The 194,332-nt window shown below is 72.2% G+C and carries 183 protein-coding genes, 1 tRNA gene and 1 riboswitch (1 of these 185 only partly in view); of the genes, 88 read left to right on the top strand and 96 right to left on the bottom strand.

Going from position 1 to position 194,332, the window contains the following annotated elements; translation table 11 throughout:
• Window positions 1-130: 130 nt before the first annotated feature.
• Complete coding sequence (locus V7S47_RS18650) at window positions 131-754, top strand: acVLRF1 family peptidyl-tRNA hydrolase (protein ID WP_336562977.1); 624 nt, start codon at window positions 131-133, stop codon at window positions 752-754.
• A gap of 40 nt (window positions 755-794) precedes the next feature.
• Window positions 795-1,694: a phosphotransferase gene (locus tag V7S47_RS18645; RefSeq protein WP_336562976.1), complete on the top strand. Its 900-nt coding sequence runs from the start codon at window positions 795-797 to the stop codon at window positions 1,692-1,694.
• Between the two features lie 3 nt (window positions 1,695-1,697).
• Here V7S47_RS18645 and V7S47_RS18640 read toward each other — a convergent pair whose 3' ends face one another.
• From V7S47_RS18640 to ypfJ, 4 genes are all read right to left on the bottom strand, one after another.
• On the bottom strand, window positions 1,698-3,017 hold the full coding sequence (locus V7S47_RS18640; protein WP_336562975.1) for a sensor histidine kinase: 1,320 nt from the start codon (window positions 3,015-3,017) through the stop codon (window positions 1,698-1,700).
• Between the two features lie 155 nt (window positions 3,018-3,172).
• Window positions 3,173-4,219, bottom strand: coding sequence for a cytochrome P450 (locus tag V7S47_RS18635; protein WP_336562974.1), 1,047 nt, complete (start codon window positions 4,217-4,219; stop codon window positions 3,173-3,175).
• 270 nt (window positions 4,220-4,489) lie between these two features.
• Window positions 4,490-4,927 (bottom strand): response regulator, encoded by a 438-nt coding sequence (locus V7S47_RS18630; protein WP_336562973.1) that lies wholly within the window; start codon window positions 4,925-4,927, stop codon window positions 4,490-4,492.
• 42 nt (window positions 4,928-4,969) lie between these two features.
• Window positions 4,970-5,857 carry a KPN_02809 family neutral zinc metallopeptidase gene (gene ypfJ / locus V7S47_RS18625; protein ID WP_090856201.1) on the bottom strand — a complete coding sequence of 296 codons (888 nt, stop codon included), beginning with the start codon at window positions 5,855-5,857 and terminating at the stop codon, window positions 4,970-4,972.
• A 59-nt stretch (window positions 5,858-5,916) separates the two neighbouring features.
• On the opposite strand from ypfJ, the gene V7S47_RS18620 reads away from it, so the two are divergent.
• Entirely contained in the window at window positions 5,917-7,515 is a 1,599-nt protein-coding gene (locus V7S47_RS18620; RefSeq protein ID WP_336562972.1) for an ABC-F family ATP-binding cassette domain-containing protein, read from the top strand.
• Between the two features lie 68 nt (window positions 7,516-7,583).
• Here V7S47_RS18620 and V7S47_RS18615 read toward each other — a convergent pair whose 3' ends face one another.
• The 5 genes from V7S47_RS18615 to V7S47_RS18595 all read right to left on the bottom strand — a co-directional run bounded on the left by V7S47_RS18615 (window position 7,584) and on the right by V7S47_RS18595 (window position 15,868).
• Entirely contained in the window at window positions 7,584-10,832 is a 3,249-nt protein-coding gene (locus V7S47_RS18615) for an Ig-like domain-containing protein (protein WP_336562971.1), read from the bottom strand.
• Window positions 10,833-11,015: 183 nt separating this feature from the next.
• A complete protein-coding gene (locus V7S47_RS18610) occupies window positions 11,016-12,359 on the bottom strand; it encodes a fibronectin type III domain-containing protein (protein ID WP_336562970.1) in 1,344 nt (447 codons plus the stop codon).
• Complete coding sequence (locus V7S47_RS18605; protein ID WP_336562969.1) at window positions 12,356-13,762, bottom strand: dicarboxylate/amino acid:cation symporter; 1,407 nt, start codon at window positions 13,760-13,762, stop codon at window positions 12,356-12,358. The genes V7S47_RS18610 and V7S47_RS18605 overlap by 4 nt, the downstream gene beginning before the upstream one ends.
• Before the next feature lie 379 nt (window positions 13,763-14,141).
• Window positions 14,142-15,194 carry an S-adenosylmethionine:tRNA ribosyltransferase-isomerase gene (locus tag V7S47_RS18600; RefSeq protein ID WP_336562968.1) on the bottom strand — a complete coding sequence of 351 codons (1,053 nt, stop codon included), beginning with the start codon at window positions 15,192-15,194 and terminating at the stop codon, window positions 14,142-14,144.
• Window positions 15,194-15,868 carry an SDR family NAD(P)-dependent oxidoreductase gene (locus tag V7S47_RS18595; RefSeq protein WP_336562967.1) on the bottom strand — a complete coding sequence of 225 codons (675 nt, stop codon included), beginning with the start codon at window positions 15,866-15,868 and terminating at the stop codon, window positions 15,194-15,196. The genes V7S47_RS18600 and V7S47_RS18595 overlap by 1 nt, the downstream gene beginning before the upstream one ends.
• Window positions 15,869-15,994: 126 nt before the next feature.
• Between V7S47_RS18595 and V7S47_RS18590 the strand changes: the two genes are divergently transcribed.
• The 3 genes from V7S47_RS18590 to V7S47_RS18580 are packed head-to-tail and all read left to right on the top strand — an operon-like array spanning window position 15,995 to window position 19,469.
• Window positions 15,995-16,789: an enoyl-CoA hydratase/isomerase family protein gene (locus V7S47_RS18590; protein WP_336562966.1), complete on the top strand. Its 795-nt coding sequence runs from the start codon at window positions 15,995-15,997 to the stop codon at window positions 16,787-16,789.
• A 23-nt stretch (window positions 16,790-16,812) separates the two neighbouring features.
• Window positions 16,813-18,714, top strand: a complete 1,902-nt coding sequence (locus tag V7S47_RS18585; protein ID WP_336562984.1) for an ABC transporter ATP-binding protein — start codon at window positions 16,813-16,815, stop codon at window positions 18,712-18,714.
• On the top strand, window positions 18,714-19,469 hold the full coding sequence (locus V7S47_RS18580) for an SDR family oxidoreductase (protein ID WP_336562965.1): 756 nt from the start codon (window positions 18,714-18,716) through the stop codon (window positions 19,467-19,469). The genes V7S47_RS18585 and V7S47_RS18580 overlap by 1 nt, the downstream gene beginning before the upstream one ends.
• On the opposite strand, the gene V7S47_RS18575 is transcribed toward V7S47_RS18580, so the two are convergent.
• Window positions 19,355-20,317 (bottom strand): SURF1 family cytochrome oxidase biogenesis protein, encoded by a 963-nt coding sequence (locus V7S47_RS18575; protein WP_336562964.1) that lies wholly within the window; start codon window positions 20,315-20,317, stop codon window positions 19,355-19,357. The genes V7S47_RS18580 and V7S47_RS18575 overlap by 115 nt on opposite strands.
• A gap of 41 nt (window positions 20,318-20,358) precedes the next feature.
• Between V7S47_RS18575 and moaA the strand changes: the two genes are divergently transcribed.
• Window positions 20,359-21,366 (top strand): GTP 3',8-cyclase MoaA, encoded by a 1,008-nt coding sequence (gene moaA / locus V7S47_RS18570; protein ID WP_090856230.1) that lies wholly within the window; start codon window positions 20,359-20,361, stop codon window positions 21,364-21,366.
• Between the two features lie 2 nt (window positions 21,367-21,368).
• Here moaA and V7S47_RS18565 read toward each other — a convergent pair whose 3' ends face one another.
• A complete protein-coding gene (locus tag V7S47_RS18565) occupies window positions 21,369-21,641 on the bottom strand; it encodes a hypothetical protein (RefSeq protein ID WP_336562963.1) in 273 nt (90 codons plus the stop codon).
• A 55-nt stretch (window positions 21,642-21,696) separates the two neighbouring features.
• Entirely contained in the window at window positions 21,697-22,035 is a 339-nt protein-coding gene (locus V7S47_RS18560; protein ID WP_336562962.1) for a DUF3099 domain-containing protein, read from the bottom strand.
• A gap of 87 nt (window positions 22,036-22,122) precedes the next feature.
• Between V7S47_RS18560 and V7S47_RS18555 the strand changes: the two genes are divergently transcribed.
• From V7S47_RS18555 to V7S47_RS18540, 4 genes are all read left to right on the top strand, one after another.
• The gene (locus tag V7S47_RS18555) at window positions 22,123-22,335 is read left to right on the top strand and encodes a dodecin (RefSeq protein ID WP_090856236.1); all 213 of its coding nucleotides are present in this window, start codon (window positions 22,123-22,125) and stop codon (window positions 22,333-22,335) included.
• A gap of 234 nt (window positions 22,336-22,569) precedes the next feature.
• The gene (locus V7S47_RS18550) at window positions 22,570-23,295 is read left to right on the top strand and encodes a beta-ketoacyl-ACP reductase (protein WP_090856239.1); all 726 of its coding nucleotides are present in this window, start codon (window positions 22,570-22,572) and stop codon (window positions 23,293-23,295) included.
• 1 nt (window position 23,296) lies between these two features.
• The gene (fabI, locus tag V7S47_RS18545) at window positions 23,297-24,079 is read left to right on the top strand and encodes an enoyl-ACP reductase FabI (protein ID WP_336562960.1); all 783 of its coding nucleotides are present in this window, start codon (window positions 23,297-23,299) and stop codon (window positions 24,077-24,079) included.
• Window positions 24,080-24,106: 27 nt separating this feature from the next.
• Window positions 24,107-25,792: a Mur ligase family protein gene (locus V7S47_RS18540; protein ID WP_336562959.1), complete on the top strand. Its 1,686-nt coding sequence runs from the start codon at window positions 24,107-24,109 to the stop codon at window positions 25,790-25,792.
• 214 nt (window positions 25,793-26,006) lie between these two features.
• Here the strand turns inward: V7S47_RS18540 and V7S47_RS18535 are convergent, their stop codons facing one another.
• The 4 genes from V7S47_RS18535 to V7S47_RS18520 are packed head-to-tail and all read right to left on the bottom strand — an operon-like array spanning window position 26,007 to window position 30,533.
• The gene (locus V7S47_RS18535; protein WP_336562958.1) at window positions 26,007-26,369 is read right to left on the bottom strand and encodes a hypothetical protein; all 363 of its coding nucleotides are present in this window, start codon (window positions 26,367-26,369) and stop codon (window positions 26,007-26,009) included.
• A gap of 41 nt (window positions 26,370-26,410) precedes the next feature.
• Window positions 26,411-26,764: a cupin domain-containing protein gene (locus V7S47_RS18530; protein WP_090856252.1), complete on the bottom strand. Its 354-nt coding sequence runs from the start codon at window positions 26,762-26,764 to the stop codon at window positions 26,411-26,413.
• A 2-nt stretch (window positions 26,765-26,766) separates the two neighbouring features.
• On the bottom strand, window positions 26,767-29,544 hold the full coding sequence (gene cphA, locus V7S47_RS18525; RefSeq protein WP_336562957.1) for a cyanophycin synthetase: 2,778 nt from the start codon (window positions 29,542-29,544) through the stop codon (window positions 26,767-26,769).
• Window positions 29,541-30,533: a cyanophycinase gene (locus tag V7S47_RS18520; RefSeq protein WP_336562956.1), complete on the bottom strand. Its 993-nt coding sequence runs from the start codon at window positions 30,531-30,533 to the stop codon at window positions 29,541-29,543. The genes cphA and V7S47_RS18520 overlap by 4 nt, the downstream gene beginning before the upstream one ends.
• A 35-nt stretch (window positions 30,534-30,568) precedes the next feature.
• On the opposite strand from V7S47_RS18520, the gene V7S47_RS18515 reads away from it, so the two are divergent.
• The 3 genes from V7S47_RS18515 to V7S47_RS18505 all read left to right on the top strand — a co-directional run bounded on the left by V7S47_RS18515 (window position 30,569) and on the right by V7S47_RS18505 (window position 35,317).
• Window positions 30,569-31,087, top strand: a complete 519-nt coding sequence (locus V7S47_RS18515) for a SixA phosphatase family protein (RefSeq protein WP_336562955.1) — start codon at window positions 30,569-30,571, stop codon at window positions 31,085-31,087.
• On the top strand, window positions 31,080-31,568 hold the full coding sequence (locus V7S47_RS18510) for a DUF1990 family protein (RefSeq protein WP_336562953.1): 489 nt from the start codon (window positions 31,080-31,082) through the stop codon (window positions 31,566-31,568). Before V7S47_RS18515 ends, V7S47_RS18510 begins: the two co-directional genes overlap by 8 nt.
• Before the next feature lie 158 nt (window positions 31,569-31,726).
• A complete protein-coding gene (locus V7S47_RS18505; protein WP_336562952.1) occupies window positions 31,727-35,317 on the top strand; it encodes a M14 family metallopeptidase in 3,591 nt (1,196 codons plus the stop codon).
• Window positions 35,318-35,381: 64 nt separating this feature from the next.
• Here V7S47_RS18505 and serB read toward each other — a convergent pair whose 3' ends face one another.
• On the bottom strand, window positions 35,382-36,599 hold the full coding sequence (gene serB / locus V7S47_RS18500; protein WP_336562951.1) for a phosphoserine phosphatase SerB: 1,218 nt from the start codon (window positions 36,597-36,599) through the stop codon (window positions 35,382-35,384).
• Between the two features lie 59 nt (window positions 36,600-36,658).
• On the opposite strand from serB, the gene V7S47_RS18495 reads away from it, so the two are divergent.
• Window positions 36,659-37,381 carry a VOC family protein gene (locus V7S47_RS18495; protein ID WP_336562950.1) on the top strand — a complete coding sequence of 241 codons (723 nt, stop codon included), beginning with the start codon at window positions 36,659-36,661 and terminating at the stop codon, window positions 37,379-37,381.
• On the opposite strand, the gene V7S47_RS18490 is transcribed toward V7S47_RS18495, so the two are convergent.
• Together V7S47_RS18490 and V7S47_RS18485 are read right to left on the bottom strand one after the other, a co-directional pair.
• Window positions 37,378-38,364, bottom strand: coding sequence for an ADP-ribosylglycohydrolase family protein (locus tag V7S47_RS18490; protein ID WP_336562949.1), 987 nt, complete (start codon window positions 38,362-38,364; stop codon window positions 37,378-37,380). The genes V7S47_RS18495 and V7S47_RS18490 overlap by 4 nt on opposite strands.
• Before the next feature lie 45 nt (window positions 38,365-38,409).
• Entirely contained in the window at window positions 38,410-39,159 is a 750-nt protein-coding gene (locus V7S47_RS18485; RefSeq protein ID WP_336562948.1) for a hypothetical protein, read from the bottom strand.
• Window positions 39,160-39,209: 50 nt separating this feature from the next.
• Here V7S47_RS18485 and V7S47_RS18480 point away from each other — a divergent pair, with 50 nt between their 5' ends.
• The 4 genes from V7S47_RS18480 to V7S47_RS18465 all read left to right on the top strand — a co-directional run bounded on the left by V7S47_RS18480 (window position 39,210) and on the right by V7S47_RS18465 (window position 42,440).
• The gene (locus V7S47_RS18480) at window positions 39,210-40,004 is read left to right on the top strand and encodes an ABC transporter ATP-binding protein (RefSeq protein WP_336562947.1); all 795 of its coding nucleotides are present in this window, start codon (window positions 39,210-39,212) and stop codon (window positions 40,002-40,004) included.
• Window positions 40,005-40,013: 9 nt separating this feature from the next.
• Window positions 40,014-40,475, top strand: a complete 462-nt coding sequence (locus V7S47_RS18475; RefSeq protein ID WP_090856282.1) for an NfeD family protein — start codon at window positions 40,014-40,016, stop codon at window positions 40,473-40,475.
• A 108-nt stretch (window positions 40,476-40,583) separates the two neighbouring features.
• Entirely contained in the window at window positions 40,584-41,672 is a 1,089-nt protein-coding gene (locus tag V7S47_RS18470) for an SPFH domain-containing protein (RefSeq protein ID WP_336562983.1), read from the top strand.
• Window positions 41,673-42,440, top strand: a complete 768-nt coding sequence (locus V7S47_RS18465; protein WP_090856285.1) for a sulfite exporter TauE/SafE family protein — start codon at window positions 41,673-41,675, stop codon at window positions 42,438-42,440. It abuts the gene before it with no gap.
• A gap of 88 nt (window positions 42,441-42,528) precedes the next feature.
• Here the strand turns inward: V7S47_RS18465 and V7S47_RS18460 are convergent, their stop codons facing one another.
• The gene (locus tag V7S47_RS18460; protein ID WP_336562946.1) at window positions 42,529-42,906 is read right to left on the bottom strand and encodes a hypothetical protein; all 378 of its coding nucleotides are present in this window, start codon (window positions 42,904-42,906) and stop codon (window positions 42,529-42,531) included.
• Window positions 42,907-42,931: 25 nt separating this feature from the next.
• Entirely contained in the window at window positions 42,932-43,609 is a 678-nt protein-coding gene (locus tag V7S47_RS18455; protein ID WP_336562945.1) for a hypothetical protein, read from the bottom strand.
• Between the two features lie 67 nt (window positions 43,610-43,676).
• On the opposite strand from V7S47_RS18455, the gene V7S47_RS18450 reads away from it, so the two are divergent.
• Complete coding sequence (locus V7S47_RS18450) at window positions 43,677-44,339, top strand: nitroreductase family protein (RefSeq protein ID WP_336562944.1); 663 nt, start codon at window positions 43,677-43,679, stop codon at window positions 44,337-44,339.
• A 44-nt stretch (window positions 44,340-44,383) separates the two neighbouring features.
• Here the strand turns inward: V7S47_RS18450 and V7S47_RS18445 are convergent, their stop codons facing one another.
• The 7 genes from V7S47_RS18445 to V7S47_RS18415 all read right to left on the bottom strand — a co-directional run bounded on the left by V7S47_RS18445 (window position 44,384) and on the right by V7S47_RS18415 (window position 51,205).
• The gene (locus V7S47_RS18445; RefSeq protein WP_336562943.1) at window positions 44,384-45,328 is read right to left on the bottom strand and encodes an alpha/beta hydrolase; all 945 of its coding nucleotides are present in this window, start codon (window positions 45,326-45,328) and stop codon (window positions 44,384-44,386) included.
• Window positions 45,325-46,107, bottom strand: coding sequence for a glycerophosphodiester phosphodiesterase (locus V7S47_RS18440; RefSeq protein ID WP_336562942.1), 783 nt, complete (start codon window positions 46,105-46,107; stop codon window positions 45,325-45,327). Before V7S47_RS18440 ends, V7S47_RS18445 begins: the two co-directional genes overlap by 4 nt.
• Window positions 46,104-46,823: a gamma-glutamyl-gamma-aminobutyrate hydrolase family protein gene (locus V7S47_RS18435; protein ID WP_336562941.1), complete on the bottom strand. Its 720-nt coding sequence runs from the start codon at window positions 46,821-46,823 to the stop codon at window positions 46,104-46,106. The genes V7S47_RS18440 and V7S47_RS18435 overlap by 4 nt, the downstream gene beginning before the upstream one ends.
• Window positions 46,823-47,602: a 3-oxoacyl-ACP reductase gene (locus tag V7S47_RS18430; protein WP_336562940.1), complete on the bottom strand. Its 780-nt coding sequence runs from the start codon at window positions 47,600-47,602 to the stop codon at window positions 46,823-46,825. The genes V7S47_RS18435 and V7S47_RS18430 overlap by 1 nt, the downstream gene beginning before the upstream one ends.
• A 105-nt stretch (window positions 47,603-47,707) precedes the next feature.
• Window positions 47,708-49,069: an aldehyde dehydrogenase family protein gene (locus V7S47_RS18425; RefSeq protein WP_336562939.1), complete on the bottom strand. Its 1,362-nt coding sequence runs from the start codon at window positions 49,067-49,069 to the stop codon at window positions 47,708-47,710.
• Between the two features lie 8 nt (window positions 49,070-49,077).
• On the bottom strand, window positions 49,078-50,439 hold the full coding sequence (locus tag V7S47_RS18420) for a glutamine synthetase family protein (protein ID WP_336562937.1): 1,362 nt from the start codon (window positions 50,437-50,439) through the stop codon (window positions 49,078-49,080).
• A gap of 31 nt (window positions 50,440-50,470) precedes the next feature.
• Complete coding sequence (locus V7S47_RS18415; protein WP_336562936.1) at window positions 50,471-51,205, bottom strand: FadR/GntR family transcriptional regulator; 735 nt, start codon at window positions 51,203-51,205, stop codon at window positions 50,471-50,473.
• Between the two features lie 158 nt (window positions 51,206-51,363).
• On the opposite strand from V7S47_RS18415, the gene V7S47_RS18410 reads away from it, so the two are divergent.
• The 4 genes from V7S47_RS18410 to V7S47_RS18395 are packed head-to-tail and all read left to right on the top strand — an operon-like array spanning window position 51,364 to window position 57,849.
• Window positions 51,364-52,929 carry an amino acid permease gene (locus V7S47_RS18410; protein WP_336562935.1) on the top strand — a complete coding sequence of 522 codons (1,566 nt, stop codon included), beginning with the start codon at window positions 51,364-51,366 and terminating at the stop codon, window positions 52,927-52,929.
• A gap of 16 nt (window positions 52,930-52,945) precedes the next feature.
• Window positions 52,946-53,878, top strand: a complete 933-nt coding sequence (locus V7S47_RS18405) for an LPS biosynthesis choline kinase (RefSeq protein ID WP_336562934.1) — start codon at window positions 52,946-52,948, stop codon at window positions 53,876-53,878.
• Window positions 53,871-56,312 (top strand): GcvT family protein, encoded by a 2,442-nt coding sequence (locus V7S47_RS18400; RefSeq protein ID WP_336562932.1) that lies wholly within the window; start codon window positions 53,871-53,873, stop codon window positions 56,310-56,312. Before V7S47_RS18405 ends, V7S47_RS18400 begins: the two co-directional genes overlap by 8 nt.
• A gap of 52 nt (window positions 56,313-56,364) precedes the next feature.
• The gene (locus V7S47_RS18395) at window positions 56,365-57,849 is read left to right on the top strand and encodes a PAS domain-containing sensor histidine kinase (protein ID WP_336562931.1); all 1,485 of its coding nucleotides are present in this window, start codon (window positions 56,365-56,367) and stop codon (window positions 57,847-57,849) included.
• A 48-nt stretch (window positions 57,850-57,897) separates the two neighbouring features.
• Here V7S47_RS18395 and V7S47_RS18390 read toward each other — a convergent pair whose 3' ends face one another.
• Window positions 57,898-59,487, bottom strand: coding sequence for a catalase (locus V7S47_RS18390; RefSeq protein WP_442945362.1), 1,590 nt, complete (start codon window positions 59,485-59,487; stop codon window positions 57,898-57,900).
• A gap of 144 nt (window positions 59,488-59,631) precedes the next feature.
• Between V7S47_RS18390 and V7S47_RS18385 the strand changes: the two genes are divergently transcribed.
• On the top strand, window positions 59,632-60,750 hold the full coding sequence (locus V7S47_RS18385) for a PP2C family protein-serine/threonine phosphatase (protein ID WP_336562929.1): 1,119 nt from the start codon (window positions 59,632-59,634) through the stop codon (window positions 60,748-60,750).
• A 35-nt stretch (window positions 60,751-60,785) separates the two neighbouring features.
• Here V7S47_RS18385 and V7S47_RS18380 read toward each other — a convergent pair whose 3' ends face one another.
• The 3 genes from V7S47_RS18380 to V7S47_RS18370 all read right to left on the bottom strand — a co-directional run bounded on the left by V7S47_RS18380 (window position 60,786) and on the right by V7S47_RS18370 (window position 64,353).
• The gene (locus tag V7S47_RS18380; RefSeq protein ID WP_336562927.1) at window positions 60,786-61,421 is read right to left on the bottom strand and encodes an alpha/beta fold hydrolase; all 636 of its coding nucleotides are present in this window, start codon (window positions 61,419-61,421) and stop codon (window positions 60,786-60,788) included.
• A gap of 43 nt (window positions 61,422-61,464) precedes the next feature.
• Window positions 61,465-63,534 (bottom strand): sensor histidine kinase, encoded by a 2,070-nt coding sequence (locus V7S47_RS18375; protein ID WP_336562926.1) that lies wholly within the window; start codon window positions 63,532-63,534, stop codon window positions 61,465-61,467.
• Window positions 63,535-63,741: 207 nt separating this feature from the next.
• The gene (locus V7S47_RS18370; protein ID WP_336562925.1) at window positions 63,742-64,353 is read right to left on the bottom strand and encodes a hypothetical protein; all 612 of its coding nucleotides are present in this window, start codon (window positions 64,351-64,353) and stop codon (window positions 63,742-63,744) included.
• Between the two features lie 429 nt (window positions 64,354-64,782).
• On the opposite strand from V7S47_RS18370, the gene V7S47_RS18365 reads away from it, so the two are divergent.
• Both V7S47_RS18365 and V7S47_RS18360 read left to right on the top strand, forming a co-directional pair.
• The gene (locus V7S47_RS18365; protein ID WP_336562924.1) at window positions 64,783-65,934 is read left to right on the top strand and encodes an LLM class flavin-dependent oxidoreductase; all 1,152 of its coding nucleotides are present in this window, start codon (window positions 64,783-64,785) and stop codon (window positions 65,932-65,934) included.
• A complete protein-coding gene (locus V7S47_RS18360; RefSeq protein WP_336562923.1) occupies window positions 65,931-66,548 on the top strand; it encodes a CE1759 family FMN reductase in 618 nt (205 codons plus the stop codon). The genes V7S47_RS18365 and V7S47_RS18360 overlap by 4 nt, the downstream gene beginning before the upstream one ends.
• A gap of 70 nt (window positions 66,549-66,618) precedes the next feature.
• On the opposite strand, the gene V7S47_RS18355 is transcribed toward V7S47_RS18360, so the two are convergent.
• Window positions 66,619-67,149: a YbhB/YbcL family Raf kinase inhibitor-like protein gene (locus V7S47_RS18355; RefSeq protein WP_336562922.1), complete on the bottom strand. Its 531-nt coding sequence runs from the start codon at window positions 67,147-67,149 to the stop codon at window positions 66,619-66,621.
• A gap of 95 nt (window positions 67,150-67,244) precedes the next feature.
• On the opposite strand from V7S47_RS18355, the gene cobA reads away from it, so the two are divergent.
• The 3 genes from cobA to V7S47_RS18340 all read left to right on the top strand — a co-directional run bounded on the left by cobA (window position 67,245) and on the right by V7S47_RS18340 (window position 73,598).
• Window positions 67,245-68,585, top strand: a complete 1,341-nt coding sequence (cobA, locus tag V7S47_RS18350) for a uroporphyrinogen-III C-methyltransferase (protein WP_336562921.1) — start codon at window positions 67,245-67,247, stop codon at window positions 68,583-68,585.
• Window positions 68,585-69,388, top strand: coding sequence for a TrmH family RNA methyltransferase (locus V7S47_RS18345; protein ID WP_336562920.1), 804 nt, complete (start codon window positions 68,585-68,587; stop codon window positions 69,386-69,388). Before cobA ends, V7S47_RS18345 begins: the two co-directional genes overlap by 1 nt.
• 184 nt (window positions 69,389-69,572) lie before the next feature.
• Window positions 69,573-73,598 (top strand): Ig-like domain repeat protein, encoded by a 4,026-nt coding sequence (locus tag V7S47_RS18340; protein ID WP_336562919.1) that lies wholly within the window; start codon window positions 69,573-69,575, stop codon window positions 73,596-73,598.
• Between the two features lie 7 nt (window positions 73,599-73,605).
• Here V7S47_RS18340 and V7S47_RS18335 read toward each other — a convergent pair whose 3' ends face one another.
• Window positions 73,606-74,127: a GNAT family N-acetyltransferase gene (locus tag V7S47_RS18335; RefSeq protein ID WP_336562917.1), complete on the bottom strand. Its 522-nt coding sequence runs from the start codon at window positions 74,125-74,127 to the stop codon at window positions 73,606-73,608.
• Window positions 74,115-74,636: a peptide deformylase gene (gene def / locus V7S47_RS18330; protein ID WP_336562982.1), complete on the bottom strand. Its 522-nt coding sequence runs from the start codon at window positions 74,634-74,636 to the stop codon at window positions 74,115-74,117. The genes V7S47_RS18335 and def overlap by 13 nt, the downstream gene beginning before the upstream one ends.
• Before the next feature lie 166 nt (window positions 74,637-74,802).
• Here def and V7S47_RS18325 point away from each other — a divergent pair, with 166 nt between their 5' ends.
• Both V7S47_RS18325 and V7S47_RS18320 read left to right on the top strand, forming a co-directional pair.
• Window positions 74,803-76,167 carry an acyl-CoA dehydrogenase family protein gene (locus V7S47_RS18325; RefSeq protein ID WP_336562915.1) on the top strand — a complete coding sequence of 455 codons (1,365 nt, stop codon included), beginning with the start codon at window positions 74,803-74,805 and terminating at the stop codon, window positions 76,165-76,167.
• Entirely contained in the window at window positions 76,167-77,384 is a 1,218-nt protein-coding gene (locus V7S47_RS18320; protein WP_090856365.1) for an acyl-CoA dehydrogenase family protein, read from the top strand. Before V7S47_RS18325 ends, V7S47_RS18320 begins: the two co-directional genes overlap by 1 nt.
• 79 nt (window positions 77,385-77,463) lie before the next feature.
• Here the strand turns inward: V7S47_RS18320 and V7S47_RS18315 are convergent, their stop codons facing one another.
• From V7S47_RS18315 to V7S47_RS18305, 3 genes are all read right to left on the bottom strand, one after another.
• Window positions 77,464-77,820 carry a hypothetical protein gene (locus V7S47_RS18315; protein WP_336562914.1) on the bottom strand — a complete coding sequence of 119 codons (357 nt, stop codon included), beginning with the start codon at window positions 77,818-77,820 and terminating at the stop codon, window positions 77,464-77,466.
• Between the two features lie 77 nt (window positions 77,821-77,897).
• Entirely contained in the window at window positions 77,898-78,755 is an 858-nt protein-coding gene (locus tag V7S47_RS18310; RefSeq protein ID WP_336562912.1) for a hypothetical protein, read from the bottom strand.
• A 78-nt stretch (window positions 78,756-78,833) separates the two neighbouring features.
• Window positions 78,834-79,121 (bottom strand): YiaA/YiaB family inner membrane protein, encoded by a 288-nt coding sequence (locus V7S47_RS18305; RefSeq protein ID WP_336562911.1) that lies wholly within the window; start codon window positions 79,119-79,121, stop codon window positions 78,834-78,836.
• A 95-nt stretch (window positions 79,122-79,216) separates the two neighbouring features.
• Here V7S47_RS18305 and V7S47_RS18300 point away from each other — a divergent pair, with 95 nt between their 5' ends.
• The gene (locus V7S47_RS18300; protein WP_336562910.1) at window positions 79,217-80,536 is read left to right on the top strand and encodes a DUF2252 domain-containing protein; all 1,320 of its coding nucleotides are present in this window, start codon (window positions 79,217-79,219) and stop codon (window positions 80,534-80,536) included.
• Here the strand turns inward: V7S47_RS18300 and galK are convergent.
• On the bottom strand, window positions 80,533-81,678 hold the full coding sequence (gene galK, locus V7S47_RS18295; RefSeq protein ID WP_336562909.1) for a galactokinase: 1,146 nt from the start codon (window positions 81,676-81,678) through the stop codon (window positions 80,533-80,535). The two genes, V7S47_RS18300 and galK, sit on opposite strands and share 4 nt — an antisense overlap.
• Before the next feature lie 27 nt (window positions 81,679-81,705).
• Between galK and V7S47_RS18290 the strand changes: the two genes are divergently transcribed.
• Window positions 81,706-82,086 carry an ankyrin repeat domain-containing protein gene (locus V7S47_RS18290; RefSeq protein WP_336562908.1) on the top strand — a complete coding sequence of 127 codons (381 nt, stop codon included), beginning with the start codon at window positions 81,706-81,708 and terminating at the stop codon, window positions 82,084-82,086.
• A 19-nt stretch (window positions 82,087-82,105) separates the two neighbouring features.
• Window positions 82,106-83,542, top strand: a complete 1,437-nt coding sequence (locus V7S47_RS18285; RefSeq protein WP_336562907.1) for a GuaB1 family IMP dehydrogenase-related protein — start codon at window positions 82,106-82,108, stop codon at window positions 83,540-83,542.
• Here V7S47_RS18285 and V7S47_RS18280 read toward each other — a convergent pair.
• The 4 genes from V7S47_RS18280 to V7S47_RS18265 all read right to left on the bottom strand — a co-directional run bounded on the left by V7S47_RS18280 (window position 83,508) and on the right by V7S47_RS18265 (window position 89,421).
• Window positions 83,508-85,208 (bottom strand): BCCT family transporter, encoded by a 1,701-nt coding sequence (locus V7S47_RS18280; RefSeq protein ID WP_336562906.1) that lies wholly within the window; start codon window positions 85,206-85,208, stop codon window positions 83,508-83,510. The genes V7S47_RS18285 and V7S47_RS18280 overlap by 35 nt on opposite strands.
• A 129-nt stretch (window positions 85,209-85,337) precedes the next feature.
• Window positions 85,338-86,228 (bottom strand): DICT sensory domain-containing protein, encoded by an 891-nt coding sequence (locus tag V7S47_RS18275; protein WP_336562904.1) that lies wholly within the window; start codon window positions 86,226-86,228, stop codon window positions 85,338-85,340.
• Window positions 86,229-86,290: 62 nt separating this feature from the next.
• Window positions 86,291-86,875 carry a LysR family substrate-binding domain-containing protein gene (locus V7S47_RS18270; RefSeq protein WP_336562903.1) on the bottom strand — a complete coding sequence of 195 codons (585 nt, stop codon included), beginning with the start codon at window positions 86,873-86,875 and terminating at the stop codon, window positions 86,291-86,293.
• Between the two features lie 221 nt (window positions 86,876-87,096).
• On the bottom strand, window positions 87,097-89,421 hold the full coding sequence (locus V7S47_RS18265; protein WP_336562902.1) for a glycoside hydrolase family 3 C-terminal domain-containing protein: 2,325 nt from the start codon (window positions 89,419-89,421) through the stop codon (window positions 87,097-87,099).
• A 36-nt stretch (window positions 89,422-89,457) separates the two neighbouring features.
• Here V7S47_RS18265 and V7S47_RS18260 point away from each other — a divergent pair, with 36 nt between their 5' ends.
• Window positions 89,458-90,849 carry a phospholipase D-like domain-containing protein gene (locus tag V7S47_RS18260; RefSeq protein ID WP_336562901.1) on the top strand — a complete coding sequence of 464 codons (1,392 nt, stop codon included), beginning with the start codon at window positions 89,458-89,460 and terminating at the stop codon, window positions 90,847-90,849.
• Window positions 90,850-90,977: 128 nt separating this feature from the next.
• Here V7S47_RS18260 and V7S47_RS18255 read toward each other — a convergent pair.
• Window positions 90,978-91,063 (bottom strand) — tRNA-Leu (locus V7S47_RS18255).
• 79 nt (window positions 91,064-91,142) lie between these two features.
• Here V7S47_RS18255 and V7S47_RS18250 point away from each other — a divergent pair.
• The gene (locus V7S47_RS18250; protein WP_336562900.1) at window positions 91,143-92,471 is read left to right on the top strand and encodes a M20/M25/M40 family metallo-hydrolase; all 1,329 of its coding nucleotides are present in this window, start codon (window positions 91,143-91,145) and stop codon (window positions 92,469-92,471) included.
• Between the two features lie 94 nt (window positions 92,472-92,565).
• Here V7S47_RS18250 and V7S47_RS18245 read toward each other — a convergent pair whose 3' ends face one another.
• A complete protein-coding gene (locus V7S47_RS18245; protein ID WP_090856401.1) occupies window positions 92,566-92,784 on the bottom strand; it encodes a DUF5703 family protein in 219 nt (72 codons plus the stop codon).
• 24 nt (window positions 92,785-92,808) lie between these two features.
• A complete protein-coding gene (locus tag V7S47_RS18240; protein ID WP_336562898.1) occupies window positions 92,809-93,768 on the bottom strand; it encodes an aldo/keto reductase in 960 nt (319 codons plus the stop codon).
• A gap of 84 nt (window positions 93,769-93,852) precedes the next feature.
• Between V7S47_RS18240 and V7S47_RS18235 the strand changes: the two genes are divergently transcribed.
• Together V7S47_RS18235 and V7S47_RS18230 are read left to right on the top strand one after the other, a co-directional pair.
• Complete coding sequence (locus tag V7S47_RS18235) at window positions 93,853-94,677, top strand: undecaprenyl-diphosphate phosphatase (protein WP_090856407.1); 825 nt, start codon at window positions 93,853-93,855, stop codon at window positions 94,675-94,677.
• A gap of 40 nt (window positions 94,678-94,717) precedes the next feature.
• Entirely contained in the window at window positions 94,718-96,358 is a 1,641-nt protein-coding gene (locus V7S47_RS18230) for a methyl-accepting chemotaxis protein (RefSeq protein ID WP_336562897.1), read from the top strand.
• A gap of 10 nt (window positions 96,359-96,368) precedes the next feature.
• On the opposite strand, the gene corA is transcribed toward V7S47_RS18230, so the two are convergent.
• The gene (corA, locus tag V7S47_RS18225; protein WP_090856413.1) at window positions 96,369-97,349 is read right to left on the bottom strand and encodes a magnesium/cobalt transporter CorA; all 981 of its coding nucleotides are present in this window, start codon (window positions 97,347-97,349) and stop codon (window positions 96,369-96,371) included.
• Window positions 97,350-97,392: 43 nt separating this feature from the next.
• Here corA and V7S47_RS18220 point away from each other — a divergent pair, with 43 nt between their 5' ends.
• Genes V7S47_RS18220 through V7S47_RS18200 form a run of 5 tightly spaced genes read left to right on the top strand, consistent with a single transcriptional unit; the run spans window position 97,393 to window position 101,261 of the window.
• Window positions 97,393-98,124 (top strand): histidine phosphatase family protein, encoded by a 732-nt coding sequence (locus V7S47_RS18220; RefSeq protein ID WP_336562896.1) that lies wholly within the window; start codon window positions 97,393-97,395, stop codon window positions 98,122-98,124.
• A gap of 10 nt (window positions 98,125-98,134) precedes the next feature.
• Window positions 98,135-98,710: a DUF3090 domain-containing protein gene (locus tag V7S47_RS18215; protein ID WP_090856419.1), complete on the top strand. Its 576-nt coding sequence runs from the start codon at window positions 98,135-98,137 to the stop codon at window positions 98,708-98,710.
• Window positions 98,707-99,477, top strand: a complete 771-nt coding sequence (locus tag V7S47_RS18210) for an SCO1664 family protein (protein WP_336562895.1) — start codon at window positions 98,707-98,709, stop codon at window positions 99,475-99,477. Before V7S47_RS18215 ends, V7S47_RS18210 begins: the two co-directional genes overlap by 4 nt.
• Window positions 99,478-99,501: 24 nt before the next feature.
• A complete protein-coding gene (gene mshC / locus V7S47_RS18205; RefSeq protein WP_336562894.1) occupies window positions 99,502-100,740 on the top strand; it encodes a cysteine--1-D-myo-inosityl 2-amino-2-deoxy-alpha-D-glucopyranoside ligase in 1,239 nt (412 codons plus the stop codon).
• Window positions 100,741-100,742: 2 nt separating this feature from the next.
• A complete protein-coding gene (locus V7S47_RS18200; protein ID WP_336562893.1) occupies window positions 100,743-101,261 on the top strand; it encodes a hypothetical protein in 519 nt (172 codons plus the stop codon).
• A gap of 26 nt (window positions 101,262-101,287) precedes the next feature.
• Here V7S47_RS18200 and V7S47_RS18195 read toward each other — a convergent pair whose 3' ends face one another.
• Window positions 101,288-102,136: a PAC2 family protein gene (locus tag V7S47_RS18195; protein ID WP_336562892.1), complete on the bottom strand. Its 849-nt coding sequence runs from the start codon at window positions 102,134-102,136 to the stop codon at window positions 101,288-101,290.
• Between the two features lie 140 nt (window positions 102,137-102,276).
• On the opposite strand from V7S47_RS18195, the gene metH reads away from it, so the two are divergent.
• From metH to V7S47_RS18180, 3 genes are all read left to right on the top strand, one after another.
• Window positions 102,277-106,011, top strand: coding sequence for a methionine synthase (metH, locus tag V7S47_RS18190; RefSeq protein ID WP_336562890.1), 3,735 nt, complete (start codon window positions 102,277-102,279; stop codon window positions 106,009-106,011).
• A 37-nt stretch (window positions 106,012-106,048) separates the two neighbouring features.
• Entirely contained in the window at window positions 106,049-106,765 is a 717-nt protein-coding gene (locus V7S47_RS18185) for an HAD family hydrolase (RefSeq protein ID WP_336562981.1), read from the top strand.
• Window positions 106,766-107,390: 625 nt separating this feature from the next.
• Complete coding sequence (locus tag V7S47_RS18180) at window positions 107,391-107,645, top strand: hypothetical protein (RefSeq protein WP_090856448.1); 255 nt, start codon at window positions 107,391-107,393, stop codon at window positions 107,643-107,645.
• Here the strand turns inward: V7S47_RS18180 and V7S47_RS18175 are convergent.
• A complete protein-coding gene (locus V7S47_RS18175) occupies window positions 107,636-108,502 on the bottom strand; it encodes a RecB family exonuclease (RefSeq protein ID WP_336562889.1) in 867 nt (288 codons plus the stop codon). The two genes, V7S47_RS18180 and V7S47_RS18175, sit on opposite strands and share 10 nt — an antisense overlap.
• Before the next feature lie 61 nt (window positions 108,503-108,563).
• On the opposite strand from V7S47_RS18175, the gene V7S47_RS18170 reads away from it, so the two are divergent.
• The 3 genes from V7S47_RS18170 to arc all read left to right on the top strand — a co-directional run bounded on the left by V7S47_RS18170 (window position 108,564) and on the right by arc (window position 112,611).
• Entirely contained in the window at window positions 108,564-109,694 is a 1,131-nt protein-coding gene (locus tag V7S47_RS18170; protein WP_336562888.1) for a site-2 protease family protein, read from the top strand.
• An 11-nt stretch (window positions 109,695-109,705) separates the two neighbouring features.
• The gene (locus tag V7S47_RS18165) at window positions 109,706-110,656 is read left to right on the top strand and encodes a tRNA (adenine-N1)-methyltransferase (RefSeq protein WP_090856456.1); all 951 of its coding nucleotides are present in this window, start codon (window positions 109,706-109,708) and stop codon (window positions 110,654-110,656) included.
• Between the two features lie 191 nt (window positions 110,657-110,847).
• Window positions 110,848-112,611, top strand: a complete 1,764-nt coding sequence (gene arc, locus V7S47_RS18160; protein WP_336562887.1) for a proteasome ATPase — start codon at window positions 110,848-110,850, stop codon at window positions 112,609-112,611.
• Window positions 112,612-112,651: 40 nt separating this feature from the next.
• Here the strand turns inward: arc and V7S47_RS18155 are convergent, their stop codons facing one another.
• Together V7S47_RS18155 and V7S47_RS18150 are read right to left on the bottom strand one after the other, a co-directional pair.
• Entirely contained in the window at window positions 112,652-113,131 is a 480-nt protein-coding gene (locus V7S47_RS18155; protein ID WP_336562886.1) for an aminoacyl-tRNA deacylase, read from the bottom strand.
• A gap of 37 nt (window positions 113,132-113,168) precedes the next feature.
• Window positions 113,169-113,654 carry a hypothetical protein gene (locus V7S47_RS18150; protein ID WP_336562885.1) on the bottom strand — a complete coding sequence of 162 codons (486 nt, stop codon included), beginning with the start codon at window positions 113,652-113,654 and terminating at the stop codon, window positions 113,169-113,171.
• Window positions 113,655-113,716: 62 nt separating this feature from the next.
• Here V7S47_RS18150 and dop point away from each other — a divergent pair, with 62 nt between their 5' ends.
• The 14 genes from dop to V7S47_RS18080 all read left to right on the top strand — a co-directional run bounded on the left by dop (window position 113,717) and on the right by V7S47_RS18080 (window position 128,240).
• The gene (dop, locus tag V7S47_RS18145) at window positions 113,717-115,225 is read left to right on the top strand and encodes a depupylase/deamidase Dop (RefSeq protein ID WP_336562884.1); all 1,509 of its coding nucleotides are present in this window, start codon (window positions 113,717-113,719) and stop codon (window positions 115,223-115,225) included.
• 17 nt (window positions 115,226-115,242) lie between these two features.
• The gene (locus V7S47_RS18140) at window positions 115,243-115,440 is read left to right on the top strand and encodes a ubiquitin-like protein Pup (protein ID WP_090856471.1); all 198 of its coding nucleotides are present in this window, start codon (window positions 115,243-115,245) and stop codon (window positions 115,438-115,440) included.
• The gene (gene prcB, locus V7S47_RS18135; RefSeq protein WP_336562882.1) at window positions 115,437-116,309 is read left to right on the top strand and encodes a proteasome subunit beta; all 873 of its coding nucleotides are present in this window, start codon (window positions 115,437-115,439) and stop codon (window positions 116,307-116,309) included. The genes V7S47_RS18140 and prcB overlap by 4 nt, the downstream gene beginning before the upstream one ends.
• The gene (prcA, locus tag V7S47_RS18130) at window positions 116,306-117,196 is read left to right on the top strand and encodes a proteasome subunit alpha (RefSeq protein WP_336562881.1); all 891 of its coding nucleotides are present in this window, start codon (window positions 116,306-116,308) and stop codon (window positions 117,194-117,196) included. The genes prcB and prcA overlap by 4 nt, the downstream gene beginning before the upstream one ends.
• Window positions 117,197-117,394: 198 nt before the next feature.
• A complete protein-coding gene (locus tag V7S47_RS18125; protein ID WP_336562880.1) occupies window positions 117,395-118,375 on the top strand; it encodes a hypothetical protein in 981 nt (326 codons plus the stop codon).
• A 123-nt stretch (window positions 118,376-118,498) separates the two neighbouring features.
• Entirely contained in the window at window positions 118,499-119,860 is a 1,362-nt protein-coding gene (pafA, locus tag V7S47_RS18120; RefSeq protein ID WP_336562879.1) for a Pup--protein ligase, read from the top strand.
• 170 nt (window positions 119,861-120,030) lie between these two features.
• Entirely contained in the window at window positions 120,031-120,978 is a 948-nt protein-coding gene (locus V7S47_RS18115; RefSeq protein WP_336562877.1) for an FKBP-type peptidyl-prolyl cis-trans isomerase, read from the top strand.
• Between the two features lie 10 nt (window positions 120,979-120,988).
• Window positions 120,989-121,963 (top strand): helix-turn-helix transcriptional regulator, encoded by a 975-nt coding sequence (locus V7S47_RS18110; protein WP_336562876.1) that lies wholly within the window; start codon window positions 120,989-120,991, stop codon window positions 121,961-121,963.
• On the top strand, window positions 121,960-122,940 hold the full coding sequence (locus V7S47_RS18105) for a helix-turn-helix transcriptional regulator (protein ID WP_336562875.1): 981 nt from the start codon (window positions 121,960-121,962) through the stop codon (window positions 122,938-122,940). The genes V7S47_RS18110 and V7S47_RS18105 overlap by 4 nt, the downstream gene beginning before the upstream one ends.
• A 45-nt stretch (window positions 122,941-122,985) precedes the next feature.
• Window positions 122,986-123,264, top strand: a complete 279-nt coding sequence (gene tatA, locus V7S47_RS18100) for a twin-arginine translocase TatA/TatE family subunit (RefSeq protein WP_336562874.1) — start codon at window positions 122,986-122,988, stop codon at window positions 123,262-123,264.
• Window positions 123,265-123,353: 89 nt separating this feature from the next.
• The gene (tatC, locus tag V7S47_RS18095; RefSeq protein WP_336562873.1) at window positions 123,354-124,127 is read left to right on the top strand and encodes a twin-arginine translocase subunit TatC; all 774 of its coding nucleotides are present in this window, start codon (window positions 123,354-123,356) and stop codon (window positions 124,125-124,127) included.
• Entirely contained in the window at window positions 124,127-124,528 is a 402-nt protein-coding gene (locus V7S47_RS18090; RefSeq protein ID WP_336562872.1) for a hypothetical protein, read from the top strand. The genes tatC and V7S47_RS18090 overlap by 1 nt, the downstream gene beginning before the upstream one ends.
• A 30-nt stretch (window positions 124,529-124,558) precedes the next feature.
• Window positions 124,559-125,431: a diacylglycerol kinase gene (locus tag V7S47_RS18085; protein WP_336562871.1), complete on the top strand. Its 873-nt coding sequence runs from the start codon at window positions 124,559-124,561 to the stop codon at window positions 125,429-125,431.
• Between the two features lie 10 nt (window positions 125,432-125,441).
• A complete protein-coding gene (locus tag V7S47_RS18080) occupies window positions 125,442-128,240 on the top strand; it encodes a DEAD/DEAH box helicase (RefSeq protein ID WP_336562870.1) in 2,799 nt (932 codons plus the stop codon).
• A gap of 82 nt (window positions 128,241-128,322) precedes the next feature.
• On the opposite strand, the gene V7S47_RS18075 is transcribed toward V7S47_RS18080, so the two are convergent.
• Together V7S47_RS18075 and V7S47_RS18070 are read right to left on the bottom strand one after the other, a co-directional pair.
• Window positions 128,323-128,982, bottom strand: a complete 660-nt coding sequence (locus V7S47_RS18075) for an NAD(P)H-binding protein (protein WP_336562869.1) — start codon at window positions 128,980-128,982, stop codon at window positions 128,323-128,325.
• 28 nt (window positions 128,983-129,010) lie between these two features.
• Window positions 129,011-129,913, bottom strand: a complete 903-nt coding sequence (locus tag V7S47_RS18070) for a 5'-3' exonuclease (protein WP_442945363.1) — start codon at window positions 129,911-129,913, stop codon at window positions 129,011-129,013.
• Between the two features lie 67 nt (window positions 129,914-129,980).
• Here V7S47_RS18070 and V7S47_RS18065 point away from each other — a divergent pair, with 67 nt between their 5' ends.
• On the top strand, window positions 129,981-130,436 hold the full coding sequence (locus V7S47_RS18065) for an Lrp/AsnC family transcriptional regulator (protein ID WP_280139642.1): 456 nt from the start codon (window positions 129,981-129,983) through the stop codon (window positions 130,434-130,436).
• Here the strand turns inward: V7S47_RS18065 and V7S47_RS18060 are convergent.
• The 6 genes from V7S47_RS18060 to V7S47_RS18035 form a co-directional block, all read right to left on the bottom strand.
• Window positions 130,426-131,082 (bottom strand): hypothetical protein, encoded by a 657-nt coding sequence (locus V7S47_RS18060; protein ID WP_336562867.1) that lies wholly within the window; start codon window positions 131,080-131,082, stop codon window positions 130,426-130,428. The genes V7S47_RS18065 and V7S47_RS18060 overlap by 11 nt on opposite strands.
• Window positions 131,083-131,165: 83 nt before the next feature.
• Window positions 131,166-132,632 carry a KamA family radical SAM protein gene (locus tag V7S47_RS18055; protein WP_336562866.1) on the bottom strand — a complete coding sequence of 489 codons (1,467 nt, stop codon included), beginning with the start codon at window positions 132,630-132,632 and terminating at the stop codon, window positions 131,166-131,168.
• A 58-nt stretch (window positions 132,633-132,690) separates the two neighbouring features.
• Window positions 132,691-133,296, bottom strand: a complete 606-nt coding sequence (locus tag V7S47_RS18050; protein ID WP_336562865.1) for a GNAT family N-acetyltransferase — start codon at window positions 133,294-133,296, stop codon at window positions 132,691-132,693.
• Window positions 133,293-134,906, bottom strand: coding sequence for an amidohydrolase (locus V7S47_RS18045; RefSeq protein ID WP_336562864.1), 1,614 nt, complete (start codon window positions 134,904-134,906; stop codon window positions 133,293-133,295). The genes V7S47_RS18050 and V7S47_RS18045 overlap by 4 nt, the downstream gene beginning before the upstream one ends.
• On the bottom strand, window positions 134,903-136,321 hold the full coding sequence (locus tag V7S47_RS18040; protein ID WP_336562863.1) for an AMP-binding protein: 1,419 nt from the start codon (window positions 136,319-136,321) through the stop codon (window positions 134,903-134,905). The genes V7S47_RS18045 and V7S47_RS18040 overlap by 4 nt, the downstream gene beginning before the upstream one ends.
• Complete coding sequence (locus tag V7S47_RS18035; RefSeq protein ID WP_336562862.1) at window positions 136,314-137,060, bottom strand: enoyl-CoA hydratase/isomerase family protein; 747 nt, start codon at window positions 137,058-137,060, stop codon at window positions 136,314-136,316. The genes V7S47_RS18040 and V7S47_RS18035 overlap by 8 nt, the downstream gene beginning before the upstream one ends.
• Window positions 137,061-137,577: 517 nt before the next feature.
• On the opposite strand from V7S47_RS18035, the gene lnt reads away from it, so the two are divergent.
• Genes lnt through V7S47_RS18020 form a run of 3 tightly spaced genes read left to right on the top strand, consistent with a single transcriptional unit; the run spans window position 137,578 to window position 140,370 of the window.
• A complete protein-coding gene (gene lnt, locus V7S47_RS18030) occupies window positions 137,578-139,119 on the top strand; it encodes an apolipoprotein N-acyltransferase (protein ID WP_336562861.1) in 1,542 nt (513 codons plus the stop codon).
• 10 nt (window positions 139,120-139,129) lie between these two features.
• Window positions 139,130-139,909: a polyprenol monophosphomannose synthase gene (locus V7S47_RS18025; RefSeq protein WP_336562860.1), complete on the top strand. Its 780-nt coding sequence runs from the start codon at window positions 139,130-139,132 to the stop codon at window positions 139,907-139,909.
• Window positions 139,906-140,370, top strand: a complete 465-nt coding sequence (locus V7S47_RS18020; RefSeq protein WP_336562859.1) for an FxsA family protein — start codon at window positions 139,906-139,908, stop codon at window positions 140,368-140,370. Before V7S47_RS18025 ends, V7S47_RS18020 begins: the two co-directional genes overlap by 4 nt.
• A 19-nt stretch (window positions 140,371-140,389) precedes the next feature.
• Here the strand turns inward: V7S47_RS18020 and V7S47_RS18015 are convergent, their stop codons facing one another.
• From V7S47_RS18015 to V7S47_RS18005, 3 genes are all read right to left on the bottom strand, one after another.
• Window positions 140,390-140,776: an RNA polymerase-binding protein RbpA gene (locus tag V7S47_RS18015; protein WP_090856539.1), complete on the bottom strand. Its 387-nt coding sequence runs from the start codon at window positions 140,774-140,776 to the stop codon at window positions 140,390-140,392.
• A 162-nt stretch (window positions 140,777-140,938) separates the two neighbouring features.
• Window positions 140,939-142,309: an MFS transporter gene (locus tag V7S47_RS18010; RefSeq protein ID WP_090856542.1), complete on the bottom strand. Its 1,371-nt coding sequence runs from the start codon at window positions 142,307-142,309 to the stop codon at window positions 140,939-140,941.
• Window positions 142,310-142,313: 4 nt separating this feature from the next.
• Window positions 142,314-143,120: a glycerophosphodiester phosphodiesterase gene (locus tag V7S47_RS18005; RefSeq protein ID WP_336562858.1), complete on the bottom strand. Its 807-nt coding sequence runs from the start codon at window positions 143,118-143,120 to the stop codon at window positions 142,314-142,316.
• Window positions 143,121-143,235: 115 nt separating this feature from the next.
• Between V7S47_RS18005 and V7S47_RS18000 the strand changes: the two genes are divergently transcribed.
• Window positions 143,236-143,493 (top strand): zf-TFIIB domain-containing protein, encoded by a 258-nt coding sequence (locus V7S47_RS18000; RefSeq protein WP_336562857.1) that lies wholly within the window; start codon window positions 143,236-143,238, stop codon window positions 143,491-143,493.
• Between the two features lie 221 nt (window positions 143,494-143,714).
• Here V7S47_RS18000 and V7S47_RS17995 read toward each other — a convergent pair whose 3' ends face one another.
• The gene (locus V7S47_RS17995; protein ID WP_090856673.1) at window positions 143,715-145,241 is read right to left on the bottom strand and encodes a helix-turn-helix domain-containing protein; all 1,527 of its coding nucleotides are present in this window, start codon (window positions 145,239-145,241) and stop codon (window positions 143,715-143,717) included.
• 115 nt (window positions 145,242-145,356) lie between these two features.
• Between V7S47_RS17995 and V7S47_RS17990 the strand changes: the two genes are divergently transcribed.
• The 3 genes from V7S47_RS17990 (at window position 145,357) to V7S47_RS17980 (ending at window position 148,680) form a co-directional block, all read left to right on the top strand.
• Window positions 145,357-146,373, top strand: coding sequence for a zinc-dependent alcohol dehydrogenase family protein (locus tag V7S47_RS17990; RefSeq protein ID WP_336562856.1), 1,017 nt, complete (start codon window positions 145,357-145,359; stop codon window positions 146,371-146,373).
• A complete protein-coding gene (locus tag V7S47_RS17985; protein WP_336562855.1) occupies window positions 146,370-148,049 on the top strand; it encodes an alkaline phosphatase D family protein in 1,680 nt (559 codons plus the stop codon). Before V7S47_RS17990 ends, V7S47_RS17985 begins: the two co-directional genes overlap by 4 nt.
• Window positions 148,050-148,404: 355 nt before the next feature.
• Window positions 148,405-148,680 carry a DUF3072 domain-containing protein gene (locus tag V7S47_RS17980; protein ID WP_336562854.1) on the top strand — a complete coding sequence of 92 codons (276 nt, stop codon included), beginning with the start codon at window positions 148,405-148,407 and terminating at the stop codon, window positions 148,678-148,680.
• Here V7S47_RS17980 and V7S47_RS17975 read toward each other — a convergent pair.
• The 11 genes from V7S47_RS17975 to V7S47_RS17925 all read right to left on the bottom strand — a co-directional run bounded on the left by V7S47_RS17975 (window position 148,677) and on the right by V7S47_RS17925 (window position 157,231).
• Window positions 148,677-149,075: a hypothetical protein gene (locus tag V7S47_RS17975; RefSeq protein WP_090856558.1), complete on the bottom strand. Its 399-nt coding sequence runs from the start codon at window positions 149,073-149,075 to the stop codon at window positions 148,677-148,679. The genes V7S47_RS17980 and V7S47_RS17975 overlap by 4 nt on opposite strands.
• Before the next feature lie 92 nt (window positions 149,076-149,167).
• The gene (locus V7S47_RS17970) at window positions 149,168-149,512 is read right to left on the bottom strand and encodes a hypothetical protein (protein WP_336562853.1); all 345 of its coding nucleotides are present in this window, start codon (window positions 149,510-149,512) and stop codon (window positions 149,168-149,170) included.
• 286 nt (window positions 149,513-149,798) lie between these two features.
• Complete coding sequence (locus V7S47_RS17965; RefSeq protein ID WP_336562852.1) at window positions 149,799-152,009, bottom strand: fibronectin type III domain-containing protein; 2,211 nt, start codon at window positions 152,007-152,009, stop codon at window positions 149,799-149,801.
• A gap of 183 nt (window positions 152,010-152,192) precedes the next feature.
• The gene (locus V7S47_RS17960; RefSeq protein ID WP_336562851.1) at window positions 152,193-152,630 is read right to left on the bottom strand and encodes a TA system VapC family ribonuclease toxin; all 438 of its coding nucleotides are present in this window, start codon (window positions 152,628-152,630) and stop codon (window positions 152,193-152,195) included.
• Complete coding sequence (locus V7S47_RS17955; protein WP_336562850.1) at window positions 152,620-152,847, bottom strand: hypothetical protein; 228 nt, start codon at window positions 152,845-152,847, stop codon at window positions 152,620-152,622. The genes V7S47_RS17960 and V7S47_RS17955 overlap by 11 nt, the downstream gene beginning before the upstream one ends.
• 31 nt (window positions 152,848-152,878) lie before the next feature.
• The gene (locus V7S47_RS17950) at window positions 152,879-153,010 is read right to left on the bottom strand and encodes a hypothetical protein (RefSeq protein WP_257024078.1); all 132 of its coding nucleotides are present in this window, start codon (window positions 153,008-153,010) and stop codon (window positions 152,879-152,881) included.
• Between the two features lie 134 nt (window positions 153,011-153,144).
• Window positions 153,145-153,549 (bottom strand): hypothetical protein, encoded by a 405-nt coding sequence (locus tag V7S47_RS17945; RefSeq protein WP_336562849.1) that lies wholly within the window; start codon window positions 153,547-153,549, stop codon window positions 153,145-153,147.
• Window positions 153,550-153,663: 114 nt separating this feature from the next.
• A complete protein-coding gene (locus V7S47_RS17940; RefSeq protein WP_336562848.1) occupies window positions 153,664-154,551 on the bottom strand; it encodes a sigma-70 family RNA polymerase sigma factor in 888 nt (295 codons plus the stop codon).
• A 148-nt stretch (window positions 154,552-154,699) separates the two neighbouring features.
• A complete protein-coding gene (locus V7S47_RS17935) occupies window positions 154,700-155,587 on the bottom strand; it encodes a sigma-70 family RNA polymerase sigma factor (RefSeq protein ID WP_336562848.1) in 888 nt (295 codons plus the stop codon).
• Between the two features lie 62 nt (window positions 155,588-155,649).
• Window positions 155,650-156,375 carry a sortase domain-containing protein gene (locus tag V7S47_RS17930; protein WP_336562847.1) on the bottom strand — a complete coding sequence of 242 codons (726 nt, stop codon included), beginning with the start codon at window positions 156,373-156,375 and terminating at the stop codon, window positions 155,650-155,652.
• The gene (locus tag V7S47_RS17925) at window positions 156,362-157,231 is read right to left on the bottom strand and encodes an LLM class F420-dependent oxidoreductase (RefSeq protein ID WP_336562846.1); all 870 of its coding nucleotides are present in this window, start codon (window positions 157,229-157,231) and stop codon (window positions 156,362-156,364) included. The genes V7S47_RS17930 and V7S47_RS17925 overlap by 14 nt, the downstream gene beginning before the upstream one ends.
• A gap of 43 nt (window positions 157,232-157,274) precedes the next feature.
• On the opposite strand from V7S47_RS17925, the gene V7S47_RS17920 reads away from it, so the two are divergent.
• Window positions 157,275-157,505 carry a hypothetical protein gene (locus V7S47_RS17920; RefSeq protein ID WP_090860862.1) on the top strand — a complete coding sequence of 77 codons (231 nt, stop codon included), beginning with the start codon at window positions 157,275-157,277 and terminating at the stop codon, window positions 157,503-157,505.
• A gap of 2 nt (window positions 157,506-157,507) precedes the next feature.
• A complete protein-coding gene (locus V7S47_RS17915) occupies window positions 157,508-157,945 on the top strand; it encodes a hypothetical protein (protein WP_336562845.1) in 438 nt (145 codons plus the stop codon).
• On the opposite strand, the gene V7S47_RS17910 is transcribed toward V7S47_RS17915, so the two are convergent.
• A complete protein-coding gene (locus V7S47_RS17910; RefSeq protein WP_336562844.1) occupies window positions 157,942-158,718 on the bottom strand; it encodes a pentapeptide repeat-containing protein in 777 nt (258 codons plus the stop codon). The genes V7S47_RS17915 and V7S47_RS17910 overlap by 4 nt on opposite strands.
• An 18-nt stretch (window positions 158,719-158,736) precedes the next feature.
• Between V7S47_RS17910 and V7S47_RS17905 the strand changes: the two genes are divergently transcribed.
• From V7S47_RS17905 to V7S47_RS17895, 3 genes are read left to right on the top strand one after another with little or no spacing between them, the layout of a single operon-like run.
• A complete protein-coding gene (locus tag V7S47_RS17905) occupies window positions 158,737-159,573 on the top strand; it encodes an aldo/keto reductase (RefSeq protein WP_336562843.1) in 837 nt (278 codons plus the stop codon).
• Complete coding sequence (locus V7S47_RS17900; protein ID WP_336562842.1) at window positions 159,570-160,625, top strand: alanine racemase; 1,056 nt, start codon at window positions 159,570-159,572, stop codon at window positions 160,623-160,625. The genes V7S47_RS17905 and V7S47_RS17900 overlap by 4 nt, the downstream gene beginning before the upstream one ends.
• Before the next feature lie 23 nt (window positions 160,626-160,648).
• Window positions 160,649-161,365 carry a peptidylprolyl isomerase gene (locus V7S47_RS17895; RefSeq protein WP_336562841.1) on the top strand — a complete coding sequence of 239 codons (717 nt, stop codon included), beginning with the start codon at window positions 160,649-160,651 and terminating at the stop codon, window positions 161,363-161,365.
• A gap of 139 nt (window positions 161,366-161,504) precedes the next feature.
• On the opposite strand, the gene V7S47_RS17890 is transcribed toward V7S47_RS17895, so the two are convergent.
• Window positions 161,505-162,383, bottom strand: coding sequence for an oxidoreductase (locus V7S47_RS17890; RefSeq protein ID WP_336562840.1), 879 nt, complete (start codon window positions 162,381-162,383; stop codon window positions 161,505-161,507).
• Complete coding sequence (locus V7S47_RS17885) at window positions 162,383-162,820, bottom strand: OsmC family protein (RefSeq protein WP_336562839.1); 438 nt, start codon at window positions 162,818-162,820, stop codon at window positions 162,383-162,385. The genes V7S47_RS17890 and V7S47_RS17885 overlap by 1 nt, the downstream gene beginning before the upstream one ends.
• A 108-nt stretch (window positions 162,821-162,928) precedes the next feature.
• On the opposite strand from V7S47_RS17885, the gene V7S47_RS17880 reads away from it, so the two are divergent.
• Window positions 162,929-163,213, top strand: coding sequence for a Fe-S cluster assembly protein HesB (locus V7S47_RS17880; protein ID WP_090860855.1), 285 nt, complete (start codon window positions 162,929-162,931; stop codon window positions 163,211-163,213).
• Window positions 163,214-163,288: 75 nt separating this feature from the next.
• On the opposite strand, the gene V7S47_RS17875 is transcribed toward V7S47_RS17880, so the two are convergent.
• Complete coding sequence (locus V7S47_RS17875) at window positions 163,289-163,429, bottom strand: hypothetical protein (protein ID WP_336562838.1); 141 nt, start codon at window positions 163,427-163,429, stop codon at window positions 163,289-163,291.
• 158 nt (window positions 163,430-163,587) lie between these two features.
• Between V7S47_RS17875 and V7S47_RS17870 the strand changes: the two genes are divergently transcribed.
• Window positions 163,588-164,586 (top strand): NADP-dependent oxidoreductase, encoded by a 999-nt coding sequence (locus V7S47_RS17870; protein WP_336562837.1) that lies wholly within the window; start codon window positions 163,588-163,590, stop codon window positions 164,584-164,586.
• Window positions 164,587-164,649: 63 nt separating this feature from the next.
• On the opposite strand, the gene V7S47_RS17865 is transcribed toward V7S47_RS17870, so the two are convergent.
• Window positions 164,650-166,425 carry a SpoIVB peptidase S55 domain-containing protein gene (locus V7S47_RS17865; RefSeq protein ID WP_336562836.1) on the bottom strand — a complete coding sequence of 592 codons (1,776 nt, stop codon included), beginning with the start codon at window positions 166,423-166,425 and terminating at the stop codon, window positions 164,650-164,652.
• Window positions 166,426-166,551: 126 nt separating this feature from the next.
• Between V7S47_RS17865 and pepN the strand changes: the two genes are divergently transcribed.
• The 7 genes from pepN (at window position 166,552) to V7S47_RS17830 (ending at window position 177,545) form a co-directional block, all read left to right on the top strand.
• The gene (gene pepN, locus V7S47_RS17860) at window positions 166,552-169,014 is read left to right on the top strand and encodes an aminopeptidase N (RefSeq protein WP_336562835.1); all 2,463 of its coding nucleotides are present in this window, start codon (window positions 166,552-166,554) and stop codon (window positions 169,012-169,014) included.
• Window positions 169,011-169,838 carry a formate dehydrogenase accessory sulfurtransferase FdhD gene (locus tag V7S47_RS17855; RefSeq protein ID WP_336562834.1) on the top strand — a complete coding sequence of 276 codons (828 nt, stop codon included), beginning with the start codon at window positions 169,011-169,013 and terminating at the stop codon, window positions 169,836-169,838. The genes pepN and V7S47_RS17855 overlap by 4 nt, the downstream gene beginning before the upstream one ends.
• Window positions 169,839-169,897: 59 nt before the next feature.
• The gene (locus tag V7S47_RS17850) at window positions 169,898-171,073 is read left to right on the top strand and encodes an exonuclease SbcCD subunit D (protein WP_336562833.1); all 1,176 of its coding nucleotides are present in this window, start codon (window positions 169,898-169,900) and stop codon (window positions 171,071-171,073) included.
• Window positions 171,073-174,003 (top strand): SMC family ATPase, encoded by a 2,931-nt coding sequence (locus V7S47_RS17845; RefSeq protein ID WP_336562832.1) that lies wholly within the window; start codon window positions 171,073-171,075, stop codon window positions 174,001-174,003. The genes V7S47_RS17850 and V7S47_RS17845 overlap by 1 nt, the downstream gene beginning before the upstream one ends.
• Window positions 174,004-174,026: 23 nt before the next feature.
• Window positions 174,027-175,550: a TldD/PmbA family protein gene (locus V7S47_RS17840; protein WP_336562831.1), complete on the top strand. Its 1,524-nt coding sequence runs from the start codon at window positions 174,027-174,029 to the stop codon at window positions 175,548-175,550.
• Window positions 175,550-176,953: a metallopeptidase TldD-related protein gene (locus V7S47_RS17835; RefSeq protein ID WP_336562830.1), complete on the top strand. Its 1,404-nt coding sequence runs from the start codon at window positions 175,550-175,552 to the stop codon at window positions 176,951-176,953. Before V7S47_RS17840 ends, V7S47_RS17835 begins: the two co-directional genes overlap by 1 nt.
• Before the next feature lie 67 nt (window positions 176,954-177,020).
• Window positions 177,021-177,545 carry a hypothetical protein gene (locus tag V7S47_RS17830; RefSeq protein WP_336562829.1) on the top strand — a complete coding sequence of 175 codons (525 nt, stop codon included), beginning with the start codon at window positions 177,021-177,023 and terminating at the stop codon, window positions 177,543-177,545.
• Between the two features lie 63 nt (window positions 177,546-177,608).
• Here V7S47_RS17830 and gcvP read toward each other — a convergent pair whose 3' ends face one another.
• The 12 genes from gcvP to V7S47_RS17770 form a co-directional block, all read right to left on the bottom strand.
• Window positions 177,609-180,476, bottom strand: a complete 2,868-nt coding sequence (gene gcvP / locus V7S47_RS17825; protein WP_336562828.1) for an aminomethyl-transferring glycine dehydrogenase — start codon at window positions 180,474-180,476, stop codon at window positions 177,609-177,611.
• Window positions 180,477-180,552: 76 nt separating this feature from the next.
• A riboswitch (glycine riboswitch) is annotated at window positions 180,553-180,652 on the bottom strand.
• Between the two features lie 115 nt (window positions 180,653-180,767).
• A complete protein-coding gene (locus V7S47_RS17820) occupies window positions 180,768-181,361 on the bottom strand; it encodes a MerR family transcriptional regulator (protein ID WP_090860845.1) in 594 nt (197 codons plus the stop codon).
• Between the two features lie 183 nt (window positions 181,362-181,544).
• Window positions 181,545-182,012 carry a bifunctional nuclease family protein gene (locus V7S47_RS17815; RefSeq protein ID WP_090860844.1) on the bottom strand — a complete coding sequence of 156 codons (468 nt, stop codon included), beginning with the start codon at window positions 182,010-182,012 and terminating at the stop codon, window positions 181,545-181,547.
• A 41-nt stretch (window positions 182,013-182,053) separates the two neighbouring features.
• The gene (gene ftsR, locus V7S47_RS17810) at window positions 182,054-182,788 is read right to left on the bottom strand and encodes a transcriptional regulator FtsR (protein WP_442945361.1); all 735 of its coding nucleotides are present in this window, start codon (window positions 182,786-182,788) and stop codon (window positions 182,054-182,056) included.
• Between the two features lie 10 nt (window positions 182,789-182,798).
• Window positions 182,799-183,335, bottom strand: coding sequence for an FHA domain-containing protein (locus tag V7S47_RS17805; RefSeq protein WP_336562827.1), 537 nt, complete (start codon window positions 183,333-183,335; stop codon window positions 182,799-182,801).
• A gap of 140 nt (window positions 183,336-183,475) precedes the next feature.
• Window positions 183,476-183,862, bottom strand: coding sequence for a glycine cleavage system protein GcvH (gene gcvH, locus V7S47_RS17800; protein ID WP_090860842.1), 387 nt, complete (start codon window positions 183,860-183,862; stop codon window positions 183,476-183,478).
• Window positions 183,863-183,914: 52 nt separating this feature from the next.
• Window positions 183,915-184,670, bottom strand: a complete 756-nt coding sequence (locus V7S47_RS17795) for a DUF881 domain-containing protein (RefSeq protein WP_336562826.1) — start codon at window positions 184,668-184,670, stop codon at window positions 183,915-183,917.
• On the bottom strand, window positions 184,663-184,995 hold the full coding sequence (locus tag V7S47_RS17790; RefSeq protein ID WP_090860840.1) for a small basic family protein: 333 nt from the start codon (window positions 184,993-184,995) through the stop codon (window positions 184,663-184,665). The genes V7S47_RS17795 and V7S47_RS17790 overlap by 8 nt, the downstream gene beginning before the upstream one ends.
• Window positions 184,992-185,861 carry a DUF881 domain-containing protein gene (locus V7S47_RS17785; protein ID WP_336562825.1) on the bottom strand — a complete coding sequence of 290 codons (870 nt, stop codon included), beginning with the start codon at window positions 185,859-185,861 and terminating at the stop codon, window positions 184,992-184,994. The genes V7S47_RS17790 and V7S47_RS17785 overlap by 4 nt, the downstream gene beginning before the upstream one ends.
• Window positions 185,854-186,468, bottom strand: coding sequence for a CDP-alcohol phosphatidyltransferase family protein (locus V7S47_RS17780; protein WP_336562824.1), 615 nt, complete (start codon window positions 186,466-186,468; stop codon window positions 185,854-185,856). Before V7S47_RS17780 ends, V7S47_RS17785 begins: the two co-directional genes overlap by 8 nt.
• A gap of 17 nt (window positions 186,469-186,485) precedes the next feature.
• Window positions 186,486-187,535: a hemolysin family protein gene (locus tag V7S47_RS17775; protein ID WP_336562823.1), complete on the bottom strand. Its 1,050-nt coding sequence runs from the start codon at window positions 187,533-187,535 to the stop codon at window positions 186,486-186,488.
• Window positions 187,535-188,881 (bottom strand): hemolysin family protein, encoded by a 1,347-nt coding sequence (locus V7S47_RS17770; RefSeq protein ID WP_336562822.1) that lies wholly within the window; start codon window positions 188,879-188,881, stop codon window positions 187,535-187,537. The genes V7S47_RS17775 and V7S47_RS17770 overlap by 1 nt, the downstream gene beginning before the upstream one ends.
• A gap of 209 nt (window positions 188,882-189,090) precedes the next feature.
• Between V7S47_RS17770 and V7S47_RS17765 the strand changes: the two genes are divergently transcribed.
• Window positions 189,091-190,665, top strand: coding sequence for a DUF1800 domain-containing protein (locus V7S47_RS17765; protein WP_336562821.1), 1,575 nt, complete (start codon window positions 189,091-189,093; stop codon window positions 190,663-190,665).
• A 5-nt stretch (window positions 190,666-190,670) separates the two neighbouring features.
• Window positions 190,671-191,900, top strand: coding sequence for a DUF1501 domain-containing protein (locus V7S47_RS17760; protein ID WP_336562820.1), 1,230 nt, complete (start codon window positions 190,671-190,673; stop codon window positions 191,898-191,900).
• Between the two features lie 62 nt (window positions 191,901-191,962).
• Here the strand turns inward: V7S47_RS17760 and V7S47_RS17755 are convergent, their stop codons facing one another.
• The 5 genes from V7S47_RS17755 to V7S47_RS17735 all read right to left on the bottom strand — a co-directional run.
• Window positions 191,963-192,424, bottom strand: a complete 462-nt coding sequence (locus V7S47_RS17755; protein WP_336562819.1) for a hypothetical protein — start codon at window positions 192,422-192,424, stop codon at window positions 191,963-191,965.
• Between the two features lie 91 nt (window positions 192,425-192,515).
• A complete protein-coding gene (locus V7S47_RS17750) occupies window positions 192,516-193,022 on the bottom strand; it encodes a hypothetical protein (protein ID WP_336562818.1) in 507 nt (168 codons plus the stop codon).
• Window positions 193,023-193,232: 210 nt separating this feature from the next.
• Window positions 193,233-193,409, bottom strand: coding sequence for a DUF1059 domain-containing protein (locus V7S47_RS17745; RefSeq protein WP_336562817.1), 177 nt, complete (start codon window positions 193,407-193,409; stop codon window positions 193,233-193,235).
• An 18-nt stretch (window positions 193,410-193,427) separates the two neighbouring features.
• The gene (locus V7S47_RS17740) at window positions 193,428-194,279 is read right to left on the bottom strand and encodes a sensor histidine kinase (protein WP_336562816.1); all 852 of its coding nucleotides are present in this window, start codon (window positions 194,277-194,279) and stop codon (window positions 193,428-193,430) included.
• A 37-nt stretch (window positions 194,280-194,316) separates the two neighbouring features.
• Window positions 194,317-194,332, bottom strand: the final stretch of a protein-coding gene (locus V7S47_RS17735) for a hypothetical protein (protein ID WP_336562815.1). Its footprint extends 848 nt past the window's final position; 16 of the gene's 864 nt are visible here — the last part of the coding sequence; the start codon falls outside the window, past its right edge — the gene reads right to left on this strand; its stop codon occupies window positions 194,317-194,319.

The raw sequence follows: 194,332 nt of genomic DNA, 5'->3' as shown, positions 1-194,332 counted from the left end.
GGCGGGGGGGGGTGTGGCCACCCCTTCACCCTGTGCCGGCGGGCACCCCCACGGGGGGCGCTGACCCCACCAGGGGGGCTCCCTCGGCCCTCGTCTTCTGCTGACGCCGCGCCGCCCTAGGGTGGTCCCCGTGCCCCCCGTCCTCATCCCAGCCGCCCGGTTCGAGCGGTGGGTCCTGAACTTTCAGGGCCGGCACGGCGCGACCGGACTCACGGTCGCCGGCGGCGCGCTGGCCGGAGCGGCCTCCGACGGCTCGACGTTCCGCGCGCGCCTCCCCTTCGCCGAGGGGTACGACGGCCTGCCGGACGCCGAGGCCTTCGCCGCGGCGAGCGTCGCGCCGGTGGACTGGGGCGTGCTCCTGGTGCGCAAGGGCGGCTTCGCCGTGGCCCGGCTGGCCGGCGACCGGACCGGCGAGTCCAAGGTCGGTCAGCGGCACGTCCAGGGCCGCACCAAAGCGGGCGGGCAGAGCCAGCAGCGCTTCGCCCGCCGCCGGGACAACCAGGCGCGGCAGGCCTACGAGGCGGCCGCCGAGCACGCGGCACGGATCCTCGCCGGCCTGCGCGGTCCGCTGGTCACCGGGGGAGACCGGCCGGCCGTCGAGGAGGTGCTCGGCGACGCCCGGTTGCGCTCGCTCGAGGTGGTCGGGCCGTGGCTCGCCGTGCCCGATCCGCGCCGGGCGGTGCTGGAGCAGGCGGTCGCGGACGCGTGCTCCGTCCAGGTCGAGGTCGTCAACGCCGACGCCGGATCGGCCTGACCTCCCCGTCTCCGGGGTCTCTTTCTGCCACGATGACGGCATGTGGCAGCCCGAGCCCGGCTGGCACCCGCTCCCGGGTGGCACCGGTACGTCCACCGTCGGCGTGTGGCGCACGGTGGTCGGCGACCGTCCCGTGGTCGTCAAGCGTCTCTCCGCACCCGCCGAGCACGACCCGGCGGAGCTGAGCGACCCACGGCACTTCGCCTACTGGCGCCGGGGCGCCGACGTCGTCACCGCCTGCCTGGTCGACCGTACGCCGGGTCTCCGCGGCCCCGTCTCGGCGGTCGAGGAGGACTCCGAGGGCATCACCCTGACCCAGGAGTGGGTCGAGGACGCGGCGGTGACCGGGCTCTTCGCGGCGCACGGGCTCGGCCGCTTCGCGGGTGTGGAGCTCGGCGGGATCCGCTGGCTGGCGCAGGACCAGCTGCGGGACCGGATGCGGCGGGTCGAGCGGCACGGCGGCTGGCGCACGCTGGCCCGGACCACGGTGGCCGACGTCGCCGAGCACCTGTGGGGCAAGCGGCACGCGCTGCTCGACGAGCTCGACGCGCTGCCCCAGGTCGCGCAGCACGGCGACCCGGTGCCGGCCAACCTGCCCGGCCGGCACGGCGACGACGTCGTCGCGATCGACTGGTCGATGCTGGGGCGCGGGCCGGTCGGCGCCGACCTCGGCTACTTCATGCTGATGGCGCGCGAGGAGTTCGAGCCGCTGCTCGACGCCTACCTGATGGGGCTCCCCGCCGGCGCCGCCGCCCGGGAGGACGCCGCCCAGGGCGCGCGGGTCACCGCGGTCCTCACCGCCTTCAACCGCGCCGAGTGGGCGCTGGCCCGGGTCGCCGGCGGCGAGGGAGCGCTGGCCGGCAAGTACCGCCACCCGGCCGTCGCCCCGCACCTGCGGGCGCTCCAGCGGCAGTTCCCCCAGATCGAGGCGCTGCTGTAGCCGCTAGGACGACGCCAGGTCGAGCCAGAAGACCGAGCCCTCAGCGGGCGTCGACTCCACGCCCATCAGCCCGCCGTCGCGCTCCGCGAGCGAGCGCGAGAGCGACAGCCCCAACCCGGTGCCGCGGACCTCCGCGCCGGCGAAGCGCACGAACGGGTCGAACACCTGGCGCTGCTGCTCGGGGGTGAGGCCCGGACCGTCGTCGCGGACGCCGATCCGCACCCGCGGGCGGCCGAACTCGTCGATCGCCCGGCTCGCCGTGACGTGCACGCTGCCGCCGGGGGAGTTGTAGGCGATGGCGTTGCCGAGCAGGTTGGTCAGGATCTGGCGGAGCGCGGACGGCGTGGTGCGGACCAGGACGCCCGGTGGCACGTCGGTGCTGACCGTGATCGCGCCGGCGCGCGCGGGCGCAGCCAGCCAGTGCCCGACGTCGGCGAGCGCCTCGGCCACATCGACCCACTGGGTCTCGGTCCCGCCCCCGAGCTCCTGCCCGGTGCCGAGCAGCTCCTCGACGACGGCGTGCAGCTGCTCGGCCGCGCGCAGCACGACGCCGGCGTCGCGGGCGACGTCGGCGGCGAACCCGGAGCCGTCGGTCTCGACTCGTTCGCGGGCGTCCTCGCCGAGGAGCTCGGCGGTGCCGAGGATCGCGGCGATCGGGGTCCGGAGCTCGTGCCCGAGCGCGGCGAAGAAGTGCTCCTTGCTGCGGTGGGCGTCGTCACCGCGCCGGATCGCGTCGATGAGCGCGAGCTGGGCCAGCTCCTCGGCCATCCGGGAGGCGACGGCCGCGCTGAGCAGGCGTACGTCGGACAGGTGCGACTCGGGCCAGGGACCGGCCTCCTCGCGGGCCATCGCCACGCTCCCGTAGAGCACGCCGTGGTGGGAGATCGACTGGCTCACGACCGCGCGGACCCCGCAGCCGGTCAGCTCGCGCCGGTCCTGGGCCGCTTCCTCGGGCAGGCGCTCGACGTCGACGACGGCGATCACGCTGGAGCGGGCACGCGGCGAGAGCCAGGGCATGGTGAGCGCCTGCTCGGGGCCACCGCCCTCCTGGGGCGCGACGGAGCAGTGGGCCCCGGGCCGACGCCACTCGCGCAGCCAGGCGCGCTCGCCGAGCGGGATCCACTGCTCGGTGTCCGCGGGGCGCAGCAGGACCAGCGTGGTCGCGACCAGGTCGACACCGTCGAGGCCGGAGAGCAGGCCGCCGACCTGCTCGATGGCGGCCGTCATGGTGCCGTGTCCGGCCAGGATCTCCGTCGCCAGGGCGAGCGCCTCGGGGGAGGCCGCCATCTGCGTCGGGATCGACTGCATCGCGTCGCTCTCCACAGGCGACAGCCTAGTGTCGCGCGTCGGAAGTTGTGGCCCGGTTGGCGTGCTCGGAGCGGGTGGCGCGCCAGGCGTCCGACGTGCCGTCACGTCGAGCCGTCCGGCTGGCGTCGGCAACGCAGGGAGGGGCGCGCGACGCGCGCCGCTAGGTACAGCTAGGAGGCCGGGGGATGCGCGCGCGGCGAGATCACCACGGCGGACGGCCGCGGGGAGAGCCCGCGGTCGGTGTCGACCTGCAGCGGCGCGGTGGCCTCGAGGTCGGTCGTCGTCGCCCAGGAGGTCAGCAGGGTCAGCTGGGCCAGGCCGAGACTGCGTCCCGGACAGGCGTGGGGACCGGCGCCGAAGGCGAGCCACGCACCCGGACGGACGTCGGACCCGGTCCAGCGATTCGGGTCCAGCCGGTCCAGCGAGGACCGGCCCCGGTCTGGACCGGGGACCAGCCGGGGGAGGCGTCCGAGCGCGACCGGGCTGACGACCACCGGCGTGTACGGCGGGAGCCGGGTGCCGCCGACCTCCACCTCGGTGGCAGTGATCCGGGCGAGCAGCCAGGTGGGCGGGTAGAGCCGGAGCACCTCCCACACGAAGGGCAGCACCAGCCCCGGTTCGGCGCGGAGCCGGTCCTGGAGATCGGGGTCGGCGGCCAGCAGGGTGAGGCACCAGGCGCCGGCCGCGATCGGCACCTGGACGCCGGCGGCCAGGGCGGTCGCGACGGCCGCGGGGTCCGGGACGCCGGCGGTGCGCAGGCCGGCGAGCAGGGCACGCCAGGACCGCTGCTCGGCCCGCCGCACGCGGCTCCAGCGGCCGGGCGGACGCTGGGCCGAGATCACCGGACCGAGGGCGTCGACCCAGGCGACCACCAGGTCGGCGATGCCGTCGCGGCGTACGGGGTCGAGGTCGGGCAGCAGGGCGGCCGTCGTCGACCGTCCCACCGGCTCGCGCAGGAGGACCAGGGTGTCGACCTCGGTCGACTCGTGACCGAGGCCGGCAGCGGCCCGGGCCAGCTCACGGGCGAAGACCTCGCGCCCCAGGGCGACCGCGTCGGCCGGCAGGGGAGCGGTGTCCTTGGGCACCGATCGGCCGTGGCGGCGGACGGCCCGACGGCTGACGTCGAAGGGCAGCACGAAGCGATCGGGGTCGGTGAGCACCGTGCGCGCGCCGTCGAAGGAGGGGACCAGGACCGGGCCGCCGGGAGCCAGGCGCACGGGCTCCGACGTACCGGCCGCACGTACCACGGCGCCGAGGACCCCGTCGGGGTCCTCGGCGCCGTGTGGTCCAGCGGTCGTGCTCAGATGCCCGGCTTGCGCCAGGTGTAGATGGCGCGCAGGCTGCGGCCGGCCTGGGCGATCGCACGGCGCTGGCGGAAGTTCTTGATCATGTCGTGTCCCTTTCGTACTGCTCCCACATCGAAGTCCCCACTTCGTGGGTCAATCTACCCGGTCGGTCCCGGGTCATGCGCCCGAAATCCGGACGGCTCAGGCGGGCCCGTAGATCGCCTTGATCACATCGGCGATCTCCTGGCTGCGGAACGGCTTCGGGAGCACGTGGGTGACCCCGAGCTCGTTGAGCACCGGGCGCTCGGCATGGGCCGAGGCGCTGATGACGACGATCGAGAGACCGTCTGAGCGGTCGGGGTGCGAGCGCAGCCAGCGGACGACGTCCTGGCCGGACAGCTTGGGCATCGAGAGATCGAGGAAGAGCAGGTCGAAGCGCCGGGCCGCGAGGGCGTCGACCGCCTGCTGGCCGTCCTCGGCCTCCTCGATCTCGCTGTACCCGAGCTTCTGCAGCATCCGGACGGCGAGCATGCGGACGGGTTCGAAGTCGTCGGCGACCAGCACCCGGAGCGGTCCCGGCGTGCCCTCACCTCCGGCCCCGGCGGGGCGGGGTGGGTCGGATCGCTGGCCGGAAGTCATGGGTAGACGCTATCGCCCCTCGGGACCTGTCTTAATCAGGTCTCACCCGTTCGGGGCGTCGAAGGTGTCGCAGCCCTGCACCGTGCCCCCGTCCCAGCCGGTGCGAAACCACGTCGCCCGGGCCTTCGCGGAGCCGTGCGTCCAGGTCTCCTCGGTCACCTGGCCCTGCGTCCGTTCCTGGATCCGGTCATCGCCGATGGCGGACGCCGCGGCCAGGGCCAGGTCGATGTCCTCCTCGGTCAGGTCGGTGATCAGCACCAGTCCGTCCCGGTCCTCGGTGCTGGTGGCGTAGCGGGCCCACAGGCCGGCGTAGCAGTCCGCCTGCAGCTCCAGCCGTACGGCGTCGCTCTGCGCCCCCTGCTGGGTGCGCACCCGTCCCATCGTGCCGAGCAGGTGCTGGATGTGGTGGCCGTACTCGTGGGCGAGCACGTAGGACTCCACGAAGCCACCGTCCGGCCCGCCCAGCTGCCGCTCCAGGACCTCGTCGAAGAACGAGGTGTCGAGATAGATCCGTTCGTCGCCCGGGCAGTAGAACGGTCCGACCGCCGACGATGCGGCGCCGCAGCCGGTCTGGACGTTCCCGGTGAAGGTGACCAGCCGGTCGACCGGCCGGAAGTCCGCACCCAGCTCGCCGGACCAGTAGTCGTCGAGGGAGTTCGCCACACCGACCCGGAAGCAGTCGGCGCTCTCGTTGGCGTCGGCCCCGGTCTCGCAGCCGGCGTACCGCTCGCTGCCGTCGACGGCGTCGTCGGTGCCGCCGCCCCCACCGAGGACCTGGATCGCGACGTAGACGAGGACCAGGACGAGCACGCCGCCGATGCCGCCGCCGACGGGGAGGCCGCCCGGGATGCCGGCCCGCGAGCCGCCGCCACCGCGACCTGCGTCACTCACCCGGCCCGTGTCCAGCCTGGCCTTGGGGTTGAACCGCATCTCGCCGCCTCCTCGGATTCGCTGGTCGACCCGTACCCAGACCTAGGATGGGTGTCCTCATGATCACCGCCTCCCAGCTGGAAGTCCGCGCCGGCGCGCGTCTCCTCATGGAGAACGTCAGCTTCCGGGTGGCCGCCGGCGACAAGGTCGGCCTCGTCGGTCGCAACGGCGCCGGCAAGACCACCCTGACCAAGATCCTCGCCGGCGAGGCGCTGCCCGCCAGCGGCAAGGTGACCAGCTCCGGCGACGTCGGCTACCTGCCGCAGGACCCGCGCATCGGCGACCCCGAGGTCATCGCGCGCGACCGGATCCTCTCGGCCCGCGGGCTCGACGACGTCGTACGACGTCTGCGGCAGGCCGAGCTCGACATGGGCAGTGACGACCCGGCGAAACGCGACAAGGCGATGCGCCGCTACGCGCGGGCCGACGACGAGATGCACGCCGGCGGTGGCTACGCCGCCGAGTCGGAGGCCGCCACGATCGCCGCCAGCCTCGGCATCGAGGACCGGATCCTCTCCCAGCCGCTGAAGACGCTCTCGGGCGGCCAGCGTCGCCGCGTGGAGCTGGCCCGGATCCTCTTCTCGGGCGCCGAGATCCTGATCCTCGACGAGCCGACCAACCACCTCGACGCCGACTCGATCGTCTGGCTGCGCGACTTCCTGAAGGCCCACAAGGGCGGGTTCATCGTGATCAGCCACGACAACGCGCTGCTCGAGGAGACCGTCAACAAGGTCATGCACCTCGACGCCAACCGCTGCGTCATGGACGTCTACAACATGGGCTGGAAGCACTACCTCACCCAGCGCGAGACCGACGAGAAGCGCCGCAAGCGCGAGCGGGCCAACACCGAGAGCAAGGCCAAGACGCTCACCGACCAGGCCAACAAGATGCGCGCCAAGGCGTCGAAGGCCGTGGCGGCCCAGTCGATGCTCAAGCGCGCCGAGAAGATGATGGCCGGGCTCGAGGGCGAGCGCGCCGCCGACAAGGTCGCCCGGATCAAGTTCCCCGCCCCCGCGGCGTGCGGCAAGACGCCGCTCACCGGCGAGGAGCTGTCCAAGTCCTACGGCTCGCTCGAGGTGTTCACCGACGTCGACCTGGCCATCGACAAGGGCTCGCGGGTGGTCATCCTGGGCCTGAACGGCGCGGGCAAGACCACGATGCTGCGGATCCTGGCCGGAGTCGACCAGGCCGACACCGGACGCGTGGTGCCCGGGCACGGCCTGAAGATCGGCTACTACGCCCAGGAGCACGAGACCCTCGACACCGACCGCACGGTCCTGCAGAACATGCAGAGCGCGGCGCCGCAGCTCACCGACACCGAGGCCCGTAGCGTGCTGGGGTCGTTCCTTTTCTCCGGCGACGACGCCAACAAGTCGGCAGCGGTCCTCTCCGGCGGCGAGAAGACCCGGTTGGCCCTGGCGTCGCTCGTCGTCTCCAGCGCCAACGTGCTGCTGCTCGACGAGCCCACCAACAACCTCGACCCCGCCTCCCGCGAGGAGGTGCTGGCCGCGATCCGCACCTACGAGGGCGCGATCATCCTGGTCACCCACGACGAGGGCGCCGTACGCGCACTGGAGCCCGACCGGGTGCTGCTGCTCCCGGACGGCGACGAGGACCTCTGGAACGAGGACTACGCCGACCTGGTGTCGCTGGCCTGAGCCGCACCGGCTCCTGACATGCCGACGTGGCCGCCCCGGGCGAACCCGGAGCGGCCACGCCGTACGCACTACCTCTTGACGGTGAGCCTGACGGCCTTCGCCTTGGCCGCCGCGTAGGTGGTGCTGCCGAGGTAGGTGACCTGGACGGTCCACTTCCCCTTGGCCAGCTTCGGCAGCTTCACCGTCGCCGTGCCGCGCGTGCCGAGCCTGGCGTTGACGGTCTTGGTCGTCCGGCCGCTCTTCAGCACCAGCTTGACCTTGCCGCTGGCCTTGGCGAGGCCGGCGGCGGTGCCGACGGTCACGGTCGCGGAGCCCGCCTTGGAGGACCGGACGGTGCCCTTGGCCTTGAAGGTCGGCGCCTTGGCCGTGCCCTTGGTGACCGTGAAGCTGCCGGCCCCGGTGGAGGCCAGGTAGTTCGCGTCACCGAGGTACTCGACCTTCAGCACGTGCTTCTTGACCGTCGCGGTCCTCGGCAGCGCGATCGTGGCCCGGCCGCCGACGAGGGCCGCCGTGCCGAGCACGGTGGCGCCCTCCAGGACCCGCGCGGTCCCGGTCGGCACGATGCCGGCGGTGCCGGGCACCGTGACGGTGACCGAGCCCGCCTTGCCGTAGGCCTGGTTCGTCGCCGTCGATCCGGGCGACGCCGTGCCCTTGGCCACCGCGAGGGAGAAGGCCGTCGACTGCGAGGCGAGGTAGGACCCGTTGCCCGCGTAGCTCGCGGTGAGCGCGTACGACCCGGCGGGGGTCGAGGCCGGCACCGTGAACTGCGCGACGCCGGAGGCGAGCTGGGCCGTGCGGTTGCCGCCCGGCAGACCGGACAGCGTCACCGGACCGGTCGCGCCGGGCACGGTCGCGGTGACGGTGCCGCCGGCACCGAGCGCCAGCGACGCCGGGCCGGCCACGGTGGTGGTCGTGGCCGCCTTGGCGACGGTCAGCGCCCGCGGGGCCGACCCCGAGGAGCCGTACTGGCTGTCACCGAGGTACTGGGCGTGCACCTGGTAGGCGCCCACCGGCAGTCCGGCCGGCAGGGTGAAGGACGCCGTACCGCTCGAGATGGTGGCGTCGATCGCGTCCGGCAGGCCGAGCAGCCGGACGGTGCCGGTGGCACCCGCGCTCACCGTGGCCGTGTAGGTGCCGCCCGCGCCGTACGTCGTCGACTCCGGGCCGGTGAGGGTGGTCGTCGACGGGTTGGCGACCACCTGGAACGCCTGGGTGGCGCTCTCGCTGGCGGCGTTGTCGTCGTTGCCGGCGTAGACCGCCTTGACCTGGTAGGTGCCGGACGGCACCGTGCCGGGGACCGTCAGCGTGGCCGAGCCGGCGTTGATGGTCCCGGTGACGGCGGCACCCGGCAGGCCCGTGAGGGTCACCGCCCCGGTCGCCGTCGCGGGCGTCAGGGTGGCCGTGAACTGCGTCGACTGACCGGCCGCGGCCGAGGCCGCGCCCGTCAGCGTCGTCGTGGTGGGCGCCACCGCGAACGACACCTGCTGGGTCGAGGGCTGGATCAGCTCGCCGCGGCCGAGGTACTGCACCGAGTAGGACTGCGGGCCCGGCGTGTTCTGCGCCGGCAGGGTGAACGACGTCGTACCGGCGCGGGCGACCCGCTTGCGCTCGATCTCGGTCGTGCCGTTCAGGAGGCGCACCCACCCACGGGGCTTGGCGACCAGGGTGCCCGGCGTGGCGGAGCCGGTCCCCTGAGAGGACGTGTACGGCGCGTAGCCCGGGGCGTCGAGCGACACCTGGAGCGTCGGCGTCGCGCCCTTGTCCACCGAGGCACCGACACCCGTGACGGTGGTCGTGCTCGGCAGGTCCGTGGTGAAGCCGCGGAAGACCTGCTCGATGTCGTCGATGGCCTCCTTGGCGAAGGCCCGCTGGTTGGCCAGCCCGTTGTTGGCCTGGCCCGCGGTGACGTTGATGCTGCCCCGGCCGGTGTGGTCCGTCGACGGCAGCTCGCGGTTCTTGACGAACCACCACTCGGTCATGTGCTCGGTGTTGCCGCCGTCGTCGTTCTGGCGCAGCGCCTGGTCGACCACCGGCGCCGGGGCGCCGGCCGCGTCCTTGTGGTCCTTGTTGTAGGTCAGGAAGTGACCCACCTGGATCCGGACTGCGTTCTCGACCGGCTTCGTGATGTCGCCGTCGGGGTGGTAGTAGTTCGGGCTCTGCCCGACCTGGCCGACCTTGCCGTACTGCGCGATCGCGTTGGACAGGTAGGTGTTGATCGTCTGGCCGTAGAGGTGGCTCGGGTAGAGCAGGCGGGTCGCGTCACCGGTGCCGGTGGTGATGGTGGTGCCCGAGCTCCGGCTGTGGTCGTAGTTCGTGCCGCCGTTGGACGTCGAGAACAGGGAGTAGTCGAAGTTGTAGACCTTCTTCACCCCGTTCTCCTGGGCCAGCCGGTTCACCTCCTTGATGATCGCCCGGGTGTTGTGGCACCAGGTGCCGCCGAAGAGGAACGGGATGTCGCCCGGCTTCTTCAGCAGCGCGATCCACTCGGGGTAGGTGATCGGTTGGATCCGCCACCCGTCGACGTTGTCGGCGTCGGTGATGATCTCGGTGCCGCCGTACCGACCGGGCTCCGCGCCCTCGTTGTAGCCGGCGGCATGGCGCCGGTTGCCCTCGTCCTTCCAGTAGGTGAAGGCCGAGTTCACGGCGTACTGGCCGGCGGGGACGTCGTCGAGCACGCCGCGGACCTGGTCACGGAACGCCGTCACCTCGGCCGGGGTGTCCAGGTCGGCCACGGTCTTGCGGTCGGTCAGCGAGGACACGATGTGGTCGGCGGTCGGGGCCCCGGCGACGTCGACCGTGCGGTCCTTGTTGTGGACGAAGAGGTACGGCGCGTCGACCGTGCCGGCCCCGTTGCGCACGAACTGCGGGGTGGTGTCCTGGTTGAGGTAGTCGGTCGTCAGAGCCGTCCCGGCCGGTCCCTCGGCCTTCCAGTACGCCAGACCGTTGCCGCCGACGACCGACTCGAGGTCGGCCCAGTTCCAGAGGTTCCACTTGCCGCCGTCGATCTTCGGCGTGAAGTTGTAGATCTTCGAGATGCCGAGCTCCTTGGCCACGTCGTTGATGTGGCCGATGGTCGCCTGGGTGCTGGCGTCCGCCGGGTCGCCGATCAGGAAGGCGAAGTTGCCGGGCTTGTCCTTGAGGATGTACTTGAAGCGCTCAAGGGTGACGGTCTCGAAGACGCTGTTCGCACCCAGATTCGTGTAGGCGTCGTCGAAGTAGTCGAAGTCGATGCCGTGGGTGGCGGTCGGGGCGGCCGCGTCGGCGGCGCTCAGGGCGCCGAGCGGGGAGAGCGGCGCGAGGGCCACTGCTGCGGCCACCGCGGCGGCCTTCACAGCGGTACGGCCCCGGCGGGTTCTACGGATGGCGTTCACAGGCGTTCTTCACTTTCTGCTGCCACACTGGGCAGGCCGAGTGCCTTTCAGGAGTCGTCTCGGTGGGCTGGATTGCCGGGCGCGTGCGAAGGGTCGGGCAATCCAGCCACTCGTCGTCGCGCGCGTGCCTCAGACCACCTCCGCGCTACGGCCCGCGACGGCGGGGACGGTCGGGGCGAGCTGGGCGCCACGAGCGTGCTGCGAACGGCGCCGACGCCGCGAGCGCAGCGGGTGCCACGCGAGGGCGAGCACGCCGAGCGCGGCCAGCGCGCCGAGGATGGCGACGCCGGTGTTGGGCGGCACGCTCGCGGCCGGGACGGTGGCCACGTCCTCCGTGGCCTCGGTCTCTGTGTCGGGCTCGGTGGTGGCGGCGACGAGCTGGACCGGGGTGCTCGTGATCTCGGCGCCGTCGTACAGGACGACGAGGTGGTGCTCGCCCGGCTCGATGTCGGCAGGCACCGTCACCGTGGTGGAGAAGCCGCCGTCGGCGTCGGTCGCGACCGTGGCCAGCTGGACCGGCGTCGAGTGGAGCTCGAGGACCAGCTCGGGCACGTTGGCGGCGTAGCCCGTCCCGGTGACCGTGACCTCGGCGCCCGGCTGGAGCTCGCCGTCCACGGTGACCTCACCCTTGACCTGGTCGATGGGAGCGCCCACGGTCGCGATGTCCGACGGCGGGGACGACGGCGACTCGCCGGCCGTGTTCACGGCCCGGACGGCTGCGCGGTAGTTGCCGTCGGCGAGTCCGGTGAACGTGTGCGAGGTGGTGGCGGCGTCCGTCACGACGGGCTCGGCCACGTTGCTGAAGCGCAGGCTGTAGCCGGTCACGCCCTCCAGCTCGGCGTCGGCCGAGGCCGTCCAGGTGACGGTGACGCTGTCGCCGTCCACCGCGACCGTCGGAGCGGCCGGCGCGGTGGGCGCGCCCGCCGCGACCTCCTCGTTCTCGTCGATGCCGAGGTCGTCGGTGGTCGAGGGCGTCGTCGCGCCCGCGGTCGGGGTCGCCGTGGCGCCGCTGGCCGGCTTCGTCGGGCTGGCCGACGGCTTGGTGGTCGATCCCTTGGTCGGCTTCTTGGTGGGGCTGGCCGAGGGCTTGGTCGTCGGCTTCGTCGTCGGACCGGACGAGGGTGATGGTGAGGTCGTCGGTTCGGAGCCGTAGTAGACGATGTAGTCCTTGTACTCGTCCTTCGGCTGCCAGATGCCGTTCTTGTTCGGGAAGCGGATCCAGGCCTTGCCGTTCGTCTCCCCGGTCTCGCAGCCGATGATGGGGGAGCAGACGACGATCTCCGGGTGCGAGAGCGCGGCCCCGTTGTCGTCCTGCAGGCAGAGCTGGTCGTCGCCGCCGTCGATCCAGTCCAGACCCGCCGCGTCGGCACGGAAGGTCATGCCCTGGACGGTCAGCAGCAGGATGGGGATCAGGAGCAGGGGCGCCAGCCACCAGGGGCGGCGGCGCACGAGCTCGGCGGTCTGGGCGGTCATCGGGCCTCCACGGGGTTCTTGAGGTTGGGTCGGTCGTTGATGTCGCAGGCACCGAGCAGGCCTGGCGGGAACGAGGGGGTGTCGAGCAGCGCCGCCGTCGTCAGCGGCGGGTCGGGCACGGGCGTCGGCGGCGGCTCCGGAGCGGTCGCGGTGGCGGCGCCGGGCCGGTCGTCGTCATCGACGTCGGGCGCCGCGAACACGGCGTCGTCGAGGCGACCCTCGCGGCGCGCCACGAGCGTCGCCGCGACGGCGGCCGCCGTGACGTTGTTGAGCGTGCGGGCCATGTCGACGATGGCGCTGATCGGGAGGGTGAGGATGATGACCTCGAGCGGCAGCCCCGCGGCCGCGAACACCGTCGTCGCGGTCACGGTGGCTGTGCCGGGCACGCCGGCCGTGCCGAGCGAGACGACGAGGGCCAGGAAGACCAGGACGGCGTAGTCGGCCAGGCCGTACGACAGCCCGAGCCCGTTGACCGCGTAGACGGCCAGCAGGACCGGCCAGACACCGGCGCAGCCGGGCATCCCGATCGTCGTCCCGAGCGGGGCGGTGAAGCCGGCGATGTCGGCCGGCACCCCGACCCGGCGGGTCAGCAGCCCGGTGGTGACCGGCAGCGTGCCGGCGCTGCTCTGGGTGGTGAACGCGGTCAGCTGGGCCGGGAAGATCTTGCGGAAGAACACGAACGGGTTCACGTCGGCCCAGACCCGCAGCACCACGGCGTTCACGACGTAGGCGTGCGTGAAGCAGGCGAGGTAGCCGACCACCAGCAGCGCCAGCAACGGCTTGAGGGCGTCCGCCGTCAGCGACGTCGTGGCGGCGGCGCCCGCGGTCAGGGCGAGCACGGCGTACGGCGTCAGCTTGATGATGAAGCCGACGACCTTGAACACCAGCTCGCGCGAACCGTCGATGACCCCCTTGATGGGTGCCATGGACTCCGGCTGGCGCTCGGCGATCATGGAGTAGGCGACCGCCACCGCGACCGAGACCATGATGATCGGGATGATCTTGTCCTCGGCGATGTCGGAGACGATGTTCGAGGGGAAGAAGCCCAGGAACACCTCCGCGAACGACTCCTTGAACTCGTCGAGCGTGCCCGTCGGGACTCCCTGCGTCGCGAGGTCCGCGCCGTTGCCGACGCCGAGCTGCAGCGAGAGGCCGAGGGTGAGCAGGATGGCGATCAGGTTCAGGGCGAGCAGCCAGAACACCGACGAGCCGCCGATCCGCTTGAGCTGTGACGTCGAGCCGAGCGAGGTGATGCTCGACAGGATCGAGACGATCACCAGCGGCGCGACGATCGTCATCAGCAGCTTGACGTAGACCTGTCCCAGCGGCTCGACGTAGTCGAGGTGGTCGCGGAACACGTAGCCAACGCCGACCCCGAGGAACAGGCCGATGAACGTGAGCACGCTGAAATTGATGTGTCGACGTGACAGTGCGGCTATCCCGGCGAACAGGCCGAGTGTCACGGCCAGTGCGGCCAGGGCCCAGGTATCCACGCGTGTGCTTCCTCCATCGGTGCGGGGCGATCGTTCTGTGAATCCGGGGCCACACTGACCAGGAGTTCTTAAGTCGATCAACTTTGTGGAGTTTTATCACGGAACGTGGGTCCGTCGCGGCCATCCGGTCGAAACGAGATGGCAACGCGCAGGCAATCGCCGGGCCGGATCCCGCGCCACGCCTGGGCTGGCGGGCCGTCGACTTCTAAGGAGCGCTCTCGGGGGCGGACTAGACCGGCCGCGTGTCGACGGCGCGCCGGCCGTGGTCGCCGACGCGCTGAGGGGTCGCTCAGGGCAGGAGCAGGGCGGCGTCGCCGAACTCGTGCCAGAGGTAACCGCCGGCCACCGCGGCGTCGTACGACGTCTGGGTGAGGTCGGCTCCCGCGACCGCCTCCACCAGCAACAGGTGCGAGGCGGCCGGGTCGTGCCAGCCGGTGACCAGGCCGGTGACGATCCGGGGCGGGTCGGCCGGGGTGACGACCCGCTCGGTCCAGCCGCGGGCGGCGACCAGCCGCCCGCGGCCGTCCACGGCCGACTCGAGAGCACGGGTGACGGTGGTCCCGACCGCCACCACCCGGCCGCCGCCGGCGCGCGCCGCCTGGACGAGCCGGGCCGTCGCGGCGCTCACCTCGAACCGTTCCGGCTGCGGGGCCTCGCCCGCCTCCTGCGACGAGACGCCGGTGTGCAGCGTGATCGGCGTGACCGCGACGCCCCGGGAGACCAGCTCGGTCACCAGGGCGCGGGTGAACGGGCGTCCGGCCGAGGGCATCTCGGCGCTGCCGGGCTCGGTGGCGAAGACGGTCTGGTAGGCCGAGAGCGGGTAGAGCCGGTCGAGGTAGCCGTAGGAGATCGGTCGGCCGTGGCGGGTCGCGTGGCAGGCCAGGTCGCCCTCGACGCTCGCGCGCCAGAGCCGGTCGCCCCGGCCGGTCGGTGACGACCCGTCCCGGGGGTACGGCGCCCGCAGGCGCAGGCGTACCGGTCCCGCTCGCAGCTCCTCGCCCGGCGCGGCGTCCAGGACGGCGCGGGCGGCGTCCGGGGCGGTGCGCACCTCGACCACCCAGTCGCCGTCGTCGAGGGGTGCTGCCAGGTGTACGACGACCGGTCCGTGATGCGAGGACGCGGCGTCCAGCTGCCCGGCGACGGTCGCGGAGTTGTTGACCACGACGACGTCGCCGGGGCGCAGGTGTCGCGCCAGCTCGCGGAACCGCGCGTGCCGCACGCCGTCCGGCCCGGCCACCAGCAGGCGGGTGGCGTCGCGGGCCAGCCCGCGCTCCTCGGCGGGGGCCGGCGCGAACCCCGCTGGCGCGAAGGTCGTGGTCGGGTGCTCCTCCAGCATCCGCATCAGGCCACCGCCTGCCGGTCGGCCAGGCGGTAGCGGCCGGCCGGAGGCCGGTTCCGGACCAGGTCCAGCAGGGCGGGTACGACGGTCTCGGGCAGCGGCCGGTCCGAGATGTCCTCGCCCGGGAAGGCTGCCTGGTGCATCTCGGTGCGCAGGTCGCCGGGGTCGACGGCGTACGCCGCGAGGCCCTCCTCGGCGGCCAGGGTCAGGGTCAGGTGGTCGAGCGCGGCTTTGCTCGCGGCGTACGGGCCCCAGGTCTCGTAGTGCTCGACCGCGGCGTCGGAGGACACCGAGACCAGGACGCCGCCGCTGGTGGTCAGGGCGGGCAGCAGGAGTCGGGTCAGGGCGTGCGGGGCCGCGGTGTTGACCTCCCACACGTCGCGCAGGTGCGCGTCGTCGACGTCGCGGAGCGGCCGCAGGGGGAGCGGTCCGAGGGTGCTGGCGTTGTGGACCAGCAGGTCGAGCCGGCCGAGCCGCTCGACCCCACGGGCCAGGGCGTGGCGGTGGTCCTCGTCGGCGACGTCGCCGACGAGGGTGTGCACGCCGGGCCGGCCGGCGGCGCGGAGCCGGTCGATCCGGCGTCCGTCGGTGAGCACCGTCCAGCCGGTGTCGGCGAGGGTGTGCGTGAGGGCGCGGCCGAGCCCGGCCGAGCCTCCGGTCACGAGGGCGACGGGCATCCCGTCCTCCTTCGGTCGTGGGTCCCGCCGGATCTCGGTGGGTCCTCACCAGTCTTGAACTTAAAGTTAAGTTGAGGTCAAGAGGCGCCGACGGGTGCTGTCGGCGGCCCGGCCTACGCTGACGCCATGACTCCCGACGCCCTCGTCGCCGCCGGTCTCCTCGTCGACCGGACGGGACCGGTCGTGACCGTGACGCTCGACCGACCCGATGTGCGCAACGCCCAGACGCCGGCCACGTGGCGTGCGCTGGCCGCGGTGGGGGAGTCGCTCGACGACGAGGTGCGGGTCGTGGTGCTGCGCGGTTCGGGCCACAGCTTCTCCGCCGGTCTCGACCGCTCGATGCTCGACCCGACGGCGGGCGGCGACGGGGTCGAGACCGTGGCCGGGCTGCTGGCGCTGTCCGACGAGGAGATGTCCGCGACGATCGACGACTACCAGCGCGGTTTCACCTGGCTGCGCGACCCGCGATTCGTGTCGGTGGCCGCGGTCCAGGGCCACGCGATCGGGGCCGGCTTCCAGTTGGCGCTCAGCTGCGATCTGCGGGTCGCGGCCGACGACGCCCGGTTCTGCATAAAGGAGTCCGCGCTCGGCCTGGTACCCGACCTCACCGGCACGAAGCCGCTGGTCGAGTCCGTGGGCTACGCCCGGGCACTGGAGATCTGCGCGACGGCCCGGACGGTCGAGGCCGACGAGGCCCTGCGGATCGGCCTGGTGGCGTCCGTCGTACCAGCCGGGCAGCTGGACGCCGCGGTCGCCGAGCTCGTCGGCGCGCTCACGGCGCCGATGGCGGGCGCCGTCCGGGAGACCACCGCCCTGCTGCAGGGGGCGGCCGACCGGTCGCTGGACGACCAGCGACGGCTCGAGCGCGAGGCGCAGGTGCGTCGCTTCCGCGACGTGGCCCGCGCGCTCGCGGGGGACTGACGGGAGGAGGCACCGTGTCGGGGATGTACGGCGCCGGGACGGCCTGGCGCAACCTGCGGGCCGACCGCAGCGTGGTCGACAACCGGATCGAGGCGCACACCGTGCGCCGCGTGGTCGGGTTCGCGCGCCCCCACCGGGGCCTGATCGCGGTCTTCCTGCTGCTCACGGTCATCGACGCCTCGACCGTCGTGGTCACCCCGCTCCTCGTCCAGCGGGTCGTCGACGACGGCATCCTGGCCGGGAACAGCGGCCTGGTCACGGCGTTGGCCCTGGCGATGGCGGGCTTCGCCCTGTTCAGCGCCGTGCTCAGCGTGCTCAGCGGGTGGCTGTCCTCGCGGATCGGCGAGGGGCTGATCTTCGACCTCCGCACCCGCGTCTTCGCCCACGTCCAGCGCCAGTCGCTGGCCTTCTTCACCCGCACCCAGACCGGCGCCCTCGTCTCGCGGCTCAACAACGACGTGATCGGTGCCCAACGGGCGTTCACCAGCACGCTGTCCAGCACCGTGTCCAACTCCATCGCCGTGGTCGTCGTCGGCATCACCATGCTGGCCCTCAGCTGGCAGGTGACCCTGCTGTGCCTCGCCATGTTCCCGCTGCTGTTCCTGGTGTCGCGGTTCGTCAGCGGCCGGCTGGCCGGGCTGACCCGCCAGCAGATGGACGGCAACGCCGACCTCGGCACGGTGATGACCGAGCGCTTCAACGTCGGTGGGGCCATGCTGCTGAAGCTCTTCGGCCGGCGCCGCGAGGAGGACGAGCTGTTCGCGGTCAAGGCGGCCCGGGTCCGCGACCTCGGGATCCGGATCTCCCTCATCACCCGGCTGTTCGGGGCGTCGATGATGGCGGTGCCCGCGCTCGCCGCCGCGCTCGTCTACGGCGTCGGCGGGCACCTGGCCATCAGCGGCACGCTCACGGTCGGGACCCTGCTCGCCCTCGCGACGCTGCTGCTGCGCCTGCTGGGTCCGCTCCAGGGGCTGTCCAACGTCCGGATCGACGTGATGACGGCGCTGGTGAGCTTCGAGCGGGTCTTCGAGGTGCTCGACCTGCCGTCGCTGATCCAGGAACGGCACGGCGCGACCCGGCTCCCGGCCACCGCGTCGCGGCTCGAGCTCGACCACGTCGACTTCACCTACCCACGCGCCGACGACGTCTCGCTCGCCTCCCTGGAGGGGATCGCCCGGGTGGAGTCCCGGGAGCACACCCAGGTCCTCCACGACGTCACCTTCGTGGCCGACTCCGGACAGATGGTGGCGCTGGTCGGCCCCTCGGGCGCCGGCAAGACCACCGTCACCCACCTTGTGGCCCGGCTCTACGACCCCACGGCCGGGACGGTGCGCGTCGACGGCCACGACGTGCGCGACGTGAGCCTGCAGTCCCTCGAGGACGTGGTCGGCTACGTCACCCAGGACGCCCACATGTTCCACGACACCATCCGCGGCAACCTGCTCTACGCCCGGCCCGGCGCCACCGACGACGAGGTCTGGGCGGCCTTGGAGGCGGCCCAGATCGCCGGCCTGGTCCGTGCCCTGCCCGACGGGCTGGACACCGTGGTCGGGGACCGCGGCTACCGGCTCTCCGGAGGCGAGCGCCAACGACTGGCGATCGCCCGGCTGCTGCTGAAGTCGCCGTCGATCGTGATCCTCGACGAGGCCACCGCCCACCTCGACAGCGAGTCCGAGGCCTCGGTCCAGCGCGCGCTCGACGCCGCCCTCGCGGGCCGGACGTCACTGGTCATCGCCCACCGCCTCTCCACCGTCCGCAACGCCGACCTGATCCTGGTCCTGGAGGACGGCCGGATCGTCCAGTCCGGCACCCACCTGGAGCTGCTGGCCCAGGGCGGGCTCTACGCCGACCTCTACCGGACCCAGTTCGTGGAGGACGACGGGGCCCCGCCCGGCGCGGTCGAGGCCGTCTGGGGGACCGTCTGATGGATCTGGGCCTGACGGACCGGGTCTTCGTCGTCACCGGTGGGGCCCGCGGGCTCGGCCGCGCCACGGCCGACGTGCTGGTGGCCGAGGGCGCCCGGGTGGTGCTCTCGGGCCGGTCGGCGGACTCCCTCGACCGGGCGGTCGCCGACCTCGGTCCCGCGGCCGTCGCCGTCGTGGCCGACAACGCCGACCCGGCCACGCCGGACCGTCTGGTGGCCGCCGCCCAGGGGGCCTGGGGTCGCCTGGACGGAGCGTTGATCAGCGTGGGCGGTCCGCCGCGGGGTGCCGTCAGCGAGGTCACGGACGAGCAGTGGACGACCGCGTTCGAGTCGGTCTTCCTGGGCGCGGTCCGGCTGGGTCGGGTGCTGGCCGCCGGGCTGGGCGAGAGTGGGTCGCTGGCCTTCGTGCTCTCCACGAGCGTCCGCGCGCCGCTGGCCGACCTGGCCATCTCCAACGGGCTGCGCCCGGGGCTGGCCATGGTCGCCAAGACGCTGGCCGACGAGGTCGGCCCGCGGGGCGTCCGCGTCAACGGACTGCTGCCGGGACGGGTCGCCACCGAGCGGGTGGCCGAGCTGGACGCGGCGGCCGAAGACCCCGCCGCCGCCCGCGAGTCGGCGCTGGCCCGGATCCCGCTGCGTCGTCAGGGCGAGCCGGAGGAGTTCGGCCGGGCGGCCGCGTTCCTGCTCTCGCCGGCGGCGTCGTACGTCTCCGGGGCGATGCTCCCGGTCGACGGCGGGGCACTGCGGGGGATCTGACCGCGACGGCGGGCCTCCTCGGCCGCGACCGCCTGCTTGTAGCGCTCGCGCCGAGCGCGGCGGGCGTCACGGTCGGGACGACCGGGCTTCCCGGACCCCCGGTCGCGACGCGCCGACGGACCACCGCGCCACTCGTCGTAGGCGAACCAGCCGAAGCCGCCGATCGCGAGGACGCCGAAGAACCACCACTGCAGGCCGTAGAAGAAGTGCGGCCCGTTGTCGAGCTCCGGGAGCTCGACGGCGACCAGGGGCTCGGCGGCCGGCGGATCCTCGGAGCGGAGCTCGACCCAGCCGCCGTACACCTCCCGGTCGAGCGCCGCGCCGATCGCGTCGCTGTCGACCGCGCGGGTCGAGCCGTCGTTGACCCGGGTGCTGTCGCCGGAGCCGTCGGCGCGGACGTAGCCGGTGACCGTGACCTCGCCCGCCGGGGGCTCGGGCACGGTGCCGATGTCGCCGCCCTGGTTGATAGTGGGCATCCAGCCCCGGTTGACCAGCAGGGCCGTGCCGTCGGCGGTGACGAGCGGGACGACGACGTCGACGCCGCTCTCCTCGGTGCGCGGGCTGGCGCTGTAGCGGACCACCACCGTGTCGCCGGGGGCGTAGGTGCCCGTGGCGGTCACGACCCGCCACTCGTCCCCGTCGTCCACCTCGCGACCGGGCGCCAGCACGTCGCCGACGGCCGCCGGGTCCCGCGCCTCGTTGGCCCGGACCACGGCGTTGTCGGCCTTCCGGTCCTCCAGACGGTGGAACTGCCACTCGCCGAGCCACCACGTGGCGTAGGCGACGACGGCGATCGCCGCGGCGAAGAGCAGCCAGCGGCGGCTCAGCAGGAACCCGAACGACCGCACGCCACGAGGTTAGTCGCCCCCACCCGACCTACACTTCAGGGGTGCCGACCCCCACTGCTCGCGAGCTCTCCGACCGCTACGGCCGGGTCGCGCGCGACCTGAGGGTCTCGCTCACCGACAAGTGCAACCTGCGCTGCTCCTACTGCATGCCGGAGGAGGGCCTCGACTGGCTCGAGAACGAGCGGGTGCTGACCGACGACGAGGTGGTCCGCCTGGTGCGCGTCGGCGTCGAGCTGCTGGGCGTGCAGGAGGTGCGGTTCACCGGAGGGGAGCCGCTGGTGCGCCGGGGGGTCGTCGACATCGTCCGCCGCAGCCGGGAGATCTCGCCCGACGTCGAGCTGTCGATGACCACGAACGCCCTCGGCCTGGCCCGGACGGCTCCGGCGCTGAAGGCGGCCGGCCTCGACCGGGTCAACGTCAGCCTCGACACGGTGCGCCGCGACACCTTCCACGAGATCACCCGACGCGACCGGCTCGACGACGTGGTCGCCGGCCTCGAGGCGGCGTACGACGCGGGCCTGGGTCCGGTCAAGGTCAACGCCGTCCTGCTGCGCGGGGTGAACGACGACCAGGCGCCCGAGCTGCTCGGCTGGGCGGTCGAGCGCGGCTACGAGCTGCGGTTCATCGAGCAGATGCCGCTCGACGCCCAGCACGGCTGGACCCGCGACGACATGATCACCGCCGACGAGATCCTGGCCTCGCTGCAGGCGGCGTACGACCTGACGCCTGCGGTCGAGCCCCGGGGGAGCGCCCCCGCCGAGCTGTGGCTGGTCGACGGCGGTCCGGCGACCGTCGGCGTGATCGCCTCGGTGACGCGGCCCTTCTGCGGCGACTGCGACCGGGTCCGGCTCACCGCCGACGGCCAGGTGCGCAACTGCCTGTTCGCCCGCGAGGAGTCCGACCTGCGCGCCGCGATGCGCAGCGGGGCCACCGACGAGGAGCTCGCAGACCGCTGGGTGGTCGCGATGCGCGGCAAGCGGGCCGGTCACGGCATCGACGACCCCACGTTCCTGCAGCCCGATCGGCCGATGTCCGCGATCGGCGGCTGACCTCAGAAGGGCCGGCCCGGATCCTCGCGCTCGGGATCGTGCGGCTCGACGTCCTTCAGGAAGCCGCGCGAGCCCAGGAAGTCGGATAGCGTCGGCCGGTGCTCGTCGCAGGCCAGCCAGATCTTGCGCCGCTCCGGGGTGTGCAGGCGCGGGTTGTTCCACAGCAGGTCCCACGCGGGCGCGGTCGTGCAGCCCTTCGAGGAGCAGGTGGGCGCCTCGGGACCGAGCGCGGTCACCGGCGACCCGGCGCACGGGACGTGGTGCCGGAAGGCCACGGGGGGAGCTCTCCGGCCCCACGCGCCGGCGATTTTCCCATGCCTCGGGAGGTATTCACAGGCGCTCCCGGCCGTCGTCGAGGGGCTTCGCCGTGGAGGCGTCGAGCTCGCGCCGGTAGGCGGTGTCGGCGAGGTCGAAGGCGTCCGAGCGCATGCTCACCGCATTGGCCATCACCACCGCGATGTACGGCAGGATCAGGGCTCCGAAGATGAGGATCGGCCACAGCCACCCCACGCCGGCGAGCGCCGCGATGATGGCGCCGACGAAGCAGAGCGACCGCAGGCTCATCGAGAGCAGATAGCGGCGCTGCCGGATCGCGATGTCGGCGTTGCGGTCCGAGGCGGCCGTGGTGATCCGGACCGCCTGGGGAGAGCGGTTCCGGTCCCTGGCCATGGCTCCAGCGTACGTCGGGCGGACGACCTACCGGAGCCCCCTCCCGGGTGGCCTACGATCGGCCTCCCACGACCGTTCGGAGGATCCATGTCCAACCGCACCTACCGCGTGACCGAGATCGTCGGCACCTCGCCCGAGGGCATCGACGAGGCGATCCGCAACGGCGTCTCGCGGGCGGGGCAGACCCTGCGCCACCTCGACTGGTTCGAGGTCCTCCAGGTGCGCGGCCAGATCAAGGACGGCGCGGTCGAGCACTTCCAGGTGAGCATGAAGGTCGGGTTCCGCCTCGAGGACGACTGAGGTGCCTCGGGCCGAGCTTGCGAGGCCCGAGAGCCAGCACCCAGGTCGAGTAGCCGCGCGACCGAGGAACGAGGTCGCGACCGGCGTACCGAGACCGTGACGGAGGGTCTCGATACGCTCGCTGGCGCTCGCTACTCGACCAACGAGGTCGTCGATCGGCCAACGAAGGGGCCGGCGGAGCGGGATCGTGGCCCCGGTTCGGCGTACTGGTTGGTAGTCGATAGCGTCGCTGCCGTGAGCGACACAGACGAGTCCACCGGTCGTTCGGTCCTGGTGACCGGCGGCAACCGCGGCATCGGCCGGGCGATCGCCGAGGCGTTCGTCGCCAACGGCGACCGGGTCGCCGTGACCACCCGCAGCGGCGGTGCGCCCGAGGGGACGCTCGACGTCCGCTGCGACATCACCGACCCCGAGGCGGTCGAGGCCGCGTTCGCGACCGTCGAGGCCGCGCACGGTCCGGTCGAGGTGCTGGTGGCCAATGCCGGCGTCACGCACGACACGCTGCTGCTCCGGATGTCCGAGGACGACTGGTCCTCGGTGATCGACACCAACCTCACCGGCTCCTTCCGGCTCGCCAAGCGGGCCTCGAAGGGCATGCTGCGGCTGCGCCGCGGCCGCATCGTCTTCATCTCCTCCGTGGTCGGCCTGCTCGGCTCGGCGGGGCAGGTCAACTACGCGGCCTCCAAGGCCGGCCTGGTCGGAATGGCGCGCTCGATCGCGCGGGAGCTGGGCTCCCGCTCGATCACGGCGAACGTCGTGGCGCCCGGCTTCGTGGAGACCGACATGACCGGCGTGCTCACCGACGAGCAGAAGGCCGCGATCAAGGCGCAGGTCCCGCTGGGGCGGTACGCCGCGCCGGAGGAGATCGCGTCGACCGTGCTGTGGCTGACCGGCGACGGCGCGAGCTACGTCACCGGGGCCGTCATCCCGGTCGACGGTGGACTAGGGATGGGGCACTGACATGAGCGGAATCCTGGACGGCAAGACGATCCTCGTCGCAGGCGTGACGATGGACAGCTCGATCGGCTTCGCCACCGCCAAGGTGGCGCAGGAGCAGGGTGCGACCGTGCTCATCTCCAACTTCGGCCGGGCGCTGAGCATCACCCGCCGGATCGCCAAGCGGCTCCCGGTCGAGCCGCCGGTGCTCGAGCTGGACGTGACCGACCCGGAGCACCTCGCGGGCCTGGTCGACCAGGTGCGCGAGCACCTCGGTCCCGACGCCCGCCTCGACGGCGTGGTCCACTCGATCGCCTACGGCAACCCCGAGACGCTGTTGGGCGGCAAGTTCCTGGAGGGGCCGTGGGACGACGTCGCCCAGGCCGTGCAGGTCTCGGCGTACTCACTGAAGTCGCTCGCCATGGCGGCCAAGCCGCTGATGGGCCGGGGCGGCTCCGTGGTGGGCCTGACCTTCGACGCCACGGTGGCGTGGCCGGCGTACGACTGGATGGGCGTGGCGAAGGCCGGCCTGGAGTCCACGTCGCGCTACCTCGCCCGTGACCTGGGCCCGGACGGCATCCGCTGCAACCTGGTCTCCGCCGGTCCGCTGAAGACGCTGGCCGCGAAGGCGATCCCCGGCTTCTCCGACCTCGAGGCGATGTGGGAGACCCGCGCCCCGCTCGGCTGGGACAACGCCGACCACACGCCCACGGCCAAGGCGGTCTGCGCGCTGCTGTCGGACTTCTTCCCGGCGACGTCGGGCGAGATCGTCCACGTCGACGGCGGCTTCCACGCGATGGGGGCCTAGCCCTCTCGTCTGGGTAACGTCCCGGGCGTGACCTCACTCGTCGAGCTCCGCGTCCTCGAAGGGCCGAACCTCTACTTCCCGCGCGCCGCGGTCAAGCTGACCCTCGACATCAGTGGCCTGGCCGCGGCGTCGGAGGAGACGGCCGGCCGGTTCGCGCGGCGGATCGGGCTGGCGGACGCCCGACCGGGCGCACCGGAGACCGGCTTCCGGCAGCGCTTCGCGCTGCGGGCGGTCGGCCACCTGGTCCGTGCCGTCGCCGACGAGGCCGGTACGACGGGCCTCGGGGTCCGGGTCCGCCCGACCGGCGACCGGCACCGGGTGGTCGTCGCCTACCCGTGGAAGCACCGCGGTCGCGCGGAGGCGATGGGCCGGGCGGTGGCCGACGTGCTGGACGCCGTACCGTCCGCCGACGTGGAGGCCGCGGTCGGCGAGGCCGCGGCGCTGGTGGCGGGCGCCGAGCCCGGGGACGGGCCGCGCACGATCAAGCCGGCCATCCCGGTGGTCGCCGTGACCGGCACCAACGGCAAGACGACCACCTCGCGGATGGTCGCCCACATCGGTCGGGCCGACGGCCGCGTCGTGGGCTGGTCGAACACCGACGGCGTCTACATCGACGGCGAGATGGTCGAGGCCGGTGACTACTCCGGTCCGAGCGGGGCCGGCCGGATCCTGGCCCACGAGCAGGTCGAGCTCGCGGTGACCGAGACCGCCCGCGGCGGCATCCTGCTGAAGGGCATCGGACTCACCCGCAACGACGTCTCGGTCGTCACCAACGTCACCGCCGACCATCTCGGGCTGCAGGGCATCGACACCGTCGACCAGCTGGCCGAGGTGAAGGCGGTCGTCCCGCGGATCACCCGCCGCAAGGGCTGGTCGGTGCTGAACGGGGACGACCCGCGGGTCTTCGCCATGCGTCACGTGATCAAGGCCCGGCCGTGGGTGTTCACCCGCGACGTCGAGTCGCCCGCGATCCGGGAGGTGCTGGGCGAGGGCGGGCGCGCGACCACGGTGATCGACGGCTGGGTCAGCGTGCTGACCCCCGACGCGGACCCCGACCCGCTGGTCGAGCTGGTCGACGTGCCCATGACGCTCGCCGGGCTGTCCCGCTTCAACGTCGAGAACACCCTCGCGGCCGCGTCGGCGGCCCTGGCGATCGGCATCGACCGGTCGGTGGTCGTCGAGGGCCTGCGCTCGTTCCTGCCCGACGCCGAGCACAATCCGGGCCGGATGAACTTCTTCACCGTCGGCGAGGTCTCCGTCGTCGTCGACCTGGCCCACAACGAGGCCGGTCTCGAGGCGCTGCTGGAGATCATGAACGGCGTACGACGGCCCGACGCCCGCCTGCTCCTCGGTCTCGGCGTGGTCGGCGACCGCACCGACGAGCTGATCGAGAAGCTCGGCGAGATCGCGGCCCGCGACAGCGACGTGATCGCCATCGGCCACAAGGAGAAGTACCTGCGTGGCCGGACGACCGAGGAGCTGGAGACCCTGATGCGCGCGGGCGCCGAGCGGGTCGGCGTCACGGGCGTGCCGGCGTACCCGACCGAGGTCGCCGTGATGTCCGCACTCGTGGGCCAGGCGCTCCCCGGCGACGTCGTCGGGCTGATGTGCCACGCCGAGCGCCAGGAGGTCTACGACTGGCTGGCCGAGCACGGCGGTACGCCGGACTCCTCCGCCGACCTCGCGGAGAAAGTCCGGGCCGGGTCGGTCTGAGCCTGCGAAGGACGAGCGTCGGCGAGGAGGTTGACGAGGGTCGAGGAGGGCGGAGCGGAGCGACGCGCTCGTGAGCCGTCTCGAAACCCCGAGCCGGGTCGATCTGAGCCGGTGGTCCTGGTTACCCGGTTCCCCGGGTAAGTAGGAAACCCTGACGTTCCCGGGCGAAACTTCACCCAGGAACGTCCGGGAAAGGCCGGGAGGTCCCGGGCGGTCAGCAGCGGTGCGGCGTGTAGGCGCACCAGCCATACCCGCCCGTCGCCGGGACGGAGGAGTCGTCGACCTCGCCGGCCCGCGGTGTCAGGGTCAGCCGCCACCCGTGCTCGTCGCGGTCGTGCTCGGCCCAGAGGTGCTCGTGCGAGCCCCGGCCCCAGTCGCCCGCTCCGCCGCTGCTGACGCACAGCTCCCAGTCGTCGCCGGTCCGGCAGAAGAACTCGAGGTTGATGTCGGCGCCGTCGCCGTTCGCGTCGACGACCGCTGCGGCTTGGTCGCCGAGGGTGCCGACGGCGCGGACGACGGCGTACCGGCCGTCCCAGCCGCCCGCCTCGATCACCGCCCGCTCGTCCAGGTCGCTCATCGGGCCAGCCTGGCAGCGAGGGGTGCGACCCGGCGACCGGTTTAGGGGTACTCCACCTCGCGCGGCGCGCTGGCGACATCCACGTCGCCCTCGACCAGCAGAGCGACCAGGCCGGACTCGGAGCGGGTCTCGTGGAGCTCGTTGGGCTCCCAGACGGCCGCCTGGCCGGGAGCGAGTACGACGGCGTCGCCGCTGGACCCGGAGACGGTCGCGTCCCCGGACAGGACGACCAGCAGCTGGCGACCGGCGGCGGGATGACGCCCGACCACGCCGCCGGGCCTGAGGCGGACGGTCACCAGGTGGGCCTCGGCGGTGATCCCGAACGCGGTGACGTCGAAGCCGCGGCTGCCGTGCGCGTCGACGGGACGGCCGGGACGGTCGCCGAGGGTCAGCACCCTCACTCGTCGCCCACCGAGCCCGCCACCAGGTCGGGGTCGGCGCCCGGGGCCTCGGAGGAGACACCGGCGCCGGCCTGGGCCTGGGAGGACCAGGTCTCCAGCTCGCTCATCACGGCGGCGTGCTTGTCGACGCAGACCACGACCAGGTCGCCGCGGTTGGCGCGCGACATGGCGTGCCGGACGGCCTCGATCTCGTCGAGCACCTCCTCGACCTGCTTGCAGCGCGCACCCTCGGCGATCGCCGTACGGACGCCCTCGAGGACGAGACCCGCGACCTCGCCGCGCTCGCGGCCGCGCAGGGACAGGTCCTCGCGGACGATGACCACGTCGAAGTGCTGGGCGGCGATGTGGCCGAGCTCGCGCATGTCCTCGTCGCGCCGGTCGCCCGCGGTGGCGATGATGCCGATCCGCGACGGCCGGGCCAGGTCGTGCGAGGAGGCCATCGAGTCGCCCACGCGGTCGACGAAGTCGCCCAGCATCCTCATGCCGGGTGCGTTGTGGCAGTAGTCGACGATGACGTTGACGCCGTTGACGTCGACCTCGTTGAGCCGGCCGGGGGAGAGGTAGTAGTTGGTCGAGAACGAGCGGAGGCCCTGCCGGATGTCGTGCAGCGGGGCGCCGGCCGCGAATGCCGCGGCCGCCGCACCGAGCGCGTTCTGGACGTTCATCCGGGCCCGGCCGCCGAAGGTCGCCGGCAGCAGGTGGGTCCAGGCCAGCTGCATCTCCCGGGGGCCGTGCTTGACCACGATCATCTCGCCGCGCTCGGAGGGGTTGAGGACCAGCGCCTTGCCGCCGCGGCGGCAGTGGGCGTCGATCATCTCGCGGACCTCCGAGCCGGGCTCCTCCATCGAGAACCAGACGACCTGGCCGGAGCAGCGCCGGCGCATCTCGCGCACCAGCGGGTCGTCGGCGTTGAGCACGGCGTGCCCGTCGCGGGGGACCGCCTCGACCAGCACGGCCTTGACGTCGGCCAGCTGCTCGACGGTGTCGATGCCGCGCAGGCCGAGGTGGTCGGGCTGGACGTTGAGCACCACGGCCACGTCGTTGCGCTCGTAGCCGAGGCCCTCGCGCAGGATGCCGCCGCGGGCGACCTCGAAGACCGCGAAGTCGACCCGCGGGTTCTGCAGCACCATCCGGGCCGAGCGCGGACCGGAGGCGTCCGAGCGGATCACCAGGCGCTCGTCGATGACGACGCCGTCGGTCGAGGTCATGCCGACCTTGCGGCCCATGCCCTTGAAGATGTGGCTGATCATCCGCGAGGTGGTCGTCTTGCCGTTGGTGCCGGTCACGGCCACGATCGGGATCCGCGACGTGGCGCCGGGCGGGAACAGCATGTCGACGACCGGCTTGGCGATGAACTGCGGCTCGCCGATGGTCGGGTGGGTGTGCATCCGGAACCCCGGAGCCGCGTTCACCTCGCAGATGGCGCCGCCGGTCTCGCGCACCGGCTCGGTGATGTCGGGGCAGATGAAGTCGATGCCCGCGATGTCGAGCCCGACCATCCGGGCCGCCTCCTCGGCGATCTCGACGTTCTCGGGGTGCGCCTCGAAGGTGCGGTCGATCGAGATGCCGCCGGTCGACATGTTGCCGGTGAGGGCGAGCCGGACGTGCGCCCCCTCCGGCGGTACGTCGGTCATCGCGTAGCCCTGCTCGCGCACCAGCAGGACGGCCGCGTCGTCGACCTTGATCCGGGTCAGCACCTTCTCGTGCCCGACACCGCGGCGCGGGTCGGCGTTCGCGGTGTCGACCAGCTGCTCGATGGTCGACGTGCCGTCGCCGGTGACCGACGCGGGCACCCGCTCGGCGATCGCGGCCACCTTGCCGTCGATGATCAAGCAGCGGTAGTCCTTGCCGACGATCTGCTGCTCCACCAGGATCGTGCCGCGGCGCGACTGGGCCTGGGCGAGCTCGAAGGCCGCGCGTACGTCGTCGGCGTTCTCGTTGTCGAGGATGACCCCGCGCCCGTGGTTGCCGTCGAGCGGCTTGAGCACGACCGGGTAGCCGATCCGCTCCGCCGCCCGCACCGCCGCCTCGACGGTGCGCATCGTCTCCTGCTTGGGCACCGGCAGGCCGGCCGCGCTCAGCAGCGACGTCGTCAGGTCCTTGTCGGAGGCGATGTCGACGGCGATCGCGCTGGTCGCGGAGGTCATCGTGGCCCGGATCCGCTTCGCGTGCACGCCCTGGCCGAGCTGGACGAGCGAGTACTGGTTGAGCCGCAGCCACGGGATGTCCCGCGACACCGCCTCGTCGAGGATCGCCTGCGTCGACGGCCCGAACGCAGTGCGCTGGGCGCGGGTGATGAACGACTCCAGCTCGGCGTCCCAGTCGAACTCCGGGTCGGCCTCGACCAGGTGGTTCACGAGCCGTACGGCGAGCCGCGCCGCGGCCAGGCCGACCTGCTCGTCGACGTACCCGAAGACCACGTTGTAGTGGCCCGGACGTCCCTTCACCCCGCGGGTCTTGCCTCGTCGTACGTCGTGGCCGACGACCTGCTGGAGCGCCAGCGCGGAGTGCTCCGCGACGTGGCCGAGCCAGGTGCCTTCGTGCAGCCGCTCGACGAAGCCGCCGCGCTTGCCGCGGGAGCAGGAGTGCTCGCGCAGGCCGGGGAGCATGTCGAGGATGTTGTCGGTGAAGCCGGGCAGCGTGTTCGTGGGGTAGCGCTCCAGGACGCCGAGGTCGACGACCAGGTGGATGGCCTTGTCGTAGGACCACACGTTGGCGCCGCGGTAGACCCGCGTCTCCTCGATGCTGAGGTCGGGGGTGGGGCGTTCGGTCACGTGGAAGCTCCGTCCTGCCGAGATGACGGCGAGTTCTTCTTGGTCTGGCGGGCCTTGCGTCGCTTGAGGGTCGTGGGGGAGACGTCGCCGGCCGCGATGTCGCGGGCCAGCCGGCGGAGGTCCTGGCCGGCCTCGGCGAGCTCGGCGACGTCCTCGGCCGCCACCTCCGCGACGTGGGGCAGCAGCTCGCGCGCGGTGAGGTCGAAGGCCGATCCCTCCGGCAGCACGTGCAGGACGACGCCGCTGGCCAGCAGCGGCGCCGAGCGCTTGGCCTCGTAGGCGTTGGTGGTGATCCGGGCCGGGTCGAACACCGTCACGGCGCCCCGGCCGCGCACCCGCAGCACCTCGCGGTCGGTGCCGTCCTCGCGGATCTCGTGCTCGACGATCGCCGCGGTGTCCTCGTCGACGCCGATGCCGAGCAGCTGGGGTGACTGGGCCACGATCATCAGCAGCCGTCCGTACCGCTCGCGCTGGGCGAAGTGCTGGTCGACCACGCTGGAGCGCAGCAGTCCGAGGCCGGCCGCGACCTGGGTCATCCGCTGCTTGGGCGTCGACCCGCCCACGCCGAAGGCGACCATGTGGCTGGACTGGATGCTGGCCCCCGCGGAGGTGCCGGCGACGACCACGCCGCGCTCGTGGGCGTCGACGATCGCGTCGCCGAGCGGGGTGCCGCAGACGATCGCGGACAGCTTCAGCTGGTTGCCGCCGGTCATGAAGATGCCGGTCGCGTCGGCCAACGACTTCACCAGCACGGGGTCGTGGGCGTCGTCGCGCGACTCGGGGCGGATCGCGACCACCTCGGCGGCCCCCTCGCGGCGGAACAGGGCGTCGTACACCTCGACGACCTCGGCGCCCAGCGACGAGGCGGTCGGGATGACCGCGATGCGTGCGTCGGGACCGCCGCTCGCGGCCACGAACTCCCGAAGGATCGTGCGCTTGCGCAGCTTGTCCTCGGCGCCGCCGATGATCATGAGGGGTCCCCGGGCCATGACAGTCACCCTAGGGGGTGCCAGACTTTCACCCCGTGAGCGAGCAGAAGCGGACCCTCGTCGTGATGCGCCACGCGAAGGCCGAGCAGGACGGCACGACCGACTTCGACCGGCGGCTGGCCGAGCGCGGCGAGCGCGACGCGCGGGCCGCGGGCGCCTGGCTGGCCGCGCAGGGCGTGGAGCCCGACGCCGCCCTGGTCTCGGCGGCGGTGCGCACCCACCAGACGTGGGACGCCGTGGCCGAGGGTGCGGGCTGGGACGCCGACGTGGCGTCGTACGACGAAGCGCTCTATGCGGCCGGTCCGGAGAGCGCGCTCGACCTGGTGCGCGGCGTCGACGACGACGTCCGGACCCTGGTCGTGGTCGGGCACAACCCGACGGTGGCCTACCTGGCCCAGCTGCTCGACGACGGCGAGGGCGACGAGGACGCGAGCGCGGAGATGGTCGTCGGCTACCCCACGAGCGCGACCACCGTCCTCGAGGTCGAGGGCGACTGGGAGGACCTCGACGAGGCGGGCGCCCGGGTGGTGGCCTTCCACGTCGGTCGTGGGTGAGCTGACCTACCCCGAGGTCGGCGCCACGCTCGCCGGCCCCTTGCCGGCGGGCTACCACCACCTCTCGGTGGAGCGCCGCGTGGGCGCGCGGACGTCGTACGACGCCGCGGTGGCGCAGGTGCTCGGCTGGGGACTCCAGCGCGGTGCGGGTCTCCGCGTCGACCCGTTGCTGGCTCGGGCCACGGTCGGCCTGCGCACCGTCCTGGGAGTCGGGCCGCTGAGCGTCCCCGTGGAGGTGGTCGGCGTCCTGGACGAGCCGGACCGGGGCGGATTCGCCTACGGCACCCTGCCCGGTCATCCCGAGTGCGGCGAGGAGCTGTTCTCGGTCGAGCGGCGCCCGGACGGCACCTGGATCGTGATCCGGGCCTTCTCGCGGCCGGGGCGGTGGTTCACGCGTCTGGCCGGTCCTGCGGGGCGAGTGGCACAGCGGGTGATGACCCAGCGCTACCTCGGATCCCTGGGGCGTCCCGGTGATTGGTAAGACGAAGTACTAGGAACCCGTTGACGGATTGTCAGGCAATCTGATTGGTTTCAGCCACCCCCCGGACACCTCGCCGCCACCTGCTCCTCATCTCCGCCCCGACCGCCCTCGACGGGCGGTCCTGGGTGGGCGCGAGCGTCCCCTCACGAAGGAGTGGCATGTCTGTTCACCCCCCGAGGCGCCGCTGGTCGGCGCGAGGACTCGCCCTGCTGGGACCCGTGGCGCTGGTCGTCACGACCCTCGCCGTGGCCGATCTGCCCGGCGTCGGCGCGGAGCCCGGCTCGCCGCCCGTCGTGCTGCAGCGCGCCCCCGACGAGGAGCCGATGGTCGTCGACGTCCTCCTCGACGACACGGCTGAGATGGACCGGCTCGTCGCCACCGGCGTCGACCTGGACCACGGTGTCGAGCGCACCCCCGACGGGTTGAAGGTCCGCGCCGTCGTCACCGACAGCGAGATCGCCACCCTGAAGAAGGCCGGCTACGAGTTCGGAGAGGTCCTCTACACCGCCGACGACTCGGCTGCCGCCCTCGCCGGGCGCGAGGCCACGATCGCGGCGGAGTCCGCCGCGAACCGGGCCGTGGCGCGGGGGGCGAAGACCGGCCTCGGGGCGCTGCCGGGTTCGACCCCGCCGGACTCGTCGGACGTCCGGATCATCCGCGCCGACTACTACACGAGCTTCGGGGTCGGGGTGCTCTCCGTCGAGGCGAAGCTGCTTCCGGCGAGCACCACCAGCCCCCCGCTCACGGTGCAGCGTGACAGCGGGCCCGGGACACCGATGGGCTCGGGCGGCACGCAGACCGTCTCGCGCTTCGTCGATGCCGGCGTGTACCTCTACCACCTCGGCGCGACCAACGTGAACGTCGACGTCCGCGGGGAGTCCATCCGTCCCGACCGGATCCAGATCACCAGCCCGAGCGGTGACGTGGCGATCGCGAAGGTCAACGACTGGCTGCCCACCGGGACCGAGGACGACCCGTTCAAGGGCGCCGGCTACCAGGAGGACTTCATCTCGAAGTACCTGGTCCCGACCGAGCTCTACCAGCGCGTCGAGCAGCTGGCTGCGACGTACCCCGACCTCGCCGAGGTGGTCACCCTCCCGAACGCCTCGCAGGGCTACCGGCGCAAGGCCCAGGCGATGCTGGAGCCGACCAACCGGCTGACGGCGACGATCAGCGGACAGGACGTCGACCTGCCGTACGCCGCTGCGACCAGCGGGGCCTGGGCGACGCTGGCGCCCACCGCGGGCACCACCCCGTCGGCGGTCGCCGTACGACGGGTGAGCGCCGCCGCGAACCCGGCCTGGCCCGCCGCCACCCCGAGCATGGGCTGCGGAACGCTCAGCGGGCTGACCGGCGCGATCGCGGTCATCGACCGGGGCGAGTGCAGCCTCGCGGACAAGGTGCTGAACGCGCAGAACGCCGGCGCCGTCGCCGTGGCCCTCGTCAACGCCACCACCGGCCTGGCGTCCGCGCCGAGCGGCAGTGCCACGCCGACCGGCGGCTCGACGGCGGTCACGCTGCCGACCGTCGGCATCTCCCTGATGGACGCGACCCGGATCCGCAACGGCGGGAGCACGGTGACCGGCCGTCTGGTGCCGGCCGCGGTCGTCCCGAACAGCTCGCGGATCGGTGTCGAGTCGCTGGCCTGGGGCCACGAGGGCGGCAACGACGTCACCGTCCAGGTCGTCGACCCCGCCGCGCCCGACGCGCCGCTGAGCGTCAGCGTCACCGGAACGGCCATCACCGTGAGTGCCGCGACCGACGGCACCGGGGCGATCGTCAGCACCGCCACCCAGGTGATCGCCGCGCTGCTCGCGGAGCCCGCCGCCGCGGCCCTGGTCGACGCCTACCCCTACCGGACCGAGACCGGCAGCGGCGTCGTCCGCGCGACTCCGGTGGTCCGCCTCAGCGACAACCTCAACGCTCCGGCCTGGGTCTCGCGGGACCCGCACCCGGTCTACGCGCTGAAGATCGGCAAGACCCGGAACGGATCCAAGCCGGGCGTCCTGGCCTACGCCCAGGAGCACGCCCGCGAGTGGGTGCCACCGCTGGTGACGCTCGAGGCGGCCGAGCGGCTGCTGCGCAACTACGCGACGCACGCGCCGACCCGCGAGCTGGTCGACAACCTGGAGATCTGGATCGCGCCGTCGATCAACCCCGACGGTGGCCACTACTCGTTCTTCGACTTCGCCTCGCAGCGCCGCAACATGACCCGGCACTGCGCGAAGGGCGGGGTGTACGACGCGACCGGCCGCAACAGCTGGGGCGTCGACCTGAACCGCAACTTCACCGAGTACAGCGCGCACGACGGCTACTCAGGCGCGTCGGCGACCAACTGCACCAGCGACACCTATGCCGGCCCGACCGAGCTCTCGGAGCCGGAGGCTCGCAACGTCGACTGGATGATGGCGCGGCCCAACATGCGCTACTCGATGAACATGCACTCGTCGGGTGACTACTTCATGTGGGCGCCGGGCGCCTACAAGGACGCGGGTCGAGAGACGGCCCCGCGCCCGAGCGTCGGCGAGGAGGCCTACTTCTGGCAGGCCTCGAACCGGATCCTCACCGCCATCAAGCGCGAGCGCGGCATGACGGTCACCCCGGCTCGGACCGGGCCGATCATCGACGTGCTCTACTCGGCGGCCGGCAACTCCGGCGACCTCGCCTGGTACAAGTACGGGCTCTACGGCTGGAACTTCGAGGTCGGCCGCACCTTCCAGCCGCCGTTCGAGTCGCTCACGCCCACCGGGCCCGGGGCGCACCAGGAGGCGATGGAGTACGCCAACGGCCTCGTCGAGCTGCTCCGCGTCGCCCGGGACCACGACCTCGACGTGAGGGCGCCGAAGACGGCGCTGGAGTTCGTGGAGACGTCCGACCCCGAGCAGGTCGAGTTCGTGTTCACCTCCGACGAGGCGGTCGAGATCTTCTACACGCTCGACGGCACCGTCCCCACCACGAGCACCGCGACCGAGTGGAAGTCGGCCGGTGACCGCGAGGGTGGTGAGCGGGTCCGGGTCGCCAAGGGCACGCGGGTCCTCTGGTACGCCGTCGACGCGGCCGGCAACGTCGAGGCGGGCTACGACCCGACCGGGACGGATGGGCGCGGCTATCGCAAGTGGATCGCCGACCCGGCGTGGGAGCCCGAGGCGGCGACGCCGGCGGTCAGTCTCGCGGTCTCGCCGACCAGCCTGCAGCAGGGCCGTACGGCGACCGCCACCGTGGCCGTGACCGCCGAGAACGACTTCGACCTGGCGCCCTCGGGCACGGTCACGGTCCGCGCCGGCGGCGTCGCGGTCGGGGAGATCGTCCTGGGTGCCGACGGCACCGGCCGCGGGACGGTCGGCCCGTTCACCACGGCCGGCTCGATCCCGGTCACGGCGTCGTACGCCGGTGACGACCTGACCGCGGCGGGCACGTCCGCCGCCGTGCCGGTCCGGGTCGTCGCCGCACCCGTGGTCAAGGTCGCCTCCCAGACCCGGGTCCTGAAGGTCCGCCCGAAGGCGGTCACCCGGACCACCCGGCCCCGGCTGACGGTCGCCGTCACCGCGTCGCGGCCGGTCACCGGTCCGGTCGTGGTCCGGTCCGGCGGCAAGGTCGTCGGGCGCGGGACGGTCACGGCGAACGGACGCCTGGTCGTGCGCCTGGCGAAGCTGGGACGGCCCGGGCGCAAAGTGCTCGCGGTCCGCTACCTCGGCAATGCGCAGGTGAAGGCGTCGGCGACGCGGGTGGTGGTGCGCGTCCGGCGCTGAACGGGCGCTCGCAGGATCGGCGGGCCGGTGGCACCTCGGGGTGTCGCCGACCCGCCGCCCGTCGTCAGACCGGCGGCGCCGGAGTGACGAAGCCGGCCTCGGCGTCGGCGGCCTCGATCTCCTCGCGGGAGATGCCGAGCAGGTAGAGGATCGCGTCGAGGTAGGGCACGTTGACCGAGGTGTCGGCGGCGTCGCGGACCAGGGGCTTGGCGTTGTAGGCGATGCCGAGGCCGGCCGCGTTGAGCATGTCGAGGTCGTTGGCGCCGTCGCCGATGGCGATCGTGGCGGCCTCGGAGACCCCCACCTCCGCGGCGAACTCCCGCAGCGCCCGCGCCTTGGCGGCCCGGTCGACGACCGCGCCGACGATGCCGCCGGTGAGGTGGCCGTCCACGATCTCCAGCTCGTTGGCGCGGGCGAAGTGGATCCCGAGGTCGGCGGCGAGCCGGTCGGTGATGTGGGTGAAGCCGCCCGAGACGATCGCGAACCGGTAGCCCAGCCGCCGCAGGGTCCGGACCATCGTGCGCGCCCCCGGGGCGAGCAGGATGGCGTCGTACACGTCGTCGAGGGCGGAGGCGGGTACGCCCGCCAGCAGCCGGACCCGCTCGCGCAGCGACTGCTCGAAGTCGAGCTCGCCGCGCATCGCCCGCTCGGTGATCGCGGCGACCTCGGCCTCGCAGCCGGCGTGGGCGGCGATCATCTCGATCACCTCGCCCTGGATCAGGGTGGAGTCGACGTCCATGACGATCAGCCGCATGCCGCGCCGCAGCAGGTTGGCCGGCTGCACCGCCACGTCGATGCCCTGGCGGGCGGCCTCGACGGCGAGCACGGCGCGCAGCGCGTCGGGCTCGGCACCCGAGACGTGCAGGTCGATGGCGGTGACGGGGTAGCGCGCCATCCGCTCGATCCGGTCGATGTTGGCGCCGGCGTCTGCGATGCGACCGGCGATGGCCGACATCGCGGTCGCCTTGAGGGGGCTGCCGATCACCGTGACGTGGGAGCGGCCCTCGGGGCGGGGCCGGTTGTCGCCGGTGCCGCGGTCGACGTCGACGCTCATCCCGAGCTCGTCGGCGACCTGCTCGACGGCGGTGCGCAGCCGCTTCCAGTCGCGGGGCGCGGTGACCAGGACGCCCAGGACGAGGCGTCGGCGGAGCACGATCTGCTCGACGTCGACGACCTCGACGCCGGCCCTTGCGAGGGTGGCGAAGACGGCCGAGGTGACGCCGGGCCGGTCCTTCCCGGTCAGCGTGATGAGGAGGGTCTCGGGCTTCGCGTCGGTGGCCATCGTGGGCCGAGGCTATCGCTGCTGGAGTCCTGTCGGTGGTCTGGGCCAGGGTGGTGGACATGGATGCTGACCTCGACGCCCAGCCCGATCCCCACGAGACCCTGACCCGGTTCGCCGACGCGATCGCCACCCGAGACTGGGACGGGCTGTCCGCCCTGCTGGCCGCCGACTTCGCCGCCCGGCTGGTGCACACGGGGGAGACCTTCGACCGGGACGGCTTCGTCGCGTTCAACCGCGACTACCCGGGACCGTGGACCTTCGCCCTCGAGGACGTCGTCGCCTCCGGCTCGACCGGAGTCCTCCGGGCCCGGGTGACCGCCGGGCCCGCGACCTACTACGTCGCCTCCTTCGCGACCCTCGACGAGTCCGGCTCGATCGTCGACCTGATCGAGGTCTGGACCGACGCGGTCGCCACCGACGGCGGCCGGCCGCACCCCCACCACGGCCTGGACTACGTCGAGATCGGCGTCGCCGACCTCGCGTCGGCCCAGGAGTTCTACGCCGCCGCCTTCGGGTGGGAGTTCAACGCCTACGGCCCCGCCTACGCCGGCATCCGGGCTCCGTCGGGCCGTGGCGAGGTCGGCGGCCTCACCCCGGGTCGCCCGGCCACGGCCGGCGGGCCGCTGGTGCTGCTGTTCTCCGACGACCTCGACGCCAGCGTCGCGGCGGTCAGCGCTGCCGGCGGCACGGTCACCGAGGGCCCCTACGACTTCCCCGGCGGGCGCCGGTTCCACTTCACCGATCCGAGCGGCACCGAGCTGGGGGTGTGGTCGACGAGCTAGTGACCCGGTGCGAGCGCGAGCAGGTCCGCGTACCGATAGCCGGGCCATCCGTGGATCGCGCGGCACCATTCCTCGGGGACGGCGTTCGCTCCCCAGCGCGCACCCAGCAATCCGCCCGCGATCGCAGCCACCGTGTCGGTGTCGTCCCCGATCCGGATCGCGCCGTGCAGCCCGCGTTCGAGCTGACCTGGCGTCTCCGGAGTGTGAGCGATGGCAGCGGCTGCTGCCTGCAGCGCGGTCACGGTGAACCCGTTCGGAGTGAACTCCCGGCCCGGGACGTCCTCGGACCGCCGCTCCGGGCGGAGCGCGTCGGCGAGCCAGCCCGCCCATTGCTCGGACCGCGAGGTCAGGAGGTCGAGCCCCGCGGTCAGGTCGATTCGGCCATCCACGACCGCGACCCGCACCGCCTCGCTCCACAGGACGCACGAGTCGCCGGCCAGTGGATCGGCGTGGGTCAGACTCGCCACCCGTCGGGCAGCGCCGGCGAGCGCCACTCGGTCGTCGAGGTGGGCGAGTGCCACGGGGGCGGTCCGCATCAGCGCGCCGTTTCCGGCTGAGCGGGGATGATCGAGGGCGTCGATCGTCGCTTCCTGGGCGAGCACCCGACCCGGCCCGTCCTCGCCGGCCTCCAGTCGGCAGGACGCCGCTCCGAGCACCCTCGACGTCTGGATCCCGATGTCCGGCGGTGAGGACCGGTACCAGCGGACGAAGCCCTGGGCGATCAGGTCGAGCGCTGCCGGGGTGGCAACCGAACCCGTCGCCCGCACGGCCTCCGCGATGACGATCGCCATCGAGGTGTCGTCACTCCACTCCCCGGGTGCGAAGTCGCCGAGCCCGCCGCCCAGCATCGCGGCATCCTGACCCGCACCGGGAGGCGTGGCGAACTCATAGTGCACGCCGAGGGCGTCGCCGACCGCGCTGCCGATGAGTGCGCCGGCCGCGCGATCGGCCTGCGTGGGCGTCAGCTGCAGAAGTCTCCGCACGCGGTCATCCTCGCGCAGCGCGCACCCGTCCAACGACGTCCTGCCCTAGGCCGGCGGCCAGCCTTCCGGCGAGCAGGCGGCGACGAGCGCGCGCCGGCCGGCGCGGGCGAGCGGCTGGAGCGCCTCCCGCCGGGCCGCGATCTCGTACGACGAGACCGCGCCGCCGTCGTCCTCCAGCGCGAGGTCGACGATCTCGGCGGCCTGCAGCCCGCGGGCGGCCAGCTCGACGCAGCGCGCCGGGACGCCGTCGGGCGCGCTCAGCGGCTCGCGGTGCCGCAGGTTCATCAGCCGGTCGGCCACCTCGGGACGCCAGCGGGCGACGTCGAGGGCGGCCAGGGTCTGCGCCGTCTCGATCAGCGCGGCCCGCAGGCCCCGGTCGGCCTCGCCGACGTCCGGCAGCTGGCGCCGCTCCGCGCGGTGGGCCACCCAGGTCACCGCAGCGCCCACGCGCACCGGCACCAGACCCACTCCGGCGTCGACGGCCACGACCGCCTCACCGGCGTCGAGCGCAGCGTCGTTGAACGGCCGGGGCCCGCCCAGGCCGACCGGGTCGCCCTCCACGGGGAACGCGGCCCCGATCCCGGTCGCGCCCTCGGCCCGGAGCCGGCCCAGCCCGGTCAGCAGGCCCTCGGCGGCGTCGGCGCCCCCGAGGCCGAGGCCCGAGAGCAAGGCGACGACGTGGGTGGCGTCGTCGTCCACGACCGCGTCGACGAGCAGGTCCGCCACGACGTACCCGCGCAGCCAGGAGGTGCCCCACCAGGCGAGACGGGCGGCGGGCGGCAGCGGTGAAGTCACGGCCGAGGACACTACGCCGGGCCGTGGAGCCGTCTGGATAGGGTTGCCTCATGAGCGCCGTGCTGGACTTCGCCGACGTCACCGTGCGGCGCGGGCAGTCGACCCTCCTCGACCGGGTGAGCTGGACCGTCGAGGAGGACGAGCGGTGGGTGATCCTCGGCCCGAACGGTGCCGGGAAGACCACGCTGCTCCAGGTCGCCTCCGCGCAGATGCACCCCACCGAAGGGGTCGCGGGGATCCTCGAGGAAGTCCTCGGCACGGTCGACGTCTTCGAGCTCAAGCCGCGGATCGGACTCACCAGCGCCGCGCTCGCCGAGCGGATCCCGCGCTCCGAGCGGGTCCACGACGTGGTCGTCTCGGCGTCCTACGGCGTGGTCGGCCGCTGGCGCGAGGAGTACGACGACCTCGACCACGACCGGGCCACCAGCCTGCTCCGTGAGCTCGGCGCCACGCACCTCGTCGATCGGACCTTCGGCACCCTGAGCGAGGGGGAGCGCAAGCGGGTCCAGATCGCCCGCGCGCTGATGGCCGACCCCGAGCTGCTGCTTCTCGACGAGCCGGCCGCGGGCCTCGACCTGGGCGGGCGCGAGGACCTGGTGGCGACGCTGTCCGTGCTCGCCCACGACCCCGACTCACCCGCGACCGTGCTGGTCTCCCATCACGTCGAGGAGATCCCGCCGGGCTTCTCCCACGCGCTGCTGCTGCGGGAGGGCCGGGTGATGGCCGCGGGGCTGCTCGACGACGTGCTGACCGAGGCCAACCTGTCCGCCACGTTCGGCATGCCGCTGGTCCTCAGCCACGAGGACGGCCGCTGGGCGGCCCGACGGCGCACCCGGCGCCGGTAGGGTCCGGACATGGACTGGCTGAGCGACAACCACTGGGCGGGCTGGCTGAGCGCCGCGGTCGCGCTCGGCGTGATCGAGGTGTTCAGCCTCGACCTGATCTTCGCCATGCTGGCTTTCGGTGCCGTGGTCGGCCTGGTCTCCTCCGCGCTCGGTGCGGCGTTCCTCGTCTCGTTCCTGCTGGCCCTCGGCACCGCCGGTGCCACGCTCTTCCTGCTGCGCCCGCCGCTCATCAAGCGGCTGCACGGCGGACCCGACCTGACCATGAGCCACGGTCGGCTGGTCGGCAGCCAGGGCGTCGCGGTCTCCCGGATCACCGGCGTCGAGGTCGGCCAGGTCCGGCTCGCCGGCGAGCTGTGGTCGGCCGCGCCGTACGACGACACGCTGGCCATCGAGCCCGGCGAGGCCGTCGAGGTGCTGGAGATCCGCGGCGCCACGGCGTACGTCCACCCCGTCCCACGCCTCGACCCCTAGCGCTCGACCCCACAGCTCGACACACCAAGCTCTCGGAAAGGAGCCCTCGTGGATGGCGTCATCGTCCTCGTCCTGCTGGGCCTGATCTTCCTGTTCATCGTCACGGTGATGGCCAAGACCGTGCGGATCGTGCCCCAGGCGCGCGCCGGCATCGTGGAGCGGTTCGGCAAGTACAAGCAGACCCTGCCGGCCGGCCTCAACATCGTGGTGCCGTTCATCGACAAGGTCCGCTACCTGATCGACCTGCGCGAGCAGGTGGTGAGCTTCCCGCCCTCGTCGGTGATCACCGAGGACAACCTGACCGTCGAGATCGACACGGTCATCTACTTCCAGGTCATCGACCCGGTGGCGGCGACCTACGAGATCGCCAACTACATCCAGGCCGTCGAGCAGATCACCATGACCACGCTGCGCAACATCGTCGGCGGCATGGATCTGGAGCAGACCCTCACCAGCCGGGAGACGATCAACTCCGGGCTCCGCGGGGTGCTCGACGAGGCCACCGGCAAGTGGGGCATCAGGGTCGGCCGGGTCGAGATCAAGAGCATCGACCCGCCGCCGTCCATCAAGGACACGATGGAGAAGCAGATGCGCGCCGACCGCGACAAGCGCGCCGCGATCCTGACCGCCGAGGGCCAGCGGCAGTCGGCGATCCTGACCGCCCAGGGCCAGAAAGAGTCGGCGATCCTGTCGGCGCAGGGTGACCGGGAGTCGCAGATCCTGCGGGCCCAGGCCGACCGTGAGGCCGCGATCCTGCGGGCCCAGGGCGAGGGCCAGGCCATCCAGACGGTCTTCCAGGCGATCCACGACGGTCGCCCCGACCAGTCGCTGCTGGCCTACCAGTACCTCCAGATGATGCCGAAGATCGCCGAGGGCGACGCCAACAAGGTCTGGATCGTCCCGAGCGAGATCGGCAAGGCGCTCGAGGGCCTGGGCTCGACGATGAACAGCCTGCAGGGCATCCCGCAGGAGGTGGACGGTCCGGTCAAGCGGGTCGACATGGGCCCGACCCAGCCGCAGGTGCCCGAGGCGCGCGGCGAAGACGCCGAGGTCTCGAAGGCCAACGCCGCGGTCGAGGCCGCGATCGCCGAGGCGCAGTCCGCGGCCAACCCGCGCAAGCCCGCCGAACCGGAGCAGGTCACCAGCACCGATCCCTCGATCGATCCCGGTGAGGTACCGCCGGCGCCCGCCCCCTAGGTGCCGCCCCTCCTCGAAGCGCTCGCGATCCTGCTCGCGGGTGTGGCCGCGGGTGGGATCAACGCGGTGGTGGGGTCGGGAACGCTGATCACGTTCCCGACCCTGCTCGCGTTCGGCGTCCCGCCGGTCGTCGCCAACGTGTCCAACAACATCGGCCTGGCACCGGGCTCGGTGTCCGGCGCGATCGGCTACCGCCGCGAGCTCGTCGGTCAGCGTGCCCGCGTGCTGCGGCTGGTCAGCGGGTCGTTCCTGGGCGGCCTGCTCGGCGCCGTACTCCTGATCGTGCTGCCCGAGGGCGCCTTCGAGACGATCGTGCCGGTGCTGATCGGACTCGGCATCGTGCTGGTCGTCGTCCAGCCGCGGCTGTCGCGCCGGGTCGCGGCCCGTCGGGAGGCGGCGGGTGCGCCCGCCTCGCGCCCGGACCCCTGGTGGGTCTGGCCGACGACCGCCCTCGCCGGCGTGTACGGCGGCTACTTCGGCGCCGCGCAGGGCGTGATCCTGATGGGCATCCTCGGGATCGGCATCGACGAGTCGCTGCAACGACTGAACGCGGTGAAGAACGTGCTCGCCGCGGTGGTCAACGGGGTCGCCGGTGTGCTGTTCGTCTTCGTCGCCGATGTCGACTGGTGGCTGGTCCTGCTGATCGGGACCGGAGCCGTCGTCGGCGCGCAGCTCGGCGCCTCCGTCGGTCGCCGGCTGCCGCCGACGGTGCTCCGCGCGGTCATCGTGGTGGTCGGGCTGGCGGCCCTGGTGTCGTTCGCGGTTTGACCCGGTTGTGCTGATTGGTCACATTCAGCAACTAAGACGGCTCTCAGTTGACGTTTGTGACCAAGCGGCGTCTTTAGGGGCCCACCGGTCAGGCGACGGCCTTGGCCTTCTTCTTGGTCCGCAGCCCCAGGAAGCCCGCGAGCACCGCGCCGATCGCGACGCCCATGAACGGCGCGGCGGCCTTGGGCTGGACCGTGCCGTCCTGGATGCCGAGGTAGCCGGTGCCCGCGTCGGCGGCGTCGACGAGGGTGCCGAGGAGCACCAGGTTGCGGCGGGTGCCGCCGCGGGCGAACAGGGTCGCGGCGCCCAGCGCCACCTCGCGGGAGCCGAAGAGCCGGGTCACGTAGGGGAGCTGGGGGTTGCCGGTGGTGTCGAGGTTGAGCAGCCGACCGCCGAGGCGGGGGTCGGCCAGCGCGACGGCGCCGACGACGATGCGGCCCAGGGAGAGTCCGGTCACAGGATTCATGCCCCGGACCCTAGCGGCCCGGCGCTCAGCCGACGCGGACCCGGGGACCGTAGGGACCGTCGATACGCGTCGAGGGGGTGGCGCCCCGAGGCTCCCAGCGGTCGGAGCGCAGGACCTCGTTCTCGTCGCCACCGAAGGCGTACGACGACACGCCTGCCCGCACCCATCGGGGGTCGCGCAGGCATCGACGCGAGAGGACCACGACGACCCGGTCGCGGGCGTGGTCGATGCGCCCACGCAGCCCGCGGCAGCTCGCGTCAGGACCGGCGATGACGAAGGTCCCGCACGGATTGTCCTCCGTCGGTTCGACGTCGATCGCGTCGTAGTCCGGCAACGTCATCAGAGCGACGCGTGTCGCCGAGCTGCCGGCGAACCGGGAGACCTCGATCTCGACGTCGCGCCTCTGGGTCCGCAGGTAGACGGTGGTCGAGCGGGCATCGCGTGGGGCGACGTCGCGGAACCGAACCGTCACCCGGACCCGACTGCGGGAGTGCCGGACGCTCACCCGGGTGATGTCCTGGGTCCGATCCGCCGGGTCCACCCGATCGGTCCAGGTGCCGCACGGCTCGGGCTCGGAGGCGTAGGTGGTGACCACGACGTCGCGCGAGGCGTCGCGGTCCGACCACGTCGCGCCGAGGGCGGGGAGGGGCAGCAGGGTCGGCGCGCTGAGCACGGCCACCAACAGGAGAAGACGACGGAGCACCGAACGATTCTCCGGGTCCGGGCGGGACAGCGCAGGCCTTCGCCGAAACACGTGACACCCTCGTCACATGGACCTGTACGACGTCATGCGCACCACGCCGGCCGTCCGCGAGTTCACCGGCGACCCGCTGCCCGATGATGTGCTGCACCGGATCCTCGACCAGGCCCGGTTCGCGCCGAGCGGCGGCAACCGGCAGGGGACGCGGGTGGTCGTGGTGCGCGACCACGCCACGCGGGAGCGGCTGGCCGAGCTCAACGAGCCGGCGGTCCGCCGCTACGTCGCGCAGGGGAAGGCCGGCCAGAGTCCGTGGAACCCGCTGGAGGAGCCGACGCCCAGCGCTGCGGAGATCGCGGCGACCGCGGTGCCGGCGGCGTTCATCGAGCCGCTGCGCACGGCCGGTGCCGTGCTCGTGTTCCTGGTCGACCTCGGCGTCGTCGCGGCCACGGACCAGCACCTCGACCGGGTCGGCCTCGTCGCCGGTGGCTCGGTCTACCCCCTGGTCTGGAACGTGCTGCTCGCCGCCCGCGCCGAGGGGTACGGCGGCACCATCACCACCATGGCGGTCGCCGAGGAGCCGGCCGTGCTGGCGCTGCTCGGAGTCCCGGACCGCTACGCGCTGGCCGCCGTCGTCCCGCTCGGGCGGCCGGTGAAGCAGCTGACCCGGCTGAAGCGGCAGGAGGTCGCCGACTTCGTCACGCTGGAGACGTTCGACGGCGAGCCGCTCGCCTAGATGACCACGTCCCAGGGCTCGCACGCTCCCCGGGACTCGGTCATCTAGTCGACGTAGGCGGAGTGCCAGCGCGCGATCTCGTCGTACGCCTGCTCGCGGGGGCCGGGGAGGGAGAGGACGACGTCGTGGCGGGCGCCCTCGATGGCGGCGTAGGTGACGTGCGGGCCGACGGCGGTGGACCAGCGGCGGATCTGCTTCACGTCGAGGACGATGTCGAAGCCGTGGACCTCCGGACCCATCTCGACGGGGCTGGCGGAGGCGCCGGAGGAGAGCACCAGCACCGGGCAGCGTACGGCGAGTCCGCGCTGCAGCCGGGCGTGCCCGATCCGGATCGCCCGCAGCCAGCCGGTGGTGACCGCGAACGACTCCAGCGGCTTCCAGGTCAGGTCGAAGTCCCATTCGCCGTCGTGGTCGCGGTGCAGGCTGCGGCCGTAGAGGCCGCTGACCTTGCGCGGGATCTCGCGCAGCGGCTGGCGCGCCCCGAGCTGCTTGACCACGGCGGTGCCGACGGTGCGCATCAGCAGCCCGGCCTGGAAGTCGAGCCAGGGCGAGTTGAGGACCATCCCGGCGAGCCCGTCGGGTCGGCGGGCGTCGGCCCACAGCGACACGGTCAGCCCGCCGGTCGAGTGCGCGGAGATCACGACGTGGTCGTGCCCGTCCCGGCCGGTGACAACCTCCCAGGCCGCGTCGAGGTCCTCGGTGTACTCGTCGAGGTCGGCGACGTACGTCGGGGTCTGGTGCGGCCGGATCGAGCGGCCGTACTTGCGCAGGTCGAGGGCGTAGAAGTCGTAGCCGCGCGACGTCCACCACTCGGCGTACGCGGTGTGGAAGAAGTAGTCGGCGAAGCCGTGCACGTGCAGCACGGCGCGCCCGGTCGGGGCGTCGGCGGGGCGGTGCACCAGGGTGGCGACCACCTCGCCCTCGTCGTCGGGCGCGAGCGCGAGGGTCTCGGCGACGTAGGGCTCGCCGAGGATGTCGGTCTCGGTCATGCGCGCAGTCTGGCAGCCCGCCGGTCCCGGACCTCGAGCGCCAGGTCGGGGTGGTTGGTGGTGACCAGCCAGGCGCGGCCCGGCTTGAGCCAGTAGTGCAGCGACTTCTCGGTGTCGATCGTCCACACCAGCAGCGGCAGGCCGCGGCGGCGGGCGAAGCGGGCGACGCCGTAGCGGGCGAGGGTGTGGTTGGCGACCATGACGTTGGCCAGCGACGCGCGGTAGCGCAGCCGCGGGAAGAGCTCCGACAGCCGGATGCGTACGGCGGCGCGCAGCGGGAGGCCGCGCACGCGCCGACCGAGCGAGAGACCGGCCAGCACCGGCAGCCCCTCGGCGTCGGACCACTCGCGGACGGCCCGCACGGACCGGTCGTCGAGCGTGGTGACCACGATGTTCTCGGCGCCCATCACCTCGACGGCCCGGGCGACCGCGGCGATCTCGTGGGCGCCGCCGGGGGAGGAGAACTTCAGGTCGATGTGGGCCCGGGCCCGGCCGGCGAGGACCTGCAGCACCTCGTCGTAGCGCAGCACGTGGGGCCGGGTCGCCTGGAACTGCGCCAGCGTCGACTCGCGCACCCAGCGCTTGCGCCCGTCGACCTGGATCCAGTCGTCGTGGTGGAGCAGCAGCTCGCCGTCGCTGCTGCGGTGCACGTCGAACTCGACGTAGTCGACGCCGAGGCCGAGCGCCCGGTCGAGCGCCTCGCGGGTGTTCTCCAGGTCCTTGTCGCCGCCGGCGCCGCACCGGTGGGCGCTGAGCAGGACCGGATCGCGCGGCCTCACTGCACGCCCCGCCCGAACGCGTACGACGCCGCCTCACGGACCAGGCCGGCGAGCAGCCCCACGTCGGCAGCGGTCTCGGGGTGCCACTGGACGGCCACGCGGAAACGGGCCTGGGGATCCTCCATGGCCTCCAGCGTGCCATCAGCGGCGTGCGCGGCTGGCACGTACCCCGGGTGGGTCCGCACCGACTGGTGGTGGTGGCAGCTCACGACCAGCTCGGAGCCGACCAGTCCGGCGACCCGGGTGCCCGCCACCGTCGCGACGGTGATGTCACCGAAGACGTCTCCGCCGGGGCTGTGCCGCTCGTGGCCGACCAGGTCGGGCGTGTGCTGGTCGAGCAGCCCGCCGGCGTGCACGGCCATCAGCTGCATCCCGCGGCAGACGCCCAGGACGGGCAGACCGCGGAGCTCGGCGGCGTCGAGGAGCGCCAGCTCCCACGCGTCGCGATCGGCCCGCCAGGCGGCGGTCCGGGGGTGCGGTGGCGTGTCGTACCGTCCGGGGTCGACGTCGGCGCCGCCGCTGATCACCAGCCCGTCGAGCCGGGCCACGACCGCCTCGGCCGAGGCCGGCCCCTGCGTCGGCAGCAGCACCGGGACGCCGCCGGTGGCCTCCACCGCCTCGGCGTACTGCGTCGGCAGCAGGTCGGCGCGCTGCCGCCAGACCCCCCAGGCCGCGTCCTCGCGGTAGGTGGACAGGCCGATGACCGGGACCGCCATCAGAGGGGGGTGACGTAGGCCCCGGAGATGCCGCCGTCGACCAGGAACGTGCTGGCGGTCATGAACGAGGAGTCGTCGGAGGCGAGGAAGAGGACGGCGGCCGCCATCTCGGACGGTTCGCCGAAGCGACCCATCGGGACGTGCACCAGGCGCCGGGCGGCGCGCTCGGCGTCCTTGGCGAACAGCTCCTTTAGCAGGGGCGTGTTCACCGGGCCCGGGCAGAGGGCGTTGACCCGCACGCCCTGCCGGGCGAACTGCACGCCGAGCTCGCGCGTCATCGACAGCACCCCGCCCTTGGAGGCGGAGTAGGAGATCTGGGACGTCGCCGCCCCCATCACCGCGACGAAGGACGCGGTGTTGATGATCGATCCCCGGCCCTGCTCGAGCATGTGGGGGAGGGCGGCCTTGCAGCACAGGTAGACCGAGGTCAGGTTGACCTCCTGCACCTTGCGCCACGCGTCCAGGTCGGTGTCGAGGATCGAGTCGTCCTCGGGCGGGCTGATGCCGGCGTTGTTGAACGCGATGTCGACCGAGCCGTAGGTGTCCTTCGCGGTCTGGAACAGCGCGTCGACCTGGTCCTTGTCGGTGACGTCGACGTGGACGTAGGTCGCGAACTCGGGGCCGCCGAGCTGACCGACGATCTCGTGCCCGCGCTGGTCGTCGATGTCGCCGATGATGACCTTCGCGCCCTCCTCGACGAACCGCTCGACGGTCGCCAGCCCGATGCCCGAGCAGCCGCCGGTGATGACCGCGACCCGGTCCTGGATCCTGCCTGCCATTTCTCTCCGTTCGTTGGTCGAGTAGCCCCGCGAGCAACGAGTGGGGCGTCTCGAGTTCTCGTTGGTCGAGTAGCCCCGCGAGGAACGAGTGGGGCGTATCGAGACCTAGTGGGCGATGAAGACGTTCTTCTCCTCGGTGAACGACATCGGCGCGTCGGGGCCGAGCTCCCGGCCGAGGCCGGACTGCTTGTAGCCGCCGAACGGCGTCCAGTAGCGCACCGCGGAGTGGCTGTTGACCGAGAGGTTGCCGGCCTCGACGGCGCGGGCCACGCGCAGCCCGCGGCCGAGGTCGTCGGTGAAGATCGAGCCGGACAGACCGTAGTCGCTCGCGTTCGCGAGCTCGACGGCGTGCCCCTCGTCGTCGAAGGGCATCACCGCGACCACGGGTCCGAAGACCTCCTCGCGCCAGATCCGGGCGCCGGGGTCGTCGACGGTCACGACGCTCGGCGGCACCCAGAAGCCGTCGCCACCCGGGGTGGTCCCGGCGAACGCGACGTCGGCCTCGTCGAGGTACGAGCGGACCCGGGCCTGCTGGCCGGCCGAGATCAGCGGTCCCATCTCCGCGCCCTCGTCGGTCTCCGGCACCGCCACCCGGAACCCCTCGACCGCAGGCTGCAGGTGGGTCAGGAACTCGTCGTACGCCGAGCGCTCGACGAGGATCCGGGAGCGGGCGCAGCAGTCCTGGCCCGCGTTGTCGAAGACGGCGTACGGCGCGGTCGCGGCGGCCGTGGCCAGGTCGGTGTCGGCGAACACGATGTTGGCCGACTTCCCGCCCAGCTCCAGGGTCACCCGCTTCACCTGCTCGGCGCAGCCGGCCATGATCCGCTTGCCGACCGCGGTTGACCCGGTGAAGGTGACCTTGCGGACCAGCGGGTGGGTCACGAAGCGCTCCCCGACGACCGGACCGGCCCCGGGCAGCACGGTCAGCACGTGCTCGGGCAGGCCGGCCTCGAGGGCCAGCTCGCCGAGCCGGATCGCGGTGAGCGGCGTCAGCTCGGCCGGCTTCAGGACGACGGTGTTGCCGGCGGCGAGGGCGGGCGCGAAGCCCCAGGCCGCGACCGGCATCGGGAAGTTCCAGGGCACGATGATGCCGACGACGCCCAGCGGCTCGTGGAAGGTCACGTCGGTGCCGCCCGGCACCGGGATCTGCCGGCCGAACATCCGCTCCGGCGCCCCGGCGTAGTAGTTCAGGCAGTCGCGGACGTTGCCGGCCTCCCAGCGGGCGTTGCCCCAGGTGTGGCCGGCGTTGCGGACCTCCAGGCCGGCCAGCTCCTCGACGTGGGCGTCGACGACGGCGGCGAAGGAGCGCAGCAGCCGGGCGCGCTCGCCGGGCGCGACGGCACGCCAGGACGCGAACGCCTCGTGGGCGGCCGCGATGGCGGCGTCGGTCTCCTCGAGCGAGGCCAGCGGGACGTCCTGGATCGGGACGGCGGTGGCCGGGTTGACGAGGGTGAACAGGTCGGACATGCCCGAGCTCACAGCCTTTCGAAGCCGCGACGCAGCTCCCAGTCGGTGACGGCGGCCTGGTACGCGGCGATCTCCACGTCGGCCATGTTGGTGTAGTGGTCGACCACGGCGTCGCCCAGGGCGGCCCGGGCCACCGCGGAGGACGCGAACGCCTCCCGGGCCGCGGACAGGGTGGCGGGCACCTTCGGCCGGCCCGAGGTGTAGGCGTTGCCGACCAGCTCGGGCTCCAGCTCCAGGCCCTGCTCGATGCCGTGCAGCCCGCCCGCGAGCATCGCGGCCAGCGCGAGGTAGGGGTTGGCGTCGGCCCCGGGCACCCGGTTCTCCATCCGCGCGCCCGCGCCGTGCCCGACCAGGCGTACGGCGCAGGTGCGGTTGTCGAGGCCCCAGGCGATCGTGGTCGGCGCGAACGAGCCGTCGGCGAAGCGCTTGTAGGAGTTCACGTTCGGCGCGAAGAGCAGCGTGAAGTCGGCGACGGTGGCGAGCACGCCGGCGACGAACTGATCGTAGAGCGGCGTCCGCTCGCCGTCCTTCCAGAACACCAGCTCGCCGTCGGTGCCGCGCAGCGAGAGGTGGATGTGGCAGGAGCTGCCCTCGCGCTCGTCGTACTTGGCCATGAAGGTGATCGCCTTGCCCTGCTGGGCGGCGATCTCCTTGGCGGCGTTCTTGTAGACGACGTGGTTGTCGGCGGTGGTGAGCGCGTCGGCGTAGAGGAAGCCGATCTCGTGCTGACCGAAGTTGCACTCGCCCTTGGCGCCCTCGACGTCGAGGCCGGCGTCGTACATGTGGTTGCGGATGGAGCGCAGCAGCGGCTCGACCCGGGTGGTGCCGAGGATCGAGTAGTCGACGTTGTACTGGTTGACCGGCGTCAGGCCGCGGTAGCCCGCGTCGTGGGCGGCCTCGTACGTCGTGTCGAAGGCGATGAACTCGAGCTCCGTGCCGGCCAGCGCGGTCCAGCCCTGCGCGGCGCAGCGGTCCAGCTGGGTCTGCAGGATGGTGCGGGGCGACTGCGGCACCGGGGAGCCGTCGGTCAGCGCCAGGTCGCACTGCACGAGCGCGGTGCCGGGCAGGTGGGTCAGCAGGCGGACCGTGCGCTCGTCGAGGACGAACTCCATGTCGCCGTACCCCTGCTCCCAGGACGAGATGGCGTAGCCGTCGACGGTGTTCATGTCGACGTCGACCGCGAGCAGGTAGTTGCAGCCCTCGGTGCCGTGGCCCACGACGTGGTCGACGAAGTAGCGGCCGTGCAGGCGCTTGCCCTGGAGCCGCCCCTGCATGTCGGTGAAGGCGACGATCACGGTGTCGATCTCGCCTGCCCCGATCCGGGCGACCAGGTCGTTCATGCTCAGGTGTCGCTCGTTGCGCAGGGTCATGCGGTGCTCCTCATCGGTGCTCCTCATCGGGTCAGCCCACCAGGCCACGCAGGAGCGCGGCCGTGTCGTCGCAGTGTTCCTCCATGGCCGCTCGGGCGCGCTCGGAGCGCCCCGCGAGGATCGCGCGTACGACGGCCGCGTGCTGCCGGTCGGAGTGCGCGATGTTCGTCTCCAGCACCGGGATGGCCAGCAGCATCTCGTGCAGCGCCGACTGCACCGACGTCACCGCCTCGACCATGCGGGGCGAGGCGCTGAGCGTGGCGATGGTCAGGTGGAACCGCGAGTCGGCCTGCCGGTGGTCGGCGGGCCGGCGGGCGGTGGTGACCTCGTCCAGCGCGAGCTGGAGCTGGGCACGGGCCGGCTCGGACAGCGGCAGGCTCGCGGCGAGCGCGGCCGCCCCGGGCTCGATGACCCGGCGGAAGTCGAGCGAGTCGAGCCAGTCCGCGCGCCGCTCCGGCGACACCCGGGCGGCCGCGCGGGCCGACGGGGTCCGGGGCTTGAGCGTGACCACGGTGCCGCCCCCGCGGCCCCGGGTGGTCTCGACCAGGCCGGCCTGCCGCAGGGCCGCCATCGCCTCCCGCAGCGTGGCCCGGGAGACCTGCAGGCGCGCCGCCAGCTCGCGTTCGGGAGGGAGGACCGAACCGAGCGGGTAGACGCCGAGCCGCATCGCGGTGGCCAGCTGCTCCACGCACGCCTCGAAGGCGTGGTGGCCGCGCACCGGCCGCAGGACCGCCTCGGGCAGCCCGGCTGCGGGGTCGGCGGTCATGCGGTTCATCCTCTGGTCGGCGGGGGTGGTGCGTCAATCGTCCCCACAGAGTAAAGGTCTGGGTTCATACCAATTTTACGGGAGAGTGTTTACACCCGGATTCCGACGGGTCTAGGTTCCGGTTCACGAATGCACGAGCAGCCCGGAAGGTGTGCCGCATGACCGCAGAGACCCCGCCTCAGCTGAACGAGGACGACGCCCATCTCGCTCGGCTCGGCTACAAGCAGGAGCTGGCCCGGACCTGGTCCGGCTTCTCGAACTTCGCCATCTCGTTCTCGATCATCTCGATCCTGGCCGGGTGCCTCACGACGTACGGCGCCGGCATCGGAAACGGTGGACCGGTCTCGATCTCCTGGTCGTGGCCGATCATCTCGGTGTTCATCCTGATCATCGGCTTCTGCATGTCGGAGCTGGTCTCGGCGATGCCCACCTCGGGCGGCATCTACTACTGGGCGTCCAAGATGGGCGGCGCCCGGACCGGCTTCTTCACCGGGTGGCTGAACCTGATCGGCCTGATCGCGGTGACCGCGTCGGTCGCCTACGGGTGCGCGACGTTCTTCAACCTCACGTTCCTGGCCTGGGGCTGGATGGACGAGTTCTCGCTGAACGCCGTCTTCGTGACGTTCCTGGTGATCCTGGTCCTGATCACGGTCGTCAACATCTTCTCCAGCCACCTGCTCGCGCTGATCAACAACATCTCGGTGTGGTGGCACGTCGTCGGCGCGGCCGTGCTGGTCCTGGTCCTGGTCCTCGTGCCCGACCAGCACCTGAGTGTGTCGCAGGTCTTCACCGACACCTACAACGGCTCCGGCTGGGCCGACGGGTCCACCAGCAGCGCCGTCTACTTCTTCGCGATCATCCCGTTCGGGTTCATCCTCACCCAGTACACGATCACGGGCTTCGACGCCTCGGTGCACCTCTCCGAGGAGACCCAGGGCGCCGCCAAGACGGCGGCCCGGGCCATCTGGCAGTCGATCTTCTACTCCGCCGTCGGCGGCTACATCCTGCTGCTCGCCGTGACCTTCGCGATCCCGCAGGTCGACGGGGCGCCCGACTACGCCAGCATCCCGGCCGGCGGGGTGGCCTACGTCTTCGACGCCGCCCTCGGGTCGACCTGGGGCGGGCTGCTGCTCCTCATCTCGTCCTGCGCCCAGCTGTTCTGCGCGACCGCCTGCCTGACCTCGACCTCGCGGATGATGTTCGCCTTCAGCCGGGACCGCGCGGTCCCCGGCTCGCGCCTGTGGTCGAAGGTCAACGCGCAGCGCACGCCGGTCAACGCCGTCATCTTCGCTGCGGTCCTGGGCGCGATCATCACGCTGCCGGCGCTGAAGTCGGTCAACGGCATCCCGACCGCGTTCTACGCCGTCACCTCGGTCTCGGTGATCGGCCTCTACTTCTCCTTCGCGATCCCGATCTACCTGCGCTGGCGCGAGGGCGACGCGTTCGAGGTCGGCAGCTGGAACAACGGCCGCAAGTACCGCTGGATGAACCTGGTCGCCGTGATCGAGATCGTGGTGGTCGGCATCATGCTGATGCTCCCGACGTCGCCGTTCGGTGCGCCGTGGCGCGACGAGTTCGACTGGGCCGCGGTCAACTACGCGCCGATCATGGTCGTCGGCGTCCTGGTCCTGCTCGGCATCTGGTGGTCGGTCTCGGCGAAGAACTGGTTCACCGGGCCGGTGAACACCATCGACGACGCGGTGGTCCAGGCCTTCGACGACTGAGACGACGGACCCGATCGTGACGGGAACGACCGGCCCGGTCGCCGGGGCCGACCTGGACCGCCTCGCCTGCCTGGCGGGGCGGTCCTGGGTCATGGCCGACCTGCCCGGCGGGCTGACCAACCGCAACGTCCGGGTCACCACCACCGACGACGGACCGCCGCTGGACCTGGTGGTCCGCTGCTCCCAGGGCGACCCGGGACTGCTGGGCATCGACCGCGACGCCGAGCACGCGAACACGGTGGCCGCCGCGGCGGCCGGGGTGGGAGCGCCGGTCGTCGAGTACCGGCCCGACCTCGGGATGCTGGTGATCGGCTTCCTGGAGGGACGCACCCTGGAGGACGCGGACTTCGCGGACCCGGGGGTCCTGCAGCGGTCCGCGGACGCCTGCCGACGGCTGCACGCCGGGCCCGCCTTCACGGGCCGGTTCGACATGTTCGCGCGGCAGGCGTCGTACCGTGCGACGGTGCGCGACCACGGCTTCCGCCTCCCCGCGTCGTACGACGACCACGCGGTCGCGTGGGACGACGTACGACGGGCGCTGGCGGCCGCGCCGCGTCCGGGGGTGCCCTGCAACAACGACCTGCTGGCAGCGAACTACGTGGACGACGGGGACAACGTGCGGCTGATCGACTACGAGTACTCGGGCACCAACGACGCCTGCTTCGAGCTCGGCAACACCAGCACCGAGTGCGACTTCACACCCGAGCAGGTGGAGGCCTGGACGGAGGCCTACTTCGGCGACCCGACGCCCGCCGACCTCGCCCGGGTGCAGGTCCAGGCCCTGTGCAGCGAGTACGGCTGGGCGCTGTGGGGCTTCATCCAGGCGACGGCGAGTCCGGTCGACTTCGACTTCTTCGGCTGGGGCCTGGAACGGTACGAGAAGGCGGTCGCGCGGTTCCGCTCGCCGGGGCTGCCCCGGCTGCTCGAGACGGTGGCCACCGGTGGCTGACCTCCCGTCGCGCGCCCGGGTCGTGATCGTGGGCGGGGGCGTGATCGGCACGTCGGTCGCCTACCACCTGACCCGGCTCGGCTGGACCGACGTGGTGCTGCTGGAGCAGGGCCGACTCTCGGGTGGGACCACCTGGCACGCGGCCGGCCTGGTCGGCCCGCTGCGAGCCTCCGAGAGCGGCACCCGCCTGGTGCAGTACTCCGCCGAGCTCTACGACTCGCTGGAGGCCGAGACCGGGCTGGCCACCGGCTACCGCAACGTCGGAGGCGTCATCGTCGCGCGCACCGAGGACCGGATGGTGCAGCTGCGCCGTACGGCGGCCAACGCGGCGGCCTACGACCTGCCCTGCGAGCTGGTGAGCCCGGAGCGGGCGCAGGAGCTGTGGGCGCCGATGCGGGTCGACGACCTGCGGGGCGCGCTGTGGCTACCGGGCGACGGCAAGGTCAACCCGACCGACCTGACCCAGTCGCTCGCGAAGGGAGCCCGCCAGCGCGGCGCGCGGATCGTCGAGAGGGTCCGGGTCACCGGCTTCGACGTGACCGAGACCCCGGCCGGGCGACGCGTCACCGGGGTGCGGACCGACGAGGGCGACGTCGAGGCCGAGGTGGTCGTCAACTGCGCCGGTCAGTGGGCCAAGGCGCTCGGCGACCTGGTCGGCGTGACCGTCCCGCTGCACTCCGCCGAGCACTTCTACGTCGTCACCGAGGCGATCGAGGGCGCGCACCCGGACCTGCCGATCATGCGCGACCCGGACGGCTGGACCTACTTCAAGGAGGAGGTCGGCGGCCTGGTCGTGGGCGGCTTCGAGCCCGAGGCCAAGCCCTGGCGCTCGCCCGACGACCTGCCGTACCCGTTCGAGTTCCAGCTCCTCGAGGAGGACTGGGACCACTTCTCGGTCCTGATGGACGAGGCGCTGCTGCGGATCCCGGCGCTCGAGCACACCGGCATCCGCAAGTTCTACAACGGGCCCGAGTCGTTCACGCCCGACAACCAGTTCCTGCTCGGCGAGGCGCCCGAGCTGGACGGCTTCTTCGTTGGGGCCGGGTTCAACTCGGTCGGCATCGCATCAGCCGGTGGGGCGGGGCGCGCTCTTGCCGAGTGGATCGTGGCGGGGGAGCCGCAGGACGACCTGGTCGGCGTCGACGTACGACGCTTCGCGCCGTTCCACGGTGACAACGCCTGGCTGCGCTCGCGGGTCGCCGAGGTGCTCGGCCTGCACTACGCCATCCCGTGGCCGCACCGCGAGCTCGAGTCGGGCCGTCCGCAGCGGGTCTCGCCGCTGCACGAGCGGCTGGCCGCGAAGGGCGCCGTGTTCGGCACCCGGATGGGCTGGGAGCGGCCGCTCGTCCTCGGCCCCGCCGAGCTCGACCACACCTGGGGCCGGCCGGACTGGCTGGCCGCCTCGGCCGCCGAGCAGCGGGCCTGTCGGGAGGCCGTCGCGATCTTCGACCAGACCTCGTTCTCCAAGTACGTCGTCGCCGGCCCGCAGGCCCTCGCCGCGCTGCAGTGGCTGTGCGCGGCCGACGTCGACGTCGCGGTCGGCGGCTGCGTCTACACGCCGTTCCTCAACGCCCGCGGCGGCTACGAGGCCGACCTGACCGTCACCCGGACGGGCCCGGAGGACTTCCTGCTGGTGTCCAGCTCGGCGACCACGGTCCGCGACCTGGACTGGATCCGGCGGCAGAGCGCGGCGGCCGGCGTCGGCGTCCGGGGCACCGACGTCACCGAGGCGTACGCCGTGCTCGGACTGATGGGCCCGCGCTCGCGCGAGCTGCTCGCGGGCCTGACCCCCGCCGACCTGTCGGAGGAGGGCTTCCCGTTCGCCACCAGCCGCGAGGTCCAGATCGCCGGCTCGACCGTCCGCGCGACCCGGATGACCTACGTCGGCGAGCTGGGCTGGGAGCTGATGGTCCCGGTCACCGAGGCGCCCGGCGTGTACGACGCGATCGCGGCTGCCGGCTCGTCGTACGGGCTGGTGGACGCGGGCTACTCGGCGATCGAGTCGCTGCGCCTGGAGAAGGGCTACCGCGCCTTCGGGCGCGAGCTGACCCCGGTGCTCACGCCGGTCGAGGCCGGCCTGGTCTTCGCCACCGCGCTGGCCGGCCACAAGCCGTTCCTCGGACGGGCGGCGCTGGAGGCGCATCGGGCCGAGCTGGCCCGCGGGGGAGCCCGGCGCCGGGTGGTGTCGATCGCGCTGGCCGACCCGGAGCCGATGCTGTGGGGCGGCGAGCTGCTGCTGCGCGACGGCGCGCCGGTCGGGCAGGTGACCAGTGCGGCCTGGGGCGAGACCGTGGGTGCCTGCGTGGGCCTCGCGCTGCTGCGCCACGACGGCCCGGTCACGGCCGACGAGCTGGCGGCCGGGGGCTACCAGGTGGATGTCGGGGGCGACCGGCACGACGTCCGGGTCACCCTGCGGGCGCCGCTGGCGGGCTGACGGATCGACGTCGCCTACCGTTCTCCCTACCGAGCGAGCGAGGGGGTGCGGGGTGGACGGACCTGACAACTCCGCTCTGTGGCGGCTGACGCTCGAGTACTCCCCGGTCGGGATGGCCCTGGTCGACCTCGACGGCAGCCTGCTCCTGGTCAACCGGGCGCTGTCCGAGATGCTCGGGTACGACGTCGAGTCGCTCACCCAGCGCGACTTCCAGCAGCTGACCCACCCCGAGGACCTGGACGCCGACCTGGAGCTCTTCCGCCAGTCGCTCGCGGGCGTGATCGACGACTACCGGGTGCGCAAGCGCTACCTGCACGCCGACGGCCACGTCGTCTGGGGCGACCTGTCGGTCGCCGTCGTGCGCGACCCCGTCGGCGAGCCCCTCTACTTCATCTCGCAGATCCTCGACGTGAGCGAGCAGCAGGAGTACGAGCAACGACTCCAGGCCGCCAACGCGGCCCTGGAGAAGGAGCGCAACGCGCTCGAGGCGATCTTCGAGACGGTCACCGTGGGCCTGCTGCTGATCGACGCCGAGGGCCGCTACGAGCGGATGAACCGGCGGCACGAGGAGACCATGCGGCTGCCGTTCCCCGACGGCCACGACGGGGCGGCCGGCCAGCTCGGGCACGTCTACCACCCGGACGGCCAGACCCTGATGACCCGCGACGAGATGCCGTCGTACCGCGCGGCCCAGGGGGAGGAGTTCGACGGCTACACCTACTGGGTGGGCTCGGACCCGCTGACCCGGGCGGCGTTCTCGACCTCGGCCCGGCAGGTGCGGGGGCCGGGCGGCGAGCGGCTGGGGGCGGCCCTGGCCTACCAGGAGATCACCGAGCTGATGCGGGCGATGCAGGTCCAGGACGAGTTCGTGTCGTCGGTGTCCCACGAGCTGCGCACCCCGCTGACCTCGGTCCTCGGCCACCTCGAGATGCTGGCCGACGAGGAGCTCCCGCCGGGCGTGGCCTCGCAGCTGCGGGTCGTGCAGCGCAACGCCAGCCGGCTCGCCGCCCTGGTCACCGACCTCCTGCTGGTGGCCCAGGTCGGCGAGCACGGCCTGCGCCTGCAGGCCCGGTCCGTCGATCTGAGCGCGGTCGTGCGCGAGTGTGTCCTGGCGGCCCGGCCGGACGCCGACAAGGCCCAGGTCGATCTCGCGGTGCTGCTGCCCGACCGGCTGGTCACGGTCGTCGACGAGCAGCGGATCCGCCAGGTGCTCGACAACCTGGTCTCGAACGCCGTGAAGTACAGCCCCGAGGGCGGTGCGGCCACGATCGCGCTGCGCGACCTCGGCGAGACTGTCGAGCTGTCCGTCACCGACACCGGCATCGGCATCCCGCCCGACGACGTCGAGCGGGTCTTCACCCGGTTCTTCCGAGGCGGCCACGCCCTCGACCAGCACATCCCGGGCACCGGCCTCGGGCTGAACATCGTCAGCTCGATCGTCGCCGCCCACGGCGGGACGGTGTCGCTGGACAGCGAGGTCGGTGTCGGTAGCACCTTCCGGGTGACCTTGCCGCACCGCCCCGCTGCCGGTGGCTGAGGAGGGACGAAGTCCCGTCTCAAGACCCCGTACGACGCGAAGCCGGCCTCAGCCGGCGTGCGTGTCGGACTCCCGGAAGGCGCCCTCGGCGTCCTCCTTCGCGACGTCATCCTGACCGCCCGGCCCACCGAGGTCGGCGTCGGCGCGGACCAGCTCCTCGATCCGCTTCGCGCAGTCCGCGTCGACGCGGCGCCAGTAGTCGAAGGCGCGCTCGAGGACCTCGCCCTCGACCCCGCCGAGCAGGTGGCCGGCGACGGTCTTCACGAACAGCTCGCGCTGCTCGTCGCCCCACACCTCGCGGACCAGGGCACCGGCCTGGGAGAAGTCGTCGTCGTCCGCGCGCAGGGTGTAGGCCTGCCGGACCATGGCGCCGTCGGTCTCCCAGCCGTCCTCGACCTCACCCACCTGGTCGGCGTAGCCGCGGCCGAACGAGTTGGGGGCGTAGACCGGGTCGTCGGCCCGGTGCTCGTAGGCCATCGGGCCGTCCTGCGTGTAGGTGTTCACCGCAGTGCGGGGGCGGTTGACCGGGAGCTGGAGATAGTTCGGCCCGATCCGGTAGCGGTGGGTGTCGGAGTAGGCGAACGCCCGGCCGAGCAGCATCTTGTCGGGCGAGAACCCGATCCCCGGGACCAGGGCCGACGGCTCGAAGGCGGCCTGCTCGATCTGGGCGAAGAAGTTCTCGGGGTTGCGGTTCAGGGTCATCGTGCCGACCTTGACCAGCGGGTAGTCGGCGTGCGGCCAGACCTTGGTCAGGTCGAACGGGTTGATCCGGTAGGTCCGGGCGTCGGCGTACGGCATCAGCTGGACCGAGAGCGTCCACGAGGGGAACTCCTCGCGGGCGATCGCCTCGTAGAGGTCACGGCGGTGGAAGTCGGCGTCCTCACCGGCGATCTTGGTGGCCTGCTCGTCGGTCAGGGACTCGACGCCCTGGTCGCTGTGGAAGTGGTACTTGACCCAGTGCTTCTCGCCGGCGGCGTTGATCCACAGGTAGGTGTGGGAGCCGTAGCCGTTCATGTGCCGGTAGGTCCGCGGGATGCCGCGATCGCCCATCAGGTAGGTGACCTGGTGGGCCGACTCCGGGTTGAGGCTCCAGAAGTCCCACTGCATGTTGTTGTCGCGCAGCCCCGAACCGCCGCGGCGCTTCTGGGAGCGGATGAAGTGGGGGAACTTCATCGTGTCGCGGACGAAGAAGACCGGGGTGTTGTTGCCGACCAGGTCGTAGTTGCCCTCGTCGGTGTAGAACTTCAGCGCGAAGCCGCGCGGGTCGCGCCAGGTGTCGGGGGAGCCCTGCTCGCCGGCGACGGTCGAGAACCGCGCCAGCATCTCGGTCGAGGCACCCGGCTGGAACAGCGCGGCCTTCGTGTACGCCGACACGTCCTCGGTCGTCTCGAAGGCCCCGAAGGCCCCCGAGCCCTTGGCGTGCACGTTGCGCTCCGGGACCCGCTCGCGGTTGAAGTGGGCCATCTGGTTGACGAAGTGGACGTCGTGGAGGAGCAGCGGGCCGTCCGGGCCGAGGGTCAGCGAGTTCCGGTCGCTGGGCGCCGGCGCCCCGTTGTCGGTCGTGGAGCCGAGGGCAGCCTCGGACGTCGGGGCGGTCGCGGCGGCGGAGCCGTCGGTGGGCTGGGGTACGTCGGTCATGGTCGCCTCCTGGTCGCGGTTCTGCGGGGTCTCCGACCGTTACCCGGCGTACCGAACGGCACACGGGGACTGGAGTCGCTCCAGTGAACGGCGGAGCACGCCGTCGATCCGTGACGTCGGTGGGCAACGGAATAGTCTGCTCGCGTGCGAGGCCAGCGGGGGACGTTCACCGACCGGGTCTCGAGGTATGCCCAGGAGCGGGTCCTGGGCTGGCGCTCGGGCTCCCAGCAGAGCCAGCTCCTGGTGCTCGCCGCGCTCCTGGTCGGCGTGGCGGTCTCGTTCGTCGTCTCGGTGGCCGACTACGAGATCATGCCGCTCACCACGTACTTCGTCTGGCTCCTGCTCGGGATGGTGCTGCTGCGCTTCCGGCCGCTGGTGGTGCTGACGCTCACGGCGAGCGCGGCGGCGGTCGCCGCTCTGCTGGTCAGCGAGACGTCGCTCAACGGCGCCCGGGTCTCGGCCCTCGTCTCGCTGGCCGTCTCGGTGGCGATCATCCTGTTCCAGTCGAGTCGACAGCGCTCCGGCCTCCCGGCCGCGCTCGGAGAGGCGATGCTCGCCGACCTCCGCGACCTCCAGCAGGCCCAGGCCACGGTGCCCGAGCTGCCCGCCGGCTGGCTCTCGCAGTCGGCGATGCGCACGGCCCACGGCGTCGGGTACGCCGGCGACTTCCTGGTCGCCGAGCTCTCTCCTGACGGTCGTCGCCTCGAGATGGTGCTGGTCGACGTGATCGGCAGCGGGGTGAAGGCGAGCCCGCGGGCGCTGCAGTTCGCCGGCGCCCTGGGCGGTCTGATCGGTGCGCTGCCGCCGCGCGAGCTGCTCGCGGCCGCCAACGACTTCCTGCTGCGCCAGCACTCCGACGAGACCTTCGCCACCGCGGTGCACGTCCTCGTGGACCTGCCGACGGGGGAGTACGGCATCTTCAGCGCGGGTCACCCGCCCGCGTTGCGCTGGGACGCCGGGGACCGCGAGTGGTCGGTCGACAACGCTCGCGGCACCGCCCTCGGCATCGCACCCGACCCGGAGCTGCACCTGAGCGCCGGACTGCTCGGCCCGGGCGACGCGCTCCTGTTCTACACCGACGGCGTGGTGGAGTCGCGGCACGCCGACCTCGACACCGGGATCGACTGGCTGCGCGGGGTCGCCCGCAAGGCGATGGCCAGCGGCCTCGACGGGGCGGCCCGGCGCATCGTCCGCCAGGTCGATCGCGGCGACGACGACCGGGCCGTGCTGGTCCTCGGCCGGACCCTCACCACCGACGCCTGAGCGAACAGCAGGCCTCGACGGGGATCAGGACGCTGCTAGACCGACGAGCAGCGCGGCGAGCGCGGCCGGTCGGCTGAGGGGTGCGCAGTGGCCGGCGGAGAGCTCGGCGGGGTCGGTGATCCCGAGGCGCTCGGCGGCGACCCGGCGCTGGAGGTCGGGCGCCAGGAACCGGTGTGGGCGGTGACGACGTACCGGGTCCGCTCGGGCGGCCACGGAGGGCCGGGCCACGGCTCGGTGCTGAGACGCTCGCTCGTCGGGCGCTCGTGGGCGATCGCCTCGGCGGCGAGGGCCGGGTTGACGTCGTGGTAGTAGGTGGCCAACGGTCCGTCGTCCGTGACCGCCGTCCACCCGACGTGGTCGAACCAGTCCGCGGCACTCTCGCCCGGCTGCGGCACCAGGCCGGCCAGGTGGACGACCAGGCGGGCGTCGAGGCGCCCGGCCGCCAGGGGAGCAGCGAACCCGCCCGCCGAGTGACCGACGACCACGACGTCCTCCGCACCGACCGCGGCGTGGGCAGCCGCGGTCGCCACGTCGGCCCAGGTCGCGTCCGCCCGGTCGGTCGGCAGGTCCGGCGCGACCGCGTCGTGCCCGAGATCCCAGAGCTCTGGCTGAACCAGGTGCCAGGCCCAGCCGCCGTCGCCGGAGCCGTGGAGCAGCACGAAGGTGGTCATGGCGTGCTGACCCGGCCCGGGGGCCGGAGTCATCGGTGGTCGGTCAGGCCGAGACCCGCAGGCGTCGTACCTCGGCGGTGACCTCGGCGGTGATCGCGGCGGGGACGTCGGCCGGGGCCGCCGGCAGCGTGATCCGGAACGTCGACCCCGCGCCGCCCGGGCCGTCGAGGACGGCGATCGTCCCGCCGTGGCGGGCGACGATGGTGCGGCAGATGCTCAGACCCAGGCCGGTGCCGGAGAACTCGGCGCGTTGAGCGTGAGCACGGTGGAACTTGTCGAAGATCGCCTCGCGCTGGTCGGGCGGCACTCCGATGCCGTTGTCGGAGATGTCGACCACGACGTGGCCGTCCTCGGCGTGCCCGGCGACCACGATGCGCGGGACCACGCCCGGCTCGACGTACTTGACGGCGTTGCCGACGAGGTTGTGGAGGAGCTGGCGGACCAGGGCGGGATCGGCGAGCACGGCCGGCACGTGGGCGGCGACGACCTCGTCGGCGATGCCGTGCAGCGCGGCGGCGTCGCGGACCAGCGGGAGCAGGTCGAGCACCTCGGGCTCGATCTGCTGGCCCTCGCTGCGGGCGTCGGCCAGCAGGTCGTCGATGAGCGCGCCCATCCGGACCGAGGCCTCGAGCGCCCGGCCCAGGGCCAGCTGGAGCTCCGGCGGGTCGACCGGGTCGTCGCCGGCGAGGTCGCGACCGATGTCGAGCCAGCCGCGGAGCGCGGTCAGTGGATTGCGCAGGTCGTGGGCGACGACGCTCGCGAAGTCGGCGAGCTGGTCGCGGCGCTCGCGCTCCTCGCTCACGTCGCGGAGCAGGAGGACCGCGCCGGGGCCCTCGCCGTACGGCGCGATGTTGGCCAGCCCGGTCGCCGTGGCCGACAGGAACCGGGCGGTGTGGTCGGCGTTGACGACGACGAGGTCGTGGGCGCCGACCCTCTCGTCCGCGCCGGCGCTCAACAGCGGGTGATGGCGGGCGTCGAGGCGGTGCCCGTCGAGGTCGAGCAGGTCGAGGTCCTGGACCCGGCTCACCGGACCCGTCCGGGAGCGGGACATCAGGGCGCGGGCGGCGTCGTTCGCCGTCGCGATGCTGCCGTCGGCGGAGACCACCACGAGCCCCTCGGCCGTCGATTCGGCGACCGCTCGCCACAGCTCGGCGCGGGCCGTCGAGACGTTCTCGGTCCACCGCAGCCGGGCCAGCGCGACCTCGCGCTCCTGCCGGATGGTGGCCAGCGAGAGCGCGACCACGACGACGGCGGCGACGAAGAGCTGGGTCAGCGCGGCCTCGACCTCGAGGTTGCCGACCGCCGTGAACGGGCCGGAGCCGTGCAGCGTGAGGGTGACCGCCACGGTGCCGCAGCCGATGGAGTGGGCGACGGCGACGACGGGAGAGAAGCGCAGGCCCACCCAGGCGCTCAGGCCGAGCAGCGGGAACGCGATCGGCATGCCGTGCTGGAGGAACGCGCTCAGGTAGCCGGCCAGCGACAGCACGACCAGCATCGCGAGCTCGGGCACCCGGCTCCAGGTCCGCACGCTCGCCGCGGTCGTCAGCTCCGGACCGAACCGCAGCCGGTGCGCGACCAGGTGGACCACGCAGGTGACCGCCAGGATGCCGGTGAGGTTGCGACCCCACCACAGCAGCGAGCTCTGCCAGCCGGCCAGATCGGTGAACAGCGCCAGCCCGAGCGAGCCCGCGCTCGTCCCCGCCAGGGAGCCGGCGAGCGCCGCGGTCAGCAAGGCGCTCAGACCGACCGTCGTCGAGAACGTCGTACGACCGCCGACGCCCCACAGCTCCGGCTTACGACGGCGCAGGACGTGAGCCGCCACGGCCGCCTGCCCGACGTTGGCGACGACGGCGATCAGCGCCAGGGCGGGCGTCGCCCCGGTGAGCCGGTTCACCGCGAGGGTCGCCAGCGCGAGGAGGGCGACGTCCAGCACCCACTCCCGCTGCTGCCGGGGGCGCAGGAACCACAGCACCGCGATCCCCGCCGCCGGCCAGACCAGGCTCAGTGCCTGCTCGTCGATGATCGTGGCCCGTCCCGCGAACGCCATCACGACGTACGCCGCGAGGAACCCGCATCGGGTCGCCCACGCGGGCAGGCGGACGTGCGTTGGCATCCGTGGTCCTCTCCGGCGCGCTCGGACGCCTGCCTCACCTTCGGCCTCGCGGCGGTGGACCTGAGCGGCGGTCTGCGACGTCGTCGCCCACCGCCGGTCGAGGCCGCGGCACCGGTGGGGTCGCCGGTGGCCGAGCAGGTCGCGCAGCGGCCGTGTCGAGACCCGGTGCCTCCCGGCGCGAGGGTCGCCGTCCGCCCGGGGCCCGGCTCAGAGCACGCCCGAGGACGTGAAGCCCCAGTCGGCGCCCATGGGGAGCCCGCCGTACGTCGCCAGGTGCACCTGCTCCAGCACGAGCAGTGTCGGTAGCTCCCGGTGATGCCGCGCGCGGGCCAGCAGCGCCTGGAGCGCCGCGAGCCGGGTCGGATCCGTGGGCGGGCCCGCCGTGAGCAGGTTGACCGCGGCGGCATCCGCCGCCGGGTCGACGCCGGTGACGAGGCTCGCGTGCCCGGTCGGCCGGGTGGCCAGGACGTGCCGTGCTGCGCGGACCTCGTCACCGAACCACCGTCGCGGCGAGGACGGCGTCACCTCGGTGAGACGGAGCTGGCGCCGGGGCGTCGCCTTCTGCGCCCGCCTCCGCACGGCGTACTCCGCCTCCGCGACGGCCCGGAGTCGCCGCTCGTCGTCGACCGCGGCCAGCGCCTCGAGGATCGGGAAGCCGGAGTCGCGTCGGGCGCGGCCGAGACGCCGCTCGAGGTAGGTCCAAGTCGCGGGATAGTCCATGGCCTGGGAGTGCTGGAGACAGGACCCGAGGGCGGACAGGCGGTGGGAGCGCGGCAGGGACTCGTCCCGCACCCGCGCGCCGTATCCCCGGTAGCCCATTCCGGAAGGGTAGGGCGCCGGCAGTGCTCAGCGCCCGGCGTACAGGTCCCGGATGACGTCCTCGATGTCGGGTTCCTGGATCGACAGGTCGGCCACGTCGTACGACGACGCGACGGCCGCGACGATCGGCGCGGCGCTCGCGTCGGACGGGAAGGAGAGCCACTGGCGTGGGCCTTCGACCCGTCGGCGTAGCTGTAGATCACGCCGAAGACCGAGTTCGTGAAGATGCCGGCCAGGGTCGCGGCGCGGTAGGTGCTGTAGCGGCGGAACGCCCGGGAGGCGATCGCGGCGTACAGGGTCACTGGCCCCAGGCTAGTGCTGGACGACCTCGGGGGCGACGGAATACTGACGTGCCGGGCGCAGTTCAACTCGATAGTTCGAGATTCAACCACTAGGGTTGGCATCCGGACCCCAGCAGCGGAGGCAGTCATGCAGATCGGCATCTTCAGCGTCGGCGACGTGACGCCCGACCCCACCACGGGCCGGACGCCCAGCGAGCACGAGCGGATCAAGGCCACGGTCGAGATCGCCAAGCACGCCGAAGAGGTGGGTCTGGACGTCTTCGCCACGGGCGAGCACCACAACCCGCCGTTCATCTCGTCGAATCCCACGGCGACCCTGGCCTACATCGGCGCCAAGACCGAGCGGATCATCCTCTCGACCGCGACCACCCTGATCACCACCACCGACCCGGTGCTGATCGCGGAGGACTACGCCAAGATCCAGCACCTCACCGACGGTCGTGTCGACCTGATGATGGGCCGCGGCAACACCGGCCCGGTCTACCCGTGGTTCGGCAAGGACATCCGACAGGGCCTGAACCTGGCGATCGAGAACTACGCCCTGCTGAGGCGCCTCTGGAACGAGGACGTCGTGAACTGGGAGGGCAAGTTCCGGACGCCGCTCCAGGGCTACACGAGCACGCCGCGCCCGCTCGACGGCGTCGCGCCGTTCGTGTGGCACGGCTCGATCCGCAGCCCCGAGATCGCCGAGCAGGCGGCCTACTACGGCGACGGCTTCTTCCACAACCACATCTTCTGGCCGGCCGGCCACACCAAGCAGATGGTCGACCTCTACCGGCGCCGGTTCGAGCACTACGGGCACGGGACGGCGGAGCAGGCGATCGTCGGCCTCGGCGGGCAGTTCTTCATGCGCAAGGACAGCCAGGCCGCGGTCAAGGAGTTCCGCCCCTACTTCGATAACGCCCCGGTCTACGGCCACGGCCCGTCGCTGGAGGACTTCACCGAAGCCACCCCGCTGACCGTCGGCTCGCCGCAGCAGGTGCTCGAGCGCACCCTCTCCTTCCGGGAGTACGTCGGTGACTACCAACGCCAGCTGTTCCTCGTCGACCACGCGGGCCTGCCGCTGAAGACGGTGCTGGAGCAGCTCGACCTGCTGGGCGAGATCCTGCCGGAGATGCGGAAGGGCTTCGCCGAGGGCCGCAGCCCGAACGCCCCCGAGGCGCCCACCCACGCCTCGCTGGTCGCCAAGGCCGGCGGCCCGCACGACACGACCGTGCACGCGGTCGACGACGTCACCGGACACCGGGCCGAGGAGCTTGCTGAAGAGGTGTCCGCATGACGACGCGAATCGTGGTCGTCTCGGCCGGCCTCAGCAACCCGTCCTCGACGCGGCTGCTGGCCGACCGGCTGGCCGCCGCGACGACCGAGGCGCTCGAGGAGGTCGAGCTCACCCAGGTGGAGCTGCGCGACCTGGCCCACGAGCTCACCGACCACCTGCTGACCGGCTTCCCCGCTCCGGCCCTCGCGGCCGCCATCGCGGCGGTCCGCGAGGCCGACGGACTGGTCGTGGTCACGCCGGTGTTCTCGGCGTCGTACTCCGGGCTGTTCAAGACGTTCTTCGACGTGCTCGAGGCCGGCACCCTCGAGGCCAAGCCGGTGCTGGTCGCCGCGACGGCCGGCACGGCGCGGCACTCGCTGGTGCTCGACCACGCCCTGCGGCCGCTGTTCGCCTATCTGCGGGCGATCGTGGTGCCGACGGGGGTCTTCGCGGCCACCGACGACTTCGGCGACACCGGTCTGCAGCAGCGGATCGAGCAGGCCGCGGGCGAGCTCGCCGCGCTGGCCGGCAAGGTGCAGAGCCCTGGCGCGGCCCGGGTTCGCCGTACGGTCGAGGACGAGTTCTCGGAGCCGACCCCGTTCGAGCAGCTCCTGAGGAACGCCTCCGGCCGCTGACCTGCGGAAAGACGCGCCGAGTCGGCGCACATGTGCGCCGACTCGGCGGAGTCATCCACAGGCGTGCGGATCAGTGGGCGTAGGTGCCGTGGAGGATGGCGCGGCCGGCCGTCTTGAAGGCCAGGTTGAAGGAGACGACCGCGGGGCTCGCGGACGCGTCGACGCCGAGGGTCTCCTCGGTGACGGCGTGCACGACGAAGAAGTAGCGGTGCACCTGGTCGCCCGGCGGGGGAGCGGCACCCATGAACGCCTGCGTCCCGCCGTCGTTGCGGACCATGAAGGCGCCGCCCGGCAACGCGGCGCCCTCGGCGCCGGCACCCGCCGGGAGCGACGTGACGTCGGCCGGCAGGTCGACCAGGACCCAATGCCAGAAGCCGCTCGGGGTCGGTGCGTCCGGGTCGAAGCAGGTGACGGTGAAACTCTTGGTGCCCTCCGGCGCACCGGACCAGGACAGCTGCGGCGAGGTGTCGCCGGCCGAGTTGACCTGGTCGTCCTTCAACGGCTGACCGTCGGTGACGTCGTCACTGGTCACCGTGAACGACGGTACGGCGGGCAGCAGGTCGTAGGGGTTCGGGGTGACGGGGCGGTCCAGGGAGGTCATCGGTCTCCTATCGCAGTCGAGGGTCTCGTCCGAACGTAGTCCGGCCACCGAACCCGTGCCCAGGGTCCGGGAGGGGCACACGGGATGATGGGCCGGTGGACGACTTCCCGACGTACCCCTCCGGGCTCCGACTCGCCGACCGACGCGTCGTCGTGGTCGGAGGCGGGCACGTGGCCCAGCGGCGAGTGCCGCAGCTGATCGCCGTCGGTGCCGATGTGCACCTCGTGTCGCCGGAGGTGACGCCGGCCATCGAGGGGCTGGTGGGCTCGGGCGAGGTGACCTGGCACGAGCGGGGCTTCGAGGACGCCGACCTCGACGAGACCTGGTACTGCATCGCCGCCACGGACGACACCGCCGTGAACGAGCAGGTGAGCGCGGCGGCCGAGGTGCGCCGGGTGTTCTGCGTGCGCGCCGACGACGGGACCAAGGCCACCGCTTGGACTCCGGCCACCGGCCGCCACGACGGGGTCACCGTGGCCGTCCTGTGCAACCGCGAGCCGCAGCGCTCGGCCCGGATCCGCGACGAGATCCTCGAGGAGATGCGCGAGGGCACCATCGCTGCGCCCAAGCAACGCGAGCGTACGGCGGGCGTCGTGCTGGTCGGCGGGGGCCCGGGCGACCCCGAGCTGATCAGCATCGCCGGCCGCAAGGCGCTGATGGACGCCGACGTCGTGGTGGCCGACCGGCTCGCGCCGCGCGAGCTGCTCGGTGACCTCGGTCCGGACGTCGAGCTGGTCGACGTGGCCAAGCTCCCGCGCGGGCGCAGTGCGATGCAGGAGGAGATCAACCGCGTGATCGTCGAGCGCGCGCTCGCCGGCAAGCGGGTGGTCCGGTTCAAGGGCGGCGACAACTTCGTCTTCGGCCGCGGCTACGAGGAGATCCTGGCCTGCCGCGAGGCGGGCGTGCCGGTGACCGTGATCCCGGGACTCACCAGCCCGGTCGCCGTCCCCGCCGCCGCCGGGATCCCGGTGACCCACCGCGGGGTCGCCCACGAGTTCACCGTCATCTCCGGGCACATCCCGCCCGGGCACCCCGACTCGCTGACCAACTGGCCGGCCGTCGCCCAGCTGGGCGGGACCCTGGTGCTGATGATGGCGGTCGAGAACGCCCCCCGGATCGCCGAGGCGCTGCTCGCCGGCGGGCGGTCCGCCGACACCCCGGTGGGAGTGGTCTGCGACGGCACCATGCCGGGGGAGCGGACGGTCCTCGCGACCCTGGGCACGCTCGAGGCCCGGCTCGCCGAGGAGCAGGTCAAGCCGCCCGCGATCATCGTGGTCGGCGACGTGGTGGCCGTGGCCCACCCCGCGGCTTTCGGTGGTCGAGTGGCCGGCGCGCCATCTTCCGGTGGTCGAGTAGCCGGTGAGGGACGAACCGGCGCGCCATCTTCCGGTGGTCGAGTAGCCGGTGAGGGACGAACCGGCGTATCGAGACCCTGATGGCGACCGTCGTCGAGATCACCGACCCCGCCGACCCGCGGCTGGCCGACTACCGCGACCTGCGCGACGTCGAGCTGCGCAAGCACCTCGAGGCCGAGCACGGACTCTTCCTCGCCGAGGGCGAGAAGGTCGTACGACGGGCCGTCGAGGGCGGATTCACCCCGCGGTCGTTCCTGATGGCCCCCCGCTGGCTCGACGGGCTGGCCGACGTCCTCGCCACCACCGACGCCCCCTGCTACGTGCTGTCCGAGGCGCTGGCCGAGGAGATCACCGGCTTCCACGTGCATCGAGGCGCGTTGGCGTCGCTGGAGCGCCGAGCGCTGCCGAGCGTGGCCGAGGTGCTCGCCGGTGCCCGGTCGGTCCTGGTCCTCGAGGAGCTCATCGACCACACCAACGTCGGCGCCGTCTTCCGCAGCGGCGCCGCCCTCGGCTTCGACGCCGTGCTGCTGGCCCCGCGCTGCGCCGACCCGTTCTACCGCCGGGCGATCAAGGTCGCGATGGGCGCCGTGTTCACCATGCCCTGGACCCGCCTCCCCGACTGGTACGACGCCCTGCCGGACCTGTCCGCCGCCGGCTTCACGACCGTCGCGCTCACCCTCGCCGAGGACGCCGTCGCGATCGACGAAGCGGTCGCCGGACTCGACAAGGTCGCCCTCGTGCTGGGCTCCGAGGGTCACGGGCTCTCGCCGCGCTGGGAGCGGTCCGCGGACCGGCGGGCGATCATCCCGATGCGCGAGGGCATCGACTCGCTCAACGTGGCCGCCGCGAGTGCCGTGGCCTGCTACGTCACAGCCCGGCGCTGACGCGTTCGCGACTTTCCCTGCGGTTCCGGGTCCGGGTGGCCGATGCTCTGCGCGGGTGCCGGCCACGAGGGGGACACGGATGAGGCGCGCAGGTACGGCTCTGGTGGCCGCGGTGCTCGGACTGTCGACACTCCTACCGCTGGCCGCCGCGGACGCGGCGATCCCGAGGACGCTCGATCAGACAGTGGACCCGACCCCGACCCTGCACGTCGACCCGGTCGACCTGCCCCGCCCGGTCAAGGGACGTACGGCGCTGCGCCTCCTCGGCGACCAGGTGGACGAGGCCGCCGACCTGAACGGCGTCTCGACCGCGCAGCTGCGCGAGGTGCTGCGCACCGACGACACGGCCTGGCTGACCAGCGGGGGACTGCTGCACTTCAAGGAGCCGGTGGTCGCCGAGCGGGCGGCACCGCCCACCCCGGCGCAGGCGGCGTCGTACCCGCTGGCGCAGACCTTCGCGTTGCACAGCAAGCCCGGCTCACAGCACACGATCTTCATCGACGTGGACGGGGCGACGGTCAGCGGGACCGAGTGGCACGCGCAGTACCCCACGACCCCGACGACCCATCCGGCCTGGGACCCGGCCGGTGACGGTGCGGCCTTCTCCGACCCCGAGCTCGCGATCGTGCAGGAGCTCTGGGCGCGCGTCGCCGAGGACTACGCGCCGTTCGACGTCGACGTCACCACCCAGGACCCCGGCGCCGCCGCCATCCTGCGATCGTCGGCGGCGGACCCGGTCTACGGCGCACACGCGCTCGTCTCGCCCAGCAACGCGTTCGTGACGATCTGCGACTCGAAGTGCGGCGGTGTCGCCTTCCTCGACGTCTTCGACAAGGCCTACGGGCCGGGCGGGAACGGCTACGGCTACACCCAGCCGGCCTGGGTCTTCCCGCAGGGCACCGGCGACGACCCGAAGAGCGTCGCCGAGGCCCTCGCCCACGAGGTCGGTCACCAGCTCGGGCTCACCCACGACGGCAACGCGACGGAGGGCTACGACGCCGGGCACGGGTCCTGGGCGCCGATCATGGGCCTCGGCTACTACCGGCCGATCAGCCAGTGGAGCAAGGGCGACTACGCCTCCGCCAACAACCAGGAGGACGACGTCGCGATCATCGGCGGGATCCTCGGCCTGCGGACCGACGAGGCCCCCTCGACCACCTCCGGCGCGCCGACGGTCCCGGGCGGCACGTCGTACGTCTCGAGCCGGACCGACGTCGACACCTACCGCCTCGGGACCTGCACGGGCTCGGTGACGGTCGCGGCTGCGCCACTCCTCGCCGGGGGCGCCGACCTGGACATCGGGCTGACCCTGCTGGACGGCTCCGGGACCGTGGTGGCCTCGGCCGACCCGCCCTCGGCGACGGTGGACGCCCGAACCGCCTCGGGCCTGGACGCGACGATCACCGCCGGCGTGCCGCCCGGGGAGTACTTCGTGTCGGTCGACGGGGTGGGGCGCGGCACCTGGTCCGACGGGTACGACGACTACGGGTCGCTGGGGGCCTACACCGTGGACCTGATCGGCGGGTGCGACGGTGGCGTCGCCGCCGGTGCGCCCGGAGCGCCCGGCGGTCCGACCGCGACGTCGACGACGACCACCACGGTGACCCTCGACTGGACCGCTCCCGCGGACACCGGCAGCTCCGCGATCACCGGCTACCGGCTGACCCGGTCCGGGAGCGACCAGGTCGTCGACCTCGGATCCGGCACGACGTCGTACACCTGGATCGGGCTGAGCAGCGCGACGTCGTACCTCTTCTCGGTGGCGGCGGTGAACGCCAGCGGACCCGGGGTGGGTACCGCGGTCTCGGCGAGCACCCTCGCGGCGCGTCCCTCGGTCCCGCAGGCGGTGACGGCGCGATGGAGCCGCCCCGTCGAAGGGGTGCAGTGGCGGTGGACCGCGCCGGCGTCCGACGGCGGGCTGCCCCTGGCGGCCTACGACCTGTACGTCGACCGCACCGAGGTGGGATCGGTGCCCGCGGCGACGACCGGCGTGAACCTCACCGGCCTCGAGGCGGGCAGCTACACCCTGGGCGTGGCCGCCCGGAACTCCGAGGGCTCGGGGCCGGCCGCCGAGACGACCGTCGTGGTCCCCGGCCCCCCGGCCAACGACGCCTTCACCGCGCGGACGGTCCTGGCCGCGCCCTCCGGCTCGGTGAGCGACGACAACACAGCGGCCACCGCGGAGGCCGGGGAACCGTCTCCGCCGTCCGCCTTCGCGGGAGCCGGGGCCGCCTCGGTCTGGTACTCATGGACCGCCGCCGCGACGGGACCGGTGACCCTGAGCACCTCGTCCGCGATCGCCGACCGCGACACCACCCTGGCGGTCTACACCGGCAGCACGCTGCCGGCGCTGGACCTGGTCGCCGGCAACGACGACGTCAGCGCGGCCGACTACCTGTCCCGGGTGTCCTTCGGTGCCACGGCGGGCACGACCTACGCGATCGCGGTGGACGGCTATCCCGGGATCCCGGCCGGCACCGGCGCCTTCACCCTCACCTGGTCCGGGCCGACCCCTCCGGCCGAGACCACCACCGGGGTCAGCTCCACGGTGACGGGCCGCACGGTCACCCTGACCGCCCAGGTCACCGCGGCGCCCGGCCCGCCCGCCGGCGCGGTCGTCTTCCGTGCGGGCACGACCGAGCTCGCCAGTGTGCCGGTCACCGCGGGGTCGGCGTCGTACGTCGTGACGGGCGTGGGTGCTGGACCGCGGACCTTCACCGCGACCTTCGTCCCGTCCGACGCCACGGCATACGCCGGCTCCACCGGCTCGACCACGGTCGAGCTGCCGGCGGTGCCCACGACGACCGCGCTGAGCGTCCAGCGCAGCGCACGGGCGGTGACGCTCGTGGCGACGGCCACCTCGGAGGCCGGGGTCCCCGCGGGCCGCGCCCGGTTCTGGGACGGCGGGGTGATGCTCGGCGAGCGTCCCGTCAGTGGCGGCGCGGCGACCCTCGTGGTCGAGGCTGTCACCACCGGTGCGCATACGTACGAGGTCGAGTTCCACCCCGCCGACCCGGAGGACTTCGCGTCCTCCGTCTCCGCGACGTACCCGCTGTCCGTCAGCGCGAGCCCGACGACCACGACCCTCACGGCCGTCGGCGTCGAGGGCTCCCAGGTGACCTGGTCGGCCGCGGTGACCAGCGCAGACGGCGTCCCGACGGGCACGGTGGACCTGTACGCCGGTCCCGCCTCCGGCCCGGCGGTGAGCTCGGTCGTGCTGCACGACGGAGCGGCCCTGGCCGGCTTCACCCTGCCACCGGGCGGCTACGACCTGGTCGCCGTCTACCGACCGCTCGACGACACCTGGGCGCCCTCGGAGTCGGCCCCGACGACCCGGACCGTCGACGAGCCACCGGTGGACCCGGTCGCGACGACGACGACGCTCGAGGTGTTGGTCGCCGGCCGCACGGTGACCCTGACCGGCACGGTCGGCAGCGGGTCCGGCACCCCGGCGGGGTCGGTGCAGTTCCTCGACGGGGCGACGGTGCTCCAGGTCGTCCCCCTGGTCGGTGGCGCGGCGTCGACGTCGCGGGTCGTCGGGGCGGGCGAGCACGTCTTCCGGGCGGAGTACCTTCCGGCCGATCCGGCCCTCCACGCGGGCTCGTCCTCGGCGGTCCAGACCCACACGGTGCTGCCGACGTCGACGAGCAGCGCGCTGGCGGCCTCGGTCCGCGCCACGACGGTCACCCTCACGTCGAGCGTGTCCGCCGTCGGTGGGGAGGAGTCGACCGGCACGGTCCGGTTCGAGGAGGCGGGCCGGGTCGTGGGCACGGCCTCCGTCGTGTCCGGCCGGGCGTCGCTCGTGCTGAGCGGTGTCGCGCCCGGGGTCCACGCCTACCGAGCCATCTTCGTCCCGACCGGACCGGACCAGGCCGGCTCGACGTCAGCGGCCCGCACGGTCACGGTCGTGGCCCCGCGGATCGCGTCGCGCACGACGCTCACCGCGCCGCGGACCGTCAGGGCCGGGGCCCGGCCGACGGTCACCATCCGAGTCCTGCGCGGCACAGCGCCCGTCGCCGGATCGGTGGTCCTGCGCTACGGCGCGAAGCGGGCGACCCTGCCGCTGCGCGGCGGCAGGGCGACGTTCAGGCTCCCGAAGGTCAAGGCGGGGACCCTCCGGCTGACCGCGACGTACGGCGGTTCCACGACCACCACGGCCTCGAGCGCGACGACCTCGATGACGGTGAAGAAGGCCAAACGGACGAGGTGAGCGGCGCTCAGACCTGGAGCTCGTAGATCGTCTCGAGCCCGTCCTCCTCGTCCCACTGCTCGCCGACCTCGACGAACGGGTACTGCCGGGCCAGCGCGAGCGACGGCTCGTTCTCGGGCGAGATGGTGAGCCGCAGGACGCTCACGTCCGGCTCGGTGCGGGCCCGGTCGATCAGCAGCTCCAGGACGGCCCGGGCGTAGCCGCGCCGCCGGTACGCCGGGTCGACGCCGTACCCGGCCTCGACCATCCCGCGCTCGTCGGGGGCGGCGTGGAAGCCGCCCGCGCCGACCGTGAGCCCGGCCTGCTCGTCGCGGACGACGCCGGTGACCCACGGCAGGTCCTCGGGCGTCTCGAGCGCCTGTCGCGCCCGCATCCGCCAGGTCCCGACGCGATCCTCCGAGGCCAGCCAGGCGGTGAGGGGCACCGGAGCGAGGGCGTCGGCGGTGGCCAGGTCGCCGTCGGCGAGGGCCTGGAGGACGTCGGGGGAGAGCTGGACGATCCGGACCGCCCGCCCGCTCACGTCGGCCATTCGGGAGGGAACTCCTCGGCGGCCTTGTCGTGGATCTTCTGCAGCTTCTTGCGCTGCTTGGTCGGGACCCGGTCGCCGAAGACCGTGCCGACGGTGTGGTCGGTCTCGTGCTGGAGGCAGCGCGCCAGCAGGCCGTCGCCGGCGAACGCCACCGGCGCACCGTCGAGGCCGGTGCCGGTGACGCTGGCGTGGTCGGGCCGGGCGCAGTCGACGAACGCGCCGGGGAACGACAGGCAGCCCTCCTCCGCGACGTCGAGCTGCCGGTCCTTGCCCTCGGGCAGCGTGAGCTCGGGGTTGCAGACCACCCCGACCGTGCGGTCACCCGACGCATCGGGGCAGTCGAAGACGAACACCGCCCGGTCGACCCCGATCTGGCAGGCCGCCAGCCCGACGCCGTCCGCGGCGTACATCGTCGCGACCATGTCGGCCACCAGCGAGTGCAGCTCGTCGTCGTACGACGTGACGAGCTCTTGGGGCCGGTGCATGACCGGCGTGCCCCAGCGGGTCATCGGGCGGACGGTGCCCCCCGTGGGGAGGGGGCCGTACGGCGCGTTCTCGGGGGGCTCGGGGTGCTCGGACACGGCGAGAACCCTAGAGGACCGACCGCTCGTCCTGTGACCCGATCCACGGGGCGTGTCTGTAGCCCGATGTGTAACTCGGAGTTACAGTTTCTCCATGTCCCTCCTCCAGAACCTCCGACCCGGCGGGAAGCACGGGGTGTCCTCCCAGGAGACCCGCGACCCCATCGGGTACGCCGTCGCCGCGCTGAGCCGGCTCGCCCAGAGCGACCTCCTCGACCGCATCGGGTTGCGCAAGCAGGCCGAGCAGGCGGTGTTCACCACCACGCGCAGCGGGTTCAAGACCGTCTCGGCGGCCGGCCGTACCTTCGCCCGGGCCGGGAAGCTGGGTGCTCCGGGCGTCCGACCCACCGACGCGCCGCGCACCGGGGTCTTCGACCTGACCCCGACCGAGGACGAGCAGATGCTCGTCGACGTCGTCACCGAGCTCGCCGACGAGGTGGTCCGGCCCGCGGCCGCCGAGGCGGACGAGGCCTGCGCCGCCCCCGAGGCCGTCCTGAAGGCGGGCCTGGAGATCGGGCTCCCGATCCTCGGCGTTCCCGAGGCCCTCGGCGGCATCGCCGAGGAGCGGTCCGCGGTGGCCGGGACGCTGGTCGCCGAGGCGCTGGCGAAGGGCGACCTCGGCCTGGCCGTCGCGTCGCTCGCCCCGGGCGCCGTCGCGACCGCGCTCGGGCTCTGGGGGACCGAGGAGCAGCAGCAGACCTACCTGCCGGCGTTCACCGAGGGCGAGGTCCCGGCCGCGGCGCTGGCGCTCTCCGAGCCGACCGTCCTGTACGACGTCCTCAGCCCGGCGACCACCGCCGTCCGGTCGTCCGAGGGCCTGGTGCTGAACGGCGTGAAGTCGGCGGTCGCCCGGGGTGCCGAGGCCGAGCTCTTCGTGGTCGGCGCCTCGCTCGACGGTCGCCCCGTGCTGGTCCTGGTCGAGTCGAGCACCCCGGGTCTGGAGATCGTGGCCGACCCCGGCATGGGCGTCCGCGCCGCCGGCATGACCCGGCTGGTGCTCGCCGACGTGACCGTCCCGGCGACCCACCTGCTGGGCGCGGACGACGGGTCGACGTACACCGAGTGCGTGCGGCTCTCCCGGCTCGCCTGGTGCGCGCTCGCCGTCGGCACCGGGCAGGCCGTGCTCGACTACGTGACGCCGTACGTCAAGGAGCGCCAGGCGTTCGGTGAGCCCGTCGCGCACCGCCAGTCGGTCGCGTTCATGGTCGCCAACATCGCGATCGAGCTGCAGGCCATGCGCCTGCTCACCTACAAGGCGGCCGCTCGCGCCGCCGCCGGCAAGGACGTCGCGCGCGACGTCGCCCTGGCCCGCAGGCTGTGCGCCGACAAGGGCATGCAGATCGGCCTCGACGGCGTCCAGCTGCTCGGCGGCCACGGTTTCGTCAAGGAGCACCCGGTGGAGCGGTGGTACCGCGACCTCCGGGCCGTCGGAGTCATGGAAGGTGTGGTGTTGGTCTGATGGCGATCAATCTGGACGACCCGAAGAAGTTCCGGCAGCTGACCGGGCAGGCCCACCAGGTCGCGATGAACATGCTGCGGCCGATCTCGCGCAAGTACGACCAGGCCGAGCACGAGTACCCCCAGGAGCTCGACATGCTCGCCGCGATGATCGACGGGCTCTCCGAGTCCGGGGCGAGCGAGGGCGCGGGCGCAGCCGGGGTACGACGTGACGCCGACGCGTCGGCCGACACCGGCGTCAAGAACGGCACCAACCTGGCCTCGGTGATGTCGATCGCCGAGATGTGCTGGGGCGACGTCGGGCTGCTGCTGTCGATGCCCCGCCAGGGCCTGGGCAACTCGGCCATCGCCTCGGTGGCGAACGACGAGCAGCAGGAGCGCTTCGCCGGCGTGTGGGCCGGGATGGCCATCACCGAGCCCGGCACCGGCTCGGACTCCGCCAACATCTCGACGACCGCCGTCCTCGACGGCGACGAGTACGTCCTCAACGGCGAGAAGATCTACGTCACCTCGGGCGACCGGGCCGACCACATCGTGGTGTGGGCGACCCTGGACCGGTCGCTGGGCCGGGCGGCGATCAAGTCGTTCGTGGTCCCGAAGGGCACGCCCGGGATGCGGGTCGACCGGCTCGAGCACAAGCTCGGCATCAAGGCGTCCGACACCGCAACGATCATCTTCGAGGACTGCCGGGTGCCGAAGGAGAACCTCCTCGGCTCGGCCGAGGTCGACCCGAAGCAGGGCTTCGCGGGGGCGATGGCGACCTTCGACAACACCCGGCCGCTGGTGGCCTCGATGGCGGTCGGCTGCGCGAAGGCGGCGCTCGACCTGACCCGCGACCTGCTGGAGCAGGCGGGCGTGGTCGTCGACTACGACCGCCCGGCGATCACCCAGTCCGCGGCCGCCGCCAAGTTCCTCCAGATGGAGGCCGACTGGGAGGGCGCCCGGCTGCTGATGCTGCAGGCGGCCTGGATGGCCGACAACCGGCAGCCCAACTCGCTGGAGGCCTCGATGGCCAAGGCCAAGGCCGGACGGGTCGGGTCCGACATCACACTGTCCTGCGTCGAGCTGTGCGGCTCGGTCGGCTACACCGAGGGCGAGCTCCTGGAGAAGTGGGCCCGCGACTCCAAGATCCTCGACATCTTCGAGGGGACCCAGCAGATCCAGCAGCTCATCGTGGCCCGGCGGGTGCTGGGCCTGTCGAGCGCCGAGCTGAAGTAGCCCGCCGCCGCCGGTGCACTCGTGCCCCTGACCGTGCGCGTGGGCGCCCGGCCAGGGGCACGAGTCTCGCGGGCTCCTGTCAGTCCTGGCTGCGGCGCGGCGGCAGCTTGGCGCCGGGGGCGGACGGGCGAGGAGCCGTCCTCCCAGCCGGCTTCGGGTCCGGCGGGTGGGGCGCGATGTTGCGCGCCACCGTGGCCGGGTTCGGCGCGGACCGCGCGGGGCTGGCCGTGATCGAAGCGGCCGCCGCGTCGGTTGCCGGTGTTCTCGCCGGCGGCTCGGTGCGGCGCGGCTGCGGCTCTCCTTGCAGCCGGGCCCGGACCTTCGTGGCTGTCGCGGACACCACCGGGGTGGCGACGCGGACCGTGGTCCGGGCCAGGTCGGTCGCCACGTCGGTCGCGACGATCCTGAGGCGGTTGAGCCGGGCGGTGACGCTCATCGGACTCCCTCCGTCGGGGGTGGTTCCCCGGATTCAAGCACGGAGGTGGCGGGGACACGCCCGGGTGGGCGCCACCCTCAGCCCTTGTCGATGTCGGACGCCTTCGCGGACGTGGCCGCCTCGGTGGCGACCGCCTTGGCGGTGCCGGCGTCGAGCAGCGGCTCGCTGGACGGGGGAGCGGACGGGAGGTCGGGCTCCGAGCTGGCCCCGGCGGCGACCTGAGCCGCGGTCAGCGGTGCGGCCTTCTTGGCGGGGGCCTTCTTGGCGGGGGCCTTCTTGGCGGGGGCCTTCTTGGCGGGGGCCTTCTTGGCCGCCGTCTTCTTGGCGGGCGCGATGTCGGCAGGGGTCACGTCGACGCGCGCGGGATCGGCGGCCGCGTCGATGCTCGTGGCCGCCTTCTTGGCCACTGGCGCCTTCGTGGCGGGGACGGCCTTCCTGGCGGGCGGCGCCGTCTTCTTGGCGGCGGGAGCTGCCTTCTTGGCGGGCGGCGTCGCCTTCGTGGCGGCGGGGGCTGCCTTCTTGGCGGGCGGCGTCGCCTTCGTGGCGACGGGGGCTGCCTTCTTGGCGGGCGGCGTCGCCTTCGTGGCGACGGGGGCTGCCTTCTTGGCCGCGGTCTTCTTCGCGGGCGCCTTGACCGCCTTCTTGACGGGCGTCACCGGGTCACCGTGCGGCTGGGGCTCGGGCGACGGGACGGGCGCGGTCTCGACCCGCGTCGGCGCGGTGGATCGTGCGCCCCGACCCGTGACGGCGCCCACGCGCTCGACGGCGGCCTTCGTCGCCTGACCGGCGACGAGCTTGCCGAGCTCCACGGTGCCACGGACCTGGCCGACCGCCTGGCCGACCACCTTCTGGCCGGTGCCGATCGGGTCCTTCACGGTCTCGACGGCGGTCTCGACGGCGACGTCGACGAGCTTGCCGAGCGGGTTCTTGGGCACGGTGGTTCCTTCCGTTGACGGACGGTCCTCGGTCCGATACCCCGTCCCGACGACCGCCACGCCGACCCCGGCTGAGGCCTACGACACGCTGCGGAACGGGTCGTGGTCGGCGAGCAGCTTGTCGACGCGGGCCTGGTCGAGACGGGAGACGACGTACTGGCTCTCCTGGGCGTCGCGGATGCACTTGGCCAGCGTGAACGACGACGTCGTCAGGAAGATCGTGGTCATGGCGAGGAAGGCCCGGGTCCAGGAGTCGACGGGCAGATAGAGGATCGCGAACAGCATCGCGCCGAGGGCGACCGCGAAGGAGATCCCGGCCTGCGCGAAGAAGGCGGTGGTGTTAGTGGACTGCTTCGGAGTGCTCATGCGACCAGCCTGTCGCTCGCGCGGACCGGGCGGCTCCGCCGACGTACCCGACCGCCCCTGAGTACGACGACTCAGATCCGGGCACCGAACCGCCCATGACCGACCGTGCCGACGACCGCACCGACCTGATCGTGTCGACGCTCAACGACGCGTTCGCGCCGCTGATGGCAGCCGACCCGGTGGCGTTCCGTGGCAAGTACCGCACGATGGCCGCCGACCCGCACGCCTTCTACCGGGGCAGCGCCTGCCTGTTCTATGCGGACGTGACCGCCGAGCAGGACCCGTACGCCGACGAGCGCAGCGGCCGGATCTGGGTGCACGGCGACCTGCACGTCGAGAACTTCGGCACCTACCTCAACTCCGACGGCCGGCTGGTCTTCGACGTGAACGACTTCGACGAGGCCTACCTGGGCCGCTTCACCTGGGACCTGCAGCGCTTCGCCGCCTCGCTCGCGCTCGTCGGCTGGCAGAAGGCGCTGCCCGAGGACGACGTACGACGGCTCATCGGCCGCTACGTGCGCGCCTACCTCGCCCAGGTGGACGCCTACGTCGACACCGACGACGACGCGCATGGCTTCGAGCTGCACCTCGACAACACCGAGGGCCCGATCCACGACGCGCTGGTCGTCGCCCGCGAACGACGCCGCGCGGACCTCCTGGACACGCTGACGCTGCGCGTGGACGGGACCCGGCTCTTCCGTGAGGGCACCCACGAGCGCAGGCTCCCGACGCGGGAGCGGGCCTCGGTCGAGAAGGCCTACGCCCGCTACCTGGAGACGATCCCCGAGGACAAGCGGTCCGACCGGAGCCTCTACTACGACCTGCGCGACGCCGTCGGCAAGAGCGGCTTCGGCATCGGCTCGGCGGGGCTGCCGGCGTACAACCTGCTCATCGAGGGGGTCAGCCAGGCCCTCGACAACGACGTCGTGCTGTCGATGAAGCAGGCGAACATCCCGGCCGTGAGCCGGTTCGTCGACTCCGCGGAGGTGGACCGCTACTTCGAGAACGAGGGCCACCGCACGGTGGTCAGCCAGCGGGCGCTCCAGGTGCACACCGACCCCCTGCTCGGCTGGACCGAGCTCGACGGGACCGGGTACGTCGTCAGCGAGGTCTCGCCGTACGAGGAGGACCTCGACTGGTCCGGTCTCACCGAGCCGGACGACATCGCGGGCGTCGTGGACCTGCTCGGCCGGGCCACCGCCAAGATCCACTGCGCCTCCGACGAAGACAGCGACCAGGACCTGGTCGACTTCCAGGTGGAGGAGGCGATCGCCGCCTCGCTGGACGGCCGGCGCCGGGAGTTCACGGGCTGGATCACCGACTTCGGCGTCGAGTACGCCGAGCGCGTCCGCGCCGACCACGCGCTCTTCGTCGATGCGTTCCGCTCCGGCCGGATCGCGGTCAGCTCGACCTAGACGGCCGTCGCGCCGTCCGACGGCACGGCCCGCAGGTGGGCGGGCGGCGTGAACCCCTCCAGCACGAACGTCGCGTCGACGGCCCGCATCACGGCCTCGACCCGCTCGTCGGGGACGATCGCGACGCTGGAGCCGCCGAAGCCGCCACCGGTCATCCGGGCCGCGACGGCGCCGGCCTCGACGGCGACCGCGACCGCGGCGTCCAGCTCGGGGGTGGAGATCTCGAAGTCGTCGCGCATCGAAGCATGCGAGGCCAGGAACAGCGTCCCGACGGTGTCCCAGTCGGAGCGGCTCAGCGCGTCGACGACGGCGGTGACGCGCTCGATCTCGGTCACGACGTGCCGCGCCCGGCGCCGGATCCGCTCGTCCTCGAGCGTCTCGACGTCGGCGAGCGCCGCCTCCCGCAGCGTCGGTACGCCGAGCAGGCCCGCGGCCTCCTCGCAGTCGGTGCGGCGCGAGCCGTAGCCGCCGTCCGTCAGCTCGTGGCTGACCCGGGTGTCGGTGACCAGCAGGGTGTGACCGGACAGGTCGAGCGGGACCTGGGTGGTCTCGTCGCTCGCGAAGTCGATGAGCAGCGCGTGGCCGGTCTCGGCGAGCAGGGCGACGTACTGGTCCATGCCGCCGGTCGGCGCGCCCGCCACCTCGGTCTCGGCGCGGATGCAGGCCGTCGCCAGCAGGCGGCGCTCGACGTCGGGGGCCACCGCGATCGCGACCGCGCACTCGAGGGCGGCGGAGCTCGACAGGCCCGCCCCGAGCGGGACGGTGCCGTCGACCAGCAGGTCGCCCCCGGCCAGGTCGACCCCGGCCTCGCGCAGCGCCCACACCACCCCGGCGGCGTACGACGCCCAGCCGTCGACCGTGTCCGGGCCGAGCTCGTCGACCCGGCCCTCCCAGACCGCCTCCTGCTGGCGGCTGGCCACCCGGAGGACGCCGTCGGTGCGCGGCGCCCAGGCCGCGTAGGTCGCATGGGGGAGCGCCACGGGCAGCACCAGGCCGGCGTTGTAGTCGGTGTGCTCGCCGATCAGGTTGACCCGACCGGGTGCGCGACCGACAGCGGTGGCCGGGGCGTCGTACCGCTCCTGGAACGCGGCGCGGACCGTGGCGGAGAGCTGACCGGGGTCACCCGGCTCGACGTAGGACATGCGGCCCAACCTGCCAGACTCGACGCCATGAGCACGTCACCGGGGGACGCACCGGGGGAGGACCTGGTCGAGCTGGCCCACCAGGTGCTCGACCTCGCGCGGCACGGCCACGCCGAGCGGCTGGCGGCGTACGTCGACGCGGGGGTCCCGGTCGACCTGACCGACGCGGCCGGCAACACCCTGCTGATGCTCGGCGCCTACCACGGGCACGCCGCCGTGGTGGCGGGTCTGGTCGAGCGCGGCGCGGACGTGGACCGCCTCAACGACCGCGGCCAGTCGCCGTTGGCCGGCGCGGTTTTCAAGGGCGAGGACGACGTGGTCGCGGTGCTGGTGGCCGCGGGCGCCGACCCGGACCTCGGGACGCCCAGCGCCCGAGCCGCCGCGGAGATGTTCGGTCGGGCACTGTGAGGGCGTAGATTTCCCGCACGTGCGTTTCCTCGACGGTGCGGTTCCCCCGTACGACCTGACCTACGACGACGTCTACATGGTGCCCCGCCACTCGGCGGTGGCCAGCCGGTACGACGTGGACCTCGCCACCAGCGACGGCACGGGCGCGACCCTGCCGATCGTGGTGGCCAACATGACCGCCATCTCGGGCAAGCGGATGGCCGAGACGGTCGCCCGCCGCGGCGGCCTGGTCGTGATCCCGCAGGACATCCCGATCCCGGTGGTCGCCGACGTGGTGCGCTGGGTCAAGCAGCGGCACCTGGTCTTCGACACCACGATCGAGCTGGCCCCCGAGGCGACCGTGGGGGAGGCGCTCGCGCTGATCCCGAAGCGATCGCACCGGGCCGCGGTCGTGGTCGAGGACGGCCGGCCGGTCGGCATCGTGACCGCCGCCGACTGCGCGGAGGTGGACCGGTTCGCCCAGGTCCAGCAGGTGATGACGCCACCCCGCGTCGTCGTACCGGCTGACACGGACGCACGCACCGTCTTCGACGCCATCGACACCGCCCGAGCCGGGCTCGCGGTCGGGGTCGACGGCGACGGGCGCCTGGTCGGCGTCCTGACCCGCACCGGCGCGCTCCGGGCCACCCTCTACACCCCGGCGGTCGACGCCTCCGGCGGTCTGCGGATCGCGGCTGCGGTCGGCGTGAACGGCGACGTCGCCGACAAGGCCGCCCGGCTGCTCGAGGCGGGCGTGGACGTGCTGGTCGCCGACACCGCGCACGGTCACCAGGACCGGATGATCGACGCGCTGCGCGCGATCCGGTCCGTGGCTCCGGCGGTCCCGGTCGTCGCCGGCAACGTCGTCTCCGCCGAGGGCACCCGTGCGCTGATCGAGGCGGGTGCCGACATCGTGAAGGTCGGTGTCGGCCCAGGCGCCATGTGCACCACCCGGATGATGACGGGCGTGGGTCGCCCGCAGTTCTCGGCCGTGCGCGAGTGCGCCGCCGAGGCCCGCTCGCTGGGCAGGCACGTGTGGGCCGACGGGGGCGTCCGGCACCCGCGCGACGTGGCGCTCGCCCTCGCCGCGGGCGCGTCCAGTGTCATGGTCGGCTCCTGGTTCGCCGGCACCCACGAGTCGCCGGGCGACCTGCTCGAGGACTCCGACGGCCGGGCCTACAAGGTCTCCTTCGGCATGGCCTCGGCCCGCGCGGTCGCGAACCGGACGTCGGCGGAGTCGTCGTACGACCGGGCGCGCAAGGCGCTCTACGAGGAGGGCATCTCCTCCTCGCGGATGTACCTCGATCCGCAGCGGCCCGGGGTCGAGGACCTCATCGACGCCATCTGCTCCGGCGTACGCAGTGCCTGCACGTACGCCGGAGCAGCGACGCTCGAGGACTTCCACGAGCGGGCGCTCGTCGGCCTCCAGTCGGCCGCGGGGTTCAGCGAGGGGCGTCCGCTCTCGACGTCGTGGTAGCCGCCGCCGGGTCCTGCTCGGTGGAGATCACGAAGTCGTCGCCGTGCTCGGTCACGCCGGCGATCACGGCCTGCTCGACCGCGTCGACGGCGTACTGACGCCGCACGACGACCGGGTCGGTCCGCAGGTCCATGACCAGCGAGACGCACAGCCCGATCACGACGAGCACGAACGGCACGGCCGCCACGATGGTCATGCTCTGCAGCCCGGAGAGCGCGTCCTCGCCGCCCGCGAGCAGCATCACGGCGGCGACGGCGCCGGTCGCCACGCCCCAGAAGATGACCGTGGCCCGACGGGGCTCGGTCGAGCCGTGCTCGGACAGAGTGCCCATCACGATCGACGCCGCGTCGGCGCCCGAGACGAAGAAGATGCCGACGAGCACCATGACGACGATGCTGGCCAGGGTCGCGACCGGGTAGGCCTCGAGGGTCGTGAACAGCTGCGACTCCTCGCCGCCCGCACCGGCGATGTCGGTGCCGAGCTGCTGCAGCTTGATCGCGGCACCGCCGAAGATGCAGAACCAGACCAGGCTCACCAGGCTCGGGACGAGCAGCACGCCCGTGACGAACTGGCGGATGGTCCGACCGCGCGAGATGCGGGCGATGAACATGCCGACGAACGGCGTCCACGACATCCACCAGGCCCAGTAGAAGACGGTCCAGCCCTGGAGCCACTCGTTGGTGTCCTGGCCCTCGGCTCCGGTGCGGGCGGCCATCATGGGCAGGTCGCCGACGAAGCTGCCGACCGATGTCGGGATGAGGTTGAGGATGAAGACGGTCGGGCCGACGATGAAGACGAAGAGGGCGAGCGCGACGGCGAGCACCATGTTGATGTTCGACAGCCACTGGATGCCCTTGGCCACCCCGGAGACGGCCGAGGCGACGAACGCGACCGTCAGGATCGCGATGATGCCGACCAGGAAGCCGTTGCCGACGTCGCCGAGGCTCGTGGTGATCTGCAGGCCGCTGCGGATCTGCAGTGCGCCGAGGCCCAGCGAGGCGGCCGACCCGAAGAGCGTCGCGAAGATGGCGAGCATGTCGATGACCTTGCCGCCGGGTCCGTGCGCGTGCTTGCCGAGCAGCGGCTCGAAGGCGGCCGAGATCAGCTGCAGCCGGCCCTTGCGGTAGACGCCGTACGCGATGGCCAGGCCGACGACGGCGTAGATGGCCCACGGGTGCAGGGTCCAGTGGAAGAGCGTGGTGGCCATCGCGTGCTGGACGGCTTCGGCGTTGTCCGCGCCGCCGGTGCCGGGCGGGGGAGCGGTGAAGTGGCTGATCGGCTCGCTGACGCCATAGAACATCAGCCCGATGCCCATGCCGGCGCTGAACATCATCGCGATCCACGAGACGGTGCGGAACTCCGGCTCCTCGCCGTCGTGGCCGAGCGTGATCGCGCCGTACCTGCTCAGCGCGATCCAGATCACGAACACCACGAGGGCGCTCGCGGTGAGGACGAACAGCCAGCCGGTGTTGCGCATGGTCCAGGTCAGCGACTGGTCGGAGACCTTCCCGAGCGAGTCGGTCCCGAGGAAGCCCCAGAGCAGGAAGGCCAACGAGACGCCGGCGGTGACGCCGAAGACCAGGCGGTCCAGCCCGGGCCGACCTCCGTCGGGGCCGTACGACGACTGCTCGACGTCGAGCACCGGGTGCTGGTCGTGCTGGGGCACCGGGCTGCCGACAGAGCCCGTGGTGTGTTGGTCAGGGGCAGGGCCTTGGAACGTGGTCACCGGATGATGGTGTCCAGGCTGCATCGGCCTCACACCTCCGGGTGAGGCTCCTCACCGGCGAGGACGACGTCAGCCCAGCCGGTCGAGGTAGGTGACCACCCGGTTGAAGAGCCGTGCGCTCGCCGACGGGTCGAGCGGCCGCGACGACGGCTCGGCCAGCTGACGCACGAGCAGCTCGGCGCCGGGCGCGCCGACCGCGAGGCTGGTCGCCGCGCACACCCGGCTGGCGTTTCGCACCGCCCGAGGGTCGACGGTCCAGATCGCCTCGAACTCCCGGTCCTGGTCACGGACCCCGGCCTGGCCGGGCAGCTCCCAGGCGGTGAGCAGCGCGGGCAGCCCGTGGGCGTCGCAGACCACGAACCACTCTCGCCGCAGCGGGGACTCCGCCGTGAGGCGCACGCGTACGGCGCGCTCGCCTGGTAGCGGTCCGTCGAAGTCGGCCATCACCAGGGTCGCCCGGGCCGTGGTCGCCAGATCCTCCCAGCGGTCGCGCACCGGCTCGTAGAAGCGCCGCTTCTGGAACCCGCCGAAGAGCACCGGCTGGTCGGCGCGGGCGCAGAATTCGTCCTCGATGGCCCGGGAGAGGGCGGAGACGGTCGCCTTGCGCAGCCGGTGCACCTCGAGGTGCGGGCTGCGGCGCCGTACCTCGGCGAAGACCGACGGAGCGCTGCGCCCGTCGGGCTGCTGGGCCTCGGCGATCGCAGTCTCGAGCCGGGTGCCCGCCTCCCGCTGGCGCAGCACGGTGAGCACGGCCTCGACGACGGAGGCGTCGTAGCGGCGGTGCCCGCTCGGGAGCCGGTGCGGGACGGGGAACCCGTGCCGCTGCTCCCAGGTGCGCAGAGTTGCGACCGAGACGCCGGTCATCCTGCTGATCTCGCCGATGCTGAGTCCACCGTTGGGTGGTGCACCGCCGCCGACGGAGGGCGCGTCAGCGCGCACCTCTTCCCGAGAATCCCCCATGAATCGAATCACATCATGACCGAACGGATGATTCATACCCGCGGGGGTTCGGCTATAGGGCCCTAGGTTCGCGAGCTGCGCTCGGACCGGCCGCGGACGATCCCGATGAAGGTCTGGACCCGCGGGTCCTCGTCGTCGACCCGCCAGGCCAGGCCGACCTTGGTGGTCGGCAGGTCGGTGACCGGCCGGTGCACGACGTCCTTGCGGTGGTGGAGGCGGGCGACGGCCATCGGCAGCAGGACCACCCCGGTGCCGGATGCCACGACCTCGATCGCGTCACGCACCGACATGGGCGGCCAGTCGAGCTGCTCCGCCGCGGGCACCCATCCCGAGTCGTGGGGGATCACCAGCTGCTCGTCGGCCAGGTCGGCGAGCGTGACCTCGTCCACCACCGACACGAGGTGCTCGCGACCGACCACGGCGACGGCGACCTCGTCGTAGAGCGGGATCAGGTGGAGACCCTCGCGGTCGACGGGCAGCCGGACCAGGCACATGTCGAGCGTGCGGTCACGCAGCCCCACCTCCTGCTCGGCCTGCTCCACGGGCACCAGCTCCAGCGGGATCCGGGAGCGGTCGCGCCAGGTGCGCGCCCACTTGTCCGGGGTCGCCCCGGTGACGAAGCCGACGCGGAAGGGGGGTGCAGGCACTCCTGGAGCGTAGTGCCCGACGCTTAGACCGCACGGGCCGCGGGCACGAGTCGGCGATCCGCCGGCGATCCGGTCAGACCAAGGGCCGCGGTCCCGAGGGACCGCGGCCCGGCCGGCGGCCCCAGGCGCACTGGGGGGGTGTGTTCCCGAGACCACTGGTGCGATGGTGCCCGATCCGCTGCGGGGGTATTCGCCCCTCGCTGAGAAAATTCTCGGCGACATCAAGGCAAGGGTGTCTTGACGTTCTGGCGTCGTCGTCGGAGCGCCGACGGCACGGCCCACGGTCGGCCGTTGACCAGCGCCAGCACCGCGTCGACCGCGGGCCAGCGCAGCCGGCCCCCGGAGAAGATGGCCACCGATCGGAGGGGCAGCTCCTCCAGGGAGCGCTCCAGCATCAGCCTCAGGGTCTCGTCGTCGCCGGCCGCCTGGTCCAGGGGCGCGGCGGCGGTCAGGGCCCGGCGCAGCAGCCGCCCCACCCGGGTCGTGGCGAGCTCGCCGACCGTCGACTCCCGGGTGAACGGCCGGAGCGGTCGCGGCGCCGGCACCGGTCGACCGAGCCGGCGAGCGAAAGCGTCGTCGGTCGCCGCGACCGGCGGGGTGCCGGCGGACTCCGGGGCGGAGTCGACGCCACCCGTGAGCCGTACGGCGAGGGCGGCGACCACGTCGGCGCTCGATCGCGCCACCTCGACGTCGTACCGGCCGGAGGGGGTGGCCCAGTCCTCTCGCTCGACGTCGTAGAACGCGAACGCCCGCGCAGGCACCTCGAGCTCGACCCGTCGGCTCTCGCCCGGCTGGAGCCTGACCCGGGCGTACGCCGCGAGCTCGCGCCGGGGGCGCAGCACCACGCCGGTCCGGTCGTGGAGGTAGACCTGCACGACGTCGGACGCCGCGCGGTCGGTCCGGTTGGTGACGGTGACAGTGACCGAGACGGTCTCGCCGGCCGGCAGCACGTCGCGGTCGACCGCGGCCGCCGACCAGTCGGGCCGGACGTACCCGAGGCCGTGCCCGAAGGGGTACGCCGGCGCGACGTCCGCCGTCGTGTGGTGCCGGTAGCCGACGAAGAGGCCCTCGCGGTGCTCGACCTGATGGGGATGACCGGGGAACCAGGGATCCGACGCGACGTCGGCGAGAGCGGCCGGCCAGGACTCCGCCAGCCGCCCCGCGGGCTCGACGTCGCCGTACAGGACGTCGGCCAGGGCGGCGCCGGTCGCCTGTCCGCCCAGGTGCCCGGTGAGCACGGCGGCGACCCGGTCGTGCCAGGGCAGCCGGACCGGTCCGCCGGCCGACAGGACCACCACGGTTCGCGGGTTGGCGGCGCTGACCTGCTCGACGAGGGCGTCGTGCTCGGGCGGCAGGTCGAGGCCTGGCCGGTCGAAGCCCTCGCTCTCGTGGGTCGGCGGCAGGCCGACCAGTACGACGGCGACGTCGGCCGTCGCGGGGTCGTCCACGAGGGTGACTCCGCGCGCGGTCAGCGCCTCGCGGGCGGTAGTGAGCCGGGTGGGGGTGACCAGGGAGCTGCCGCTGCCCTGGTAGCGCGGGCGATCGGCGAAGTCGCCGAGCAGCGCCACGCTCAGTCCGGGCGCCAGCGGCAGGAGCCCGTCGTTCTCCAGGACGACCGTCGCCTCGGCCGCCACCCGCCGGGCCAGGGCGTCGTGGTCGGCGACCGGCAGCTCCGGTCGCTCCCCGGTCGGGCAGCGGGCGAGGAGGTCCAGGACCCGCTGCGCCGAGGTCTCGACGGCCGCGGCGGAGAGGACGCCCGACTCGACCGCCTCGCACACGTCTCGGTCGAACAGGCCACGGCTGGTCGGCATCTCCAGGTCCATGCCGGCCGCGATGCCGCGAGCCCGGTCGCTCACCGCGCCCCAGTCGCTCATCACGAGCCCGTCGAAGCCCCACTCGTCGCGCAGGATCGTGGTGAGCAGCTGGTGGTGCTCGGTCGCGTGCTCCCCGTTCACCGAGTTGTACGACGCCATCACGGTCCAGGGACGACTGGCGCGCACCGCGTGCTCGAAGCCGGCCAGGTACAGCTCGCGCAGCGTGCGCTCGTCGACGACGGCGTCGACCACGAACCGGTGTGACTCCTGGTTGTTGACCGCGAAGTGCTTCAAGCACGCCCCGACGCCTCGGGACTGGATCCCCTCGACCAGGGCGGCCGCCAGGTGGCCGCTGAGCAGCGGGTCCTCCGAGAAGTACTCGAAGTTCCGGCCGCCCAGGGGGTGCCGCTTGACGTTGAGCCCAGGGCCGAGGACCACGTCGACCCCGAGGGCACGTGCCTCCAGCCCGATCGCGGCACCGACCTCGCGAGCGCGGGCGTCGTCCCACGTGCACGCCAGGGTGGCGGCGGGCGGGAAACAGGTGGCCGGGACGCTGTCGCCGAAGCCGAGGTGGTCGCCGCCCTCGGGCTGCACCCGCAGACCGTGGGGACCGTCACTGAGCATCGCCGGCCCTGCTCCGTCGACCTTCTCGGTGCGCCACTCGTCGTGACCGGACAGCACGCGCACCTGCTCACGCAGCGAAAGATCGGACGCGCGCACGCTCGGGATCATGAGCCGCACCCTAGATCCCTTTACACTCCCGCTGTGATGAGCTGGAGATCTCGGTCCTCGACGATGCTGGTGACCGTGCTGGGAGTGACGGTGCTGTCCGTCGTCCCCGCCACGGGCACCGCGACCGCTGTGGCCCCGGTCGCGGCCGTGGCGGCTTCGGCCGCCGCGCCGGCTGCGGCGCCTGCGGCTGCTCCCGCCGCCGCCCCGGCGGTGGCGAAGGCCAAGGCGAAGAAGAAGCCCAAGCGTCGCTGGAAGCCGCCGCGCGGCGCGGTCTTCAACAACCCCAAGGGCTCGCCGAAGGCCCGGGTCGCGATCGTGGCCCGCATCCGCGACGCCATCAAGCACACCCGTCGCGGCGAGACGATCCGCTTCGCGAGCTACTCGATGGACCGGGCCGACGTCGCCGACCTGCTCATCAGGGCGCACAAGCGTGGCGTCAACGTCCAGATGGTCTTCAACGACAACACCACGAGCAAGACTCAGGCCCGCCTGCAGAAGGCACTGGGCAAGAACCGCAAGAAGCCCAGCTTCCTCATCTACTGCAAGGGCTCGTGCCGCAACGGGCCTGGCGGCAACCTGCACACGAAGGTCTACTCGTTCAGCCGCAGCGGCGCCTCCAAGCACGTGATCATCACGTCCTCGGCCAACCTGACCTACGGCGCCGCCTTCGCCCAGTGGAACGACGGTTACACGATCCGCAACGACCGCCGCCTGTTCCGCACCTGGGTGCGCGTCTTCCGCCAGCTGATCCGCGACCGGAAGACGACCCCGCGCTACATCGGCTACAGCTCCCCGACCACCTCCGTCTCCTTCCAGCGGGAGCTGGCTCGTTCCCAGGGCGGCACCGTGGAGGTGAGGAAGGCCAAGGCGTCCAGCGGCGACCCGGTCATCCAGCGGCTCTCCAAGATCGGCTGCGCGGCCCCTCGCGGCTACGGCATCAACGGCCGCACCGTCGTCAAGATCATCGTCTACGCCTGGTACGGCGAGCGCGGCGACACCATCGCCCGCAAGGTGGCCGACCTCAAGCGGCAGGGCTGCGACGTACGCGTGATCGGGAGCGTGCTGGGCGCCTCGAGTCAGGGCACCCTGCAGCGCGCGGGCATCCCGGTCAGGGCCGCTGACTGGGACTTCGGCGACAAGCCCTCCACGGGCAACGAGGACGAGATCGTCTACGGCCCGCGCTGCTACTCCCACTACAAGTTCTTCACCGTCAGCGGTGCCTACGACGGCAAGGCGCTGCGCGCGGTGTGGACCGGGTCCGAGAACTGGTCGCGGATCTCGTTCGGCAACGACGAGCTCACGCTGCGCCTCAACGGCAAGCCGGTCTACTCGCGCTACACCGCGCGCTTCGACGCGATGTGGAAGGACCCCAACGCGACCCACACGGCCGGGATCGAGCCCACCCGGCGGCCCTGCGCCCGTAGCTGACCGGGACCGGGCTCCCGACGGCACGAAGGGGCGCCACCGCGTGAGCGGTGGCGCCCCTTCGTCGTACCTGGGGCCCGTGGAGAGAGCCCGGAAATGAAGAAAGGCCCCGTGGAGCCGGGGCCTTCCAGTGTCCGAGGGGGGACTTGAACCCCCACGCCCGATAAAGGGCACTAGCACCTCAAGCTAGCGCGTCTGCCAATTCCGCCACCCGGACGAGTGCGGGTGAAAACCTAGCAAAGGGTGGGCCGAAACGCCGCATCGGGGTGGCACCGGCGGGGTGACATGCTGGGGCCATGTCGAACACCCCCGCGAACGACGATCCCGAGGCCGCGCCGGACCCCGCCGGTGAGGTGGTCGAGCTCTGCCGCGAGCTGATCCGCATCGACACCTCCAACTACGGCGACCAGGACGGTCCGGGGGAGCGCAAGGCCGCCGAGTACGTCGCCACGCTGCTCGACGAGGTCGGCATCGAGTCGCGTCTCTACGAGCCCGAGCCCGGTCGTACGTCGGTCGTCGCGCGCTGGGGCGGGACGAGCGGGGAGGGGCTCCTGCTGCACGGACACCTCGACGTCGTCCCGGCCGCGGCCGAGGACTGGCAGGTCGACCCGTTCAGCGGCGAGATCCAGGACGGTTACGTCTGGGGTCGCGGCGCCGTCGACATGAAGGACTTCGACGCGATGCTGCTGTCCGTCGTACGGGCGCGGCAGCGGGCCGGGCGGGTGCCCGAGCGGCCGGTCGTGCTCTGCTTCACCGCCGACGAGGAGGCGGGCGGCCACAAGGGCGCCCAGGTGCTGGTCGACGAGCACCCCGACGAGTTCGAGGGGGTGACCGAGGCGGTCGGCGAGGTCGGCGGGTTCAGCACGACCGTCCGCGGCCGCCGGATGTACCTCGTCGAGGCCGCCGAGAAGGGCATGGCCTGGATGCGGCTCACCGCCCGGGGCCGGGCCGGCCACGGGTCGATGCTCAACACCGACAACGCCGTCTCCCGGCTGACCGCTGCGGTCGCCCGGATCGGCGCCTACCAGTGGCCGGTCCGGCTGACGCCCACGATGGAGGTCCTCCTCGCGTCGGTCGGCGAGCTGGCCGGGGTGGAGGCAACCCCCGAGAACGCCCCCGCCCTCATCGAGGAGTTCGGCGGCGCGGCGCGGATGCTCGGCGCCGTCATCAGCAACACCACCAACCCGACGATGCTCAGCGCCGGCTACAAGGTCAACGTCATCCCGACCGAGGCCACCGCCCACGTGGACGGCCGTTTCCTGCCGGGCTTCGAGGACGAGTTCTTCGCGACCCTGGCCGAGCTGGTCGGCGAGGGGATCGAGATCGAGCACCTGTCCCACCAGCAGCCCTGGGAGACGCCGTACGACGGCGACCTGGTCGGCGCCATGCACCGCTCGATCCTGGCCGAGGACCCCGAGGCGATCATCGCGCCGTACCTCATGAGCGGAGGCACCGACGCCAAGCACTTCCGCAGGCTGGGCATGCGGTCCTACGGCTTCGCGCCGCTGAAGCTCCCCGCCGAGCTCGACTTCACCGCGCTCTTCCACGGCGTCGACGAGCGGGTGCCCGTCGATGCGCTCGAGTTCGGTGCGCGCGTGTTCGATCGGTTCCTCGACGACGTCTGAGGGGCACGGCCGCGGGCTGGTGGGGTTCGCCGTTTGTGACCAATCGGCACCATGTGAGCGTTCACATGGTGCCGATTGGTCACATTCAGCGAGCTCAGGCCGTGCGGACCGCGCGGATGATCTTGCGCCGCAGGATCACCCGTCGTACGCCGTCGGCGCCGATCCGGACCCGGTCGAGCTCCCACCCGCCGTGCTCGGCCCGCTCGACCAGCAGCTTCGTGACCACGCCGCGGGGGAACTCCCGCGAGAACGTGACCTTGTCGAACTCCCACTCCACGCCCCGACCGGGCGCCTGACGGTGTGCACGTGACATGCCTACCCCCTCCACGAGATCCCGCTAGGCGAGATCCGGACCACTGACGTCGTCGAGCGCGTCGACGATCTCGGCCGGCAGGGTCAGCTCCTCGACGCTGAGGGCTCCCTGCAGCTGGGCGGCGGTGCGCGCGCCCACGATCGGTGCGGTGACGCCGGGCCGGTCGCGCACCCAGACCAGGGCGACCTCCAGCGGCGTCCACCCCAGGCCCTCGGCCGCGCGTGCGACGGCCTCCACGATGCCGGCGGACCGATCGGTGAGGTAGGTGCCGACGAACGAGGCGAAGTGGCGCGAGGCGGCGCGCGAGTCCGACGGGGTGCCGGAGCGGTACTTGCCGGTCAGCACGCCCCGGCCCAGCGGGGACCACGGCAGCACGCCGAGGCCGAGCGCGGCGCAGGCGGGCAGCACCTCGTGCTCGACGTGCCGGCTGAGCAGCGAGTACTCCACCTGCGTCGAGGCCGGCACCGCCCGGCCCGGAACGGCGCGCTGCCAGGTGGCGGCCTGGGCGGTCTGCCACCCGGAGTAGTTGGAGATGCCGACGTACGACGCCCGCCCGGACGTGACCGCGAGGTCGAGCGCGGTGAGCGTCTCCTCGAGCGGTACGTCGTCGGACCAGATGTGCACCTGCCACAGGTCGACGTGCTCGACTCCGAGGCGGCGCAGCGAGGCGTCGAGGGTCCGCAGCAGGTGACCGCGTGACACGTCGTACGCCCGGCCGCCGCCGCGGGTGCCGCTGATGCCGGCCTTGGTGGCCAGGACGACGTCGTCGCGGCCGACCACGTCGCCGAGGAGGCTGCCGATCAGCTCCTCGGAGGCACCGTTGCCGTAGCCGGCCGCGGTGTCCAGGAGGGTGCCGCCCGCCTCGGTGAAGGCGACCAGCTGGTCGCGGGCCTCGTGCTCGTCCGTGTCACGTCCCCACGTCATCGTCCCGAGACCGAGACGGGACACCCGGAGCCCTGTGGCGCCCAACGACCTGTGCTGCATGGCGACAAGGTAGTAGGCAACACCACACCCTCAGTCGACGGCTCGCCCACCGAACGCCGGTCGGCGTCCGTAGGATCGCCTCCCGTGTGGGACTTCTTCGAGGCCGTCGTGCTCGGCACCATCCAGGGCCTGACCGAGTTCCTGCCGATCTCCAGCAGTGCGCACCTGCGGATCTTCCCGGAGATGTTCGGCTGGGGTGACCCGGGCGCGGCGTTCACCGCCGTCATCCAGATCGGGACCGAGCTGGCGGTGCTCATCTACTTCCGCGAGGACATCTGGCGGATCGGGTCGACCTGGCTCAAGAGCCTGGTGAGGCCGGAGTACCGCGGGCACCTCGACGCCCGGATGGGCTGGTTCATCATCATCGGCTCGCTGCCGATCGTGCTGCTCGGCGTCGCGCTGAAGGACGTGATCGAGCAGGACTTCCGGAGCCTGTGGATCATCGGGACGACGCTGATCGTGCTCGGGGTGATCCTCGGCATCGCCGACCGGGTCAGCCGGAGCAACAAGCAGATCAAGCAGATCACGCTCCGCGACGCCGTCCTCATGGGCGTGGCGCAGGCCTGCGCGCTCGTCCCCGGGGTCTCGCGCTCGGGCGCCACGATCTCGATGGGTCGGTTCCTCGGCTACGAGCGCGAGGCCGCGACCCGCTATGCGTTCCTGCTGGCCATCCCGGCCGTCGTCGGTGCCGGCCTGTTCGAGCTCAAGGAGATCCCGCACGGCGACAACACCTACGGCTGGGGCCCGACCATCGTCGCCACGGTCATCTCGTTCGTCGTCGGGTACGCCGCGATCGCCTGGCTGCTGCGCTACGTCTCCACGAAGTCGTACACGCCGTTCGTGCTCTACCGCGTCGCCCTCGGTGCGCTGGTCCTGGTGCTGGTCGCGACCGGGGTCCTGAACGCCTGATCGCGCTCAGGTCCGGGTGGCGCCGGCCGATGCCCCGAGCATGACCTCCTCTCGGCCTGCACTGACCGGCGCCGCGCGCCTCGGCGTGCGCGGCAAGATCCTCTGCGTCGGCGCCGTCGGTGTCGTCGCGGCGCTGCTGGTCGGCGTCATCGGCATCCAGAACGCCCGCTCCTCGGAGAGCCACGCCCGCGACGTCCAGGAGCTGCAGGGCCTGGTGGCCGCGGTCAAGGAGATCAACTTCTACAACGCCGACGTCACCGGCTGGCAGCTTGGCTACGCGTGGGACGTCCGCCGGCTCTCGCCGTCGGTGGCGATCGACCCGAAGTCGGCGAACCGGGCCGGCTTCCTCACCAGCGTGGCCGGCCTCCAGGAGCAGCTGGACGCGATGCCGACCGAGGTGATGAGCGCGCGGGAGCGGGAGCAGTTCGACCGGATCAGCGCGCTCTGGGACCAGTTCTTCGCGGCCGACGACCAGGTCGTCGAGGCCTACCGTGTCGGGACCGCCGCCGCCGTGGACCGCGGCGACCAGCTGATCCTCGACCAGGTCTACGCCATCTACGGCGAGATCGTGGAGCTCACCGGGACCATGGTGACCAGCGTCCTCGAGCGGACCGACGCCCTCAGCGAGGAGTCGGTGGACGCCGCCGACGCCGCCCAGCGGCTGGTCCTCCTCGTGCTGGCGCTCGGCGCCCTGATCGTCGCGGCGTTCGCCCTCTTCTCCGCCGGCCGGATCGTCCGCGGCCTCGACGTCGTACGACGGGCCCTGCACGCGTTCGCGGCCGGTGACCTGACCGCCCGGGCCGAGGTCCGGACCCGGGACGAGGTCGGCCACATGGCCGCGTCGTACGAGGAGGCGCGGGTCGCGGTCGCGGCGATCATCGGCAAGGTGGCGGGCTCGGCCGACGCCGTCGCGGGTGCCTCCGAGGAGCTGTCCGCGTCGAGTCAGCAGATCGCTGCCGGTGCGGAGGAGACCTCGGTCCAGGCCGGCGTGGTGTCCGGTGCCGCGGACGAGGTCTCGCGCAACGTGGGCACCGTCGCCGCCGGTGCCGAGGAGATGGGCGCCTCGATCCGCGAGATCGCCCACTCGGCCAACGAGGCCGCCCGGGTCGCGGCCGAGGCCGTCACCACCGTGGAGATCACCAACGAGACCGTCGCCAAGCTCGGCACGTCCAGCCAGGAGATCGGCAACGTGGTCAAGGTGATCACCTCGATCGCCGAGCAGACCAACCTGCTGGCCCTGAACGCCACCATCGAGGCCGCCCGCGCCGGCGAGGCCGGCAAGGGCTTCGCGGTCGTGGCGAACGAGGTGAAGGAGCTGGCTCAGGAGACCGCTCGGGCGACCGAGGACATCTCCCGTCGGGTCGAGGCCATCCAGGCCGACACCTCGGGCGCCGTGGTGGCCATCGGCGAGATCGCCGAGATCATCACCAGCATCAACGACTACCAGAACACCATCGCCGCGGCGGTCGAGGAGCAGACCGCGACCACCAACGAGATGTCCCGCAACGTCGCCGAGGCCTCCACCGGCTCCGGCGAGATCGCGACCAACATCTCCGGCGTCGCGACCGCGGCCGAGAGCACGACCCAGGCCGTCAACCAGACCCTGACCGCGATCGCCGAACTGGCCACGATGGCCGCCGAGCTGCGCGCCGACGTCGCCAGCTTCACGCTGGACGCCTGACGCCTGACGCCTAGAGCCAGCCGGACCGCTTGAACAGCACCCACAGCCCGCCCGCCACCGCGCCCATGAGCAGCAGGGCGAAGGGGTAGCCGAGGGTCCAGCCGAGCTCGGGCATGTGCTCGAAGTTCATGCCGTAGATCCCGGCGATCAGGGTGGGGACGACGACCAGCGCGGCTCCGGCCGAGATCTTGCGCATGTCGTCGTTCTGCTGGACCGAGATCTGGGCCAGGTGCGCCTCGAAGGCCGACGAGAGCAGGGTCTCCAGGCTGTCACCGACCTCGTTGGCCTGGGTGAGGTGGTCGAGGACGTCGCGGAAGAAGGGCCGGGCCTCCGCGGGCACGGCGGGCACCTCGCCGCTGGAAAGTCGGCGCATCGGCTCGCGCAGCGGCTGCACGGCCCGTCGTACCTCGGCGAGCTCGCGCTTGAGCGTGTAGATCCGGGCGGAGTCCTTGGTGCGCTCGGGCGAGAAGACGGAGGTCTCGACCTCGTCGACGTCGATCTCGAGCTCGCGGACGACGTCGAGGTAGCCGTCCACCACGGTGTCGCAGACGGCGTACATGACCGAGCCGGGGCCGTGCGTGAGCAGCTCGGGCTGGGCCTCGAGCTGGCTGCGGGCGCTGCGGAGCTGGGAGCCGCGGCCGTGCCGGACGGTCACGACGAAGTCGCGGCCGAGGAAGATGTTGATCTCGCCGGTCTCGACGGCGTCGTCCTCGTCGACGTACCAGAGCGTCTTGAGGACCAGGAACAGGCTGTCGGCGTACTTCTCGAGCTTGGGGCGCTGGTGGGCCTGGACGGCGTCCTCGACGGCGAGCGGGTGCAGTCCGAAGGCCTCCGCGACCTCGCTGAGCTCGTGCTCGCTGGGGCGGTAGAGGCCGAGCCAGACGAAGTCGCCCGGGCTCTCGACGCCGGCGCGGAGCTTGTCGAACTCGTGGGGAGCGCAGTCGAGGTCGACGCGGGTGCCGCCCCGGTAGAGGGCGCTGTCGACGATCACGGGGCCACGCTAGCGCCGGGGCGGTCCGGCTACAGTCCGCGACATGGCAACGGTCATCCTGGTCCGGCACGGTCGGACCACCGCGAACGCCTCGGGAGTGCTCGCCGGGCGCACCGCCGGCGTGAAGCTCGACGAGACCGGGCGGGGGCAGGCGGCGCGGACGGGGGAGCGACTCGCCGTCGTCCCCCTCACCGCCGTGGTCACCAGTCCGCTGGAGCGCTGCCGTCAGACCGCCCGCGCGGTGCTGGAGCAGCAGGCGGGCGAGCCGGCCACCCTGGTCGAGCGCGGGATCACCGAGTGCGACTACGGCGAGTGGCAGGGCCGCCCGCTGCGCGAGCTGGCCAAGGAGAAGCTCTGGAGCGTCGTGCAGGCCCAGCCGTCGGCCGCGACGTTCCCCGGCGGCGAGTCGATGACCACCATGCAGGCCCGGTCGGTCGCCGCCGTACGGCGCCTCGACGCCGCGTTCGAGGCCGAGCACGGGCCGGGCGCGGTGTGGGTGGCGGTCAGCCACGGCGACATCATCAAGTCGGTGCTGGCCGACGCGCTCGGGATGCACCTCGATCTGTTCCAGCGGATCAACGTCGACCCCGCGTCGGTCTCGATCGTCCGCTACACCGAGTCGCGGCCCTACGTGCTGGCCACCAACACCCACGCCGGTGACCTGGGCTGGCTGGTGCCGCCCAAGCCGACCCGCAAGGGGCGCAGCCGTCGTACCACCGACGCCGCCGTGGGCGGCGGGGCCGGTCCTGTTCCCGCCTCTGGGGCGACGTCCTAGGGTGAGTGGCATGCCCCTCGTCCACGGCTTCGACCCGCCGGAGCGCTTCGTCACCGGCACGGTCGGCCCGCCCGGGTCCCGCACCTTCTTCCTGCAGGCCCGCAGCGGCGCGCGGCTGGTGAGCGTCTCCCTCGAGAAGCAGCAGGTCGCCGCCCTGGCCGAGCGCGTCGACGAGCTCCTCGACGACGTGCTGTCGAGCGAGGACCACGAGTCGGTGATCCCGGCCGTCGCGCCGCTCGGCCTCGACGACACCGCGCCCCTCGAGCAGCCGATCGAGGAGGAGTTCCGCGCCGGCACCATGACGCTGTCGTGGGACCCCGCCGACGAGCGCGTCGTGATCGAGGTGTTCCCGTTCAGCGAGGCGGCCGTGGTCAGCCCCGACCAGCTCGACGAGGACATCATCGAGCCGGACCCGGAGGAGGTCCTCGTCGTCCGGCTCCCGCCGGGTGCGGCGCGGGCCTTCGTCAAGCGCAGCGAGCAGGTGCTCGAGGCGGGCCGCCCCAGCTGTCCGTTCTGCGGCAACCCGATCGACCCTGACGGGCACCTCTGCGTGCGCGCCAACGGCTTCCGCAGACGGGACCCGTGAGGGACGCGAGCCCGGACCTGCTCGAGGGGGAGCTGGTCCTCGGCGGGCGGATCATGCCCGCCTCGAACGCCACCTTCCTCGGGTCCATCGGCGAGACGCAGGTCGTCTACAAGCCGGTGGCGGGGGAGCGGCCCCTGTGGGACTTCCCCGACGGCGACCTGGCCGGTCGCGAGCGGGCGGCGTACCTCGTCTCCGAGGAGCTCGGCTGGGACGTCGTGCCGCAGACCTGGCTGCGCGACGGCCCGCACGGACCGGGGATGGTCCAGTGCTGGCAGGAGGTCGACGCCGCCCAGGAGGCCGTGACGCTCGTGCCCGAGGGGCAGGTGCCGGCCGGGTGGCGGCACGTCTTCGACGGCATCGACGGGCGCGACCTGCCCGTCTCGCTCGTGCACGAGGACTCGGCCCCGTTGCGCCGGATGGCCGTCTTCGACGTCGTGGTCAACAACGCCGACCGCAAGGGCGGGCACGTGCTGGAGATGGTCGGGGGACACCGGTACGGCGTCGACCACGGCATCGCGTTCCACGCCGAGCACAAGCTCCGGACCGTGCTGTGGGGCTGGGTGGGGGAGCCGCTGAGCGACGACGAGGTCGAGGCGGTGCGGGCTCTCGGGGTCGCCGCCCGCGGCCCGCTCGGCGACGCGCTCGCCCCGCTGCTGACCGACCGCGAGATCGACGCGTTCGGGCGGCGCTGCCGCCGGCTCGCCGACCACGGCGTGATGCCCGTCCCCCGGGGCGAGTACCCCGCGGTCCCGTGGCCGCCGTTCTGACCGGCCTCCTCTAGAGTTCACGTCATGCGTGCCTGGCCCTCCCCGGAGATCCCGACCCTGCCGGTGGCGGGTCCGCCCGTGTCTCTTCATGACACGGCCTCGGGAGGGCGGGTCGCGACCCGCCCCGACGGTGTCGCGCGGCTCTACGTCTGCGGCATCACGCCGTACGACGCGACGCACCTGGGCCACGCCGCGACGTACCTCGCCTTCGACCTGCTCAACCGGGCCTGGCGCCACGCCGGCCACGACGTCACCTACGTCCAGAACGTCACCGACGTCGACGACCCGCTGCTGGAGCGGGCCACCAAGGTCAAGGTCGACTGGGTCGAGCTGGCCGAGCGCGAGACCGAGCTCTTCCGCCAGGACATGACGGCGCTGCGGGTGCTCCCGCCGGCGCACTACGTCGGCGCGGTGGAGTCGATCCCGCTCGCGGTGGAGCTGATCGAGCGGCTGCAGGCCGCCGGGGCCGTCTACCGCGTCGAGAACGACCTCTACATGTCGGTGACCGCCGACCCCGCGTTCGGCGCCGAGTCCGGCCTGGACCGCGAGGAGATGCTCCGGATCTTCCCCGAGCGGGGCGGCGACCCGGACACCCCCGGCAAGAAGGACCCGCTCGACTGCGTGCTGTGGCGCGGCGAGCGCGAGGGCGAGCCGTCGTGGCCCAGCCCGTTCGGGCCCGGCCGACCGGGCTGGCACATCGAGTGCGCGGCCATCGCGATGCACCACCTCGGCGGCGCGTTCGACGTCCAGGGCGGCGGCAGCGACCTGGTCTTCCCGCACCACGAGATGTGCGCCGGCCACGCGCAGGTCGCCGTACCCGGGACGCCGTTCGCGCAGGTCTACGCGCACGCCGGCATGGTCGCGTACGACGGCGAGAAGATGTCCAAGTCGCGCGGCAACCTGGTCTTCGTCTCGGCGCTGCGCAACAGCGACGTCGACCCGATGGCCATCCGCCTCGCGCTGCTGCGCCACCACTACCGCTCCGACTGGGAGTGGACCGACGCCGAGCTCTGGGACGCCGTCGACGCGCTCGCCGACTGGCGCCGCGCGCTGGCCCTCGGCGCCGGCGCCCCGGCAGCGCCCGTGGTCGCCGAGGTGCTCGCCGCCGTCGCCGACGACCTCGACGCCCCGCGCGCTGTCGCCGCGATCGAGGGCTGGGTCCGCGCCACCCTCGGCACCGACGGACTCGCCGACACCACCGACCCCGACGCGGCGCTCGCCGTGCACGCCGTGCTCGACGCGGCGCTCGGTCTCGCGCTCTGACCGTGCCCACGCCTCCTCCGGAGCTCGGCGAGCTGGCGCTCGAACGGGTCCGGGAGCGCATCTCGGCGTACGTCTACGGCAACATCCTGGTCCTGGCCGCGTTGGCCACGACCACCCCGCACAGCGTCGAGGACGGCCACGCCGCGCTCGTGGTCATCGCCACGACCGCGACCACCTTCCTCGCCCACGTGCTCGCCCACCTGGTCGCCCACCAGGTCGGCGCGGACCACTCCGCGGGCGGTGCCGCCCCGGACCGGAGCTCGCTGCGCGACGCCCTGCCGATCGCCTCGTCCGGCTCGGTGCCGGCCCTGATCCTGCTCGTGGCCTGGCTCGGTCACCTGCCCCCGACCGGCGCGGTCCTGGTCTCCGCCGGCGTCGTCGTCGTCCGCCTCGCCGGGCTCGGCATGGTCACCAGCCGGTTCTCCGGACGCCGCAGCCGGCTCTCCGACCTGTGGATGGGGCTGGTGCTGGCGGTGCTCAGCGGGGTCGTGGTGCTGCTGAAGGTGTGGCTGACGCACTGAGGCGGCAGTCAGCGGACCCGACCGAGTCAGCCCTCGTCCTGCCGCCGCTTCAGATAGCGCTCGAACTCCCGCGCGATCGCCTCGCCGGACGCCTCGGGCAGGTCCGTGGTGTCGCGGGTCTCCTCGAGCGAGCGGACGTAGTCGGCGACGTCGGCGTCGTCCTCGGCGAGCTCGTCGACGCCGCGCTCCCAGGCACGGGCGTCCTCCGGCAGGTCACCGAGCGGGATGCTCACCTCGAGAAGGTCCTCGAGCTGGCCGATCAGCGCCAGCGTCGCCTTGGGGCACGGCGGCTGGGCCACGTAGTGGGGCACCGCGGCCCAGTACGACACCGCGGGGATGTCGAGGCGGACACAGGCGTCCTGGAAGACCCCGACGATGCCGGTCGGGCCCTCGTACGTCGACTGCTCGAGCTTCAGCCGGTCGACCAGCTCCACCTCGGTGGCGGTGCCGGTCACCGGGATCGGGCGGGTGTGCGGGGTGTCGGCCAGCAGCGCCCCGAGGGTGATGACCAGCTCGCCGCCGAGCTCGTCGCACGCGGCCAGGAGCTCGGCGCAGAACTGCCGCCAGCGCATGTTGGGCTCGATGCCGCGCAGCAGGATGACGTCGCGGTCCAGGTCCGGGGGAGAGGCGATCGCGATCTGGGTGCTCGGCCAGGTGAGGCGGCGGTGGCCGTTCTCGTCGGTGCCGACAACCGGTCGGTTCACCTGGAAGTCGTAGAAGTCCTCGGGATCGATGGCACCGACGACGCGGGCGTTCCAGACCTTCATCAGGTGGTCCACCACGGAGGACGCGACGTCGGCCGCGTCGTTCCAGCCCTCGAAGGCGGCGATCACCACGGGATCGATCAGGTCCGGGGCATCTTCGATCTCGATCACCGCACCAGCCTAGTCAGCCGCGGGGATTTCCACGGGTCGTCCGCCAAGTGTCACGATCTGGGAATGCTGTCCAGCCTGCGGACGCTGATTCCTAGGCTGGACACCGGCCGGCGCCCCGCCCGGCCCCGAGAGGAGCACCGTTGAGCGAGTTCGAGCCGCAGCTGCGTCCCGACTGCACCGAGGCGCTGGGCTCAGCCCTGCGCGAGCGGATCATGATCCTCGACGGCGCGATGGGCACGGCGATCCAGCGTGACCGGCCCGACGAGGCCGGCTACCGCGGCGAGCGGTTCGCCGACTGGCCCAGTGATCTCCAGGGCAACAACGACCTGTTGACCCTGACCCAGCCCGACATCATCGGCGGCATCCACCGCGAGTACCTCGAGGCCGGCGCCGACATCATCGAGACCAACACGTTCAACGCGAACGCGGTCTCCCTCGCCGACTACGGCATGGCCGAGCTCGCCTACGAGCTCAACTACGCCGCCGCCCGCCTGGCCCGCGAGACCGCCGACGCGGTCGCCACTCCCGACCGGCCCCGGTACGTCGCGGGCGCCCTGGGCCCGACCACGCGGACCGCCTCGATCTCGCCCGACGTCAACGACCCGGGCGCGCGCAACGTCTCCTACGACCAGCTCGTCGCGGCGTACCTCGAGGCCTCGCGGGGCCTCGTCGACGGCGGCGCCGACCTGATCATGATCGAGACGATCTTCGACACCCTCAACGCGAAGGCGGCCATCTTCGCCGTCGAGACGCTGTTCGAGGAGTACGGCCGCCGCTGGCCGGTGATCATCTCCGGCACCATCACCGACGCCTCCGGTCGCACCCTGTCCGGCCAGGTCACGGAGGCGTTCTGGAGCTCCGTGCGCCACGTCGCCCCGCTCGCGGTCGGCCTGAACTGCGCGCTCGGCGCCAAGGAGATGCGCCCCTACATCGCCGAGATGGCGCGGATCGCCGACTCGTTCGTGTCCTGCTACCCGAACGCCGGACTCCCCAACGCCTTCGGTGAGTACGACGAGTCCCCGGACGAGACCGCCGCGGTCGTGAGCGAATTCGCGGACGCCGGGTTCGTCAACATCGTCGGCGGGTGCTGTGGCACCACCCCCGACCACATCGCGGCCATCGCCCGCTCCGTCGAGGGCAAGACCCGCCGTACGCCGGCCGAGGTGGTGCCCGCCATGCGGCTCTCCGGCCTCGAGCCGTTCACGATCGACGACGGCAGCCTGTTCGTGAACGTCGGCGAGCGGACCAACATCACCGGCTCCGCGAAGTTCCGCAACCTGATCAAGGCCGGCGACTACGACACCGGCCTCTCGATCGCCGCCCAGCAGGTCGAGAACGGCGCGCAGGTCATCGACGTCAACATGGACGAGGGCATGATCGACGGCGTCGCGGCCATGGACCGCTTCACCAAGCTCATCGCCAGCGAGCCGGACATCAGCCGGGTCCCGCTGATGATCGACTCCTCCAAGTGGGAGGTCATCGAGGCCGGGCTGAAGAACGTCCAGGGCAAGGCCATCGTGAACTCGATCTCCATGAAGGAGGGCGAGGACAAGTTCCGCGAGCAGGCGGCCCTGGTCCGCAAGTACGGCGCCGCCGCGGTCGTGATGGCCTTCGACGAGGACGGTCAGGCCGACAACCTGGAGCGTCGCAAGACGATCTGCGAACGCGCCTACCGGATCCTGGTCGACGAGGTCGGCTTCCCTGCCGAGGACATCATCTTCGACCCGAACGTCTTCGCCGTCGCGACCGGCATCGAGGAGCACGCGTCGTACGGCCTGGACTTCATCGAGGCGACCCGCTGGATCAAGCAGAACCTGCCCGGCGCCAAGGTCAGCGGCGGCATCTCGAACGTCAGCTTCTCGTTCCGGGGCAACAACCCGGTCCGCGAGGCGATCCACGCCGTGTTCCTGTTCCACGCGATCGAGGCCGGCCTCGACATGGGCATCGTCAACGCCGGTGCCCTGGTGCCCTACACCGAGGTGGAGCCCGAGCTCCGGGACCGGATCGAGGACGTGATCCTCAACCGGCGTCCCGATGCCGCCGAGCGGCTGCTGGAGATCGCCGAGGCCCACAACAAGCAGGGAGAGGTCGTCGAGGCCGCCGCCGAGGAGTGGCGCTCGCTGCCCGTCGGCGAGCGGATCACGCACGCCCTGGTGAAGGGCATCGACGCACACGTCGAGGCCGACACCGAGGAGCTGCGCCAGGAGATCGCCGAGCGCGGCGGACGCCCGATCGAGGTGATCGAGGGCCCGCTGATGTCCGGGATGGACGTCGTCGGCGACCTGTTCGGGGCCGGCAAGATGTTCCTGCCCCAGGTCGTGAAGTCGGCGCGGGTCATGAAGAAGGCCGTCGCCTACCTGATCCCTTACATCGAGCAGGAGAAGCTCGACAACCCCGCCCTGGCCACGGCCAAGGAGACCAACGGGACCATCGTGATGGCGACCGTGAAGGGCGACGTCCACGACATCGGCAAGAACATCGTGGGCGTGGTCCTGCAGTGCAACAACTACGAGGTCATCGACCTCGGGGTGATGGTGCCGGCGCAGAAGATCCTCGACACCGCCCAGGAGGTCGGCGCCGACATCATCGGCCTGTCCGGCCTGATCACCCCGTCGCTCGACGAGATGGTCACGATGGCGACCGAGATGCAGCGCCTCGGGCTCGAGATCCCGCTGCTGATCGGCGGCGCGACGACCTCGCGCGCCCACACGGCGGTCAAGGTCGACCCCAAGTACGACGGCCCCGTGGTCTGGGTCAAGGACGCCTCGCGCTCCGTGCCGACCGCCGCAGCGCTGCTCCACGAGACCCGGCGGGTCAAGCTGCTCGCCGACCTCAAGGACGACTACGACTCGCTGCGCACCCGGCACGCCGCCAAGAGCGACCGGCCGCAGCTGACGTACGCCGACGCCGTCGCCAACGCGACGCCGATCGACTGGTCGTCGTACACCCCGGTCGCGCCCCGCAAGCCCGGCGTCCACGTCCTCGCGGACTACGACATCGCCGAGCTGCGCGAGTACATCGACTGGCAGCCGTTCTTCAACGCGTGGGAGATGAAGGGGAAGTTCCCCGACATCCTCAACAGCCCGACGTCGGGTGAGACCGCCCGCAAGCTGTACGACGACGCCCAGGCCATGCTGGACCGGATCGTCGACGAGAAGTGGCTGACGGCTCGCGGGGTGTTCGGCTTCTTCCCGGCCGCTGCCGACGGCGACGACACGATCGTCTACACCAGCGACGACCGCACTGACGAGCTCACCCGGCTGCACCACCTGCGCCAGCAGGGCAAGCACCGCGAGGGCATCCCCAACCGCTCGCTCGGCGACTACGTCGCGCCCGCCTCGACCGGGCTGGCCGACCACGTCGGCGCGTTCGCGGTCACGGCCGGCATCGGTCTGCCCGAGCGGGTCCAGGCCTTCAAGGACGACCTCGACGACTACAACGCGATCCTGATCGAGTCCCTCGCGGACCGGCTCGCGGAGGCGTTCGCCGAGCGCCTGCACCAGCGGGTCCGCACCGAGTTCTGGGGTCACGTCTCCGACGAGCAGCTGTCCAACGAGGACCTGATCGCCGAGCGGTACTCCGGCATCCGTCCCGCCCCCGGCTACCCCGCCTGCCCGGACCACACCGAGAAGCAGACCCTGTGGGAGCTGCTCGACGTCTCGGCCACGACCGGCATCGAGCTCACCGAGTCGATGGCCATGTGGCCCGGTGCCTCGGTCAGCGGCTGGTACTTCGGCCACCCCGAATCCCAGTACTTCGTCGTCGGCCGGCTCGCCCGCGACCAGGTGGCGTCGTACGCCGAGCGCAAGGGCTGGTCGCTCGCCGAGGCCGAGAAGTGGCTCTCCCCGAACCTGGGCTACGACCCCGATGACTGAGCCGACGCCCGACGCCACCGGGGCCGGGGGACGCCGTTTGGTCACAAACGGCAACCCCGACCGGTCCGGTTCTGCTGATTGGTCACAAACAGCAGAACCGGAGAACCTGCCGGCTGCGGTCCTCTGGGACATGGACGGCACCCTCGTCGACACCGAGCCGTACTGGATCGAGACGGAGTACGCCCTGGCGGCGGAGTACGGCGGCACCTGGTCCGAGGCGCACGCCATGAACCTGGTGGGCAGCGACCTGCTGGAGTCCGGCCGCTACATCCGCGAGCACATGCCGCTGCCTCTGGAGCCGGAGGAGATCGTCGAGCGACTGCTCGACGGCGTGGTGGCGCGGGTGAGCGACGAGGTGCCGTGGCGCCCGGGCGCGCGCGAGCTGCTGCTGACCCTGGGCGAGGCGGGCGTGCGCTGCGCGCTCGTGACGATGTCCTACGAACGGTTCGTGGCGCCGATCCTGGCCCAGCTGCCGCCCGAGACGTTCCGCGTGATCGTCACCGGCGACCAGGTCGAGTTTGGCAAGCCGCACCCCGAGCCCTACCTCACGGCTGCGGCGGCCCTCGGCGTACGTTCCGAGGACTGCGTCGCGATCGAGGACTCCAACACCGGCGCCAAGTCGGCCGAGGCGGCGGGCTGCACCGTCCTGGTCGTCGAGAACCACGTTCCGGTGCTCGACGGGCCGCGGCGGGTCTTCCGCGACTCGCTGGAGGGGCTGGCGGCCGCCGACCTGGGCCGCCTCCGGCTTCCCTGAGCGGGGCCCGACCAGCCTCGCGCCCACCGCGACGAGACCGGCCAGGAGCGCGACGAGACCGAGGGCCAGGGGTACGGCGAACAGGAGGACCGGTCCCGGGAGCAGCGGCCGCTGCTCCACGTGCAGGTCACCTTCTTACGACGTCCGCTCCCACCGGACGCTCACTCGCCCGGGACTGGTCAAGGCCGTCTGGGCGACGTACGGCATGGATCCACCGGGCGCGCCCACCCGTCCACGGGCCGCAGAGCGAGGTCGGCTCCGAAGCGGCATCCCGTACGCCGCAGTCCGCGCGGGCGTTCCTGGCCCACTCCCAGACGAGGACGGTCGCGCCGCGGGGGAGTTCGACCTCGTGCTTCCGACCGTCGAAGGCGACCGACGAGCCGTCGACTCAGTCGTCGTACCCGCCGATGGTGGTCAGGACGACGAGCAACGCGGCCAGGATCGCCGCGACGTGGGACAGCACGAGCGTGCCGAACGAGTACCTGCGGAGCCGACGCACCCGTGGCTCCTCTCAGAGCCCCAGGCTGCGCGCGGTGTCCTCGATCGTGTCGGCGACCGGTCGCGGGTCGAAGCCCGGCTCCAGCGCCTGAGGTCAAGGCGCCCGGATCCGGGGAAGGGTGGGCCCATGAGCACCTACGAGTCGGTCCCGAGCACCCCGCCGCAGCCCGCCTGCCCGGCCTGCGGGGCCGAGACGTTCCACCCCGGGTTCGTCGAGGACGCCGGCCAGGCGTCGCAGGGCTACGCCCGCTGGATCCCCGGGCCGTTGGAGCGCGGCATCTTCGGCGGAGCGCGGGTGATGGGCAAGCAGCGCTTCATGATCGAGGCGGACCGCTGCGAGCGGTGCGGCTACCTGATGCTCTTCGCCCGCACTCAGGTCTGAGCCTGCTCCTCGGGGCGTGGGAGCGGCGGGGGCGTGCCCCCGAACTCGGGACAGATCGCCTGATGGGCGCACCACCCGCACAACCGGCTGCGGTGCGGCAGCCACTCCCCGGTCTCCTGCGCGGTGCGGATGGCCCGCCAGATTGCCTCGACCTTCCGCTCGGTCGCACGGAGGTCCTGCTCGTCGGGGACGTAGCGGATGATTTCGCCGTCGCCGAGGTAGAGCAGCTGCAGCATCGCCGGCACCACGCCGCGGGTGCGCCACACGACGAGCGCGTAGAAGCGCATCTGGAAGAGCGCTTTGGCCTCGAAGCCCGGCCCCGGAGCCCGGCCCGTCTTGTAGTCGACCAGGCGTACGGCGCCGTCGGGCGCGACGTCGATCCGGTCGACGAATCCGCGCAGCAACAGCTTCGAGTCGAGCACGCTCTCGACGTAGACCTCGCGCTCCGCCGGCTCGAGCCGCTGGGGGTCCTCCAGGGTGAAGTAGCGCTCCAGGACGGTCCGGCACGACGTCAGCCAGCTCGTCACGTCGGCGCCCTCGTCGCCGAACATCGACGCGACGTTGGGCTCGGCCTCGACGATCCGCTCCCAGGTCGGCACCAGCATCTCGCCGGCCGCCTCCGGCGTACGGCGTTCCGCAGGCAGGTCGAAGAGGTCCTCGAGGACCTGGTGGACGAGGGTGCCGCGGACGGCGTCGACCGAGTACGGCTCGGGCAGCCGGTCGACCGTGCGGTAGCGGTAGAGCAGGGGACAGGTGAGGAAGTCGCCGGCCCGGCTGGGCGAGAGCGCGCCCAGGACGTCGACGCCGTCGACCGGCGTCGAGACCCGCTCGGCCGGGGACTCCTGCTCCACGCTCATCTGCGGAACCCTAGGCGACACCACGGACAGTCCCGGGCCACCGGTCGGATAGCCTCATCAGGTGTCGGACCAGCAGCCGCGCCCGCCCGGGACGTTCAAGATCGGGACCATCGCCGGCAGCGACGTCCTGGTCACCTCGTCCTGGTTCCTGGTCGCCGGGCTGATCGCCTTCATCATGGCGCCGCGGGTCGAGCAGGTCTCCCCGGGCCTAGGCGCCGGCAAGTACGTCGCCGGCTTCGCCTTCGCGGTGATCCTCTACCTCTCGGTCCTGCTGCACGAGGCCTCGCACGCCGTCGTGGCACGCCGGCTGGGATTCCCGGTCACCTCCATCACCTTGCACTTCCTCGGCGGCATGACCGCCGTCGAGGGCGAGTCGAGGGCCCCGCGGCAGGAGTTCTGGATCGCGGTGGTGGGTCCTTTGACCTCGCTCGCCGTCGGCGGGGCCGCCTTCCTCGTCCTCTTCACCGAGCCCGAGGGGCTGATCCTCCTGGGGCTGCAGGGCCTCGCCGGTGCCAATCTCCTGGTGGGCGTGCTCAACCTGGTGCCCGGCCTGCCCCTCGACGGCGGTCGGGTCCTCAAGGCGCTCGTGTGGGGAGCGACCGGCGACCAGCACCGCGGCACGCTCGTCGCGGGCTGGGGCGGCCGGGTCACCGCCGTCGCGGCCCTGGCCTACCCGCTGCTGCAGGAGCCCCTGTTCGGCGTCGCCCCCGACTTCCTCGACTTCGCACTCGCCCTGATCGTCGCCATGTTCCTGTGGTCCGGTGCCACCGCGGCGATCACCAGCGCCAAGGTCCGCCGCCGCCTCCCGGCGCTGGTGGCCCGCGACCTCGCCCGCCGTACCCTCGCCGTCTCGCCAGACCTCCCGCTCGCCGAGGCCGTGCGGCGCGCGCAGGACGCCCAGGCCGGCGGGATCGTGACGGTCACCGCCTCCGGGGAGGCCGTCGGCCTGGTCAACGAGGCCGCCCTGCTCGCCACGCCCGAGGACCGCCGGCCGTGGATCCCCGTGTCGTCGGTCGCCAGGACCCTGGACCCCGGGCTGCGGCTGCCCGTCGGGATCGGCGGCGAGGCGCTGGTGACGGCCATCAACCGGACCCCCGCCGCCGAGTACCTCCTGGTCGAGGACGACGGCAGCGTGTACGGCGTCCTCGCAACCTCCGACGTCGATCGGGCGTTCCGCGAGGCGGCGCACTAGTCTTCTCCGTCGTGTCCGAGCCTGCTGATCCCGACGTTTCCCCCGACGCCTGGTCGGGCGTCCACCGCGGCCCCCTCCGGGTCGGTGAGTGGGTGCGCCTGGTCGACCAGAAGGGCCGGCGCCACAACTTCGAGCTCGTCCCGGGCAAGCGGTTCTTCTCGAACCGCGGCCACCTCGAGCACGACGACATCATCGGCCGTGAGGAGGGCTTCACCCTGGTCTCGTCGGCCGGTGGCGAGTACCTCATCTTCCGGCCGCTGCTGTCCGAGTTCGTGGTCTCGATGCCCCGTGGCGCGGCCGTGGTCTACCCCAAGGACGCGGCCCAGATCGTGGCCATGGCCGACATCTTCCCCGGCGCCCACGTGGTGGAGGCCGGCGTCGGGTCCGGTGCACTGACCTGCTCGCTGCTGCGCGCGGTCGGCCCGTTCGGCCGCGTGTCGTCGTACGAGCGTCGCGAGGAGTTCGCCGACGTCGCCCGCAAGAACGTCACCCAGTTCTTCGGCGGCGACCACCCGGCCTGGGACCTCACCCTCGGCGACCTGGCCGAGGCGCTGCCCGCCTCGGGGGAGCGGGTCGACCGGATCATCCTCGACATGCTCGCCCCCTGGGAGTGCCTCGACGCCGCCGCCGACGCGCTGCGCCCCGGGGGCATCGTGTGCGCCTACGTCGCCACCACGACCCAGCTCTCGCGCTTCGTCGAGACCGTGCGCCTGCACGGAGGATTCACCGAGCCCCAGCCGTGGGAGTCGCTCGTGCGCGACTGGCACGTCGAGGGGCTGGCCGTTCGGCCCGGGCACAAGATGATCGGCCACACCGCGTTCCTCGTCACCGCCCGTCGGATGGCGCCCGGCCAGCGACCGCCGCTGAAGAAGCGCCGTCCGGCCCCTGGTGCCTACGGTCCCGACTACACCGGCCCGAAGCCGCCCGGTGTGCCCGAGGACGAGCCGACTGCCGAGGGCTGAGGCCGCCTCTGGTCCGGTGCTGCTGTTTGTGACCAATCAGCATTCCCACGTCCGTCCGCCGTGCCGAATGTGACCAATCAGCACGAAGGGTCGATCCGAGCCGGTGCCAAATCGTGACCTACACCGCGGACAGTCCCCTTCCGTTGTCCCCGCCCGCAGGTAGGGTCGCAGGACACAGGAGGTGCGCTGACATGACTGCAGACGGCCCGTTCGGGACAGAGTCCAACTCCGGTGGCGCGAGCGCTGAGGAGCTCCTCAACCAGGTGCGGTTCCTGGAGGCCGAGGTAGGCGATCTTCGCCGTCGGCTCTCCGACGGCCCCGGCGGATCGCGCGGCCTAGAGCTCCGCCTGGCGGACGCGCAGCGGTCCCTCGCGGCGGTGACGAGCCAGAACGAACGGCTCGCCCAGACATTGCGCGAGGCCCGTGACCAGATCATGAAGCTGAAGGAGGAGGTCGACCGCCTGGCGCAGCCGCCGGCGGGCTTCGGCACCTTCCTGCAGCGCAACGAGGACGACTCGGTCGACGTGTTCACCGGGGGGCGCAAGCTCCGGGTCAACGTCAGCCCCAGCGTCGAGCTCGACGCCCTGCGCCGGGGGCAGGAGGTGATGCTCAACGAGGCGCTCAACGTCGTCGCCGCCCTCGACTACGAGGAGGTCGGCGAGGTGGTGATGTTCAAGGAGCTGCTCGCCGACGGCCAGCGGGCCCTGGTCATCGCGAACGCCGACGAGGAGCGCGTCGTACGCCTCGCGGAGCCGCTGCGCACCGACACCATCCGGGCCGGCGACTCGCTGCTGCTCGACTCGCGGGCCGGCTACGTCTACGAGAAGGTGCCGAAGTCGGAGGTCGAGGAGCTGGTCCTCGAGGAGGTCCCCGACATCGCCTACGAGTCGATCGGCGGTCTGCGCGGCCAGATCGAGCAGATCCAGGACGCGGTCGAGCTTCCCTACCTGCACCCCGAGCTGTTCAAGGAGCACGAGCTGAAGCCGCCGAAGGGCGTCCTGCTCTACGGTCCTCCCGGCTGCGGCAAGACCCTGATCGCCAAGGCCGTCGCGAACAGCCTGGCCAAAAAGGTCGCGGCCAAGACCGGCCAGGAGGGAAAGTCGTACTTCCTCAACATCAAGGGCCCCGAGCTGCTCAACAAGTACGTCGGCGAGACCGAGCGGCACATCCGCCTGGTCTTCCAGCGGGCCCGTGAGAAGGCGAGCAGCGGCACCCCGGTGATCGTGTTCTTCGACGAGATGGACTCCCTGTTCCGCACGCGCGGCTCCGGGGTCTCCTCGGACGTCGAGAACACCATCGTCCCCCAGCTGCTCAGCGAGATCGACGGCGTCGAGCTGCTGGAGAACGTGCTGGTCATCGGTGCCTCCAACCGCGAGGACATGATCGATCCCGCGATCCTGCGGCCCGGCCGCCTCGACGTGAAGATCAAGATCGAGCGCCCCGACGCGGAGTCGGCACGCGACATCTTCAGCAAGTACCTCACGACCTCGCTGCCGCTCCACGCCGACGACCTCGCCGAGTTCGGTCACGACCGAGACGCCACCGTGGCGGGGATGATCCGGGCCACGGTCGAGCGGATGTACACCGAGACCGAGGAGAACCGCTTCCTGGAGGTCACCTACGCCAACGGTGACAAGGAGGTCCTGTACTTCAAGGACTTCAACTCGGGCGCGATGATCCAGAACATCGTCGACCGGGCCAAGAAGATGGCCATCAAGGACTTCCTCGACCACGACCAGCGCGGCCTGAGAGTCGCCCACCTGCTGCAGGCGTGCGTCGACGAGTTCAAGGAGAACGAGGACCTCCCGAACACCACCAACCCGGACGACTGGGCCCGCATCTCCGGCAAGAAGGGCGAGCGGATCGTCTTCATCCGCACGCTCATCACCGGCAAGCAGGGCACCGAGCCGGGCCGGTCGATCGACACGGTCTCCAACACGGGTCAGTACCTCTAGCCGGACGACCGACCCGCCGTACGACGGAGCCCGCCACCGATCAGGTGGCGGGCTCCGTCACGTCAGCGACCGTGGCGTCCAGCGCCGCGAGCAGGTCGGCGGCATCGACAGTGAGCCCGACCCCGTGCGCGCCGGCACCGATCGAGACCGGCCCGGCGATCGACGCGTCGGCGATCACCGGCAGCGCCGACCGGCTACCCAGCGGCGTGATCGTCCCGCGCACGTAGCCGGTCACCTCGTGCGCCGCCTCCGCGCTCGGCATCGACAGGCGGTTGACGCCCAGCAGAGCCCGCAGCTTGGGCCAGGCGATCTCGCGGTCCCCGGGCACCAGGACGAACCGGTGGTCGCCGTCGGCCACCCGCACGACCATGGTCTTCAGCAGCTGGTGCGGAGAGATCCCGCGAGCCGCGGCTGCCTCCGCCAGGGATCGGACCGCGCCGTGGGCGGTGACCTCGTAGGTCAGTCCGAGCGCGTCCGCCGCGGTGGTGGCCCGTGCTGATTGTGACCAATCGGCATTCACGGGGCGGCCGACCGTGACGTTTGTGACCAATCAGCATTCACGAAGCCAGCCTAGGCGAGGCGAACCTCCGCCGGATCCGGAACCCGAGCGCGACCAAGCCGAGCCCGACCAGCACCGCGCCGCCGATCCGGAACCACCACACGGCCGCCGACTGCCGATCCTGGCTGGCGAGCCACTCGTCGGTGTTGTTGTGGACGTCGCCGGGCCGCGAAGCGTCGTAGAGGAGGGCAAGGGTGTCAGGCACGGCGTCCTCGTCGCACTGGTCGTACTCGCGGTGCGTGTAGTCCTGGCCGGCGACCCGGTAGGCGTAGACGCCGCACACCACGGTGTACGTCGACCGGTTCCGTCGGCCTCCACGGGTCCTCTCCCGCTCGAAGGTGTCGACCAGCGCCCCGGTGGTCTCGACGCCGCCGGAGTCCCGCAGAGCGCGCACCTCGGCGGCCTGCTCGTCGTACCCGATCGACGCCGTGAGCTCCGATGCTCCCAGCAGCAGCGCGCCCAGGACCAGGAGCTTCAACCACATGGCGGCGGTCCTACCCGCGGGATGCCTCGGCCAACCGGTCGCGGGCACGTAGTCTCACCATCATGAGTGTGCGCCGCGTCATGGGGACGGAGGTCGAGTACGGCATCACCGTGCAGGGCCAGCCGCTGGCGAACCCGATGGTGGCCTCGTCGCAGGTCGTGAACGCCTATGCGTCCGCGACCGTCCGGGCCCGCCGCGCCCGATGGGACTTCGAGGAGGAGTCGCCGCTGCGCGACGCCCGCGGCTTCGACATGGCCCGCCAGGTCGCCGATCCGAGCCAGCTCACCGACGAGGACCTCGGCCTGGCCAACGTCATTCTCACCAACGGTGCCCGCCTGTACGTCGACCACGCGCACCCGGAGTACTCCACGCCCGAGGTCACCACGCCCCTCGACATCGTGCGATGGGACAAGGCGGGGGAGCAGGTCATGCTCGACGCCCAGCGCCGGGCCGCCCAGCTGCCCGGCGGCGCGCCGATCCTGATGTACAAGAACAACACCGACAACAAGGGCGCCTCCTACGGCTCCCACGAGAACTACCTGATGCGCCGCTCGACGCCGTTCGCCGAGATCGTCAGGCACCTGACGCCGTTTTTCGTCTCCCGCCAGGTCGTGACGGGGTCGGGCCGGGTCGGCATCGGTCAGGACGGCCGTGGGCACGGATTCCAGCTCAGTCAGCGGGCCGACTACTTCGAGGTCGAGGTCGGTCTGGAGACGACGCTCAAGCGCCCGATCATCAACACTCGCGACGAGCCGCACGCGGACCCCGAGAAGTACCGCCGGCTGCACGTCATCATCGGCGACGCCAACCTCGCCGAGGTGTCGACGTACCTGAAGGTCGGCACCACATCCCTCGTGCTGGCGATGATCGAGGACCGGTTCATCTCGGTCGACCTGTCCGTCGACGGTCCGGTCTCGGCGCTGCGGGCGGTCTCGCACGACCCGTCCCTGCGCGAGACGGTGACGCTCCAGGACGGCCGCAAGCTGACCGCCGTCCAGCTGCAGCTGGAGTACCTCGACCTGGCCAAGAAGTACGTCGAGGACCGGTACGGCGCCGACGCCGACGCGCAGACCGTCGACGTACTGACCCGCTGGGAGTCGGTCCTGGACCGGTTGGAGCGCGACCCGATGTCGCTGGCCCGCGAGCTGGACTGGGTCGCGAAGCTGAACCTGCTCCAGCAGTACCGCGACCGCGACGGCCTCGACTGGGACGACGCGAAGCTGCAGATGATCGACGTGCAGTACTCCGACATCCGCCCCGAGAAGGGCCTCTACAACAAGCTCGTGGCCAGCGGCCGGATCGAGCGACTGCTCGACGATGCCTCCGTGACCGCGGCGATGCACGACCCGCCCACCGACACCCGGGCGTACTTCCGCGGCCGGTGCCTGGAGAAGTACGCCGAGCACGTCGCCGCCGCGTCGTGGGACTCGGTGATCTTCGACCTGCCCGGTCGCGAGTCCCTGCAGCGGGTGCCCACCATCGACCCGCTGCGCGGCAGCAAGGCGCACGTCGGCGAGCTCCTCGACCGCAGTGAGACGGCCGAGGAGTTGTTCACCGCTCTCACCCGCTGAGTGGATAGGGTCGAGTCATGGCACAGGAGCAGAAGCAACCGCGCAAGAACTCCGAGACCGAGGAGGTCGTGGAGACGGCCCCCGAGACCGACGTGGCCGAGCGCAAGGAGGCGCTCGACAACGACGTCGACGACCTGCTCGACGAGATCGACGACGTCCTCGAGACCAACGCCGAGGACTTCGTGAAGTCGTTCATCCAGAAGGGCGGCCAGTGACGGATCCGCGCCTGCCCGCCGCCTACCTGCGGCCGGGCGTCTCGTCCTTCGCCGACTTCGTCTCCGACCAGGCCCCCGACCTGCTCCCGGGCCGGCGCGCGGTGCCGCAGGGCAACGCCGGCGACCTCGCCCCGCACGGCACGACCATCGTCGCGGCGACCTTCGCGGGCGGCGTCGTACTCGCCGGGGACCGACGGGCCACGATGGGCAACATCATCGCCCAGCGCGACATCGAGAAGGTGTTCCCGGCCGACGAGTTCTCCGCCGTCGGCATCGCCGGCACCGCCGGTCTGGCGATCGAGATGGTCCGGCTGTTCCAGACCGAGCTCGAGCACTACGAGAAGATCGAGGGCACCACGCTCTCCTTCGACGGCAAGGCCAACCGGCTCGCCGCGCTGATCCGCGGCAATCTCGGGATGGCCATGCAGGGGCTGGCCGTCGTCCCCCTATTCGTCGGTTATGACCTGAAGACCGGTCACGGGCGGATCTTCAGCTACGACGTGACCGGTGGGCGCTACGAGGAGTACGGCTTCCACTCTGTCGGCTCCGGTTCGCTGTTCGCGCGCGGTGCGCTGAAGAAGCTCTACCGCGAGGACCTCTCCGAGGCTGACTGTGTGATGACGGTCGTCCAGGCCCTGTACGACGCCGCCGACGACGACTCCGCCACCGGAGGGCCCGACGTGGCCCGACGGATCTTCCCGGTGGTGCAGGTCATCACCGCCGAGGGTGGCCACCGACTTCCGGACGCCGAGGTCGCGGAGGTCGCCGACCGGATGATCGCGGCGCGGATGTCCGCACCCAACGGCCCGCGGGCCGAGCTCCCCGGTGTCTCGACAAGCTCGACAACCGAAAGGCCCCAGTCCGGATGAGCATGCCGTTCTACGTCTCGCCCGAGCAGCTGATGAAGGACCGGGCCGACTTCGCCCGCAAGGGCATCGCACGCGGTCGTTCGGTCGTTGCCGTCCAGTACACCGACGGCATCCTGTTCGCCTCCGAGAACCCTTCCCAGGCGCTGCACAAGGTCTCCGAGATCTACGACCGGATCGCCTTCGCCGCCGTCGGGCGCTACAACGAGTTCGAGAACCTGCGCATCGCCGGCGTACGCCTCGCCGACATGCGCGGCTACGCGTACGACCGCCGCGACGTCACCGGCCGCGGGCTCGCCAACGCCTACGCCCAGACGCTCGGCACGATCTTCTCCAGCGGCGGCGAGAAGCCGTACGAGGTCGAGATCTTCGTCGGCGAGATCGGCGACGCCCCGGAGGAGGACCAGATCTTCCGCCTGACGTACGACGGCCAGGTCGCCGACGTGCATCAGTACGCCGTGATGGGCGGAGCCGCGGACTCCGTGTCGGCCTACCTGAGGGAGCGTTATACCGCCGGCGCCTCCTTGGAGGGTGCCCTGCGGCTCGCCGTCGGCGCGCTCGGCCACACCGACGCCGAGGACCGGGTGATCCCTGTCCGCGACCTCGAGGTCGCCGTGCTCGACCGGACCCGCACCCGGCCTCGCAAGTTCCTGCGCCTGATGCCCGCCCGCCTGGAGACCCTCCTCGGCGGCCGGGGGCCCGAGGTCGCCTCGCCCCCCGCCGCGGGCGACACCGATCCCGGCGCCGCCTCCTCGGGCGTCCGCGTCGACAACCCCGCCGACCCCACCGACCAGACCAGCGGTCACATCGCACCGCTAGAGGACCCCGTCACCGGTGAGCCACCTATCGCTCCGCCGGACGCCGGCTCGGATGGTGGGCGCCCGCTCTGACCGGGTGACCCGCCGATGCTGATTGGTCACAGTCGGCAAGACCTCGTGGGCACGAGGTGATGATTGTGACCAATCAGCGCATCGGTCAGCAGCGCGACTGACCACAAAGGATCCACAAGCAAGCGTCCGGCACCCTCCTCCACAAGCGAGTTCGAGTGCGCTGCCACGATGTCGGAGTCGTTGCGGACGCTGGCTCACATGTCAGAGGCCACCAAGGCGTTCGCACCCCGCGACGGCGAGATGCCGATCCGCGGCAACGTGCGCGCCCGCGGCCACGACCGGGTCTCGCACGGCCTCTTCCTTCCTGACTCGGAGGACGACGACCCGGTCCACCGTTGGCACCGGGAGCTACACGCTTGGCTGCAGGTCCTGCCGGAGTCTGCCGTCTTCACACATCTGACAGCGGTCAGGCTGTACGGATGGGATCAACCCAAGCTGCCGGAGCAGATCCCTGTTTGGGTTGCGGTCAATGTCCACGATCGCCGCCCACGACGCGAGGGGCTGATCTGCTCGCGACTCACCCGCGAACCTGGCAAGAACGTGCGGCAAGGCTTCCCGGTGGAGGACCCGGAGGAGGTCCTGCTTCGGGTCGCACGCGACCTGGGCGTGCTCGATCTGGTCATCCTGATCGACTCGGCCCTCCGGAAGGGCGACATCGATCTCGGTCGACTTGCGGTCATGCTGAAGTCCGGGCGTCCCGGGGTGCGAGTCCTCGCAGCCGCCTACGAGCTGTCGCATGCCAAGCGCGAATCCGCGATGGAGAGTGTTCTCGGGGTGTTCCACGCGGCCATGGACATCCCGGTCGAACCACAAGTCGAACTCTTCGACGACAGCGGGAACTTGATCGGACGCGGTGACTTCCTCGTCACAGGGACCCATTACGTCCATGAGTACGACGGGGGAGTGCACCGCGATAAGAAGGAGCACCGCAAGGATCTGCGCCGAGAGCGCGGGTGGAGCGACACGCCATACCGACGCAAGGGATTCAGCCTGGATGACCTGCTCAACCACGCCGTGGTCGTGATGCACGAGATGGACCGTGCTCTCGGCCGGCACCACGTTGAGTCCCGTATCAGGCGCTGGCGCACCCTCGTCCGAGAGTCGCTGTACGACGAGGTCGGCCGCAGACGGATCGTCAATCGATGGCGTCGCGCGATGGGCGTTGTCCAGTGGGTCTGACCTGAAGATCAAGCGAGTCTGACTGCGGTGCTGATTGTGACCAATCAGCACCGATCAAGCGCACCCGGCAACCCGAGACGGTTTCGCCGCCCGAACCGACCACCTGCGCCGTAGTGTGCACTTATGGACCGTCGGATCTTCGGGATCGAGAACGAGTACGGCGTCACGTGCACGTTCAAGGGCCAGCGGCGCCTGAGTCCTGACGAGGTCGCCCGGTACCTCTTCCGCAAGGTGGTCAGCTGGGGGCGCAGCAGCAACGTGTTCCTGCGCAATGGCGCGCGGCTCTACCTCGACGTAGGCAGCCACCCCGAGTACGCGACGCCGGAGTGCGACGACATCACTGAGCTGGTCACCCACGACAAGGCGGGGGAGCGGGTTCTCGAGGGGCTCCTGCTTGACGCCGAGCAACGTCTGCACGACGAAGGCATCGCGGGTGAGATCTACCTGTTCAAGAACAACACCGACTCGGCCGGCAACTCGTATGGGTGCCACGAGAACTATCTGGTCGGACGGGCCGGCGAGTTCAGCCGCCTCGCTGACATCCTGATCCCGTTCCTCGTGACCCGTCAGATCATCGTGGGCGCCGGCAAGATCACGCAGACCCCACGGGGTGCGTCGTACTCGGTCTCCCAGCGCGCCGAGCACATCTGGGAGGGCGTCAGCAGCGCGACCACGCGCAGCCGGCCGATCATCAACACCCGCGACGAGCCGCACGCGGACGCAGAGAAGTACCGCCGTCTGCACGTCATCGTCGGTGACTCGAACATGAGTGAGACGACGACGATGCTGAAGGTCGCGAGCTGCGACCTGGTCCTGCGGATGATCGAGGAGGGCGTGGTCATGCGCGACCTCACGATGGAAAACCCGATCCGGGCGATCCGCGAGATCTCGCACGACGTGACGGGTCGCCGCAAGGTGCGCCTCGCCAACGGTCGCGAGGCGAGCGCGCTCGACATCCAGCAGGAGTACCTCTCGAAGGCACGCGACTTCGTCGACCGCCGCGGCATCAGCACCCCCACCATCGAGGCGGCACTCGACCTCTGGGAGCGCGGGCTGAAGGCCGTCGAGTCCGATGATCTCGGGCTGGTGGACACCGAGATCGACTGGGTCATCAAGTGGAAGCTGATCGAGGCGTACCGGGCCAAGCACGGATTGCCCCTCGGACACGCCCGCATCGCGCAGCTCGACCTCGCCTATCACGACATCCACCGAGGCCGGGGCCTTTACTACCTGCTCGAGAAGCGCGGCCGGGTCGCCCGCGTGACCACCGACCTCAAGATCTTCGAGGCCAAGTCGGTGCCGCCCCAGACCACCCGCGCGCGCCTTCGCGGTGAGTTCATCCGCAAGGCCCAGGAGCGCCGCCGTGACTTCACCGTCGACTGGGTCCACCTGAAGCTGAACGACCAGGCTCAGCGCACCGTGCTCTGCAAGGACCCGTTCCGAGCCCATGACGAGCGGGTCCAGCGGCTCATCGATGGGATGTGAGTCAGTCCACGCCGTTTGTGACCAATCAGCGTCGCGAAGGTCGTCGACTTCGCCGTTTGTGACCAATCAGCATCGACGGATGACCACCTGGGGATGCACTGAGCAACTTCTCAGGCAGGCCCGTTAAGGTTTGGCGCGCAACGTCACGCTCACGCCCGAAGGTTGGACTCGTGCTCTCTCGCCTGCATCGGCCACTGGCCGCCCTGCTCCCCGTGCTCTTCCTCGGCCTCGCCGCCTGCGGCAGCGACGACGGAGTGCGCCCCACCGACATCGAAGGCCCCTCGGGCTTCGACGCGGTCGAGATCTCGGGAGAGCAGGGTGTGGTGCCCGAGGTGACCTGGAAGGGTCAGATGGAGGCCGACAAGCTGGAGGTCGAGACCCTCGTCAAGGGGGAGGGCGAGCCGGTTGCCGAGGGCGACTCGGTGTCGACGAACCTGTGGGTCGGCAACGGCTTCAGCAAGGCCGAGGTCTACACGACGTACGGCGACGAGGGTGGCGGCGCCCAGGAGATCACGGTCGCGAAGGACCAGGTGGCGCCGATCTTCCTGAAGGCGCTCGAGGGCCAGACCAAGGGCTCGCGGGTCGCGGTGGTCGGGTCGGCAGAGAAGGCCTTCGGGCCGGAGGGCCAGGTCGCGCTCGGCATCGGAGACGGTGACACGGTGCTGCTGATCGCCGACCTGATGCCCGACCCGGAGCCGGTGAAGCCGAAGCGGGTCAAGCAGTCGGAGCTGCCGTCGGTCGTGGAGAAGGACGGCAAGGTTACCCGCCTGCGGTTCGGTGACCTGAAGAAGCCGGCCGCCGACGGCGAGCTGCTCCGCGCGATCGTCAAGCAGGGTGACGGCGCGGTCGTCACCGAGGACATGACGGTCACGGCCAACTACCTCGGCCAGGTCTACGGCGCCAAGAAGCCCTTCGACGAGAGCTACTCGAAGGAGCCCGTGCCGTTCTCCCTGCAGGAGGTCGTCAAGGGGTGGACCTACGGCCTGTCGGGTCTGAAGGTCGGGACCCGGGTGCTGCTGCAGATCCCGCCGGACCTCGGGTACGGCGCGCAGGAGCAGGAGAACATCCCGGCGAACAGCACCCTCTACTTCGTCGTCGACATCATCTCGGCCGAGTGACCTCCTCCCCGTGACGGTCCGCAAGAGCGAGCGCCTGCTCAACCTGCTGATCATGTTGCTCGTCCAGCGGCACTTCGTGGCCAAGGACCGCATCCGCTCGATCCTCTACCCGGGCTCCTCGGACGAGGCCTTCGAGAAGATGTTCGAGCGCGACAAGGAGGAGCTGCGCAGCCTGGGCGTCCCGATCGAGGTGGGCCACATGGACGCCTACTTCGACGACGAGCCGGGCTACCGGATCAGTGCGGACCAGTTCGCCCTCCCGGCGATCGACCTCCTGGCCGACGAGGCGGCCGTGATCGGCCTGGCCACACGGGTCTGGCAGCACGCCAAGCTCGCGGAGGCCACGACCGAGGCGGTCCGCAAGCTCACTGCTCTCGGGGTCGACGTCGACACCAGCGCGCTGGACATCGTCGAACCGCGGCTGAGCGCCGACGAGCCGTCCTTCGACGTGTTCTGGGAGGCGACCCAGGAGCGCGTACCCGTCGACTTCGAGTACGCCCGCCCCGGCCAGGAGACCGGGACCACCCGCCACCTACAGCCGTGGGGCGTCGCCCGGTACGCCGGCCGCTGGTACGTCGTCGGCTTCGACACCGACCGCGGTGCCGAGCGGGTCTTCCGCCTCTCGCGGGTCCAGGGGGATGCCCGCCGCGCAGGTGAGCCCGGCTCGTACGACGTTCCGCCCGGCACCGACGTCCGCGAGGTCGCCCGACGGCTGGCGCCGGCGCCCACGATCGAGCGAGCGACCCTCCTGGTGCGTGCCGGGGCTGGGCTGACCCTGCGCCGCGGCGCCGACAGTGTCGACGCCGGGGTCCCGGGGCCGGACGAGCGCACCGGCTGGGACCGGGTCGTGGTGACCCGGGGCCGGCTGGGCCTGGCCGACGAGGTTCTCGGGTACGGCGCCGACGTCTACGTCGAGGGCCCTCCCGAGCTGCGCGAGACCGTGGTGTCCCGCCTGCGGAGCGCGCTCGAGCGGGTCGCCTCGTGAGCGCGTCCCAGGGAGCCAAGGACCAGGTCGGCCGGCTGCTGACCCTGGTGCCCTACCTCAACGCCCGCGGCGCCGTACCCCTGCAGGATGCGGCGCGCGACCTCGGTGTCACTCCCCGCCAGCTCCTGTCGGACCTGAAGGTGCTGCTGATGTGCGGGCTGCCGGGCGGCTACCCCGACGACCTGATCGACGTCGACCTCGACGCACTCCAGGATCCTGACGGCGACGGCGTCATCCGGGTGTCGAACGCCGACTACCTCGCCCGCCCGTTGCGCCTCACACCGACGGAGGCGACCGCGGTGATCGTGGCGCTCCGGGCCCTCCGCAACGGTTCCGGCCCCGAGACCCGGGAGGTCGTCGACCGGGCCCTGGCCAAGCTGGAGACCGCTGCCGCCGAGGGCAGCGAGGCACCCCGCATCGATCCCGGCGCGGAGGTCGACGCCGACCTCGCCCTGCTCGCCACGCGGCTGCAGGACGCCGCCGATCGGCAGCGGCAGGTGCTGCTCACCTACTACGTGCCGTCTCGCGACGAGGAGTCCGAGCGCCGGGTCGATCCGCGCGGTTTGGTCACAAACAGCGGATTCACCTACCTGGACGCCTGGTGCCACAGCGCCGAGGCACCTCGGCTGTTCCGGCTCGACCGGATCCACCGGGCCGAGGTGCTGGATGAGCCGATCCGCACCGAGCCGGAGGCTCCGCGGGACCTGGCGGACGGCCTGTTCGCCCGCTCCGACGAGACCACCCGGGTGACGTTGCTGCTCGATCCGCCCGCCCGCTGGGTGGTCGAGTACTACCCGGTCGAGGACGCCCGCCCGCAGGACGACGGGAGCACCGAGGTCGACCTGCTCGTGGCCGATCGACGTTGGCTCGACCGGCTCCTGCTCAGATTGGCCCCGCACGCGTCGATCGTCCGACCGGACGATCTGGCCGGCTCGTTCACATCCGCGGCACAGGCCACGCTGCGGCTCTACTCATGACCCGGAGTACGCTTGTCATGACTCCGAATCGTCTGTGAGGACATCATGATCTCCCCCTTCGTCGCAGGTCTCGGCACGACCGAGCTGCTGATCATCCTGGCCGTCCTGGTCCTCCTGTTCGGCGCCAGCAAGCTCCCGGAGCTTGCTCGGGGCAGCGGGCGGGCCCTGCGTATCTTCAAGGCCGAGACCAAGGGCCTGATGGACGACGACGATGACGACGTCCCGCCGGCCAAGAAGACGCCTGAACAGCGTCAGATCGAGGCCCAGCAGGTCGACCTCGACACCGAGGTCGAGCGGCAGCGCCGCGGCGACACCACGACCTGAGACGGTCCGTGGCGTCCTCACTCCCGTTCGCTGGGATCCTCGGGCTCTTCAGCGCCAAGCCTCAGCACCCTGTCGGTGACGACGGCCGGATGGCCCTCTCCGACCACCTGCGTGAGCTGCGGGCGCGGCTGCTGAGGTGCACCCTGGTCCTGGTCGTCACCTTCGTCGTCGCGCTCTTCTTCTACGAGGAGCTGCTGGAGCTCATCAAGCGTCCGTACGTCGACGCCGTCGAGCAGCTCGGAGGCAAGGTGCCGAGCGAGCTCGTGCTCAACGGGGTCACGTCGGCCCTGCTGCTGCAACTGAAGCTCTGCGGCGTCGCGGCGATCGTGGTGTCTAGCCCCTACTGGCTGATGCAGATCTGGGGCTTCATCGTCCCCGGTCTCCACCAGCACGAGAAGCGGTGGACCCGGCTGTTCGCCGCGGTGGCCGGCCCGCTGTTCTTCGCCGGGGTCGCGCTCGGCTACTACGTCCTCCCCAAGGGCATCGAGGTGCTGATTGGGTTCACCCCGGTCGATGTCACCAACCTGGTCGACTTCGGCGAGTTCTTCTCCTTCATCACGCGCATGCTCCTCGTCTTCGGAATCGCGATGGAGATCCCGCTCTTCGTCATCATGCTCAACCTGGCCGGGGTGGTCTCCGGCAAGGCGATCGGGCGGTACCGGCCGTGGATCATCATCGGCACCTTCGTCTTCGCGGCCGTCGCGACGCCCTCGACCGACCCGTTCTCGATGCTCATGCTCGCGATCCCGATGCTGGTGCTCTTCGTCATCGCCGAGATCGTCGCCCGACTGGTCGACCGGGCCCGCGGTCGGGGCCGGGAAAGCACGGAGCAGTGGGACGACGACGAGGTCTCGCCGATCTGATGACACCCGACCTGGCCGACGTCGACCCGTTCGACCTGCCCGAGTGGCTGGGCGTGGGCGACGTGACCTGGTCGGCCGAGTCGGGAGTGCGCAGCGGGCACGACGTACGGGGGGTGCTGACGACGGGGGGCGCCGCGCTGCCGTGCGACCTGCTCGCGGTCGACGACGCGTGGCCCGAGCCGGTCGCGGACGCCGGCACCCGGGTCCGGGCCCACCAGGCCTGGCACCGTGGCCAGGTGCACCTCGTCAGCCACAGCGGGCGGCTCACCCTGGCCGTGCCGGGCTCCGGGTTCAGTGCCGACCTGGTGCTGGACGCGCTGAGCCGACTGGCCAAGGCGGTCGGGGCCTCACCCGACCACTACACCGCGCTGCTGCGCATCGGCACCGAGCGGCGTCGCTGAGCGACGCGCCCGGACCACTACCCTCCGGGTGTGCCCCGCGAGATCGCCCTCCTGACCAACCCCACCGCCGGCAAGGGCAAGGGGGCCAAGGCCCGCGCCGCCGCGTTGCCCCGCCTGCGTGAGGCCGGGGTCGTCGTCCGCGACCTGGTGGGCCGGGACGCGGACGAGGCACTCGACCTGGCCCGGGCCGCGGTCGCCGACGGCGTCGAGGCACTGGTGGTCGTCGGCGGGGACGGCATGGCGCACCTGGGTGTCCAGGCCGTCGCCACGAAGGGTACGGCGCTCGGGGTGATCCCGGCCGGCACCGGCAACGACGTCGCGCGCTACTTCGACCTGCCGCGCAAGGACCCGGTCGCCGCCGCCGGGCGGGTCGTCGCGGGCCGCACCCGGACGATCGACCTGGCCCGCAGCGGGTCGGCGTACTACGCGACGGTCCTGTGCGCCGGGTTCGACGCCGTCGTCAACGAGCGGGCGAACCGGATGACCTGGCCGCGGGGCCAGATGCGCTACAACCTGGCCACGGTCGCCGAGCTGCGGACCTTCGAGCCGCTGTCGTACACGCTCGAGCTGGACGGTGTCACGCACCGCACCGAGGCGATGCTCGTGGCCGTCGGGAACGGGCCGTCGTTCGGCGGCGGGCTCCGGATCACCGAGGGCGCGAAGCTCGACGACGGGCTGCTCGACGTCGTCATCATCAAGCCGATGAGCAAGCCCGGGCTGATCCGCACCTACCCCAAGCTCTTCAAGGGCACCCACACCACCCACCCGGCGTACGAGCACCACCTCGCGCGCACCGTCACCGTCGCCGCCCCCGGCATCGTGACGTACGCCGACGGCGAGCGGTTCGGTCCGCTGCCGCTCACGGTGGAGTGCGCGCCCGGAGCCCTGACGGTGCTCGCGTAGGTTGGAGGACATGAGCACCGACGAGCTGTCCCCGTCGGAGCGGTACGCGTCGTACCGCGAGAACCGCGGCCACCCGGTCCTGAAGGACTTCCAGGCGCTGCACGAGTTCCCGCTCGACGACTTCCAGCTCCGCGCCTGCCGCGAGATCGAGGAGGGTCGCGGCGTCCTGGTCGCCGCACCGACCGGGTCCGGCAAGACCATCGTGGGTGAGTTCGCCATCCACCTCGCCCTGCAGGGCGGGCGCAAGGCCTTCTACACGACACCGATCAAGGCGCTCTCGAACCAGAAGTACCAGGACCTCGTCGCCCGCTACGGCGCCGACCAGGTCGGCCTGCTGACCGGCGACAACACCGTGAACGGCGAGGCGCCGATCGTGGTGATGACGACCGAGGTGCTGCGCAACATGCTGTACGCCGGGTCGCGGACCCTGCTCGGCCTCGGCTACGTGATCATGGACGAGGTCCACTACCTCGCCGACCGCTCGCGCGGGGCGGTGTGGGAGGAGGTGATCATCCACCTCCCCGAGTCGGTCACCCTGGTCTCGCTGTCGGCGACGGTCTCGAACGCGGAGGAGTTCGGCGAGTGGCTGGCCACCGTGCGAGGCGAGACCGCCACGATCCTGGAGGAGCGGCGTCCGGTGCCGCTCTACCAGCACGTCATGGTCGGCAAGCGGCTCCTCGACCTGTTCGCGGACTCCGACGTCGACGCCGCCGCGGGCTTCGTCAAGGAGGGCGCCCCGGTCAACAACGAGCTGATGAAGGTGGCCCGCGACGACTGGGCCGCCAGCAAGCTCAAGGACCGCCGCTCCCCACGTGGGGCGAAGGGCCGCGGCGGACCACGGCAGGTCGGCAACGGGCGGCGGGTCTGGATCCCCAGCCGCGCCGACGTCGTCGAACGCCTCGACCGTGAGCGGCTGCTCCCGGCGATCGTGTTCATCTTCAGCCGAGTCGGCTGCGACGCGGCGGTGACCCAGGCGCTGAACGCCGGCATCCGGCTGACCAGCGCCGAGGAGCGGGACACGATCTTCGCCTACGTCGAGGCCGCGTGCCGTCACCTGCCCGAGGAGGATCTCCACGTCCTCGGCTACCACGACTTCCTCGACGGCCTGACCCGAGGCGTCGCCGCCCACCACGCCGGGATGCTGCCGGCCTTCAAGCAGTGCGTCGAGGAGATGTTCCTGCGTGGGCTCTGCAAGGTGGTCTTCGCGACCGAGACGCTCGCGCTCGGCATCAACATGCCGGCCCGCACCGTGGTCATCGAGAAGCTGTCCAAGTGGAACGGCGAGACGCACGCCGACATCACGCCGGGGGAGTACACCCAGCTGACCGGTCGCGCCGGTCGCCGCGGGCTCGACACCGAGGGCCACGGCGTCGTCCTGTGGCAACCCGGGATGAACCCGCGCGAGGTGGCCGGACTCGCCTCCACGCGCACCTACCCGCTGAGGTCGTCGTTCCGCCCGTCGTACAACATGGCCGTGAACCTGGTGAACCAGTTCGGCCGGGACACGTCGCGACAGCTGCTCGAGCAGTCGTTCGCCCAGTTCCAGGCCGACAAGGCGGTCGTCGGCCTGGCCCGCCAGGTCCGCAAGGCCGAGGAGGCGCTCGACGGCTACCGCGAGTCGGCGACCTGCCACCTCGGCGACTTCATGGAGTACGCCGGACTCCGCCGCCGGATCTCCGACGTCGAGAAGGACGCGAACCGCGCCCGGAAGTCCGACCGCCGCGACGAGGCCATCACGTCGCTGAAGGACCTACGCCCCGGTGACGTGATCCAGGTGCCGACCGGCAAGTTCGCCGGCTACGCCGTGGTGATCGACCCCGGCTGGTCCGAGGAGGGCCCGCGGCCGTACGTCGTCACCGCCGACCGACAGGCCCGCCGGCTCGCCATGATCGACTTCCCGACCCCGGTCGTGGCGCTGACCCGGCTGAAGATCCCGAAGAGCTTCAACGGACGCAATCCACAGATGCGTCGCGACCTCGCCTCTGCCCTGCGCTCCCGCACGCACGACCTGGCACCGCCGCCGCCGGGCCGCCGTACCCCGGACGCGCGCTCGACGCTGGCCCGCTCGGGCGCCGACGAGGAGGTGGCCCGGCTGCGGGCGGAGCTGAAGGCGCACCCGTGCCACGCCTGCCCGGACCGGGAGGACCACGCCCGCTGGGCCGAGCGCTGGTTCAAGCTCGACCGCGACACCCAGACCCTGAAGCGCCGCGTCGAGTCGCGCACCAACACCGTCGCCCGGCAGTTCGACCGGGTGTGCGACGTGCTCACGGCCCTGGACTACCTCGACGGCGACGAGATCACCCCGCGCGGCCGGCACCTGATGCGGCTCTACTCCGAGCTCGACCTGCTCGCCGCCGAGTGCCTGCGCCTGCGGCTGTGGGAGGGCCTGGACGCCTCGGGGTTGGCCGCGGTCCTCTCGGTCCTGGTCTTCGAGGCCCGCCGACCCGACGACGCCTCCTCTCCCCGCGTGCCGGGTGGTCCGGTCAAGGAGACGATCGCCGAGATGGTGCGCCTCTGGGGCGACCTCGACCGGCTCGAGAAGGACCACAAGCTCGACTACCTCCGCCAGCCCGACCTGGGCTTCGCCTGGCTCGCCTACCGCTGGGCCGAGGGCGACGAGCTTGACGACCTGCTCGGCGCCAGCGAGCTGGCCGCCGGTGACTTCGTGCGCTGGATGAAGCAGCTGCTCGACCTCGCCGGCCAGGTCGCCGACGCCGCCGGCGACGGGCCGGTCCGCGCGACCGCGCGGGAGGTCGTACGGCGGTTGCGGCGGGGTGTGGTCGCGTACTCCGGGCTCGCCGAGGACTGAGAGGACTCCTCAGTGATGCTGATTGTGACCAATCAGCATCACCGGGCGAATCGGCTCCGCCGTTTGTGACCAATCAGCACGATCAGTCGATCGCGGCCGCGATCGCGTCCCGCACCCCGGCGGAGCCACCGACCAGGTCCCACTGCCGCCCGACGGAGGCGGGCTCGTCGAGGACGGCGGCGAGCACGGCGGCGACGTCGGCGCGGGTGACGTCGCCGGGCGCGAGGTCGGGGCCCAGGGCGACCTGGCCGGTGGCGGGGTCGTCGGTGAGGCGGCCCGGGCGGAGGATGGTCCAGGCGAGGCCGCTGTCACGGAGGGCGGCGTCGGCGTCGCGCTTGGCCTCGACGTAGGCACGCCAGACGTCGTCGGTGTCGTCGGGGAGGGGACGGTCGACGCCGATGGCGGAGACCTGGACGAACCGGTCGATGCCGGCGAGCCGGGCTCCCTCGATCGACTTCAGCGATCCCTCGAGGTCGACGGTTCGCTTGCGCTCGACGTTCCCGTCGGCTCCACCACCCGCCGCGAAGACGACGGCGCCGCACCCCTCGAAGGCGGCGGCGAAGGCCGCTGCGTCGGCCCGCTCGATGTCGAGGAGGCGGACCTCGGCGCCCCGCTTCTCGAGCTCGTCGCGGTACTCCTCCTTGCGCACCAGCGCCACCGGCGTGTGCTCGGTACGGCGCAGCTCCACCAGAAGGTGCTTGGCCACTTGTCCGTGACCCCCGACGATCGCGATCTTGTCCATGTCCTCCACCGTAGGACGGGACCGGTGATCAGTCCGAGAGCACCGCGGTCAGGCGCTCGGCGGGCGACTCGAGGCCCCACCGCTCGGCCAGCTCCTGCACGAGGGCGGGGTCGCGGGGCGCCGACGGCAGGGCCAGGTCGGAGCGGTCGAGCGGGAGCTCGCGGGCCACAGCCACGACCTGCGGGGCGACCGCGAGGTAGTCGGCGGCGGCCTTGATCTTGCTCCGCGGGCCGGGGGCGAGGTCGGACGCCGGGTCCTCGGCGGCGGCGACGATGCCGGCCATGTCGCCGAAGCGCTGCAGCAGGGTGGCGGCCGTCTTCTCGCCGACCCCCTTCACCCCGGGCAGGCCGTCCGAGGCGTCCCCCCGGAGGGTGGCGAAGTCGGCGTACTGGCGGGCGTCGATGCCGTACTTGTCGACCACCCACTGGTTGGTGACCCGCTCGTGGTTGCCCACGCCGCGGGCGATGTAGAGAACGCGGACGTCGGCGTCGTCGTCGACGAGCTGGAACAGGTCGCGGTCGCCGGTCACGATGTCGACGGGCTGCCCGGCCCCCGTGGCCAAGGTGCCGATCACGTCGTCGGCCTCGTAGCCGTCGTGGCCGATCACGGTGATGCCGTACGCCGCCAGCACCTCGCGGATGATCGGGACCTGGACCTGGAGGTCGTCCTCGACCACCTCGACGTCGGGGGCCGTCTCGACCTCCTCGACCACCCGGTGCCCCTTGTACGACGGGACCAGGTCGACGCGCCACTGCGGACGCCAGTCGTTGTCCCAGCAGCAGACCAGGTCGGTCGGCTCGTACTGGTCGACCAGCCGGGTGATGAAGTCCATCAGCCCCCGGACGGCGTTGACCGGCGTGCCGTCGGGCCCGCTGATCGAGGGGACCCCGAAGTACGCCCGGAAGTACAGCGAGGCGGTGTCGAGGAGCATCAGGCGGCCTGTCTGCGGGCTGGTCACCCGGGAATCCTGCCACGAGTCGTGGATTAGCCTGTCGGCCGTGAACTTGTCCGAGGTGGAAGCCACCGACCGCAAGATCCTCGACCTCCTCGCCGCCGACGGCCGGATGTCCTTCACCGACCTCGGCAAGGCCACCGGCCTGTCGACGTCGGCCGTGCACCAGCGCGTCAAGCGGCTGGAGCAGCGCGGGTTGATCCTGGGCTACGGCGCCACGATCAACCACGAGGAGGTCGGCATGCCGCTGACCGCCTTCATCTCGATCCGCCCGATCGACCCCTCCCAGCCCGACGACTCACCCGAGCGGTTGCGCGACATCCCCGAGCTCGAGTCGTGCTGGTCGGTCGCGGGGGAGGAGTCATACGTCCTGAAGGTCCGGGTCGCCACGCCGCGCCACCTCGAGGAGCTGCTCGCCCGGATCCGGGCCGCCGCGAACGTGTCGACCCGCACCACCATCGTGTTGTCGACGTTCTACGAGAATCGGCCGGTCACGTCCTGACGGCCGTCACCGTCAGGTCGGCGTAGTAGACCCGTCCTCCATTGTTGGCCAGACCGGTCGAGCAGCGCAGCGCGACGTCGTACGTCCCGGGCGTGACCGCCTCGCTCGCCGTCTGCGCCCACGTCTTGTTCTCGTACTGACCGAAGCTGTCGTTGGAGGGGAAGGTGATGCTGCGGGCCGTGCCGCCCACCGGTCGCAGGTCGACCTGACAGTTGAACGACCGGCCGGAGATGTCGCCATTGTGCAGATAGGCGTCCGCGGCGACGATGAGGCGAGCGGGCTCGGTGAGGCGGAGCCGACCCGAGCGCTGACCCGGTCCGGAGCTCAGGGTGGTGACGTCACCCAGGCTGCCGTCACCGGGCAGCGAGACCGGGCTGTAGGCAGTGTCGCGGCCGTAGCGGTAGTTCGACCATGCCACGGCGAGGACGCCGTCGTCCCCGGTCGCTCCGCGCGGCCCGGCCGGCACCTGGCCGCGGGCGAAGTCCTTGCGCTTCAGCGAGTGGTCCTTCACGTCCTTGCCGGTGAGGGAACCGTTCTTGATGTCGGCGCCGGTGATGCTGCGCGCCGCGTCGGCGACCACGGGGTTGGTCACCAGCAGGAACGAGAGGACGAGAGTGAGGGCGGCGGGGGCGAGATAGCGGCGCACGGAGACTCCCAGGGTCGGTGGTCCCGCCAGACTGGATCACCGCCCCCGGGCGCGACATGACCCGAACGGGCCATGTCGTCAGGTCACCAGGCCTGCAGCGCCGCCGTACGACGCGACGCCTCGGCGGCCTCGGCGGCCTTGAGCGCGGACTCGTCGAGCCGTCCGTGCTCCTCCCACCACGCGCGGCCGGCGGCCGGGAGGGTGTGGATCGGGTCGTAGTACTCGTAGGTACGCGACAGTGCCTCGGGGTCGGCGGCCTCGATCGACGTGCGGTAGTTCTTGGTCCAGTACGAGATGCCGCGCTCGGCGTCGTACGACGCGAGCTGGTGCACCCACCGCTTGCCGACGAAGGGCACGTCGCAGACGATCCGCGGCGTCGCGAAGCCCGGCAGGTAGCCCATGATGTGGTGCTGCAGCCGCTGCGCGTCGGCGACCGAGACCCGCCAGTGCTCCGAGTAGGGGATCAGGTCGCACATGTAGAAGTAGTAGGGCATGATCCGGGCGCCGTCGAGGAGCCGGAAGCACAGGTCGAGCAGCGCGTGCGGGTCGGCGTTCACCCCGTTGAGCAGCACACCCTGGTTGCGCACGTCGCGCAGGCCGGCGTCGAGCATCGCGGCCGACGCCTTCGCCACGATCGGCGTGATCGACTGGGCGTGGTTGGCGTGGGTGTGCATGGCCAGCGAGACGCCCCGGGAGTTGGCCAGGCCGGCGACCCGGGACACGCCCTCGACGACGTCCGGCTGCAGCCAGTGCTGGGGGAGGCCGATCAGCGCCTTGGTCGCGAGCCGGATGTCGCGGATGTTCTCGATCTCCAGCAGGGAGGTCAGGAACGCCTCGAGGCGGGGCCACGGCATGTTGGCCACGTCGCCGCCGGAGACCACGACGTCGCGCACCGACGGCGTACGGCGGAGGTAGTCGAGCATGTCGCCGATCCGGTCGTTCGGCTTGCCGGCGAACTTCAGCTTGTCGATCACCGGCGTCGAGTTGCCGACGAGGTCCATCCGGGTGCAGTGGCCGCAGTACTGCGGGCAGGTCGGCAGCAGCTCGGCGAGCACCTTGGTGGGGTAACGGTGGGTGAGACCCTCGGTCGCCCACATGTCGTGCTCGTGCAGCGAGTCGCGGGTGGCGTGCGGGTGCGAGGGCCAGTCGGTGCGGCGGTCGCTGAACACCGGGATCATGTAGTGCCGCACCGGATCCGCGTAGAACGCCTCGGTCATCGAGCCGGGCCCGGCGGGCTCGAACGCCGGGACCATCGTGTTGAGCATCTGCGGCGGCACCAGCATCGACATCGTGGCGCGCTCGGTCTGGTCGCGCTCGAGGTCGGCGAAGAACCGCTCGTCGAGCAGGTCGCCGGTCAGCTCGCGCAGCTGCTTGACGTTCTTCACGCAGTGCGCCCGCTGCCACTGCACCGAGTCCCACTCGGCCGCGGTGACGTCCCGCCAGCCCGGGAAGCGGGTCCAGTCCGGCTCGACGAGCTCCACCCGGCGGTACGGGTAGGGCTGCCCGGTCTCGTCCTCCACGAGGGACGCGATCGACGTCTCGATGCTCATGGGCCCAGGGTGACACAAATCTTGCGCCGAGACGAACGCAACGCCGCAGGATCTCCTGTCAGAGACCGCTCGCGCGCAGCGTCCGGCGTACGACGGGGGAGTCCGCGGGCAGGCCGTACCGCCGCTCGTAGACGCCCTCCACCAGCTCCCGCAGCCCGACCTCGGGGAGGTCGGGCCGCAGCGGCTGGTCCATCAGGCACAGGGCGGGTGCGTGGCCGTCGTCGTGCGGCGGGAGGTACTCGCTCACCGGCAGCAGCCGGCCGCCGAGCCGCTCGTAGAAGACGATCCGCCGACGGTGCTCCTCGACCGCGTGGCCGGGGAGGCCGGGCTCGTCGGGGTCCTCGACGTCCCACACCAACCGGGTGCGGCCCTCCGCGGCGAGCAGCCCGGTCAGGTCGGCCCACATCGACGAGCCGATGCCGCGTCCGCGCCGGCCGACGGCGTAGTAGCGCAGGAACGTCCAGCCGGTCGGCCCGAGGTCGCGGACCAGCGCGAAGCCGCTGGGGCCGTCGTGCTCGACCCGGACCAGCAGTCGGTCGGCCAGCAGGTCGGCGAACGGGACGGTCAGCTCCTCGGGGAACGCCGACTCGTAGATCGCGCGCACGGCGTCGAGCTCGGCGTCGGGCAGGGTTGCGGCGGAGACCAGGCCGGGGAGAGCGCTCATCCGTGCACCACCTCTCCGGCCAGCACCGTGCCGAGCACCTCGATGTCGCGGATGGTCGTGGGGTCGACCGTCGCCGGGTCGTCGGAGAGGACCACCAGGTCGGCCCGCTTGCCGAGCGCCACGGTGCCCCGGTCGTGCTCCTGGTGCGAGGCGTACGCCGAGCCCAGGGTGTACGCCGTCAGCGCCTCGAGCCCGGTGATCGCCTCCTCGGGCCCGCAGGCGGCCCCCGCGTCGGTCCGCCGGTTCACCATGTCGTGGAGGCCGAGCAGCGGCGCCCCGTCGACCACCGGCCGGTCCGAGCTGCCGGGCGGGGTGATGCCGGCGTCGAGCAGTGACCGGTAGCGGTAGGCCCAGCCGGCGCGGTCGGGACCGAGCGCCCGGAGCATCCCGTCGCCGATCTCGCCCACGAAGCGGCCCTGGGGGACCGGGACGACGCCCAGCGCGGCCGCGCGGAGCACCTGGTCGGGTCGCGAGACGCCGAAGTGCTCCACCCGGTGCCGGACGTCGGGCCGCGGCCAGCGGCGCTGCGCCTCGTCGTACGCGTCGAGGACGAGGTCGATCGCGGCGTCGCCGATCGCGTGGGCGGCGACCCGCCAGCCGGAGCGGTGCGCGTCGAGGATGGTCCGGGTCAGCGCGGCCGCGTCGTCCTGGAGGTAGCCGCGGGAACCGGGGGTGTCGGCGAAGTCCTCGGTCAGCGCACAGGTGTGGCCGATCAGCGAGCCGTCGGAGAAGACCTTCACCGGCCCGATCCGCAGCCGATCGTCGCCGAGGCCGGAGCGGATCCCGAGGTCGAGGCCGCGCACGATCCCGTCGTCCTCGTGGGCGCTCAGCGTGCGCAGCGCGTCGGCGGCCACCATGAGCTCGACACGCACCGGAAGCCGGCCGGTGTCGCGGGCCTGCTGGTAGGCCGCCACCTCGACGGGGCTCTTGCCGATCCAGCCGCCGCCGACCCCGGCCTCGACCACGCTGGTGATCCCCTGGGCGAGGTAGGCCCGCCCCGCGCGCTCGATCGCGTCCACGAGGGTGGCCACGGGGTAGGGGAGGACCAGCCGCGACAGCAGGCCCTGGGCCTGCTCCTGGAGCAGCCCGGTGGGGCGCCCCTCGCCGTCCACCACGACCAGCCCGCCGGGCACGTCGACGGGGGCGTCGGCCAGGCCCAGCTCGGTCAGCACCGCGCTGCTGACGGTGCACATGTGCCCGGAGGTGTGCTTGAGCCAGACCGGCCGGCCCCCGGCGGCCCGGTCGAGGGCGTCCCGGCTCGGGTGCGCTCCGAGCTTGTTCTCGTCGTAGCCGGCGCCGACCACCCACTCGCCCGGCGCGGCGGTGGCCGCCCGGGCCGCGACGGCGTCGTACAGGGCCTCGAGGGAGGGGACGCGCAGGTCGACCTCAGCCAGGGACAGGCCGTACCACGCCATGTGGTTGTGGGCGTCGTGGAAACCGGGCGCGACCACTGCGCCGTCCAGGTCGATCACCCGTCGGGCGGGTACGTCCTCGAGCGCGACGACCCGCCCGTTCAGGACGGCCACGGCGCTGGTCACGTCGGCGCGGCCCGCGCCCTCGATCGTGCGCACCCGCGCGTTCGTGAGCAGCAGGTCGGCCTGGAGGCTCACAGCTTGGCCTTCTCCACGCGGTGCGACGCAGTCAGCGGCAGGTCGTCGCGGAACTCCCAGAAGCGCGGCACCTTGAAGCCCGCGAGCCGGTCGCGGCACCACGCGTCGAGCTCGTCGGACGACGAGCCGGGCGCCACGACGTACGCCTTGACCTCCTCGCCACGGATCTCGTCGGGTACGCCGACGACCGCGGCCAGCCGCACCGACGGGTGGGTCAGCAGCACGTCCTCGACCTCGCGTGCGGCGATGTTCTCGCCGCTGCGCCGGATCATGTCCTTGAGCCGCCCGGTGAGGTAGACGCGACCCGCGTCGTCGAGCCGGGCCAGGTCACCGGTCGGGAACCAGCCGTCCTCACGGAACGGCGACTCGTGACCGAGGTAGCCCAGCATCATGCCCGGTCCACGCAGCCACAGCTCGCCGTCGACCAGCCGCACCTCACGGTGCGCCGCCGGCCGGCCCAGGCAGCCGGACCCGACCAGCACGTCGTGGTCGTCGGACCCGACCCGGATGTCGGCGCCGGTCTCGGTCATCCCGAAGGCCTCGAACCACGGCACGCCCCACCGGTCCTCGAGCTCGGCGTGCAGCGCCGTGGGGATCGCCGAGCACTGGACGGCACGCACGCGGTGCACCCGGTCCAGCGGGTCCGGCGGCATCCGCAGCAGCAGGGTCGGCATCGCGGCCAGGCAGTAGAAGTAGGTGACCTCGTGCTCGCGGACCTTGGCCCAGAAGGTCGACGGGTGGAACCCGTCGAGCGCGACCAGCTGGGCGCCGGCGACGAGCGCCGTGACGACGTTCCACTGCGGGTCGACGTAGTGGAACGGCTGGGCGGTCAGCATCACGTCCTCGGCGGACACGTGCGGGAACTCCGCGACCATCGACCCGGCGAGGGTGGTCCAGTAGCGGTGGGTGAGCAAGCAGCCCTTCGGACGCCCGGTCGTGCCCGACGTGTACTGCACGTTGACGACCGCGTCGGGGTCGACCGGGCCCTGCTCCCAGGTGCCGTCGGCGACCAGCTCCTCGACCCCTGCGACGTCCGGCAGGTCGCCGACCGCGTCGAGCACCCCGGCGTGCTCCGCCGTCGTCACCACCAGCCGGGTGCCGGAGTCACGCAGCACGTGCTCGGTGTCGACCGGGCCGTAGCGCACGTTCAGCGGCACCATCGCGGCCCCGAGCCGCATCAGCGCGAACCAGACCAGCGGCATCTCCGGACGGTTGCCGAGCAGCACGGCCACCCGGTCGCCCGGGCCGATCCCGCGCTCCCGTAGCGCCTGGGCGTACGACGCGGAGCGCGCCCCGACATCGGCGTACGTGAGTCGCTCGGCCGGCCCGTCGCCGAGGTCGAAGGTCCAGGCGACCCGGTCGGCGCGGTAGCGCGCCGCCGCTTCCAGGACGGAGACGAGGTCCTTCTCAGCCACGACCGAAGGCCTCCCGGGGCGCGTCGCCCTCCCCGGAGAGCGACGTCAGCAGCGCGTGGTCGACCTCCCGGCCGAGTGCCTCCTCGAAGCTCGCGTCGAGCCCCTCGTCGAGCACCCGCTTCGCCAGAGAGACCGAGAGCGCCGGGCGTGCGGCCACGCGGTGCGCGACCTCGAGGGCGACCGTCTCGTGCTCCCCGGGCGGTACGACGCGCGCGACCATCCCGATCTCGCCCGCCCGCGCGCCGGTGATCCGCTCGCCGAGCAGGATCAGCTCCTTCGCGCGGGCCCACCCGACCAGGGCCGGCAGCAGCCGGGAGATCCCCCCGGTGACGCTGAGCCCGACCTCGACCTCGGGGAACCCGAACTGGGCGTCCGCGGTCGCGACGACCACGTCGCAGGCCAGCGCGAACTCGCAGCCGGCCCCGAGCGCGTGACCGTGCACGGCCGCGACGACCGGGCCGGGGAACGAGCGGACCAGCCGGGTGACGTCCTGGATGGCCTCGAGCCGGGCCCGCGTCTCCAGCGGCGACTCGACCGGCTCGGGCTCCTTCAGGTCGTGTCCGGCGCAGAACGACCGGCCGCGGCCGGCGAGCACCACCGCGCGGGCCCCCTCCGCGGCGGCCCGGCGCAGCCCCGCGGCCAGACCGTCGGTCAGGGCGGGCACCACCGCGTTCAGCCGCTCGGGCCGGTCCAGGTGGATCAGGGCCACCTCGCCGTCGCGGGTGTAGTCGACCGCCACGGGCCGCTCCTTCCGGGTCAGAGCCGCCGGCAGCCGGGTGCGCCGCGCGGCACGCAGACGGTACGCCGCGCGCGGTCCGGTGCGACAGCGGGCCCGCCTCGGGCTAGCAGCCTTTACATGCGATCTCGAGCAAGGACGCGCGACACGCCGAGGTGGTCTGGAGAATCAGCGAAATTCTGGTGAACATCACACGGCGCTGACCTGCGAGGACGTGCGTTCGTGCAGGTCAGGGCCATGTTGACAGGCCGCCCCGGGAGACGCGACTGTGTGCCGTCCGCTCATGCAGATCGTGGCCTGGCGGACCGACGTCCGAGTGGCCGTGTCGGAGGGTGGGGTGCCAATCACCCGTCCGACGCTGTTCGCGGAGGTCGGTCCGCTCCGCGAGGGCGGACACGGAAGGACCCCGCACCCCCTAGACAACAACCCGGGCTCGGCAGCCGGTCATTCTCAGGTTGGTCCGAAGGGTTTCGGGGTCCTTCCGGAGCTCTGCAACCGTGGCTCGACTACGTTGTCGCCTGTGCTGAAGCGGATCCTGCTGGCCCTCGTCGCCGGAGTGGTCCTCTCCCTGGCCTTCGAGCCCGTCGCCGCCCCGATCGTGCTGCCGTTCGCGGTCGCCGGCTTCTTCCTCTCCGTGCGCGGCCTCCGGGCGCGCCAGGGCTGGTGGGTCGGCCTGGTCTTCGGCGTCTCCTTCTACTACGTGCACATCTGGTGGATGCACGTGGTGGCCCTGCCCGCGTGGCTCGCCCTAGCCGGCATCGAGGCCTTCTTCTACGGCGTCCTGGGCGCGGTCGTCGCCGTCCTCGGCGCTCGCCGCTGGTGGCCGCTGTGGGTCACCGCAGCCTGGGTCGCCGTCGAGGTGCTGCGCAGCGGCTGGCCCTTCAGCGGGATGCCCTGGGGCCGGCTGGCGTTCGCCACCGTCGACACCCCGGTCGCCGCCTCGCTCCCGTACGTCGGGATGGTCGGTGTCACCGCGCTGCTGGCCCTGGCCGGGGCGCTGCTGGCCTGGGTGGTGGTCGCCGAGGGTCGTGAGCGCCGGTTCGCGCTGGGGGCGGTCGCGGCCCTCGTCGCGGTGCTGGCGGTGCCCGCGCTGGCGTCGTACACCCCGGACGAGGTGGGCTCCACGACGGTCGCGGTCGTGCAGGGTGACGTGCCGGGGCCCGGCAACGACATCCTCTACGACCCCGACGGCGTCACCGAGAACCACGTCCGCGCCACCGTGGAGCTCGCGGACGACGTACGAGCCGGCGACGTGCCGGCGCCCGACTTCGTGGTCTGGCCCGAGAACTCCACCGCCTCGGACCCCTTCAACCGGCAGGTGATCGGCGACGGGATCCGCGAGGCCGTCGCCGCGGTCGACGTCCCAGTGCTGGTCGGGGCGATCGTCGACGGCGACCCCGGCCACGTGCTCAACCAGGGCATCGTGTGGGACCCGGTCACGGGCGCGGGGGAGCGGTACACGAAGCAGAACCCGGTGCCCTGGGGCGAGTACATCCCCTTCCGGAAGTACCTCGACTACAACATCGGCGACCTGTCCAGCATCGGCCGCGACATGCTCCGCGGGACCCGCGAGGAGCCGCTCACGGTCGCCGGCGTGCGGATCGCCGACGCCATCTGCTTCGACGTCGCCTACGACGGTGGCATCCAGGCCCAGCTGACCCGCGGGGCCGAGCTGATGGTGGTGCAGACGAGCAACGCCTCCTTCATGGGCAGCGACCAGATCGACCAGCAGTTCGCGATCACCCGGCTCCGCGCGATCGAGACCGGCCGGTGGCTGACGGTGGCCTCGACCAACGGACTCAGCGGGATCGTCGCCCCCGACGGGACCGTGGTGGCGACGGCCGACCCGCGCACCACGGCGGTGCTCGTCGAGGAGGTCGGGCTGGTCGACGACGTGCCGCCCGGGATCCGGGTCGGCCCCTGGGTGGCGCGACTGTGCATCGCTGCGACACTGGCCGGCCTCGTCCTCGCCATGCTCACGTATCGTCGGAGGCGGACACTTCCGCGACCCGTTGAACCCGGTCCGGACGGACCCCGGCTGCAGGAGACGAAGCAGGAATGAGGCTTCTCGCGTGAGCACCACACCCCACGTCGAGCTGGGACGTGTCGTGGTCGTGGTCCCGACGTACGACGAAGCGGCCAACCTGGCCTGGATCGTCGACCGGCTGCGCCGCGCGCAGCCCGAGGTCGACGTCCTCGTCGTCGACGACGACTCCCCGGACGGGACCGGCCGGATCGCCGACGAGCTCGCCGCGGCCGATGACCACGTCAAGGTCCTGCACCGCACCGCCAAGGGTGGGCTCGGGGCGGCGTACCGGCACGGCTTCGCCCACGCCCTCGCCGAGGGGTACGACGTCATCGGCGAGATGGACGCCGACGGCTCCCACCAGCCCGAGCAGCTGGGCCTGCTGCTCGACGCCCTGGCCGACGCCGACCTGGTGATCGGCTCGCGGTACGTGCCCGGGGGCTCGGTGGTCAACTGGCCGCGCTCCCGGGAGCTGCTCTCGCGCGGCGGCAACCTCTACGTGCGGCTGCTGCTCGGCATCCGGGTCCGCGACGCCACCGCCGGGTTCCGGCTGTTCCGGCGCGGCACCCTGGAGAAGATCGACCTCGACTCGGTGCGCTCGACGGGCTACGTCTTCCAGACCGACATGGTCGCCCGGACCCTGAACGCCGGGCTGACGGTGCGCGAGGTGCCGATCGAGTTCGTCGAGCGCGAGCGCGGCGACTCGAAGATGAGCGGCGCGGTGGCCACCGAGTCGCTAAAACGGATCACCTGGTGGGGCCTGCGCGAGCGCCGCGACCAGGTACGACGGGCCTGGCGGGACCGGTCCTGGAGGAGTCGCTCGTGAGCCCTCGCCGCCGCAGCACCCGCTGGGTGCTCTTCGTCCTCTTCGTGGTCGTCCCCCTGGCCGAGATCTACGTCCTGATCCAGGTCGGACAGGTCATCGGGCCCTGGTGGACGATCCTGCTGCTGGTGCTCGACAGCATCTTCGGCACCTGGCTGATCCGCCGCGAGGGCGGCCGCGCGTTCGCCGCGCTGCGCAGCGCCCTCGAGAGCGGCCGGATGCCGGCGCGCGAGCTCGCCGACGGCGGTCTCATCCTGGTCGGCGGCACGCTCATGCTGAGCCCGGGGTTCGTCACCGATGCCTTCGGCATCCTGCTGATCCTGCCGTTCACCCGGCCGGCCTTCCGCGGCCTGCTGACCCGCGTGGTCACGGCCCGACTCATCGCCGCGCCCCGGAACGCACGTCGCCCCGGACCGGGACCCGACGGGTCCGTGGTCCGGGGCGAGGTCGTCGACGACTCCTGAGCGCCCGCGGAGGGCTGGCTCAGGCGGTCGCCTTGCGCTTCTTCGCGTTGGCCCGGTGCAGGTGCGCCGGACCGATCTCGCCGCCGCGCAGCAGCTCCAGGCGCTCCTTGAGGATGTCCTCGAGCTCCTTCTCGGAGCGGCGCTCCAGCAGCATGTCCCAGTGGGTGCGGGCCGGCTTCTCGTTCTTCGCCTCCGGCTGGATGCCCGAGGTGCTGAGGCTCTCAGCACCGCAGCGCGGGCACTCCCAGATGGCCGGGACGTCGGCCTCGACCGACATGGTGATCTCGAACTCGTGCCCCTGCGGGCACCGGTAACCGACCTGCTGACGAGCCGCGAACTCGATCCCGCGCTCGTCCTCGAAGCTCTGGCCTCCGAGTCGGGCACCGCGCAATGTGCGCTCCGCCATGAGGCACCTCCGTTTTCTGTCCCCCGTGGACGACTGACCGAGAGGACCTGGATGGTGCCTCTCAGAAGTCTTCAACGGTACTGAGCGGTCCGAGATTCCGACAATCGGCGATTCTCGGCTTCCTCTCAGGTACCCGGCCGGACGCCGGGTCAACCGAGGCGTCTAGACGACCGCAGGGACCTCGTTGCCGGCCTCGCGGATGCCGCGTGCGGTGTCGACGCGGTAGAGGAAGAAGAAGCCGATGACGAACAGGGCGATCAGCGCAAGCAGGGCCGGCCGGTAGGAATCGGTCCACTGGTGGACGAGGCCGAAGATGAGGGTGCCGACCCAGCTCGTCCCACGTTCGCAGGCCTGATAGAGGGAGAAGTACTCCGCCTCGCGCCCGCGGGGGATGAGCTGGCTGAAGAACGAGCGGCTGAGCGCCTGGGTGCCGCCGAGGACCAGGCCGATGCCAGCGGCCAGGGCCAGGAAGAGGGCGAAGTTGTCGGCGGGGGTGAAGTAGCCGAGGACCACCACGACGATCCAGATGACGAGGCCGCCGAGGATGGTGGCGTGCGCGCCGCGCTTCTGCGCGATCCGCCCGAACAGCAGAGCCCCCGCGATGCCGACGAACTGGACGACGAGGAACGCCGACAGGACCGTGCTCGCCTCGAAGCCGAGCTGCTTCTCGCCGTACACGGACGCGGCGTAGATCACCGTCTGGATGCCGTCGTTGTAGAAGAGGTACCCGATCAGGAAGGTCAGCGTGACGGGGTAGCCGCGCAGGTCCTTCAGCGTGTGCCAGAGCTGTCCGAACGACTGACGGACCAGGCTGCCGTCCTCGGGGACGAGGTTGGTGGCCGGACGGTTGCGGACTCCGCGGAACGGGATGATCGTGAAGGCCGCCCACCAGATGCCCGCGCTGAGCAGGCTGATCCGGACGGCGAGCGCGGTGTCGTCCACGACCGACAGCAGGCCGAAGTTGAGGGCCAGCAGGATGCCACCGCCCAGGTAGCCCATGGCCCAGCCGCGCGACGAGACACGGTCACGCTCGTGCGGCTCGGCGATGTCGCACAGGATCGCGTCGTACACGACGAGGCTGGAGCCGAGGCAGAGCGTCGCCGCGACGAGCAGGGCGGCGCCGAGCTGCCAGTTGCTGCCGGTGACGAAGAACATGCACATCGCGAAGAGGCTGCCGGCCCAGGCGAACCGGGCCATCAGCGTCGTCTTCTGCGAGGAGCGGTCGGCGATCGCCCCGACGACCGGGAGTACCACGGCCGAGATCAGGGTGCTGACCGTGACGATGTAGAAGACCAGGGAGCCGGGGGAGACGTCGAGCCCGAGGATCGACAGGTCGTCGGTGCACTTCAGACCCTTGTCCTCGTCGGTGACGAAGCCGCAGGCGGCCTTCTCCGCGACCGAGGTGAGGTACGGCGCGAACAGCACCGCGGCGATCGTGGTGACGTAGGCGCTGTTGGCCCAGTCGTACCAGTACCAGGCGCGCTGCTCACGCGCTCGCTCGGTGGTCGGCCCGCTCGGGTCGGTGGTCGTCATCGCGTCATCCCCTCCACTGTCCGCGCTCGGTGAGCACGGCCTTGAGCACGTCGGTGCGGTCGGTGAACAGCCCGTCGACCCCGAGGTCGAGCAGCTCCCTCATCTCGGCCGGGTCGTCCACGGTCCACACGTGGACGTGCTTGCCGGCGGCGTGCGCCCGACGGACCAGACCCCGCGTGGTGAGCACCACGCGGCCGCGGCGGCGTGGGATCTGGAGCGCCGCGACGCGGCCGCGGGTGACCAGGTCCGCGAGCCGACCGGACGGCAGCAGCCGGAACGCGACGACCTCCAGCGGGTGGGCGGAGGTCGGCACGCGGCCGCCGGTGAGGCGGCGGAACAGCTGCAGCCGGCGCGGCGAGAACGAGCCGACCAGCACCCGGTCCCACGCCTCGCGCGCGGCGATGAACTCCGCGAGCGCCGGGACGGCGCCCTCCGACTTGAGGTCGATGTTGAAGCGGGCCGTGGGGAACTCGTCGAAGAGCCGGGCCAGGGTCGGGACCTCCTCACGCCCGGCGACGTGCGCGCCACGCACCTCGGCGTACGTGAGCGCGGCGATGGCGCCCTGACGGTCGGTCACCCGGTCGAGCACCGCGTCGTGGAAGGCGAGCAGCACTCCGTCACGGGTCACGTGGACGTCGGTCTCGAGGTACTCGTACCCCAGGGAGGCCGCGTGCTTGAACGCGGCGAGGGTGTTCTCGAGCCCCTCGATCTCGGGGTGATAGGCCCCGCCCCGGTGGGCGAGGGCCAGGGCGCTCCCCGGCCGGTCGAGAACGGCGTCGAGGTAGCCGAACCCGGTGCGCGGCGTGGTCACGCGAGCAGTATCCACGTCCGCGGCCTCCGAGGTGCCGTTTGCGGACCGGTCGGCGTCGGCGCGCCTCACGGCGAGCATTCAGGAGCCGCACAGGGATCGGGTCTACCGTCGGGGCATGACGATGAGCTGCCCCCAGTGCGGCACCGGAATGGTGGAGACCCCCGCCGGCGCCGCGTCCGTCCAGCAGTGCCCGGAGGGGCACGGCGTGTTCCTCCCGCAGACCGCGCTCGGCGCGCTCGTGGAGGCCGAGACCGACTGGCACCGATACGCCGGCCAGCACACCGCCCCGATGCCCCGGATCACTCCGGACATGGAGGCGGCCCCGCCGCCCACGCGACTGCCCGCCCGGGCCTGGGTGGAGACGCTGTTCTGAGCGCGCCGCGCAGGAGGTCGTGACCGAGCGTCACCCTCGTTGGTCGAGTTGCGAGCGCCTCCCACTCGTTGGTCGAGTAGCGAGCGCCAGCGAGCGTATCGAGACCCCGGATCACGGACTCGATACGCCCGTCGCGGCTTCGTTCCTCAGCCGCGGGGCTACTCGACCTGGCGCGCGACTCGTCGTCCCCCCGAGCAAGCTCGGGGGGGGACGACGCGCGCTCAGATGTCCCGGAAGGGCTCGATCTGGGCGCCGAGCAGGTTGAGACGCTCGGCGAGGTCCTCGTAGCCGCGGTGGATGACGTAGGTGCCGCGCAGCACCGAGGTCCCCTTCGAGGCCAGCATGGCCAGCAGGATCACCACGGCCGGGCGCAGTGCCGGCGGGCAGACCAGCTCGGTGCCGGTGAACGACGTCGGGCCCTCGATCATCACTCGGTGCGGGTCGAGCAGCTTGACCTGTCCGCCGAGCTTGTTGAGGTCGGTGAGGTAGATGGCCCGGTTCTCGTAGACCCAGTCGTGCAGCAGGGTCTGGCCCTCGGCGACCGCGGCGATGACCGCGAAGAACGGCAGGTTGTCGATGTTGAGACCCGGGAACGGCATCGGGTGGATCTTGTCGAGCGGCGCGTGCAGCTGGGACGGCTTCGTGGTGAGGTCGACCAGGCGGGTGTGGCCGTTCTCGGCGACGTACTCGTCGGAGCGGTGGTACTGGAAGCCCATCTCCTCCAGCAGCGCGAGCTCGATCTCGAGGAACTCGATCGGGACGCGGCGGATGGTGATCTCGGACTTGGTCACGATCGCGGCGGCGAGCAGCGACATCGCCTCGATCGGGTCCTCGCTGGGCGCGTAGTCGACGTCGACGTCGATCTGCTCGACACCGGTGACGGTCAGGGTGGTGGTGCCGATGCCGTCGACCGTGACGCCGAGGCGCTGCAGGTAGAAGCACAGGTCCTGGACCATGTAGTTGGACGAGGCGTTACGGATGACGGTCGTGCCCGGGTGCAGCGCCGCGGCCATCAGGGCGTTCTCGGTGACGGTGTCGCCACGCTCGGTCAGCACGATCGGGCGGCCCGGCTCGATGGCCCGGTTGACCTGCGCGTGGTACATCCCGTCGGTCGCCTTGACCTCCAGCCCGAACGGCCGCAGCGCCGCCATGTGCGGCTCGACCGTGCGGGTGCCCAGGTTGCAGCCGCCGGCGTACGGGAGCTCGAAGGTGTCGGCGCGGTGGAGCAGCGGGCCGAGGAACATGATCACCGAGCGCGTACGACGGGCCGCGGCCTCGTCGATGTGGTCCAGGTCGAGGTCGCGCGGCGGGATGATCTCGAGGTCGTTGTCGGCGTTGAGCCACTTGGTCTGCACGCCGAGGCTGCCGAGCACCTCCAGCAGCCGGTTGACCTCCTCGATGCGGGCCACCTTGCGCAGCGTGGTCCGGCCCCGGTTGAGCAGCGAGGCGCAGAGCAGTGCGACGCCGGCGTTCTTGGAGGTCTTCACGTCGATGGTGCCGGAGAGCGTCGTCGGCCCGGTCACCCGCAGGTGGGTCGGCCCGGCGCCCAGGGCGACGATCTCGGAGTCGAGTGCGGCGCCGATGCGCGCCAGCATCTCCAGGGAGAGGTTCTGGTGGCCCTTCTCGATCCGGTTGATGGCGCTCTGGCTGGTGGCGAGCAGCTCGGCGAGCTGCTGCTGCGTCAGCCCCCGGTGCTTGCGCGCGTCGCGGATGAGGTTCCCGATGCGGCCCTTGTATCCCTCGGTCATGTCGACCACGGTAACTCACATGTGAGATAACGCAACAACGTGCGCGACCCGGGCGCGGCGCGCGAGGAAGGGCCGCCGGGGAGGGGGAGTGGGGGGGCCCTGCAAGGATGCCACCATGCGAGCCACCACCCTGCACGCCCCCGGGGACATCCGCGTGTCGGAGGTCCCCGACCCCACCATCGAGGCGCCCACCGACGCGATCGTCCGCATCACCGCCGGCTGCATCTGCGGCTCGGACCTGTGGCCCTACCGCGGCGAGAACGACATCACGCCGGGCCACACGATCGGCCACGAGTGCGTCGGCATCGTCGAGGAGGTCGGGGCCGACGTCACGTCGTTCCGGCCCGGCGACTTCGTCGTCGTGCCGTTCGACCACTGCGACAACACCTGCACCCACTGCCGAGCCGGGATCCAGAGCGCCTGCGTCAACCTCGGGATGACCACCAGCGGTCAGGCCGAGTACGCCCGGGTCACCCAGGCCGAGGGCAGCCTCGTGAAGACCGACGGCGTACCCGACGCCGCCCTGGTCCCGTCCCTGCTCGCGCTGTCCGACGTGATGCCGACCGGGTGGCACGCCGCGGTCGCGGCCGGCGTACGACCGGGCGGCACCGCGGTGGTCGTCGGCGACGGGGCCGTCGGGCTCTGCGGGGTGCTCGCGGCGTCCACGATGGGCGCCGAGAAGGTGATCGTCATGTCCCGCCACCAGCCCCGCCAGGAGCTGGCCCGGGCCTTCGGCGCCACCCACGTGGTCGCCGAGCGCGGCCGCGAGGGCGGCGCGATCGTCAAGGAGATCACCGGGGGAGTCGGGGCCGACTCCGTCCTGGAGTGCGTCGGCACCGACGCCTCGATGAAGACCGCGTTCGCCGTGGCCCGCCCCGGGTCGACCGTCGGGTTCGTCGGCGTCCCGCACGGCGTCGAGCTGCCCGTGCGCACGATGTTCGCCAAGAACGTCGGCCTCGCGGGCGGCATGGCGCCGGTCCGGCGCTACCTCCCCGAGCTGCTGGAGCTCGTCCTCAGCGGCCAGATCGACCCCGGGAAGGTGTTCGACCTGACGCTGCCGCTGGCCGAGGTCGCCGAGGGCTACCGGGCGATGGATGAACGACGCGCGATCAAGGTACTGATCGAGCCGTGACCTCCCCTCTGCGGCTCGGACCACTGCTGCGCCACGTCGACGACACGTCCGCCACCGTCTGGGTCGAGACCGAGGAGGCGGCCACGGTCGTGGTCACCGCCGGCGACCGGGCCGGCACCGCGCCGACGTTCTCGGCGCACGGTCACCACTACGCCCTGGTCGAGGTCGAGGGCCTCGAGCCGGGCAGCCACACGCCGTACTCCGTCGCGGTCGACGGGGAGCGGGTCTGGCCGCCCGCCGACGGCGAGTACGGCGACTCCGTGATCGCCACGCTGCGCCCCGGCAAGCCGCTGCGGATGGCGTTCGGCTCCTGCCGGGTCAGCGTCTCCCACGACGAGAAGGGGCACGCCGCGCACGGAGTCGACGCCCTGCGGGCCTACGCGCTGCACATGGCGGGCCTGACCGGCGACGGGGATGCCGACGGCTGGCCGGACCTGGTGCTCTTCCTCGGCGACCAGGTGTACGCCGACGACACCAGCGACGAGATGAAGGCGTTCATCGAGCAGCGCCGCGACCCCGAGCAGTCGCCCTGGCACGAGCTGAAGGACTACGAGGAGTACGCCCACCTCTACCGGCTCGCGTGGAGCGACCCGGCGAACCGGTGGCTGCTCTCGACCCTGCCGAGCGCGATGATCTTCGACGACCACGACATCCGCGACGACTGGAACACCAGCCTCAGCTGGCGTCGCGAGATGGAGGCCACCGACTGGTGGCACGAGCGGGTCGTGTCCGGGCTGGCGTCGTACTGGGTCTACCAGCACATCGGCAACCTCAGCCCCGCCGAGCGGGCGGAGGACCCGCTGTGGCAGCGGATCCGGACGTACGACGGACCGGGGGAGCTGGACATCACCGACGAGCTCGACCGCCTGGCCGACGACGCCGACCAGCGTCCGGACAGCTACCGGTGGAGCTTCTCGCGCGACTTCGACACCCAGGCCCGGCTGGTGGTCGTCGACTCCCGGGCCGCGCGGGTGCTGCAGCCCGACCGGCGCTCGATCCTCGACGAGCCGGAGATGGACTGGCTCGACGCGCAGCTGCGCGGCGACGTCGACCACCTGCTCGTCGGCACGTCGCTGCCGTTCCTGCTGGCGCCGGCGATCCACCACGTCGAGTCGCTGAGCGAGGCCGTCGCCACCGGTCGCTTCGGCGCGTTCCTCAAGCCGCTCGGCGAGAAGGTGCGCCAGGGCGCCGACCTGGAGCACTGGGCGGCGTTCCAGGACGGGTTCGCCCGGGTCGGCCGGATGGTCCTCGACGTCGGCGCGGGTCGCCGTGGGCGGGCGCCGCAGACGGTGACCTTCCTGTCCGGCGACGTCCACCACAGCTACGTCGCCGAGGCCTGGCCGGACCCCGCGGAGGGCGTCATCCTCCGGACCCGGATCGTGCAGGCGGTCTGCTCGCCGATCCGCAACCCGCTGCCGGGATTCATGAAGGTGGCCACCTCGATCGCCGGCAAGGGCCGCGCGCGACCCACGGGGCGGCTCACGGGAGGGCGGATGCCGCGCTCGCCGCTGCGCTGGCGGGTCACCAAGGGCCCCTGGTACGACAACAACCTCGCGGTCCTGGAGGTGCTGCCCGACGGCCTGCGGATGCGCTGGTGGTGCGGCGAGGTCCCCGAGGACGGCGACGTACGACGTCCGCGGCTGCGGAAGGTCGCCGACGTGTCGGGGATCGGCTAGCGGTTCAGGCGGCTCGGTGCTGTTGCCCCGGTGCCGTTGCCGGCTCGCAGCTGCAGCCGTCGCCGCACGCGAGGAACGTGTGCATCCCGTGGCCGCAGCGCGGGCAGGGGCGGTCGTGCGACAGGTGCTCGTCGTTGGACTGGACGGTGTCCCACATGGCTCTTCCTCCCCTCGTGTGCGCTCCGTTCGGCTCTCACCCGAACGTACGGACGCCACGGGCTGAACCTGCGCGGAACGGACCAGAAACATCGGGGTGGGCCATCAGGTTGGCCCAGGCGACCGTGGTCGTCATGACCCCGACGGGCCATCCGACGACCACCCGTGTGGGCGCTGGCCGAGCGGGTACCAGGACCTCATGACCGACTCGAACGCACATTCGACCACCGCTGAGAACACCGATGCCACCGAGCCCACCGCCGACGTGATCGGCGCCGGTGCGGGCAACACCACCGAGAAGGACCCCGAGGACTGGGTCACGGGGGAGGAGCCGATGACCGGCGCTCAACGGAGCTACCTCGACACCCTGGCCCGCGAGGCCGGCGAGACGCTGCCGGCCGACCTCACGAAGGCCCAGGCCTCCGAGCACATCGACCGGCTGCAGGCCGCGACGGGTCGCGGCCAGGAGTCCTAGGACTCGCGGCGGCCGGCGGCGACGAGCAGCGCGCCGAGCAGGATCAGCACGCCGCCGCCGAGCTCGGTGACGAAGATGCTGGTGGTGTCGTCGTACACGAGCGCGAAGAGGATGAGCAGCGCGCCGCCCAGGCCGATGACCCCGATCGCCGGGGTCGGCGACATCCGGGTCCGCAGCGCGAAGGTCGCGAGGACCACCGCGGTGGCCACCATGCCACCGCGGTATCCGGCCCACATTCCGTCGGCGTCGTGGCCGTAGATGAACCAGGTCGAGAACACGACGAGGAGGGCGGCGCTGAGCGTGAGCAGCCAGCCGAAGGGAGCGAGCACGGGGACCGGCTCGTAGGCCGCAGCGGCCGGGGCGGTCACGTCGGAGGTCTTGGCAGGAGTCGTCATGGTGCGGCCCATCCTATTCGCACCGCGTCGAACACGCTGCGGGTGCCGCCACGAGTCGACCATCGGTCGGTCCCACCCGTCGGCGCTTCCTCCTAGGTCCTCGCACCGCGAGGCGGCGGAGTCCCTCCGGTCTCGCGCCATCGCCGTACCGCCTCCGAGACCTCGTCCCGGCGCGTGCGGGTGAGATCGCGAGCCCGGTACGGCGACGGCTCGCCCCCCAGCGGGTTGCTGACGGCAGGAGCGCTGAAGTGGATCTCGTGGCTGAGGGTGTCGAGATAGTCCCGACCCGTCTGCTCCCAACGGGCACGTTCAGCGCCGTTCAGCTCGATCAACACGGAGTAGCCGACGGCGCCGTGGTTGCAGTTCACGTCGAGCAGCAGGGCATCGCCGTCACGCAGCAGGAACCAGGCCGCCGGGGCGTGGTCGAGGACTTCCATCACGGATCCCATCAGAGCACTTGTCAACAAGGATCGGCGTCCGCCTTCGCCGGCTCATGCCGGCGGCGAGTGGTCCACCCTCCGACGCGCCGGATCGGCGGAGGGTGCACCTCACCGAAACCTCGCGGCAGACGGTGGACAGCCCACCGCCCTCCGACGACGGCGAGTCCGTCCACCCGCGGTGGCCCGCTGTGCGAGCGGCGCTCCTGGACGGCGCACGGCGCCGGCTCCCGTGATGGGTGCCGGCGCCGTGCGCGCTGATGATTCGATCCGGGCCGGGTTGGGCTCAGATCGGGTTGCTCGCGTAGGGAACGCTGGGGTCGGAGAAGACCCCGGCGTCGGTGACAGCGCGCAGGCGCACCGAGGAGCCGTAGTTCCAGCCGCAGCTCATGCCAGGGCAGTCGAACATGGCCTGATTGCCGTTGATGACCGAGGCCGACGGCAGCCAGGGGCCACCCGCCACGGACATCTGGTAGCCGTTCACGTTGGCGCCGTTGGTGCTGCCGGCGGTGAAGCTGACCGCCACCTGCTGGCCCGCTCCGTAGTAGCCGTAGTTGTTGATCGTCGGGGCGTTCGGGACCACGGCGGTGATCGTGACGCTGTCCGACTGCGTGGCAGCGGAGTGGCCGACCTGGTTGACGGCACGGACCTGGTAGCTGCGCGTCCCGGCCGGCTGGTTGCTCAGCGTGATGGTGGTCGTGGCCGGCTCGTAGCGGGTCCAGGTGAGGCCGTCGGGGGACACCTCGTAGGCGATGATCGCGTTGCCGCCGTCAAAGGTCGGGGCGGCGACGGACAGGGTGACCGTGGTGCCGTCGGCGCTGGCGCTGACCTCGGGCGGCGCCCCGGGGATGACCGCGGGCTTCAGGGTGCGGGTCTTGCTCATGGCGCCGCTGCCCTTGGCGTTGACCGCGCGGATGGTGACCTTGTAGGTCGTACCAGGCGTGAGGTCGGACAGGCTGAAGCGGAACGCGCCGTCCTGCTCGGGGTCGGCGGTGTAGGGGAAGGTCGACCAGGTCAGGCCGCCGTCGTAGGTGATCTCGTAGCCGGTGATCGGCGATCCGCCGTCGGTGCCTTCGTCGAGCTCGGGGCTGGTGAAGGTGAGTACCGGGTCGGTGTCGTAGACGTCGACCGGCTGGTTCAGCCACGGGGCGTCGGGGACGGTGGCCACCAGGACCTCGGTCGCGATGGTCGCCGGACCGTAGCCGCGGCCGTTGAGGGCGCGGACGGCGACCTGGTACGTGGTGCCGTTGGTGCGCTCACCACTGGTGATCGTCCAGGGGCCGGCGCCGGTGGTGGGGGCCGGTGCCCAGGTCTGGCCGCCGTCGTAGGTGATCTCGTAGCCGTAGATCGGGGAGCCGCCGGTCCGGGTGGGCGCGTCGAACGTCGTGGTGATGGCGTGGTTGTCGCCGGTGACCGTGAGGCCGGTGGGCGCGGAGGGCAGTCCGATGACGGTCGCCGAGAGGGTGTTGGACGGCGCGCCGGCGCCGATGCGGTTGACGGCGCGCACGCGCAGGTCGACGGTCGACTCGTCCGGGACCCCGGTGAGGTAGCCGTAGATCAGGTTCTCGCAGTCGTTGCACGGCTCCCGCAGCAGCGTGGCACGTCGCGCGGGCGCGGAGTTGACGGACGTCCAGGCGCCGCCGGTCGAGACCTGGTAGCCGGTGATGGGTGCGCCGCCGTCGGTGGTGGGCGCCTTGAAGGAGTAGTGGACGACGCCTTCGTAGCCCGTCATGTCGACCAGGGTGGGCGCGCCGGGGACCTTCGCGTCGGGCTTGTTCGGGCCGACCGGAGGGGTGGGCTTGGTGGGTCGGGTGCTGGTCATCTGGATGACCACGCGGCGGTTCGCGTCACGCTGCGCCGGCTTGCCGCCGACGATCGCGGGTCGGGTGGAGCCGTAGCTGACGGCGGTGGTGGCCAGCCCGGGGTTGAGGGCGGCGATCGTGGCGCACACGCGCTTCGCGCGGGCCTTGGACAGGGTGCGGCTGTCGGCATTGGTGCTGCCGTAGTCGGCGTACCCCTCGCAGCGCAGCGACGCGGCATTGGTGAGCGAGCCGGCGGCGCGGCGAAGCTGTGCGCGGGCCTGGGAGGTGAGGACGGCGGAGCCGCCGTCGAAGAGCCCTTGGCCGTCGAGGGTGAGCGCCTGCCCGCGGACCAGCTGGTGGCCCAGGGCCCAGCGCATCGGAACCGCGAGGGCACCGGCGCGTGTGCGGTAGACCGCACGGGTCTCGCGGAGACGCCCGGAGTACTTCTCGGGACGGCTCGGGACCGCGAGCTGCGCGCGGCGCTGCTTCGGGGTGCGGGGATCGACGAACCAGGACGAGTCCCGGTCCGTGCGCGTGGTGACCGAGCTCAGCACAGCGCCAGGCGCGGCCGACAGGGAGTGGCTGGACGTGGCGCTCGTGGCGCTCGCGGTGGCCGTGGCTGCACCGGAGAGCACGACCGCGACACCGGCGCCGGCCGCGATCGCGGCGCGCCAATGGAGGTTGAGGGACGACATGCAAGACCAATCGGTGGGTAGCGGACCCGAGACGAACCGTCGTCGACGGCTTCGAACGTCATCGGCCACATCGGTCTTCGATTAAGCAGAGCGACAGAAAAGCCCTCTCGTGGAAACTCCCGGTAGTCCACCGCCGATAACTTACATTATGTCAAGTAATGGAGAGAATGCTTGGGCGAGGCCCTACCCCAGCACAACGAGGCGATCGGCGTCCTCGGGCAGAACGGCGCGAGCGAGCCGGCGATCGAAGGTGACCAGGACGGCGTCGTGGCGCACTGCGAGGTTGAGCAGGTGCCAGTCGGTGACCTGCTGATGGCCGACGAGCCCGGTCGCGTCGACGCCCAGGTCGGCCAGGCTCGTGTCGTCCAGGAGGAAGACGGCGCGGGCGTCGGAGCGGATCCCGGCCAGCACGCCCAGGGCCTGCTCCGTCGTGACCGACTGCCCGGTGACCCGCGGGTTCAGCAACAGCCGCACCAGTGCGCTCTCGGTGACCGGCGTGGTGGCGAAGCGCTCGGTCTCCCCCAGCCACCGGTGCGCCTCGGTGTGGAACACGTGCGCCGGGTTGGTCAGCGCGACCAGGACGTTGACGTCCGGGATCGCCAGGCGGGAGCTATTCGACATCGAGTGCGTCGTCGACCAGCTCCGTCGTGATCACATGACCCTCGACGGAGGGCAGCATCGGGAATCCGCCTGCGGTCGACCGCGCCGCGACCCGTTCGGCCTCGTAGCCGATCAGCGCGAGCCGTGACACCGCCTCACCCAGCGAGATTCCCTCGCGCCGCGCCCGACTGCGGGCGGCGGCCAGCACCCGGTCGTCGATGCTGAGAGTCGTACGCACCCGACCATCCTAGCAGACGCCGCATCACGCATCACGCATCACGGGCGCGTACGGCGATCAGCGCGGCCTCCAGGTCGGCGCGCGTCGGGATCCAGCCACGCGCCAGCTCATCGCGCAGCAGGTCCACGAGGGCCAGCCGGTCCGCGGCTGGCAGGCCGAGCACGAAGGCCCTCGTCGCGCTGCCGGTGAGGTCGGATCGCGCAGGTCTCGTGGTCTCCACAGGGAAGAGACGCACGCGCCACGGTTCCCTTACGCGCGGGGCCCGCGTCCGGGTGGACGTCCCGCTCCCCCGCCGGCTCACCGTCCGCGCGCCGGGTACTCGAAGCGTGCGGTCGTCGTACGACGAACGACCCGTCCGTGACGTCGAGGAGCCACCCGCCGACGCGGCGAGGGTCCGGATCGGAGGGTCGAATCGACCAGGATCCGCAGGCGTCCGAAGAGCTCGGGCGCGGGCGACGGTGGCACGGCGGGCAACGAGCGGAGCAGCTCGCGGAGCGCCAGGCCGATGGTGGCGCTCGCGTGGGCCGCGAAGGGGGTGCCGGGACGCGGGCAGAAGGTGCCCGCGGCGGTCGCGAGGGCGGCCTCAGCGGTGGCGTGGAGCGCGTGCCGGTCGACGTGCGACGGCACTCGGGCGAGCACCCGGCGCACCTGGGCGGCCACGAGATCCCGGTGCTGGGCGACGAGCTGGTCCTGGTCCGTCATGAGGACCATGGAAGTCGAGCAGCCTCAGCATCGACCCGGGGCCGGGCCAAGAATTCCTCAACAACTCCCCCGCGGACCTTGAGGTTCCGCTGAGGGCCGGTGCGCGCGCCGGGGTCAGCCGGCGAGGGCGGTGGAGCGCAGGGTGGTGGTACGACGCACCGAGACCTGGCGGGCCGCGACCGCGGCGACGTAGGCGTCACGACGACGGGCCACGACACCGCCCGGACGTGCGTGCGGGGTGAGGAGCTCGGGGTCCAGCGCCGCGTTCAGCGCGTCCTTCAGCAGCACCAGCGCCTCGGCCCGCATCTGCGAGATCCGCGACTCCGTCACGTCCAGCTCAGCGGCCAGCTCGGCCATCGGCCGCTCCTCCAGGAAGTAGCCCTCGACCACCGCACGCAGCCGCTCGGGCAGCTCCACGATCGCGGCCTGCAGGTACTCCAGACGCTCAGCCATCTCGATGCTGGCCTCGGGACCCGCCTCGTTCGAACGGACCAGGTCAGCCAGCGCGAAGCCCTCCCCCGACTCCGAACCCGCATCCAGCGACGACACCCCGGCCCGCGCCACGTCCTGCTCACACCGAGCGATCTCCGCGACGTTGATCCCCAGCGCCTGCGCGACCGCGGCATCGTCGGGGAACTGACCCAGCGCCGAGGCCAGCCGGTTACGGGTCTCCTCGATCTCACGACTCTTACGACGCACCGACCGCGACGCCCAGTCCACCGACCGCAGCTCGTCGAGCAACGCACCCCGGATCCGCGACGCGGCGTACGCACCGAACGCCACCCCCCGCGACTCGTCGTACGAACGCGACGCCTTCACCAGCGCCACCAGACCAGCCGAGCGCAGGTCGTCACGATCCACATGCGACGGCACCCGCGCCATCGTCTCGCGCACCAGGTGCGCCACCAACGGAACGTGCGTCTCCGCCAACACGTTCGCCGCGTCCAGATCCAGAACCGTGGAGAGAGGGGCGGCATCGAGAAGGGCCGTCGTCTGCGTCATGGGAATATTCCAGTCGATGTGATTCTGAGAACAGGCAAAGAACCGTCAAGGAATGATCAAGTCTGGCTGTGACCGCTCACGTCCCAGAAGCACGACACCGCCCTCGGCCGGTGGCCGAGGGCGGTGCGGAGACGCAGGAGGGTCGGGGTCAGCCGGCGAGGGCGGTGGAGCGCAGGGTGGTGGTACGACGCACCGAGACCTGGCGGGCCGCGACCGCGGCGACGTAGGCGTCACGACGACGGGCCACGACACCGCCCGGACGTGCGTGCGGGGTGAGGAGCTCGGGGTCCAGCGCCGCGTTCAGCGCGTCCTTCAGCAGCACCAGCGCCTCGGCCCGCATCTGCGAGATCCGCGACTCCGTCACGTCCAGCTCAGCGGCCAGCTCGGCCATCGGCCGCTCCTCCAGGAAGTAGCCCTCGACCACCGCACGCAGCCGCTCGGGCAGCTCCACGATCGCGGCCTGCAGGTACTCCAGACGCTCAGCCATCTCGATGCTGGCCTCGGGACCCGCCTCGTTCGAACGGACCAGGTCAGCCAGCGCGAAGCCCTCCCCCGACTCCGAACCCGCATCCAGCGACGACACCCCGGCCCGCGCCACGTCCTGCTCACACCGAGCGATCTCCGCGACGTTGATCCCCAGCGCCTGCGCGACCGCGGCATCGTCGGGGAACTGACCCAGCGCCGAGGCCAGCCGGTTACGGGTCTCCTCGATCTCACGACTCTTACGACGCACCGACCGCGACGCCCAGTCCACCGACCGCAGCTCGTCGAGCAACGCACCCCGGATCCGCGACGCGGCGTACGCACCGAACGCCACCCCCCGCGACTCGTCGTACGAACGCGACGCCTTCACCAGCGCCACCAGACCAGCCGAGCGCAGGTCGTCACGATCCACATGCGACGGCACCCGCGCCATCGTCTCGCGCACCAGGTGCGCCACCAACGGAACGTGCGTCTCCGCCAACACGTTCGCCGCGTCCAGATCCAGAACCGTGGAGAGAGGGGCGGCATCGAGAAGGGCCGTCGTCTGCGTCATGGGAATATTCCAGTCGATGTGATTCTGAGAACAGGCAAAGAACCGTCAAGGAATGATCAAGTTCACTGGACCGCCACCAGCACGCCGATCTTGTCGATGCGGTGCTCGGGGTTGTCGAACTCGTCCGACCAGTAGTTCCCCGCGGCGTGGTCCTCGATGGTCGCGCAGGTCGACAGCGTGATCATGGCGCGGGTCGGCTCGGCCCCCGGCCGACCGGGTACGGCGGCGCGCTGCTCGCGCAGCGACCGCGGCGAGCGGAACGACGTCTCGCGGGTCGCGGTGATCCGGTAGGTGTAGCGGACCTCGCCCGCTTCCACGTGCACGCGGTCGCCGCGGCGCAGGCTCGGGAGGAACTCGAACGCCCGCGTGGACGAGAGCCGGTGCGCGGTCACCTGGTAGTTGCCCACGCCGCCCGGACCGGTGCCTCCCCGAGGTCCGTGCGGGCTCGCGGCCCGACCCCGGTCCTGGATCGCGGTCCCGGGGGCGTCGTCCGTGAAGCCCTCGTAGGGCACGACGACCAGACCGGACAGGTCGAGGCCGGGGATGCTCAGAGTCGCCCGTCGCGGGGTCCCGTCGCTGGGGACCGGGCCGGGTTCCGCAGTGGTGCTCGGCGCGGGATCGGCGGACGGGGTGGAGGACGGCGCCGCCGGCGCGGAGGGTACGGCGGACGACGGCGGCCGCGGGTCCGGCTCGCGCCGGGACGACGAGTCCTCGGTGGTCGAGCACGCGACCAGGACCGGGGCGAGCAGCAGCAGCGCGCCCCGGCGGTGGAGGTCAGACCTGCCCAAGACGGGGCAGCACCTTCTCGCTGAGCTCCGTGGTCCAGGCGACCGGGTCGTCGCCACCGGGCACCAGGGTGATCAGCGTGATGCCGAGCGCGGCGTAGGCCTCCATGGAGGTGAGGAAGGCGTCGACGTCGGTGAGCGGGTCGGCCATCGCGATGATCGTCTTCTCGATGCGGTCGTAGTCGCGCCCGAGGTCGTCGCAGTGGCCGCGCAGCACGTCGAGCTTGTGGGCGACCACCTCCGGCGACTCGCCGAACAGGTTGCAGGCGTTGGCGTGCTGGGCGACCAGCCGCAGCGTCTTCCTCTCGCCGGAGCCCCCGATCAGGATCGGCGGGTGCGGCCGCTGGACGGACGGCGGGACGTTCACGGTCTCGGCGAGCCGGTAGTGGGCGCCGTCGTACGGGCCGTCGTCGTCGCTCCACATCTGGAGGCAGACTTCGAGAGCCTCCTCGAGCCGCTCGAAGCGTTCCTTCAGGGGCGGGAACGGGACGCCGAGGCCTCGGTGCTCCCGGTCGTACCAGGCGGCGCCGATGCCGAGCATCGCGCGACCGCGCGAGAGCACGTCGAGGGTGGTGACGGTCTTGGCTAACAGACCCGGGTGGCGGTACGTCGTCCCGGTCACCAGCAGGCTCAGCCGGACCCGCTCGGTGACGGCGGCGAGATAGCCGAGGGTGGTGTAGCCCTCCAGCATCGGCTCGGCCGGACCACCCAGGTCCTCCATCTGGAACCAGTGGTCCATCACGGTCAGCAGCGACGCGCCGCCCTGGTCGGCCACCCGTGCCGTCTCGGTCAGCCGATCGACCAGCCGCTGGTCCCAGCCGGGGTGGGAGAAGTTCGCGTAGTGGATGCCGACGTCCATGAGGGCGAGGTTAGCCCCGGTGGTGAAGGGTTACCGCCCGCTCATGAGCAACGAGAGCAGTGAGCGGGCGGTCCAGCTGGAGGCCGTCCAGGCCGTCGTCGACCGGGTCAGCTCCTGGCAGGACGGCGCCACCGAGGGCACCGTGGCCAGTGAGCTGCGCAAAGGCGCCACCGAGGTCGGCGTCGAGCTGACCGAGGACGAGATCGAGAAGCTGGCCGACGCCATCGAGTCCGAGCACGGCGCGGTCTCGGCGGCCGACGTCCTGTCGTCCTGACCGTGTCCGGTCCCGACGCCGCCCACCGACGTCCCGAGGGCGTCTCCGACGCGACGGTCAGCGCACTCGGCACGCTGTCCGAGGCGTTGGAGGCGGTCGAGGCCGCACGTGGCTTCCTGTACTCCTTCCACCGCCTCAGCGGCACCGCCGACCTGACCCTCGGCGAGGCCGTCGACGAGCTCCGCGAGGCCGGCCACCTCGAGCTCGCCGACCGGATCGAGCGGGAGCTGGTCGGCCGCAACATCATCGAGGGCCGGTGGTCCTTCCAGGTCGTCGAGGAGTACGACGACGGCTACTACTCCGTCTTCAAGGACCTGGAGCGAGCCGCCCGCGACGAGCTGGTCGCCGGGAAGCGACACCTGTTCGAGGCCGAGATGAAGGAGGACCGGCGTACCGAGGGCCTCGAGCGGCACGCCGCGACGCCGGAGGACGGCACCTAGCCCCAGTGACCCGGCCGCTTCAACCGATCGGAGAGCCGGGTGGTGCCGCTTCCCCGCGCCGCGTTCACCTGCGGCTGGGTCAGGAACAGCGCCCGTGAGAGGTCGGTCCCGGCGATGTCGGCACCCCGGAGGTCGGCCCCCAGTAGGTCGGCGCGGTCCAGGTCCAGGTCGCGCAGGTCCGTGCCCAGCAGCAGCGCCCCCCGCAGGTCGCCGCGGCGCAGGTCCCGGGCCCGCAGGTCGGCACCGGAGAGGTCGGCGTGCCGGTGGTCGGGCCCGGTACCGCGCACGGCCCGACTCGTCGCGTCGAGCAGCGGGCCGATCTCGTCCCGCAGCGCGAACGGGTCCGCCGACAGCACCATCGCCGGATCGCCCGCGGCGAGCGCGGCCACCCGGTCGTGCAGGTCGTCGACGTCGGCGCCCAGGCCTCGGGCCTCCTGCAGCAGGACCAGCAGCTCGTGCAGATCGCGCACCCGGGCGAAGACCGCGAACATCTCGGACGCCGTCCCGGGCTCCTCACGCCACGAGACCCCGCCGTACGTCACCTGGGCGACGTGCTGGCCGGCACCGAAGCACTCGAAGACCGTGCACCCCGTCATCCCGTCGGCGCGCAGGGTGGTGTGGATCCCGCAGCCGTAGGACTCCCCCAGGTTGCGGCACGGCGTGTCCGGCAGCTTGTCGAAGGCGAAGTCGGCCGAGCGCCGGAAGGGCAGGGCGGTGCAGCACAGCCCGAAGCAGCGCGAGCAGTCGGAGGCCAGGTCCACGGCTCGCATCATCCTCCTAGGGTGGAGCACATGAGCGTTCCCACTCGCACCCTGAACGACGGCCGCGCCATTCCCGGGGTCGGCTTCGGCACCTACCCGCTGACCGGCGACGACGGGATCGCCGCCGTGGTCAGCGCGCTCGAGGTCGGCTACCGGCTGCTGGACACGGCCGTGAACTACGAGAACGAGCGCGAGGTCGGCGAGGCGATCCGGCGGTCGGGGGTGCCGCGCGACGAGCTCTTCGTGACCAGCAAGCTGCCCGGCCGCCACCACGGGTACGACGACGCCGTCGCCAGCGTGCACGCCTCGCTGGAGCGACTCGGTCTCGACCACCTCGACCTGCACCTCATCCACTGGCCCAACCCCAGCGTCGGCAAGTACGTCGAGGCCTGGCGCGCGCTCGTCGACCTGCGCGAGCAGGGCCTGGTCCGCTCGATCGGCGTCTCGAACTTCACCGAGGCCCACCTGGAGCGGATCATCGCCGAGACCGGCGTGACGCCGGCGGTCAACCAGGTCGAGCTGCACCCCTACTTCCCCCAGCGCGAGCTGCGTGCGGTCCACGAGCGCCTCGGGATCCAGACGGAGTCGTGGAGCCCGCTCGGCAAGCGGCAGGCGCCCTTCACCGAGCCGCCCGTGGCCGCCGCCGCCGAGAAGTACGGCGTCACGCCGGGCCAGGTCATCCTGCGCTGGCAGCTCCAACTCGGCTCGGTACCCATCCCGAAGTCGGCGACGGTCGAGCGCCAGCGGGCCAATCTCGACCTGCTCTCCTTCGACCTGACCGGCGACGAGACGGAGGCGATCACCGCGCTCGGGCGGGCGGACGGGCGGCTCTTCGACGGCGACCCGGACACCCACGAGGAGATGTGACCGGCCCGCGGACGCCGTACCTGCGGGTCGACGTCGAGCGGCTGGACGCGAACCTCCGCCGCGTCGCGGCGGGCGCGGGGTCGGCCGGGGTGTCACTGCGGCCGCACGCCAAGACCCACAAGTCGCCCGAGGTGGCCCGCCGTCAGCTGGCGGCGGGCGCGGTCGGTCTCACCGTGGCCACCGTCGGTGAGGCCGAGGCCTTCGCCGACGTCTGCTCCGACCTGTTCGTGGCGTTCCCGCTCTGGGTCGACGAGCCCGCGGCCATCCGGTTGCGGGCGCTGGCCGAGCGGGCGGTGGTGGCGATCGGGGTCGACTCGGTGACCGGCGCCGAGCAGGCCGGCCGGTTGCTGGCCGGGACCGGGGTCGAGGTCCTGGTCGAGGTCGACAGCGGCCACCACCGCACGGGCGTCGCTCCGGAGCGCGCTGGGACGATCGCGACCGCCGCCGAGCGGGCCGGACTGCCGGTCCGCGGCGTCTTCACCTTCCCCGGGCACAGCTACGCACCCGACGGACGGGCCACCGCGGCGGCGGACGAGGCGGCGGCCCTGGTCGCTGCGGCCGCGTCCCTCCGGGCCCTCGGGATCGAGCCACGCGTGCTCAGCGGCGGCTCGACCCCGAGCCTGGCCGCGGCCTACCCCGACGTGCTGACCGAGCTCCGTCCGGGCGTCTACGTCTTCGGCGACGCCCAGCAGTGGGAGCTCGGCGTCACCGGGCCGACCGACATCGCCCTGACCTGCCGGGCCACCGTGGTCAGCCACGCGGGCGGACGACTGGTCCTCGACGCCGGGAGCAAGGCGCTCGGGGCGGACCGCGCGCCGTACGCCACCGGCTGGGGCCGGCTCCCGTCGTACGACGACGCCCGGGTCGTGCTGCTCTCCGAGCACCACGCCGTCGTCGACCTGGCCGGGGCCGACCTCCCACCGCTCGGCGCGACGGTGGACGTGGTCCCCAACCACGTGTGCGCCGCGGTGAACCTGCACGACGTCCTCTGGGCCGCGTCCGGGGACGGACTGGAGCCCTGGCCGGTCACGGCCCGCGGCCGAAACGCGTGAGCCACTCCCCTACGATCGGCCGCATGTCCTCCCTGAAGCGCCCGCTCGCCGTGCTCGCCGCTCTCGCCTCCGTGGCCCTCCTCGCCGGTTGCGGCGACGACGACTCCAGCGCCAGCACGGGCACCGACCCCGGATCGTCGACCTCGTCCAGCTCGTCCGCCCCGGCGGGCGAGGGCACCGGCGTCTCCTGCGACTACGCGACCGATCCGCAGGGTGCGGCCAAGGAGGTCGAGCCCCCGCCGGCCGACGCCACCGTGAGCGGCCAGGTCGCGGTCACCTTCGCCACCAGCCTGGGCGACCTGAAGGCCACCCTCGACGCCGACGCGGCGCCCTGCACGGTCGGCTCGATCGTCTCGCTCGCCGAGCAGGGCTACTTCGACGACACCACCTGCCACCGCATCACGACCAGCCCCGGGTTCGGCGTCCTGCAGTGCGGCGACCCGACCGGCACCGGCACCGGCGGCCCCGGCTACACGATCCCGGACGAGCTGGAGCAGACCAAGGACTACCCCGCCGGCACCCTGGCCATGGCCAACACCGGCGCCCCGAACTCGGGCGGCTCGCAGTTCTTCATCTGCTACACCGACACGCAGCTGCCCCCGTCGTACACCGTCTTCGGCACGATCGACGAGGCCAGCAACCAGCTGGTCGCCGACGCCGCTGCCGCCGGCACCGCCGACGGCGGCCCCGACGGCGCCCCGAAGACCCCGATCGACATCAGCTCGGTCACGCTGGACTGAGCTCGGCGGGCCGGCGGGCCGGCGGGCCGTGCTGTAACGCGATGTTCACCGCACTGGAGACGCGCTGCAGCGCGTACCTAGTGCGGCGAACATCGCGTTACAGCTGCGGCACGTCCGGATAGCGGTCACAACCGCTGCGTCAGAACGGGAAGCGGACGCCGGTGAGGTCCTCCGAGCGGGTCCAGAGGGCCTTGGCCAGGTCGGGGTCGAGGGCGCGCTGGCTGCGCCCCACGGCCGTCGGCCAGCCGCGCATCTCGCCGAGGCCGTGCGGGCCGACGTAGGTGTTGCCGGGGACGTCCATGGTCGCGGCGTAGAGAGTCGGGAGCGCGCCCTGGGCCGCGGGCATGCCGACCAGCGGGTGGCCGTAGCGGCCGACGAGGGTCTTCAGCGGGCTGCCGGTGTTGGCGGTGATCGCGGTGACCGTCGAGCCCGGGTGCGCGCCGGTCGCGCGCAGGGTCGACCCGGCCGCGGTGAGTCGGCGCTGCAGCTCGGCGAGGAACAGCATGTTGGCCAGCTTGGAGGCGGCGTAGGCGGCGTACGGCTGGTATCGCCGGCGCTCCCAGAGCAGGTCGTCGAGGTCGAGGTCGCCGGTGAGGTGCGAGCGCGAGGAGACCACGACGACGCGGTCGGTGATGCGCGGCAGGAGCAGGTTGGCCAGCGCGAAGTGGCCGAGGTGGTTGGTGGCCAGCTGCAGCTCGAAGCCGTCGACGCTGCGGGAGAAGGGCAGGCCCAGCACCCCGGCGTTGTTGACCAGGACGTCGACCTCGCCGCACGCGTCGGCGAACGACCGCACCGACTCCAGCGAGCTCACGTCGAGCAGCGCGACCTCGACGTCACCGGTCATCTGAGCGGCCGCCTGCTCGCCCTTCGCGGCGTTGCGCACGGCGAGGGTGACGCGGGCGCCCCGGTCGGCCAGCACCTTCGCCGTCTCGAGGCCGATGCCGCCGCTGGCGCCGGTGACGACGAACCGCCGTCCGTCCTGACGGGGTACGGCGTCCCAGCGGCGGACCCGACCCATCACTCCACCTGGCCCGCGACGTACCGCACCGGGTCGCCGATCTGGACGGTGCGTCCGACCGAGCAGAGCCGTCCCTCGATCTGCTCCAGGGCCCGCGGCAGGAACGCGCGGGCCTTGTCGCCGCCCTCGCCCTCGGGGAAGGTCACGTCGAAGGTGACCCGCAGGTCGACCAGGTGGTTGCCGAGCTCGTCGCGGACCTTGTGGCCCTCGCTGCGGGCGGCGAAGGACGCGAACGGCGCCCGCTTGCCGGTCAGGTGCTCGAGGTCGATCGCCCCGCAGCCGGCGAGGGCCACCAGCAGCAGCTCGACGGGCGTGAAGGTGTCGTCGTCGCCGCTGCCGACCGGCAGCACTCCCCCGCGGACGTTGGTGGCGGCGAAGGTGAAGTCGCCGGTGCTCTCGAGGGTGACGGTGCGGTAGGTCTCGGGCTGCTCGCTCATGGCCGAAGACTGCCAGACCGACACGCCCGGGACGCGGCCCGACTTGATTCCCGGGACCGGACCGGGTTGCGTGGAACGTGACCTGCCCGCCCATCGGAAGGCGAGTTCATGCTCACCCTCACCGAGAACGCCAGCACGATCGTCAAGGACATCTCCACCCAGCCCGGCCTCCCGGAGACCGCCGGACTGCGCATCACCTCCGAGAACGCCCCGGAGCCGGCCTTCGCCGTCAGCGCGGCCGACCAGGCCCAGCCCGGTGACCAGGTGGTCGAGCAGTCGGGGGCCACGATCTACCTCGACGAGACCGCCGCGGTGATGCTCGACGACAAGATCCTCGACGCCGCGGTCGATCCTTCCGGGAAGGTGGAGTTCGCGCTCGGGCTCCAGGCCTAGCCGCTCCCCCACCGACGCGAAGGCCCGGGTTCCGCTACGGCGGGCCCGGGCCTTGGTGTGTCGTGCGGGAGCCGCTCAGCGCTCCCGGCGCGTCGTACGACGGAGGCGGCGGGCCGCCTCGCGGACCAGGGTCAGGTCGCGGGTCTGGGCCGCCCCCTGACCGCGCTGGATCCGGCCCTCGACGATGCCGCGGGCCAGGTGGATCTCGGTGTGCATGGGGTGCGCTTCACTCTCTGCCCTGTCATGGGCCATCGACGTCTTTGTCTCTTACAGGGTACGTCGGCCGGAACCGCCGGACCTGAATCCCCGGAGCGGTGACGTGCACCACCCGGCAGCAGCCGGCCCGCCTTCCGGCGCCTGTCAGGATCGAGCGCATGACCACCACGACCCGCGAGATCCACCTGGCCTCCCGCCCGCAGGGCTGGCCGACGCCCGACAACTTCCGCACCGTCGAGGTCGAGCTCGACGATCCCGGCCCCGGCGAGGTGCTGGTCCGCAACACGGTGCTGTCGGTCGACCCCTACATGCGCGGGCGGATGAACGACGTGAAGTCCTACGTCCCGCCGTTCCGTCTCGACGCCGCGCTCGACGGCGGCGCGGTCGGCGAGGTCGTCGCCTCGGGCGACGACTCGCTGCAACCGGGAGACACCGTGCTGCACCAGCTCGGCTGGCGCGAGCACGCACGCGGCCCGGCCCGGGCCTTCCGGAAGGTCGACGTCTCCCAGGTCCCCGCCTCGGCGTACCTCGGGGTGCTCGGCATGCCCGGCCTCACGGCGTACGTCGGGCTGACCCGGATCGCCGAGGTGCGCGAGGGCGACACGGTCTTCGTCTCGGGCGCCGCCGGTGCCGTCGGCTCGATCGCCGGCCAGCTCGCCCGCAAGCTCGGCGCGACGACGGTCATCGGCTCGGCAGGCGGACCGGAGAAGGTCGCGTGGCTCACCGGCGAGCTGGGGTACGACGTCGGCCTCGACTACAAGGCGGGCAGGATCGGCCGGCAGCTGGCCGAGCACGGCCCGGTCGACGTCTACTTCGACAACGTCGGGGGCGACCACCTCGAGGCCGCGATCTTCTCGATGGCCGACTTCGGCCGGATCGCCGCCTGCGGGATGATCGCCGACTACAACGCCGAGGCGCCCGCGCCGGGACCCCGGAACCTGATGATGGTGATCAGCAAGCGGCTCAGCCTGCGCGGCTTCATCGTCACCGACCACGCCGACGTCGCAAGTGAGTTCTACGAGCGGGCCGGGGCCTGGCTCGCGGCGGGTGAGCTCTCCTACCGGGAGACGTTCGAGGACGGCCTCGACCGAACGGTCGCCGCGTTCCTCGGGGTGCTCTCCGGCGCCAACACCGGCAAGATGCTCGTCCGCCTGTGACGAAGGGCCGGGTCAGCACCCGCGGTGCTGACCCGGCCCTCGCTCATGGTCGGTGGACGGTTCTCAGCCGACCAGCACCGTGAACATCTTCATGCCGCTGACCACGTGCCCGAGCGGGGCGGTCTTCTGGGTGCGGACGAACGAGACCTTGCGCCGGCCCATGAGGTACTCCTCCTCCTCACCGCCGAAGTCCATCCTGTTCGGCGTGCCGACCTGGACCTGGACCTGGTCGTGCCGGACCTGGGCGGCCAGGGCCGTGCGGACCTTCGCCACCGAGGATCCGGAGGTGTCGGTGTAGGCGCCGTCGCCGCCCTGGGCGACCAGCATCAGCAGGCCCGGGGAGCGCTTGGGCAGCTTGATCGGCTTCAAGGGCAGGACCTGCTTGCCGGCGCGGCCGCCGACGACCACGCGGAGCCGGATCGACTTGCCGGCGCGGCCGAAGGCCGGCGAGCGCCGGGTGATCTTGACCCACTGGCCGCCACGCTTCTGCTCGACCGCGCTGATCGCGTGCCGGCGCAGGTCGTTGGTGACCGCGGCCTTGGCGGAGACGGACGTGATGGTGACGCCGTCCAGCTGGCCGAGGGAGTAGACCAGGTCGGCCACCCCCATGTGGGCCTCCAGGCCCAGGTCGGTGCTGGTGAAGCGGTCGGTGAAGGCCAGCGCGAAGGGCTTGGAGCCCTCGGTGCCGGTGATCCGCCAGGTGAGCAGCGAGGTGCCCTTGGCGGGGCCGTCGATGACGCGGTCCTGGTTGGCGATCAACTGGTAGAGGCTCGCCTCGGCGAGGAAGTCCGGGACCGAGACGGCCGTGCGGCCGGTGCGGGCGCGGGTGCCGTAGGTGACCGTCGAGGTGATGGTCGCCGCCGACGGCGGGGCGCCGAAGGTGCCGGTGACGCCCGTGGTCCGGTCGTCTGTGATGGTGCCGACCGCCGGCGCCAGGTTGGCGACCTTGAACGGCGAGCCGAGCGAGTCCGGCTGCACGTAGATCGCGTCGGCCGGGTGCAGGCCCATCGTGGTGGCGCCCAGCAGGGCCATGGGGTGACCGAAGCCGACCACCCGGCCGTCGCAGACCGACGTCACCGTGCCGACGCCGGCCAGCGCGACGTCGCCGTACGCCGCCGAGACGCCGAGGTTGCCGCCGGCGACCAGGGTCTCCGGGCCCGCGGCCTGGGCCGAGGCCCGGCCGAGCAGGTAGGTGCTCTTGTCGAGGAACGCGGGACCCTTGGTCTGCAGCTGGGCCAGGCGGCGCGCCGAGAGGCCGGAGACGCCCAGCGGCATCGGCAGCTCGCGGAAGCCCTGGGCGGCCTTCGCCGCGCTGATGCCGGCGGTGGCGGCGACCTTGCGGGCCGCCGCACCGCGCAGCGGGACGCGGCTGGCCGGGGTGGTGGCGAGGTAGTCGTCCATGTCCTCGAAGGGCGTGACGCCGGCGATCGGCGAGGGACCGGCGGACAGGCCGTAGGCGACGGCGCCGATGAGGCGACCGTCCTCGGCGTAGACCGGCGAGCCCGACATGCCCTGCCAGATGCCGCCGGTGCGGGTGAACTCGGGCATCTCGACGTCGACCATGATCATGTCGACGTCGGGGGCGATGCCGTCCTCCAGGACCCCGAGGACCGTGCCCGTGAAGGGCACCGGGGTGGTGCCGCGCGTGACGGTCTTCCCGGTGACCTCGTCGTCGGCCGCGAGCTCGTCGACGGGGAACGCCTCGAGGCAGTCGCCGGCCGGGTCGGCGGCCTGGGCCGGGCTCCCGGCGAGCGAGGACCCGACGGCCGGCAGGCCCAGGGCCAGGGCGGCCACGGTCGCCAACGACACCATCCGGTGGCGGTGGTGGATCAGGGACATGGGGAACCTTCCAAGTGCGAGGGCGGCCACGACGGTCATCGGGCTCGCGGAAGGCGAAGCCTAGGTAAAGCACCGGGTCCCCGCCCCCGGAACGGGAGAACCCACCCCAAACCCTAGGGTGAGGCTGTGACCTCGACCGCTCGGAGCCTTCAGCACACCGAGGCCCGTGCCCGGGCCGCCCTCCTCGAGGTCCAGGGGTACGACGTCCGCCTCGACCTGGCCTCCGACGAGGCGACGTTCGGCTCGGTGACCACCATCGCCTTCACCAGCCGCGGCGGCCCGACCTTCCTCGACCTCAAGCCGGTCCGGGTCAACGCGCTGCGGCTCAACGGGACCCCGCTCGACCCCGACCTCCTCGACCGCGGCCGGCTGCCGCTCGAGACCCTCGAGGGCGCCAACGAGCTGGTCGTCGACGCGGTGATGCCGTTCCGCAACGACGGCGAGGGCCTGCACCGCAGCGTCGACCCCGCCGACGGCCGGCACTACGTCTACGGGATGTCCTTCATGGACGCCGCCCCCACGATCTTCGCCTGCTTCGACCAGCCCGACCTGAAGGCGCCGTACACCTTCCACGTGCGGGCGCCGCTCGACTGGACGGTGATCGGCAACGGCGCCGCCTCGCAGGTGGAGCCGGGCCTCTGGGAGCTGGCGACCACGCAGCCGCTGTCGACGTACTTCGTCACCCTGGTGGCCGGGCCGTACCACGTGATCAACGCCGAGCACGACGGCATCCCGCTCGGCCTCAGCGCGCGGCAGAGCCTGGCCGCCGGGCTCGAGGCGGACGCCGAGGAGCTGGTGACGCTGACCGGCCAGTGCTTCGACGAGCTGCATCGGCTGTTCGGGATCCGCTACCCGTTCGGGGCCTACCACCAGGCCTTCGTCCCCGAGTTCAACGCCGGCGCGATGGAGAACCCCGGCTGCGTGACCTTCCGTGACTCGATGGTCTTCGACTCCCGGGTCACCCGCGGCACCCGGCTCAACCGGGCCTCCACCATCGCCCACGAGATGGCCCACCAGTGGTTCGGCAACATCGTGACGCCGCGGTGGTGGGACGACCTGTGGCTCAACGAGTCCTTCGCCGAGTACCTCGGCAACCGGGTCGCCGCCGACGCCACCGAGTACGCCGAGGCCTGGGTCGACAACGCCTACGCCCGGCGGCTGTGGGGCCTCACCGCCGATCTCGGCCCCGGCACCCATCCCGTCGCCGGCAACGGCGCGGTCGACGCGGTCGCCGCGCTCCAGGACTTCGACGGCATCTCCTACGCCAAGGGCTCGACGATTCTGCGTCAGCTCGCGACCTCACTGGGCGACCCGGTCTTCCTGGGCGGCGTGGTCGACCACCTGGAGCGGCACCGGTTCGGCAACGCCATGATGGCCGACCTGCTCGGCAGCTGGGAGCGGGTCGGTGCCGGGGACCTCTCGGCCGTCACGTCCGAGTGGCTGCGCACGCCCGGCGCCGACACGATCGTGCTCGACCGGACGGCCCGCGTGCTCCGTCGTACTCCCCCGGCGGGCTCGCCCGCCGACCGCGCCCACACGTTCCGGGTCGCCGTCCACGACGCGGCCACGCACGCCTGGCGGCTGGAGCCGGTCACGGTGTCCGGTCCCGAGACGTCGTACGACGCGGGCGGGGCGCCGGTCCTGGTCGACCCGTACGGCGAGACCTGGGCCGTCGTCCCGCCCGACCCGGCGACGGTCCGCGCCCTGGTCGACCTGCTGCCGCAGGTGAGTGACCCGCTGCTGCGCTCGGGCGTGTGGAACGGCGTGCGCGAGGGGCTGCACGTCGGCGTGCTCGACCCCGCGGACGTGCTCGAGCTGGTCGTGGCCCACCTGCCGGTCGAGGACACCGAGGACACGCCGCAGCGGGCCAACCCCCGGCGCACTCTGCCCTGGGTCTTCCAGGTGCTGCTGCCGCTCTGCCCGCCCGGCTCGGTCGCCCGCGTGCACGCTGCCGCGCTCGACCGGCTGACGGCCGCCGAGTCCGGCTCCGAGCTGCAGCTCGCCGCCTTCCGCACGGCGATCCGCTCGGCCGGCGAGGAGTCCGTCCTCCGCGGCTGGCTGGGCTCCGCCCCGGCCGGCATCGACCCCGACCTCGAGCTGCGCTGGCGGGTGCTGCACCGGCTGGCCGTCCTCGGGACGACCGACCCGGCCGAGCTCGACGCCGAGCTCGACGCCGGGCCCACGTCGCAGACCCGGGTCGAGCACACCCGGGCGATGTCGTCACTCCCGACGGCTGCGGCCAAGGAGTTCGCCTGGGCGCGGTTCAGCGGCGAGGTCGATGCGACCAACTACGAGATCGAGGCGGCCGGGCTCGGGATGTGGCAGCCCGGTCAGGAGTCGCTGACCACGCCGTACGTCGAGCGCTACTTCGCCGCCCTGCCCGGGCTGGCGACCGTGCACAGCGGCTGGGTGCTGGGCGAGGCGACCGAGGCGTTCTTCCCCGCGACCGCGCTCGACCGCGCCACGGTGGACCGGGTCGCGGCGGTGGCCTCGTCGACCGGCCTCGACCCCACCGTGCGCCGCCGGGTCCTCGACGCGGGCGACCGGTTGGCGCGGATGGTGGCCGTGCGGGCGGCGTACCCGTCATGAAGGCGCGTCGTCCCGGCCCGACCGTGCGGGCCCGCGTGCAGGAGCTGATCGGCGACGCCGTACGCCGGCACGAAGACCGGCTGGCCACCGAGGAGCCGCTGGAGATCCGCCTGGAGTGGCCGGGGGTCGCCGCCCGGCGGGTCTGGGTGACCATGCGGACGCCGGGCCACGACTTCGAGCTCGCGGCCGGCTGGCTGCGGCACGAGGGCGTCGTCGGCGCCGGGTCCGCCGTCCACGGGGTCGCCTACTGCACCGACGAGGCGCTGACGGCCGAGCAGGAGTTCAACGTCGTCACCGTCGCCCTCGACGGGCCGCCCGCGACCGACCCCGGGCACCGGCACGACGCGGCCTCCAGCGGCTCGTCGGCCTGTGGCGTCTGCGGCAAGGACAGTGTCGCCGCGGTCCTCGACGTACCCCGGGGCGCGCGGTGGACAGGACCCGTCCCCGCCCCGGACGTCGTGCGCACCCTGCCCGGTCGGCTGCGCGAGCACCAGCAGGTGTTCGGGCGCACCGGTGGCGTGCACGCCGCGGGGCTCGTGGACGCCGACGGTCGGGTGCTGGTGGTCCGCGAGGACGTCGGCCGCCACAACGCCGTCGACAAGGTGACCGGGGCGCGGCTGCTCGCGGGCGAGCCGGTGGCCGGCGCCTGCCTGGTCGTGAGCGGACGGGCGGGCTTCGAGCTCGTGCAGAAGGCCGTGGCCGCCGGCACCGGCTCGCTGGTCGCGGTCGGCGCCCCCACCAGTCTCTCGGTCCGGCTGGCCGAGGAGGCGGGCCTGGTGCTCTACGGGTTCACGTCGTCCGAGCGCTGCGTCCGCTACGCCTGATCGCCTCCCACGCGGCGTGGGGACGCCGGCTTGTCGGTGCCGCCTCCTAGGTTCGTCCTGTGCGCCTCCTCCACACCTCCGACTGGCACCTCGGCCGGTCGTTCCATCGGGAGGGGATGCTGACCCACCAGGCGACGTACGTCGACCACCTGCTCGAGGTGGTCGACTCCGAGCGGGTCGACGTGGTGCTGGTGGCCGGCGACGTCTACGACCGCGCCCTCCCCCACGTCGACGCGGTCCGGCTGGCCGACGAGGCCCTCGCCCGGCTGGCCGCCTCCCGGGCCCAGGTCGTCCTGACGAGCGGCAACCACGACTCCGCGCAGCGGCTCGGCTTCAGCTCGCGGCTGATCGACGCGGCGGGCGTCTTCATCCGCACCGACGCGGGCCGGGTCGGCACGCCGGTGCTGCTGGAGGACGAGCACGGCCCGGTCGCGATCCACGGCATCCCCTACCTCGACCCCGACGCGGTCCGCGAGCCCTGGGGCCTGGCCGCGCGCTCCCACGAGGCGGCCCTGGCCGAGGCGATGAGGCGGGTCCGCTCCGACCTGGCCGGCCGCTCCGGCGCCACCCGCTCGGTCGTCCTCGCCCACGCCTTCGTGGCCGGCGCCGAGCCCAGCGACTCCGAGCGCGACATCAGCGTCGGCGGCGTCTCCCGGGTGCCGACGTCGGTGTTCGACGGGGTCTCCTACACCGCGCTGGGCCACCTCCACGGCCCCCACACGCTCACCGATGCGGTGCGCTACAGCGGATCGCCGCTGGCCTACTCGTTCTCGGAGGCCGATCAGCGCAAGGGCTCCTGGCTGGTCGACCTGGGCGCCGCGGGCGTCACCTCGGCGACCTTCGTCGAGGCCCCCGTCCCGCGCCGGCTCGCCCGGCTGCGCGGCGACCTCGACGCGCTCCTGGTCGACCCCGACCTGGCTGCCCACGAGGACGCCTGGGTGCAGGTCACCCTCACCGACGCCGTGCGCCCGGCCCGGGCGATGGACCGGCTGCGCGACCGCTTCCCCCACACCCTGCTGCTCGGCTTCGAGGCCGCGGTGCCGGGTCTGGGCGCGCTGCCGGCCGCGCGCACCCACGGGCGCACCGACCACGACGTCGCCCACGAGTTCATGACCGACCTGCGCGGGGTCGCGCCGACCGAGGAGGAGACGACGCTGCTGTTCCGTGCCGTCGACGCCTGCTGCGACGACCCCGACGTCGACACCGTCGTCACCGAGAGCGGGGAGGACGACTGATGCGTCTGCACCACCTCGAGATCACCGCCTTCGGCCCGTTCCCCGACACCGTCGAGGTCGACTTCGACCAGCTCTCCGGGGCCGGGCTCTTCCTGCTCTCCGGCCCGACCGGCGCCGGCAAGACCAGCGTCCTCGACGCGGTCTGCTTCGCGCTCTACGGCGACGTCCCCGGTGACCGCGCGACCGCGCGTCGGCTGCGGTCCGACCAGGCCGTCCCGGGAGTCGCCCCCCGGGTCACCCTCGAGGCGACCCTGTCCGGACGTCGCTTCCGACTCGTCCGCTCCCCCGCGTGGGAGCGACCGAAGAAGCGCGGCTCGGGCACCACCTCCCAGCAGGCCTCGGTCACGGTCTCCGAGCGGATCTCCGGCGAGTGGGTGCCGCTCACCAGCCGCCTCGACGAGGCCGGCCACCTGATCAGCCGTCTCGTCGGCATGAACCTCACCCAGTTCACCCAGGTCGCGATGCTTCCCCAGGGGCGCTTCCAGGCCTTCCTGCGCTCGCGCTCCGAGGAGCGCCACCAGCTGCTCCAGCGGCTCTTCCGCACCGGCCGGTTCGAGGACGTCGAGCGGTGGCTGCGCGACCGCCGCCTCGAGCTGCGGCGGTCGTCGGAGACCGCTCACCAGGACGTCGCCGACCTGGTCAGCCGGGTCTCGGAGGCGGCGACCACGCCCCTGCCCGACGAGTGGGACGTGCGCGACCTGACGGCCCCGGCCGAGGCCGGGTCGCTGGCCTCGTGGTCGGACAGCCTGCTCGCCGAGGCGCGCGGCGCCCTGGCCGGCTCGGCGGCCGCGACCCATGCGGCGACCCAGGTCGAGCGGTCGGCCCGCTCCGCCCTCGACTCCGGTCGGGCGACCGCCGACCAGCAGGCGCGGGTCGAGGCGGCCGCGGCCGAGCACGCCCTGCTCATCGGTGCCGCCGACGAGCACGCCTCCGCCCGCGAGCGGGTCGACGCCGGGCGGCGGGCGGCGTCGGTCATGCCGCTGTGGCGGGTCGCGCGTGCTGCGCGGGAGGCCCACGAGGTCGCGGCGGCCGACGTACCGGTCGGGGTCGAGCGCACGTCCGTGGAGACCACCGTGGCCGAGCTGGCGGACGCCTCCGCGCGCGTGCGGGCGCTCCGGCCGCGGGCCGACCGGCTGGTCGAGCTCGACCAGCGGCTCGCCGAGCTGCAGGAGCACGGTCACGAGGTCACCGAGGCCCTCCGGGTGGCGAGCGAGCGTTCCGGTGAGCTCCCGACCCGGATCGCCGCGCTGCGGGAGTCTCTCGAGGAGGCCCGCGCGGCCGCGGCGACGGTCGAGTCGGCAGCCGCCCGCCTGGCCGCCCACGACGAGCTGAGCGGGCCGACCGGGCTGACCGCCCTGCTGGAGCGGGCCCGGGCCGAGCACGCCGAGGCCCGCGAGCAGACCCTGACGCGCCGTACGACCTGGCTGGATCTGCGCCAGGCCCGGCTGGAGGGCATGGCCGCCGAGATCGCCCACGCGCTCGTCGTGGGCGAGAGCTGCCCGGTCTGTGGCTCCCACGAGCACCCCCACAAGGCGGCCCGGTCGGCGGACGCACCGGACGCGTCCGCCGAGAAGGCGGCCCACAAGGCCGTCGACGCGGCCGCCGCGCTCGAGCACCTCCGGGAGGAGGAGGCTCGCGACCTCGCCACCCGCCACGCCGTCGTCAGCGAGCGGGCCGGCGACCCCGCCGAGCTCGACGAGCTCCGCGCCCGGCACGCCGACCTCCGCGCGGCCGCCTCCGGCGTCCCCGGCCTGGAGCGGATGCTCGCCGCGACCGAGTCCGAGCTCGCTGCGACCGCCGAGACCGTACGCCGACTGGAGGCCGACGCGGCCGAGACCACCGCGTCGCTGCGCCTGCTCGGCCAGGAGGCCGTCTCCCACCGGGCCGAGGTGACCCGGCTGCTGGAGCCCACGCCCCACGGCTCCCTCGACGACCTCGAGGCCGACCTCCACGACCGGGACCGGGATGCCCGCGCCCTCCTGCTGGCCCTCGACGCCCGCGACGCGGCCGCGTCGCGGGCGTCGGAGTCCGCGACCGCCCTCGACGCCGCAGCCCGGGACGCCGGGTTCGACGACCCGGCCGCCGCGGCCGCCGCGGCCCTCGCGCCCGACGAGCTCGAGCAGCTCGCCGCCCAGATGGCCGACCACGACCGCCGGCTCGCCAACGCCGAGGCGATCCTCGCCGAGCCCGGCGCCGACCAGGTCGGCCTCTTCCCGCCGCCCGACCTCCGGGCGCTCACCCGCGCCCACGACCGGGCCCATCGCGCCCTCACCACCGCCCGCGCGACCGAGCAGGCCGGCTCCGGTCGCGTGGAGCGGCTCTCCCTCCTCGTCTCCGAGCTGGGCGGCGCACTCCAGCGCTGGGCGCCGGTGCGCGCCGAGCTCGACCTGACCACGCGCCTGGCGAGCTTCGTCGAGGGCAAGGCCCCCGACAACCGTCTCCAGATGCGCCTGTCCGCCTACGTCCTCGCCTACCGGCTCTCCCAGGTCGTCGCGGCCGCCAACGAGCGGCTGGCCCGGATGAGCGACCAGCGCTACTCGCTCGAGCACACCGGACACCGCGGGGCCGGCGAGACCCGTGGTGGCCTGAGCCTGCTGATCCGCGACGACTGGTCCGGCGAGTCCCGGGACCCGGCGACCCTCTCCGGCGGCGAGACCTTCGTCGTGTCGCTCGCGCTCGCCCTCGGCCTCGCCGACGTGATCACCCAGGAGACCGGAGGCGCCGACCTCGACACCCTGTTCGTCGACGAGGGCTTCGGTGCCCTCGACGCCGACACCCTCGACGACGTGCTCGACACGCTCGACTCGCTGCGCGACGGGGGTCGCGTCGTCGGCGTGGTCAGCCACGTCGCGGAGATGCGCGACCGGATCCCCACTCAGCTCGTCGTGACCAAGGCCCGCACCGGCTCGACGATCGCGGTGACGGGCTGACCGCCTCGGGTAGGTTCGGTCGCATGAGTGGCCAGCAGGTCGATCCCAGCTTCCTCTCGCTCCCCTACCGCAGTCTCGGCGACACCGCGCTCGCGCGGGCGCAGGAGCTCGGGGCGAGCCACGCCGACTTCCGCTTCGAGCGGGTCCGCTATCAGGACGTCGCCGTCCGCGACGCGGTGCTGCAGAGCGCCAGTGACCGTGAGGACCTGGGCTTCGCGGTCCGGGTGCTGCACGGCGGCGCGTGGGGCTTCGCGGCGGGCGTCGTCCTCACCGACGAGGAGGCGGTGCGGGTAGCCGAGACGGCCGTCGCGGTCGCCCGGGTCGCGGCCACGATGACCCCGGTGCCGGTGGAGCTGGCCCCCGAGCCCGTGCACGCCGACGTGACGTGGGTGTCGTCGTACGACGTCAACCCGTTCGACGTCCCCGTGGCCGAGAAGGCCGCCGTGCTCGTCGGGTGGACGGAGCGGCTGCGCACCGGTGCGGCCGTCGACCACGCGTCGGCGTACCTCCAGCAGGTGCTGGAGAACAAGTACTATGCCGACCTCACCGGCACCCGCACCACCCAGCAGCGGGTCCGGATGCAGCCCGGCTTCGAGGCCATGGGCGCCGGCGCCGACACCTTCGACGCGATGGCCAGCATCGCCCCGCCCGTCGGGCGCGGCTGGGAGTACGTCGTCGGCAGCGGACCGGAGGCCTGGGACTGGGACGCCGAGGTCGACGAGGTCCCCGAGCTGCTCGCCGAGAAGCTGAAGGCCCCGAGCGTCGAGGCCGGCAGCCACGACCTGGTGATCCACCCGAGCAACCTGTGGCTGACCATCCACGAGTCGATCGGCCACGCGACCGAGCTCGACCGCGCGCTCGGCTACGAGGCCAACTACGCCGGCACCTCCTTCGCGACGTACGACCAGCTCGGCACGCTGCAGTACGGCAGCGGCGTGATGAACGTGACCGGAGACCGCACGCTGGAGCACGGCCTGGCCACCGTCGGGTACGACGACGAGGGGGTCGAGACCCAGTCCTGGGACATCGTGCGCGACGGGGTCCTGGTCGGCTACCAGCTCGACCGCGCCATGGGTCTGATGAAGCCGGAGCTCAACGGCGGTCGCTCCAACGGCTGCGCGTACGCCGACTCCCCGGGCCACATCCCCATCCAACGGATGGCCAACGTCAGCCTCCAGGCCGCTCCCGATGGCCCGAGCACCGAGGAGCTGATCGGCCGGGTCGAGCGCGGCCTCTACGTCGTGGGCGACAAGAGCTGGTCGATCGACATGCAGCGCTTCAACTTCCAGTTCACCGGGCAGCGCTTCTACCGGATTCAGGACGGCGAGCTGGTCGGGCAGGTGCGCGACGTCGCCTACCAGGCCACGACCACGGAGTTCTGGGGATCGCTGGAGGCGGTCGGCGGTCCGGACACCTGGGTGCTGGGCGGCGCGTTCAACTGCGGCAAGGCCCAACCCGGGCAGGTGGCGTCGGTGAGCCACGGCTGCCCGACGTCGCTCTTCCGCGGCGTCAACATCCTCAACACCACCGACGAGGCGGGCCACTGATGACCACCCAGCAGTCGACGCTGTCCCCCCAGTCATTCGTCGAGCACGCCGTCGCCACCACGCTGGCCGACGACTGCGTCGTACTCGTCCACGACAAGACCAGTGCCAATCTGCGCTGGGCCAACAACACCCTGACCACCAACGGCGTGATGCACGGCGTGACCGTCACGGTGATCTCGTTCGTCCGCACCGCCGCCGGTGTCTCGACCGGCTCGGTCACCGGCAGCGCGACCACCCAGGCCCAGGTCACCGCGCTCGTGGAGGCCGCCGACGCGGCCGCCCGGGCGGGCTCGCCCGCGGAGGACGCCGCCGATCTGGTCCGCGACCGGGTCTCCCCCGACTGGGCCGACGGGTCGGTCCCCACCGACGTCCACGTGTACGACGCCTTCGCCCCCGCCCTGGGCGAGGCCTTCGGCCGGGCCACGGCGGCCGACCGCGTCCTCTACGGCTTCGTCAACCACGAGGTCACCACCACCTACCTCGGCTCGACGACCGGGCTGCGGCTGCGGCACGTCCAGCCGACCGGCCACTACGGCTGCACCGGCAAGACGGCCGACCTCACCCAGAGCGCCTGGGTCGGGGGCGCGACCCGCGACTTCACCGACGTCGACGCGCTCGCCATGGACGCCACGCTCGCGCAGCGGCTCGGCTGGGGCGCTCGGCAGGTCGCGCTGCCGGCCGGCCGCTACGACACCATCCTGCCGCCGACCGCGGTCGCCGACCTGATGATCGACGCCTACTGGTACGCCGGCGCCCGGGTCGCCTGGGAGGGCCAGTCGGTCTACAGCCGGCGCGGCGCCGGCACCCGGATCGGCGAGCGGATCGCCCACCCCGGGGTCGGTCTGTTCTCCGATCCGTCGTACCCCGCCCTGGAGTGCGCGCCCTTCGCCGTGGCCTCGCGCTCCGGCAACGAGTCCAGCGTCTTCGACAACGGCCTGCCCCTGGCGCGCACCGACTGGATCCGCGACGGCGAGCTGACCGCGCTGCTGCAGACCCGGCACTCCGCCGCGATGACCTCGCAGCCGGTCACCCCGGCCATCGACAACCTGGTGCTGAGCGTCGACGGCGCCACCGGCTCCGTCGAGGACCTGGTCGCCGGCACCGAGCGCGGCCTGCTGCTGACCTGCCTCTGGTACATCCGCGAGGTCGACCCGCAGTCGCTGCTCCTCACCGGGCTCACCCGCGACGGCGTCTACCTCGTCGAGAACGGCGAGATCACCGGCGCGGTCAACAACTTCCGGTTCAACGAGAGCCCGATCGACCTGCTCGGCCGGTTCACCCACGCGTCCGCGACGGTCCCGAGCTTCAGCCGCGAGTGGGGCGACGACTACTTCTCCCGTACGGCGACCCCCGCCCTGCGGGTCCCGGACTTCAACATGTCGAGCGTGTCGCAGGCGCAGTGACGCAACCCGGTGCCGTGGTCGGGCGTATCCCTCCCGACAACCGACACGACGCACCAGGAGCACCACCATGCACAGCACCACCCGCCTCGCCCTCGCCACCGTCTCCCTGATCGGGACGGTCGCCGGCGTGGCGTTCACGCCCGCCTCCGCGACCGCAGGCCCCGAGTCCGTCCGGGAGCGTGGCGTCGTCCTCGCCTGCACCGGCACCCTGAAGGAGAGGCAGGTCGTGGTCGAGGTCTACGAGAACGACACCTACGGCAACTCCGTCTCCGTCGTCATCGGCGATCCGGACGCGGGAGGGGTCCACGGATCGAGGAGCACCACGACGAGCGTGTGGGCCGGCCGGCGAGTAGAGGCCACCGTCCGGGTCCAGGGCCGGCGGGCCGCCGTCACGGGCGTGGCCAGGAAGACCGGTCCGCGCATCGCCGTCCACGACGAGTTCGACGACGCCGGCCAGCACATCGTCGCGGACGGCTTCCACCGCCGCCTCCGCACCGACCTGACCCTGACCTACCGCAAGAGCCGGGTCCCGCTCACCTGCGCCCCGGCCTTCCGCTACGACGTCCAGGTCACCAAGGAGGACCTGCCCTGATCGCGCCACGCCGAGTCAGCACTACTGGTGCTGACTCGGCCCTCAACTCCTGCTGACTCGGCGCTACTCGGCGAAGGCCTCGGGGGGCGGGCAGGCGCAGACCAGGTTGCGGTCGCCGTACGCCTGGTCGATCCGGGCCACGGGCGGCCAGTACTTGTCCGGGTCGACGCCGGTCGGGAAGACGGCCAGCTCGCGGGAGTACGGACGGTCCCAGTCGCCGACCAGGGCCCGCGACGTGTGCGGCGCGCCGCGCAGCGGCGACTCCTCGGGGCTCCACTCCCCCGCGCCGACCCGGTCGATCTCGGACTTGATGGCGATCATGGCGTCGCAGAACCGGTCGATCTCGGCCAGGTCCTCGGACTCGGTCGGCTCCACCATCAGGGTGCCGGCCACCGGGAACGACATGGTCGGGGCGTGGAAGCCGTAGTCGACGAGCCGCTTGGCCACGTCGTCGACGCTCACGCCGGTCTCCTTGGTCAGCCCCCGCACGTCGAGGATGCACTCGTGGGCGACCAGCCCACCGTGACCGGTGTAGAGCACCGGGAAGTGCTCGCCGAGCCGCGCCGCCACGTAGTTGGCCGACAGCACCGCCGACGCGGTCGCCCGGGTCAGGCCCTCGGCGCCCATCAGCCGGATGTAGGCCCACGAGATCGGCAGGATCCCCGCCGAGCCGTACGGCGCCGCGCTGATCGGACCGATGCCCGCCCGCTTGTCGGCCTCCGGGTGCATGCCGTGCGTCGGCAGGTACGGCGCCAGGTGCGCGCGTACGGCGACCGGCCCTACGCCCGGTCCGCCCCCACCGTGCGGGATGCAGAAGGTCTTGTGCAGGTTCAGGTGGGAGACGTCCCCGCCGAACTCACCGGGCTTCGCGTAGCCGAGCAGCGCGTTGAGGTTGGCGCCGTCGACGTACACCTGGCCGCCGTGGGCGTGCACGACCTCGCAGAGCTCGGTGATCGTGTCCTCGTAGGCGCCGTGCGTCGACGGGTAGGTCACCATGATCGCCGCCAGGTCGTCGGCGTGCTTCTCGCACTGCGCGCGCAGGTCGACCAGGTCGACGGTGCCGTCGTCGGCGGCCTTGACGACCACCACCCGCATGCCGGCCATCACCGCGGACGCGGCGTTGGTGCCGTGGGCCGAGGACGGGATCAGGCAGACGTCGCGCGTGGCGTCGCCGTTGGCCCGGTGGTAGCCACGGATGGCGAGCAGGCCGGCGAGCTCGCCCTGCGAGCCGGCGTTCGGCTGGATCGACACCCGGTCGTAGCCGGTGACCTCGGCCAGCCAGCCCTCCAGCTCGGTGACCAGTTGGAGGTAGCCGGTGGCGTCCTCGGCGGGCGCGAACGGGTGCAGGTCGGCGAAGCCCGGCAGCGACACCGGCTCCATCTCGGTGGTGGCGTTCAGCTTCATCGTGCAGGAGCCGAGCGGGATCATCCCGCGGTCCAGCGCGTAGTCGCGCGCGGACAACCGCCGCAGGTAGCGCAGCATCGCGGTCTCGCTGTGGTGCGTCGAGAACACCTCGTGCGTGAGGTACGGCGTCCGCCGCCGCAGGGACTCCGGAAGCGACTCGCCCGCGGCCGCGTCGACCGCCTCCAGGTCGGCCTCCACGCCGAAGGCGTCGAGCAGCCGGACCAGCGTCGAGCGGGTCGTGCACTCGGAGGTCGAGACCCCGACCCGGTCGGCGTCGACGAGCCGGAGCTGCAGGCCCAGCTCGCGGGCCTTCGCGACGACGTCGGACGCCCGGCCCGGCACGACCACCTCGACGGTGTCGAAGAACTCGGCGTGCGAGACCGACAGACCGCCCCCGGCGAGGGCGGCGGCCAGCACCGCGGCGTACCGGTGCGTGCGCGTCGCGATCGCCCGCAGCCCCTCGGGACCGTGGTAGACGGCGTACATCGAGGCGACCACGGCGAGCAGCACCTGGGCGGTGCAGATGTTGGAGGTCGCCTTGTCGCGACGGATGTGCTGCTCGCGCGTCTGCAGCGCGAGCCGGTACGCCGGGCGCCCCTCGGCGTCGACCGAGACGCCGACGAGCCGCCCGGGCAGGTGCCGCTCCAGGCCGGCCGCGACGGCCATGTAGCCGGCGTGCGGGCCGCCGTAGAAGAGCGGGACGCCGAAGCGCTGGGTGGAGCCGACGACCACGTCGGCGCCGAGCTCGCCGGGCGACTCCAGCAGCGTCAGGGCGAGCAGGTCCGCGGCCACGACGGCCAGTGCGTTGCGCTCGTGGGCCGCCTCGATCACCGACCGCGGGTCGAGGATCCGGCCCGATGCGCCGGGGTACTGCACGAGCACGCCGGACAGCTCGCCCTCCGGGAGCCCGGCGGACAGGTCGGCGACGACGACCGCGATACCCATCGCCTCGGCTCGGGTGCGGACGACCTCGATGGTCTGGGGCAGTGCGTCGGCGTCGACGACGAAGGGACCGGACGCCTTGCGGTTGCCCCGTCGTACGAGCGTCATGGCCTCGGCCGCGGCCGTGCCCTCGTCCAGCAGGCTCGCGTTGGCGGTGGGCAGCCCGGTGAGGTCGCCGACCACGGTCTGGAAGTTGATCAGCGCCTCCAGCCGACCCTGCGAGATCTCAGGCTGGTACGGCGTGTAGGCGGTGTACCAGCTCGGGTCCTCGAGCACGTTGCGCCGGATCACCGGCGGCGTCAGGGTGGCGTGGTACCCGAGGCCGATCATCGCCTCCCCCGGGCGGTTGGCGCCGGCGATGGCTCGGAGCTCGCGGGCGGTCTCGTCCTCGGTGAGGGCCGGCGGCAGGTCCAGCTCGGCGGCCGGGCGGATGCCCCCCGGGACGGCGGCGGCCATCAGGGCCTCGAGCGAGTCGAACCCGAGCCGGGCCAGCATCGTGTCGACGTCGGCGGGACGCAGCCCGACGTGGCGGTCGGCGAACGGGAGGGCGGCATCGAGCTCGGCGAGCGATGGGACGTCAGACAACGGGGCTCCTCGAATCCAGAAGATGGGTCGATCGGCCTCCCCCTCTGTCGGAGCGCCGTCGCTCCTCCAGAGTCGCCTGCTCCACGCGGTCCGGTGGCCTGAGAGGTTCCGGGGAGGAATTGCCCCTTCGGCGCCCCGCCCGGCGAACCGGTCGAGGACTCTCCCGCGCGGGATGGTCAGCAGATCAGAATCTACCAGCCGCAACGCGAACGGTCCGCCACCCCGAAGGGCGGCGGACCGCGCAGAAGTCGATAAGTCGACCTGTGGTCGAGTCGATGTGTCTCCGAATCGTCAACCGGCGTTGCGGGCCGCCCGGCGCGCGGCGAGCTCGTCGCTGGCACTCGCGGCCGGAGCGTCCTCGGCGGTGCGCTCGCTGGGCAGCTCGGCGAGGGTGCCCTCGATCTCGCGCCAGACCCCGCCGATCGCGATGCCGAAGACGCCCTGCCCACCCTGGAGCAGGTCGATGACCTCGTCGTTGCTGGTGCACTCGTAGACCGAGGCACCGTCGCTCATCAGGGTGACCCGGGTGAGGTCCTCGGTCCCCCGCTCGCGCAGGTGCTGGACCGCGGTGCGGATCTGCTGCAGCGAGATGCCGGCGTCGAGCAGACGCTTGACGACCTTCAGCAGCAGGATGTCCTGGAAGGAGTAGAGGCGCTGCGAGCCGGACCCCTTGGCGCCGCGCACCGTCGGCTCGATCAGGCCGGTGCGGGCCCAGTAGTCGAGCTGGCGGTAGGTGATGCCGGCCGCGTTGCACGCCGTCGGACCCCGGTAGCCGGTGTCGCTGGGCAGCGGCGACACGTCGTCGGTGAAGAGGAGCCCCTGCTCGTCGGCAGCCTCGACAGCCGCGGCTGCCTCGGGGTTCAGCTCCTGCTCGTGCTCGTTCACACGGTCCTCCGGGGGTCTACTCCGTTTGCACGTAACTACCGGGGAAGGTGCTGGTGCCGAGCGCGAGGCACAACCACAGCGGTGGAGTTACAACAGAGACAGTTCAAGGTATGCCCCAGCCGGGAGGTGGTCAAAGACGTCGGCGGCGTGTCGCAACCCTCAACCTCAGGTTGAGGGTGAGGGCTACTGCGCCTCGAAGTCCTCGGGGGTGACCTGGTCGAGGAACTCGCGGAACTTCTCGACCTCGTCCTCCTGCTCGGCCGGCACGGCGAGACCGGCCTCGTCGAGGACCTCCTCGGCGCAGACGATCCGGGTCCCGGTCCGCAGCGCCAGGGCGATCGAGTCGGACGGCCGTGCACTCACCTCGGCGCCGGACCCGAAGACCAGCGTCGCGAAGAAGACGCCGTCCTTGACATCGGTGATCCGGACCTCGGTCAGCTCGTTGCCGGTCGCCTCGAGCACGTCCTTCATCAGGTCGTGCGTCAGCGGCCGGGGCGGCACCACTCCCTGCTGGGCGAAGGCGATCGCCGTCGCCTCCACAGCGCCGATCCAGATCGGCAGGTAGCGCTCCCCCGAGACCTCGCGCAGCAGCACGATGGGCTGGTTCGACGGCATCTCCACCCGGACACCCATGACATCCACTTCGCGCACATCGCCACCCTACTCCGGCCGACGACATGACCCCGAGGGCCCTACGACGAGCGCAGACCGGCCTTCACCAGCGTCGCGTGCAGCCGCACCGAGAGCGCGGCGATCTCGCTCACGGCCTCCTCGGCGCGGGCCTTGGCGGCGGCGTCCCGACCGCGCTTGTGGGGGGCGACGACCTGCTCGACCAGGCCGACCTCGCGGTCGGCGGCGGTCTTGAAGGCACGCAGGTGGCGCGGCTCGAAGCCGAAGTCGGCGAGCTCGCGGGCGGTCTGGGCGATGACCAGGCAGTCGGTGTCGTAGTGACCGGTGCCGGGACGCGGCGAGATCAGGCCGAACTGCTCGAGCTGGTCGAGCAGGTCCTCGGAGATCTCGGCGATCTTGACCAGCTCGCGCCGGGAGAGCCGCAGCTGATCATGGCGACGGAAGGACTCGGGCGAGGGCAGCCCGTCGGCGGCGAGCGCGACCCGCGGGACCGTGGGGACCACGGCATCGATCGGCGGCGGCTCGAGCCCGCGGTCGATCGCGTCGAGGTGCTCCCCGATCACCTTCAGCGGGAGGTAGTGGTCGCGCTGCATGCGCAGCACGTAGCGCAACCGCTCGACGTCCTCGGCCGAGAACTTCCGGTAGCCCGACGGTGTGCGGTCGGGCTTGATCAGGCCCTTGTCCTCGAGGAACCGGATCTTCGGGATGGTGATGCCCGGGAAGTCGGGTCGCAGGAGGTCGAGCACCTCCCCGATGTTCATCCGCCCCCGGGACGAGCCCGGGGTCGGCGCCGTCACGGCCACGGGCTCAGGCGCTCTCGTGCCCGGAGAAGAAGACCAGCCGGTACTTGCCGATCTGCACCTCGTCGCCGTCGGTCAGCAGCACCCGGTCGATCCGGTCGCGATTGACGTAGGTCCCGTTGAGGCTGCCGACGTCGCTGACCGTGAACGACGCACCCTCGCGCGTGAACTCGGCGTGCCGGCGGGACACGGTGACGTCGTCGAGGAAGATCTCGCTGTCCGGGTGCCGACCGGCCTTGACCACGTCGGCGTCGAGCAGGAACCGGCTCCCGGAGCCGGGGCCGCGCTGGACCACCAGGAGCGCGTGGCCCGTCGGGAGCGCGTCGACCGCGGCCGCGTCGACCGGGTTGAGCTGACGGTCCGAGGTCTCCGCCTTGTCACCGACCCCGATCTGGATCGTGGCCGTGGACTCCCCCACCGGCTCGTTGACGGTCGTGTCGTCGGCCGCGGGCGCCGGCTCGGCGCTCGCGAGCCGGGTCCCGCACTGCGAGCAGAAACGGGCGTCGTCGGGGTTCTGCCTGCCACATGCTGTGCAGAACGGCATCGGTCATCCTCCGGAGTCGTGCGTGAAACCCCAGGTCCCCCAAGGCGGAACCCTCAAGGCCGGGCTGAGGTTGACGGTTGTTCGAACCTATCAGCCCGAGCCTCGGGCTCAAGCCGGTTCGGGCCTTGCAGGCGGGACGATCAGGAGCCGAGCGACTCGACGTACGCCGCGGCGTCCATCAGCTCGTCGAGCTGGGTCGGGTCGGACGGGACGACCTCGAAGAGCCAGCCGCCGGAGTAGGGGTCGTTGTTGACCAGCTCGGGGGTCGCGTCGAGGGCCTCGTTGCGGGCCACCACCTCGCCGGAGACCGGCGCATAGACGTCGCTGACCGACTTGGTCGACTCCAGCTCGCCGCAGGTGCTGCCGGCCTCGATGGTGTCGCCGACCTCGGGGAGCGAGACGTAGACGATGTCGCCGAGGGCGTCCTGGGCGAAGTGGGTGATGCCCACCCGGACCGACCCCTCCTGCTCACCGGGCGAGCGCAGCCACTCGTGCTCGGAGGTGTACTGAAGGTCGTCGGGGTACAAGGCGTCTCCTCTGGTCCGAGCGGGCGGGGCGGTGCGGCGGTGCCTGCGAAGGTTACTGCCCGGGAGCGGCCTGGGCGTACTCCGGATCCACGACGTCGCGCACCGCGGTGATCTCGAGGCGGCCGGGGTCCTTGAAGGTGAGGGTGCCCCCGTCGATCTCCTCGACCTGGTACCGCGGCCCGAGCGGGAAGGTGAGCGCACCCTCGAGGCTGTGCGGATCCCCGATCACGTCGAAGACGTACGGCGGCTCGAGCTGCTGCCCGTCGATCACGATCCCGCCCACGCCCTCCGAGAAGGCGCTCTGCGCCACCAGCCGGACCTGCCCGTCGACCTGGATCGCCTCGGCACTGCCGGTGCGCAGCTCCTGGACCATGTCGAGCAGGGTCTCGGCGCTGACCGGGCCGGTCTTCTCCTTCACGGTGATCCGGAGGCCGGGCCCCGTCACCGGCACCTGGCCGGCGAGGATCCGCAGCGTCTCGGCCTCGGTCCGGGCCTGCCCGAGAGCGGCCTGGCGACGGTCGGAGTCGGAGCGGAGCTCGTCGCGGGTGTCCTCGAGCCGCGAGATCTCGGCCTCGGCCCGCTGGCTGGTGCCGGCCAGGCCGGTGAGCACGTCGATCAGGTCCTGCTCGCGGTAGCCGGCGAAGTCGGCGTCGTCGACCTGGGTGTCGCGGACCTGGGTGATCGCCGCGAACGCCAGCAGCCCGAGCAGCACGGCCACCACGGCCTGACCACGCGACGGGCGGGTCAGGGCCCGCTGCAGCCGCTCCCGTCCGCTGGCGGGAGCCTCGTCGGGGGTCGGGTCAGGCATGGAACAGGTGCCTCCGGATCGCCGCGACGTTCGAGAAGATCCGGATGCCGAGGACGACGATGACGCCGGTCGAGAGCTGGCCGCCGACGCCGAGCTGGTCGCCGAGGTAGACGATCGCCGCCGCGATCACGACGTTGCTCACGAACGACACCACGAAGACCTTGTCGTCGAAGATGCCGTCGAGGTAGGCGCGCAGGCCGCCGAACACGGCGTCGAGGGCGGCGACCACGGCGATGGGCAGGTAGGGCTCCAGGGACTGCGGGACGTCAGGCTCGAAGACGAGCCCGAGCACGATCCCGGCGAGCAACCCGAGTGCGGCGATCACGGCGTGGTTCCCTCCTCGGCCCTACGGTCGGACTGCGTCGTGGCCACGGAGGCGTTCCGCAGTCGCTTGTCGCGGGCGGCCGGCAGCACCATCGAGTCCTCATTGTCCATGTCGAAGCGGAAGCCGTAGCGGTCTTGGAGCGCGTCGAACCGCTCGAACGTGTCGGTGTCGAGCAGGTCGGCGGCGAGCCGGCCCGAGTCGCCGATCGCCTGCAGCATGTAGGGCGGCAGCAGCGCCGACGACTCCACGTTGATGGCGACGTCGGAGTTGTTGATCGAGGTCACCACGCTGAGCCGGTGCCCGTTGAGCGCGATCGCCTCCGCGCCCGCCTGCCACAGGCCGTTGATCAGCAGGAAGAGGTCCTCCTTGCGGATCCGCTCCTCCCCCTGCTCGGGATCGTCGACGGTGATCCGGACGCCCGGGCCGCGCACCGCCACCCCACCGGTGCGGACCGAGAGACGCTCGTTGGCGTCGGCCACCGACTGCTGGGCGGCGTCGGTGCGGTCCTGCTCGTCCTCGAGATCGGCGATCTCGTCGCGCAGGTCGGCGAGGCTCACCTGCTGCGCGGCCACATCGGCCCGCTGGTTGAGGATCTGCTCGATCAGGCTCTCCCGGCCCGCGTCGACCGTGTCGGCGTTGCGGTTGGTCTGCACCGCCGCGGTCGTGACCAGCACGCCGAAGACGGCGACGACCGCCACCACGGCAGCGGTACGACGACCGCGGTGTCCCGGTGGCGGGTTCGCCCCGCCGCGGGCCACGCGCCGCTCGGCGGCGTGCAGGTAGTCCTCGTCGAGGGACTGCTGGGTGATCAGGGTGAGCAGCGGCATGGTCACCCGGGCTGGCAGCCGCTCCCTCGTGTCAGCCATGGCGGGCCGCCGTCGTCCGGCGCTCGGTGGTGGCGAGCAGCCGGCGTACCTGCCAGGCGTAGAGGACGCCGGCCCACCAGTAGAGACCGATCCCCCAGAACGCGAAGGCCCAGCCGAAGACGTCGGCGAGCGTGGCGACCGTCCCGTCGCCGTCGCCCAGGAGCAGCAGCGGGAAGGCGTAGAGCAGGTTGAAGGTGGCGGCCTTGCCCAGGAAGTGCACGGGTAATGCGCTGTAGCCGCGGGTCCGCAGCAGCGGCACCAGGCCCCACATCAGCAGGTCGCGCAGCGGCAGCGAGACCGCCATCCACCAGGGGATGACGTCGCGCAGGGCCAGGCCGACGACGACCGCCAGGATGTAGAGCCGGTCGGCGACCGGGTCCAGGATCTGCCCGACCACCGTGGTCTGGTTGAACCGGCGCGCGAGCCAGCCGTCGGCGAAGTCGGTGAAGCCGGAGACCATCAGCAGGGCCAGCGCCCACCCGTCGGCCTCGGGTCCCAGCACCAGCCAGAGGAAGACCGGGACCCCGGCGAGGCGCAGCATGCTGAGCACGTTGGGCAGCGTCCATACCCGGTTGGTCGCCGCACCCTCGTCCACCACGGTCGACACCCTAGATCGTGGGGAGGTCAGACCTGCTCCTCGAGGTGTGCCGCGTCGCGGATCTCTCCGATCAGCTCCTCGATCACGTCCTCGAGCGTGGCCAGTCCGACGGTGGTGCCGTCGGGGTCGACCACCCGCGCCATGTGGGCGCCACGCCGCTGCAGCTGCTCCAGCGCGTCGTGCAGCGCGTCCTGCCCGGTGACCGGCGCGAACGGTCGGATCCACTTGTCCTCGATCGGGCGCAGGCGACGCTCCTCGTCGGGCTCCAGCACGTCCTTGATGTGCAGGTAGCCGAGCAGCTCGCCGTCGTCGCCCTCCACCGGGAACCGGCTGAAGCCGGTCGCGGCGCAGAGCGCCTCGACGTCGGCGGCGGACGAGCCCCGCCGTACGGTCGAGAGGGTCGCCCGGGGCATCAGCACCGCGGACACGGTCTTCTCCGTGAAGCCGAGCGCACCCGCCAGCCGGTCGTACTCGTCGTCCTCCAGCAGTCCCTCTCCCCGGGACTCCTCGACCAGCGCCGCGACCTCCTCGCGGGTGTAGCTGGAGCTGATCTCGTCCTTGGGCTCCACCTTCAGCAGCCGCAGGGTGCCGTTGGCGATCGCGTTGAGCGCGACGATGACGGGGCGCAGGACGGTCACGACGCCGAGCATCGGCGGACCGAGCACGAGGGCGGCCCGGTCGGGGCCGGCGATCGCGATGTTCTTCGGGACCATCTCGCCGAGCACGACGTGCAGGAAGACCACGATGGCCAGCGCGATCACGAACGAGATCGGGTGCACCAGCCCGTGCGGGACGTGCAGTCCCTCGAACAGCGGCTCCAGCAGGTGGGCGACGGCGGGCTCGCCGACCGCACCCAGCCCGACCGAGCAGATGGTGATGCCGAGCTGGGCGCCCGCCATCATCAGCGAGACGTTCTCCATGGCGCGCAGGGTGGTGCGCGCCATCCGCGAGCCGGCCTGGGCGCGCGGCTCGATCTGGCTGCGCCGAGCCGAGATGAGCGCGAACTCCGCGCCGACGAAGAAGGCGTTGAAGGCGAGCAGCAGCAGGGCCACCACGAGGGCGGTGTAGTCGCTCATCAGGCGTCCGTCCCTTCCAGCAGCCGCAACGACAGGCGGTCGACCCGGAGGCCGTCCATGTGCTCGACGGTCAGCACCGCGAGCTGCTCGCGCGGCTCGTCGGGGTCGGAGCGGTCGGGCACCGGCACCTCGGCCAGGTCGCCGCGCTGCGGGATCCGGCCGAGCACCTTCAGCACCAGGCCGGCGACGGTGTCGTAGTCCTCGTCGTCGGGCAGCTCGATGCCGGTCAGGTCCTCCACCTCGTCGGGACGCAGCAGGCCCGAGATCGACCAGGACCCGTCGCGCCGGTGGCGGGCCCGGGAACCGCTGCGGTCGTGCTCGTCGGAGATGTCACCGACGATCTCCTCGATCACGTCCTCGAGGGTCACGATGCCGGCGTGCCCGCCGTACTCGTCGAGGACGACGGCCATCTGGAAGCCGTCCTCGCGCAGCAGCGCCAGCAGCGGGTCGAGGCGCAGCGAGTCCGGGACCACGATCGGCTTGACCATCAGGTGCTTGACCTTGGTGGTCGAGCGCTCGTGCAGCGGCAGCGCGACGGCGTGCTTCACGTGGACCGTGCCGACCACGGCGTCGTCGGCGTCGAGCACCGGGAAGCGGGAGTGCCCGGTGTGCCGGGCGGCGTCGATGATCGCGCTGGCCCGGTCGTTGACCTCGAGGCTGTAGGTGCGCACTCGCGGCGTCATGATCTCGCCGGCGGAGCGGGTGCCGAACTCCACCGAGCGCTCCATCAGCTCGGCGGTCTCGGCGTCGAGGGTGCCCTCGTCGGCCGAGCGCTGGATCAGCGAGGCCAGCTCGGTGGAGCTGCGCGCCGAGCGCAGTTCCTCCTGCGGCTCGATCCCGAGCCGGCGGACCAGGGCGTTCGCGGAGCCGTTGAGGAAGCGGATCGGGATCCGGTTGACGGCGGTGAACGCGCGCATCACGCCCTGCGTGGCCCGAGCGGTCTCGAGCGGCAGCGCGATCGCATAGTTCTTGGGCACCAGCTCGCCGAACAGCATGGTCAGGACGGTGCCGAGGACCAGGCCGAACGCGATCGCGATCGGGCTCACCGCGCCGGACGGCGTGCCCACCGCCTCCAGCGGACCGCGGACCAGCTCGGCGATCGCCGGCTCGGCTAGGAAGCCGATGCCGAGGTTCGTGAGCGTGATGCCGACCTGGGCGCCGGAGAGCTGGGTCGAGAGGCTGCGGAGCGCGGTCTGCACGCCCTGGGCGCCGGCGTCGCCGGCGGCCGCCGCCTGCTCGACCCGGTTGCGGTCGACGGTGACGAACGAGAACTCCGCCGCGACGAAGACGCCGCACAGCAGGACCAGCACCAGGGCGAGGGCCAGGAGCAGGAGGGAGGTGGTCATCGGCGCTCCCCTGACGGGAGCGAACTACTTTGAGAGCCGTCCATGGGGCGGGAGGTGAGTCCTTCGAGACGTAGCCGGATGAGTCGCAAAGCATACTGACCCGTGACCTGATCCGCCGCACTCCGGGAGCTCCTCGCCTTAGGCTGGACGCGGTCGCCTCGAGCTCCCGGGGCGGTCGGCCTCCTCGTCCCCCTCCGTGGAGAACCTCCATGCCACCCCTCTCGGGCACCCGTCGCACGCTCCTGACCGGCTCGGTCGCGGTCGCCGGCAGCGGCTCCGCCGTCCTCCTCCCCTCGACCGCCGACGCCGCCGTGTCCTACCGCGCCGCCCGCTACCGCGGCCGCCGCAAGCTCCTCTCGGCCGCCGACCGGCACCTCGTCAACCGCTTCTCGTACGGCGTCACGCCCGCCCTCACCCAGCAGGTACGACGGGCCGGTGGCGCCGAGAAGTGGTTCGCCCGGCAGCTCCGGCCGGGCAGGGTCTCCGACCGCGGCGTGCCGAACCACTTCGGATGGTGGTCCGGCCTGTCCCGCGGGCCGGCCGAGCTCTGGAAGCGTCAGGCCGCCGACGTCGAGGGGGTCTGGGAGGTCACGGCCGACTACGCCCGCGCCTGCCTGCTCCGGCGGACCTACTCGCGCCGCCAGGTCCTGGAGGTGATGACCGAGTTCTGGGAGAACCACCTGCACGTCCCGGTCGACGGCGACGCGCACGGACTGTTCCGGGCGTCGTACGGCCGGACGATCCGCAAGCACGCGCTCGGCCGCTTCGACCAGATGCTCCAGGCCACGACGGTGCACCCCGCGATGCTCGTCTACCTCGACGGCGCGGTGTCGACCGCCCGGCACCCGAACGAGAACCTCGGTCGCGAGCTCCTCGAGCTGCACACCGTCGGCCGCGGCGCCTACACCGAGGCCGACGTCCGCGGGTCGGCCCGGATCCTCACCGGCTGGCACGTCGACATGTGGAAGACCTGGAAGCCGTCCTACGTCCCCGCCGACCACGCCACCGGCTCGGTCTCGGTCGTCGGGTTCAAGCACCCCAACCGCTCGCGGGACGGGCGCGCGGTGACCATGGCCTACCTCGCGCACCTCGCCCACCACCCGGCGACGGCGCGCCACCTGGCCCGGAAGCTCGCGGTCAAGTTCGTCCGCGACAACCCGTCGCCCGCCCTGGTCTCCCGGCTGGCCCGGGTCTATCTGAAGAACGACACCGCGATCGCGCCGGTGCTGCGGGCGCTGGTCGCGTCGAAGGAGTTCAAGCGCTCCGCCGGCGACAAGGTGCGCGACCCCGGCGAGGACCTGGTCGCCACCCTCCGGGTGCTCGGCGTGCGCGTCGCGCGTCCGCCCGAGGGGAGGAAGGGCGACGAGTACGCCGCGACCCAGGTGCTCTGGCAGGCCAGCAGCATCGGCACCACGCCGTTCGGCTGGCCCCGACCGGACGGACAGCCGATCGACAGCGAATCCTGGTCGTCGCCGTCCCGGCTGATCGCCTCGATGCAGGTCCACTACAGCCTCAGCGGCGGCTGGTGGCCGAAGACCGGGATCGCGTACCGCAAGCCCCGGCAGTGGCTGCCCCGGCGGTCGATCCGCTTCGACCAGCTCGTGGACCACCTCTCCCAGCAGCTGCTCGGCCGGCACTCGACCAAGCGGCTGCTGGCCGCCTGCTGCCAGGCGGTCGACGTACGCCCGCACGAGCGGATCACCGCCGACCACGGCCTGGTGAAGTGGTCCTTCCCCCGGCTGCTCGTCACCTTCCTCGACACCCCCACCCACCTGACCCGGTGATCGCGATGACCTCCCCGACCCCCTGCTGCCCGGAGTACGCCGCCGTCACCCGCCGTGGGCTCTTCCGTGGCGTCGCGCTCGCCGGCGTCACCACCGTCGTCGGCTCCGCCGTGGTGACCACCTCACCCGCGCAGGCCCTGGCGCCCGCCAAGTCCGTGCTCGTCGTGCTCTCGTTGCGCGGCGCGGCGGACGGCCTGTCGCTGGTGGTGCCCTACACCGACCCCGTCTACTACGCCGCCCGCCCGAAGATCGCCATCCCGGCGGACCGGCTGCTCGCGCGCAACGGGACCTTCGGCCTGCACCCGCGGCTGAGCGCCCTGGTCCCGCTCTGGACCGCGGGCAAGGTCGCGGCCATCCACGCCACCGGCCTGCCGGTCGCGAACCGGTCCCACTTCGCCGCCATGGAGGCTGTCGAGGACGCCAACCCGGGCTCGACCACCCGCCAGGGCTGGCTGAACCGGCTGATCGGCAGCGACGCGACCCGCTCCCCGCTCGAGGGGTTCCACCTCGGTCGCAGCGTCGTCCCGACCTCCCTGTACGGCCCCCAGCCGGTGATGGCCGCGGACCGGCCGGACGGGCTCTCGATCCCGGCCGGCGACCAGCGCGGCCGCACCCGGTCCCTGCACACCCTCTGGGACTCGGACCGCTCCCCGCTCGGCCGGGGGATGCGGTCGGCCTTCGAGGCGGTGAACGGGTTCGGGCCGGTCCAGGACGCCGCCGACCGCACCAGCAGCTACCCGGCGACCGACCTCGGCAAGGCCCTCGCCCAGGTCGCCCGGGTGGTCCGGGGCGACGTCGGGACCGAGGTGATCACCGTCGACCAGGGCGAGTGGGACCACCACAACGGTCTCGGGACGCTCGAGTGGGGCTCGATGCGCGACAACGCCCAGGAGCTGGCCACGGCCGTGGCGGCGTTCTTCGGCGACCTCGGCCCGCACACCGGCAAGGTCACGATGGTGGTGCTCAGCGAGTTCGGGCGCCGGGTCCAGGAGAACGCGAACTTCGGCCTGGACCACGGTCACGGCAACGTCATGCTGGCGATCGGTGCGGGCGTGAAGGGCGGCTACTACGCGAGCTGGCCCGGCCTGACCAACACCTCCGACGCCGACCTGCGGGTCACCACCGACTACCGCAACGTCCTGGCCGACGTCGTCCAGTCCCGCTTCGGCGCCTCGATCCCCCGGGTCTTCCCGGGGCTGAAGCGCAAGCGGGTCGGGTTCATGCAGGGCGTCTGATCCGGCCGTACGACGCGGTGCAGCAGGCCAGGTCGACGGCGAGGGCACGGCGGGCCGGGGGTTCAGGTCGATCCCGCTCGCTCCCGGGCGTGCTCGGTGATCGCGGTGCCGGCCGCGTCGACCTCCTGGCCGAGGGTCAGCACGTCGCCCTGGATCGCGGCCGGCCTCTCCTCCTGCTCGGGCGTCAGCTCGAAGGTGGTGAGGTCGTCGACCGAGATGCCTGCCTTTGCCGGCTCGTCGGACAGCCTGCTGACGGCCTCGCGGACCCGATCCCGCTGGTCCGCGATCTCCACGGACGCGGTCTCGGCCAGCCTCTCGGTCGTCTCGGCGAAGGTGTCGAAGGTCTCCGATGCGCCCCGACCGGCCAGGAGCGAGGGGAAGTCCGCCACGCTCTCGCAGTCGGACTCGTCCGCGGCGCCGCTGGCCGAGGTGTCGACGCCGTCAACCGGGTCGCCGTCACTGCACCCGGTCTGCACCGCCGCTCCCGCCGCCGCTGCGGCCGCCCACGTCGCGATCGTGCGCATCCGACGGTCCCCTCGGGTCGGGACGCGGCGAACCCCCGCGCCGCGCACCACCCTTGTCACGGGTGGCGCACGGGCGGGGGTCCGTGGTGCGTCAGCTCGAGGGGGACGGCGAGGCCGAGTCGTCGGACCCGTCGAGGTCGATGTCGCACTCGGACTCGGCGTGGTCGGAGATCTTCTCGCCCGCTCCGTCGAGGTCCTCGCCGATCTTGGTCAGCTCCTCCTGAAGCGTGGCCATGGCCTCGGGGTCGGCGCTCTGCAGCGCCGTGGGGTCGTCGAGGTCCTCGATCGACAGACCGGCCTCCTCGAGCTTGTCCTCGAGCTGGCCGAACGCGTCCTGGATCTTCTCCCAGTCGCCGGACACCTCGTCCGGCGCCTCGTCGGCGAGCTCCTCGGCGGCGTCCTTGAACTTCGTGAAGCTCGAGGCGTCCGAGGTGTTCTGGAGGGTGTCACGGAAGCCGCTCAGCTTGTCGCAGTACGACGAGTCGCTGCCGCCCCCGCCACTGGCGTCGTCGCTCCCGCTGTCGTCGTCACCGCCGCAGGCGGCGAGCGCGCCGGCCCCCAGCACGATCGCCGCGGCCCACGTCCCGATTCGTCTCACGTCGTCTCCTCTGCTTGGTGACGCGCGCCGATGCGGCGCGCACCCCCGACGGTGCCCACACCCGCCGAGACCGCAAACGTGGCACACCTCATCCGGTGGCCAGCGCGACGCAAGCAGAGCGCGGTCAGGTTCGTCGTCGTGGCCGGAGCCGCTCGCGCGAGAGACCAGCCACGGCGACGTCCCCGTGGGGTCGATCCCCGTGAGCCGAGCTCAGGCGACGAAGGCGAGCTTGCTCTCGACGAGCGCCAGCACCGGCGGGGTGATGTCGGTGATGCCGTGCGTCTGCGCCGCGTGCCCGGCCACCTGGGCCAGCAGCTGATCGCGGTCGGCGTGCTCGAATCGGGCTGCGCATCCCGGCATGACGTCACCGCAGGCGAGCTTGAACAAGGTGGATCCCCCAGATCTTCAATGTGGCAGCCGCACCCAGAGCACGGCCCTCTCCTCATCCTGATCGGCACCGAGGGTGCCGCCATGAGCGATCACCAGGGCTCGGGCCAGGTAGAGGCCGATCGTGACCCCGGTGCCGTCGTCGTTGAGGTCGAACGGCTCGAAGAGCGCCTGCAGGACGTCGAGGTCGATCGGATCGGCATCCCGGACGACGCGCAGCTCCACCCAGGGCGGCACCTCCGCGGTCTCCAACCGCAGCTCGCGCGGGGTCGGGATCGAGTGACCGGCCTGCCACAGGTCGCGCAGCACGTGCCGGAAGAGGTCGGGATCGGCGCGGACCGTGACGTCCGGGCCGAGACCCCCGACCTCGCCGAGATCGGTCAGGCCGTCCGCGAGCTCGCCGACGGTCACCGACCGCGGCTCCAGGCGCAGCCGGCCGAGCGACGCGGCGGCCAGCAGCTCGACGTCGACGACCCGATCGGCGAGCCGGGCCAGGGCGTCGTCGAGCCGGTCGACCGAGCGGGCCAGGACGCTCGGCGGCAGCTCGTCCTCGCGCAGCATCGCCACCCAGCCGCGGGCGACGGTGAGCGGCGAGCGGAGCTCGTGGGCGAAGGCCGCCAGGAAGCGGTCGCGCTGGGTGGCCGCGTCCGGGTCCGGTCGGTTGGTGACCTGCGCCGTACCGGCGTCGACGAAGGTGCGCACCCAGCGCTCGAGGACCGCGGGGTCCACCTGCCAGCGGCGCGCGACGGCGTGCGGCGGCTGACCGCCGAGCACCTCCAGGGTCGCGGCGACCCGGGCGTCCCGGGTCCCGTCGGCGTCCCGGTCGACCGGCACCAGGTGCGGCCGGGGGCGGCGCTGCTCGAAGCTCACGGCCGAAGGATCGGCAGCCGACGGCCCGACGTGAGACTCAGAGCCCGCAGTGG

The organism is Nocardioides sp. CCNWLW216 (genome assembly GCF_037120545.1).
GTDB classification, from domain to species: Bacteria; Actinomycetota; Actinomycetes; order Propionibacteriales; family Nocardioidaceae; genus Nocardioides; species Nocardioides lianchengensis.
The sequence above is the reverse complement of the archived record's forward strand: the minus strand, read 5'-3'. Positions and strand labels throughout refer to the sequence as shown.

What these genes read in the sequence shown, in the direction of transcription:
- V7S47_RS18250 (WP_336562900.1), top strand. Translation starts at nt 91,143, where the DNA reads ATGTCGAACACCCCCGCGAACGACGATCCCGAGGCCGCGCCGGACCCC.
- V7S47_RS18595 (WP_336562967.1), bottom strand. Translation starts at nt 15,868, where the DNA reads ATGCCCGTCGCCCTCGTGACCGGAGGCTCGGCCGGGCTCGGCCGCGCC.
- V7S47_RS17940 (WP_336562848.1), bottom strand. Translation starts at nt 154,551, where the DNA reads ATGACGCAGACGACGGCCCTTCTCGATGCCGCCCCTCTCTCCACGGTT.
- V7S47_RS18140 (WP_090856471.1), top strand. Translation starts at nt 115,243, where the DNA reads ATGGCACAGGAGCAGAAGCAACCGCGCAAGAACTCCGAGACCGAGGAG.
- mshC (WP_336562894.1), top strand. Translation starts at nt 99,502, where the DNA reads ATGCGTGCCTGGCCCTCCCCGGAGATCCCGACCCTGCCGGTGGCGGGT.
- V7S47_RS18345 (WP_336562920.1), top strand. Translation starts at nt 68,585, where the DNA reads ATGGCGACCGTCGTCGAGATCACCGACCCCGCCGACCCGCGGCTGGCC.
- V7S47_RS17980 (WP_336562854.1), top strand. Translation starts at nt 148,405, where the DNA reads ATGACCGACTCGAACGCACATTCGACCACCGCTGAGAACACCGATGCC.
- V7S47_RS17805 (WP_336562827.1), bottom strand. Translation starts at nt 183,335, where the DNA reads ATGCCGTTCTGCACAGCATGTGGCAGGCAGAACCCCGACGACGCCCGT.
- V7S47_RS18090 (WP_336562872.1), top strand. Translation starts at nt 124,127, where the DNA reads ATGACACCCGACCTGGCCGACGTCGACCCGTTCGACCTGCCCGAGTGG.
- V7S47_RS17970 (WP_336562853.1), bottom strand. Translation starts at nt 149,512, where the DNA reads ATGGAAGTCCTCGACCACGCCCCGGCGGCCTGGTTCCTGCTGCGTGAC.
- V7S47_RS18275 (WP_336562904.1), bottom strand. Translation starts at nt 86,228, where the DNA reads ATGGGGGATTCTCGGGAAGAGGTGCGCGCTGACGCGCCCTCCGTCGGC.
- V7S47_RS17995 (WP_090856673.1), bottom strand. Translation starts at nt 145,241, where the DNA reads ATGACCGAGGGATACAAGGGCCGCATCGGGAACCTCATCCGCGACGCG.
- fabI (WP_336562960.1), top strand. Translation starts at nt 23,297, where the DNA reads ATGAGCGGAATCCTGGACGGCAAGACGATCCTCGTCGCAGGCGTGACG.
- V7S47_RS18050 (WP_336562865.1), bottom strand. Translation starts at nt 133,296, where the DNA reads ATGAGCGCTCTCCCCGGCCTGGTCTCCGCCGCAACCCTGCCCGACGCC.
- V7S47_RS18505 (WP_336562952.1), top strand. Translation starts at nt 31,727, where the DNA reads ATGTCTGTTCACCCCCCGAGGCGCCGCTGGTCGGCGCGAGGACTCGCC.
- V7S47_RS18370 (WP_336562925.1), bottom strand. Translation starts at nt 64,353, where the DNA reads ATGGGCTACCGGGGATACGGCGCGCGGGTGCGGGACGAGTCCCTGCCG.
- V7S47_RS18335 (WP_336562917.1), bottom strand. Translation starts at nt 74,127, where the DNA reads ATGGCCGACGTGAGCGGGCGGGCGGTCCGGATCGTCCAGCTCTCCCCC.
- dop (WP_336562884.1), top strand. Translation starts at nt 113,717, where the DNA reads ATGAGTGTGCGCCGCGTCATGGGGACGGAGGTCGAGTACGGCATCACC.
- V7S47_RS18320 (WP_090856365.1), top strand. Translation starts at nt 76,167, where the DNA reads ATGGCGATCAATCTGGACGACCCGAAGAAGTTCCGGCAGCTGACCGGG.
- V7S47_RS18180 (WP_090856448.1), top strand. Translation starts at nt 107,391, where the DNA reads ATGAGCACCTACGAGTCGGTCCCGAGCACCCCGCCGCAGCCCGCCTGC.
- V7S47_RS18495 (WP_336562950.1), top strand. Translation starts at nt 36,659, where the DNA reads ATGGATGCTGACCTCGACGCCCAGCCCGATCCCCACGAGACCCTGACC.
- V7S47_RS17935 (WP_336562848.1), bottom strand. Translation starts at nt 155,587, where the DNA reads ATGACGCAGACGACGGCCCTTCTCGATGCCGCCCCTCTCTCCACGGTT.
- V7S47_RS18430 (WP_336562940.1), bottom strand. Translation starts at nt 47,602, where the DNA reads ATGGCAGGCAGGATCCAGGACCGGGTCGCGGTCATCACCGGCGGCTGC.
- V7S47_RS18410 (WP_336562935.1), top strand. Translation starts at nt 51,364, where the DNA reads ATGACCGCAGAGACCCCGCCTCAGCTGAACGAGGACGACGCCCATCTC.
- V7S47_RS18175 (WP_336562889.1), bottom strand. Translation starts at nt 108,502, where the DNA reads ATGAGCGTGGAGCAGGAGTCCCCGGCCGAGCGGGTCTCGACGCCGGTC.
- V7S47_RS17890 (WP_336562840.1), bottom strand. Translation starts at nt 162,383, where the DNA reads ATGGGTCGGGTCCGCCGCTGGGACGCCGTACCCCGTCAGGACGGACGG.
- V7S47_RS18390 (WP_442945362.1), bottom strand. Translation starts at nt 59,487, where the DNA reads ATGACCGACGTACCCCAGCCCACCGACGGCTCCGCCGCCGCGACCGCC.
- V7S47_RS18215 (WP_090856419.1), top strand. Translation starts at nt 98,135, where the DNA reads ATGCCCCTCGTCCACGGCTTCGACCCGCCGGAGCGCTTCGTCACCGGC.
- V7S47_RS17835 (WP_336562830.1), top strand. Translation starts at nt 175,550, where the DNA reads ATGACCACCCAGCAGTCGACGCTGTCCCCCCAGTCATTCGTCGAGCAC.
- V7S47_RS18290 (WP_336562908.1), top strand. Translation starts at nt 81,706, where the DNA reads ATGAGCACGTCACCGGGGGACGCACCGGGGGAGGACCTGGTCGAGCTG.
- V7S47_RS17785 (WP_336562825.1), bottom strand. Translation starts at nt 185,861, where the DNA reads ATGGCTGACACGAGGGAGCGGCTGCCAGCCCGGGTGACCATGCCGCTG.
- V7S47_RS18125 (WP_336562880.1), top strand. Translation starts at nt 117,395, where the DNA reads ATGTCAGAGGCCACCAAGGCGTTCGCACCCCGCGACGGCGAGATGCCG.
- V7S47_RS17870 (WP_336562837.1), top strand. Translation starts at nt 163,588, where the DNA reads ATGACCACCACGACCCGCGAGATCCACCTGGCCTCCCGCCCGCAGGGC.
- V7S47_RS17990 (WP_336562856.1), top strand. Translation starts at nt 145,357, where the DNA reads ATGCGAGCCACCACCCTGCACGCCCCCGGGGACATCCGCGTGTCGGAG.
- V7S47_RS18560 (WP_336562962.1), bottom strand. Translation starts at nt 22,035, where the DNA reads ATGGCCAGGGACCGGAACCGCTCTCCCCAGGCGGTCCGGATCACCACG.
- V7S47_RS18375 (WP_336562926.1), bottom strand. Translation starts at nt 63,534, where the DNA reads ATGCCAACGCACGTCCGCCTGCCCGCGTGGGCGACCCGATGCGGGTTC.
- V7S47_RS17875 (WP_336562838.1), bottom strand. Translation starts at nt 163,429, where the DNA reads ATGCACACCGAGATCCACCTGGCCCGCGGCATCGTCGAGGGCCGGATC.
- V7S47_RS18015 (WP_090856539.1), bottom strand. Translation starts at nt 140,776, where the DNA reads ATGGCGGAGCGCACATTGCGCGGTGCCCGACTCGGAGGCCAGAGCTTC.
- tatA (WP_336562874.1), top strand. Translation starts at nt 122,986, where the DNA reads ATGATCTCCCCCTTCGTCGCAGGTCTCGGCACGACCGAGCTGCTGATC.
- V7S47_RS18600 (WP_336562968.1), bottom strand. Translation starts at nt 15,194, where the DNA reads ATGCGGATGCTGGAGGAGCACCCGACCACGACCTTCGCGCCAGCGGGG.
- V7S47_RS18450 (WP_336562944.1), top strand. Translation starts at nt 43,677, where the DNA reads ATGGACCTGTACGACGTCATGCGCACCACGCCGGCCGTCCGCGAGTTC.
- prcA (WP_336562881.1), top strand. Translation starts at nt 116,306, where the DNA reads ATGAGCATGCCGTTCTACGTCTCGCCCGAGCAGCTGATGAAGGACCGG.
- V7S47_RS18475 (WP_090856282.1), top strand. Translation starts at nt 40,014, where the DNA reads ATGGACTGGCTGAGCGACAACCACTGGGCGGGCTGGCTGAGCGCCGCG.
- V7S47_RS18265 (WP_336562902.1), bottom strand. Translation starts at nt 89,421, where the DNA reads ATGATCCCGAGCGTGCGCGCGTCCGATCTTTCGCTGCGTGAGCAGGTG.
- V7S47_RS18415 (WP_336562936.1), bottom strand. Translation starts at nt 51,205, where the DNA reads ATGACCGCCGACCCCGCAGCCGGGCTGCCCGAGGCGGTCCTGCGGCCG.
- V7S47_RS18585 (WP_336562984.1), top strand. Translation starts at nt 16,813, where the DNA reads ATGTACGGCGCCGGGACGGCCTGGCGCAACCTGCGGGCCGACCGCAGC.
- V7S47_RS18150 (WP_336562885.1), bottom strand. Translation starts at nt 113,654, where the DNA reads ATGTGGTTGAAGCTCCTGGTCCTGGGCGCGCTGCTGCTGGGAGCATCG.
- V7S47_RS18305 (WP_336562911.1), bottom strand. Translation starts at nt 79,121, where the DNA reads ATGAGCACTCCGAAGCAGTCCACTAACACCACCGCCTTCTTCGCGCAG.
- V7S47_RS18000 (WP_336562857.1), top strand. Translation starts at nt 143,236, where the DNA reads ATGACGATGAGCTGCCCCCAGTGCGGCACCGGAATGGTGGAGACCCCC.
- V7S47_RS17855 (WP_336562834.1), top strand. Translation starts at nt 169,011, where the DNA reads ATGAAGGCGCGTCGTCCCGGCCCGACCGTGCGGGCCCGCGTGCAGGAG.
- V7S47_RS18620 (WP_336562972.1), top strand. Translation starts at nt 5,917, where the DNA reads ATGATCACCGCCTCCCAGCTGGAAGTCCGCGCCGGCGCGCGTCTCCTC.
- V7S47_RS18055 (WP_336562866.1), bottom strand. Translation starts at nt 132,632, where the DNA reads ATGAGCATCGAGACGTCGATCGCGTCCCTCGTGGAGGACGAGACCGGG.
- V7S47_RS17755 (WP_336562819.1), bottom strand. Translation starts at nt 192,424, where the DNA reads ATGCGCACGATCGCGACGTGGGCGGCCGCAGCGGCGGCGGGAGCGGCG.
- V7S47_RS17895 (WP_336562841.1), top strand. Translation starts at nt 160,649, where the DNA reads ATGTCCTCCCTGAAGCGCCCGCTCGCCGTGCTCGCCGCTCTCGCCTCC.
- V7S47_RS18070 (WP_442945363.1), bottom strand. Translation starts at nt 129,913, where the DNA reads ATGCTCCTCGACACCGCCTCGCTGTACTTCCGGGCGTACTTCGGGGTC.
- V7S47_RS17920 (WP_090860862.1), top strand. Translation starts at nt 157,275, where the DNA reads ATGAGCAACGAGAGCAGTGAGCGGGCGGTCCAGCTGGAGGCCGTCCAG.
- V7S47_RS17905 (WP_336562843.1), top strand. Translation starts at nt 158,737, where the DNA reads ATGAGCGTTCCCACTCGCACCCTGAACGACGGCCGCGCCATTCCCGGG.
- V7S47_RS17960 (WP_336562851.1), bottom strand. Translation starts at nt 152,630, where the DNA reads ATGTCGAATAGCTCCCGCCTGGCGATCCCGGACGTCAACGTCCTGGTC.
- V7S47_RS18300 (WP_336562910.1), top strand. Translation starts at nt 79,217, where the DNA reads ATGACCGACCGTGCCGACGACCGCACCGACCTGATCGTGTCGACGCTC.
- serB (WP_336562951.1), bottom strand. Translation starts at nt 36,599, where the DNA reads ATGGCCACCGACGCGAAGCCCGAGACCCTCCTCATCACGCTGACCGGG.
- V7S47_RS18355 (WP_336562922.1), bottom strand. Translation starts at nt 67,149, where the DNA reads ATGACCTCCCTGGACCGCCCCGTCACCCCGAACCCCTACGACCTGCTG.
- V7S47_RS18245 (WP_090856401.1), bottom strand. Translation starts at nt 92,784, where the DNA reads ATGTCACGTGCACACCGTCAGGCGCCCGGTCGGGGCGTGGAGTGGGAG.
- V7S47_RS17945 (WP_336562849.1), bottom strand. Translation starts at nt 153,549, where the DNA reads ATGACGGACCAGGACCAGCTCGTCGCCCAGCACCGGGATCTCGTGGCC.
- V7S47_RS18580 (WP_336562965.1), top strand. Translation starts at nt 18,714, where the DNA reads ATGGATCTGGGCCTGACGGACCGGGTCTTCGTCGTCACCGGTGGGGCC.
- V7S47_RS18075 (WP_336562869.1), bottom strand. Translation starts at nt 128,982, where the DNA reads ATGGACAAGATCGCGATCGTCGGGGGTCACGGACAAGTGGCCAAGCAC.
- V7S47_RS18555 (WP_090856236.1), top strand. Translation starts at nt 22,123, where the DNA reads ATGTCCAACCGCACCTACCGCGTGACCGAGATCGTCGGCACCTCGCCC.
- arc (WP_336562887.1), top strand. Translation starts at nt 110,848, where the DNA reads ATGACTGCAGACGGCCCGTTCGGGACAGAGTCCAACTCCGGTGGCGCG.
- V7S47_RS17795 (WP_336562826.1), bottom strand. Translation starts at nt 184,670, where the DNA reads ATGCCTGACCCGACCCCCGACGAGGCTCCCGCCAGCGGACGGGAGCGG.
- V7S47_RS18315 (WP_336562914.1), bottom strand. Translation starts at nt 77,820, where the DNA reads ATGAGCGTCACCGCCCGGCTCAACCGCCTCAGGATCGTCGCGACCGAC.
- V7S47_RS18460 (WP_336562946.1), bottom strand. Translation starts at nt 42,906, where the DNA reads ATGAATCCTGTGACCGGACTCTCCCTGGGCCGCATCGTCGTCGGCGCC.
- V7S47_RS18010 (WP_090856542.1), bottom strand. Translation starts at nt 142,309, where the DNA reads ATGACGACCACCGACCCGAGCGGGCCGACCACCGAGCGAGCGCGTGAG.
- V7S47_RS18480 (WP_336562947.1), top strand. Translation starts at nt 39,210, where the DNA reads ATGAGCGCCGTGCTGGACTTCGCCGACGTCACCGTGCGGCGCGGGCAG.
- V7S47_RS17765 (WP_336562821.1), top strand. Translation starts at nt 189,091, where the DNA reads ATGCCACCCCTCTCGGGCACCCGTCGCACGCTCCTGACCGGCTCGGTC.
- tatC (WP_336562873.1), top strand. Translation starts at nt 123,354, where the DNA reads ATGGCCCTCTCCGACCACCTGCGTGAGCTGCGGGCGCGGCTGCTGAGG.
- V7S47_RS18590 (WP_336562966.1), top strand. Translation starts at nt 15,995, where the DNA reads ATGACTCCCGACGCCCTCGTCGCCGCCGGTCTCCTCGTCGACCGGACG.
- V7S47_RS17865 (WP_336562836.1), bottom strand. Translation starts at nt 166,425, where the DNA reads ATGTCCCTGATCCACCACCGCCACCGGATGGTGTCGTTGGCGACCGTG.
- V7S47_RS18080 (WP_336562870.1), top strand. Translation starts at nt 125,442, where the DNA reads ATGAGCACCGACGAGCTGTCCCCGTCGGAGCGGTACGCGTCGTACCGC.
- V7S47_RS18220 (WP_336562896.1), top strand. Translation starts at nt 97,393, where the DNA reads ATGGCAACGGTCATCCTGGTCCGGCACGGTCGGACCACCGCGAACGCC.
- V7S47_RS17775 (WP_336562823.1), bottom strand. Translation starts at nt 187,535, where the DNA reads ATGAGCGACTACACCGCCCTCGTGGTGGCCCTGCTGCTGCTCGCCTTC.
- V7S47_RS18445 (WP_336562943.1), bottom strand. Translation starts at nt 45,328, where the DNA reads ATGACCGAGACCGACATCCTCGGCGAGCCCTACGTCGCCGAGACCCTC.
- V7S47_RS17880 (WP_090860855.1), top strand. Translation starts at nt 162,929, where the DNA reads ATGCTCACCCTCACCGAGAACGCCAGCACGATCGTCAAGGACATCTCC.
- V7S47_RS18630 (WP_336562973.1), bottom strand. Translation starts at nt 4,927, where the DNA reads ATGACTTCCGGCCAGCGATCCGACCCACCCCGCCCCGCCGGGGCCGGA.
- V7S47_RS17885 (WP_336562839.1), bottom strand. Translation starts at nt 162,820, where the DNA reads ATGAGCGAGCAGCCCGAGACCTACCGCACCGTCACCCTCGAGAGCACC.
- V7S47_RS18420 (WP_336562937.1), bottom strand. Translation starts at nt 50,439, where the DNA reads ATGACCCTGCGCAACGAGCGACACCTGAGCATGAACGACCTGGTCGCC.
- V7S47_RS18470 (WP_336562983.1), top strand. Translation starts at nt 40,584, where the DNA reads ATGGCCAAGACCGTGCGGATCGTGCCCCAGGCGCGCGCCGGCATCGTG.
- V7S47_RS18535 (WP_336562958.1), bottom strand. Translation starts at nt 26,369, where the DNA reads ATGAGCGACCTGGACGAGCGGGCGGTGATCGAGGCGGGCGGCTGGGAC.
- V7S47_RS17770 (WP_336562822.1), bottom strand. Translation starts at nt 188,881, where the DNA reads ATGACCACCTCCCTCCTGCTCCTGGCCCTCGCCCTGGTGCTGGTCCTG.
- V7S47_RS17830 (WP_336562829.1), top strand. Translation starts at nt 177,021, where the DNA reads ATGCACAGCACCACCCGCCTCGCCCTCGCCACCGTCTCCCTGATCGGG.
- V7S47_RS17965 (WP_336562852.1), bottom strand. Translation starts at nt 152,009, where the DNA reads ATGTCGTCCCTCAACCTCCATTGGCGCGCCGCGATCGCGGCCGGCGCC.
- V7S47_RS18435 (WP_336562941.1), bottom strand. Translation starts at nt 46,823, where the DNA reads ATGGCGGTCCCGGTCATCGGCCTGTCCACCTACCGCGAGGACGCGGCC.
- V7S47_RS17925 (WP_336562846.1), bottom strand. Translation starts at nt 157,231, where the DNA reads ATGGACGTCGGCATCCACTACGCGAACTTCTCCCACCCCGGCTGGGAC.
- V7S47_RS17845 (WP_336562832.1), top strand. Translation starts at nt 171,073, where the DNA reads ATGCGTCTGCACCACCTCGAGATCACCGCCTTCGGCCCGTTCCCCGAC.
- V7S47_RS18520 (WP_336562956.1), bottom strand. Translation starts at nt 30,533, where the DNA reads ATGGCCCGGGGACCCCTCATGATCATCGGCGGCGCCGAGGACAAGCTG.
- V7S47_RS18425 (WP_336562939.1), bottom strand. Translation starts at nt 49,069, where the DNA reads ATGTCCGACCTGTTCACCCTCGTCAACCCGGCCACCGCCGTCCCGATC.
- V7S47_RS18610 (WP_336562970.1), bottom strand. Translation starts at nt 12,359, where the DNA reads ATGACCGCCCAGACCGCCGAGCTCGTGCGCCGCCGCCCCTGGTGGCTG.
- V7S47_RS18380 (WP_336562927.1), bottom strand. Translation starts at nt 61,421, where the DNA reads ATGACCACCTTCGTGCTGCTCCACGGCTCCGGCGACGGCGGCTGGGCC.
- V7S47_RS17760 (WP_336562820.1), top strand. Translation starts at nt 190,671, where the DNA reads ATGACCTCCCCGACCCCCTGCTGCCCGGAGTACGCCGCCGTCACCCGC.
- V7S47_RS18645 (WP_336562976.1), top strand. Translation starts at nt 795, where the DNA reads ATGTGGCAGCCCGAGCCCGGCTGGCACCCGCTCCCGGGTGGCACCGGT.
- V7S47_RS18325 (WP_336562915.1), top strand. Translation starts at nt 74,803, where the DNA reads ATGTCCCTCCTCCAGAACCTCCGACCCGGCGGGAAGCACGGGGTGTCC.
- V7S47_RS18365 (WP_336562924.1), top strand. Translation starts at nt 64,783, where the DNA reads ATGCAGATCGGCATCTTCAGCGTCGGCGACGTGACGCCCGACCCCACC.
- V7S47_RS17910 (WP_336562844.1), bottom strand. Translation starts at nt 158,718, where the DNA reads ATGATGCGAGCCGTGGACCTGGCCTCCGACTGCTCGCGCTGCTTCGGG.
- V7S47_RS17840 (WP_336562831.1), top strand. Translation starts at nt 174,027, where the DNA reads ATGAGTGGCCAGCAGGTCGATCCCAGCTTCCTCTCGCTCCCCTACCGC.
- V7S47_RS18260 (WP_336562901.1), top strand. Translation starts at nt 89,458, where the DNA reads ATGAGCTGGAGATCTCGGTCCTCGACGATGCTGGTGACCGTGCTGGGA.
- V7S47_RS18360 (WP_336562923.1), top strand. Translation starts at nt 65,931, where the DNA reads ATGACGACGCGAATCGTGGTCGTCTCGGCCGGCCTCAGCAACCCGTCC.
- galK (WP_336562909.1), bottom strand. Translation starts at nt 81,678, where the DNA reads ATGTCCTACGTCGAGCCGGGTGACCCCGGTCAGCTCTCCGCCACGGTC.
- def (WP_336562982.1), bottom strand. Translation starts at nt 74,636, where the DNA reads ATGACCCGCTGGGGCACGCCGGTCATGCACCGGCCCCAAGAGCTCGTC.
- V7S47_RS18240 (WP_336562898.1), bottom strand. Translation starts at nt 93,768, where the DNA reads ATGCAGCACAGGTCGTTGGGCGCCACAGGGCTCCGGGTGTCCCGTCTC.
- V7S47_RS17975 (WP_090856558.1), bottom strand. Translation starts at nt 149,075, where the DNA reads ATGACGACTCCTGCCAAGACCTCCGACGTGACCGCCCCGGCCGCTGCG.
- V7S47_RS18230 (WP_336562897.1), top strand. Translation starts at nt 94,718, where the DNA reads ATGACCTCCTCTCGGCCTGCACTGACCGGCGCCGCGCGCCTCGGCGTG.
- ypfJ (WP_090856201.1), bottom strand. Translation starts at nt 5,857, where the DNA reads ATGCGGTTCAACCCCAAGGCCAGGCTGGACACGGGCCGGGTGAGTGAC.
- pafA (WP_336562879.1), top strand. Translation starts at nt 118,499, where the DNA reads ATGGACCGTCGGATCTTCGGGATCGAGAACGAGTACGGCGTCACGTGC.